Origin of the sequence: Lachnoclostridium sp. An131 (assembly GCF_002160825.1) — a bacterium.
Lineage (GTDB): Bacteria > Bacillota > Clostridia > Lachnospirales > Lachnospiraceae > Laedolimicola.
Window position 1 is genome coordinate 57,209 of the sequence record NZ_NFLI01000001.1, and the last position, 229,491, is coordinate 286,699.

The following is a 229,491-nucleotide window of genomic DNA, read 5'->3' on the forward strand; positions in this document are numbered from 1 at the left end:
GCGGAATACAGGACATGTATAAATCGAAGGTCTTTGTAATTCCGAACGTGAACGTACAGGATTTGGATTAACTAATTAAAATAATCAGGGAGGCTCCTCTATATGGGGAACCTCCTGATTTTTAAAAATTAGCTATAGGTATAGAGGAAAAAGCCTTTCCTGTGAAGCAGGGAATGATTTCAAAGGATACAGTTTAATGAAGCGTAGGTGTTATCAACAGAAATAAAAAATTTCAAGTCAGATGATTAATTATCTATCGGGTGTGAAATTCAGGTGTTCTTATGATGAAAAACGTCAGCAGTACCCTGTAAGCAGGGGGTAAAAATTGATATACAGTCAAAGCGGTTTCATTTAGTGGTAAAAAAGTAAAAATTTCCGAAGGAATGTTTATCCTCCATGAAAGAGGTCAACATAGGGTTGAAAAGGGTATGCTTATGACAGCAAGCATGGAAATTTTCCTATGGTTCAGCGTATCAATGGGAAAATGGGAGCTATGGAGCCGGGAGACCGTTTCATCTGGTGTAAGCGTATGGTATGAGGTTTAATGCAAGCTGGTAGCAAAGGATTCCTGTATAAAGTCCGGCAACCCCCCTAATTTCTATATGTAACTTCTGGCTATTTCGTCAGCAGACACCGGGTAAAATCAGCGTTAGTATAAGGATGTAAAGAAAAAGAAACCATTCTAAAAGAAAAGGAGACTAGAATATGTGTAAGATTATTATTAATCAGGTGAAGCAGTTTGGTTGTAGGATTCAGGGTTATGAGATACTTGATACCTTAAAAGGAGAAATCCTTGGAATGACTGAGACAGACATTAAGAAGTCGATTGAGAAAGGTGAATTAATATATGGCCTGAAGATGAACCATGACGCAGAGGAGTTGGTGCTTGATGAAGAAGGCTTCTGTCAGACAGACATTATGGTGAAAACGACTTTAAAGAGCATGAAACCTTTGAATAATGAAGAAGCGGCGGCAAATGTATTCTTTACCTTGATTGGAGTGAAGGACAGCAAGGACGGAAGATACGAGCTTATGAACAGCAGGTTCGGGCGGTCAGAAGTATCCATTGATAAACTCATGACACTTTTGGAAATGGGTTTAATCCAGGGAGGCTGTAAGCTGGACGGAAACGGGAATCTGAAGCTGGCAAAGGTATTCGAGGACAGCATTGCTAAGAAAGAGAGCAAGCCGAGAAAAGAAATTCCAGCAGATAAGAAGGAGGCGCAGGCTTCATGACAGAGTTTAATGTACTGATAATTCTTTCAATTCTGGACTTGCAGTTAAGGGCGATAGCGGTAGCTGGATTGTTATTCCTAGGATATAAAGCATATAAACTGTTAAAAGTCTGTGCGGCTATGGAGGAAGAAAAAGCCTGAATCGGGCAGAGGAAGTAAGAGAGGGTACATGTCAGGGAAAAGAGCTGGCATGTACCTTTTCCAATTTCAGCTATGCTAAGGGTTGCTGGTGGAGTAGGGAGAAATTTAAAAATAATTTCAAGGAGGTTTATACTTTGGGAGATACTTGTTACGTTGTTCAGGATACACAGCAATCAAACATATACCGTGTTTTTCATCCTCTGCATTTTTTGGTGGCAATAGTGCAAATGCCAACTGATAGTCAATACATGTTGGATAGTAAATTGCTGTCGGCACTTGTAAAGGCAATGAACAGTAGATACAGAATTAAATGAAAAGAACTCCTTAAATGAAGCAGGCAGGCCAGAGCAGAAATGTGAGGCCTGCCATTTTTTGTGCTCTTTGATAAAAAGACTGTAAAGTTTAATTTGACAAGCTAAAGAGAAAAATTTGAGATACAACAGAAAGGAAATAAATGTAAATTCTCTTAAAATTAACCAGAATAGAGTGGAAAATTTTTGGATGAATTAAGTTACTGCAAACCAAAATTTCCGTTTTTAATTGTCTTAGGTTCTGGAAAAACGAAAAAAGGGTGGATTTATGGGCGAAAATGAGGAAATTTCAAAAAAGAAAATGAGGACAAAGAAAAATATAAAATTTGGTTTATTTTAACTTTTGGGGGATTGGTTAGTTTTAACCAAAAAAGACTTTAGATGAAAAAGCAGTGATACTGCCCTGCCGGATGAAGCCGTGAAAAACGGGGGAACAGTCAAGCTATATAGGAAAATGAGAAAAAAGATTTTTTTCATAGACTTATCGGCGGCAAGTGAGTAGGGCTGAGGCAGTCACATTCTATAGTAGGAAAATGAAAAATAGGATTTTATTTCTGTCCCCATGGCGGCAGGTGAGTAGGGTAGAAGCAGTCATGTCCTGTAGTGGATAAGAGGAAAAAAGGATTCTATTTCCGGCTCCATAGTGGCAAGTGAAGTGATATGCAGACAGTGACAGGTATAGAGGGAAAATGGAAAGCAGGGATTTCCTTTCTGCATAATGGAGACAAGTTAAGTGATTCATCAGCTTTCAATTATTATAGGAAAATGGAAAAGAAATAAAAGATTTCCGCTTGAGGCTGACAGGTTGAGAGAAAGAGAGCCGGACAGGGTGCCAAAGGATTTCCTGCAGGCCTTTCCTGCATTAAATACCGGGTGATTTTTCTAAGGTTCCATGGTATGATGAAAAGCAGGGAGGTTGATGTTATGGCAGGGAAAAATGGGAAAGAGCAGACAAAAGAAAGGTCGGACTTATACGAAGAAGGAAAACAATTATGGGTAAGAGTGAATCTGTATCTTATCAGGAGTATGTACAAGTATATAAAAAAAGCTCCAAATCTTCCGAGGACTACTTTTGCGGTTGAGGGCGTGAACATGTCAAGGCAGAAGATATCCAGAATAAATAACGGTTCTGGTTTTCAATTAACTCAGGATGATACAGAGCGCATTGTAAAGACTTTTAAGATTGATAGAAAATACTTTGAAAAAAACAGTCAAGAGCATTTTGAGATTCCCGACGTTAGTGATGATGATTGGAAAAAGTTCTTTTTTGGTAAGTATGGTGCTAGTTTTAATGATGAGGTCATAGATGAGAGCAAAGTAGTGCTGTATAAAGGAGCAGAGAGGATCTTTGAAGAACTGGAACGCTATCAAAAAATTAAATTGAACAAACAAAAAAAAGCGGAAAAAGAAGGTAAGAAGGCTGATACGACAAGAGAAGATAAACAAATAAGTTTTTACAAAGGTGAAATAACATATAAAATGACAGAGAAGCTAAAACAAGTGGCAAAAAACTGGGATGAAATTTTGGACATGAACGATCCATTATATAAAATTTGTCACTATTTCTATTATGGGGAACCCTTGAGAGGGGTAGATGAGATAAGTTTATTGATGAAATGCCTGGAAGAAACTAATTGTAAAGATTGGAAAGGGGAAAATATTAATACATTAAGGAAGTATCAAACACTATTAAAAAAGCATTATGAGTATGTAAATGCCTTGATAATAGTCCATTGAGAGGGAAAAGGCATATAAAAAGCAAGTAAAAATAGAAAAAAAGAGAAGGCGAATATGACGGTATGAACATCATATTCGCCTTCTCTTTTTATGGTATATACAGGGGAAAATAAAGGCGTGACATTTTAAAAACAATAGCATTACAAAAATACAATAAAGTGTGACAAAATATATAAAATTTGGAATCGGAATATGCAATATATCGGAAAAAATGTATCATAAGTACATCAAGAGGAACAAAACCGAAAGACAACCGAATGTGCACATAGGAGCGTCTCAGGCATATATGAGACGCGAAGGTCTGAAATCGAACCTCTTTGCAAAAAGGTAGATACAGGAGGATTAAGTGATGAGTAACATTAATGAGGGAGTGACTTTAAAGACTGACACTATGTTTGGAGTTGAACTGGGGATAAGCAAGAAAGGCTATGGAGTTTATGCACGTCTTAAAGAGGAAAAAGCTGGGCTGAAGTGGACATATATTATACATGTAAAAACGCCTGAAGGAAATTTCTATTATGTGAATGCATTTCAGTACAACAGCAATCGAGATTATGACTGCTTGGAGTTTTTATTAGGAGTAGCTGGAGGATTTGAAGTAGAAGATTTAGAGAACATGTGGAATGTTCTTAAAGAGGCAACACCAGTGTTGCAGGAGAATCTGGTTGTATTGGACAATATTCCTCCTGCTCAGGAGGTTCCAAAGAGGGTAATTCAATATATTCGTGAGAATAACGAAAAGCCCTACGGCGAGGACGGGGTGAGCATATTAATTAGCAAGGGATACGGTTATATTAGGTCAACGTACATTGACGAAATGATAAAGGATCTGGGCTGGAAGTGCACAAAGGATGAGCTTCAAGATAATTTATTAATGGCTGGCATATTTGAATTTAGTAAGAGCAAGAGTGAGGATGAGAAAAAAAAGCGACCTTCTCATGTAAAGCGTATGCCTTCCAAGGGTTTTCGGTGTTGGAAAATCCGCCTGTCATAATCTTTAATCTTATATACGGACGAAGAAAAGGAGAACTAGAAATGAGATCATTAATATCAAAACTTTTTATTATTGTATTTGCTTGGTATGGTGGAAAGATTAGGTTTGCTATGAGACTGCTTGGTTTGGTGCCGAAGTGCCATGTATGGTGTGAGCCATACATGGGCTCAGCGGCTTTGACCTTGAATCATATCAGATGTAACAGAGAAATACTGAACGATACCGATTATGGGCTTGTATGCTTCTTTAAGACATTACAGGACAAAAGAGCAGGGAAAGAACTGATTGAACAAATCAAGTCAATGAACTGCTCGGAGGAAGAATTTGAGGCTGCAAAAAGTTTTAAGGAGTCTTGGGACAAGAATCAGGAAGGAAAAAAGCCGCAGTACATCAGCGTAGAACGTGCCCTGTGTGAGTTTATCCTGATAACACAAAGCTTTAATAATACGAGAAACAGCTACAGCAAGAAGAACCTCAAGAATGTTCAGGGGTTCAGGAAAAGGAGTGTCAGAAATCTGACAAGGGCACAAGAACGGCTGGAGAATGTTGAGATACGGCATGGAAATGCTCTGGACGTGATAAGAGAACTGAAGGACAATGAGGACGCTTTTCTGTTTCTGGATCCGCCTTATGAGCATGATAAGCGGAATGCCAGTGCAATAAGGGCTTATGGAGAAGGCAATGAAATGAGCCAGAAAGCTCATAGGGAACTTGTAGAACTTATTAAGGACGCTAAGTGCAAGATTATCCTCTCCGGCTATCGATTTGATGATGTAACAGAACAAACCTTGTATGACCGATACCTCCTGCCCTATGGCTGGAAGTGCTATAAGCTGGCTGACACAAAAAAGACTGCGGCCCCTTCCAAAAACGGGAAGAAGCCACCAGCAAAAGAGTTTATCTGGGTGAACTACACGATGTCGGATTTTGCGGGGCGTTGTATCAGTTTGAGAGAGTATGGAGCAGTAAAGGGGGACTAAGAAATGGAAATCAGGCTATTGATAACGACAGAGGAACTCATGGAGGCATTGGGCTGTGGGAGGCGGCGGGCAGTATCATTCGGAGAGAGGGCAGGAGCTAAGGTCAGGATAGGACATGCCCTGAGGTGGAATGTGGAAAAGCTCCGCAAGCTGATTGAGGAGGAATCCGAGTAAATTTGTCTTGCAACGAATGGGAAACGGCGTTACAATCGCTTCCAGAAAAAGGAAACGGCCCGGAATTGATACCGGGCCGCATTGATTCATAAGAGCAGAGCAGAACGGAGGATAAAACGATGGTGAAAAGAAAAGACCGCAATGGAAGGGTACTGCCGCAGGGCGTGACGCAGAGGGCAGACGGAAGGTATTTGTACAGGGAGCAGATCAATGGGAAATCCATATATTTGTATGCAAAGACTTTGAATGAGATGAAGGAGAGGATTTCCAAGCATAAGCTGGACGCGGCTAAGGGCGTGGATGTGGATCTGAAAAAGCTGACACTGAACGAGTGGTATTTTCAGTACTTGGAAATCTATAAGAAGAACAATATAAAGGAAATGAGCTACCGGAACATGATTAACTATTATACTTGGTATGTGAAGAATTTTGGGATGTTGGGGAGCCTGTGCCTGGAAGATATTACTCATGCAAAGGTGGTAAGTCATTTTCAGGAGTTGGCGCAGAAAAAGAAATTAGCTCATAAGACGCTTGCTTCTCTGGCTTCTATGCTGTTTAATTGTTTTCAGCAGGCTGTTTACGATCAGGCGATTACCTATAATCCAGCGGGTGACATTATGAAGTTTGTGAAAGGCCAGCCGCCGGAGACCAGGGACAGCCTGACAAAGGAAGAAGTGAGCCGCCTTGTGAATTTCCTGAAGAAGGATGAAGAATACCACATCTATCTTCCGGCGATTGTGACAGGGCTTGGAACAGGTCTCCGGTGCGGGGAGCTTCTGGGGCTGACATGGGACAATGTGGACTTCAAGCGGCATGTGATACGGGTGGATCACACAATAAGCTATAAAAACAAGGGAAACGGGCATGAGTTCTTTATCACAACGCCGAAAACAAAGGCGGCTAACAGGGAAATCCCAATGACCTCAGAAGTAGAAGAAATGCTGAAGGAACAGAAGAAGTACCAGAAGGAACTGCGCATACGGGACGACATTTGCATAGACGGCTGGAAACACTTTGTGTTTACAACAAAGCTGGGGAATCCGTTCACCCATGAAGGGTTTAGGACTTCCCTGAAAAGGCTAATTAAAAAGGCCAATGCAGAGGAAAGGGAGCAGGCAAAGGAGGAAGGGCGGGAGCCTGTGCTGATCCCAGACCATACGCCGCACTGGTGGCGGCATACCTTCTGTACAAGACTTGTAGAGGCAAATGTGGACTATGTAACCCTGAAGAATCTGCTGGGGCATACAAAGGTGGAAACGAGCATAGATATATATACCCACATTTCAGAACAGCTTAAGAAAACCAGTAAGGAGACCTTGGAGGGGATTATAAAAATCCTTTGAAATCTGACTCAAAACGTGATAAAATCGGAGAGAAAAACGAGGTAAAAAAGGCCGTTTTGACACAACTTTTACGCAGAACTGGGGTAAAAAAGGGTGCAGGAACGGCTATATAGGGTTCCATAGGCTGACGGAAAAACCGGGCAAAATGGGGAAAATGTAAGCAGGGTGCGGGAACGGTAATGGGCGCGATTGGTCTAGCTCTGATGCCCTACGTAATGGACTAAGAGCAGACAGAATAAAGTTAAATTTCAGCCGTCACTATTGGGAGTAGTGGCGGCTATTTTCTGCCCCTGAAGATCTTTTCCTAATGGTCCGGAGGGTTCAGCCCCTCCGAAGTGGAGGGCAGGCCGCCTAAATGTGCTCTGACTTTCCGTGAGGTCAGTATAGCATATGGCGAATGGTTTGTAAATTTGGAGTTTACAGATGGCTTAAAACGTAGTAAAGTGGGGAGAAAACGTAAGAAAAAAGAAGAGGAAAACCAGATGATTCAAAAGAAAAAGCTGAATCAGTTTTATATAGAGGAATATGAGCAGGCTGCGCGGAAGAAGAGCAAAAGCTCCGTAAAGGATTCGGTGATCCAGTCCAGAGTGAAGAACCTGCAGCGGGCATTCCGCAGGGCCAGGCCCTATCAGACCAACAGCCAGGTTCTGGAGGATCTGCACAGGCAGCTGAAAAATGTGGCGGCGTACGCCTACCGGAGAAACCGGACGGAGCTCATAGAGCAAATCAATACCGAGATGATACCGAAGCTGGCAGCCCTTGATCTGGGAATGCTTCTGGAGGACCAGAGGGAGGGAGTGAACGGCGAGTTCCTGGCCTGGCTCAGAAGGACCATGCCGGGGGCGATCTGTTCAGAAACCCTGTTTGCCCTGTATCCGAGGTTCCGCCGTTACAAGGTAAAAAATAAAATTCTGGAGCTGGTTCCGGCCCGGCCGGAAATGGAGTTTGCCGAGGTCCGGGAGCTGCGCCGCCATTTTATCCTGCATATCGGGCCGACGAACAGCGGAAAGACCTTTCATGCGCTGGAACGCCTGAAGGAGGCCTCCTGCGGCGTTTACCTGGGGCCCTTGAGGCTTCTGGCACTGGAGGTTTACGAGCGGATGAACGAGATGGGCGTCCCCTGCACGATGCGCACCGGCCAGGAGTGTATCGAGGAAGAGAACAGCCGGGTGACGGCTTCTACGATCGAGATGGCAGATTTTGATGAAAATTATGATATCGCAGTCATTGACGAGGCTCAGCTGGTGGCAGATACGGACAGGGGCCATTCCTGGACCAAGGCGATCCTGGGTCTGCGGGCGAAGGAAATCCATATCTGTATGAGTCCGGCCGCTGAACAGGTTGTCTGTCATCTGATTGGCCTTTGCAAGGACAGCTGTGAGATCAGCCGTTACGAGCGCAAGACGGAGCTGATCTGCGAGGACAGGCCTTTTGTGTTCCCGGATGATGTGCAGGAGGGAGACGCTCTCATCGCATTTTCCAAGAAATCTGTGCTGGATGTGGCAGGCCGCCTGGAGGAGGCGGGCGTCAGCTCCAGCGTCATCTATGGAAGCCTGCCGCCGGAAATCCGGAGACGGCAGACCCGCCTGTTTAACAGGGGGAAGACAAAGGTGGCGGTGGCTACGGACGCCATCGGCATGGGACTGAACCTGCCGGTGCGCAGGATTGTCTTTCTGCAGGCGGACAAGTTTGACGGAACCAGCAGGCGTCTCTTAAAGACCTCGGAGATCAAGCAGATCGCAGGCCGTGCAGGCCGCTTCGGTATCTATGACAAGGGCTATGTGAATGCCATGGGAGAAGAGGAGCTGGAGTATATCCGGGAGAATTTTGACGCTCCGGAGGAGCCCCTGACCCAAGTGAACTTAGGCTTCCCGCAGGTGCTGCTGGATATCAACGCGCCTCTGGACGAGCTGATGAAGGTCTGGTATTCCGTAACGCCCTCAGAGCCGTTTGTGAAGGAAAATATTGATGAGGCCCTGTACCTTTATGAGCAGGCGAAGAAGTGCCGGAACAGGATTGACGGCTTTGAGAACAAGCATCTTCTGTACCGGATGATTACCTGCCCCATCGATATCAAGGACCGCAGGGTTGTGTCTCTGTGGCTTGACTACTGCAAGACCTGGTCGGCAGACGTCTCTCTGGAACGCCCGGCACTCCACCGGGAGAAAAAGGGCGGGATTCTTCAGTATGAGACCTACTATAAGCAGCTTGACCTTTATTATCAGTTTTCCCACCGGATGCAGAAGGAAATTGATGAGGAATGGCTGGCTGCCGAGCGGGAAAAGACAGAGATGAGGATTATGAGCTACCTGGCGAAGGGAAAGCAGAACTATATCGCCCGCTGCCGCTACTGCGGAAAGCGGCTGCCCCTGGGATCGCCGTTTCAGGTATGCGACCGGTGCTATGAAAAGAAATAGACGGAGTACGGGATAAAAAGTTGCAAATGCGGCAAACATTTCTTTTTTCTGTGGTTATAATAAAAATATCGGAAAGGAACAGTCAATATGATATGCGGTATGCGGCGCTTCCGGCAGAACTGCTCCGGATGGAAAGGCGGCGTACTGCTGTGAAGAACAGGAGGAAGAGAGATGCAGAGCAAAGCGCTGAAGCTTCGCGAGAATTTTTACTGGGCCGGAATTCTGGATGATACGCTCCGTGTGTTTGACATTATCATGTACACGGAATTCGGTACGACCTACAATTCCTATATTTACAAGGCCGGAGATAAGACCATCCTTTTTGAGACGGTCAAGGAAAGGTTTTTTGACGATTATCTGAAGGAACTGAAAGAGATTGTGGATGTGACGAAGATTGATTATCTCGTCGTAAACCATACAGAGCCGGATCACGCGGGCAGCGTACAGAGGCTGCTGGAGCTGAATCCGCAGCTTAAAATTATTGCCACCCCCACTGCCGTCTCTTTCCTGCAGAATATTGTAAATGGTGACTTCTGCAGCATCGCTGTGAAGGATGAGCAGGAAATGAAAATCGGAAATATTACGCTCCGTTTCCTGCATGTGCCGAACCTGCACTGGCCGGACACCATGTACACCTATATCGAGGAAGAGCAGGCGCTGGTGACCTGTGACTCCTTCGGATCCCATTATTCCTTTGAGGATATCCTGGTGAGCAGGGTGACGAATCAGGAGGATTACTGGAAAGCGACGAAATATTATTTCGACTGCATTATCGGACCCTTCAAGCCCTTTATGCTGCAGGCCCTGGCCCGGGTGAGGGAGCTGGATGTCTCCATGATCTGTACGGGGCACGGCCCGGTGCTGGACGCTGATATCGACAAGATGTACAACACCTATGAGGAGTGGTGCACGGTCGTAAATCCGAATCAGAAGAAGACCGTGGTGATTCCTTATGTAAGCGCGTACGGCTATACCGGCCAGCTGGCAGAGCAGATCGCGAAGGGTATCGAGGACAGCGGCGACGTCGATGTGCGCGCCTATGACATGGTGACGGCAGATCAGGCGAAGGTTCTCGAGGAGCTGGGCTTTGCAGACGGCATCCTGCTTGGTACGCCTACGATTGTGGGAGAGGCACTGAAGCCGATCTGGGATCTGACGACCTCCATTTTTGCGGCTACCCATGGGGGCAAGCTGGCCAGCGCGTTCGGAAGCTACGGCTGGTCCGGGGAGGGCGTGCCCCATATGATCGAGCGTCTGAAGCAGCTGCGGATGCGCGTGCCGGACGAGGGCTTCCGGGTGCGCTTCAAGCCCGGTGAGGTAGATCTGCTGAATGCTTATGACTACGGCTATAATTTCGGATGCCTGCTTCAGGATAAGGAAAATCCGAAGAAGAAATCTGCAAAATCCACGCTGGTAAAATGCCTCGTATGCGGCGCGGTTTTCGATTCCTCCATGGAGATCTGTCCGGTCTGCGGCGTAGGAAAGGAGAACTTTGTGCCGGTGGAGGCAGAGAATACCACATACCGTAAGGATACGGAAAACATGTATGCCATCATTGGAAACGGAGCCGCAGGAATAAGCGCCGCCCAGGCGATCAGGGAGCGGGACAAGACAGGCTCCATCTATATGATTTCCAATGAGGAGTACCCGGCCTACAACCGCCCGATGCTGACCAAGTCTTTGGTGGCCGGACTGGACGCAGCTCAGATTGCAGTACAGGAGCCCTCCTGGTATGAGGAAAATCATGTATTTCAGATGCTTGGAAAAAATGTGGTCTCCATCGATACGCAGAAGAAGGAGATCCACACGGCTGACGGCGCGAAATTCAAATACACGAAGCTGATTTACGCTCTTGGTTCCGAGTGCTTTATCCCGCCGATTGCCGGCGCAGACCAGCCGGAGGTCATTGCGATCCGCCGTCTGGCCGATACGCAGAAGGTGGCGGAGCTTCTGCCGCAGACGAAGGAGGCAGTCGTCATCGGCGGCGGCGTGCTGGGACTCGAGGCCGCCTGGGAGCTTAAGAAGGCCCATTGTAAGGTGACGGTTCTGGAGCTGGCTCCGAGGCTGATGGGACGCCAGCTGGATGAGAACGCCGGCGAGATGATTAAGGCCATCAGCGAGGCCCAGGGGATTACGATTCACACGGGCGTGCAGATTGAAGCGATTGAGGGCGGCGGCCATGTGACAGGCGTGCGTCTCGGCGACGGCCGGGTATTTCCGGCGCAGCTTGTCATCGTATCCTGCGGCGTGCGCGCCAATGCGGCGATAGCAAAAGAGGCCGGGATCGAGACGGAGCGTGCGGTTGTGGTAAACAGCCGTATGGAGACCAGCGCGGAGGATGTATATGCCTGCGGAGACTGCGCCCAGTACCAGGGCGTCAACTATGCGATCTGGCCCCAGGCTGTGGAAGAGGGCAGGGTAGCCGGAGCGAATGCAGCCGGTGAGGCCTTGGAGTACACGACCGTTCCGGCGGCGCTGTCGTTCCATGGCATGAACACAGCCCTGTATTCCATCGGAGATAATGGCTCCAACCCGGATCTGGTCTACAAGACAGTGGAGTTCAAGGATACGGCGAGAAAGCAGTATGAGAAATACTATTTCCGCAACAACCGTCTCTGCGGCGTGATTCTGATCGGAGACGTGAGCCGGATGGCGGAGCTGACGGAGGCAGTCGAGAAAAAGGCCTCCTTTGGCGAGCTGTTTGGAAAGTAAGAAAATCTGACATGATAAAGGAAAGATACCTTCGGCTGTATGGAATCGGGGAATACGCTATCCGGCTGAAGGTATCTTTTTCGCTTTTGTTTTCCGGCTGCAGCCGGCAGCCTGCTTTTTCGTTTCCTATCATCGATTCGCCGCCTTGTAAACCGCAGGTAAACTGTGGTATAATAGGGGATATTGAGTAACAGGCCGCGCATAAGCAGCCGGAACGGGGAAGCGTCCGGCACAGAACGTACGCTGTATATGCGCCGGAATATAGGAGTTTTGAAAACATGAAAAGAAAGGTTCAACTGAAAGGCCAGCTGAAGCGCTATGTTCAGTGGCCGCTCATATTGAGCGCACTGCTTCTGGTGATGAATCTTGCCATGTATTTTGTGTCTGTGCGGGCAGGCTGTCTCATGAGCATATTTCTCATCATTTATATCGTAGTTGTGCTTCTTCTGTATGTAAAGAACCGTCCTCAGATTTATGGCGAACTGGTTTCCTTTGCAGCCCAGTATGGACAGGTGCAGCGCAAGCTTCTCAAGGAGCTTGCGATTCCGTATGCGCTTCTTGACGAGGATGGCCGTGTGCTGTGGGGAAATACGGCTTTTTTTGAGGCCAGCGGAAAGGGAAAAAAGAATCTGCGGAAATCCGTTACCTGGTTTTTCCCGGAATTTACGCTGGACATGCTGCCGGAGGATGATTTTGAGGACAGCAGAATTGTACACTTCTCTTACGCTGACAAGGACTTCCGGGCAGATCTGCGCCGTGTTTACATGGATCATGTCATGGACAGCAGCAGCTTTGTGGAGGTCGGGGAGGATGACGGCTATCTGATCGCCATGTACCTGTTCGACGAGACAGAGATGAACCGGTATATCCGTATGATCCGGGAACAGAGGCTGGTAGCGGGCCTTCTCTATCTGGATAATTACGACGAGGCGCTGGATACGGTGGAAGAGGTGCGCCGCTCCCTGCTGGTAGCGCTGGTGGATCGGAAGATCAACAAATACATCGGGGCGTTTGGCGGAATCGTCAAGAAGATGGAGAAGGACAAGTATTTTATCGCGGTTCAGGAAAAGGATCTTCCTGTCATGCGGGAAAATAAGTTTGAACTGCTTCAGGACGTCAAGACGGTCAATATCGGAAACGAGATGGCGGTGACCTTAAGCATCGGCCTTGGCTACAGCGGAAAAACCTTTGCGGAAAATTATGATTACGCCCGCATCGCGATCGATCTGGCGCTGGCAAGAGGCGGCGATCAGGTGGTAATCAAGGAAGGGGAAAATATCTCCTATTTCGGCGGGAAGACGCAGCAGGTGGAGAAGACGACCCGCGTGAAGGCCCGTGTAAAGGCTCACGCGCTGCGGGAGTTTATTGAGAGCCGCGATAAGGTCATGGTCATGGGGCACAAGCAGTCCGACACGGATTCCTTTGGAGCGGCTGTGGGCATCTACCGGGCGGCCAGAGTGCTGGGGAAACGGGCGTATATCGTGATCAATGAGGTTACCACCTCTGTCCGGCCTATGAAGCGCTGCTTTGAGGACAATCCGGCTTATGAGACGGATATGTTCCTGACCAGCGAGCAGGCGCTCGAGATGATAGACCAGAATACGGTGCTGGTCGTGGTGGACACGAACCGGCCCAGCTATACAGAGTGTCCGGAGCTTCTGTCACGGACATCCACCATTGTCGTGCTTGACCATCACAGGCAGACCAACGAGCAGATCAGCAATGCAATCCTTTCCTATATTGAGCCCTATGCGTCCTCTGCCTGCGAGATGGTAGCGGAGATTCTTCAGTACTTCGACGAGGGCCTGAAGATTAAGGCTGTGGAGGCAGACTGCCTGTATGCCGGAATTATCATTGACACGAACAATTTCACGAGCAAGACGGGCGTCCGTACCTTTGAGGCGGCGGCGTTCCTGCGGCGCTGCGGCGCTGACGTAACCCGTGTGCGCAAAATGTTCCGCAGTGATATGTCTGAATACAAGGCGAAGGCGGAGACGGTGCGCCATGCGCAGCTTTATCATGGCTTTGCTATTTCTGTCTGCCCGGCTGAAAGCATTGAGAGTCCTACGATTGTGGGCGCGCAGGCAGCCAACGAGCTTCTGAATATCAACGGTGTAAAGGCGTCGGTTGTCCTGACGGATTATCAGCATAAGACGTATGTCAGCGCCCGTTCCATCGATGAGGTGAATGTGCAGGTTCTGATGGAGCGCCTGGGCGGCGGCGGTCATATGAATATGGCGGGCGCCCAGCTGGAGTGCGGGGTTGAGGAAGCCATTGAGATCGTGAAGCATACGATTGATAAACTGCATGAGGAAGGAGAATTTTAAATGAAGGTTATTTTGATAGAGGATGTAAAGTCTCTGGGAAAGAAGGGACAGATTGTAGATGTCAACGACGGCTATGCGCGCAACTATATTCTTGCGAAGAAGCTGGGACTGGAAGCGACGCCGAAGAACCTGAATGATTTGAAGCTGAAAAAGGCGAATGAGGAAAAGCTTGCCAAGGAAGCCTACGAAGAGGCAAAGGCCTTCGGAGAGCGCCTGAAGGAGATGGAGGTCAACGTGACGATTAAGACCGGAGAGGGCGGAAAGATTTTCGGCTCCGTATCCTCCAAGGAAATAGCCCAGGCAGCTTTAGAGCAGCTGGGAATTGAGCTGGACAAGAAGAAGATGCAGCTTCCCAGCCCGATCAAGACGCTGGGAACCACGATGGTTCCGATTCGGCTGCACCCGAAGGTAACCGCAGAGCTGAAAGTGAATGTAAGAGAAGCATAAGATGGAAGAAGCAATCATCAAGCGTGTCATGCCTCACAGCCTGGAGGCGGAGCAGTCGGTCATCGGTTCCATGATTATGGACCGGGAGGCAGTGCTGGTAGCGTCTGAGATTCTGACCGGGGAGGATTTCTATCAGCGCCAGTATGGAATCGTGTTTGAGGCTATGGTGGAGCTGTTCAACAGGGATGAGCCGGTGGATCTGATTACGCTGCAGAATGAGCTCCGGGCCAGGGATGTGCCGGAGGAGGTCAGCAGCATGGAGTTTGTGCGGGATATCCTGAATCAGGTGCCGACCTCCGCAAACGTAAAGTATTATGCGAATATTGTGGCGGAAAAGTCTACTCTCCGGAAGCTGATCCGCCTGAACGACGAGATTAACAATCTCTGCTACGCAGGCACGGAGCCCATGGAAGCAATTCTCGAACAGACGGAAAAGAAGGTGTTCGATCTGGTCCAGAGGCGGAACGCGGGAGATTTTGTTCCGATCCGCCAGGTGGTGCTGAATGCGATTCAGAAGATTGAGGCGGCTTCCCGCACAAAGGGAAATGTGACGGGGATCGCCACAGGGTTTAAGGATCTGGATTACCAGACTTCCGGCTTTCAGCCTTCAGACCTGATTCTGATTGCGGCCCGTCCCTCTATGGGAAAGACGGCTTTTGTGCTGAATATCGCGCAGTATATGGCTTTCCGCAGCAATGTGACGGTGGCGATCTTCAGTCTGGAGATGTCCAAGGAGCAGCTGGTGAACCGTCTGCTCTCGATGGAGTCAGGCGTGGATGCGCAGAAGCTCCGAAATGGAAACCTGACAGATTCCGACTGGGAGCGGCTGGTGGAGGGCGCCGAGGGGGTAGCCTCCTCGAACCTGATTATCGACGATACGCCAGGCATCACGCTGGCGGAGCTGCGCTCCAAATGCCGGAAATACAAGCTGGAAAATCATCTGGGGATTGTCATGATCGACTACCTGCAGCTGATGTCAGGCGGTGGAAGAGGATCCGAATCGAGGCAGCAGGAGATCTCGGACATTTCCCGCGGCCTGAAGAGTCTTGCCAGAGAGCTGAATGTGCCTGTGGTGGCGTTGTCGCAGCTGAGCCGTGCCGTGGAGCAGCGTCCCGAGCACAGGCCGATGCTTTCAGACCTGCGTGAATCGGGAGCCATCGAGCAGGATGCCGACATGGTGATGTTCCTGTACCGGGATTCCTATTATAATAAAGATACGGAGCTGAAGAATCTTGCGGAGGTCATCGTGGCGAAGCAGAGAAACGGCCCTATCGGAACGATCAATCTGCTCTGGATGCCGGAGTACACCACATTTAAAAACTTTAAGCCGGGCCCTCCGGTGTAGACAAGGCCGGGGCAGGTTAAGGCCTCTGGAAAAAGCGGTCAGAAGCGGAATATCAGGCGCTGTCCTTCACAGGAATTGTGAGGGGCAGCGTAAAATTTTATGTAAAATCTTTTTCAAACCTATTGTAAATAATTGTAAACCTGTTATAATAACGATATGGAAATAATATACATAATTTGGAGGAGATATGGATGAGTGACGTACGGTATATGATTTCCGACGCATCGAAGCTGGTGGATGTAGAAGCGCATGTACTCCGCTATTGGGAGGAAGAGCTGGAGCTTCCCATCGGGCGCAATGAGATGGGCCACCGTTATTATACAGAAGAGGATATCCGGCTGTTCCGGCATATCAAGGAGCTGAAGGACCGGGGCGTGCAGCTGAAGGCTGTGAAGATGCTGCTTCCGGACCTGGAAAAGGGAGATTCGGAGATCACGCACCTCCTTGCCCGTGTGGACAAGCTGCCGCTGCCGGCGGAAAGCCAGAGTGCCGCCCGGGAGGAAAAGATGCACCAGTTCCAGTGTATCATGAGCCGGCTGATTTCGGAAGCGCTTGAGGATCATACGGAGAAGATGGGGGCAGAGATAGGAACCCAGGTCAGCGGCCAGGTGATCAAGGAGATGGATTACCTGCTCCGGATGAAGGAGGAACGGGAGGATGAACGCTTCCGCCGCCTGGACGAGGCGATCCGAAGCTCCCAGAAGGCCCGGAAGGAACGGGCTCTCCTGGGCGGAGAGGAGAAGAAAAAGCGAGGCTTTTTCAGACAGAAAAAAGGACAGACCATATAGGCCTGTCCTTTTTGTCTGCACTTTTGGTGTAAACGCCGTTTTCGCTGATTACTCTGCGCTGATCGCGTTGTTCGGACATTCTGCCTCGCAGGTTCCGCAGTCAAGGCATGCGTCTGCATCGATTACGTACTTGCCGTCGCCTTCGCTGATAGCCTCTGCCGGGCATACCTCTGCGCATGCGCCGCAGCTTACACAGTCGTCATTGATTACATAAGCCATGATGTAAAATCCTCCTTTTTTATTCTCCTGCCGGAAGCTATCCTTCGATATCTTCGTCCCGCAGGTAATTTTATGTGTTATGATACTTCCTTCTGCCGGCACGGGTGAACGCTTTTGTCGGCTAAAGGGATGTTTACAGGTGTATTTTATAATAAATGTGAGAATTATACAAGTGAAAAATATGTAAACAGGGGATTGTACGTGAAGATGTACAAAGCGCCGGGCAGCTTTTTCTATTATCAGAGATCAGGCTCCCGGGAACAGGCAGCGGAACGAAAGCCGGAGTATTGATGAGTTCTGAGGAGCAGAAAGGAAATGCAGACAGGAAAATGCACAGATCCTGTATGAATTCCTTGCAAATTACTCGGAATTAGATTATAATAAACCATGCGAATATGCAGATACTATTCCATACCGGAGGCATAGCGCCGGTCCCGCGGAGTGATTGGCTCTCTGCGCGCGGACGCGAAGCAAAGATAGATAAAGGAGGAGTTTCAAATGGCACAGGTAACAAAGGATATGCTGATTGCAGACGTTCTTAAGGTCAATGAAAATATGGCGAATATCCTGATGCGGGAAGGTATGCACTGCATCGGCTGCCCTGCGCATCAGTTTGAGAGTCTGGGCGAGGCGGCCATGGTTCATGGCATCGATCCGGATACGCTGGTAGCGAGACTGAACGCGTTCCTGGAGGCAGTATAGGCTTTCAGCGCGAATGGGAATAGAGGGCAGGCCTTAAGAAAAGGCATGGCAGAAAAGATAAAAAAGAGTTCCGTGGCCGGAACTCTTTTTTTGTACGCTGTATCTATTCTTTGCCGATCTCTGCTGCTGAGCGCTGCCGCTTACAGAAGTGCGAGCTTCTGCAGCGCTTCCTTTCTGACCATGGCTTCTTCATGCTCATCCAGATAAGCCTCGCCGGCGGAAGAGTACTTTCCGCTGGTGCCATATTCAGAAAGAATATTTGCAATCTTATTGAATTCCTCAGGACTGTGCCCGCTTTTGCGAATCACCAGGCAGTAGCTGCCGTCCCTGGAGAGACGGTACAGGGAATTGTATCCCTTGTAGTAGCCCCGAAGCACATGGGCGGCCGAGATGACCGTGTCCAGGTTCGGGAAGAAATACATGCGGGTCAGGTCCAGCTCCGACGCCAGGGAGGCGGCCTCCTCGGCCTGCTCCTCCTTGCTGCTGCCTTCCTTCAGATGGCGGTCGATCAAACGGCGGAACATATCCAGCACATTGTCGGCGCCCTCAGGAAGAAGGCCATTCAAATCGCCTGCCTCGTCACCGGAGGCTTCTCCGCCCGGGGCGAACTTGGAAAATCTCGTATCCAGCTCCTCGGGATCCTCTACCTTGGTGATAATCAGAACGATGCATTCATTGGGAAGCGGTATCGCCTCTATCATCAACGGGATATTATCAGCTTCAAAACCGAATTCAATGGCTGCCTGCTGCATCATATCCCGAAACAGCTCTTTTGCCTTTTCCGTGCCATAGGCCAGCTCACTCAGCTTGATCTGGCGGTTGGCCAGGTCGTCCCTGGTCAGGGTACAGCGTATTTGGTTGTCATTCAGTTTTTCTATTCTCATAATCCTCACATCCAAATCTGCAAATCAACTGGTTCTTTTCTATTATATACATTTTTGAAAGTATATACAATATTTAAACGGAAGTCAATACGTGAAAAATGCCAATTTTTTATAAAGATTTTATAAACAAAAAATGAAATTTCAGGAAGGCTTGCAATTTTCTTCCAGCCTGTTCTATAATAAAAAAGAAGAAGCCGCCGAAGGAAAGGAGGCGGATCCAGATCTGTTTTCCGGCCATGCCGGATGTTTCACGCCTGTGTAAGCCAGGCTGTTCTTAAGCTTCATTCACCATATCGGTGGGATTTCCACAATTGCCACGATTGTCAGAGAAAATATTTTAAAAAGAATAAGGCGGCTTTTTCGGATAATATATCACGCGCTCCTTTTGGAGGAAACGGACAGGCTGCGGCTTTTGACTTTATGTAACCGGGTGAGGCCCCTCCGAGCCGGGCAGAGCAAAAAGCCGCGGCCCTCCTATGGAAGGCTGGTGTGTAAAAATGTCGAAAACAGGGGTGACGTACCGCGGAAATTCTGTTATGATAATGGAAACAGGAGGATTCTGCAATGACAGCAAAAAAACGAAGGAAAAAGAGAAGAACGCAGGTAAACAGACGGATAGCGCCTGTTCTGGCAGCAGTGCTGCTGATCATTGCCGTGCTGGCTTGTATGTTTATCAGCTATCTGATAGAAAAATACAGCCCGTCCAAGGAGCGCATGGCGTGGACGGAATATTATTCTGTGTCAGGAGAAGATGAAGTAGCAGTGATCCTGAACAATGAGCTGACAGATATCAAGGGACGGATGATTGACGGGGAAGTGTACGTAACGACGGATACGCTGTATGATTATCTGAATGAGAGATTCTACTGGGATCAGGCGGAGAATCTGCTGCTGTACACGACGCCTACGGAGGTGATCACAGCTGCTGTGGGAAGCGCTGCCTATTCCGTGGGAAGCCAGAGCTACACAGAGGATTACGTTCCGGTGAAGGTGGACGGAGACACGGCATATGTGGCGCTGGCGTATATTCAGAAGTACACGGGCCTTCAGTACGAGGTGATGACGGATGAGGTGAACCGTGTCAATCTTACGACCGAGTTCGGCACAGTGGATACGGTTACGGTAAAGAGAAATGCCCAGGTCCGTTACCGTGCGGGCATCAAGAGCCCGATTCTGACGGATGTGGCGAAGGGGGATGTGCTCTACGTGCTTCCGGAGGAGGAGGATGTGGGAGAATGGACGAAGGTGCGTACGTCCAATGGCTTTATTGGCTACATCCGCAACAGGTTTCTGGGGGAGGCAGGACAGGAGACGCTGACCTCCAACTATGAAGAGCCGGTTTATACGAACATCTCAAAGGATTACACGATCAACATGGCCTGGCACCAGGTGACAAACTCTGACGCCAACAGCAATGTGCTGGAGATGATAGCAAACACAAAGGGCCTGACGACGATTTCGCCCACCTGGTTTTTCCTGAGCGATAACGAAGGAAATATCGAGTCCCTGGCGAGCCAGACCTATGTGAATTACTGCCATCAGAACAATATTGAGGTCTGGGCCCTGGTAGAAGACATCAAATACAAGGATACGATACTGGACTATGAGATTCTCTCCAGGACGTCTTCGCGCCAGCGGCTGGTGAACAATCTGATTGCCAGAGCGATTGAATTTGATTTGGACGGGCTTAATATTGATTTTGAATATATCAATCAGGATTCCGCGAAGGCTTATCTGCAGTTCCTGCGCGAGCTGTCCATCAAGTGCCGCCAGAATGGGATTGTGCTTTCCGTGGACAATTACCGCCCGGCAGATCACAATGCGTTTTATGACCTGGAGGAGCAGGGCACGGTGGTAGACTATGTGATTCTCATGGGCTATGATGAGCATTATGCCGGTTCTGAGACGGCAGGAAGCGTGGCCAGCATCAACTGGGTGCGCGAGGGCATTGAGCTGGCGCTGGAGCAGGTTCCGGCTGAAAAGCTCATCAACGCGGTGCCCTTCTATACGCGGCTCTGGGAGGAACGGCCTCTGACGGAGGAGGAGCTGGCAGAGCTGTCAGCCACGGATACAAGCACTCAGGTCAAGGTGTCCAGCAAAGCGTACGGCATGGATGCTATTGATGAGGTTCTGGCGGCGAACGGAGCAGAGAAGACCTGGGATGAGACCTCAGGCCAGTATTACGCTGAGTACACAGCGGACGGAAATACCTACAAGGTATGGCTGGAAGAGGAGGAGTCCATAGCGCTGAAGGCGTCTCTGATCAAGGAATACAATCTGGCAGGCATCTCGGCATGGAAGCTGGGCTTCGAGCGTCAGGATATCTGGGATGTGATTCTGCGGTATGTCAATTAAATACGGTTCTGCATTGGAACTGCAGTAAACAGGCTGAATCCAGACAGAATGAAATGGGAAAATCCGCCATATATTTTCAGTAAGGAAGATATGGCGGATTTTTTATGGAAATTTTGCGCAGAATAAAAGAAAGGCTGGGGAAGGGGAGCAGGGGGCTTGGGATTGGCATGGCGCTGCTGGTGCTTGCGTCCGCCTTTTATTTTTCCAGGGAAAGCTTCTGGGAAGAGGCGTGGACGGGAGAGAAAAGGGAGGAGTCCAGGCTGATTATGATAGACGCGGGGCACGGAGGAAACGATCCTGGCAAGGTAGGCGTGGACGGTGTGTTTGAAAAGGATCTGAACCTTGCGCTTGCGAAAAAGCTGAAGACGCTGCTGGAGCAGCAGGACATGGAAGTGATGCTGATAAGGGAAGAGGATAAAGGGCTTTACGATGAAGGAGCTTCGAATAAGAAGGTTCAGGATATGAAGAGGCGCTGTGAGCTGATCAACAGCGAACAGCCTGCCTGCGTTATCAGCATCCATCAGAACAGCTATCATGAGGAAAGCGTTCAGGGGGCGCAGGTGTTCTATTACGGCACGTCGAAGGAAAGCGAGCGGCTGGCCGGTGTCCTGCAGTCCGAGCTTGTCCGGGTGGCGGAGCCGGAAAATACCAGGCAGGCCAAGGCGAACGATACGTATTATCTTCTGAAAAAGACAGAGGTTCCGGTGGTGATTGTAGAGTGCGGGTTCTTAAGCAACTGGGAAGACTGCGCAAAGCTGCAGGATGAAAATTATCAGGATAAGCTGGTCTGGGCGATTCACATGGGGGTTCTGAAGTATATGAACGGGGCCTAATTTCATTGCCAAGCTTCAGAAAAAATGCTATAATTTCAAAAAGATAAGGAGAGCGGTTCAGCGGCGTTTGAAACTGAACTGCCGCGAAAACACATCATTAGGAGGACAAAAGCATGATAGCATTGGGATGTGATCATGGCGGCTATGATCTGATGCAGGAGGTAATCGCGTACCTGGATAAGAATGGAATCGCTTATAAAAATTTTGGCTGCTTCAGCAGCCAGGAAGCGGTAGATTATCCGGAGTATGGGAGAGCGGTCGCGAAAGCGATCTTGAGCGGCGAATGTGAGAAAGGGATCCTGATTTGCGGAACAGGAATTGGAATTTCCATTGCGGCAAACCGGTATGAGGGAATCCGCGCGGCGCTTTGCAGCGACTGCTTCAGCGCGGAAGCGACAAGGCTTCACAATGACGCCAATATCCTGGCTATGGGAGGCCGCGTGCTGGGCCCGGGACTGGCAGTGAAGATCGTGGACACCTTCCTGAATACGGAATTTTCCGGGGATGAGAGACATAAGAGAAGAATCAGCAAAATTGAGGAACGCTAGAGAGGGGAAAAAGAAATGTCAAAGGTAGTAGTGATGGATCATCCGTTAATTCAGCATAAGATCGGAGTGATCCGGCGCAGGGAGACGGGCTCAAGAGATTTTCGGGCGATGATTGGCGAGATTGCGAGCCTGATCACCTATGAGGCGACAAAGGATCTGAAGCTTCAGGATGTGGAGATTGAGACGCCGATCTGCAAGACGACGGTAAAGGAGCTGGCCGGGAAGAAAATGGCGATTGTACCGATCCTGCGCGCCGGGCTCGGCATGGTGGACGGCATGCTGGCTATGATTCCTTCCGCAAAGGTGGGGCATATCGGTCTGTACCGCAATGAAGAGACGCTGGAGCCGGTGGAATATTACTGCAAGCTGCCTGCAGACTGCAGCGAGCGTGATGTGTTCGTGGTTGATCCCATGCTTGCCACGGGAGGATCCGCGGTGGCTGCGATTCAGATGCTGAAGGAGCGCGGCGTAAAGAATATCCGCCTGCTCTGCATCATCGGAGCTCCGGAAGGTGTGAAGAGAATGCAGGAGGAGCATCCGGACGTGGATATCTATATCGGGGCCCTGGACGATCATCTGAATGAGCACGGCTATATCGTGCCCGGACTGGGAGACGCGGGAGATCGTATTTTCGGAACGAAATAACAGGGCGCCCGAAAACAAAGAGGAGAGATTCATGGGAGAAAAAAGACAGGACTATATCAGCTGGGACGAATATTTCATGGGCGTGGCCATGCTTTCCGGAATGCGTTCCAAGGATCCGAATACCCAGGTGGGCGCCTGCATTGTGAGCCAGGATAATAAAATATTGTCCATGGGCTACAACGGCTTTCCGAAGGGCTGCGATGACGATGAATTTCCCTGGGCCAGAACCGGAGAAAGCAACGAGACGAAATATCCCTTTGTCACACATGCAGAGCTGAATGCGATTCTGAACTACCGGGGAGGAAGCCTGGAAGGAGCCAAGATCTATGTAGCGCTTTTTCCCTGCAACGAATGCGCGAAGGCTATTATCCAGGCCGGGCTGAAAACGGTGGTCTACGCCTCGGACAAGTATGCGGATACAGCCGCGACGCTTGCTTCCAAGCGGATGTTCCGGGCAGCCGGCGTGGAGCTGGTGCCTTATGCGCATACCGGGCGGAAGATCGAGCTTGAGGTGTAGAAACGGTACCGGAAAGAATGAAGAGAAAGCCGGCATGCTGTGTTTTGGAATCCATGAGGCCGGAACAGGCGCCGGAATGTTAAAAGATGAGGAGGAAACGTAAAATATGTCATTTGTTACATCGGAAAAAATGCTTCTGGACGCGCAGAAGGGCGGATACGCGGTAGGCGCGTTCAATGTGGAGAACATGGAAATGGTGATGGCGGTGATCGCGGCTGCGGAGGAGCTCCGTGCGCCGCTGATGATGCAGACGACCCCGTCCACGATCAAGTATGCCGGCCTGGATATGTATCTGGCAAATGTGAAGGCTGCTGCCGAGAAGGCCAGTGTTCCGGTGTGCCTGCACCTGGATCACGGCGACAGCTTTGATCTGGCGATGAGGGCTCTGCGTGTGGGCTACACCTCTATCATGATTGATGGATCTCACAATGTGTTTGAGGAAAATATCGCTGTGACGAAGGCTGTAGCGGATGCCTGCCGTCCCTCCGGCATTCCGGTGGAGGCCGAGCTTGGCAAGGTGGGCGGGAAAGAGGATGACCTGGACGGCGGAAACGGAGGATACACCGATCCTCAGGAAGCAAAGGAATTCGTGGAGCGCACAGGCGTGACCTCTCTGGCAGTGGCTATCGGAACGGCGCACGGCGTGTATAAGGGAGAGCCGAAGCTGGATCTGGACCGTCTGGCAGAGATCCGCAAGGTGGTTTCCATTCCGCTGGTACTGCACGGCGCGAGCGGCCTGTCTGAGGAGGCGGTTGTGGAGAGCATTAAGCGCGGAATCTGCAAGGTGAATTTTGCTACAGAGCTGCGTATTGCCTATACGGATGGCGTGAAGGAGTTCCTGGCAGCAAATCCGGACGCCTTTGACCCGAAGAAATATGGCAAGGCAGCTATGGAAAAGGTGAAAGAGATCGTGAAGCTGCGCATGGGAATGTGCGGCTGCGTTGGAAAGGTCTGATTCAGGCAGGGCGCGCTGTCTGTCAGACAGCGCGCGGACAGAGAAAAAGGGGGAGAGCTATGAAGGTTTCACAGCTGGAGCGGCTTTATAAGGACGGAATGGGCCGGCTGAAGGAACAGAAGAAGAGGCAGGAACAGGAGCGCCTGGAGCAGTCTGTGAGGCGGGCTGTGCAGGAGCAGAGGACGCTCTACGAGAAGAAGCTCCAGGATGTGGAGACAGAACGGGAAAAGGAGCTTCAGGAAACGAAAGCGGCTTATGAGAGAAAGCTTCAGGCTGCCAGGGAAGTGAGCGAGAAAGGACAGGCAGAGGCCAGGGAGGCCCAGAGCCGGGAGCTGCGTCTCGTGGAGGAGGAGCTGGAACGGATCACCGATCAGGCGGTCTCCCTGCGGAGGCATATGCAGGAACTGCTTGGGCAGGAGAAGGAGTAAAGAGAGCAGCAGCTATGACAGAAAGACAGACAGGAGTACAAAAGCACAGCATGGGAATGGAGACAGGACGATGGATGACAGGGCGCAGAAAGCAGCACCTGATTTTTATCGGCCTGTTTCTGGTTCTTGAACTTATTTTTATCTGGAGAAGCTTTTACGGTTTCAATACGGCGGATGAGATGTATTTCATCGGGACCTCGGAGAGGGTGTTCCGGGGGGAAAAGATACTCATTGACGAATGGAATCCGACTCAGCAGCTCTGTACCTTTCTTCTCCACCCGATTTACTGCCTGATCCGTCTGGCGCTGGGGTCTACGGAAGGGATTGTGATGGCCAGCCGCTTCCTGTATCTGGCTTATTCCGCCGTGCTGACGGTGTTTTTCTATCTCCGGTTTCAGAGAAGAGGCTACGCCTCCTTTGGGCCGGTGTTCCTGTTTCTGATTTTCGCGCCCTTCAGTATCTGCGCGATGTCCTATAACTCTATAGAATTCGGAATTCTTCCGGTTCTGCTGGCGGTATTGTCAGCCAGGATGGAGCATTCTATCCCGGAATATATCCTCTGCGGCATTCTGGCAGCGATTGTCGTGCTGGCGAACCCGTTTGCAATTCTCATGTATTTTGCCTACGGCCTTATCTGTCTGGGGGCTGAGATCTGCGGGAAACGGTGGGGCGTGCGCCCGGAAGGAGCGCTGCGCTTTACAAGCTTTCTGTGGATGACGCTGGGAGCGGGTATCCTGCTTGTGCTGTTTCTGGCCTTCGTATTCCAGAGAGGAACGCTGGCTGAGGTGCTGGCAAACCTGCCTCATATCCTGGGAGATTCTGAACACCAGCAGGGCTACTGGTACAAGACCTGGAGATATTTTGAGCTTTGCTTCAAAAATTACAAATACATGTTTCTGGCGCTTTTTGTGATTTATGCGGCGACTCTGGCAGACAAAAAGAGGTATCAGCATGGGCTGATCTATATGCTGCTGGCTTCGGCGGCTGTCCTGCCCTATCTGATTTATTATGGCTTTATATTTGAACATATTACAGTGAATTATCAGATGCTTCCTCTGGCCTTCTGGTGCCTGGAGGCTTATCTGGTGACGGAGAAAAGGGACAGGCGGCTGTTTTACGGGTGGTATCTTCCGGCTATGATATTTACCCTGATTGTGCAGTATGCTACGAATACCGGAATCGTAACCATAAGTGTGGCCTATGGGATGTGCTCCATTGTGGGACTGATCTTTGCAGCCGACTGGCTGAAGGAGCAGAAGGAAAGGAGGGCGCGGCTTTACGGAAAAGCGGCAGTTCTCTGCATGGCTGTGGTAGTGCTTGTGCAGTTCGCAGGAACCTTTTTCCTCAGGATGACCTATGCATGGGGAGATGAGCGGACCTGGGTGCTTACGCAGCAGATGGAACGGGGGCCGCTGAAAGGCGTCTATACGACGCCCGGGACGGCGGACTGGTATGCGAAGGTGCTGGACGAGCTGGACACGCTGGAGCTGACGGAGGAGGACGAGCTCATGGTCGTGGGAGTGGCTCCGTGGATTTATCTGTATGTGGACGCGGGCTGCGGCAATTATTCCACCTGGCAGGTTCACGAGAACAGCACACAGCTTTATGATTATTATGCGCTTCATCCGGAGAAATTCCCGGATGTGATTTATATGGCCCACTGGGCGGACAGATTTCTGGAGTCGGAGCTGTCGAACCAGTTCCTGGAAAAAGGATATACCGTGGTGTACCAGGGAACCGGAACCGTGATGATGTCGCCGGAACGGGCCGCAGCCTGGCAGAATGGACAGGAGGCGGAAGCGGCAGCTGCGTTTCCGGGTTCCGGGGAAATTGAGGGCATTTTAGAAAAAATTTAGATTTTTCATCATCTTTTATTCGCAGGAGTTCCGGCTCCTATGGTATAATGTCGTTAGACATTATACCGCGCCGGATGGCATCCCCCGAAGGGGCCATGTCTGAAAGACATGGTATAATGTCGTTAGACATTATACCGCGCCGGATGGCATCCCCCGGAGGGGCCATGTCTGAAAGACATGGTATAATGTCGTTAGACATTATACCATAGGAGCTGGAGACGATCATGAAACTTCGTTCAAAATTAATCATCACCTTTTTGATCCTGATTCTGGTTCCGGTACTGTTTACTGCAGTAGCCTTTCTGGGATTTGGACACTATCAGATTAATTCGATAAAAAAGCTGTACGGTGTGGAGAACGTCACCTATGAGACGCTTTCCAACACCACGGCGATGCTGAGCCGCATTACCCGGGAGGCCTATGGAGAACTGCAGAAAAAGGCAGAGGCGGATCCGGATGCGTTTCAGGATCCGGAATATCTGGATACAGTAAATTTGGATCTGGAGACGAGATATTCTTTTCTGGCGGTGCGCAAGGGCGACAGCTTTATCTATATAGGGAATGAAGAGGATCAGACGGAGCTGCTGGACAGCCTTCCGGAGTATGGAGCCCATGACGCAGAGCAGGAAGAGGATATGGGCATTTATATCGGTGGAAATCTGCAGGCGCTGGTGAGGCAGCTGGATTTTCGGTTCTTGGACGGTTCGGAGGGCAGCGCTTTTATCGTAACCTCTATAAGCGGGATGATCCCGGAGATGGAGTCCCTGCTCATGGATGTGGTTATGGTTCTCGCCATGATCCTGATTTTTACCAGTATGATCCTGACGGCCTGGATCTATAAAAGCATCGTGACCCCCATTCATCATCTTCAGGTGGCTACGAAAAAGATTACCGATGGCAATCTGGATTTTGAAATGCCGGCCGGAGGCGAGGACGAGATAGGAGAGCTGTGTACAGACTTTGAGGAAATGCGCCGCAGGCTCAAGGAGACGGCGGAGGAAAAGCTGGAGGCAGAAAAGCAGAGTAAAGAGCTGATCAGCAATATTTCCCACGATCTGAAGACTCCGATCACGGCAGTTAAGGGGTATGTGGAAGGTCTGATGGATGGCGTGGCGGATACGCCGGAGAAGCAGGAAAAATATATCAAAACCATTTACAATAAAGCCAATGATATGGAACGGCTGATTAATGAGCTGACCTTTTATTCCAAAATTGACACAAACCGGATCCCGTACCACTTTGACCGGATCAATGTAAACGATTATTTCGCGGACTGCGTGGAGGAGCTGTCCATTGAGCTGGAAGAGAAAAATATTGATTTGGCCTATTTTAATTACGTGGACGAAGATGTGCAGGTGATTGCTGACGCGGAGCAGATCAAGCGGGTCATCAATAATATCGTAAGCAATTCGATCAAATACATTGATAAGCCCAAGGGATACATCAATATCCGCGTGAAGGATGTGGGAGATTTTATCCAGGTGGAGATTGAGGACAACGGCAAGGGAATTGCCACGAAGGATCTGCCGCTGATCTTCAACCGTTTTTACCGGACGGACGCATCACGCAATTCATCCAAGGGCGGAAGCGGAATCGGTCTTTCCATTGTGAAAAAGATTATTGAGGACCACGGTGGAAAGGTGTGGGCCACAAGTAAGGAGAATACGGGAACAGTGATGTACTTTGTTCTTAGAAAATATCAGGAGGTACCGGCATCATGAGTAAGATACTGATTGTAGAGGATGAGGAAGCGATTGCCGATCTGGAGAAGGATTATCTGGAGCTTTCCGGCTTTGAGGTGGAGATCGCCTCTGACGGAGAGGCTGGCCTTAAGCGCGCGATGGAAGAAGATTTCCAGCTGGTGATTCTCGATCTGATGCTGCCTGGCGTGGACGGATTTGAGATTTGCCGCCAGGTAAGGGAAAAGAAAAATATTCCGATTATCATGGTTTCTGCAAAGAAGGATGACATAGACAAAATCCGGGGCCTGGGGCTTGGAGCGGACGATTACATGACGAAGCCGTTCAGTCCCAGTGAGCTGGTAGCGCGCGTGAAGGCGCATTTGAACCGGTATGAGCGCCTGGTGAACAGCAATGTGAAGGAAAATACGGTAATTGAGATCCGGGGCCTGAAAATCGACAAGACGGCCCGCCGTGTCTGGGTCAATGGGGTAGAGAAGAATTTTACCTCCCGTGAATTTGATCTGCTGACGTTCCTGGCAGAAAACCCGAATCATGTCTTTACGAAGGAGGAGCTGTTCCGGAAAATCTGGGATATGGATTCTGTGGGGGATATCGCCACGGTTACCGTGCATATCAAAAAGATCCGGGAAAAGATCGAGCAGAATTCTGCGAAGCCTCAGTATATTGAGACGATCTGGGGCGTCGGCTACCGTTTTAAGGTATAAATCAGAAAGAAAATCAGATGGCCTGTCAGGCGGCCCCCCAAAATCCTTGTAAACTTTTTTGTGCCTCTGTATCTTTGCTCGTAATTGTGCTATAATAATGTACAAAAAAGGGAGGTGGTAATATGCCGCAAATCAGACCAATTACAGACCTACGCAACACGAACGAGATTTCGGACATCTGCCATGCCAGCCGGGAGCCAGTCTTCATTACGAAGAACGGATATGGAGATTTGGTAGTGATGAGTATCGAGACCTACGAGGCGATGGTGGAGAATACAGCAATAGACGCAGCGATTTCAGAAGCAGAGGCTGAATTTGGACAGGACGGACAGCTTCATGACGCAAGGGAGGCGCTGGCTTCTTTAAGGAGAAAGCATTTTGGATAAATACAGTGTCAAACTGATGAGCCGGGCGTTACGGGATTTGGATGGCATCTACGCTTACATCGCACATACACTGCTGGAGCCAGGGACAGCTCTGAATCTAGTGGGCCGGATTGAAGAGGCTATCCTGTGTTTTTCGGATTGACGAAGCGAAAAAGACAGTACTCGTGGTGACGATCCGTTATTCTCCCAGTAAATTTTGAATTGAAGCATAGATTATGAAAAAAGCAGCCTGTTTTCACAGACTGCTTTTCTACATTTTTACAGCTCTCCGTTCCGGTATCTTGTCACCAGGGCCTGAATCCTGTCGTAGGGATCCAGGAGATCGCTGATGGAGACATCGTGGTTCAGCGTGTCTACAAGAAGGGCGATGTACTTGCTCATGTTGCAGCTGATGTAATAGGGACGGCTCAAAAGCTCCGGAGTCTGATAGATCAGGTTCGTGGTCAGAAGCTTGGTGAAGAGTCCTTCCTCATAGGCTTTGTCAAATTTATCGAGGCCGTTGGTGAACAGGCCGAAGGTAGAGAAAATATAAATATTGCGGGCTTTGCGTTTTTTCAGCTCGCGGATTACCTCCAGCATGCTGTCTCCGGAGGAGATCATGTCGTCTACGACGATCATGTCCTTTCCTTCGATGTCTGTGCCGAGAAACTCATGGGCCAGAATCGGATTGCGGCCGTTTATAATGCGGGTATAATCGCGGCGCTTGTAAAACATGCCCATGTCCAGTCCGAGGACGTTGGCCAGATAGACGGCGCGTGACATGCCGCCCTCGTCCGGGCTGATAACCAGCATATGGTCGCTGTCGATCTGAAGTCCCGGCGTATTTTCCAGGAGTCCCTTGATCAGCTGGTAGGCCGGTGTGACGGTCTCAAAGCCGTGGAGCGGAATCGCGTTCTGTACGCGGGGATCGTGGGCCTCAAAGGTAAGGATATTTTCGACTCCCATGTTGACCAGCTCCTGCAGGGCCATGGCGCAGTCGAGGGATTCCCGGGCGCTTCGCTTGTGCTGGCGGCTCTCGTACAGGTAGGGCATGATGACCGTCAGGCGTCGGGCCTTTCCGCCGATGGCTGCAATGACGCGCTTCAAATCCTGAAAATGGTCATCAGGAGACATGTGGTTGGTATAATTGTAGATTTTGTAGGTCAGGCTGTAATTGCAGACGTCTACCATCAGATAGAGGTCGTTTCCGCGGACGGAATCATCGATGGTTCCTTTGGCTTCGCCGGAGCCAAATCGGGGCGTATGGGCAGGGATGAGGTAGGAATCCCGCTCATAGCCTGTGAATGCGATGTTGGATTTGTGTTCAAGCCCGCTGCTGTGCCGCCATTGTACCAGGTAATCGTTGACCTGGCGCCCAAGCTCCTCACAGCTCTTCAGGGGGATCAGCCCGAGGGATCCGACGGGGATAGTTTCAAGTACACGCTGGCTGCGTTGCAGTAACATAACAGTATTCCTCCATGGTTTGTGTATTGATTGCGCCGGCGCGGCATGGCAATGCGCGCTCAGCTGAGTTTCTTTTTGATTCGGATATCATTTCCGGGCAGCTGGCGGATCGTGTAGCAGCTGATGATCCGGGACAGTGTCCGCTCGGAATAAATGTTCCGCAGAGCTTCCATATCCAGATTCGAAGAAATCAGAGTGGATTTCTTCCGCAGAATCCTTTCGTTGACGCAGAGAAAGAACTGCGACACGGTGAAAGAATTGGGCAGCTCAGTTCCCAGGTCGTCTATAATCAAAAGATCACAGTCGAAAATATACGGGTAGGTCTGCTGATAGCTCTGCGCCTGCCTCTCGCCGCCGAAGGCGGCCCTGGAAAGCAGCTCGAACAGCTGAAACGCCGTCAGATAGACGACAGAGTGGCAGGAGTTCATCAGCTCCTTTGCGATGCAGTTGGAAAGAAAGGTCTTTCCGGTTCCGACAGCGCCCAGAAACAGCAGGTTCTGAAAGCTTGTATCAAAGCTTTCGATGAACAGGCGGGCATCCATCACATTGCGCCGCATGATCTCCCGGTCCTCTCCCTCGTACCAGGCATAGGAAAAGGTGTGAAAATTCTCCTTTTCCAGCACTTCCTTCAGGTGGGACTGGTGGTAGAGAAGATCGATTTCTGCCTGAAGAAAGCAGTGGCATTTCCGATCTCCGATGTAGCCGGTATCCTGGCAGTCCGGGCAGGTATAAATGGGCTCCAGATCCGAGGGCGAAAGCCCGTGCTCCGAAAGCAGGGCTTCCCGGTTTTTCAGAAGCTCCTGGAGCCTGTTCTCAAGAGCATTCCGCTGCATGGTATCCTGAGATACGGCAGCCCGCACCTTTCCGGCCTGGCAGGCCGTGATGGCTTCCTCCAGGGAAAGCAGCTGCGGAATCTCCCGGTGAATCCGCGCGAGGCGTTCCTCCAGCTCCTGCCGGGACTGTGCCTGCCTGCGGGCGTATTCACGCATGATAGAATCGTATTGTGTATTGATCAAAGGCATGAGCCGCTCCTTTGCTTACTGGTTGATGAGCTGCTTCTGCAGCTTTTCAAAGTCATAATCCCGCTCCTTAAAATTATGGAAACGGTTCTGGGAAGACGGTCTGCGGGCAGAAGGAGCTCCCTTTTCCCGGTTTTCCCGGGCACCCTGGCCCGCAGTCTGCCGCTCCCGATCCAGAGTCTCCAGATCGGAGAGAGAGGCCACGTTCTTTTCCTTCCATCCGGTCAGGATCCTGTCCGCGTATTCAAAGCTGGGCTGATGGATAGCTGCCATGGTCCGGCTGCAGGCCTCTGTGATAAGCTCCAGGGAGAAGCCGTAGGTCTTCAGCCATTTGTCCATCCAGGCGATCTCCACATCCACCGGATTCCGGCTGGAGATTCCAAAAGCCTTCAGGATTTTATAATAGGCCCGGTTGTATGTAGTGGTCTGCTGCCTGGCCTGGGATACGGTCCGGATGCCGGCCTTATGCCAGCCAAGAGCAGTCGCCTCTATATAATGCAGGCTCTTGTGCCCTCCTGACACGCAGTACTCTACGAGATATTCGATGAGATCTGCGCTGAAGCCCAGGGAATCGTGAAAATCCAGAATACGGGCGACCTCCCTGGAGCTCAAGGTTTTTCCAAGATATTGTTCACAGATAAACAGCAGCTGCTGCGCCTCCTGGGGAGAAAAAAGATCCGCAGGGATACGTTCCGGAGCAGCCTTGCTTTCGGACTGTACAGCCTTCGGCTGGCTGAAAAGGGCCTCCGGGGCTTCCGGCTCCTTGGGCGCCTCTGCTGCGGTGCCGGAAGAGACACCCTCCAGAATGTGGACACCTGTCAGATTCCTGGAGCCGTCGTAATCCAGCTTCAGAAGCTTCATTTTTTCCCAGTATTTAAGCGCACGGCAGACATCGTTCTCCGTGTGATCAAATTTGTCGGCAATAAGAGAAATGGAGAGCTCCTGGGGCTCTGATTTCAGGCAGCGCAGAAGATACAGGTAGATCTTCACGTATTCGCCGTTCGCGCCGGGCATGTAGTTGTCCAGAAAAAAATCAGGTACCAGCGTATGACCGCAGTCCTTGTCTTTGCACAGGATAAATCCGCTCATTTTCAACACCTCTCCAGTACCCCTCCGGCGGCAGAATAGGCCTGTCCATCGGAAGGTACCTGTATTGTAGCACATTTCCAGACAAAAAAAAACAGAATTTTGAGGAAGGTTTCTGCTCTTCATTGAGGATGTGAATTACAATTCTGCGGACCAAAAATGTGGATAATGTGGATAACTTTGTGGAGAAGTATTATCTGCAACCTGCGTCCAGCATGGTTTCAGGCTGAAACTGGGCGGATCAAAGGGAAATGGGAGGCCTTGGAGCAAAAACAGAAGAAATAATTATGTCAACAGGTTGTCCACAATAAAATCCACATGCTTTTTGCCGCCAAAAGGTGCATAAGCATGTGGATAATGTGGATAACTATCCGCGAAGCAGGTCTTCGCCTATATTTATCACGTCTCCGGCGCCCATAGTTATACACAGGTCGCCGTGTATACATTTTTCCAGCAGAAAGGCTTCGATTTCTCCGAAGGAGGAAAAATAGGATACGTCTGTTCCGAGAGCCGCAAGCTCCCGTTCCAGGTCCCGGGAGCTGATTCCCAGAGTGTCTGTCTCGCGGGCCGGGTAGATGTCAGCCAGCACGACGTGATCCGCAAGCGAGAGCGCCTGGGCGAATTCCTTCAGGAAGGCCTTCGTGCGGGAATAGGTGTGGGGCTGGAAGACACACCAGATCTTCCGGTGGGGATAATGGGCGGCCGCCTGGAGGGTAGCACGGATTTCCGTGGGGTGATGGGCGTAATCATCGATGATGGTTATGCCGTTCACCTGTCCCTTGTACTGGAAGCGGCGGTCGGTTCCGGTGAAGGACAAAAGTCCTTTTTCCACAGCCTCATCAGGAATCTGAAGGGCTTCGGCAGCCGCAATGGAGGCCAGTGCGTTGAACACGTTGTGTTCTCCGGGAACCTGAAGGCGGATACGGGTGCCTTTGCCGTTCTTCCGCACCAGCCGGAAGGAGGGGTGGCCGAGCTCGTCATAGGTGATATCGGCTGCCCGGTAGTCCGCAGCTTCCGCCGAGCCGAAGGTGACGACGCGGCAGGCAAGCCCTTCCGTAATCTCCTCGTAATCCTCGATATCACTGTTGATAATCAGAAGGCCCTGGATCGGCAGCAGCTCTGCAAACCGGCGGAAGGAACGGCGGATGTCATTCAGATCCTTGAAGAAGTCCATATGGTCTTCTTCTATATTTAATATAATCCCTACAGTCGGGAAAAAATGCAGAAAGCTGTTCGTATATTCACAGGCCTCGGTCAGAAAGACATTGGAACCGCCGACCCGGATGTTTCCTCCGATGGAAGGCAGAATGCCGCCGACCGAGATTGTCGGATCAGCGTCTCCGGCCAGAAGGACGGAGGCAATCATGGATGTGGTTGTGGTCTTTCCGTGGGTTCCAGCCACCGCGACAGAGGTCTTGTAGTTGCGCATCAGCTGTCCCAGAAGTTCAGCCCGGGAAAGCATGGGGAGCTTCCGCCTTTTCGCTTCCGCGTATTCAGGATTGTCCGGGTGGATAGCTGCTGTGTAGACCACAAGCTGGCAGTCCTCGGGAATGTTGGAGGCAGCCTGACCGATCAGGACCCGGGCGCCTAAGCTCTCCAGATGCTCCGTCAGCGCAGAAGCGTGGCTGTCAGAGCCGGATACGGAAAAGCCTTCCTTCAGAAGAATCTCAGCGAGGCCGCTCATACTGATGCCGCCGATGCCGATGAAATGAATGGGGATCGGAGTATGAAAATGAAGCTGATACATGTTATACACTTCCTGTTCGTCAATTTTTCACAAGCGGTATAAGAGAAGGGTGTCCCGTATACGCCTGTCATATTCAGTATAGCATTAGTATATGAAAAGAGACAAGCCCCGGGAATGAAAAACGGGGGAAAACCGGCCCGGCAGGCCCGCCGGTGTCATTGTCCTGAAGGCTGTGTTCACAGACAGTCGCATGGAAACGCTTCCACATGCTGCCCGTGATTTCTTCAAATGGTATGAATAATTAACAAGAAATTCATTAAAAATTAATGTAAAATAGATATTGTGCTTATAATCATGCAAAAAAACTGTCGCAAAATGTTTAAAATAAAATGATGAATCAACAAAAAAATGTTCACTATTTACAAAAGGTGTGATATAATGTCTGCAAAGACAGCGGAGGCTGTCATGACAGAACATCGAGACAGAAGGAAATACACGTGCAAGAGGTGATTAGGTGATTAAGAAAGAGATGATAGCCATGCTTCTGGCCGGCGGGCAGGGAAGCCGCCTGGGAGTGCTGACAGCAAAGGTTGCAAAACCGGCCGTGTCTTTCGGAGGAAAGTACCGGATTATTGATTTCCCTTTAAGTAACTGCATTAACTCAGGCGTCGATACTGTCGGCGTGCTGACTCAGTACCAGCCGCTGCGCCTGAATACGCATATCGGCATTGGAATGCCCTGGGATCTGGATCGCAATGTGGGAGGCGTTACGGTTCTGCCGCCCTATGAGAAGAGCACGAACAGCGAATGGTACACAGGAACAGCGAACGCTGTCTACCAGAATCTGGATTACATAGATACCTACAATCCGGATTATGTTCTGATCCTTTCAGGCGACCATATATATAAGATGGATTACGAGGTCATGCTCGATTTCCACAAAGAAAACAATGCTGATGTGACTATCGCGGTCATGCCTGTTCCGATGGAGGAGGCCAGCCGTTTCGGCATCATGATCACCGATGAAAATAACCGTATCACAGAGTTTGAGGAGAAGCCGGAGCATCCCCGCAGCAACCTGGCTTCCATGGGAATTTACATTTTCAGCTGGCCCATATTGAGAAACGCGCTGATTCAGCTTTCCAGCCAGCCAAGCTGTGATTTTGGAAAGCATATCATTCCCTACTGTCAGGAGAACGGCAACCGGCTGTTTGCCTTTGAGTTCAACGGCTACTGGAAGGACGTGGGAACTCTGGGCTCCTACTGGGAAGCCAATATGGAGCTGATTGACATTATCCCGGAGTTCAACCTTTATGAGGAATTCTGGAAGATCTATACGAAGAGCGACGCGGTTCCGCCGCAGTATATTTCGGCGGAGTCCAAGATTGAGAGAAGCATCATCAGCGGCGGCTCTGAGATTTACGGGGATGTATTTAACTCCGTGATTGGTTCCGGGGTCACGATTGGAAAGGGCACGGTGGTGCGCGATTCCATTATCATGAAGAATACGAGGATTGGCGGGAACTGTACGATAGACAAGTCTATCATCGCGGAGGAGGCGGAGATCTCTGACGGCGTGGTTCTCGGTATCGGCGAAGATATTCCGAATAAGGTTCAGCCGAAGATCTACTCCTTTGGCCTGGTCACTGTCGGTGAGAACTCCTACATACCGCCGAATGTGCAGATTGGAAAAAATACAGCCATATCCGGCGCTACCACACCGGATGACTATCCGGACGGCGTGCTGGAGAGCGGAGAGACATTGATAAAGGCAGGTGAGAGATAATGAGAGCGATAGGAATTGTACTGGCAGGCGGAAATAATCACAGAATGAGAGAGCTGTCTGACAAGCGCGCTGTTGCGGCTATGCCTGTGGCAGGAAGCTATCGGGCCATCGATTTCGCGCTCAGCAATATGTCAAACTCTCATATTCAGAGGGTAGCGGTGCTGACGCAGTATAACGCCCGTTCTCTGAATGAGCACCTGAGCTCCTCCAAGTGGTGGGATTTTGGAAGGAAGCAGGGAGGCCTCTATATCTTTACGCCGACGATTACCGCAGCGAACAGCTCCTGGTACCGCGGAACCGCGGATGCGATTTATCAGAATCTGGACTGGCTGAAGAAGAGCCATGAGCCCTATGTGGTGATCGCCTCCGGAGACGCGGTTTACAAGATGGATTACAACAAGGTCCTGGAATATCATATTGACAAGAAGGCGGACATCACGGTTGTCTGCAAGGACATGCCGAAGGGCACGGACGTCTCCCGCTTTGGAGTGCTTTCGACCGACGAGGATGGAAGGATCCTGGATTTTGAGGAGAAGCCTGTGGAATCGCAGGAGAGCACGATTTCCTGCGGAATCTATGTAATCCGCAGAAGGCAGCTGATCGAGCTGATCGAGAAATGCGCCCAGGAGGATCGCTATGATTTTGTCCGCGATATCCTGATCCGTTATAAGAATCTGAAAAGAATTTTTGCGTACCGCATTTCAGAATACTGGAACAGCGTTTCCTCTGTGGAATCCTATTATGAGACAAACATGGATTTTCTGAAGGCAGACGTCCGCAAATATTTCTTTAAGACGTATCCCGATGTGTATTCCAAGGTGCTGGATCTTCCTCCGGCCAAATACAATCCGGGAGCAGACGTCCGGAATTCTCTGGTATCCAGCGGCTGCATCATCAACGGAGCCGTGGAGAATTCCATACTTTTTAAGAAAGTGTTCGTGGGGAATAACTGTGTGATCAAAAACTCCATTATTCTCAACGAAGTGTATATCGGCGATAATACTTACATAGAGAACTGCATCGTTGAAAGCCGCGATACAATTCGTGCCAACTCCCGTTACGTAGGGGAGCATGGAGTTAAGATAGTCGTCGAGAAAAACGAGCGTTACGTCCTGTAGCGAAGCCCACGCGAAGCACTATTACGATAAACTGACCTGAAAAGGGCAGAAAAAAGGGGGCAAGAAGTATGCATATTACAGATGTACGCGTACGGAAGGTATCAAAGGAAGGTAAAATGAAAGCCGTCGTATCCATCACCATTGACGATGAATTTGTAGTTCATGACATCAAAGTGATTGAAGGCGAGAAGGGGCTGTTTATCGCAATGCCCAGCAGAAAAGCTTCTGACGGTGAATACCGGGATATCGCACATCCGATCAATTCCGGTACACGGGATCATATCCAGTCAGTGATTCTGGATAAGTATGAGGCGGCTCTGCTGGAGTCGGAAGAAGAGGCTTAAGCTTTTAGGGGTAATGATAAAAATTTAAATACAGGTATTGGGGTGGAACGCCGTCCGGAAGGACGGCGTTCTTTTTGCGTACAGGACCTTTTTGCCAGACACTCGGGAGAGAAAAATTTTGACTGTAAATCATATAGATTTACGTGATTTTAACAGATATTTTACGCAAATGCCCTCGAATCACTCAGAATTCGAGAGTATAATCACATAGCGAAACGAGTGAGGTAGAACATGGAGATAATACTGAAGAATATTACAAAAGCATTTGGAGAAAAGACAGTGATCACGCCCACGAGCCTGACGGTGGAAAGCGGAAGCTTTACGACCCTTCTTGGCCCTTCGGGCTGCGGCAAGACCACACTGCTGCGCATGATTGCCGGCCTGGAAAATCCGGACACAGGAGAAATCTGGCTGGATGATCAGTGTGTATTCTCTGCGGAAAAGAAAATCAACGTTCCTCCGGAAAAGCGGAATCTGGGCTTTGTGTTTCAGGACTTCGCCCTGTGGCCCCATATGACGGTGTTCGAGAATGTGGCCTTCGGCCTGCGGGCCCGCAAGGATACGGAGGGACTTCAGGAAAGGGTAATGGAAGCGCTTCGGGCGGTACGCCTGGAGGATTACGCAAAGCGCTATCCCCATCAGCTGTCCGGCGGACAGCAGCAGCGGGTGGCCTTCGCCCGTTCTATCGTGATTCGGTCGGGCTGCATTCTGTTTGATGAGCCGCTGTCTGCGCTGGACGCGCTCCTTCGGGAGGAGATGCGCCATGAGCTGAAGGATCTGGTATCCAGACTTGGCATCACAGCGGTCTTTGTCACTCATGACCAGACCGAGGCCATGAGCATGAGCGACCGTATCGCGGTACTCAATGGCGGCGTCATGGAACAGTACGATACGCCGGAGCAGATTTATCATCATCCGGCTACGGTCTTTGTCGCCCGGTTTGTGGGAAAATCCAACTGGCTGGATGACGCGGAGTTTTTCCGGCCGGAAGCCATGACACTGGAGGCCCGGGAAGGATACCGGCACTATGAGCTGCCGGTGGAGAGCATACAGTACCTGGGCGATACCTACGAGCTTACCCTGGGCTATCAGGGAAAGACCTGGATGCTTCACTGCAGCCGGAGAACAGCTCCCGGCGAGAAGCTTTCCGTTTACATAAATCCAGAACAAATCATTTCATGTGGGAAGGAGAACTAAGAAAATGAAAAGACGTGTTTTTGCTTTACTGCTTGCAGGCTGCCTCTGCCTTGGACTTGCTGCCTGCGGACAGAGTACACAGGAGGACAGCGCTGCAGCTGACACAGAGGCCGCAGCGGAGACAGAGACAGAAGATGCAGCCGCAGCTGCTGACACAGAGGAGGCTGCCGGGGAAGAAACCGCAGAGACTGCAGGTTCCGGAAAAGTCACCGTGTATATGCCGAGCCCCGCAGGACTGGCTGACAAGCTGGCTGCCGCCTTTACGGAGCAGACCGGCATCGAAGTAGAGCAGTTCCAGGGAACGACAGGAGAGATCCTGGCCCGTCTGGAGACAGAGCAGGCAAATCCGGTTGCCGATGTGGTGATTCTGGCTTCCTGGTCTGACGGTCTTTCCATGAAAGAAGACGGACAGATTATGAGCTATACGCCGGCCAATGCCGACCTGGTAAATGAAGGCTGGATTGACGAGGACAGCATGCTGTTTGGCTACAGCGCTTCGGCAGTCGGCGTGATTTACAATACAACCATTTATCCGGAGCTTTCCGCTGACTGGCCGGAGCTGGCCGGAGCTGATTATACGGACGATATCGCAATTCCGGACCCGGAGAAATCCGGCGCCTGCAAGGACTTTCTGGCTGGTCTGGTGACAGGTCTTGACAACGGAGAAGAGATCATGCAGTCCTGGGCTGACAACGGCCTGACCGTTCCGGGCGCGAACTCTGCCGCTCTGGAATCTGTGACCACCGGTGAAAAGGGCATTCTGATTGCCGGTGTGGACTACAACGCATATTCTTCCATCGCAGACGGCGAGCCGCTGAACATTTACTATCCGGCCAGCGGTACGGTGGTGAATCCACGTCCGGCCATGATTATGAATACGGCGCCCAACGTGGACAATGCGAAAGCCTTTATCGATTTCCTGTTCAGCGACGAGGCGCAGCAGATGGTAGCTGAGGCATATCTGCTTCCGGGACGTAGCGACATTCAGTGCGAGGGACGCACCAATCTGGCAGAGATTCCTCAGATTCCGACAGACTGGAATGCTATGATGGATGTGGCGGATGATACGGCGGCCAGACTGAACGAGATTTGCCAGTAAGGGCTGACCGGAGGAATTATGAGACAATCAGCGACCTGGAAAAACAAAGGTATTTTATGGATACTTCTTGTGATTCTGGCGGGTCTGATCGTCTGTCCCCTGATTATGGTATTTGCCGAGGCGGTTATCATTGATGGCCGCCTCGATTTGCATCAGGCATGGTCTATCATAGCGGACAGCGAAAACCTTCAGACCATCTGGAATTCACTTCTGCTGGGCGTGTGCGTGGTTCTGTGTTCCACGGTGTTTGCGGCGCCTACGGCCTATCTGCTTGCCCGCACCCAGCTTGCCCGGCATAAATGGCTGGACATAGTGTTTATGGTGCCCTTTATGACGCCGCCCTATATCGCGTCCATGGGCTGGATTCTGTTCATGCAGAAACGGGGGCTGTTTCAGCAGCTCTTTCCGTTTACAGGCTCCTTCTCGGAGGGCTTTTTCTCCTTCGGCGGCCTGGTGCTTGTCATGAGCCTGCATGTGTTCCCGTTTATGATGACGATTCTGAAGAACGCGATTCTCAACATTCCGGCCAGCCTGGAGGAGGGCGGGGCAGTCTTCGGAGCGGGCTTCGGCCTGCGTCTGCGGAAGATTTTTGCACCGCTTCTGACCGGAAACTTTGCCATCGGAGCGCTGCTGGTCTTTGTGAAGACGCTTTCCGAGTACGGCACTCCTTACACGCTGGGACGCCGCATCGGCTTCTACGTCTTTACGACGGACATTCACCGCTATTCCACCACGGCGCCGGTGGATTTCGGACGCTCGGCCAGCCTGTCGTCCGTTCTGATCTGTATCTGTATGGCGCTCTGGCTGCTTCAGAACTATATTACGAACCGGAACAGTTACCGGCTGGTAAGCGGCAAGGGCAGCCGCCCGGCCCGCACCACGCTTTCCGGAGCAGGTCTTGCAGCAGCCTGGATATGGGTGGTTCTGGTGATTCTTGTGGCGATTGGCATCCCCTATTTTTCCATTATTGCCACTTCTCTGATTAAGCTGCGTGGCTATGGCCTGGCAGCAGGGAATTTTACGCTGGAGCATTATGTGGAGCTGTTCACCACAAGCCGGAGTCTGGAAGCCATCGGAAACAGCATCTTTCTGGCGGTCTCCTCGGCTACCATCTGTTCGGTGCTCGGCACGATCGTTGTGTCGGCAGTACGGCGCGGCAAAGGCCTCCTGAAGAAACTGGTGGAGGGCATCAGCCTTCTCCCGGAGATGCTTCCCGGCATCGTGCTGATCATCGGTATCATGCTGTTCTGGAACGCCATTTACCAAGTGATTCCCCTCTACAATACCATGGGAATCATGGTGCTGGCCTATGTGGTGCTGTATCTGCCCTATACGGTTCAGTATGTGACTTCGTCCTTTACGCAGATCAACGACAGCCTGCTTCAGGCGGGCCGCACCTTCGGCGGAAGTCCGTTCTATGTATTCCGCCGGGTGACCCTGCCCATGATATCAAAGGGCATCCTGACCGGATGGATGATGATCTTTATCATCGCCTTCCGGGAGCTGGTTACGGCGAGCCTGATTGCGCCTCCCAATGTGTTGGTGGTATCCACCTATATCAACCGGGAATTTGAACAGGGAAGCGTATCCCTGGGCATGGCGATGGCTGTACTCTGCGTGCTGATTACGACCACAGCGCTGCTGATTATGAATGCGGTGACGGAAAGAGAAAAGAAATAAGACATCGGAAAACAGGAAACCGGAGACCGTGAAAATCACCCCTCTGAATGATTTTCACGGTCTCCGGTTTTCATTTTCCATTCTCGTTTTCGTTGGTGTACAGGGACAATCCATCTCAGCTCTGTTAAATTTGCCTGCTCTTTGCCGGTCCGGCCTTACAGCACTGGTTTATGCGGTTAAAAGCAGAACGAAGTAAAACAGCACAATGACAGCTGCGATAATTCCAAGCAGCATAAGAAGTTTCTGCTTCATAAAAGATTCCTCCCGGTTTTATTTGTCTGTAAACTTAATTTGATATTGGTTCAAATCGTAGACGTTGGCAAAAAAGCCTTTTAAGATCGTCTCTGCGTTTTACGAGGCGCAGCTTCTGTTCTTTTCTGGTGGTTCGAAAAGCCGGATGCTGTATCAAAACAGGGGTGGAACCGCAGGGTATAACAGAAATTTTTTTCAGGTGTTTTCGTGATACAGGAACACATGATTTGATTCGAGATGCGAAAGAGAAGCTGTAAAATGACTTTGAAGGATAATCTCCTTGTGGTAGAATGATTTTGTATTCAGAAAGATTTCTGGAAGACGATAATGGAAATGGTTATTAAATAATACAGGGGGTTCTGCTTTGGACAGAAAAAAATTTATAAAAATTCTGCTCGCTGTAAATGCAGTGCTTCTGTGCGGCATTTTTATTCTGATTGCAGGCGTGTTCCGGGATATTCCGGAGAATGTGACAGAGTCAGTGGAACATGTACTGGACCGGGACGTGGAGCTTACAGACCGGGAAAATGGGCTCTACACCTATCAAACGGCGGTGTCTGTCCCTATAGAAGGAACAATCAGCTTTCAGGCCAGGGATGACGAGGGCATCCGGACCAACTATGCACAGCAGGCATTCCGCTATATTGCGGATGCCTATTTTCAGGAGGGAGAGATTAGCTGGGAAGAGACAGAGGCCTGGGGACTTCCGGCCTGGAGGCTTGCAGTGAATTATCCGGTGCAGGAAGGGCAGAGCATGATGGATTTCTGCGGGTATATGGGGGAATTTGCGGAGCTCTGCATGAAAAGCGACGCCTTTATGCGAAATGGGCATATGGTAAATCCTTTTCCGGCAGTCAGCATTCAGCCTGTGAACGGCCGCAGAGTGTTGGAATTTTCTTATAATTCCTACGGCTATCCCGGCTACACGCAGGAGGACTTTGAGCAGGAGCTGTATATTTTTCTGAATGCAAGCCTGGCGGACGGATCTGGGGAGGAAACCGGCGTCCAAGGGCAGGAGGCTCCTTTGAGCGGCGGACAGGCGGAAGAAGCAGCATCAGGAATGGAAGGGGAACATTCGGACAGGCAGGAGGAGAGAGGAAGCTATGTAGGAGAAAATCTGGATCGTTATCTGGGGATGGAGGCGGACGCGGTTCTGAAGCTGGAGAACGGGCGGGAGTACCGGTTGATCGCTACGGATTACACAATGGGCAGCAACTACTATATCCTGCTTGGCGTCGAAGCCGGCGGGACAGACTGCTTTCTGTTCAATCCGGATCCCTTCAATCAGGGTGGCGGGCAGGCAGAGTGGATCTGGTTCCTGGATGACACGACAGGCTTTATCTGCAAGAGCGGCAGGGGTCGGGAGACGGGACAGCTGTACCGTACAGAAGACGGAGGAGAGTCCTTTGAGAACGTTTCCTGGCCGGAGATAGAAAGGCCTCTGGAGGACGGAAGCCCCTATGCGCCTTACAAGCTTCCGGAAGCAATCTATGAGGAGGACGGAAAACTGTACCTGATTGTAAATCAGGGCTCCATGAAGAGCTTCCACAATCAGGAAGGAATTTATCCCAGGGCGGTATTTGTCTCGGAAGATCAGGGAGAAAGCTGGGAGCTTGCGGAAGAGATCGAGTGATTCCCATCCCGTTTCTTTTATTTCCGCCTTTCATAAATCAAGTCTGTAATACCGTTATAGCTCTGTGTTTTTATAAGCTGCAGCTTCCGCTCTGCGGCCAGCTCCCCAAAAAGACGGATTCCGCTGCCAAGCAGCGTCGGGATGACAGAAATATGCCAGCGATCGATCAGATCTTCTTTCATGAGCTGCTGAATGATGTCTGCCCCTCCGCAGATCCAGATACCATCCCCTTCTTCCTTCTTGAGACTCCTTACGAGAGCACACGGATTTTCAGCAGTGAATACGATAGCTTCGGTGGAGGGAATTTCCCGGTGTGTAATGACATAGCTTTTCTGCTCCGGATATACCCACTCATCCGGAGAAAGCTCCGTGACTACCTGGTGATAGGTGTTCCATCCCATAATTACCGTATCGATACCGCTGATGAATTCGGAATAGGAGCCAAAATTGTCTCCGTTTTCTTCCTGGCCGTTCAGCCAGTTGACATCCCCGTTTCTGTCTGCGATATAACCGTCCAGGCTGACAGCGATAAATAAAGTGACTTTCCGCATAGCACATTTCCTCTCTGCAAATACTCATTTCTATCATTTCTCAGGTTCCCCGTCCCTCTGAATCATACAGAAGTATTCGCGGAATCCTGCCTGTTAATTCAGCTGAATTATACTATATACTATGAAGGTGTTTTTATTCAAGGCATTTTAAGGGAAAAGAAGCAGCCTCTCCTTCTGCTGGAAGTCCGCTCCGCAGAGGAAATTTCCTGCCTCAGGCAGAGTACGGCCCTTGCTGATTTTCTCCCTTGCAAAACCGCCAAAACTCCTGTACTATAGAAAAAGACAAAATACCTTCAGACAGCAAAGACACCTTTATTTTTGCCGTCTGAAGGCTAAAGCTGTGCGCTCCGCCGCCATTTTGAAATCTCAACGAATGGCATATTCAGGAGTCAGCCATCCGGTTTCTGATATCTCAATGTACGGCCTCTTCGTGGACTCCTGTATGATTACGGCGGACTTTTTGTCCGTCCGGAAGCATACAGGAGTCCACGAAGGGACGGACATGAGATACAGAAATCCGGATGGCGTCCCCCAATAGGCCACCCATGAGAAAGAGAAATCCGGATGGCGTCCCCCAATAAGCCACCCATGAGAAAGAGAAACCCGGCCGGCGTCCCTTAACAAGCCACCCACAAAGTATATAAGAAAAAGGAGCATCCACATGTACTTGATAGCAGGTCTTGGAAACCCCACAAAGCAATACGAGCACACCCGTCATAATATCGGCTTCGACGCCGTCACATATCTGGCGGATCGATATCATATAAGTATGAATACAAAGAAGTTTCAGGGCGTCTGCGGAAGCGGAGTGATAGAAGGGCAGAAGGTCCTTCTTTTGATGCCTCAGACCTATATGAACCTGAGCGGGCGCAGCGTCGGGGAGGCGGCCGCCTTCTATAAGCTGGATCCGGCCTCGGAGGTGATCATCATCTACGATGATATCGCATTGGAGCCGGGCAGTATCCGCGTCCGCAAAAAGGGAAGCGCGGGAGGGCACAACGGAATCAAGGATATCATTGCCCATCTGGGAACCCAGGAGTTTCAGCGGATCCGCGTAGGCGTTGGAGAAAAGCCGAAGGAGTATGATCTGGCAGATTATGTGCTGGGGCGGTTCTCGGCGGAGGATCGGAAGAGGGTCGATGAGGCCTTCGGCCATGCGGCTGACGCCGTGAGCCTGATGGTACAGGGAGAGACAGATGAGGCCATGAACCGGTACAACCGGAAGCAGAAGCAGGAGCAGAAACAGAAGCCGGAGAAAAAAGAGTAAGATGAAAGCATTTCTGGAACCATTTCGACAATTAGGGATATACGAAGAGCTGGAGAAGCGCCTGAAGAAGAACAGGGGACTTCTTTTGCTGTCCGGCTGCGTGGATTCCCAGAAGGTTCATGCGGCCAGCAGCCTGTGGCAGGGCTATCCCTACCGGATGATCCTGACCTACAGCGAGCAGAAGGCCAGGGAAATCTACGAGGACTGCCGGTATTTTGACCGGGAGACGGTGCTGTATCAGGCCAAGGATTTTCTGTTTTTTCATGCAGACATTCAGGGAAATCTGCTGGTGCAGCAGAGGGTGCGGGCGCTGCAGGCCCTGCTGGAGAAAAAGGAGGTCACAATCGTCACGACCTTCGACGGCCTGATGGACCGGCTGCGCCCATTGGAGCAGGTGAAAAAAGAGATTCTGACCATCGGGCAGGACAGTATCATAGAGCTGAAGGCTCTCACGGAAAAGCTGGTGCGCTTAGGCTACGAGCGGACAGGACAGGTAGAGGCGCCGGGACAGTTTGCAGTCCGCGGAGGCATCGTGGACATCTATGCCCTGACGGAGGACGCGCCCTGGCGGATCGAGCTGTGGGACGACGAGGTGGATTCCATCCGCAGCTTTGATGTGGAGAGCCAGCGCTCCATGGAAAATGTCAGCGAAATTGTACTTTACCCGGCGGCGGAGCCGGTTCCCGGAGAAAAGGAGGAGGCCGTCAGCTTCCTGGATTATTTTGATCCCGGACAGACCCTTTTCTTCCTGGATGAACCTGCGAGGCTTCTGGAAAAGGGAAGAACGGTAGAAAAGGAATTTCAGGAGAGCATGGCCAACCGGGCGGAGCGCGGGGAGGCGCTGCCGGAGGAGGCCAGGCTCCTGTACGGCAGTGATGAGATTACAGCCCGGCTGAATCAGAAGAACTGCGTGGGCCTGTGCCTGATGGACCAGAAGGCGTCCGAGTGGGAGGTAAACGGGAGATACCAGGTAGAAGCCCGCTCTGTCAATCCCTACAACAACAGCTTTGAGATGCTGGTGAAGGATTTGAAGCGCTGGAAGCGGGAAAAATATTCCGTGATCCTGATGTGCGCCTCCGGAACCAGGGCGAAAAGGCTGGCGGCGGATCTGCAGGAGCAGGAGCTGAACAGCTTTTACAGCGAGGATCCGGAGCGGGTGGTGCAGCCCTCCGAGATTATGGTGGTGCACGGCAGCCTGCACAGGGGCTACGAGTATCCGCTGATCCGTTTTGCCGTTTTGTCTGAGACGGACATTTTCGGACGGGAAAGGAAAAAGCGAAGGAAGCAGAAGGTCTACGAGGGCCAGAAAATCCAGAGCTTTTCCGAGCTGAAGCCCGGAGATTATGTGGTGCATGAAAATCATGGCCTTGGTATCTACCGCGGTATCGAGAAGGTGGAAGTAGACAAGGTCATGAAGGACTATATCAAGATTGAGTACGCCAAGGGCGGGAATCTCTATATTCTGGCGACTCAGCTTGAGATGATACAGAAGTACGCGGGCTCCGACGCCAGAAAGCCGAAGCTGAACCGGCTGGGAGGCAGCGAATGGACCCGGACCAAATCACGGGTCCGGGGAGCGGTCCAGGAGGTGGCGAAGGATCTGGTGGAGCTTTATGCGGCCCGCCAGCAGAAGGACGGCTACGCTTACGGGCCCGATACCGTCTGGCAGACAGAATTTGAAGAGCTGTTTCCCTTTGAGGAGACGGCAGATCAGCAGCTGGCGATTGAGGCGACCAAAAAGGATATGGAGAGCACAAAGATCATGGACCGGCTGATCTGCGGGGATGTGGGCTACGGAAAGACGGAGATTGCTATCCGGGCAGCCTTCAAGGCAGTTCAGGAGAATAAGCAGGTAGTCTATCTGGTGCCGACGACGATCCTCGCCCAGCAGCATTACAATACCTTTGTGCAGCGCATGAAGGATTTCCCGGTCCGAGTGGATCTGCTGTGCCGTTTCCGGACACCCACGGAACAGAAAAGGACGGTGGCGGATCTGAAAAAGGGACTGGTGGATATCGTGATCGGAACACACCGGGTTCTGTCTGCCGATGTGGAGTTTAAGGATCTGGGGCTGCTGATCATTGATGAGGAGCAGCGCTTCGGCGTGGCTCATAAGGAAAAAATCAAAAAGCTTAAGGAAAACATTGATGTGCTGACATTGACGGCCACACCGATTCCAAGGACGCTCCATATGAGCCTGATCGGAATCCGTGATATGAGCGTACTGGAGGAAGCGCCCCAGGATAGGCTTCCGATCCAGACCTACGTCATGGAGTATGACAGCGAGATGGTGCGGGCCGCCATCAGCAGGGAGCTGGGACGCGGCGGACAGGTCTACTATGTTTACAACCGCGTCAACAATATCGCTGAGGTGACGGCTCAGATCGCTGAGCTTGTCCCTGAGGCGAACGTAGCCTTCGCGCATGGACAGATGAGGGAGCATGAGCTGGAGAAAATCATGTATGATTTCATCGCGGGGGAGATCGACGTGCTGGTATCCACGACAATTATTGAGACAGGGCTGGATATCTCGAATGTGAACACCATGATTATTCACGATGCGGATAATATGGGGCTTTCTCAGCTCTATCAGCTGAGGGGGCGCGTGGGGCGCTCCAGCAGAACCGCATACGCCTTCCTGATGTACCGGAAGGATAAGATGCTCAAGGAGGTAGCCGAAAAGAGGCTGGGAGCGATCCGGGAATTCACGGAGCTGGGAAGCGGCTTTAAGATTGCCATGCGCGATCTGGAAATCCGGGGAGCAGGCAATCTGCTGGGCGAGCAGCAGCATGGACACATGCAGGCGGTCGGCTATGATCTCTACTGCAAGATGCTCAATGAGGCGGTGAAGAAGCAGAAGGGGACAGCTCTTCCGGAGGAAGAGTTTGAAACCATGGTGGATATGGAGCTGGATGCTTATATTCCCGACACCTATATTCGAAATGAGAGCCAAAAGCTGGATATCTATAAGCGGATTGCGGGAATCGAGTCCGCGGAGGAATGCGAGGATATGCAGGATGAGCTCCTTGACCGGTTCGGCGATCTGCCCCGTCCGGTGCAGAATCTGCTGAAGGTGGCGGATCTGAAGGTAAAGGCGCATCATGTCTATGTAAAGGAGCTGGTGGAGCGTCCGGACGAAATCCGGCTGATGCTCTACGAGAGAGCCAGGCTGAACCCGGCGGCGCTGCCGGAGTTCCTTGCAGGCTTCGGGGACAGAATGAAGTTTACGGCTGGAGAGAAGCCGGCTCTTTATTACCGCAGGAAGAAAAACAGCCGGGGAGAGGAGACAGACGCCCTGAAGCTTCTGGGAGAAATCCTGGACAAAATGGAGGCTCTTCTGTAACAGGCAGGGCTTTGGCTGCGGCAGGCAGACAGGAACCGCTGGAGGTGGCAAAGGATGAAGCAAAGGAAAAGAAAACAGGAAGTATTTTCGAACATTTCAATCAGAGGGCTGCTGCTTGCGGCTCTGTTGGGAATCTCCGCAGCAGCGCTGTCAGGCTGCGGCGGCGCACAGAGTGGAAGGAATGCAGGAAACGTGCAGGACGGCAGCACGGCGCGGGAAGCGGCAGAAGAGGAAGGGACTCCCGTAGCGTATCTGGGGGACGAGGCGGTTTATCTTGACGAAGCGCTGTTTTACACCAGGATGCTGCAGGAGCAGTGGGAGTACGCTTACTACCAGGATTTCGGAAGTGAAATGTGGCAGCAGGAGGCGGCGGAAAGCGGGCAGACGCTGGAAGAGACGCTAAAAGGGGACGTCATGTCCCTGCTCACAGAGCTCCATTTGCTCTGCGCGCATGCGGAAGAGTATGGAGCAGCGCTGACAGAGCAGGCTCAGGCAGAGATTGCCCAGCGCGCGCGGAATTTTATGGAAAGCAATACGCCTGAGGTTCTGGAGGCAGCTGGCGCAACGGTAGAAAGCGTGGAGCGGTATCTGACCCGGAACGAGCTGGCGGCTCTGACAGCAGAGCTGATTCAGAACGGATACGAGCCGGAGATAGACGAGGACGAGGCAAGGGTCGGGAAGCTGACGTACTGTCTGTTTTCCGCGACAGGAACCTATGACACGGAGGGAAATTATACTCCGTTTACAGAGGAAGAGAAGGAGGAGATCCGGAAGCAGTCGGAGGAATTTGCGGCCAGGGCACAGGAGCTGGGAGATATCGCGGCGGCAGGCGAGGAGGCGTCCCGTACAGTGATAGACGCTTATTTCAATGACAGTACGAACGGCGGCACACACCCGGATGTGGCAGACGCGGTACGCGGCATGGAGACGGGGCAGGTGTCCGGGCCGATTGAGACAGAGGATGGCTGGTATGTGGTTCAGAGGGTATCTGATTATGATGAAAGCGCCACGGAGGATAACCTGGAGGCCATGAAGGCGCAGGCGAAGGAAGAATATCTGATGAGCCTGGAGGCGGAGTGGGAAGCGGAGACGCCGCTGGAGATAGAGGAAGAGGTCTGGGAGACCGTCCGTGTGGACAAAATGCTGACAGCAGTTTGAGAGCAGTGCCGGTCCGGGCGGGAGACAAAAGCTTTTCTGCGGCTGAACTGTGAAAAGTTTATGACTGGGGCAAGAAAGCCTTGCCGGACAGAGAAAAAGCGTCTATAATAGACAATAAATGTTTTACAGATAGGAAGGATTTACAGATATGATGAGAAAAGGAATAGCTGTACTGGTATCTGCGCTGGTGCTTTCCACTGCCATGAGCGGCTGCGGAAAGGAAACAGTGCTGGACGGAACCGAGACAGCGGCAACTCTTGACGACACGGTAAATATGACTCTGGGAGAGTTTAATCTGATGCTCCGTTATCAGCAGGCTCAGATGGAAAGCACCTACGCTTCTCTGTTTGGGACTACAAACTTTTACGGACAGGATTCCGGCACAGGAACGACCTATGGAGAGACAGCGAAGGAAAGCCTTCTGGAGCAGTTTCAGGAGCTCTATGTGCTGGAGGCAGAGGCACCGAACTATGGCGTAGAACTGACGGACGAAGAAAAGGCGGCTATCACAGAGGCGGCAGTTCAGTTTGTCGAGGATAATACCGAGAAGACTAGGAACGCCCTTGGGGCTGATCAGGCATCGGTAGAGCGCCTTCTGACGCTTGCGACGATTCAGGACAAGATGTATGATGTGCTGACGGCGGATGTGGACACAGAGGTGTCTGATGAAGAGGCGGCCCAGAAACGGATTTCCTATGTTTTTGTATCTACACAGGGAACAGAGGTAGATGAGGAGGGAAATACGGTAGAGCTGACGGAGGAAGAGAAGCAGGCGGTAAGAGACCGTCTTCAGGCGGTACTTGACGATGCCGCCGAGAGCGGCGATCTGGCGGCTGCCATAGAAGCGGCGAACGAGGAGGCCGGGGAGGATGAGCAGATTTCTTCTGCCACGGAGATTACCTATGGCGCAGACACCACGACAGTGGCGGATGTAGTCAAGGAAGCGGCGGATCAGCTCTCCGACGGCGAGATTGCCCCCATTGTGGAGACGGACACCGGATATTACGGAGTACAGATGCTCAGCACCTACGATGAAGAAGCAACAGCGGCAGAGAAGGAAAATATCATTCAGGAGCGCCGGAATACCCTGTATCAGGAGCAGTGCGCTGCGCTGGAAGAGAACCACACGTTTACGACGGTGGACAGCGCTCTGGACAAGCTGACCTTCGACAGAGTGTACTATGTGGATACAACTGCCACAGGTACGGATACCGGTACGGAATCTGAGACGGAGACAGATACAGGCACAGAGTCTGAGACAGACGCAGCTGCAGAGTAACATGCGGAAGGACAAAAACGAGGCTGGCGGCTGACAGCAGTTTGCAGCCTCTGATGAATAAGAAGGAGACAGTTCCGTGAAATTCAGGTCGTTGAGATCCTGAATTTCACGGAACTGTCTCCTTTTTTCATAATATCCTGCCGCAAGGAAATGGTTGCCATCAGGCAGAAGCGGTGCTATAATGATTTCAGCGGATTTATCTGAAAATTGAATGAAAAACAGTTGGTGCCGCAAAAGACTGCGGAGAATAGGGAAACAGGTGAAAGGCCTGTGCGATCTCGTCACTGTATGCAGGAGCAGATTGCCAATATGTCACTGAGTAATCGGGAAGACGGCAATGTGCGCCAGACTGCGAGCCAGGAGACCTGCCAGCTGTGGTACGGGGATGACAGATTCCAGATCACGAGGTTTGATTGTACCGAAATACGCTTCCGGCCAGCAGGAGCATGTACCTGCCGGTGGAAGGCAGTTTCCTGCAATCCAGCTGCTTTATGCGTTGGATTTTTGTTTTTCGTCCCTTTTTATACCTGTATCTGGTATTGAAAGGGTATTTTTTTGTCCATTTGAGAGCAGATACAGAGGAGCTCAGAAAATCCGCAAGTAAATTTCCAGGGAGGAAAAAGGAATGAAGAAAAAAATCGTAGCTTTAGTGTGTATGGCAGCGTTTACATGCGCGCTGCTGGCAGGCTGCGGCTCAGGCGCCGCAGATACTGCGGATACCGCGGCTGAGACGACGGAAGAGACAGCGGACGCGGCAGAAGAGGCAGATTCAGCGGACGAGACGGAAGCGGTTTCGGATCAGGAAGCGGCAGACAATGTGGCGGCGTTGATTGACGCGATCTATGTCCAGCAGAGGACGGATGAGACGGACGCACAGTGCGCTGCGGCAAAGGAGGCCTGGGACACTCTGACGGACGCTCAGAAGGAGCTGGTGGCAGGTGAGAATGCAGATCCGGATTATTTCGGCAGAGATACCGGCGACGCGTCGCTGGACGATCCCCGCAATCAGGATGAGATTGGCGAGAATGAGCTTCTGGTCGTAAGCTTCGGCACATCCTTCAACGACAGCCGTGTGGAAGACATCAAGGCGATTGAGGATGCGCTGCAGGAGGCTTATCCGGATTGGTCAGTGAGAAGGGCTTTCACAGCTCAGATCATCATCAACCATGTGCAGGCCCGGGATGGAGAAGCCATTGACAATATGGAACAGGCGCTGGAGCGCGCGGTGGCAAACGGCGTACAGAATCTGATTATACAGCCCACCCATCTGATGCACGGCGCAGAATATGATGAGCTGGTGGAAGCTGTGGAAGCTTATCAGGATCAGTTTACATCCGTGGCAGTGGCTGAACCCCTTCTGGGTGAGGTTGGTTCTGACGCGACTGTGATCAATGAGGACAAGCAGGCTGTGGCAGAGGCTCTGACTGCCGAGGCCGTGGCAGGAGCAGGATATGACAGCGCGGAGGCAGCGGCAGAAGACGGAACAGCCTTTGTATTTCTGGGACATGGAACCTCTCACACGGCGAACGTATCCTACAGCCAGATGCAGACACAGATGACAGAGCTTGGATATGACAATGTGTTTATCGGAACTGTTGAGGGCGAGCCGGAGGGAACAGACTGCGAATCCATTATCAGCGCAGTGGCCGAGGCCGGATATACGAAAGTGGTTCTCCGCCCGCTGATGGTAGTGGCAGGTGATCATGCGAACAACGATATGGCAGGGGAGGACGCTGATTCCTGGCTGAGCATGTTCAACGCTTCCGGAAGCTTTGAAAGTGTAGACGCGCAGATTGAAGGACTGGGACGGATTGAGGCCATCCAGGATCTCTATGTGGCCCATACGGCGGCAGCAATGAGCGAGTAAGGAAGCAGGAAAAATGAAGAAAAAAATGATAACAATCCTGTGTGCGGCCATGCTCGGCTGCGCTCTGCTGGCAGGCTGCGGCTCGGGCGGTTCAGCCCCCGCAGGCACTGAGACAGAGACAGAAACAGAAACAGCAGCGGAGACAGAAAGTCCGGTCTCTCTGGAGGACGGCGTATATACGGCTGATTTTGACACGGACAGCGGCATGTTCCACGTGAGCGAGGCCTGCGGCGGAAAAGGCACTCTGACGGTGGAAGACGGAAAGATGACGATCCACATCTCTCTGGCATCAAAGAATATTGTGAACCTGTACCCGGGCCTGGCGGAGGACGCGCAGAAGGAAGGCGCGGTTCTGCTGGAGCCTACGACGGACAGCGTCACCTACAGCGATGGAATCACAGAAGAGGTATATGGATTTGATGTTCCGGTGCCTGCGCTGGATGAGGAGTTTGACCTGGCGCTGGTGGGAACGAAGGGAACCTGGTACGATCATAAGGTTTCCGTGTCGAACCCGGAGCCTGCCGGTGAAGAGCAGGCAGCGCAGTAACGGCGGAAGGCTGCAGGAGGGGCTGCCGCGGACCTGAGGTCCGCGGCGGCTTCCGGCTTTCATAAAGCCGGCGCATGGCATACGGGGCGCCAGAATCAGCTCCGCGGTTTCTGTGAGAGCGGCAGCCTCTGCGTATGGCGCTGAAAAGGATGGAGAAACAGATTATGGAAACAATGGAAAACCAAAAGGAAAATGTCATTCTGCCGGAGGATGGAGCATATACCGTGGAGGTAACGCTGGAAGGCGGCTCCGGGAGAGCGCAGATCACTTCTCCGGCGGAGTTGGTCATAGAGGGTGGAGAGGCATATGCACGGATTGAATGGAGCAGCTCCCACTACGATTATATGAAGGTAGATGAGGAGATGTATCTGCCGGTCAATGAGGAAGGAAACTCCGTGTTTGAGATTCTGGTTACGGTGTTTGACGAGCCGGTCGAAATTCTCGCAGAGACTACGGCCATGAGCAGGCCACATGAGGTGGAATATACTCTGACCTTTTCGTCAGAGTCGATCTCTTCTGCAGAGGGGACAGACCTTCCGAATGGAATTATCTGGGCGGCAGTGGTGATTCTGGCTGCAGCCGCAGCGATATGTCTTGTAAAGAAGAGGAAGAAGGAAAGCTGAATGAGGAAAAGAGGGATGGCTCTGTTCTTGAGTCTGCTGCTGCTTCTTGCGCCGGCCTGCAGCCCTGCGGAAGGCGGAGCAGACTGGGAGCGGGATACGGATATCAGCTCAGAGCTGGAATATGAGGACAGCATGGAACTGCTGTATGCAGAGAAATTTTCGGTGGATTATTATACGGGCGGCTTTGCCCTCATCACAATCAATAGCAGCGAACGTTACCTTGTAGTTCCGGAAGGGGAAAGCAGTCCAGAAGATCTGGAGAAAGATATCACAGTGCTTTATCAGCCTCTGGACCGCATTTACCTGGTAGCTTCTGCTGTGATGGATATGTTTATCTCCATGGATTCTCTGGATGTGATTCGGTTTACGGGAACAAAGGCGGAAGGCTGGTATCTGGAAGAGGCCCGGCAGGCTGTAGAATCAGGAGATATTCTCTATGCGGGAAATTATTCCGCTCCGGATTATGAGCAGATTCTGGCAGAGGGCTGCGATCTGGCCATTGAAAATACGATGATCTATCATACGCCCGAGGTCAAGGAGCAGCTGGAAAGGTTCGGAATTCCTGTGATGGTGGATTATTCCAGCTATGAGACAGAGCCTCTTGGAAGAACAGAATGGGTGAAGCTGTACGGCCTTCTGGCGGGCCGTGAGGAAGAGGCGGCAGGGGCCTTCGCCGGGCAGCAGGAAGCCTTTGCGTCCATTGGGAATGCAGAAGATACCGGTAAGACGGTGGCCTTTTTCTATATTACGAACAGCGGCGAGGTCAATGTGCGTAAGGCTTCCGATTACCTGCCGAAAATGATTGAGCTTGCAGGAGGACGTTATGTTTTTTCGGATCTGGGGGCAGAGGATGACACGGCCTCTTCCACGGTCAGCCTGCAGATGGAGGAATTTTATGCGGCGGCCAGAGAAGCTGATTATCTCATTTACAACAGCACCATTGACGGGGAGCTTTCTTCGGTGGAGGAGCTGTTTGGAAAAAGTGAGCTTCTGGAGAATTTTAAGGCGGTTGGGGAGGGCAATGTGTACTGCACGACGAGAGATTTGTATCAGTCGTCCATGGAGCTCGGCACGATGATCGCGGATATTCATGGAATGCTGAACGGAGAGGAGGACAGCCTGACCTATCTGTACAGGCTGGATTAAGAGATGAAGCAAAAACGGTATGTCCTGATCTTTCTTTGTCTGGCAGCGGCAATGCTCCTTCTGATGGCCGCAAACGTGTGTATTGGCAGCGTCAATATCCCGTTTGCGGAGGTCCTGCGGATTCTGGGAGGAGAACGGGGAGCGGATGTGTCGGCGGATATTGTACTGCAGATCCGCCTTCCGCGTGCCCTGGCGGCTGCCATTCTGGGAGGCGCTCTTGCGCTGTCGGGCTATCTACTGCAGACCTTTTTCCACAATCCGATCGCAGGCCCCTTTACTTTGGGAATCTCTTCAGGAGCAAAGCTGACAGTAGCTCTTGTGATGGTATTTTTCCTGGAAAGAGCCCTTCGGGTCAGCTCTCTGATCCTGATTCTGGCGGCCTTTGCGGGAGCGATGATTTCCATGAGCTTTGTACTTCTGATGTCCAAGGCGCTGAACCATATGTCTACGCTGATTGTGAGCGGCGTTATGATTGGCTATATCTGCTCGGCTGTCACAGACTTTGTCGTGACCTTTGCGGATGATTCTGATATCGTAAACCTCCACAACTGGTCTCAGGGAAGCTTTTCGGGTGTGAGCTGGAACAATGTGGCGGTGATGACGGTGGTGATATTTCTGACCTCTGCTTTTGTATTTCTGCTGTCCAAGCCGATCAGCGCTTACCAGCTGGGGGAGGCCTATGCGCAGAATATGGGGCTGAATATCCGGCTGTTCCGGGCTCTGCTGGTGCTGCTTTCCAGTCTGCTCTCAGCCTGCGTGACCGCCTTTGCAGGGCCGGTATCCTTTGTGGGAACGGCAGTGCCGCAGATTGTAAAGAACGTTTTTCGGACGGCACGTCCGATTTTGATGATTCCGGCCTGCTTCCTGGGCGGAGCCGTATTCTGCCTGTTCTGCGATCTGCTGGCCCGCACACTGTTCTCTCCTACAGAATTGAGCATCAGCACGGTGACGGCGGTTTTCGGGGCTCCCGTAGTTATCGTAATTCTGCTGCGGAGCAAAAGGGAAGGAGCGTGACGGGCTGTGGATGAATTCTATTTTTATACGAAGGGAATGACAGTAGGCTATCATGGAATGCCGCTTATCAGAAATATTGAGCTGAAGGTCAGGCGCGGAGAAATCCTGACGCTGATCGGGCCAAACGGAGCGGGAAAAACGACAATTCTCAAAAGCATTATCAGGCAGCTGTCCCTCCTTGGGGGAACGGCGTATCTGGACGGGACGGATATGAGCCGGTTTACCGGAAACGAGCTGGCCCGCAGGCTTTCCGTTGTGCTCACAGAGCGGGTGCGCCCGGAGCTTATGACCTGCGGGGATGTGGTTGCAGCGGGGCGGTATCCATATACCGGACGCTTTGGAGTGCTGAATGACAGGGACCGGGAAATCGTGAGGGAGGCTATGGAGCTGGTGAGCATTCAGGAGCTGAAGGACCGGGATTTCAGGCAGATCAGCGATGGGCAGAAGCAGAGAGTGATGCTGGCACGGGCCCTCTGCCAGCAGCCTGAAATCCTGGTGCTGGATGAGCCCACATCCTTTCTTGATATCCGTTATAAGCTGGAGTTTCTCTCGGTGATACAGAAAATGTCCAGAGAACGGAGACTGACGGTCATTCTGTCTCTCCATGAGCTGGATCTGGCAGAAAGGATTTCTGACCGGATTGCCTGCGTGCGCGGCGACTGCATCGACCGCTTCGGCCCGCCTGAGGAAATTTTTTCGGGAGGATATATTACAGAGCTTTATGGGATGACGGAGGGGGCTTATGATGAGCTCACCGGGAGCCTGGAGCTGGAAAGGCCTCCCGGTCCGCCTGAGGTTTTCATTATCGCGGGCTGCGGCACGGGGACGCCCCTCTTCCGCAAGCTCCAGAGAGAGGGCGTTCCCTTTGCAGCCGGCATTTTATGGGAAAATGATCTGGATTATCCGGCGGCCAGAGCTCTGGCCGCCGGCCTGGTCACAGAGAAGCCCTTTCACCCGTTTTCAGAAGAAAAGCTTTTGCAGGCCAAAAAGCTGCTTGACAGCTGCAGCCGGGTGCTCTGTGCTCCCGGGCTGGACCTGGAAGGGAAAATGACAGAGAAGCTGCGGAGCCTGGCAGGCTATGCGCAGGAGCAGGGAAAGCTGGGATAAGGCTTCCATTTCTGGAAACACTTTTCTCCCTCCTTATGTCAACTTTTTTCCTTGAAAAGGTTGAAAATACGGCAAAAGAATGCTATACTACTGTGGAAAATGACTGTAATACAGCCACAGAATGTGGATAAATGAAATAACTGCCAAAATGACAGGATGAGGAGTGAGAGAATGAAAGGAAAACGAGTGGGAGCTCTGCTGCTCTCAGTAGTTCTGACGATGTCCCTGCTGGGCGGCTGCGGGTCCCGCAGCCAGATCACGGAAGACATGATTCCCACCGTGACGGATCTGCAGTCTGATACGGGTGCGCAGGCCAATGTGATCGGGCTTGCGATGAACAAGTCCTATGTGGCCGAGCTGACCCGTCTGGATGGAGACAATACACAGACAGTCGTGGTGGATGAGAAGGAAGTGCCGATTGTTCTGAAGGCCACCTCCATGGACAAGGATCTGAAGGTCAAGATTGTCAATGAGAGAAACGGCAAGGTTGTCACCGGAACGGCCTTTGAGGTGTCCGTGACAGACTCGGCAAATAAGACAAAGGACTACACCGACAGCGACAAGGACGGAATTATCTATATCAAGTCGATGGAGCCCGGAAAATGCACGATTTCCATGAAATCTGCAGGAGGGTATGCCGCTCCGAAGGACATCACCGCCCAGGTAAAGGCGAATATCGAATATTCGGTTGTAGATGTTTCGGATGAGATTAAGAGTGAAAGTGAAATCAATGTAGCGGCAGAGGATTCCAATACGAATGGAAACGCTGATGCGGGAACAGCCCAGGTTCTGAAAGATACGGTAGAGTATGTGGAGTCTTCGAAAACTGAGATTACCGAAGAGGTAAAGACTCAGAAGAAAGATACCTGGGGACAGCTGGTGTACTCCAAGCTGCAGAAGGATAAATTTGGCACAGATATGTATGAGGTGATCATTTCCGAGCCGACTCATGATGATGCGGACGGAGATGGCAAATGCGATCGCTGCGGTACGGATGTGAAGCCGGCGCATACGCATGTATATGACAAGAAGGTCACCGCGAAGGCAGCGACCTGTACAGAGCCGGGTACATATAAGATGGTGTGCTCCGTCGATGGGGCAGTGGATCCGAATCAGACAGAAGTCGTGGATCCGGATGCTCCTGCGCTGGGCCATGTGGATAAAAAGGCAGAGAATGGAAGCACTGGAGCAGACGGAGTGTGTGACCGCTGCCACAAACCGATGCCAGGCGTTACGCCTCCGGATTCTTCTGATGGAAATGGCGGTTCTGAGAACGGAGGAGGCTCCGGAGATACGAATACCGGAACCGGAGAGGGCTCTGGAGATCAGAGCACCGGAAGTGAAGAGAATACGCAGACACAGAGTACGGATACAGAGGGCGCGGTTCCCACGGCCAGCGTATTTATGGCTGGACTGCAGCTTCTGAAGGCCGGTACGACGGACAAGATCGTCTACGATACGACCAGCCGCCCGATATATGATACGACCAGCGAGCCGGTTTATGATATCACCCAGAAGGTGACAGGCTACAAATACACGGGATGGCAGACTCTTGACGGCGCCACCTACTACTTTGATAAAGACGGAAACAAGGTGACAGGGACCCAGGTAATCCAGGGAATCCAGTATACATTCAGCGATGAGGGCGTGCGTTCCGGAACGATTGGAATCGATGTGTCCAAGTTCCAGAGCAGCATCAACTGGCAGAAGGTTAAGAATGCGGGAATCAATTTCGTCATCATCCGCTGCGGCTACCGTGGTTACGGTTCCGGCGTGCTTGTCCAGGATCCGATGTTCGCGTCCCATATCACCGGAGCAAAGGCAGCAGGCCTGCGCGTTGGCATCTACTTCTTCAGCCAGGCGATTACCGAGGCCGAAGCTGTGGAAGAGGCAAGTATGGCGGTTAAGCTGGCGAACCAGTATGGCATCAATATGCCGATTGCCATTGACAGCGAGTATGCGAACGGCGGCAGAGGACGCGCGGACGGGCTTTCCAAGTCGGAGAGAACGAAGATTACGATCGCGTTCTGCAATACGGTGGCAAATGCGGGCTATAAGCCGATGGTATATGCGAGCAAGAACTGGTTCTCAGAGCATCTGAGCGTGTCCCAGTTCCCGAGCAGCTACCGCATCTGGGTGGCGCATTATGCGACAACCTGCGGATACACCGGGCGCTATGATATCTGGCAGAATACTTCCAAGGGTTCTGTAGACGGTGTAAAGGGAAATGTAGATATGAATATCAGCTCGATCTAAGAGCCGGGCGGAAAAGAGCTTTCGAAAACAGATAAACAGATGCACATGAAAAACATGAAAAGGCGTTTCACCTTCGGGTGAAACGCCTTTTTGGCGTGCGCCTGGCGGCGCACGTTTCTGTTTTTATGCCCTCTGGTATCCGTAGGTCTTCCTTGCCACGCCCAGCTCTTCGTTGGCCGGAATTACGTGGATTTTTACCGGAGATTCATCGCGGGAGATCAAGGCGTTCCCGCCGGGGCAGTTTCTGTTCTTTTCCGGATCCAGCAGGATGCCCATATGCTCCAGCTGGCCGCATACCTTTTCCCGGATGCTGGCGCCGTGCTCGCCGATGCCTGCGGTGAAAACCAGATGATCGAGGCCGCCGAGCTCTGCGTAATAGGAGCCGATGTAGCGGACAATTCCGTTGCAGAAGATGTCGATGGCAAGCTGCGCCCGCTCATTTCCTGCATGTGCCGCTTCCTCCACATCCCGCAGATCGTTGCTGACTCCGGAGATGCCCAGAAGGCCGCCGTGTCTGGTAAGGCCGTCGAGAACGTCGTCCAGGCTCATTCCCTCCTTCTGAAGGAAGGGTACGATAAAGGGATCAATGTCGCCGCAGCGGTTTGACTGAATGATTCCTACCTGGAGAGAGATGCCGAAGCTGGTATCTACGCTCTTTCCATCGTCGATGGCGCAAAGGGAGCCGCTGCCGCCCAGATGGCAGGAGATGGCTTTTCCGGTGGAGCCGTACAGATCTGCCAGCGTCTCAGCCACATAGCTGTGGGAGGCTCCGTGGTAGCCAAGGCGCTCGATGCCGTATTTTTCATACCATTCATAGGGAATGCCATAAATTTTCCGCTCCATGGGAATCGTCTGGTGAAAGGCTGTCTCGAACGCGCCTACGAGCATCGCGTCCGGCGTCAGCTTCTGGAACTGGCGGATCGCTTCCAGGTAAGGCCTGTTGTGGGCGGGAGCCACCACCATGTAATCCTCCATGCCCTGAAGAACCTCCGGCGTCAGCTCATGGATTCCGTAATGGCCCTTGGAGAGAACCGTTTTGAAGCCAACCCGCTCCAGCTCGCCAAGTGTGGAAAGCTCTCCATGCTCCTTGCTCAGAAGCTCGTCCAGAAACAGCTGGATTCCTTCTGTGTAAGTGGGGATAGAAAGGTTTTCCCGGAAAATACGGAAGCCGGAGGGCTTTGAAAAGTGGTAGATGGCGCGGTCTGTGCCTACGCGCTCGACCTTGCCTTCCGCGAGGACCTGCTCCTTTGGCATTTCAAACAGCTTGAATTTCAGAGAGGTGCTCCCTGCATTGCATACTAATAATTTCATGTACAACCTCCAATATTCAGCAGCGGCGCCAGGGACCGTACAGAAAGAAGTTCTGGCGCCGTTTTTTATTTCACGTCTTAAGTATAGCAAAAATGGGAATCTGGCACAATAGCGTCAGCGCACAAGGGTGCCATAGAATGCGCCCTGGCATGAAAGCGCGGAATGCGCTTCAGGACAGGGAAGGCCGGGAATTATTCCCGGCGTCCCATGCAGGCCCAGGCCATGATGAGCCCGGGGACAGAAAGACCCAGAGACAGAAGCAGTGGAACTGTGGCGGGCAGCAGAAGAAATTGTACCGCAAGAAGAATAAAAGCGGCGGCAAGGCCGATGAGAGTCTGCTTCATCCGGGTCAGGGCGCGGAGAGCTGCAGCCTTTGGCAGGGAAGTCTCCCCGGCTTCCATTCCTCCTTCTGCCAGCAGAAGGAACAGATGGGAAAGGATCCCGAGAAAAAAGATAAGTCCCAGCAGAGAAAGAGCGGTAAACGGCACGTAGAGCCAGGACCCGGACGCAAGGCTTCCGTACCAGAAAAGGGCGAAGCCCAGGACAAAGCTTCCGGCCAGCAGAGCCAGTCCCCAGGGCAGAGCAGCCAGAAAACGGGAACGAAACGCTGCAAAATAGCGGGGCAGGATGGGCTCATCTCTTCTCTGCTTCTGCAGAATATCGGAAAAGCAGGCGTCCAGAGCTGTGAGCGCTGGCCCGATCGTGACGAGCGGGACGCAGGTCAGCAAAAACAGGAGATTGAGCTGAACCAGTTCCCAGAGGTTTTCAGTTATGACAGACAGAATGAAGGCGGTCCGGCCAGGTGTGCGGGGCTGTTTGTCCAATTCGAAGGTGCCTCCTTTTTAAAGTTTTTCAATGCTACTATTGTAACAATGGGTTCTGTTGTCCGTCAAGTGCGGCTGCAGCCAGATAGCAGAAGTAAAAGTGCACAAAATTTGAGATAGAAAATTTGCAGTTTCGACGAAATTGTCAGCAAGTACAAAATAACACTTGCATTTTTTGGGAAAAAGGACTAAGATTATTATATAAGAACTGGAAACGTTTCCATGGAACGTTTCCAAAACGGTTTCAAGCCGTGATTTCCGGCGCATTTGCGCAGATGCGCCGGAAGGGCGGCAGCCATCATGTTTCATCAAAACAGGAGGAAAACAGTATGAAAAAGAAACTTTTGGCCCTGACGCTTACAGGCGCTCTGGCAATGTCTCTGCTGGCAGGCTGCGGCGGTTCATCAGACGACACGACGACTACGGATACTACGGCAACCGAAGATACAGCAGCGACAGAGGATACGGACGCAGCTGAGACTGAGACATCCAGCGCGGAAGGCTCTGTATATTATCTGAACTTCAAACCGGAGCAGGATCAGCAGTGGCAGGATCTGGCAGCAGTTTACACGGAGCAGACAGGAGTTCCTGTTACCGTCGTAACAGCAGCATCCGGAAACTATGAGACAACTCTGATGAGTGAGATGGGAAAGAGCGGCGCGCCGACTCTGTTCCAGGTAAACGGTCCGGTAGGTCTGGCAAACTGGAAGGATTACTGCTATGACTTATCCGGCAGCGATATTTACGGCGAGCTGACCAGCGACACCTATGCGCTGAAAGACGGCGACAAGGTAGCAGGTATCGGATACGTAATCGAGTCCTACGGACTGATTGTAAATACGGATCTTCTTGAGCAGGCCGGCTACACAGTAGACGACATCCAGTCCTTCGAGGATCTGAAGGCTGTAGCAGAGGACATTACCGCACGTTCTGACGAACTTGGATTCGCGGCATTCACCTCCGCAGGTATGGACAGCTCCTCCGACTGGAGATTCAAGACACACCTTGCAAACCTTCCGATTTACTTCGAGTATCAGGATAAGGGAATCAACAGTACAGACGCTATCGAGGGAACCTACCTTGACAACTACCGCGCGATGTGGGATCTGTACATCAACAACAGCACCTGCGATCCGGCAGAGCTTTCCGCCAAGACAGCAGACGACGCTACCAGCGAATTCCTGAACGGAGAAGCAGTATTCTACCAGAATGGTTCCTGGGAGTACGGAAATGTATCCGGTGAGGGCAAATTCTCCGACGACCAGCTGGCGATGATTCCGATTTACTTCGGCGCAGGCGATGAGGCAAATCAGGGACTCTGCACAGGTACAGAGAACTACTGGTGCGTAAACAATCAGGCAGACGAAGCTGACATCCAGGCAACTCTTGATTTCATCTACTGGTGCGTGACTTCTGAAGAGGGAACCACGGCAATGGCTACCGACATGGGCTTTGTCATTCCGTTCAAGTCTGCGCAGGAGCCGACCAATCTGTTCGTAAAGACAGACCAGGAAATGTTAGCAGCAGGCAAGACTCCGATCTCCTGGAACTTCACGACGATGCCGTCTGAAGAGTGGAAGAATGGCGTAGGCCAGGCACTGACCGCATATGCGGCAGATCAGACTGACGCAAACTGGGACGGCGTTGTATCCGCGTTCGTAGACGGCTGGGCTACCGAGTACGCTCTGGCGAACGGACAGTAAAACAAGCTGGCATACTGTTCCATTCAAATGTAAAATGTAAAATGAAAAGCAAGGGGCGGGCAAGTGACTTGCCTGCCCCTTTCCTATGCAAGTGGAGAATCCTGTCTGGGGGATTCTTGTATTAAAAGAGGTGAGGAACTATGGAAAAAGCGATCAAACGCTATTCTCCGATTTTTGTACTGCCGACGCTTCTGGCCTTCACCATCGGATTTATCATTCCCTTTCTCGAAGGACTGTACCTGGCCTTCTGTCAGTTTACGACGGTCCGGGACGCGACCTTCATAGGCATCGGAAATTTCCAGCGGATCTTTTCCGATACCACATTTCTGCATTCCTTTAAATTTACTGTGCTGTTTGCGGTGGCGGCTATCGTTTTTATCAATGTGATCGCTTTTGGGCTGGCGCTGCTGCTGACACGGAATCTGAAGGGAACAAACATCTTCCGTACCGTATTCTTCATGCCAAACCTGATCGGCGGTATCGTGTTGGGATATATTTGGAATATCCTGATTAACTGCGTGCTTTCCCTGGCGGGAAAACCGCTTCTGGCGCTGAATACGGCAGCCGGATACTGGGGACTGATTATCCTGATGTGCTGGCAGCAGATTGGATATATGATGATTATTTATATCGCCGGACTTCAGAATGTATCCGACGATCTTCTGGAAGCGGCTCAGATCGACGGAGCTTCCGCATGGAAGACGCTCTGGAGAGTGAAGCTTCCCATGGTAATGCCGTCCATTACGATCTGCGTTTTCCTGACACTGACCAACTCCTTCAAGCTGTTCGACCAGAACCTGGCTCTGACCGGAGGAGACCCAAATCACATGACAGAGATGCTGGCCATGAACATCTATCAGACCTTCTATGCAAGGGCAGGAGCCCAGTGGAAGGGACTTGGCCAGGCGAAGGCAGTGATTTTCTGTCTTCTGGTCATCGTGATTTCCCTTCTGCAGCTGAAGGCGACACGTTCCAAGGAGGTGCAGCAGTAAGATGGCGAAAAGAAAAAAAATCGACAATACAATCTGGACGGGTCTGCTGACTATTCTGGCCCTGCTGTATGTGTATCCGGTTGTCATGATCTTCTTTAACTCCCTGAAGCAGGAGACGGCGATCACGACAGACAGCGCGTTTGCGCTGCCTACGCCGGAAATCTTTGCGGGGCTGGCAAACTACGTTAACGCGATTGAATCCAAAGGCTTTCTGCAGAGTCTGGGCTACAGCCTTCTGATTACCATTACCTCGGTAGCGGCGATTCTTATCTGCTGCTCCATGTGCGCATGGTTTATCACGAGGGTAAAGAGTAAAATCTCACAGGCACTGTATTTCCTGTTTGTATTCTCCATGGTAGTGCCCTTCCAGATGGTGATGTTCACCCTGTCTCAGACGGCAGATGCCCTGAAGCTGAACACGCCCTACAATATCTGGGTGATTTATCTGGGCTTCGGCGCCGGGCTTGCGGTGTTCATGTTCGCGGGCTTTATGAAATCCGTTCCTCTGGAAGTGGAGGAAGCGTCCATGATCGACGGCTGCAATCCGCTGCAGACCTTTTTCCGGATTGTTCTGCCGATGCTGAAACCCACGCTGGTATCCGTGGGAATTCTGGAGGCCATGTGGGTGTGGAACGATTACCTTCTGCCTACGCTGGTTCTGGATATTAAGAAATACAAGACGATTCCCATGCTGATCCAGTATTTCCGGGGAAGCTACGGAAGAGTGGAAATGGGACCAATGATGGCCTGTATCATGCTGACGGTCATTCCGATAGTCATTGTTTATCTTGCAGGACAGAAGCATATCATCAAGGGAGTGGCAGCAGGAGCCGTGAAGGGGTAAACCATATGACGATTAAAGACATTGCAAGGGAATCCGGTTATGCCGTGGGAACTGTTTCCCGGGTGCTGAATAACAAGCCGGACGTCTCGGAGAAGGCCCGGAAAAGGGTGATGGAAGTGGTGAAGAAATATAACTTCCGTCTGAATAATAACGCCAAGCACTTAAAGCAGCAGGTGAGCAGCGGAATCGTGATCATTGTAAAGGGTTCCCAGAATATGCTGTTTGCGGCGATCGTGGAAAGACTGCAGAAGCTTATTGAGGAACGGGATTACGCGTTTCTGATTTACTATATCGGAGAGCAGGATAACGAGGTGGAGCAGGCCTGGCAGATCTGCCGGGAACGCCATCCCAGCGGAATTCTCTTTCTCGGAAGCGACCTGGAATTTTTCCGGGAGCGTTTCGCCCAGATACAGGTGCCCTGTGTGCTGGTGACGAACTCCGCGCAGGAGCTTGGGTTTGAAAATCTCTCCAGCGTCAGTACGGATGACGAAGCGGCGGCTCAGGCGGCTGTGGAGCATCTGATTGCTCTGGGACACAGGAAAATCGGGGTGCTGGGCGGTTTTATGGAGAAATCACGGGCGGCCCATACCCGGTACGCAGGATGCGTCAGAGCGTTTGCGGAGCATGGAATCCCATTTTCCATGGAAGAGCAGTATATGCCGGCCCTGTTTGCAATGTCGGAAGGCTATGAAGCGATGGGACGCCTGCTTGACAGGATGCCGAATCTGACGGCTGTGTTTGCCATGGCAGATGTACTGGCTGTGGGAGCGATCCGGGCGGTCCGGGACAGAGGACTGCGTGTCCCGGAGGATGTGTCTGTGGTGGGCTTCGACGGAATCGAGCTGGGAAGCTATCTGACCCCCAGCCTCACGACGATCCGCCAGGATCGGGAGCAAATCGCGGACCGGAGCGTGGAGCTTCTGCTCTCTCAGATAGAAAACCGGGTGAGCCCGGAGCATGAGCTGGTGCCTTTCCGGATTATTTCCGGGGAAAGTGTCCGGAAAATATAAAAGAAAGACAGTTACTGTTTTCTGTACGTCTGTGGCGCACAGAATAAGGAGGAAGAAACAATGGCAAGTATCACCTTTAAAAATGTGGTTAAAACATATGGAAATCATAATACGGTGATTCCTGATCTGAATCTGGAAATCAAGGATAAGGAATTTATCGTGCTGGTAGGCCCTTCCGGCTGCGGAAAGTCTACGACTCTCCGGATGATCGCGGGGCTGGAGGAGGTTACGGCCGGAGACCTGTATATCGGAGACAGACGGGTTAACGATGTCCCGCCCAAGGACAGAGATATCGCGATGGTATTCCAGAGCTACGCTCTGTATCCTCATATGACCGTTTATAAAAATATGGCTTTCGCGCTGGAGCTCAGAAAAACTCCGAAGGATGAAATAGACAGAAAGGTCCGTGAGGCAGCTCATATTCTGGAGCTTGACGAGTACCTGAGCCGGAAGCCCAAGGAGCTGTCCGGCGGACAGAGACAGCGTGTGGCCCTGGGCCGTGCGATGGTACGCGATCCTGCCGTATTCCTGCTGGATGAGCCGCTGTCCAACCTGGACGCAAAGCTGCGTACCGAGATGAGAAGTCAGATTTCGGCTCTTCACAAGAGGCTTCAGACCACCTTCGTCTACGTCACTCATGACCAGACAGAGGCCATGACTATGGGAGACCGGATTGTGGTCATGAAGGATGGCGTGATTCAGCAGGTGGATACGCCCCAGAATCTGTACAACTATCCCTGCAATAAGTTCGTGGCAGGCTTCATCGGCTCGCCGCAGATGAACTTCCTGGAGGCGGTTGTGGAAAAAGAGGGAGACGGCTATGCGCTGGTATTCGGCCAGAACCGGATTCCGCTTGTGAAGCCGGAGCTTGCGCCCTATGTGGGCAAGAGGGTGATCTTTGGCATCCGTCCGGAGGATATTCACGCAGAGGAGTCCTTCCTGGCTATTTCTGCCGGCTCCAATGTGGAAGCCAGGGTAGATCTGGCGGAAATGATGGGCTCTGAGATTTATCTGTATTTCACCTGCAGCGGCCAGAAGCTGGTGGCCCGCGTGCCCTCGCGCACCGGAATCCGGGCGGACGACGAGGTAAAGCTGGCTCTGGACGCCAATAAGATCCATGTATTTGACAGCGAGACAGAAGAAATTATCTGCCATTAACAGGAGGAACGGTTATGATAAAGCGTATGATTCTGCTTGACAGCGTTACACAAATTAAAGATTTTGTAAACATGATCTGCAAGTATCCGAATGATTTCGATCTGGTTTCGGGACGCTTTACAATTGATGCAAAATCCATTATGGGCATCTTTTCCCTCGATCTGACGCATCCTCTGGAGCTTTGCATTTACGGAGACGCGTCTCCTGAGCTTTTGGAGGCGCTGACTCCTTATCTGGCAGATAAGGGAAGGGCGTGATAAGCTTTGAGAAGCAGTGGAATACTGATGCATCTCTCCTCGCTTCCCTCTCCTCATGGAATCGGAAGCATGGGAGAGCCTGCCCGGCGGTTTGCTGATTTTCTGCAGCAGGCCGGGCAGACCTACTGGCAGCTGCTTCCGGTCTGCCCTACCAGCTACGGGGATTCCCCCTACCAGTCCTTTTCCAGCTACGCCGGCAATCCGTATTTTATCGATTTGGATGAGCTGGCAGAGAGAGGACTTCTGAGCTGGGAGGAATACGCACATACAGACTGGGAGGCTGCGCCGGATAAAATCAACTATGGGGCGCTTTATGAAAAGCGTTATCCGATTCTCGTGAAAGCGGCAGAGCGCTTCCGGAAGAATCCGCCCGGGGATTACGAGGCATTCTGCCGGGAAAATGCCCGGTGGCTGGACGATTACGCCTGCTTTATGGCGCTTAAAGGCGCCCATGGCGGAGCGCCCTGGTTTGACTGGGAGGAGCCTCTGCGGAACCGGGAGGAGCAGGCGATCACAGAAGCGCGCCTGCTTCACGCGGAGGAAATAGAGTTCTGGAAAATCTGCCAGTATCTGTTCTTTGAACAGTGGAAGGCGCTGCGAAGCTATGTAAACGAGCGGGGAATCCGCATTATCGGGGATCTTCCCATCTATGTGTCTTTAGACAGCGTGGACGTGTGGGCGCATCCGGAGCTGTTCCAGCTGGACGAAAATAAGGTGCCAAGAGAGGTGTCCGGCTGTCCGCCAGATGGATTTTCTGCTGACGGCCAGCTCTGGGGCAATCCGCTTTTTAATTGGGAGTACATGGCCAGAGACGGCTATGCCTGGTGGGCGGACCGGATCGGCTATCTCTGCCAGGTCTATGACGTCCTGCGGATCGACCATTTCCGGGGGTTTGACTCCTATTATGCCATCCCCTATGGGCGCAAAGACGCCCGGGAAGGCAGATGGAAGCAGGGACCGGGCATTGCCCTGTTCCGCGCCGTGGAAGAAAGGATCGGGCGTCAGCCCATTATTGCAGAGGATTTGGGATATCTCACAGACTCTGTGCGGAAGCTTTTGGCGGACAGCGGCTTTCCGGGCATGAAGGTCATGGAGTTTGCTTTTGACAGCAGAGACGGAAGCGGCTCGGAATATCTGCCGCACAATTTTATCCGTCACTGTGTGGCCTATACGGGCACTCACGACAACGATACCATTGCGGGCTGGATGTCTTCCGCGGGCCTGGCGGACGTGGCCCACGCTGTGGAATATCTGCGGCTGTCGAAGGAGGAAGGCTATCACTGGGGAATGATGCGGGCCCTCTGGGGAAGCGTCGCAGATCTGACGATTATCCAGGCCCAGGACATTCTCGGACTCGGAAGCGAGGCGAGGATGAATACGCCGTCCACCGTAGGCAGCAACTGGCAGTGGCGGGCCCTGCCCGGAAGCTTTACAGAGGAGCTGGCTGCGAGGCTGCGCCATGAGATGGAGCTGTATGGAAGGCTGAGAAAATAAGCAGCTAATATCCTATATAAAAAATAAGGAAAAGCAGGAGGGATGACCTATTTCGATTTGGAATGGGTTGTCCCTCTTTTAAGCCTCAGCTTTTCGCATTTTTCAAAGGATCTTGTTTCCAGTCAGGATATGGCGGAAGGATATGGCGGAAGCGGCAGGCTGCCATGTGAATCAGAAAGCCTCCCAGCAGAATCAGGCACAGATACAGGACGATCTCAGGCCCTCTGCCGATCCACGCAGCGGCGTCTCGCAGAATTACCTGAGACGCAGGCTCCCAGGGGCTGATGTAGAACATGTCGATGTGGCCCTTTGTGTGCAGAAGGAAATTCAGAAGCTCCGCAATTGCGGCCAGCAGAAGGAAGAGCGCCGCTGCGGGGAGAAAGCTGCGGAGACAGGGGAGCTTTTTTTCTGTTCCGCATAGACGGGAATACCTGCCGCGCCGTTCGGACAGAATCAGAAAAAGGCCCAAAAAAATCATAATAAAATGCCAGAGATAGCTGTGCAGAGTCAGGACAGAGAGGCTGTAATGCATGCCGGTCTGGTCCGCAAAAGCAAAGATCCCTGCCAGCAGGCCGAAGTCCGCAAGAAAATCGGTGAGGGTCTGAACCGTCCTGCGGTGTGTCAGCGTCTTGCGGGATGTCAGCGCCCTGCGGCGTGTCTGCGTCCTGCAGCGCGCCGAAAGAAGCTGCCGGAGCGGCAGCAGATAGAGGGGCATGCTGCAGAGCTGAAAGGGAAAATACCAGAGCTGGTATGTCCCTTCATGAATATAGGTCAGCAAGAGCTGCTTCCAGACCTCGGAGAGGGGGAGCAGGACAGCCAGGATATTCAGAAGAGATTCCTGTTTTTTGTATGGCAGGCGGCTGCAGAATACTGCAGCCAGGACAGACAGGGCAAAGCCAGGCAGGAAGATGAGCATAAGGTTTCCTCTTTTGTAATTGTGAGGGCACGGAACAGTTCCCCTTTTTTCTGCATTCAGCATACCATAAAGCCGGGAGAAAATAAATCGGGAAACTTTGAAAGGGGCAGATCTGGATTCCGAAGCCTGGGAACAGACCGGCGGCTGAGGCTGTCTCCAGACAATAAAGCAGAATAAGTATAAATTCCCCCATTTGACAGATAATACATTTATCGGCAGTAATAAGGATAAATATCAGAATGTAAAATGGAGGAATTTTTTCATGAAAGCTACAGGAATCGTGCGAAGAATCGACGACTTAGGCCGTGTCGTGATCCCAAAGGAAATCCGCAGGACGCTCCGTATCCGGGAGGGAGATCCGCTGGAGATCTTTACTGACAGGGAGGGCGAAATCATATTGAAGAAATACTCTCCGATCGGAGAGCTGGGGACCTTTGCGAAGCAGTACGCCGAGAGCCTGGCGCAGGTGTCGGGACTTATGGTCTGCATTACGGACCGCGACGCGGTGATCGCAGCCGCAGGCGGAGCGAAAAAGGACTATATGGGAAAGCCTGTCAGCCAGGAGCTGGAGGACATGATCCAGGACCGCGAAAACGTTCAGGCAGCCGCAGGGGACAGAAAGTATGTGCGTCTCATCGAGGAAGAACTGGAGGACTGCTTTGCGGAGACGATTTGCCCGATCATCTGCGAGGGGGACGCGATAGGAGCGGTGGCTCTGTTCAGCCGGGATCCGAAGGCGCGGATGGGCGAGGTGGAACAGAAGCTGGCGCTGGCTGCCGCGAATTTTTTAGGCCGTCAGATGGAGCAATGAGGAAAAAACACCACAGAAGCAGGATCTGTTCCAAAATCCTGTTCCGTGGTGTTTTTTCCTGCCTATATGTCTTGGCTGTCAGGCATTTATTTTCCCTTCTGTTTGTGGTATATTTACCCTATAGTTGACGGGGATGTCAGGAACAGAAATACAGGAGATACAGGTATGTACACATGGGAAGAGATCGAGCGGCATGTAAACAGCTGCACGGCCTGTTCTCTCTGCCGGACCAGAAAGCATCCGGTCATGGGACAGGGCGACCATAAGGGAAAATTGATGCTGGTGGCGGAAGCGCCGGGAGGGCAGGAGGATCTGGCAGGCGTGCCCTTTGTAGGGCCGGCCGGGAAGGTGCTGGACGAGCTGCTGGCTTCGGTGGAGATCAGACGGGAGGACATCTACATCACGAATATTCTGAAATGCCATCCTCCGGGCAACCGGGATCCTCTGGAGGAGGAGAAGGAAGCCTGCATGCCCCATCTGAAATATGAAACTTATCTGATGAAGCCGCGGATTATCGTCTGTCTGGGAAGGGTAGCGGCTCAGAGGCTGATAGATCCGAATTACCGGATTACAAGGCAGCACGGAACCTGGATTGAACGGAAGGGATGCTTTTTGACAGCGACGTATCATCCGTCGGCGCTGCTCCGCGATCCTTCCAAGATGGAGGATGGAAAACGGGATTTTCGGGCTATAAAGGAGAAGCTGCAGGAAGTATAGTGACGCGCGATATTCCTTTCGGCATGCTGGCAGAAAACCAAATGAACAGAAGGCATTGATTTAGCCTGGTGGCGATACGACAATGCGGAAGAAGGTCCCGCCCCGGCATGATTTTGGAACAGATCATGTCCGGGGCGGGACCTTTTTCTCTAAAGCTCCCGGTTCATCTGATCGAGCAGTCCGGACTTGATCCGGAACAGCTTGTCCGAAAGGTCCACATAGACCTCGTGGGGATTAGTAAGACGTCTGGTCTCTTCCCAGAGCGTATCCTGCTCCTGGGCGCAGTAATCCCGAATCTCCATGACGCTGGGAGAGGTGTAGACGCATTCACCTTTCTGGAAAATGGGCGCAAGCAGCTCCCGCATGTGATAGGTGCCGCCTTTGAGCTTCGTCTTCTTCCAGGTTTCGATGGAATCGAAGATCAGGAGATCCTGAGAGCAGTCAAAGCTTTCGTCTGCCAGGGCAATCAGGTCTGCCCGGATTTTGCCGGTCTCATTGTCATAGATTCGGAAAATGGTCTTGTTGCCCGGGTTCGTGATCTTTTCCGTGTTCTCGGAAAGCTTGATCTTCGGAACGAATTCCCCTTCCTCATCCAGGACAGCCGCCAGCTTGTAGACGCCGCCGAAGGCCGGACAGTCGCTGGAGGTAATCATGTTTGTGCCGACGCCCCAGGAGGTGATAGCTGCTCCCTGGTCCTTCAGGCTTGTGATCAGATACTCATCCAGATCGCTGGAGGCAGAGATGACAGCGTCCGGGAAACCGGCCTCGTCCAGCATCTTCCGGGCTTTCTTTGACATGTATGCCAGGTCGCCGCTGTCCAGGCGGATGCCGTAGAAGGTCAGCGGGATGCCGGCCTCCCGCATCTCAGTGAAGACGCGGATGGCGTTCGGAACGCCGGATTTCAGCGTGTCGTAGGTATCCACAAGGAGAATGCAGGCGTCCGGATAGAGCTCGGAATATTTCTTAAAGGCCGTGTATTCGTCCGGAAAGCTCATGATCCAGCTGTGGGCGTGGGTTCCCTTGACAGGCACGTCAAAAAGCTGTCCGGCCAGCACGTTCGAGGTGCCGATGCAGCCGCCGATCATGGCGGCGCGGGCGCCGTAGATGCCGGCGTCCGGGCCCTGGGCCCGGCGAAGGCCGAATTCCATAATGCCGTCGCCCTTAGCCGCGTGGACCACGCGGGCCGCCTTTGTGGCAATCAGGCTCTGATGGTTTACTATGGTCAGGATGGCCGTCTCCACCAGCTGGGCTTCCATAATCGGAGCAATGACCTTGAGAAGGGGCTCCCGCGGAAAGACCACTGTGCCTTCCGGAATCGCGTAGATATCGCCTGAGAACCGGAAATTCTCCAGATATTCCAGAAAGTCTTCATCAAACAGCTTCAGGCTTCTCAGATATTCAACGTCTTCCTTCTGAAAGGTCAGATTCTTAATGTAATCAATGACCTGTTCCAGGCCGGCCGCAATGGCGAAGCCGCTGCCGGAAGGGTTTTTCCGGTAGAAGACGTCGAAGACAACAGTCTCGTTGGTGTGGTTTTTAAAATAGCCCTGCATCATGGTCAGCTCGTAGAGGTCTGTCAGCAGGGTCAGTCTCATAGTGCTCATAGTAATATTCACGTTCTCCTTTGCAAAGGCAATGGGCGGGAACAGGAATTCTCGCGCTCCCGTCAGCTGTCTTGACAGTTATGTTTCTTTAAAAGATAGCATATTTACATAAAAATAACAAGCAGAAGAGCTGGTTTTTCGCTTTTTTCATAGCATGCCTCCGGTTTAGTATCTGGAAAAGCCTTCATTTTATGAGTGCTTTGCTGAAAATCTTTCCATATTTCCGCCGCTCTTGGGAAATCTGCGCAAAAATCCGGTGCAAAAGAGCGGTGTGGAGCCGGCTGCAGAATCATCAAAAAAGTTGTTGACAAATCAACATATTGGTGCTATTATCCAGCTTGTTGATAAGTCAACAATAAAACACGAGCGGCCGCCTGGAAGACGGCCCTTCACGAAAATCTGGAGGATTTTATCATGGTATTTGAGACGATTGCAAAGCTGCTGGCTGACAGACTGGACTGCGAGGTATCTGAGATTAAGGCAGAGGATACCTTTCATGATCTGGGAATTGACTCTCTGGACACAGTAGATCTTCTGATGAATCTGGAGGATGAGCTGGGAATCAGCATCGAGCTGGACGAGAAGGTTGAGACAGTAGGAGAGCTGACAGAGCTGATCGAGAAGAAGCAGCAGGAGCAGGCTTAAGAGCCCGCGGAAGAGGAAAGGGAAATTGATATGTTAAAGACGCCGATTTGTGAGATGCTGGGAATTCAATATCCGGTATTTCAGGGCGGAATGGCATGGATTGCGGACGGCCGTCTCGTGGCCGCAGTGTCAAATGGCGGAGGCCTTGGCATTGTAGCTGCGGGAAATGCGCCGGCTGACGTGGTAAGGGAAGAGATTCGGACTGCCAAGTCTCTGACAGATAAACCCTTCGGCGTCAACATCATGCTGATGAGCCCGTTTGCAGACGAGATCGCAGCGCTTGTATGCGAGGAAAAGGTTGCCGTTGTGACCACAGGAGCCGGCAATCCTTCTAAATATATGAAGGCCTGGAAGGAGGCGGGGATCCATGTGATTCCGGTAGTGCCTTCTGTAGCCATGGCGAAGCTGATGACGAGACTGGGAGCCAGCGCGGTCATCGCCGAGGGCGGTGAGAGCGGCGGCCATGTGGGTGAGCTGACTACGATGGTACTGGTTCCTCTGGTATGTGACGCGACGGATCTGCCCGTCATTGCGGCAGGCGGAATTGCGGACGGCCGCGGTGTAGCGGCAGCCTTTATGCTGGGAGCCTGCGGCGTTCAGATGGGAACCCGGTTCTTAAGCGCTGAGGAATGCTCCATCCACCCGACCTATAAGGACAGAATCCTGCATGCTACGGATCTTTGCACGACTGTGACAGGAAAGCGCCTGGGCCATCCGGTGCGCAGCCTGCGGACACAGTTTGCGAGAGAATATACAAAGGCAGAGTACGGCGGAATGGCAGACGACGATCTGGAGCAGCTTGGCGTGGGAGCTCTCCGCAAGGCTGTCAAGGAAGGCGATATGGAAAAGGGATGCTTCCTGGCAGGTCAGGCGGCGGCTTTCGTGAAGAAGGAGCAGCCGGCGGCTGAGATTGTCCGCGAAGTGATTGAGGAAGCGGAACCGATTCTGAAGGGAGCCTGCAAATGGGTAAAATAGCGTTTGTATTTTCCGGGCAGGGCGCCCAGCACACCGGCATGGGACGGGAGCTCTTTGAAACAGTCCCTGCGTCTGCAGAGATTTTCCGGAGAGCGGATGCCGTCCGGCCGGGAACCTCAGAGCAGTGCTTTAGCGGAAGCGATGAGCTTTTAAGCGTGACAAAAAATACGCAGCCCTGCCTGTTTGCCATGGAAATGGCGGCGGCAGCGGCTCTGACGGAAGCCGGGATTCAGGCGGAAATGGCAGCAGGCTTTTCTCTGGGAGAGCTTGGCGCGCTGGCCTTTGCGGAGACGGCGGATTTTGAGACGATGTTTTCCCTTGTCTGCAGACGGGGAGAGCTGATGCAGGAGGCTGCGGAGGCAAATCCGGCTTCCATGGCTGCCGTGGTAAAGCTGACGGCAGACCAGGTGAAGGAGGTCTGCGGCGGCTTTTCTAAGGTTTATCCGGTAAACTTTAACTGCCCGGGCCAGGTTTCCGTATCCGGAAAAGCAGAAGAGATGAAGGCCTTTGGCGAGGCGGTAAAGGCGGCAGGCGGACGCATGATTCCCCTGAAGGTAAAGGGCGGCTTCCATTCTCCGTTTATGGAGACAGCGGCAGCAGCCTTCCGCGAGGAGCTTTCCAGAACATCCATAAAGGCGCCGGAGCTTCCCGTGTACGCGAACCGCACGGCGGAGCCCTATCCCGGAGAGGGGCATGAGGCAGAGGTGAGGGAGCTTCTTGGAGAGCAGATTGTATCTCCGGTGCAGTGGGAGCAGACCATCCGCAATATGATTGCAGCCGGAGCCGATACCTTTGTGGAAATCGGGCCGGGAGAGACCCTCTGCGGTATGATTAAGAGAATTGACAAAAATGTGAGAACCTTCGCAGTGGAGGATAGGAAAGGTCTTGAGGCCGTAAAGGCCGGACTGCTGTCCTAGAGCGCAGCAGACAGGCGGATTTACAAAGCTGAGGCTGATTGTCCCCTGTGTATGCTGACGATGAAAATATCGGGACAAAAAAACAATGGAGGTAGCTGTATGTTAAAGGGAAAGATCGCAATCGTGACGGGCGGTTCCCGCGGAATCGGCGCCGCAGTCGTGCGGGAGCTGGCTGCGCAGGGAGCAGATGTGGCTGTCATTTATGCGGGAAACCAGGAGCTGGCGGATAAGATCTGCCAGGAATGCCGGGACAGATACGGAGTGAGAGCCGGAAGCTACTGCTGCAACGTGGCAGACTTCGAAGCGGCGAAGGAGACAGTCGCCAGGATTAAAGAAGATTTCGGCAGAGTGGATATCCTGATCAACAATGCGGGAATTACAAGAGATAAGCTGATCCTTATGATGAAGGAAGAGGATTTCGACGCCGTTCTGAATACGAACCTGAAGGGGGCGTTCAATATGATCCGGCACTGCAGCAGCCTCTTTGTCCGCAATAAGGGCGGAAGAATTGTCAATGTGTCTTCCGTAGTGGGACTTCACGGGAACGCAGGCCAGTCCAATTACTCTGCGTCCAAGGCAGGCGTCATCGGCCTGACTAAATCTGTGGCGAAGGAGCTTGCGTCGAAGAACATTCTCTGCAACGCGGTTGCGCCCGGTTTTATTGAGACGGATATGACAAAGGAGCTGTCTGGGGCAGAAAGCGCCTGGATGAGCATGATACCGCTGGGACGGGCCGGAGCGGCAGAGGAAGTGGCAAAGGCGGTCGTCTTTCTGGCGGACGCAGACTATATCACAGGTGAAGTGCTGCGCGTAGACGGCGGCATGGGTATGTAAGAGGAGTATAAGTTATGAATCAGATAAATCGCAGGGTAGTGGTTACCGGGCTTGGAGCGGTATCTCCGGTGGGAAATGATGTGAAAACAAGCTGGGATAACCTGATCTCCGGCGTGCACGGAATCGGACCGATTACCCGTTTTGATACGACAGAATATAAGGCAAAGCTGGCGGCTGAGGTACGGGGCTTTGACGCCAGACAGTATATGGAAAAGGCAGAGACCTTAAGAAGCGATCTCTATGCCCAGTATGCCCTTGCTTCTGCCTGCCAGGCAGTGGAGGAGAGCGGCATTATGGGAACGGTGGATCCGGAGCGCTTCGCCGTTTATTTTGGCTCCGGAATCGGCGGAATCAATACGTTTACCAGAGAGCACAAGAAGCTTCTGGACCGGGGACCGTCCAGGGTTTCTCCGTACTTTATTCCGATGATGATTGCAAATATGGGAGCGGGCATGATCGCGATCCGCTTCAACTGCCAGGGAGCAGCCCTTCCGGCTGTGACGGCCTGCGCCTCCGGCTCCAACGCCATCGGTGAGGCTGTCCGTGCCATCCGCCACGGCTATGCGGATGCAGTGATTTCCGGAGGAGCAGAGGCTTCCATCAATGAGTGCGGCGTGGCGGGTTTTATCAATATGCAGGCCCTTTCCGTATCAGACAATATCGACGCGGCTTCTCTGCCCTTTGATAAGCGGCGCGCAGGCTTTATCATCGGTGAGGGAGCAGCGGCCCTGGTGCTGGAGGAGTATGAGCATGCAGTAAACCGCGGAGCCAGGATCTATGGAGAGATCAGCGGCTATGGTTCTACCTGCGACGCTTACCATATCACAGCGCCCCTTCCGGACGCGGCAGGCGGAGCAAGAGCCATGAAGCAGGCTCTGGAGGAGTCCGGCTATACGGGTGAAGAGAAGCTTTATATCAATGCCCATGGCACAGGAACGCCGCTGAACGATTCCGGCGAAACCATTGCCATCAAGACGGCGCTGGGAGAGGAAAAGGCTTATCAGTCTTATGTAAGCTCAACCAAGTCCATGACAGGCCATATGCTGGGCGCAGCCGGCGCCATGGAGGCGATCGTCTGCCTGAAGGTTCTGGAGACAGGCATCATTCCGCCGACTCTGAACCTGCTGGAAGCAGATCCGGCCTGTGATCTGAATTATGTGCCGAACCAGGCGGTAAAGGCTGATATTGATCTGTGTCTTTCCAATTCTCTGGGTTTTGGCGGACACAATGCATGTCTTGCGTTTAGAAAGGTGTAAGAGCTATGAATGAAGCTGAGATCAGAAAGTATGCGTCCCTGATGAGGGAGCTGGATCTGACGGGGATCGAGATTGATGAGAGAAACGGAGTCATCCGTCTGGAGAGAGAAAAAGGGTCTGCGGAGAGCGGATCCTTCCTCTCCGGCGCGGGAGCTGTTTCGGAAAGCGGAATGGCTTTCGGAGCGCCGGCGGCTGCAGGCTCCATGGCGGCGCCGGAGACCGTAGGCCCGGCGGTATCTGCTGCCGCGGCCGGGGAGCATCCGGGCATGGGAATTCTGGACAGCGTGAAGTCCCCCACGGTGGGCGTCTTTTACGCCGCTCCGGCCGAGAATGCAGATCCCTTTGTAAAGGTGGGAGACGTGGTGCATAAAGGAAGCGTGCTCTGCATCATTGAGGCCATGAAGCTGATGAACGAGGTGCTGGCTGAGAAGGACGGCGTGATTGAGGAAATCTGCGCCCGGAACGGCCAGCTTGTGGAATACGGAACAGAGCTTTTCCGGATAAAGGAGCTGAGCGCATGAACAGAGAAGAGATAAAGACGATTCTGCCACACAGAGACGCCATGCTGCTTCTGGACGAGGTGGTTCAGGCGGAAGATACCGCCGTGGGAACGCTCCATATCAGGGGAGACGAGTGGTTCCTTCAGGGGCATTTTCCGGGAAATTCGGTAGTGCCGGGCGTGATTCTCTGTGAGATTCTGGCCCAGTCCTCCTGCATCCTTCTGAAGGGTGAGATGACAGAAGGAAAGCTTCCGTTCTATACCGGAATGAATCAGGTAAGATTTCGTTCTCCCGTGAAGCCGGGAGATACGTTTACGACGCGCTGCCGCATCAAGAGGTCCAAAGGCCCCTTCTATTTCGCGGAGGGCAGCGGATACGTAGACGGAAAGCTCTGTGTTCAGGGCGAATTCTCCTTTGCGATTATCGACCAGGAGAAGGAACAGAATAAGAGCGTTTGAGAGGAGTCACCCGGAATGTTTACAAAGATATTAATTGCCAACAGAGGCGAGATTGCCGTCCGGATTATCCGGGCCTGCAAGGAGATGGGAGCAGCGTCGGTGGCGGTCTATTCCGAGGCCGACCGGGAGACCCTTCATACGGCCCTTGCGGATGAAAGCATCTGTATCGGCCCGGCTTCTGCGTCGGACAGTTACCTGAACGCGGAACGGATCATCAGCGCGGCTCTGGCGACAGGGGCGGCAGCCATTCATCCGGGCTATGGATTTCTGTCAGAAAACAGGGATTTCGCAGAGCTGTGTGAGAAGAACGGCATTGCTTTTATCGGCCCTTCCGCAGCGACCATGAAGAGCTTAAGCGACAAGGCGGAGAGCAAGAAGCTGATGAAGGAGGCCGGGCTGCCGGTGATTCCGGGAACGGAAGCATTAAGCGGCGTGGAAGAGGCCCTGAAGGAAGCCGAAGATATCGGCTATCCGGTGATGCTGAAGGCCCGCTCCGGAGGAGGTGGAAGAGGCATCCGCGTCATTCATGACAGGGAAGAGCTTCAGAAGGCCTACGCCACGGCGGAAGCCGAGAGCAAGGCGGCCTTTGGAGACGGCGCCCTGTATCTGGAGAAATATATCTATCCGGCCCGTCATATTGAGGTGCAGATTCTGGCGGACGAATCCGGCCAGGTGCTCTGCCTGGGCGAACGTGACTGCTCTGTGCAGAGACGCCACCAGAAGCTCATTGAGGAGTCTCCGTCTCCGGCGGTAAGCGACGCCCAGAGAGAGGGGCTGATTGCCCTGGTGCGGGAGGCTGTGCCGAAGATCGGGTATGTGGGAGCGGGAACGCTGGAGTTTCTGCTGGATCCCCAGGGAAATTTCTGGTTCATGGAAATGAATCTCCGCCTTCAGGTGGAGCATGGCGTCACCGAGATGCTCACCGGCGTGGATCTGGTAAAATGGCAGATCCGGACGGCGGCCGGGATTGCCCTGAAGCAGAAGCAGGAGGAAATCTCCATGACAGGCTCCTGCATCGAGTGCCGCATCAACGCCCGGTCGACAGGAAAAATCACAGCGCTTCACATTCCGGGCGGACCCTTCGTGCGTTTTGACACGTACCTGGTCCAGGGAGTGGAAATCACGCCCTTTTACGATTCTCTTCTGGGAAAACTGATTGTCTATGCGGGTACCCGTGAGGAGGCAGTGCGGAAGATGAAAGCGGCTCTCTGCGAACTGGTGATTGAGGGAGTGGAGACGAATCTGGAGGAACAGCTGGCCCTTGTGGGCGAGGCAGAATTCTCCGATGGAACCTATGATTTACGCTTTATGGAAAGCAGGTGAGTCTTATTATGCCTATCTTGAATTTCAGACGGCGTCCTCAGAATGAGCTGGAGAGGGGAGGACGCTCCAGAGCGCGGGCCGATCAGACGGATCCGGAAATTTCCTGTCCGAACTGTCACAGGTCCTGGCCTGTCAGCAGCGTATGGGCCAACTATAATACCTGCCCCGGCTGCGGCTGGCATTACCGGACAGGAGCCAGGCAGAGAATCAGCTTTACGGCGGATGAGGACTCCTTTGAGGAGATGTTCTCGGATATTGTGTCCACCGATCCGTTGAAATTCCCGGGGTACACGAAGAAGCTGTCGGTGGTGCGGGCCGCCAGCAATGAAAAGGAAGCGGTTGTCTGTGGTACAGCCTCCATAGGAGGACAGAAATGTGCTCTTTTTGTGATGGAACCCCAGTTTATGATGGGAAGCATGGGCGCTGCCGTGGGCGAGCGGATTGTGCGGCTTTTTGAGTACGCTGCAGAGCAGGAGCTCCCGGTGGTAGGCTTTACCGTATCCGGAGGAGCCCGGATGCAGGAGGGACTCTTTTCGCTGATGCAGATGGCGAAGACCAGCGGAGCGGTTTTGAAGCACAGTGAAAAAGGTCTGTTTTATCTGCCCGTGATTACAGGTCCCACCACAGGAGGCGTGACGGCCAGCTTTGCCATGGAGGGAGACATTATTCTGGCAGAGCCGGGAGCTACGATTGGATTTGCAGGCGCGAGAGTCGTGGAGCAGACAACGCGGAAACCCCTTCCGAAGGGCTTCCAGACTGCGGAATCCATGCTGGAGCACGGGTTTGTAGACGCCATAGTGCCCAGAAACAGGCAGCGCAAGGTGATTGCCCAGCTTTTGAGGCTCCATACAGGAGGCGTGAAATGAACAAGACAGCCTATGACAGTGTAAAGCTTGCCCGGGGCAACGGCCGTCCCACAGGGCTTGACTATATCAAAGAGATTTTCACGGAATTTTTTGAACTGCACGGGGACCGGCGCTTTGCGGATGATCCGGCTGTGGTCGGAGGCGTAGCCCGTCTTTCGGGCCGCCCGGTGACAGTCATCGCTATCGAGAAGGGCCATACCGCGAAAGAGCGGGCGGCGCGTTTCTTTGGGGCGCCGGGGCCGGAGGGCTACCGGAAGGCTCTGCGCCTGATGAAGCAGGCAGAAAAGTTCAACCGCCCGGTAATTTGCTTTGTAGACACCTCGGGAGCCTACTGCGGTGTGGGAGCGGAAGAGCGGGGACAGGGCCAGGCTATCGCGGAGAACCTGATGACCATGATGGGCCTTTCTGTTCCGGTGATTTCCATTCTGATCGGAGAAGGCGGAAGCGGCGGAGCGCTGGCTCTGGCCGTGGCGGACCGTGTGTGGATGCTGGAAAATGCCATCTATTCTGTAATTTCCCCGGAGGGCTGCGCAAGCATACTCTGGAAGGATGCAGCAAAAGCAGGGGAGGCGGCGGCCTGCCTGAAGCTGACGGCCCAGGATGCAAAGGAATTTGGATTTGTGGAAGAGGTTATTTCAGAGGAACAGCTTGGACAGCCAGGCTTTTATGCAGAGCTTCGCCGGAAGCTGGAAGGGGAGCTGAAAGCGTTGTCCGGAACACCTGACTTGAAAGAACAGCGCTATGAGAGATTCCGGGCTTTTGGAAGGAGCAGCTTATGAGTATCATTCAGAATTTTTTTGACGAAACAGTAGATCAGAACGGACGCCTGACAGACATTCAGGCACACTGGCCGGATAATTTCAATTTCGGCTATGATGTGGTAGATGCGATTGCCCAGGAGACGCCGGATAAGCGCGCCCTGGTATGGTGCAACACGGAGAATGAGGAGCATATTTTCACCTTCGGAGACATCCGGGAGCAGAGCAATCGGGCGGCCAACGCGCTTCTGGAAGCTGGAATCAAAAAGGGCGACCGGGTCATGCTGGCACTGAAGCGCCACTATGAATACTGGTTTATTTCCATAGCGCTTCACAAGATTGGAGCCGTAATGATTCCGGTGACCCATATGCTGACGACGGAGGATTTTATCTACCGGATTCGCAGCGCAAAGGCAAGCGCCGTGATCTGCACGCCCATGGACGAGGTGCCGGAAAAGGTAAAAGCGGCTGTGGAAGAATTAAACGCTGCCTGCCGGCTGTGGACAGTAAAAGAGACGGTGGACGGATTTGAGAATTTCACAGAAGCGTGCGCTCAGGCGTCGTCGGAACTGGAGCGTCAGGAGACAAGGGCCACGGACCATATGGTGATGTATTTCACCTCCGGAACCTCCGGATATCCCAAGGGAGTCATTCATGACTTCACCTACCCTCTGGCCCACTATGTGACTGCAAGGTACTGGCAGCAGGCGGAAGACGGCGGACTTCATTTTACGATTTCCGAGACCGGCTGGGCAAAGGCCTCCTGGGGTAAGCTCTATGGACAGTGGCTTGTGGGCGCTGCGGTTATGGTATATGATTTTGATAATTTTGAGCCGAAGCAGCTGGCTGCCGTGATCAACCGGTATGGCGTGACCTCTTTCTGCGCTCCGCCTACGGTTTACCGTTATCTGACAAGAAAAGACGCGCCTGCCGTGCCTTCGGTGAAGCATGCCGTCACTGCGGGCGAATATCTCAGCGAGGAAGTGTTTGAGCGCTTTCAGAAGCAGTCCGGACTGACGCTCTGCGAAGGCTACGGACAGACAGAGACGACGCTGCTCCTGGCTAATTTCAGGGGAATGGCCTCCAAAGACGGCTCCCTGGGACAGCCGTCGCCCATGTACCAGATTGAGCTGCTGGGCAGGGACGGAAAGCCTGTTCCGGACGGAGAGCTCGGAGAGGTGTGCGTCATCCCCAAGGACGGAAAACGGCCTCTGGGCATCTTCTGTGCTTACCTTGACAACGAGGAAAAATATCAGGAGGTCTGGAGAGGCGGCGTATATCACACCGGTGATGCGGTCTGGCGTGATGAGGACGGCTATTACTGGTTCCACGGACGTTTTGACGATATCATCAAAAGCGGCGGCTTCCGCATCGGACCCTATGAGGTGGAGAATGTGCTGATGAAGCATCCGGCCGTGGCTGAGTGCAGCGTCATCGGTGTGCCCGACAAGCTCCGCGGCCAGGCCATTAAGGCGATTATTGTGCCTGCCCCCGGCTATACGCCGTCCAGGCAGCTGGATAAGGAAATCCGGGAGTTCTGCAACTCGGAGCTGGCAGAGTACAAGTGGGTGCGGCTCATTGAATTCGTGGAGGAGATGCCAAAAACCATTAGCGGCAAGATCCGGAAAGCGAAGCTTCGCGAAGACAGCGCCAGAGCAGCAGGTTGAAGAGACGGGAAAAGGATGTTATAATAAAACTGCTTCCTGCCGCTGTCTGTGCGGATCGGGAGCAGTTTTTTACAGGGCTGAGGTGTATTGCCCCTTGCATACCGACGCTATGAAGGGTTCTGCGGCTCCGGACAGAATGGAAAGGACCGCTTTGTGAAAACAGGAAGGTGCATTTGCAGTATGAGAGACAGGTTTGAGCTTTTTACGATGGCAGTCACACGTGCTTACAAATATGTTCAGCAGATCAAAAAGCATGAAAGCGCTACCTTTGGGATCAAGGGAATCCATGTGATGTGCATGGTAGCTCTGGGAAAGAGTGAAGAAGGGCTCACTGTGACGGAGCTTTCTGCCAGGTGCTGTGAGGATAAGGCTGCTATTTCCAGGACAGTGGACAATCTTGCGGAAAAAGGATACGTCGCCTACGAGGAGACAGAGGCGAAACGCCGGTGGCGCACCAAGGTCATGCTTACAGACAAAGGCAGAGAGATTGCCAAAGGAGTAGATGAGCTCATAGAGGATATTGTAACAAAAATAAGAGGCGATCTCACAACAGAACAGGAGGCAGCCTTTTACAGAGTGTTTTCTGCCATCAATGACAGACTGGCAGAATATTGTGAGATGCTGGAAGCGAGGTGAAGACAGCCCTGACTACAATACGGGAAGAAAATACTGGAACAAGCTAAAACAGAGGTTGAAAGAAAAAAATAAAAAAATTAAAAAAAGTACTTGCATTTGAGAAAAACCTGTGCTACAATAACATTCGCTGAAAACAAAGGGCTATCGCCAAATGGTAAGGCAACGGACTCTGACTCCGTCATTTCAAGGTTCGAATCCTTGTAGCCCTGCTTCTGGGACCCGGTGAGAGATCACCGGGTTATTTTTAACTGTGATATTTTGCAGGCCATGCAGTTGCGGTCTGTATGAGCTTTGGACAGGGAGGAAGCGTATGTATTCGTTTGACAGCTGTGTCCGCTACAGCGAGGTGGGCGAGGATAAGAAGCTGACGCTGAACGGAATGATTAACTATTTTCAGGACTGCAGCACCTTTCATTCAGAGGAGCTTCAGGTGGGCGTGGGAAAGCTGGAAGCCCTGCAGAGGGTGTGGGTTCTGTCCTCCTGGCAGATTGTGATTGACCGGTATCCGTCTCTCTGCGAAAGGATACGCATCTCCACCTGGCCGTATCAGTTTCAGGGATTCTTAGGCTGGCGTAATTTTACGATGACAGACGGGGACGGAAGGATGCTGGCCTGGGCCAACAGCCTGTGGACCTTTCTGGATACGCAGACAGGACGGCCTGCGCGGGTGCCGGAGGAGATTGAGAATGCCTATGAGCTGGAAGAAAGGCTGGATATGAATTATGCATCCAGAAAGCTTCCGATGCCGAAGGGGGGAGAGACGGGAGATCCCTTTGCCGTGCAGAAGCATCATCTGGATACGAATCATCATGTGAACAACGGGCAGTACATTCAGATGGCCCGGGAATATGTGCCGGAGGATTTCCGTATCCGCCAGATGCGTGCGGAATATAAGAAATCAGCGCTTCTGGGGGATATGATTTATCCGGTAACCGCTTTTGAAGACGGGAGATATACGATTGGCCTGTGCGATGAGCTTGGAAAGCCCTATGCAGTGGTAGAGCTTTCATAAGGGAAGGCGAGGGCTGGAAAATGGATGCACCGGCAGAGCCGGAGAGAGAAGAAACGTAGAGAAAACAGCAGAGAGGAATATAGAAATGATTGAGCTTGGGAAAACGCAGGAACTGACAGTCATAAAGAAAGCGGATTTTGGCGTCTATCTGGCAGAGGAGCCGGGGGCTTCAGAGAAGGTGCTGCTGCCGAAAAAGCAGGTTCCGGAAGGGACCGGACTCGGCGGCCGGCTGAAGGTCTTTGTATACCGTGATTCCCAGGACCGGCTGATTTCCACGACCCGTGAGCCGAAGCTGGAGCTGGGCGGACTGGCGGTGCTTAAGGTGGTTCAGGCAGGAAAGATCGGCGCGTTTCTGGACTGGGGGCTGGAAAAGGATCTTCTGCTTCCATTCCGGCAGCAGACCCGGCGTGTCAAGGAAGGGGAAGAGGTTCTGACTGCCCTGTACATTGACAAGAGCGGCAGGCTCTGCGCCACGATGAATGTCTATGAATACCTGGAGACTAGATCGCCCTACAGGAAGGACGACCGGGTGAGGGGAACGGTCTATGAGATTAGTCGGGAGTTTGGCGCATTTGTGGCGGTAGATAACCGCTATTCCGGCCTGATTCCCCGAAAGGATTTTCATGGAGGCGCTCAGATAGGAGATGTGATCGAGGCCCGTGTGACAGCGGTGCATGAGGATGGAAAGCTGGACCTGAGCATGAGGGAAAAGGCGTATCTTCAGCTGGATCAGGACGCGGAAGCTGTGATGAAGGTCATTGATGAGTTTGACGGCGTGCTGCCCTTCACTGATAAAGCTTCACCAGAGATCATTGAGCGGGAGCTGAAGCTCAGTAAAAATGCGTTCAAACGGGCCGTGGGAAGGCTTCTGAAGGAGGGCAAAATAGAAATAACAGAGAAGAGCATCCGCCGCAAATCATAAAAAAGTACCAAATTTTGAAAAAATAAAAAAAATCTCTTTCCAAAGGCGCGCTTAGCGGTTATAATGATGGAGAAGAAAGGGGTGAATAAGATGAAGGTTCAGAATATTACTGACATCGATAAGTTTTTCAAGGTAGTTGACAGCTGCAAAGGGAAGGTAGAGCTGGTTACAGGAGAGGGAGACAGACTGAATCTGAAGTCAAAGCTTTCTCAGTACGTTTCCATGGCGAACATCTTTTCCAACGGTGAGATTCCGGAGCTTGAGATTATCGCTTACGAGAAGGAAGACATCGACAAATTAGTTTCATTTATGATTAATGGTTAAGTAAAATGAGGTAATGGTTCCCGGAGGGGACAGTTACCTCATTTTTCGATCAATGGTTTTTTTCGTAAAGAATGAGCAGGCCCTTCAGCAGCAAATCATCCTCGAGAATCATCTCGTGCCGGCACAGAGGGGCGACGACTCCTGCAAGGCCTCCTGTGGCGACGACCGTGCATGCTTCTCCCAGCTCTTCGTTGATCCGGTCAATCAGACCGTCCAGCGCTCCGGCGCTTCCGTAGAGAATCCCGCTTTTCATGGAATCGACTGTATTGCTGCCAATCAGCTTTTTCGGCGGATCTAGAGAGATCCGGGGCAGCTGCGCTGTCCGGCTGGACAGCGCAGACAGAGAGATGGCAAGCCCGGGAAGAATCATTTTTCCAATGTACGTTTTTGTCCGGTCAATCACAGAGACAGTCGTAGCCGTTCCCATATCGATGATAATCTGAGGGACGGGATGGCAGTGTACGCCTGCCACGGCGCCGACAATCAGATCGCTGCCCTGGGCAGCCGGATCGTCCACGTTCATCTTCAGGCCTGTTTTGATGCCGGGGCTTACGACAAGGATGCGGGCTCCGGTATATTTTTCCGCAGCTTCCTTTACGGTTCCGGTCACAGAGGGCACGACGGAAGAGAGAATCCCGCCCTGGATCTGAGAGGGCAGGATTTCGTGAAGCTCCAGGGTTTCCTTGAAAATAGTGGCATACTCCAGGCTGGTCGCCTCCTGCTCTGTGGAAAAGCGCTCGTGAAAGAGAAGCCGGGCTTTTCCCGGGCCCTCCTGTTCAAAGCAGCCTATGACAATATTTGTGTTTCCGATATCTATCGTGAGAATCATGTGCCATTCCTCCGGGGGCAAAATTTGACGCTCGCTGGGTGGGCGGATGACCGGGAAACCAGGCCTTTTGCCCACCCGCGTTTAAGCCGGCGCGCTTTTCATAAGCGAGTTACTTCTGCGAGGCAAACAGGCGGGAGCGGTACAGCGCATATCCGACGGCTCCTGTGAGAATCGTGGAAGCGACCATCTCGCAGACGGCGTTGATGCCCACGAAGGAGCAGACGAACAGAAGAATATTCCGGCCGCCGATAAGCCCTTGCACATAGTCCGTGTTTCCGTAAAGCGCTATCAGGGCTGTCATGAAAAAGAGCGTGTTCAGAAAGGCGGAAAAGAAGCCTGTGACAAAGCAGCCCAGGCGGGCGCCCTTCGTTTTCTGTACGAAACGGAAAATATAGCCCAGCAGAAAGCCGTCCAGAACCCGGGGAACGAACCGCTGGATAAAAGCCAGAACGGGATTGATGTCGAAAAGAATGGCTCCCATGGCGCTCAAACCGCCGACGCCGATGCACTGAAGAAAGCTTGTCAGCCCGAATACGGCTCCCGCGGCGGCTCCGCCTGCAGGTCCCAGGGTGACGGCTGCCAGCGCGACAGGGATGACATTAAACGAGATGGCCAGCGGGCCGATGTTCAGATATCCCAGAGGCGTGTAAGCCATGAGAAGCAGAATGCCGGTCAGCAGCCCGAGAATGGTTAGCTGCCGGGTGTTGAAAGAGTTTTTCATTTGGTTTTCCTCCTTGTTATTATTCTTCACATGAAGATACAATACATTCCAGTTATACCATAGAAGCGGAAAAAAAGATATAAAAACTTTTGTCTTTTTGTGTTATACTAAGACATATCTATGCAGTGATAAAAGAAAGGAAATCAATCATGCAGTTAAAGGGAAAGACTGTGGTGCTTGCCGTCTCGGGAAGCATCGCTGCATATAAAATCGTAAACCTGGCCCGGATGCTGAAGAAGCTGGGGGCAGACGTACAGGTGCTGATGACGAAAAACGCGGCAGAATTCATCACGCCCCTGACCTTCGAGGAGCTGACGGCAAATAAATGCCTGGTAGATACCTTTGACCGGAATTTTCAGTATAATGTGGAGCATGTGGCCCTGGCGAAGCGGGCAGACGTGGTGCTCGTGGCGCCGGCTTCCGCCAATGTCATCGGAAAAATTGCGAACGGCATTGCGGATGATATGCTGACGACAACTGTCATGGCCTGCCCCTGCAGAAAAATCATTTCCCCGGCTATGAACCATAATATGTACCACAATCCGATCGTGCAGGACAACCTTCAGAAGCTTGCGCGTTTCGGCTATGAGATTATCCCGCCGGAGCGCGGCATGCTGGCCAATGGAGACAGCGGGGACGGGCGGATGCCGGAGGAGGGCGTGCTGCTGGAATATGTGCTGAAGGAGATTGCTTTCCCGAAGGATCTGGAAGGGAAGAGGGTGCTGGTGACGGCGGGAGCCACTCAGGAAGCCATCGATCCGGTGCGTTTCATCACGAACCACTCCTCGGGCAGGATGGGCTTCGCCCTGGCCCGCGCCGCGAGCCTGCGCGGCGCGGCTGTCACAGTCGTTGCGGCTCACACGGATGTGGAGCCGCCGCTGTTCGCAGACGTGGTGCAGACGCAGTCAGCGGAAGACATGTTCCAGGCAGTGGCAGCTCGGGCGGAAGAAGCGGATATTATTATCAAGGCCGCGGCTGTAGCGGATTATACGCCGGTGGAGACGGCGGAGAATAAGATTAAAAAGGCAGACGGAGAGCTGACACTGACCCTGAAAAGGACGAAGGATATTCTTAAGTATCTTGGGGAGCACAAGCGGGAAGGGCAGATTCTCTGCGGCTTTGCGATGGAGACGGAGGAGCTTTTGGCGAATGCACGGAAGAAGCTGGAGAGTAAGCATTGCGACCTGATCTGTGCCAACAGCCTGCGGGCAGAGGGCGCAGGCTTCGGGACGGATACGAACCGGGTAACCGTGCTCACAAAGGAGAAGGAGATCGATCTGGAGCTTCTGACAAAGGAAGAGACGGCCCACCGGATACTGGATATCATCTGTGGAATGCAGAGGAGCTGAAGGAACAGAAGGACTGGAAGCGCAGAAGGCTCTGGGAGCGCGGCGTCAGGCTTCGGGCACAAGAAAATACGAAGTGCAGCCGTGTTCTCGGAAAAGAGGAGCGCTGTGCCGCATACTGGCCGGATAAAGGAGACAGATAAGAATGCCATTTACACATCTGCATACACATACGGAATACAGCCTGCTGGACGGCTCCAATAAAATCAAGGAGTACGTAGCGCGGGTAAAGGAGCTGGGCATGACGGCTGCGGCCATTACAGACCATGGGGCCATGTTCGGCGTGATAGATTTTTACAAAGAGGCAAAGGCGCAGGGAGTCAGGCCCATCCTTGGCTGCGAGGTCTATGTGGCGCCCAATTCCCGCTTTGACAAGGAGCTGACGGGCGGCGAGGACCGGTATTATCATCTGGTGCTTCTGGCTGAGAATAACCAGGGCTATGCAAACCTGATGAAGATTGTCTCCAGAGGCTACGTGGAGGGCTTCTATTACCGCCCCAGAGTCGACATGGAGGTTTTAAATCAGTTCCATGAGGGAATCATAGCCTTAAGCGCCTGCCTGGCAGGCGAGGTACAGCGCTATATTGTAAAGGGCCTCTATGAGGAGGCGAAAAAGTCTGCGCTGAAATATGAAAATACCTTCGGAAAGGGCAATTATTTTCTGGAGCTGCAGGATCACGGCCTCCCCGATCAGAAGATCGTGAATCAGGCGCTGATGCGCATGAGCCAGGAGCTTGATATCCCTCTTGTGGCGACCAACGATATTCACTATACCTACGCCCAGGATGTGAAGCCCCATGACATTCTGCTCTGCATCCAGACTGGCAAGAAGCTGGCGGACGAGGACAGGATGCGTTATGAAGGCGGCCAGTACTATGTAAAGTCTCCCGAGGAGATGGCGGAGCTTTTTCCCTATGCGCCGGAAGCCATTGAAAATACGGAGAAGATCGCGGAGCGCTGCAATGTAGAGATCGAATTCGGTGTGACGAAACTGCCAAAATATGACGTGCCGGATGGCTATACTTCCTGGGAATACCTGAATAAGATCTGCTTTGAGGGATTGAAGGAGCGCTATCCGGAGGATGACGGCAGCCTGAAGGGAAGGCTGGAATATGAGCTCGGCGTCATCAAAAGCATGGGCTATGTGGATTATTTCCTGATTGTGTGGGACTTCATCAAATACGCCAGGGATCACGGCATCGCCGTGGGACCCGGCCGCGGTTCCGCGGCCGGCAGCATTGTGGCCTACACGATGGGGATCACAAATATCGATCCCATCCGGTATCAGCTGCTGTTTGAGCGTTTCCTGAATCCGGAGCGCGTGTCCATGCCCGATATCGATATCGATTTCTGCTTTGAGCGGCGCCAGGAGGTCATCGACTACGTGGTGCGCAAATACGGCAAGGACCGGGTCGTGCAGATTGTGACCTTCGGTACGATGGCAGCCCGGGGTGTCTTAAGGGATGTGGGACGGGTCATGGATCTTCCCTACAATTTTGTGGATTCTATTGCAAAAATGGTGCCCCAGGAGCTGAATATCACCCTTGAGAAGGCCCTGAAGATGAATCCGGAGCTCCGCAAAAGCTACGAGGAGGATACGCAGGTTCATGAGCTCATTGACATGTCCATGCGTCTGGAAGGACTTCCGAGGCATACCTCCATGCATGCGGCAGGCGTCGTAATCAGCCAGAAGGAGGTGGACGAATACGTGCCTCTCTCCAGAGCTTCTGACGGCACGATCACGACACAGTTTACGATGACGACGCTGGAGGAGCTGGGACTGCTGAAAATGGATTTCCTGGGGCTTCGGACCCTGACCGTGATACAGGACGCGGCCCGGATGGCCTCAGAGCGTACGGGAAAGACGATCGATATGGACAAGATCGATTACGATGACGCGGACGTCTACGCTTCCATCGGCACGGGAAGGACAGACGGCGTGTTCCAGCTGGAAAGCAGCGGTATGAAGAATTTCATGAAGGAGCTGCAGCCAAGGAGCCTGGAGGACGTCATCGCCGGCATTTCCCTGTACCGTCCCGGCCCCATGGACTTTATTCCCCAGTATATCCGGGGCAAGGATCATCCCGAGACGATTTCCTATGACTGTCCGCAGCTGGAGGAGATTCTGGAACCCACCTACGGCTGTATCGTCTATCAGGAGCAGGTGATGCAGATCGTGCAGAGGCTGGCCGGCTATACGCTGGGGCGGAGCGATCTGGTGCGGCGCGCCATGTCAAAGAAGAAAGCGGCGGTCATGGAGAAGGAGCGCCAGAATTTCGTCTATGGAAACAGGGAAGAGGGCGTGCCCGGCTGCATCGCCAATGGGATTCCGGAGGCTACCGCACAGAAGATCTATGACGAGATGATTGATTTCGCCAAGTATGCCTTCAATAAGTCCCACGCCGCTGCCTATGCTGTGGTGGCCTACCAGACAGCCTGGCTGAAATATTATTACCCTGTGGAATTTATGGCGGCCCTGATGACCTCGGTTATCGATAATCCGGGCAAGGTGTCTGAGTATATCCTGACCTGCCGGCAGATGGGCATCGGCATTCTTCCGCCGGATATCAACGAGGGCGAGGCGCGGTTCTCCGTGTCAAACGGTTCCATCCGCTACGCCCTGTCTGCCATCAAGAGCATCGGGCGCCCTGTGGTGGATGCGATTTCGGAGGAACGGAAGCTCGGCGGGCCTTTCAAGAGTCTGTCAGATTTTCTGGAACGGATGACCGGAAAAGAGGTCAACAAGCGTGTGGTCGAGAACCTGATCAAGGCGGGAGCGCTGGACAGCCTGGGAGGAACGAGGCAGCAGTATATTCTTGCGTACGCAGGAATCATGGACAGCGTAGCCCAGAGCCAGAAAACCATGATGACAGGGCAGATGAGCCTGTTTGATCTGGTGGACGAGGATCAGAAGGCCAGCTTCCAGTCGAAGCTTCCGGATGTGGGAGAGTACCCGAAGGAGCTTCTTCTGTCATTTGAAAAAGAGGTGCTGGGAATCTATATCAGCGGGCATCCGCTGGAGGAATACGAGGAGCGCTGGAGAAAAAACATTACGGCGGTGACGACAGATTTTCAGCTTGACGAGGAGACGAACCGGACCAAGGTGCGGGACGGGCAGCAGGTGGTGCTTGGCGGCATGATTACCGGAAAGACGGTCAAATATACCAAGAACAACCGCGTTATGGCATTTCTGCAGCTGGAGGATCTGCTGGGCTCTGTGGAAGTGGTAGTCTTTCCCAACGTCTATGAGAAGAACATGGCGGCGCTGTCTGAGGAGGCCAAAATCTTTGTGAGCGGCCATGTAGATGCCGGAGACGATCGGGCGGCAAAGCTGATCTGTGACCGGATCGTTCCCTTTGAGGCGGGAAAACGGGAGCTGTGGATTCAGTTCCCGGACCAGGAGGAGTGCCTGAAACGGGAGCCGGAGCTTTTGGCCATGCTGGCAGACAGCGACGGGCAGGACAGAGTAGTCCTCTACGCCGCAGCGGAAAAGTCCGTAAAACGGCTTCCGGCGGGGCAGACGGTGGATGCGGACCGGGACCTGATTGTGAAGCTTGAGAAAAGCTTTGGTGAAGGGAATGTAAAAGTTGTAGAGAAACGTATTGAAAATATAAGACGGATGCAGTAAAATCACACAGAAAGGCCTTTGCACGGACGGGAGAGCCTCGTGTGCAGCAGGCGCAGGCGTTCAGGACAGATGATGTGAGGAGGATAAATATGGCGACGAAAGAAATAAAAACCATCGGAGTATTGACAAGCGGCGGCGACGCGCCGGGCATGAACGCGGCGATTCGCGCCGTAGTGCGCAAGGCCCTGGTGAATGGAAAGCAGGTAAAGGGTATCTTAAAGGGATATTCCGGACTTTTGAACGAAGAAATCATAGATTTGTCTGCAAATGACGTGTCCAATACCATTGAGCGGGGCGGAACGATTCTTTTCACAGCCCGCTGCAAGGAATTTATGACAGAGGAAGGACAGCAGAGAGGAGCAGAGATCTGCCGGAAGCATGGCATCGACGGGATTGTAGTCATCGGAGGAGACGGTTCCTTCCGGGGAGCCCAGAAGCTGGCAAACCTGGGGATCAATACGATCGGCGTTCCCGGAACGATCGATCTGGATATATCCTGTACAGAGTACACGATCGGCTTTGATACGGCAGTCAATACGGCGATGGAGGCCATCGACAAGGTGCGCGACACCTCTACCTCCCACGAGCGCTGCAGCATCATTGAGGTAATGGGCCGCAATGCGGGCTACATCGCGCTCTGGTGCGGCATTGCCAACGGAGCAGAGGACATCCTTCTGCCGGAGAACTATGATTATGATGAGCAGAAGATTATCAATAACATCATTGAGAACCGTAAGCGGGGAAAGAAGCACCATATCATTGTAAATGCCGAGGGTGTAGGCCATTCTGCCAGCATGGCGCGCCGGATCGAGGCAGCCACAGGCATTGAGACGCGCGCTACGATTCTGGGCCATATGCAGCGCGGCGGAAGCCCGACCTGCAAGGACCGTGTGTATGCGTCTATGATGGGGGCTATGGCGGCAGATCTGCTCTGTGACGGCAAGACGAACCGCGTGGTGGGATACCAGCATGGCCGGTTCCAGGATTTCGATATCAACGAGGCATTGAATATGGTGAAGGGCATCGATCCTTACCAGTATCAGGTGGCAAAGGATCTGTCGAAGCACTGTTAGGGGGAACTATGATTACCAGCACGGCCAATCAGCAGGTAAAGCAGCTGATACAGCTGAATAAAAAAAGAAGGCTCCGGGATGAGAAGGGAGTCTTTGTGGCCGAAGGCCTGAAGATGTTCCAGGAGGCGCCGAAGGAGCGGATAGAGAAGGTCTATTTCTCAGAAGGCTTCCTTGCAGCTCACCGGCAGGAACTGGATCTGGAGGGACTCTCCTGGGAGGTGATGCAGGATACGGTTTTCCGGGCAGCCAGCGATACGCAGACGCCCCAGGGCGTACTCTGCATCGTGAGGCGCCGGGAATATGAGCTGGAGGAGCTTTTGCAGGAAGAAAATCCGCTGCTGCTTCTGCTGGAGAATCTTCAGGATCCTGGAAACCTGGGAACGATTCTTCGGACCGCCGAGGGCGCCGGCGTCACAGGCGTCATTTTGAGCAAAGGGTCTGTGGATCTCTATAATCCAAAGACAATCCGCTCCACGATGGGTTCCGTCTACCGGGTCCCTGCGCTGTACACAGAGGATCTGGGAGAGATCGCGGAGCTTTTGCGGGACAGAGGAATCCGCACCTTTGCGGCCCACCTGAGGGGAAAGCATTTCTACGATCAGGAGGATTACAGAGGGGGGACCGCCTTTTTTATCGGAAATGAGGGAGCCGGCCTGACGGAGGAGCTTTCCTCAAAGGCAGATACGCTGATCCGGATTCCGATGGAAGGGAAGGTGGAATCTCTGAACGCGGGCGTGGCGGCTTCGCTCCTGGCATATGAGGCCTATAGACAGAGAAGGCGCTAGGCGCCTTCTCCGAATACTTTCAGTAGTACTTTTCCTTTTCTGAACAAAGTTCTGTTTTTCAACTCTTCAGCCATTTCCTCCATATTCAATACGCCGCTTATCAGCGGCTCCACTTCTATGACTCCTGTTTCCAGGAGAGCCAGGGCTCTACCCATGGAAGAAGGATTGATGAAAGAAGTTTTGACTGTAAGCTCCTTCTGAAAGGCCGCATATTGGTCGAAGGGCATCGGATCGCCGGCCTCTCCGAGTCCGAAAAGCAGGACAGCAGCACCTTTTCCAGCGATTTCCAGGGCGGAAGCCATGGTAGATTTCAGGCCCACACATTCGATGACACGGTCTACGTTGGGAATACCGGCCCTGCGGATCTCTTCTGCCACATGGACCTTTTCAGGATTGAGAAACAGGGAGGCTCCAAGCCTCATAGCCAGATCGCGTTTCTGCTCCTGCGGTTCGACGACGATGCAGCGGGCGGCTCCAGCGCGGCGGCAGAGCTGCAGGAAGATCGAGCCGATGGAGCCAAGACCGATGATGACGACAGTCTGGCCTGTTTTCAGATCGAGCAAATCCATGCCATGGAGACAGCAGGACAGCGGCTCTGCCAGAGCAGCGTCCCGAAGAGACAGGGAGTCCGGCAGCTTATAGACATTTTCCCGGGGAGGGCAGATATATTCTGCAAAGCCCTTTACAACACCTCTGGAATTCTCGCAGAAATGGGTGAGGCCATTCTGACAGAACCAGCAGGATTTACAGTACCAATTCGGATCTACGGCGACGCGGTCGCCGGCTTTCAGATCCCGTACCTGTTTTCCGGTCTCTACAACGATTCCGGAAGCCTCGTGTCCCAGCGGCACAGGGTATACGACGGGGCGTGAACCGCCCTTTCCCTCATATTTATGAATATCTGTTCCACAGAGGCCGCAGTAGGAGACGGCGATTTTGACGCAGTCCGGCCCCAGCGGCGGCTCTGGGAAATCATGTTCAATCTGAATCTGATGTTTTCCATGCAGTACAAGAGCTTTCATTTCCTATTCCTCCCGAGCTGAAAAAATCTGAAGGGCTTCTTCCGCGTTTTTCGTCATTGCCTCGACAGCGGCGCACGCCAGATCATGAAACAGGGGCGTTTCCGCTGCTGCTGCGGCTTTCTCTGCGGCTTCCCCGCCCGCTTTTGCCATATAGGTGTAATAATTGATTTTCCGGACACCGGCCCGGATTACCCTGCGGTAGTCTTCCCGGCTGATACCAGAGCCCCCATGCATCACAATGGGAACAGGAAGGGTGCGGTACAGCTCCTCCACCAGCTCGAAATTCAGCCGGGGCGCAGATTTGTAGAAACCGTGGACCGTGCCGAAGGTGCAGGCCAGACAGTCGATACCGGTGCTTTCTGCGAACTGTCTGGCGGCTTTTGGATCTGTGTACATCTTTTCTTCCAGGGAACGGTCTTCTGCGATTTTCTGATTGTTCAGCGTGATTCCGGCCATCACTCCGATCTCGGCTTCCACGGAAGCTCCGTATTTTCTTGCCAGCTCCACGGCCCTCCGGGTGAGAAGAATATTTTCATCATAGGGAAGGTCGGAGCCGTCGAACATCACAGAAGTGAAACCCAGTTCCAGGGCTTTTCTGATATAATCCAGTTCTACGGCATGGTCGAGGTGCACGCCGACGGGCACGGACGCCCGTCGCGCGGCGTCCATCATGACAGGGCCTATGACGTCCAAGGTCATAAGATGTTCTTCCTCATGCGCCTGGGCAAACTGGATCATGACGGGGGTATGCAGCTTTTCGGCTGCGGCGATGACAGCCAGAATGTTTTCGAGCCCGGTGGCGTTGAAACAGCCGATAGCAGTTCCTCTGGAATCAGCCTCTTTTAAAAGATTTCTCATATTCGCAAGCATTTCATAATTCTCCTCTGTTTTCTGTTATGGAAAGGTATCGTCCAGCGGCAGGCCGCCTAAGATTCCCACCTGAAATTCCGGTTAAAAAGTAATGATATTGCGGAAGGTCTTCCCTGTACAAGAAGAGATCAGGGCTTCCTTTGCCTGTTCAGCCGGATAAATGCCGGAAATGAACGGCTTCATATCCACGAGTCCGTAAGAGATCATGGCTGCGGCCCGGACGAAATCCCGGTCATTGGAATTGGCGCTCCCTAGAAGCTGGATGGAATCAGAATGGATCCGGTGCGGATTGATCTGAATGGGCTGGTTTGGGTAAATACCGCTGTAGATCATGATTTTTCCCAGTTTTCCAATGTAGTCAAAGGCAGTTTCCACTGTCTTGGCGGCGGGTGTGGTATCAAATACCAGATCGGCTCCTTCCCCGTGCGTAATCCTGCGGATTTCAGCAGCGGCGTCCGCCTTGCCTGGGTTCAGGGTATAGCAAGCGCCCAGCTTTTTTGCAAGCTCCAGGCGCTCTTCGTTGAAATCCATGGCAATGACGCAGGCGCCCCGCCGGACGCACAGCAGCGTATGAAGAAGTCCCATAAAGCCGGCGCCGATGACGACGGCGGTCTGGCCAAACTGGGGATCGGCGGTTTCCACACTGTGGATGACGCAGGAGAGAGGCTCGGCCAGGCAGGCTTCCACAGGAGACACATGATAGTATTTAAAAACGCTCTGAGGGAGTACCATCATATATTCGCTGAAGCCGCCGGAGCCGATACAGGGCTGTCCCGGGAGCTGTTTCAAGGCAGAGAAATGTCTGCAGCTCTGCTGGTTTCCGGTTCTGCATGGGTAACAGGTACGGCAGGGAAGTGTGACTCCGACGATGACACGGTCTCCAACCTTCAATTCCTCAGAGTGGACGTCCTTTCCTATCGCTTCGATATACCCCGCAGTCTCATGGCCGGAAACGACAGGGTAATCTGTCTTGTGAATTCCCTGGAAAATCCTCTGTTCATAGGTGCAGATTCCGCAGGCTTCGATTCTCACGAGAATCATACCGTCCGCGCATACGGGTTTGGATACGGATCGAACCTCGGCTTCTCCTGTTCCAGTGATCAAAATACTTCTCATCATGCTGCCTTTCATCAGGTTAGTTTTCTCGTTCATAGGCGTGATGCTCCTTTTATGATTTGTGGGGTTTCCTGTTGTCGTAATCAGTATAAATCCCGGGAAAATGACTGTAAAATATTATCTTTGTATTTTATTTACTGAGCAATATGCACAAAAACCTTTATGGATTGAATATATGACCAATGCTATCATAAACGGGTAAGAGGTGATTATGACAGCAGATAAAGGAAGTGGGATGTTGCGGTTCTTTGTAGACAGAAGATGTATTAAGATCCTGCAGATCTTAAGTGAACGTCAGGACTATATATCAATCGGACAGCTTGCTGATCTGCTGGAACAGACCAGAAGACAGACTCAGTATGATATCTACAAAATCAATATGATTTTTGACACAGTGGGGCTGCCTCCTGTGGAGACGAAAAAGAAAAAGGGAGTCTGTCTCCTGGAGGCCCATAAAACCTGGTGGAGGGAGTTTAACGGAGCAAAAGAAAATTCGTACAATTATATTTTTACGCAGGAAGAACGATGCGCAGTCATTATCGCGGAGGGCATATTAAGCAGCCGGATACAGAATTTTGACAGCTTAAGCGAGCGGTTTCAGGTGAGCAGAAATACCATTTTTCTGGATATGAAGCTGGTTCAGAAGAAACTGAAAGATTTCGATATCATTCTGGAATACAACCAGGCAGCGGGATATCAGATTCTTGGAGCAGAGATGAATAAACGCTCCATCTTTTTATATTATCTGTCTATCTTGTGGCCGCTGGTGGAAGAAGGAATTCTGGATTATCTGAGCTGGGATACTGTCAGAGGGCATCTTTGTAAGCTGCACAGCATAGAAAATGCCCTGGAGGTCCACTATCGGGGTGGAATTCTGGAGAAGCTGGCGGTTCTTTTAAGCTTTAGTGAGAATGTGCTTACCTGGGATGAGGTCAGGCACACAGATGAATCCCTGTTTGTCCTGGACACAGAATATATACGGAAAACCAGAGTATATGAGGAAATCTGCGCCCAGTATCCCGAGCGGACGGAAGGAGAGAAGATATATATAGGAATTCAGCTTCTCGGAGCCCGGCTGGATATGGGAAGTGCGATACAGGAAGGAAACCTGGAATTTTTCGAAAAACTGGCAGAAAAGCTGATTGTCCGCTTCGAAACGCTCGCCGGCATCAATATCGAAGAACGCGAGCGGCTGAAGCATAATCTGGCGCTGCACCTGCAGCATTCCATCTACCGGTATGCTTACAGCATTACAGAGGAGGAAGGCATCGGGGAAGAGATAAAAAAGCAGGCGGAAGAACTGTTCGTGGTGGTCCGCAAAGCGGCGGACGAATTTTCCAAGGAGATTCATCACCCCATCAACGATACGGAGGCGGCATATCTGACGGTATATTTCAGCCAGCACATGCAGCAGACTACATCGAGGGCCAGCAGGGTCCGGGTACTCCTCGTTGTATCAGAGATGAAGGAGGAAGAGAGAGAAAGCCTGAAGTACCAGCTGGAGGATTCTATGCCGATGTTTGTGGCAGCGGCAGTGTGCACAAAGCGGGAGTATCCGGCAGTAAACCGGGACAGTTACGATATCATTGTCTCCACTGTCCTGCTGGATTGCCCGGACAGCTACGCGCTGGTGTCGGAGTATATGGGCGCTTCCGACAGAAGAGCAGTTCTGCAGGAATATATGCGTTACCGGCAGCATTCCATGGGCAGCCTGGGAGCGGAGCTCCTGGAAGAAATACTGCCTTATATACCAAAGGAGAATCATGAGAAGGTACAGAACATAGTGGAGCGGTATCTGTTTCCCAAAACATCCAATCTGTTTCAGCTGCTGCGCAGAGAGAATCTTCAGATTGTGTCCAGCCTGGAAGAAAACATGGACTGGCGCGACGCGATCTTTCAGGCTGCGTTTCCGCTGCTGTCCGGCAGATATATAGACAGAAGCTATATAGACGCCATGATTATGAATGTGGAAATGTTCGGGATGTACACCTGGTTTGGAAACGGGGTATATCTGGCCCACGCGAAGGCGGAAAACAATGTGTACCGTTCCGGCGTAGCGCTGATGACAATACGGAAAGGAATCATGTTCCGGGAACAGAAGAAGGTTTTTCTGCTTATAGTCTTTGCTTCCATTGACCAAAAGGAGCATTTGAGCGTGCTGAAGGAAGTCGTGAAATTATGCAATAACGTAGATAAGATACAAGCCCTTCTGGAATGCCAGGATGAGGAAGCGCTGTATCAGACGATAGGAGTTATTTCGGGAGATGTTTAGCTTATGCTGACAGAAGAGTTTGTGATTTCAAATCCCCTGGGGCTTCATGCAAAGCCGGCAGTAGATTTTTCAAATCTGGCGAAGCGTTTTGAGAGCAGGATTTCTATTGTGAAAGAAGGAGCTGTCATTGACGCGAAGGATGTATTTACCCTTATGGGGAGTGAGCTCTGGTGCGGGACCGCTATCCGCCTTGTGGCAGAAGGGAGGGATGAGTTGGAGGCAATGCGGGTATTGGGTGATTTCATCCGCGCACTGAAAGATTGAAATAATTATTTTTTAAAATAATTAAAAAATCAAAGAAAAGGAAGGTGTTATGTTATGTTACTACAAGCAATTCTTTTGGCGCTTCTGGCAACCGGAAGCCAGTGGTGGTTCAGCCATCTGATTACCAGAACATGGCTGTATCCCATCTGGTCAGGCTTTCTGGCCGGCGTAGTTCTCGGAGAGCCGCTGGTGGGCATGCAGGCCGCTGCTTATATTCAGCTGACATATCTGGGCTGGATCACAGCGGGAGGCTCCATGCCGGGCAACCTGATGGTAGCCGGTATCTTCGGAACAGCCCTGACCGTGCTGTCCGGGGCAGAGCCGACGCTTGCGCCGACGTTTGCTGCCGTCCTGTCCCTGATTGGAATTTTGATCAATCAGGCGTACATGACACTGAATGCGTTCTGGGTACACAGAGCAGACAAATACCTGGAGGAAGGCAATTTGAGAGGCGTCCGCCTGATGAACTATGTCCCCTCCGGAATCCTGTCGCTGATTCTCTACGGCGTTCCCGCGTTCCTGCTGGTGATGTTGGGAAGCAATTGGGCGACCAGCGCCCTTCAGATGATCCCTCAGTGGCTCGTAGACGCCCTGAATCTGGTCGGCTCGATTATGCCTGCTTTAGGTATCGCGATGCTGCTCAATTATCTTGGCAAGAAGAAGTTGATTGCGTTCTTCTTCCTGGGATATTTTGCAACTGTATATCTTGGTCTTGACACCATGTCCGTCTTTATTTTCTCCGGAATCATTGCAGTTGTGATCTATCTTTTCGGTTCAGAAAGGAGTGAGGCGTAATGGCAGAGAAGATGAAGAAGGAATTAACCAAAAAAGATCTGGTCAAGGCGTGGGCGCTTACATACTCCAGCGAGACCTGTTACAACTATGAACGTCTCCAGGCCCTCGGAAATACGAACCAGATGATTACGATTGTGCGCAAGCTGTATGACACCAAGGAGGAGCAGGTAGAAGCTCTGAAAAAGTACATGGTGTTCTTCAACACAGAGCCCTCCTGGATCGGTACGGTTATCCACGGAATCACAATCTCCATGGAGGAGCAGAAGGCAAACGGAGCGGATATCACAGCGGAAGATATCAACGCGCTGAGAACCGGACTGATGGGTCCCATGGCAGGTATCGGCGACACAGTTTCCCAGTCTGTGGCGTATCCGATTCTGGCAGGTATCTGCTGCAGCTTTGCTCTGGATGGAAACTACCTTGGGCCCTTCCTGTTTGAGGTGATGTACAAGTTTCTTATGATTTTCTGCGGGTACAACTGCTTTATGCTGGGCTACAAGCAGGGCCGCAGCGCTATCGTATCTCTGCTTCAGAGCGGTACCCTGAACCGCATCACGGAGGCTTTCAGTATCATCGGTCTGGCGGTAGTCGGAAATATGGCTTATTCGCGGGTGACGGTAAGCTGCCCGCTGGCCTTTACGGTAGGACAGGTTGACGTAGTTGTGCAGGATATGTTTGACACCCTGCTTCCGGGCATTATCCCGCTTCTGATTACGCTGGCCGTATGGTGGATGATCTCAAAGAAGAAGATGAATCCGACAGCAGTCATTGCAGTAATCTTTGTATTTGGTATCGTATGCTCTCTGCTTGGCATTCTGGCGCAGACTGCATAAACAAGAAAACAGACATTGCGTTGTCCCGGAGACAGACAGGTCTCCGGGATATCCTCCAAAGAGAAAGAGGTTTCTTATGGAAATAAAGATTTCACCGTCTGTCATGTGCTGCAGGGTCGAGGAGTATAAGCCTTATCTGGAATTGTTTGAGAAGGTGGGCCTGGACAGCGTTCATTTTGATGTGATGGATGGAAAATATGTGAAGAATGTAATGTTGGGTACAACTATATATAAAGATATCAAAAGGCTTTCGAGCCTCCCGGTGGACGTGCATATCATGGCCTGGGCTCCGGAGGAGTTCATTCCATATTACGACGTACAGCCGGGCGATCGAATCAGCTTTCACCCGGAGACGACAGCCCAGCCCTATAAGCTGCTGCAGTCAATCAAAGAGCGCGGCTGCCGCGCAGGGCTTGTGCTGAATCCGGGAACTCCTCTGGGGTATCTGGAGGAATGCGTTCATCTGGTGGACTATGTCATGCTGATGACGGTCAATCCGGGCTTTGCAGGACAGAAAATGGTTCCTGACGCTCTGGAAAAAATTGTGCGCATCAGGCGTCTTCTGGACGATTATGGGAGGACCGAAACCGATCTCCTGACAGATGGGAACACGACGCCGGAAAACGCAAAGCTGATGAAACAGGCTGGAGCAAACGCCTTTGTAGTGGGTACCTCAAGCATTATAAAAGGCCTCGATGTGTTTGAGGACCTGTACTATGGGTACAAAAAAATGCTGGAAGAGGCTTAAAGGAAAAGGCTCTGGAAGAAAACCGGGGCAGAAAGGGAAATGAAACGTATGGTTGGTCTGATAATTGCAAGCCACGGTGAATTCTGTGAGGGCCTGAAGAAGACAGCAGAGATGTTTACGGGTCCTATCGCCCAGTGTAGGGCTCTGCCCCTTCAGCCTGGCATGACCGGGGAAGCTTATGACGTGATTCTGGAGGAGGCTATCGATGCGCTGGATGAAGGCCAGGGCGTCGTGGTTATGACAGATTTGAAAGGCGGGACGCCTTTCAACCGCTGTGCGGGCATGGTGTTCCGGGGAAAGAGGATCCGGGTTCTCACCGGAATGAACCTGCCGATGGTGATGAGCGTAGGGCTGATGCTGGATCGGAATATACCGATGGAGGAGATTGCAAAGGAAGCTCTGGAAGCGGCTGCATCCGGCATCTCAGCGATTAATAAGGATTAGGGGGTTTTAAGTATGGAAAATTTACTGCTGGTAAGAATCGACGACAGACTGATTCACGGACAGGTTATGACAGCCTGGATGAAGACGCTGCCGGCCCAGGAGATCATCGTGGTGGATGACCGGGTCGCGAAAGATGAATTTATGCTGTTTGTACTGCAGAATGCGGCGCCGAAAGGAGTCAAGGTAGTGGCCTTAAGCGAGGAGGATGCTGTAAAAAGGCTTCAGGAAGGACTAAAGGTTCCTTCTTATATTCTTGCAAAATCGCCTGTCAGCCTGAAACGCCTGGTGGAAGCCGGAATCGATATCAAAGCTGTCAATATAGGCGGAATGGGGATGCGCCAGGGCAGAACCGTGATTTATAAAAACGTGTCCGCTGACGAAGAGGAGCGGGCCTGCATCCGGGAGTTTCTGGAAAAGGGAATCGATGTGGCTATCCAGATTATTCCGTCAGAAAAGCGGTTTGAACTGAAAAACATTTAAGAGATAAGAAAGAGGGTCAAAAAAGATGAAAGCAATGCGTCTTCATGCGGTGAACGACTTCCGGCTGGACGAGATCGAGAAGCCGGTTCCCAGAGGGGAAGAAATCCTTGTAAAAATAGGAGCTTGTGGAATCTGCGGCTCAGATATTCCCCGCGTGTTTGAGCTGGGAACCCGTGTGTATCCGGTGGCGCTCGGTCACGAGTTTTCGGGGACGGTCGTAGAAGTAGGAGATGAAAAGAACCGGGATCTGATAGGGAAAAGAGCCGCGGTATTTCCGTTGATCCCGTGCCGGCAGTGTCCGCCGTGTAAGATCGGAAGCTACTGCCAGTGTGAGAACTATGATTATCTCGGCTCCAGAAGCAACGGCGGCTTCGCGGAATACTGCCTGGTACCGTCCAGGTGGCACCTGGTCTTTTCCGAAAATCCGGATGTGGATCTGGAGGAGCTCTGCATGGTGGAGCCCATCTGTGTGGCCCAGCACGCCATCCGGCGGGGAGATCTCCATGCAGGAGAAAATATCGTCATCTTAGGCGCGGGTCCTATCGGAATCCTCACAGCCAGATGGGCCCGGATCTTCGGGGCAGGACAGGTGATTCTGACAGATATTGATGAGGTAAAGGCAGAGTTCGCCAGGGAACGGGGCTTTACAGTCATCAACAGCATGAAGGAAGACTGTGTGGCAAGGATTCATGAGATGACCGGAGGAAGAGGAGCGGACGTGGTGATCGAGGGGACAGGAACCTCTTCCGGAATTAATACAGCTATTGAATGCGTGAGAGTCGGCGGCCGGGTCGTCATGCTTGGAAATCCTCACAAAGATACGACCATCGCGCTGAATAACCACAGCTTGCTTCTGCGGAAGGAGCTCGTGCTTTCCGGAGTATGGAACTCTTATTATGAGGAATTTCCGATCAATGAGTGGAAGTACACGGTACATATGCTGGATACAGGCAGACTGCAGGCGGCGGATCTGATCACGCACCGCTCGGGTCTGGATGACCTTGGACATTTGTTTGAACAGATTCACAGCAGAGAGATTACGATCTGCAAGGCTGTCTACAGCGCGAGGCTGGATGAAAAATAGCCGCACAGGGTGAGAAGCATGGCTGGAAGAAAGAAGAAACGGATTAATTTTATACAGTTTTTTGTCTCCCATCAAGAGGAAATATTTGGGAAAGTTCATACGGCATCCGGGAAAAGCTGCCTGAGCGCATATGAAAAGCAGATTGTGGCGCTGGATATCAAAATGAATGAATTGATCCGGCAGAACGGAGAGCTTACAAAAGATCCGCTTCTGCTTCTGGGACTTTTTGAGATGGCGGTATCACAGTTTGGTGCGACAGTAAAGACGGACAGCAGCCGCTACCGGGATGATTTTCTGCTTCTGGTAGCCTCTGAGTCTGAAAAAGAGAAAGGATAGAGAAGAGCATGGAAGGAAAGATGTGGGCGGCAGTGCTGCACGCCCCTGGCGATCTTGTGTATGAACAGGTAGATATTCCTGTTCCCGGTGAGAACGACGTGCTGATCCGGGTGAAGGCCTGCGGAGTGTGCGGTTCGGATATTCCCCGCGTGCTGACGACAGGAACCTATCATTTTCCGACGATACCCGGACATGAATTCGGGGGAACTGTCGTCGAGACAGGAAAAAATGTGGATCCGGCGTGGAAGGGAAGGCATGCGGCGGTGATTCCGCTGATCCCCTGCCGGACCTGCCGGGCCTGTGAACGCGGAGCTTTCGCCCAGTGCGAGCATTATGATTTTCTTGGCTCTCGCAGCGATGGAGGATTTGCCGAATATGTGAAGGTTCCAAAGGACAATCTGGTGTTTCTTCCGGAAGGAATGAATCCGGAGACGGCGGCATTTTTGGAGCCGGTTTCCGTAGCCCTTCATGTGATTCAGAATAACCAGGTTCACTTTGGAGATGATGTGGCAGTATTCGGGCTTGGAGCTATCGGAATCTTTGTGGCCCAGTGGGCAAAGGCCTTTGGGGCGCGTCATGTCTTTGCGGTGGACCTGGATCCGCAGAAAACAGAGATTGCGAAGAAAATCGGGCTTACGGACGCCATTTGCGGTTCGAAGGAGGACGCTCTCAGAGTCATCCTGGAAAAAACAGGGCAGGAGGGTGTAGACGCGGCATTCGAGGCGTCCGGTTCCGGGGCGGCCTTTAACCAGGCGCTTGCCATCCTGAAAGCAGAAGGAAGGCTGGGACTGGTGGGACGGCCTGCCGGCTCCCTGGAGATACGCAACGAGGGCTTCGAGAAAATCTTGAGGAAGCAGCTGACGATCCGTGGAACCTGGAGCTTTGAGTTTAAAAGATTTCCCCATCACGCATGGGAACTGGCGCTGTCTGCATTGAATGAGGGGAAAATTTTGACGGAGCCGCTGATCTCCCACCGTCTTCCGCTGGAAAAAACCATGGACGCGGTGCGTATTATGGCGGACAAATCAGAGTTTTTCCATAAAATTCTGATAGAGCCCTAGAGTCTAAGCCGGGATTATTCTCCTTTCCGGTTAGAGATAAACATACAAATCAGTTAAAGCTTAGAGAGACGCCTTGGCAGTGGCGTCTCTCTGGCTTTTTGCTGTGTGAAAACCACCTGGGATATACGTTTAAAACATATATATACCATCCGTAGAGAAGGAACAATTCTCTTTACATTTAACGGAAATTCTTTTATACTTGAATACATAGAGACAGGCACAGTGAGTTCGCATAAGATGAGGACCTGCTGTGCTTTTGTGTTATATCCATTTGTGTGTTTTGAGTGAATAGAAGGTATGGCGGGAGGAAACTTCTATTATGGACAGAAGCAGGGCGGAGGAATATCCGGAAAAGGAAGATGGAAAGGTGACAGCTGCTGATTTCTACCTTGAAAATATGCCGGTTGCATTTTGCGCGGTGGAGATCCTGACGAATGGAAATGGAGATCCTGTAGACTATAAATATATATATCACAACAAAGCCTATGCCAGGCTGGCAGGGAAGCCTTATGGGGCTTTGAATGGAAAACGGGGGCTCGCGGTAAGAGGGAAGATAGAGAGGGAGCTTCTCCTGTGCTGTTATGATGCTGCCTTTCATGGAACATCCCATACTCTGAAGGATTACAGCCCGGATCAGGAGAGGCATTTTCTGATCTACATCTATCCTCTGCGAAGGGGAAGCTGCGGCTGTGTACTCCAGGATGTGACCGAAAACCGGCGGATGGAGCAGGAGCTTCTGCGTGAGCATGAAAAACGGAAATCCTTTCTGAAGGCCACTACAGAGATTGATTTTGAATATGATTTTGCGACGAATACCCTGACCTTTGGAGCCGGAGATGGGATAGGCGGAAAAAGCAGGGTGATAAGCGGCGGACTGGAGGGCCTGATCAGAAGCGGTGTGATCCGGGAGCAGGATAAGGAACGGATCGAGGACGCCTTTGAAGAGCTGCGCAGAGGGAAAAGGGCTGTGGAGTTCCATATCCAGGCGTGCCTGGACGGACATGATGTCTACCGCTGGTATGCGGTCAGCAGCTCTGCTTATAAGGAGCAGCAGACGGGGCGCCTGCGTGTAGTGGGGTATTTCAGGAATGCGGAACGTCTGATCCGCGATCAGGCGGCCCTGAAGAAGGAAGCTATGTACGATCCCTTGGTGGAGCTCTATAATGTAAAGACTGGAAGAGCACTTGTAAGGGAAGCTTTGGAGAAGCTGAAGGAGCAGGAAAATGCAGTGATGTTTTTGATTGACATTGACAACTTCAAGCGGATCAACGATACCTATGGCCACCTGAAGGGGGACGAGGTCCTGAAGCAGTTTGCGCTGACCCTGAAGAGTGTATTTCGGAAAAGCGATATTGTCTACCGTATGGGCGGCGATGAGTTTATCGGATTTGCCGGAAATTCTTCCCAGCCCGAGCTGGCGGCGGAAAGGATTATGGAAAGGCTGTATGGGAGGCTGAGAGAGCAGCAGGAAAGGGGAATTCAGATCCAGTGCAGCGCAGGCATTTTTATAGGGAGTAAAAAGAGCAGCTATTCCGATTTTTACAGTATGGCAGATCGGGCCTTGTATGCGGCAAAGAGATCCGGAAAAAATAAGTATCAGATTATTAAGGAGAAGGATTATGGACAGCACGATGGGATATGACAGGACAGAAAATATGCCGGATACGCTTCTGATTGTGGATGACGATGAATTGAACAGAGTGATTCTGAAGGAGATTTTTAAAGATGCTTATCAGATAGAGGAGGCGGAAAACGGGCAGGAGGGTCTGAAGATGCTGTTGGAGCATGGAGACAGAATCTGCGGAATTCTTCTGGATGTGGTTATGCCTGTGATGGATGGGATGGAGCTTCTGGAGGAGCTGAAAAGGAGAGCGCTTCTCCCGGCAGCTCCGGTATTTCTGATTACGGCGGATGCCAGTGGAGCAACGCTGAAAAGGGGCTATGATCTGGGTGTCATGGATGTGATCAGTAAGCCTGTAATTCCTTATCTGGTCCGCAGGAGGGTAGATTCGGTGGTAGAGCTGTTTCTGTCCAGAAGGAAAATGGCGGATCTGGTTCAGCTTCAGCAGAAGAAGCTGACAGAGAGGGAGATGGAGATTCTGAAGCTGAATAAGGGCATGGTGGAGGCGCTTGCCACAGCGATCGAATTCCGCAGCGGGGAATCTGGAGATCATGTCCGGAGAATCAGCGGTATCACGCAGTATATGCTGGGAAGGACGCCTCTGGGCAAAGGAATTCCGGAGGATTTGACAGAGCTGATTGCTCTGGCGGCCGTCATGCATGACGTGGGGAAAATTGCCATTACAGATTCTATTTTAAATAAGCCTGGCAGGCTGACAAAGGATGAATTTGAGATTATGAAGCATCACACGATCCTGGGAGCAGCTCTGCTGCAAAAGATACCGCAGCTGAAGAACCACAGGGTCTACCCTTATGCCTGTGATATTGCCCGCCACCACCATGAGCGCTGGGACGGGAAGGGCTATCCGGACGGACTGAAGGGAAACGAGATTTCTATCTGGTCCCAGGTGGTGGCGCTGGCGGATGTGTACGATGCGCTTGTGAGCGAGCGCGTATATAAGAAGGCCTTTGATCCAGATACAGCAGTGCGGATGATTGCAGACGGGGAATGCGGAGCCTTCAATCCCGAGCTTCTGTATTATTTTATGGAGGCGGAGAGGAATTTGCGGTCATTCTACCTGACAGCCAGGGAAGAGGCCGTGAGAGACTAAAGAGGCCGGCGCGGCAGAATGGAGGAACAGGAGATGAACGAAGCATTACGGAAGAAGCTGCTCGGTGCAGGTGTGGATCTGGACAGCGCCCTGGAACGGTTTATGGGAAATGAGGGCCTGTATCTGAGATTTGCTGGCAGATTTCTGGAGGACAGGAACTATGAGGAGCTTTTAAAGGCCATGGAAAAAGGGGATACAAAGGCGGCCTTTGCGGCTGCCCATACACTGAAGGGCGTATCTGGGAATCTGTCCTTCAACTGCCTGTATGGCAGGGTGGCGGCTGTGGTGGAGCCGCTGCGCTGTGGAGATCTGGAGGCTGCCCGGAAGCTGCTGCCTGAGCTTTCGGGAGCCTTTGAAGAGATACGGGCTGTGCTGGAGGAGCTGAAAATATGACGCCGGAAAAGAGGCAGGAGAGAGCGTCAGCCTATGGAATCCGAAGAAGGGCGGCGGTCTGGATCGCCCTGGTGGTTATGGGGATCTGCAGTCTTGTGGTGATACGGGGGATTCTTCTGGATAATGCGGGCCGTATGGGACGGGAGATGGCCTACAGCTACTCTGTGGAGGGGGCCAGAAATCTGATCGTCTATGAAACCATGATGCGCCAGTGTACCAGATACATCGATCAGCAGCTGGCTCAAAGCAATGATCCGGAAGCCTGGATCAGGGCGTATCTGGAAAATGTCAGCACCACTCTGGGAGAGGACGTCATTGACCCTTACGCGGTCATCGATGGGGAGATTGTGGCGGCAAATCCATGGGAGGGGGACCGGAGCTTTGGCATCGAGGGCGCAGTCTGGTATCAGAAGGCTCTGGAGGCGGACGGAGAGATTATTTTCACGGACGGATACCGGGACTCCATTTCCGGAAGAATTGTGGTGACGCTGGCACAGGAGACGCAGGAGCCGGGCAATGTGGTTGCCTTTGATATTTTTCCGGAAAACCTCTCCGGGGAGGCGCTGCGCGGACGGCTGCCGGAGGGGTATTATTATTATCTGTGTGATTCCTCCGGGACACTGCTTTATAAGGATACCGGGCTGGACGTGCCGGATGAAGTGCTTCAGGGCTATCTGGATGACATTATTTCTGATATTTCTCCGGGAAGAGAGGCCCGTTACCAGACCTATACCTATGAAAATACAGGGGAAAAGAGAGCGGCCTATTATGATGTGGCGGACAATGGCTGGATCTCTATTATCACCATGCCCTACCGTTCGCTGATCGGAGGAGTCCGGACCATCTCCTTGTGGTATGCGGGCATTCTCCTGGTCTTTCTCGCATTTCTGATTGTCATGGGAATGAGAGAGTATGCCATGGATCGCAATTTCCGCAGGACGAACGATACCGTGCGCGCGCTGGGAAATTCCTATTATGCCATTTACCGGGTGGACTTTGCGGGAGCTGCCTATGATATGATCAAGGGCTCTGCCTATGTGAGGCAGAGGATTCCTGCCCAGGGCCCTTACGAGCTTCTGATGCAGACCATGGGCGAGGTGATGCAGCCGGAGGTGTTCGAGGATTTCCGCCGCAGCTTTTCCATCAATAATATACGCAGCCTGGTAAAGACGAGAACCAGAGATTACGGAGGCGATTTTCAGAGGCTGTTCGGAACAGAATACCGCTGGGTGAATGTGAGGCTGCTCTTTGACGAATCCCTGAATCCGGATGAGGCGGTGCTCTGCTTCCGGGAGGTGGACGAGGAAAAGCGGGAGCAGCTGCAGCATATGGAGCTTTTGAAGGAGGCGCTTAAGACAGCCAGAAAGAGCGGAGAGGATAGAAATGCCTTCTTCTCCCATATGTCTCATGATATGCGTACGCCTCTGAACGCCATCATAGGACTTTCAGAGCTCGCGGGCAGACATGTGGATGCTCCGGAGAAAATGCAGGAGTATATGGGAAAAATCAATTATTCCAGCCGCCAGCTTCTGGGGCTTATCAATGATATCCTGGAGATGTCCCGGCTGGAGAGCGGAAAGGTGACGCTGGAGAACAGCCACTTTAATCTGAGAGCCTGCATTACAGACTGCGCGGAGCTGTTCCGTTCTCAGGCGGAGCAGGAGGGAAAACATTTTTCAGAGGAAATTGAGCTGGAGACGGAGGAGGTGTACGGAGATTCCTCCCGCCTTACTCAGATACTGAACAATATTCTGTCCAATGCGGTGAAATTTACCCCGTCAGGCGGCAGTATCCGCCTTGCTGTCTGTGAGATCGAGCATCAGGAATATACAAAGTACCGGATTACGGTGTCTGACACAGGAGCCGGTATGTCGGAGGAATTTCTGGAGCGGATTTTTGTCCCTTATGAGAGAGAGGTGCGGTTCGGCGCCAGAAATGTGTCCGGAACGGGGCTTGGAATGCCGATTGTAAAAAATCTGATTACGCAGATGGATGGCGAGATCTCGGTAGAGAGCCAGCTGGGAAAGGGGACTGTGTTTACGGTGACTCTGCCCTTTCTGGGAATGGAGCAGGGGGACGCAGCCCGGCAGAGAGCGGGAACAGCGGCAGAGGAAGAGCCCGGTACGGAGACGGATCCTGGCAGCTGCCTGCTTACAGGGAAAAGGATTCTGATTGCGGAGGATAATGAGATCAATATGGAAATAGCCTGTGAGCTTTTGGATATGTATGGGGCAGAGACGATACAGGCCTGGAATGGGCAGCAGGCGGTGGAGCTTTTTCGCTCGTCTGCAGAGGGAGAATTTGATGTAATTTTGATGGACATGCAGATGCCGGTGATGGATGGCTGCGAGGCAGCCCGGGCTATCCGGCGGCTGCACCGTAAGGATGCGGCCACGGTGCCGATCATTGCGGTTACGGCAAATGCCTTTGCAGAGGATCTGGCAGCTACTGCCGCAGCGGGAATGAATGCTCATATTTCAAAGCCTATAGATTTCAGGCTGCTGTGCAGGACGCTGGCAGAGCTTCCGGACGGAAGGCAGACGGGAGGCGGAGGTCATGAGTGAGCGAAGGAAGAAACGATATCACATCCTGGAGAAGCTGAAGCTGCCATTTCTGCTGACTGCAATCCTGCTGGTGAGCGCGGGCGTTTTTTATGTATTTCTCCGGGAAAATCTGCTGCAAAGCTATCAGAGAATGGGAACCAGCGCCACCCGGCTTTACACCTCGGATGTGGAGACGGAGATGAATGCCTATACGGCGTTGATGAGGTACGGGACAGAAAGCATTGACGTGCATGTGCAGGACGGGGAAACCAGTGAAGAAATCCGCGGCTGGATCAGCAAATACTGTGAACGGCTTCAGAGAATTTTCGGGGAGAACGCCATCGATCCCTATGTGGTATATCAGGGAGATATTTTGGCTGCCAATCCGTGGGAGGGAGACGAAAGCTACAGCTATCAGGATACGGAGTGGTATCAGAAGGCTCTGAGCTCAGATGGAGAGGTTATTTTTACGGACGTGTATGTAGATGCGATTTACAGGCGGCCTGTGATTACCATGGCGCAGAAATGTCAGAACAGCGACACGGTCTTTGCCTTTGACATCTTTCCTGAGAATATTCAGTTTCATCATGAACGGGCGGAGCTTTCTCCAAATGATTCCATTTATATCTGTGACAGAAAGGGCCGCCTGATCTATGCAGATACTGCCATGCACGGTACGGGAGAAGAGGTACAGCAGTATGTGAACCGGCTCTGCGAGGGAATCAGGACTGGCGAGCTGGAGGCCTACGACGCTTATGTGACGGATCTGGAGGGCAGCAGGCGCGGGGTCTATTATGATGAAATGAATACGGGCTGGCTTGTAATCATTACGGTGCCCTTTGAATCTATCCTGGCCCAGCTGAACCGTTTTGTCGCGCTGTTCGGCCTGGTGATGCTGGTAGGGATTGTCAGCCTTGTGCTGTTTACCCTGCGGAATCTGCGGATGGACTATGAGGTAGAGCGTACAGGCGAGACGATCCGGGCGCTGAGCAATTCCTATTATGCCCTGTACCGTATCAACTATGAGGATGACACATATGAGATGATTAAGGGCTCAGACTATGTGCGCAGCCATCTGCCCCTGAAGGGATCCTATCCGGAGCTTCTGAAGGTGGCTGGAGCGGTGATTGAGCCTGCGGCCTTCCGGGAATTTCGGGAGAGCTTTTCCTCTGAGAGCATCCGGAATCTGGTCTCCAATGACATCCGGGATTTCGGAGGCGATTTTCAGAGACTCTTCGGAGACGAATACCGCTGGGTGAATGTACGGGTGCTCTTTGACGAGATGCTATCCTCCGATGAGGCTGTGCTGAGCTTCCGGGAGGTAGAGCAGGAAAAGAGGGGACAGCTTCAGGAGAGAAAGCTCCTGGAGGACGCTTTGGCCAGCTCGCGCCAGAGTGAGAAATCCAAGCAGGCCTTCTTTAACAACATGTCCCACGATATGCGTACGCCTCTGAATGCGATTCTGGGCCTTTCGGATCTGCTCCTTCAGAATGCAGGGGACGAAGAGAAGGTACGCAGCTATGTGGAAAGGATTTCCTACTCCAGCAGGCAGCTTCTGGACCTGGTGAATGATATTCTGGAAATGTCCCGCCTGCAGCGGGGGAAGGTTGTCCTGAACAACCAGTCCTTTGACCTCAGGGAGTGCGTCTGCTCCTGCGCGGACTCCTTTCGCCTGCAGGCGGAGGCAGAAAAGAAGCAGCTTCGTATTATCTGCGGCCTGCGGGATACCCATGTCATGGGAGACGCCGGACGAATGGGACAGATTCTGAACAATCTTTTGTCAAATGCTTTTAAATTTACGTCAGAGGGCGACTCGGTTACGGTAGAGGTACGGCAGCTGGGAGATCAGGAACGTACTCAGTATCAGATTGTAGTGCGGGATACGGGAATGGGAATGTCGCAAGAGTTCCTGCCTCATCTCTTTGAGCCTTATGCCAGAGAGACCCGGTTTTCCTCCCGCCAGATTAACGGCACGGGCCTGGGCATGCCGATTGTGAAAAGCCTCGTAACCCAGATGAGCGGGCAGATCTATGTTGACAGCAGGCTGGGAGAAGGCACTGCCTTCACCCTGACCATTCCCTTCCTGGTGGCAAAGGACGAAGAGGGAGAGGCCGGGAAGATGGAGGAGAAGCGGGTGCTTTTCAACAGACTTTCTCTGGAGGGCAGAAAGATTCTTCTGGCTGAGGACAATCTGCTCAATATGGAGATTGCCACAGAGATTCTGAAAATGAACGGACTGGAGCTTCTGCAGGCGTGGAATGGCGCGGAAGCGGTCGAAATATTCCGGGCCTCCGCTCCCTTTGAGATCGACGCGATTCTTATGGATATGCAGATGCCGGTGATGGATGGCTGTGAGGCGGCCCGCCGGATCCGCGCCCTGAACCGGCCCGATGCCGGCCGGGTGCCGATTGTGGCGGTCACTGCCAATGCCTTTGCGGAGGATATCGCCGCCACTACGGCAGCAGGCATGGATGCCCATATTTCCAAGCCCATTGATTTCGAGGCTCTCTGCAAGACGCTGGCGGAGCTGGTCGGGCGTACCGGAGAGCCGGTTAACTGATAGTTAAAAAAAATTCCTATAAGTTAAATCCGCTTCAATTGTGCCGGGCCGCCGCCTGTGTTATGCTGAGTACAGCAAGGGATCCTGAGCAGAGACAGAAGAACGCGCAGCAGGAGGAAGGAGGAGGAGGCGCCGCCCCTCCTTTCCTCCGGACAGGAGGCTTATATGAAGACAGGAGAAGTGATAAGAAGGTACAGGAAGCAGAAAAATCTGACCCAGGAGGAGATGGCGGCCAGGCTTGGCGTGACAGCCCCGGCGGTGAATAAGTGGGAAAATGGAAATTCCCTGCCGGACATCACCCTTCTGGCGCCTATCGCCCGGCTTCTCGGGGTATCGCTGGAGGAGCTTTTGTCCTTCCGTGAGGATTTGACGGAGGAAGAGCTCCGCGCCCTGATACTGGAGCTTGGGGAGCGCTTAAAAAAGGAGGGCTACGAGGCGGCCTTCCGGTGGGCAAAGGAAAGGACGCAGGAGTATCCGGGCAGCGAATGGCTTATACTGTATATGGGCCAGCTGCTGAACGCATACCGGATCACGGAGAAGCCGGAAAATCCGGAGCAGTACGACGCGGATATCTGCGGCTGGCTGGAACAGTCGCTGAAAAGCGGGCAGGAGGAGATTCGGCGCTCCGCGGCCACGTCGCTGTTCCAGCTGTATTTTCAGAAGAAGGAGTATGAAAGGGCAGAGACATACCTGGATTATCTCTCGGATCAGAATCCGGAGTATAAGAGGCTGAGAGCCACAGTCTACGAAAAAACAGGACGGACAGAGGAGGCGTACAGGGCTTATGAAGAGCTTCTGTATTCCTACTATACGATGGTGAGCCTGGCGCTCCACAATCTGTACAGCCTGTCGCTGTCCCAGGGCGACAGGGAGAGGGCTCTCTACCTGGCGGATAAGCAGGCGCAGAACGCCCGGCTCTTTGATATGGGAGAATACTGCGCCGCCGCTCCGGAGCTGGAGCTGGCGGTTCTGGAAAAGGATGAGGACGCCTGCCTGAAAGTTTTGAAGCGTCTTCTTGGCAGCATTGACGGGGCGGACGCCAGCTTCCGGAATTCTCCCCTCTACATGCATATGAAATTCAAGTCTGCAGCCGCAGAAGGAGAGAAGGCGGATATGCGGGAGCTTCTGAAGAAAAGCCTGCGGGAGGATGAAAGCCTGGATTTCCTGAAGGGATCGCCCGGGTGGCAGCAGCTGATGGAGCTGTAAGTATTGTGCGCAGCGCTGGTGTATCAGAAGGGGATATAGATGAGCAGTTTAAGGATTTGCTGCATTTATCTGCAGAAGAGGCCGAATATATACGAAATACGCTTAACAAATAAGAGTGCAGTATAAAAGGAACGGCCAGGCAAATAAGGAGCATAAAAAGAGACCATTTCATAAAAATCCGGAGCTTTATAAATGCCTGGATTTTACAGGATGGTCTCTTTCGTATATCTCAGGGATCAAAAAACCGGTATGAACCGGCTGCCCCTGCATGTGCAGAAGGTACAGGCCGGATACGCTTTATTCCGCCATATCCCGCTCAAATCTCTTTACATTTTCCACCTTTCCGATGACTACGACGATGTCTCCGTCACGGAACCGGTAATCGGGCGATACTTCGATATCAGTAGAGCGGTCATGCTCGATGGCAATGATGTTCAGGTTATACTTCCGGCGGATATTGAAATCCTGGACACTGACGCCTGTCATGCGCGCCCCTATGGGGACCTGCTGGATCTCTACCTGGTTATCCAGGAAGATAAAATCCAGGAAATTGTTGGAGACGAGGCGCTTCCCGAGACGGACCGCCATATCATGCTCGGGATACACAACATTGGCGCCTATTTTCTCCAGCACGGCTCCCTGCTCCTGGCTGATAGCCTTTGCATAGACATGCGGTACGCCCAGGCTTACTACATTCAGGGTAGTCAGGATGCTGGTATCAATTCTCTCGCCAATGCAGATAATGACAGTATCACAATTCTGGATGCCGACCTCCGTCAGCGCTTCCTTGGTCAAATTATCTGTTACGAAGGCATATTCTGTATATTGCCGCAGCTCCCGTACCTTTTCCTCGCTGCGGTCAACCACGATGACATCCTTTCCGGCTTCTGCCAGGCTGATAGCCAGGGCTGTTCCGAAGCGTCCCAGTCCGATTACACCAAATAAATTAGATTTTGTCTTTTTCATTGCTTTCTTCTCCTATTTTCTATCCGATTGTTATAGATTCTTCCGTATAACGGGCCTGCTGTTCCGGCCGGTTAATCCACATTGTGATGATAGTCAGCGCTCCGAGACGGCCGATAAACATGATCAGCGTTATGATCAGCTTGCTGGCGTCGCAGAGATTCGGCGTGATGCCGGTGGAAAGGCCGACTGTACCAAAAGCGGAAGTTACCTCAAATAAAATCTGCATCAGCGAAAGATGCGGTTCCAGGACACTGACTGCAAAAGTGCCTGTGCAGACAACGCACAGGGAAAGCAGCGTAATCAGGTAGGCCTTGGAAAGCGTCTCCCGCGGCAGGCTCCTGTGGAAGGCTCCAAAATTTTTCTTGGTCAGAGCGCTTCTCATAGACTGCACCAGAGTAAAGAAGGTGCTTGTCTTGATACCGCCTCCGGTGGAGCCCGGTGACGCTCCAATGAACATCAGAAGCGTCAGCGCAAACAGGCCTGCGTTTGAAAAGGTGCCCAGAGGGTAGGTAGAAAAGCCTGCCGTACGGGCCGATACGCTGTGGAAAAAGGCGCCCAGCCAGGTTACGTCATCGGTACACTTGAGAATTACGGTTCCTGCAATGATCAGAAAGATACTGGTGGTAATGACTACCTTGGAGTGCAGCGCCAGCTTTCTGAAACGGAAGCGGTTCTTCAGCACATCCAGGATAACCAGGAAACCGATACCGCCGAAAATAATAAGGCCGCAGGTAGTGAGGTTCAGCAGAACGTCATCCCGGTAAGGAATCAGATTCTGCAGTCCGCCCAGCACATCAAAGCCGGAGTTATTGAAGGCTGCAATAGAATGGAAAATACTGTTTCCCAGAGCATGCAGCGGAGGATAGTCCTGTACAAATACAAGAAAGCTCAAAACAGTTCCTGCCAGCTCAAAGCAGAAGGTCATCAGCAGAACGGACTTGACCAGCCGGACAACGCCCTTGAAGCTGTCTACATTCAAGCCTTCCTTAATCATCAAACGTCCCTTGAAGCTGAATTTCTTTCCGGCGGCCAGAATCAGGCCTGCACCTACGGAGGTCACTCCCAGTCCGCCCACCTGAATCAGAAGGGCGACGACAGCGCGTCCGAAGACGGAAAAGGTATCATAGGTATCGATGGCAATCAATCCTGTCACGCAGACAGCGCTGGTAGACGTGAAAAGCGCGTCTACAAAGCTGACGCTGACCCCAGGCCGTCTAGACATGGGCGTAAGCAGAAGAAAGGTTCCTGCCATAATGACCAGAAAAAAGCCCAGGGTGATCAGACGCCCTGGTGGCTGGTTTTTGAAAAATTCAATAATGCGTTTCATAAGCCTCTCTTTTCTCCTCTCCCTAGTAATTATTCAGGATATAAAACGACATTGTCATTACATTATAGTAGGGAAGGAGGAAAGGGACAAGGGTTTTACAAAGAATTTAACAAAAACTTAATTCTTTCAAATGTTTTTGGTATTTATGGGATTGTTTTCCGAAAAGGGTTCCGGTTCTTACTTGCGCCGGAGGGGAAAGCATGGTATATTTATCGAAGGAAGAGGGCGGAAGCACGGGAACGGCAGCCCCGCCTTCCGACGGAAAACGGAAAATCAGGAGGAAGTGCAAGATGGCAATTTTGGTGACAGGCGGTGCGGGCTTTATCGGAAGCCACACCTGTGTGGAGCTTTTGGATGCGGGTTACGATGTCGTGGTAGTGGACAATCTGTATAATTCCAGCAGAAAAGCCATTGATCGTGTGGAGCAGATCACAGGAAAGCATATAAGCTTTTATGAGGCGGATATTCTTGACAGGGAGGCGCTGAACGAAGTTTTTGATAAGGAACCGATTGATTCTGTGATTCACTTTGCCGGCCTGAAGGCTGTGGGCGAGTCTGTGGCCAAGCCTATCGAGTATTATTATAACAATATTGCAGGAACGCTGGTGCTTTGCGATGTGATGAGAAAGCACGGAGTGAAGAACATCGTGTTCAGCTCTTCCGCTACTGTCTACGGAGATCCGGCGTTCGTGCCGATTACAGAGGAGTGCCCCAAGGGAAAATGCACGAATCCTTACGGACAGACAAAGAGCATGCTGGAGCAGGTTCTGGAGGACATCTACGTATCTGACCATGACTGGAAGGTAATTCTGCTCCGCTACTTTAACCCCATAGGAGCGCATAAGAGCGGACTGATCGGTGAGGATCCCAAGGGCATCCCCAACAATCTGGTTCCTTATGTGGCTCAGGTAGCGATCGGAAAGCTGGAGTGCGTGGGTGTCTTCGGCAATGACTATGATACACCGGACGGCACAGGCGTGCGTGATTATATTCATGTCGTTGATCTGGCAAAAGGACATGTGGCGGCTATTCAGAAGATGGAGAAATCTGAAGGCGGCGTACAGATTTACAATCTGGGTACAGGCAAGGGCTACAGCGTGCTGGATGTCATCCATGCCTTTTCCAAGGCCTGCGGCAAGGAGCTGCCCTATGTGATTAAGCCCCGCCGGCCGGGCGATATCGCGACCTGCTATGCAGATCCCGCGAAGGCAAAGGCTGAGCTTGGCTGGGAAGCACAGTATGGCATCGAAGAAATGTGCGCGGATTCCTGGAGATGGCAGTCCATGAATCCCAATGGTTATGAGGATTGAGAATGAAAGAAAAAGCCGGCGCTCTGGCGCGTGATTTTGCGCCGGAGGCGGCTACGCTTGCTGTCCTGGCAGCGGTGTTCTGGTTTTTTATGAAGACGGGGATGCTGAATGACCGGGAGCTGGTACAGCCGCTTTTGTGGCATCTGATGATTCTGATATGCATAGGAACTCTGATCTTGGCCTTTTGTAAGAAGCTCACTTACGAAAGGCTGATTTCTGTGATTCTTTTGGCCGGTCTTATTATGCGGATAGGCTTCGTACTGTATAAGAACACAGATGCAGCGTATCATGATCTGGGTGAGATTACGACTGAAAATGCGTATGGGCACGCAGCCTATGTCCTGACTATTTTTGAGACGGGCCGTCTGCCGACGATAAACAGAGGCCAGTTTTACCATCCTCCGTTTTTTCATATCCTGGCAGCCTGCGCCATGAAGGTGACAGGAAAGGTGCTGAATATTACGGATGAGGTCTGGCTGTTTGAAGCGACGAAAATCGTTTCCTGCGCGGCCACCTGCTTTACGCTGATTGCCTTCTGGAAAATCCTGAAGGAGCTGAAGCTGGGTAAGACATCCAAAGTCATCGCCCTGTCCATAGGAGCCTTTCTTCCTGTCTTTTATATGCTGGGCGGGTGGATCAACAATGACGCTCTTGTGACGATGTTTATGACCTGGATTATTCTTTATACGATCCGCTGGTATAAGAAGCCGGGATATTTCCATATCGTCATGCTGGCTCTGAGCTTTGGCCTTGGAATCTTCACGAAGATATCCTGCGCCCTGCTGGCGTTTTATACCGGCTTTTTTATGCTTTTGAAGCTGGTGCGGTCTGTCCGGGAAGGTACCTGGAAGGGCCTGATCGGGCAGTTTGCAGTGTTTGCCTGCATCGCGTTTCCGATTGGCCTGTATTTTCCGATCCGAAATTACCTCCTGTTTGGCCAGGGGCTGAATTATGTTCTGCCGCCTGGAGATAATATATACTGCGGCGATCACGGATTTATAGAGCGGTTTGTGACCTTTCCGATCTCGCGGCTGCTTTCGCCGGTGTATCTGGATCCGTTTTCGGAGTACAATCTGAACTTTTATCTGATTAAGTCGGCCGTTGTGGGAGAGTTTGAATACCATCATGTGGAGGAATGGCCTGCGGCTGTTCTGATCGTCTGCAATCTGATCCTGGTGGTTCAGTCGGTATTTGCTGCTGCCTGCGTGGCGGCAGGGCACCGGAAGGGCAGCGTGCATGAGCTTTTCCGGGAATCAGGGCTTCATCTGTGGGGGATTCTGGGACTCTGGATTTGGCTTTATCTGAATCATGTGGTTCTGAATATCCGTCTGCCGTACGGCTGTACGATGGACTTTCGATATATTGTGCCCACGGCTTTGATTGGAGCGGTATTTCTGGGAATTTATGTGGAGAAATGCGTCAGAGAGCCAAATTTGTTCCGCCGGGTGTTTGCGGGGGTCTGCGCTGCCGCCCTGATATGTATGACTGTGTCGGGCATGTACATGTTTTCAAATATGTTTAAATTTTAGCTGAGGGAGAGACGAAAGATATGAATAAGGGATTTGACAATGAAAAGTATTTGAAGATGCAGTCGGAGCATATCCGGGAACGCATCAGCCAGTTTGACAACAAGCTGTATCTGGAATTCGGCGGAAAGCTGTATGACGATTATCATGCTTCCCGGGTTCTCCCCGGTTTTGAGCCGGACAGTAAGCTGCGGATGCTGATGCAGCTGGCCGATCAGGTGGAGATCGTGATCGTTATCAGCGCGGAGGATATCGAGAAGAACAAGGTGCGCGGTGATTTGGGAATCACCTATGATTCGGATCTGCTGCGCCTGAAGGCGATTTTTGAATCCAAGAACCTTTATGTGGGAAGCGTATGCATTACGCATTTTGCGGGCCAGTACAGCGCGCAGATGTTCCAGAGCCGTCTGGAAAAGATGGGCGTGAAGGTATACCGCCATTACCTGATCCCGGGCTATCCGAATAATATTCCACTGATCGTCAGCGAGGAAGGCTACGGACACAATGAATATATCGAGACGACGAAGCCGCTGGTGGTGGTGACGGCCCCGGGGCCGGGAAGCGGAAAGATGGCCACCTGCCTGTCCCAGCTCTACCATGAGCATAAGAGGGGAATCCGGGCCGGATACGCGAAGTATGAGACCTTCCCGATCTGGAACCTGCCCTTAAGCCATCCTGTCAACCTGGCTTACGAGGCGGCGACGGCCGATCTGAATGATGTAAATATGATTGATCCGTATCATCTGGAGGCTTACGGAGAAACCACGGTAAATTATAATCGTGATGTGGAGATTTTTCCGGTGCTGAAAGCCATCTTCATGCAGATTTACGGCGACTGCCCCTATCAGTCTCCGACGGACATGGGCGTCAATATGGCCGGAAAATGCATTGTGGACGACGAGGTATGCCGGAAGGCGTCCTGCCAGGAGATTATCCGCCGGTACTACCATACGCTGGTCAATATCGCACGGGGAAAGGCCAAGGAAGAGGAGGCCTATAAGATTGAGCTTCTGATGAATAAGGCGGGAGTCACGACAAAGGACAGGAAGGTTGTGGAGGCTGCCCTGAGGCGTGCCGAGGAGACGGGGCACACGGCGGCAGCCCTGGAGCTTCCGGATGGACGTGTGATCACCGGAAAGACCAGTGAGCTGATGGGAGCATGCTCGGCGCTTCTGATCAAAGCGCTGAAGGTGCTGGCTGATATTGACAGGGATGTGCTGTTAATCACGCCGAATGTCATCATGCCGATCCAGAAGCTGAAGGTAAATTATCTGGGTAGCAGAAATCCGCGCCTGCATATGGAGGAGGTACTGATTGCGTTGTCTGCCAGCTCCGAGAGCAATGAAGTGGCCGATTTGGCGCTGCGCCAGCTTCCGCACCTGCGCGGAAGCCAGGTTCACACATCCAGGATGCTGAGCGATACGGATGAGAAGACGTTTCAGAAGCTGGGTGTTATGCTGACATCAGAGCCCAGATAAGAGAAGAAATCCTGATTTCGGAAACCGGAGCAGAGATAACTATAATCGGTGAAGGAGACGGGGGCCGCGCCAGGCTGAGTAATCAGCCGGCGCGGCCCCTTCCTTGTTTCGTGAGCTGCCGGGATAAGAGGACTCTGTGGAAAAAGCTGCTTTATTCAGCGGCCCTGGATTTCTCATGCTCCAGCGCAGCCGCTACGAAGCCGCGGAACAGCGGATGGGGACGGTTGGGACGTGATTTCAGCTCCGGATGTCCCTGGGTGGCCAGGAAGAAGGGATGAGCCTTCAGTTCAATCATTTCCACGATGCGCCCGTCCGGGGAAAGGCCGGAGAGGGTCATGCCGGCGTCCTTAAGAGCTTCCCGGTAGTCGTTGTTGACCTCGTAGCGGTGACGGTGCCGCTCATGGATGGTTTCCGTTCCGTAGAGCGCGTAGGCCTTTGTAGATTTGTCCAGGACGCAGGGGTAGGACCCCAGCCTTAAGGTTCCTCCGATGTCCTCCACGCCGTTCTGCTCCGGCATCAGGTGGATCATGGGATGCGGGGTATTCGGATCAAGCTCTGCACTGTGGGCATCCTCCCAGCCGATGACGTGCCGGGCGAACTCTACGATCGCCATCTGCATGCCGAGGCAGAGCCCAAGGAAGGGGACGCCGTGTTCCCGCGCGTAGCGGATGGCGCTGATTTTTCCTTCTGTGCCCCGGTCGCCGAAGCCGCCCGGCACGAGGATACCGTCCGCATCTGCCAGCATTTCAGCTGCGTTTTCGTCCGTCACCAGCTCGGAATCCACCCATTTGATATGCACGACAGCCCGGCTGGCGATGCCGCCGTGCTTCAGGGCCTCGACTACGCTGATATAGGCGTCGTGAAGCTGAATGTATTTTCCCACAAGCGCTACGGTCACTTCGGATGTGGGATGGCGCAGGGCGTCGACCATGGCTGTCCAGTCTCTGAGATCGGGGCTGGGGCAGGGAAGCTTCAGACATTCGCAGGCCACCTCGGCGAGCCGCTCCTTTTCCATGGCGAGAGGGGCTTCGTAAAGATATTCCACATCCAGATTCTGCAGCACGTGAGCGCTTGGCACGTTGCAGAACAAAGCGATCTTGTCCTTCAGCTGCTGATCCAGAGGGTATTCGCTGCGGCAGACGATGATATCAGGCCAGATTCCCATGCCCTGCAGATCCTTGACGGATGCCTGGGTGGGCTTGGTCTTGAGTTCGCCGGAGGCCTTGATATAGGGGATTAGGGTGACGTGAATGAGAATGGCGTTTTCGTGGCCCACATCATGCTGAAACTGTCGGATGGCCTCCAGAAAGGGCTGGCTTTCAATATCGCCTACTGTGCCGCCCACCTCAATGATGGCGATATGCGTTTCATCCTCTGTATAGCTGCGGTAGAAACGGCTTTTGATTTCGTTTGTGATATGAGGGATAACCTGCACAGTACCTCCGCCGTAATCGCCCCGGCGCTCCTTCTGTAATACGGACCAGTAAATCTTTCCGGTGGTAACATTAGAATTTTTTGTCAGAGACTCGTCGATAAAACGTTCGTAGTGTCCCAGATCCAGATCGGTTTCGGCTCCGTCGTCTGTCACAAAGACCTCTCCGTGCTGCACTGGGTTCATGGTGCCGGGATCAATATTAATATAAGGATCAAATTTCTGCATGGTGACCTTGTAGCCGCGCGCTTTCAGAAGGCGGCCCAAAGAAGCGGCGGTGATTCCTTTCCCCAGACCGGAGACGACTCCGCCGGTTACAAATACGTATTTTACAGGCATAAAAACCCTCCTCATTTTTTATATTTGGATGTGTCCGCAAGTTCTGGCGCGGAAGTTGGGGACGTTTTCCATCTGATAAAGACAGTACCCCCAGGCAGCAGAGGCGCCATTGACTCTGCGGACTGGGGGTATGGTTTACAAAATAACTTCTTTATTATAGCGCGGGTATTTTGAAAAATCCAGTGTTTGAGAGAGAAATTACACCGAAAAATTTACGGTTTTTGATCTGCCTTATGCGCCTGGCCGGAAGGATGCCGGTTCCGCGTTGAAACGGGCCGTGGCTTTATAGAATTTTCAGAGGTTACCGTATTGCTTTCTGGGAAAACACACATTATAATAGGAGTGTTATAGTCGCGCGGACCAGCTTTTAAGCAGTCTGCCGGCTGTGGCACACAAGGAGGAGAAATATGGAAGAGCATAACAATAATTCCGGCCGCCCGCCCGGCGGCGGAGACGACAATAAAAATCCCAGAAACCGGCAGAGTCTGCTGATGTTTATGATCGTCGCTTTTGCGGCGCTGATGTTTTGGACTCTTGTCGGAAACAGGGGAAATCCCAGGCAGGAGATCACATACAATGAATTTCTGCAGATGCTGGAGGAAGGCCAGGTCGAAAGCGTAGAGATTGAATCGAACCAGATCAATATCACATCCAAGGAAACGGATGCTGTCCGCGGAAATCTGGAATACTATACCGGCATTGTTCCGGACTATTCTCTGCAGGAGAGGCTGGATGAGGCAGGGGTAGAGTATTCTGCTCCGGTGCAGGACTTTGGAATGGTGGTTCTCAACGCGGTTGTCAATTTCCTGCTTCCGCTTCTGGTGCTCTGGGCAGTCTTTGCCCTGCTTATGCGCCGCATGGGCGGTGGCGGCGGCATGATGGGCATGAACGTAGGGAAGAGCAAGGCCAAGGTCTATATTGAGAAGGATACCGGCGTGACGTTCAAGGATGTGGCCGGAGAGGAAGAGGCCAAGGAATCCCTGCAGGAGGTGGTTGATTTCCTGCACAATCCTGGGAAATACACGCAGATCGGAGCAAAGCTGCCGAAGGGAGCCCTTCTGGTAGGCCCTCCGGGTACCGGTAAGACGCTGCTTGCAAAGGCTGTGGCGGGAGAGGCCCATGTTCCCTTCTTCTCACTGTCCGGCTCGGATTTCGTGGAGATGTTTGTAGGTGTGGGAGCCTCCCGTGTCCGGGATTTGTTCCAGGAGGCGAAGAAGCATTCCCCGTGTATTATTTTTATCGACGAGATAGACGCTATCGGAAAGAGCCGTGATTCCCGGCTTGGAGGAAATGACGAGCGGGAGCAGACGCTGAACCAGCTGCTGGCAGAGATGGATGGCTTTGACAGTCATACTGCCTGCCTGGTGCTCGGGGCGACCAACCGCCCTGAGGTTCTGGATCCGGCGCTCTTACGTCCCGGCCGCTTTGACCGCCGGGTTATCGTAGACCGGCCTGACCTGAAGGGGCGTGTGGATATCCTGAAGGTGCATTCCAAAAATGTAAAGATGGACGATACGGTGGATTTGGAGGCCATCGCCCTGGCCACCAGCGGAGCGGTAGGCTCTGACCTGGCAAATATGATCAATGAAGCGGCGATTCTGGCTGTAAAGAATGGACGGAAAGCCGTCTCACAGAAGGATCTTTTTGAATCCGTGGAAGTGGTGCTGGTCGGAAAAGAGAAGAAGGACCGTATCATGAGCAAGGAAGAACGCCGCATTGTTTCTTACCATGAGGTGGGCCATGCGCTTGTAAGCGCTCTCCAGAAGGACGCGGAGCCTGTGCAGAAGATCACGATCGTGCCGCGTACCATGGGCGCGCTCGGCTATGTGATGCAGGTGCCGGAGGAAGAGAAGTACCTGAATACGAAGAAAGAGATCGACGCCATGCTGGTAGGACTTCTGGCAGGCCGCGCTGCGGAGGAGATTGTCTTCGATACAGTGACGACCGGAGCATCCAACGATATCGAGAAGGCGACCCGCCTTGCCCGCGCCATGGTAACTCAGTATGGCATGTCGGACAAATTCGGCCTGATGGGTCTGGAGGTCCGGGAGGACGAATATCTGACGGGACGAACTGTGATGAACTGCAGCGACGCGACGGCTGCCGGGGTCGATCAGGAGGTTATGCGGATTCTGAAGGAATCCTACGATGAGGCGAAGCGTCTCCTGAGCGAGAACCGCGACGTACTGGACAAGATTGCCGAGTACCTGATCCAGAAGGAGACAATTACCGGCAAAGAGTTCATGAAGATTTTCCGTGAGGTGAAGGGAATTCCGGAGCCGGAGGAGAACAGGCCGGAGGATGCAGAAAAGAAGGACGGAAGAGCCAATCTCAAAGCGGCGGAGGAGACTGTTCAGCCTGAGCTGGGAAGTGAACAGCCTCAGCCCAAAGAGACAGAGAGGCTTCAGCCTGAAGAGGCTGCTCGGCCGGAAACAGAGGAAACAGAAAAGTAATAAGGCGATAGAGGGGGCCTGTGGAACATGATTCCAGAGGCCTCCTGGCGTATTCTGATACAGAGAGGGAAAGCCCTCTTGGAAAGGCGGAACACAGAAATGAAAAATCACACAATGATGCAGTATTTTGAATGGTATCTTCCGGAGAACGGCCTTCACTGGCGCCGCTGCGCTGCCCAGGCAGAAGAGCTTCGGAAGGCCGGCGTTGATATGGTCTGGCTGCCTCCGGCGTATAAGGGAGCGGCCGGAGCGAAAAGTGTGGGATATGATGTATATGATATGTACGATCTGGGCGAATTTGACCAGAAGGGCTCTGTGAGGACAAAATACGGGACCAGGGAAGAATATCTGGAGGCTGTGCGCAGTTTACAGCAGCAGGGAATCAAGGTGCTGACAGACATTGTCCTGAACCACAGGATGGGAGCGGACGGAGCAGAGACTGTGATGGCAGAAGAAATGCTCAGCACAGACCGTGATCAGGAGATTGGGCAGGATCGGCAGATTACAGCCTGGACCCGCTTTGACTTTCCGGGCCGGGGCGGAAAATATTCGGATTTTCAGTGGCGCGCCCGCCATTTCAGCGGAACAGACTGGGATGAGGGCGGAAAGAGAAAAGGAATCTTCCGGTTTGCAGGGAAGAACTGGGAGAGAAAGATTGATCATGAGAACGGCAACTATGATTATCTGATGGGAACAGATCTGGACACAGATCAGCCGGAGGTAATCAGGGAGACTGCCGACTGGGGAAAGTGGTATCTGGATACGGTGCAGATGGACGGCTTCCGCCTCGACGCAGTCAAGCATATCGGCTTTGATTTCTACCGGGAATGGCTGAAGGCGATGCGTGCCCATGCGGGCAGAGAGCTGTTCGCTGTGGGCGAATACTGGTCCAAGGATGTAAACAGGCTGAAATATTATCTGGATACGCTGGAACACAGCCTCAGCCTGTTTGACGTGCCGCTGCATTTTCATTTTCTGGAGGCAGCCACTTCGGATGGAAATTATGATATGAGCAGGCTGTATGAAAATACGCTGACCGGGCTTGACCCGGCCCACGCGGTGCCCTTTGTGGATAATCATGACACCCAGCCGGGCCAGGCTCTCTATTCCTTTATTCCGGCCTGGTTTAAGCCGCTGGCTTATGCGCTGATTCTGCTGCGGGATACGGGGATCCCCTGTGTATTCTACGGAGATTATTATGGAATTCCCCATGACAGAACCGCTCCGGTTCCGGGGCTGAAAAGGCTTTTGAAGGTTCGGGAACGGTTTGCTTATGGAAAAGAAGGCCTGTTTTTCGATGACCCATCTGTAGTAGGCTTTACCCGGGAAGGGGATGCGGAGCATCCGGATTCCGGAGCGGCAGTACTGCTTACAGACAGCGTGGCGGGCAGTAAGCGCATGTATATGGGGCAGCAGCATGCCGGAAAGCATATGATGGATATAATGGGAGAGATTCCGGAGACTGTGACAGTCGGAAGCGACGGCTGGGCAGAATTCCGGGTCGGCGGCGGTTCTGTGTCGGTGTGGCTGTTTGAGAACGCTGCAGCGGACATTTATATAGAAGAAATGTAGCGTCGGTGTACCAAGGGACAATACGGTCAAAAATGGCTGAATTTGCGCCCCTGCTGCGTTACTTTCACTCCGCGTACTGGACGTACGCTAACTGAGGATAACGCAGAAAACAGGCGAATTTACAGGGCTGAGGCGTATTGCCCCTTGTACACCGACGCTAGCCTTGATTCGGAAACCGGTCTGTAACAGCTTCTTTTCGGGAACAGGGAGAAAAGACAGAGCAGGATAGCGGCAGAAAACACAGGAATACGGCAGAGCCAGGGGCGGACAAGATGCTTGTCCGCCCCGGAAGGGTTCTGAGACATTATTAAGAATGAAGAATGTGCCAGAGTCGCAGGTGCGTTAGAAGCCGCAGGCTTCGAGGACCATGGCAAGGCCATCCTCATCGTTCGCGCTGGTAACCTGATCGGCAGCGGACATCACCTCAGGAGCGGCGTTGCCCATGGCAACGCCGGTTCCGGCCTGGCGGATCATTGAGATATCGTTCGTGCCGTCTCCGAACGCAATGCTTTCTTCCTGTTTCAGCCCGAGATGGCGGCACAAAAACGCAAGGGCTTCTCCTTTGGTGGCGAGAGCCGCATTGATTTCGATGTTATTTTCAAGCGAAGAAGAGATGGCGTACTGAGGATAACGGCGGGGAATTTCATCCAGATATTTTTTCCGGGCCTCCAGATCGTGAAAATACAGCTGGAGCTTCTGGGGGCCGCCCTCCAGCTTTCCAAGCGCCTCCTCGAGAGAATCTACAGGTGTATATACCTTCTTCATATTTTCCAGAAGCCAGGGGGCATAAGAGTAGTCCTCAAGATGCTCATAAAAGCTTCTGGGCATCCATCCGAGGCCGTCCTGATACCAGCCGTAGATAGCCGGTATCCCGTCCATATAGCGAAATACCTGGAGCGATTCTTCTTTCCCCAGCTCCGCCCGGTACAGGATTTCCTTCTTTTCACTGTCATAGACCTCGGCGCCGTTGATTGCGATGATATAGCGGGTAGCCGGGAGAGACAGCACCTCTTCCGGGATATTTTCATGTACCCGGCCTGTGGCCGGTACAAGCAGGGCTCCCTTCGCCGCGGCCCGTTCCAGTACGGCTCTTGTTCTGGGAGAAATAGTTTTAGCACTGTTCAAAAGCGTTCCGTCCAGATCGAACGCGATAAGTCTGATATTCATTCTGAACCTCCGTGTGAGATTTTTATTTTATTATACCAGTATCGCCGGGAAATTGGAAACGGATATTTTTCGGAGGGCGGCAGTAACGAAATGTAAAAAATGGTTGACACAAGAGGTATCGTCTGTTATCTTCAAAATAAGTGAAAGGTCTTTTGGCTGTTTCAGGGATTTCCTGTCCCGGCAGCCGGAGCTTCTGGCAGTTCGCCAATATTTTCACCGATACCAAAGAAGGATAATTCGTATTGCTGTCTGTTAATTAACGGTAAAATCCTGTATAATAAGAGATGATAAAGCATAAGTGCCAACATTAGCGTCGGTGTACCAAGGGACAATACGGTCAAAAATGGCTGAATTTGCGCCCCTGCTGCGTTACTTTCACTCCGCGTACGCCCTGTACGCGTCGTTCAAGTGCCTTGCAGGGACACAAATCAGCTCATTTTTGACTCTGCGACCTCAGCCCTCGGGAATTCGCCTGTTTTCAAGGCAGACGATGGAAAGCGTACTGGACGTACGCTAACTGAGGATAACGCAGAAAACAGGCGAATTTACAGGGCTGAGGCGTATTGCCCCTTGTACACCGACGCTATCAATGTTTTATGGAATTATTATCAGAATGCAGAGCGAGAGAGCCGGAAAGCATAAGCTTCCGCATATTCATGCATTATATGGGGAGTATGAAATTGTGCTTTCTTTAACTGGAAATATTCTTGAGGGCGGTTTTCCGGGAAAGCAGTTGAAATTGCTGCTGGCATGGACCGCATTACATGAAGATGAACTGGAAGCCAATTGGAGACTTTTGAGTGAAGGAGAAGGGTATTTTAAAATAGAACCATTGAAATGAAAGAGGTGACGGGATGTTAAGACCGACAGCAATACGGGTAACCCCATTAAACAATTATTGTTTGGAAATTATCTTTGATAATGGCGAAAAAAAACAATTTGATGTGAAACCATATATTCGTGGAGAATGGTATGGAGAATTGAACAATCCTGATTATTTCAATTCTGTGAATGTGGATGGCTTTACCGTAGTGTGGCCTCATGGACAGGATATTTGCCCGGATGAGCTGTATGATTCCAGTGTACGGCTTGCTTGAGGTTCGGAGAGGATGGACAATTGTTGTGTTTCTTTTGCTCTAATACAAAGGGGAGCAAGGGAGGAAGTCCGGAGATGAGAGAAGAGTATATGCTTTGGGAAGAAAAGCTATATTATGAAAGAAAGGAAGCAGCAGAGACAGCAGCTCTGAAACAGGGGAAAGAGGATATCCTTGAGCTGCTGGAGGACTATGGAGCAGATGCCGGCAGAGTAAGGAAGGGGAGGAGATGCGGTTAAACAGACAACAGACAGTATTTCTGGCCGCGTGCCTGTGCGGCCTGCTGGGAGCAGATTCATTAGTTTATGCAAATCTATCTCCATATAATAACAGCAAATATAATTTGTACGGTGCAAACCTTTTGGAGTATATGAAAGACGGAATGGAAGATACGTCAATCACAGAGTACTATGCTTCTGATATGGAGCAGATTCAGACGATAATGGAAAATAAGTCCGTTCGTATAAGATATTGTGACTGTGATTTGAATGACGACGGCCTGCCAGATAAAATCGTAATTCTCAGGTCTTCCTTCCATACGGGTTCTCGTGGAGATTGGTTTGAAATCCTGCTTAATAAAGGAGAGACGTATATACCCGTATTCGGAGCGGCCTTTGGGTTATGCATGCAGGATGAATCTATGACGCCAGCCGGAGAGGTATCTCTTCTGGAGAGTGTCCATGAGGGATTTCATGACATCAGGGTCTGTCCGAATGGAAACGAAGGACTGCTTACCTATATAAATGGAACCTATGATTATGAAGTCCTGCAGTACGACGCGTACGGAACTGTTTCCCATAGAATTCCACAATATCTTGTGCTTTGAAAACGCTCTGACTACACCGCAGAACCACATGATTTTATACCGTCAAAACCACCAAAATTCCGGACAAAACTTTGTGCATTTTGTGAAAAGTTTTTCCGGAATTTTTTTGAAAAAATCCTTGCAATTCCCGGAACATTCCTGTATAATTGCTACTGTTGTGACATTGATAGCTGTGAAGCGTGAGGTTGCTGCCTGGAAATGGCAGGTTTTCCGTGGAGCGAATGTCAAGTTATGAAACTGGCGACAAGTCACTGTACCAAATAACTGTCCATGATAGAGTGGAAACAACGTGATGTTTTCCTTTTTTATACAGGATACACACGGGAGAGTGTACAGTCACCGCTTGTCGTACTGGTTAAGAGTACGAAAAGGAGGCGACTTTTTTTATGGCAAGTCAAGTAATGAGAATCACACTGAAGGCTTATGATCATCAGCTGGTGGATGCGTCCGCAAAGAAGATCATCGAAACTGTAAAGAAGAACGGATCGCAGGTGAGCGGCCCCGTTCCGCTGCCTACCAAGAAAGAGGTAGTGACAATCCTTCGTGCCGTGCACAAATATAAGGATTCCAGAGAGCAGTTCGAGCAGAGAACTCATAAGCGCCTTATCGATATCATTACACCGACTCAGAAGACGGTTGATGCACTGTCCAGACTGGAGATGCCGGCTGGCGTTTACATCGATATCAAAATGAAAACAAAATAATTCCTTCAGCTAGGATGAACGTGTATGCGTTCCGCTGTAGAGAAACAAGGAGGAGAAAAAATGAAGAAAGCTATTTTAGCTACCAAGGTTGGAATGACACAGATTTTCAACGAAGACGGCGTACTGACACCGGTTACTGTACTTCAGGCCGGCCCCTGTGTAGTAACGCAGGTTAAGACTGTAGAGAATGACGGCTACAGCGCAGTACAGGTTGGATTCGTAGACAAGAGAGAGAAGCTGGTGAATAAGCCGCTCAAGGGCCACTTTGACAAGGCCGGCGTTTCTTATAAGAGATACGTGAGAGAGCTGAAGCTTGAGGATGCGGAAAGCTACGCTCTGGCACAGGAGATTAAGGCAGACATCTTCGCCGCAGGCGACAAGATTGATGTAACTGCTATTTCCAAAGGTAAGGGCTTCCAGGGTGCCATCAAGAGACATGGACAGCACAGAGGACCCATGGCACACGGTTCCAAGTTCCACCGCCACGCTGGTTCCAATGGCGCCTGCTCCGATCCGAGCAAGGTATTCAAGGGCAAGAAGATGCCCGGACAGATGGGACACAAGAAAATCACCATCCAGAACCTTGAGGTTGTACGCGTAGACGCAGATAAGAATCTGCTCCTGGTAAAGGGCGCAGTACCGGGACCGAAGAAGGCTCTGGTTACAGTAAAGGAAACAGTAAAGGTTAGCAAATAATCTTTAGCGGAAAGGAGGACTTACAGATGGCAACAGTATCTGTTAAAAATATGGAAGGAAATGAAGTTGGCACAATCGAGTTAAGCGATGCTGTATTCGGTGTTGACGTAAACGAGCACCTGGTACACATGGCCGTTGTTGCGCAGCTTGCAAATAAGCGTCAGGGAACGCAGAAAGCAAAGACCCGTTCTGAAGTATCCGGCGGCGGAAGAAAGCCCTGGAGACAGAAGGGAACCGGTCATGCAAGACAGGGTTCAACAAGAGCTCCCCAGTGGACGGGCGGCGGTGTTGTATTCGCACCCGTACCGAGAGATTACACAATCCGCCTGAACAAGAAGGAGAAGAGACTGGCACTCAAGTCCGCTCTGACCTCCAGACTTCAGGAGAACAAGCTTATCGTAGTTGACGAGCTGAAGTTCGATGAGATTAAGACAAAGAATTTCGTAAATGTGATGAACAACCTGAAGGCTGAGAAGGCTCTGGTAGTTCTGAACGAGAACGATGCAAATGTGGTAATGTCCGCAAGAAATATTCCTACAGTGAAGACGGCTCTGACGAATACGATCAACGTATACGACATCCTGAAGTACAACACACTGATCCTGACCAAGGACGCTGTAGCGACGATCGAGGAGGTGTACGCATAATGGCAGATCTGAAGTATTACGATATCATCCGCAAGCCGGTGATTACCGAGAAGAGCATGGACGCCATGGGCGAGAAGAAGTATACATTCCTGGTTCACACAGACGCGACCAAGACTCAGATTAAAGAGGCTGTGGAGAAGATGTTTGCCGGAACAAAGGTAAAGAGCGTCAACACCATGAACCTGGATGGAAAGAAGAAGAGACGTGGTATGGTAGTCGGAAAGACAGCCAAGACCAAGAAGGCCATTGTTCAGCTGACAGCTGAGAGCGCCGACATCGAGATCTTCGAGGGACTGTAAAAAACCGCACAGCCCCGAACCTTATAGGCGGTGCAACCGCCTGAGAACAAATAATCAGCTAAACGAAAGGAGAGAACTGTAATGGGAATTAAAACTTATAATCCCTATACACCTTCCAGAAGACATATGACCGGTTCTGATTTCTCTGAAATCACAAAGAGCGAGCCGGAGAAGGCCCTGCTGGTATCCTTAAAGAAGAACGCAGGCCGCAACAATCAGGGTAAAATCACAGTAAGACACCGCGGAGGCGGTTCCAGAAGAAAATACAGAGTCATCGACTTCAAGAGAAGAAAAGATGGAATTCCGGCTACGGTAATCGGAATCGAGTACGACCCGAACCGTACCGCAAATATCGCGCTGATCTGCTACGCAGACGGTGAGAAGGCATATATCCTGGCTCCTCAGGGACTGAAAGACGGCATGAAGGTCATGAACGGACCGGAGGCCGAGGTAAGAATCGGAAACTGCCTGCCGCTTTCTGAGATTCCTGTAGGTACTCAGCTTCACAATATCGAGCTGCATCCGGGCAAGGGCGGACAGATGGTTCGTTCCGCAGGAAACAGCGCACAGCTCATGGCTAAGGAAGGCAAGTACGCAACGCTTCGTCTGCCCTCCGGAGAGATGAGAATGGTTCCCTTAAATTGCAGAGCGACTGTAGGTGTGGTAGGAAATGCTGAGCATAACCTGATTAACATCGGTAAAGCAGGACGCAAGCGTCACATGGGTATCCGTCCGACCGTCCGCGGTTCTGTAATGAACCCGAACGACCATCCGCACGGTGGTGGAGAAGGAAAGACCGGTATCGGCCGTCCGGGTCCGTGCACACCGTGGGGCAAGCCCGCTCTTGGTTTGAAGACGAGAAAGAAGAACAAGCAGTCCAATAAGCTGATCGTCAGAAGAAGAGACGGCAGAACATTTAAGTAAGGAGGAAAACACATGGCTCGCTCATTAAAAAAAGGACCATTTGCAGATGAGAGCTTACTGAAAAAGGTAGACGCAATGAATGAAGCAGGCGAGAAGACCGTCATCAAGACCTGGTCCCGCCGCTCCACAATCTTCCCGCAGATGGTTGGTCATACAATCGCAGTTCACGACGGAAGAAGACACGTTCCGGTATATATCACAGAGGATATGGTAGGACACAAGCTCGGTGAGTTTGTTCCGACCAGAACCTATCGTGGACACGGAAAAGACGAGAAGAAATCCAGACGTTAACCGATAAATATTAGTGAAAGGAGACTCATCCAATGGCTAAGGGACATAGAAGTCAGATTAAGAGAGAGAGAAATGCCCAGAAGGATACGAGACCGTCAGCAAAGCTTTCCTATGCTCGCGTATCTGTTCAGAAGGCATGCTTCGTATTAGATGCCATTCGCGGCAAAGACGTGGATACGGCGCTCGGTATTGTAATGTACAATCCGCGCTACGCTTCCACTTTGATTGAGAAGTTATTAAAGTCAGCGATTGCGAACGCTGAGGTCAACAACGGAATGAATCGCAGCAATCTTTATGTAGCAGAGTGCTACGCAAACAAGGGACCGACAATGAAGAGAATCAGACCGAGAGCACAGGGCCGGGCTTACAGAATCGAGAAGAGAATGAGCCACATCACAATCGTGCTTGATGAGAAATAGGAGGTAGAGCATGGGACAGAAAGTTAATCCGCACGGCCTCAGAGTCGGCGTTATTAAAGATTGGGATTCCAGATGGTATGCTGAAGATTCCTTCGCTGATTATCTTGTAGAGGACTACAACATCCGCAAATTCCTGAAGAAGAGACTGTACAGCGCGGGCGTATCCAAAATCGAGATCGAGCGCGCTTCCGACAGAGTAAAAGTTATCGTATATACCGCAAAGCCGGGCGTTGTTATCGGTAAGGGCGGTTCTGAGATTGAGAAGGTAAAGGCTGAGCTTGCTCAGTACACCGACAAGAAGCTTATCGTAGACATCAAAGAGATTAAGAGACCGGACCGCGACGCACAGCTCGTAGCAGAGAACATCGCGCTTCAGCTGGAAAACCGTGTGTCCTTCCGCCGCGCCATGAAGTCCACCATGTCCAGAACCATGAAGGCTGGCGCAAAGGGAATCAAGACGGCTGTTGCAGGCCGTGTTGGCGGAGCCGATATGGCTCGTACCGAGTTCTACAGCGAGGGAACCATTCCGCTGCAGACACTGAGAGCAGATATTGACTACGGATTCGCTGAGGCAGATACCACCTACGGCAAGATTGGCGTAAAGGTTTGGATCTACAAGGGCGAGGTACTTCCGACGAAAGGAAACAAGGAAGGGAGCGATAAATAATGTTAATGCCGAAGAGAGTAAAGCGTCGTAAACAGTTCCGCGGTTCCATGGCTGGAAAGGCCCTTAGAGGCAACAAGATCACCATGGGCGAGTTCGGTATCGTCGCTACAGAACCGTGTTGGATTAAATCAAATCAGATCGAGGCAGCCCGTGTTGCCATGACCCGTTACATGAAGCGTGGCGGTAAGGTATGGATCAAGATTTTCCCGGATAAGCCGGTTACCGCAAAACCTGCCGAGACCCGTATGGGTTCCGGAAAGGGAACGCTGGAATACTGGGTAGCAGTCGTTAAGCCGGGCCGTGTAATGTTTGAAGTTGCAGGCGTACCGGAGGAAACAGCCAGAGAAGCGCTTCGTCTTGCAATGCACAAGCTGCCCTGCAAGTGTAAGATCGTTTCTAAAGCAGACTTAGAAGGCGGTGATAACAGTGAAGAGTAATAAGTATGTAGAAGAGTTAAAGGCAAAATCTGCTGCGGAATTAAATGAGGAATTAGTAGCTGCGAAAAAGGAACTGTTCAACTTAAGATTCCAGAACGCAACCAATCAGCTCGATAACACAAGCAGAATCAAAGAGGTTCGCAGGAACATCGCCAGAATTCAGACTGTTATCGCGCAGAAAGCGAATGCGTAACAGAGCGGAAGGAGAATTGTCGTGGAAAGAAATTTGAGAAAAACGCGTGTCGGCAAGGTCGTAAGCGATAAAATGGATAAGACAATCGTGGTTGCTGTTGAGGAGCATGTAAAGCATCCGCTGTACAAGAAGATTGTAAAGGATACCTACAAGCTGAAGGCTCACGACGAGAACAACGAGTGCCGCATCGGCGATACGGTAAAGGTTATGGAGACGAGACCGCTGTCCAAGGACAAGAGATGGAGACTCGTCGAGATCATGGAGAAAGCGAAATAAAGTAAGGAGGCTACCGGCATGGTACAACAGGAAACCAGACTTAAAGTGGCTGACAATACCGGCGCAAAGGAGCTCCTTTGCATTCGCGTGTTGGGCGGTTCCACAAGAAGATATGCAAATATCGGTGACATTATCGTTGCCAGCGTCAAAGATGCAACACCCGGCGGTGTTGTAAAGAAGGGCGACGTTGTAAAGGCAGTGGTTGTTCGTACGGTTAAGGGCGCCCGCCGTAAAGACGGCTCTTACATCAAATTCGACGAGAACGCTGCGGTTATTATCAAAGATGACAAGAACCCGAGAGGAACCCGTATTTTTGGACCAGTAGCGAGAGAGCTTCGTGAAAAGCAGTTTATGAAAATTGTTTCACTTGCTCCGGAAGTATTATAGGAGGGTGCCACATGTCAACAGTTAAGATTAAGAAAGGCGATACAGTAAAGGTTATCGCTGGAAAAGACAAGGATAAAGAGGGCAAGGTAATTGCCGTCAATCATAAGGACAGCACTGTGATCGTAGAGGGTGTGAACATGATTACGAAGCACACCAAACCTTCCATGGCCAATCAGAACGGCGGCATCGTTCATCAGGAGGCTCCGATTCATATGTCTAACGTAATGTACGTAAAGGACGGAAAGGTTACGAGAATCGGCTTCAAGGTAGAGAACGGCAAGAAGGTCCGCGTTGCCAAGGCGACCGGCGAAGTGATTGATTAATTGAGGAAGGAGGTCGCAGAAGTTGAGTAGATTAAAAGAGAAGTACACGAATGAAATCGTGGACGCAATGATTAAGAAATTTGGATACAAGAACATTATGGAAGTTCCGAAGCTCGACAAGATCGTGGTAAACATGGGCGTTGGCGAGGCAAAGGACAATGCGAAGGTTCTGGAGTCTGCCATGAAGGATATGGAGACTATCACAGGCCAGAAAGCAGTTCTGACAAGAGCAAAGAACTCTATTGCGAACTTCAAGATCAGAGAGGGTATGGCAATCGGCTGCAAGGTAACCCTGCGCGGCGAGAAGATGTATGAGTTTGCTGACCGTCTGATCAACCTGGCTCTTCCCCGCGTGCGTGACTTCCGCGGTGTAAACCCGAACGCATTTGACGGACGCGGAAACTATGCGCTGGGTATTAAAGAGCAGCTGATTTTCCCCGAGATTGAATACGATAAGGTAGACAAGGTGAGAGGTATGGACGTTATCTTCGTGACGACGGCCAAGACCGACGAGGAAGCCAGAGAGTTACTGACATTATTCAACATGCCGTTTACAAAATAGGCGGAACTAAAAGGTTGTATCAGCAGACAGCGGACAGCACATAAGAATTTCTGGACGGTTTTACAGAAATTCTTATCATCCAGGTGCTGGACGGTGGCTGCGGAACTAAAAATAGGAGGAAAAATTTCATGGCTAAGACAGCAATGAAGATTAAGCAGCAGCGGAAACAGAAGTTTGCAGTTAGAGAGTACAACCGCTGCAGAATCTGCGGCCGTCCGCATGCATATCTGAGAAAATACGGAATCTGCAGAATCTGCTTCCGTGAGCTGGCATACAAGGGCCAGATTCCTGGCGTTAAGAAAGCAAGCTGGTAGGCACCCCACACTTAGCGAAAGCGCAAGATGAATTGGCCGAAGGACAAGAAAAGGCCCCCTGGGGGGAGTCCGAAGGACGAAGCTTGAGGTTAGTGTGAAAGCCCACCCGGACACTTAACGAAAGCGCAAGATGAATTGGCCGAAGGACAAGAAAAGGCCCCCTGGGGGGAGTCCGAAGGACGAAGCTTGAGGTTAGTGACCGTGGTGTTTCCGCAAGTTTTTCATTTAGAAATTTAGGAGGAAGAAGAAGTCATGGCATTGACAACGAACGATCCCATCGCGGATATGCTTACAAGAATCCGTAATGCGAACACCGCTAAACATGATACCGTTGATGTACCCGCTTCCAAGATGAAGATCGCTATCGCGAATATCCTGGTAGACGAGGGATACATTGCAAAATATGATCTCGTAGAAGACGGAAACTTCAAGACCATCCGTATCACTCTGAAGTACGGAAAGGATAAGAATGAGAAGATCATCTCCGGTCTGAAGAGAATCTCCAAGCCGGGTCTGCGTGTATACGCCAGCAAGGAAGAGCTGCCGAAGGTACTTGGCGGCCTTGGAGTAGCTATCATCTCCACCAACAAGGGCGTTATCACCGACAAGGAAGCGCGCGCTCAGGGCGTAGGCGGAGAAGTTCTGGCTTTTGTTTGGTAGGCACCCCGCACTTAGCGAAAGCGAGCCGAAGGCGAAGCTTGAGGTTAGTGCGAAAGCCCACCCGGACACTTAGCGAAAGCGAGCTGAAAGCGAAGCTTGAGGTTAGTGACCGTGGTGTTTCCTTAAGTCAGCAGGTAGAGTAAGCAAATTTGTTTGCTTAATGATACCTATAGGGAAGCAACTGAAAACAGAGGAGGCGCACACGCTTCCTCCGAGAATTTAAGTTTAGGAGGTAAATTGGAATGTCACGTATTGGAAGACATCCGGTAGCCATTCCCGCAGGTGTAACAGTAGACATCGCGGAGGGCAACAAGGTTACTGTAAAGGGACCGAAGGGTACACTTGAGAGAGTGCTGCCCGCAGAGATGGAAATTAAGCTGGAAGACGGTCAGGTGGTTGTTACAAGACCGAATGACCTGAAGAAGATGAAATCCTTACATGGTCTGACAAGAACCCTGATTCACAACATGGTAGTAGGCGTGAGCGAGGGTTACGAGAAGGTTCTTGAGGTAAACGGAGTAGGTTACAGAGCTCAGAAGTCCGGCAAGAAGCTGACACTGAACTTAGGCTATTCTCATCCGGTAGAGATGATCGATCCGGAGGGCCTGGAGTCTGTAGTGGACGGCAACAAGATTACCGTAAAGGGTATCGACAAAGAGAAGGTTGGACAGTACGCTGCTGAAATCAGAGATAAGAGAAGACCGGAACCGTACAAGGGCAAGGGAATCAAGTATGCGGATGAAGTCATCAGACGTAAAGTCGGCAAGACTGGTAAAAAATAAGTAAGGAGAGTATAAAAATGGTTAGTAAAAAGTCAAGAAGCGTAGTTCGCGCGAATAAGCATAGAAGATTACGTAATCATCTCAGCGGTACAGCTGAAAGACCGCGTCTGGCTGTGTTCAGAAGCAATAATCATATGTATGCTCAAATTATTGACGATACCGTCGGCCACACTCTGGTAGCAGCATCCACTCTTGAGAAGGATGTAAAGGCAGAGCTGGAGAAGACGAACAACGTCGATGCAGCAGCATACCTTGGAAAAGTAATCGCACAGAAGGCCCTTGATAAGGGAATTAAGACCGTTGTCTTTGACAGAGGCGGCTTCATATATCAGGGTAAGATTCAGGCACTGGCAGAAGCAGCCCGTGAAGCTGGATTGGAATTCTAGGAAAGGAAGGAAAAAGACAGATGAGACATGAGATTATCGATCCGAGTCAGCTGGAACTGACTGACAAGGTAGTGGCAATTAAGCGCGTAAGCAAAACTGTCAAGGGTGGTCGTACCATGCGTTTCACTGCTCTGGTCGTTGTCGGTGACGGCAACGGACATGTCGGCGCCGGTCTTGGAAAGGCTGCTGAGATTCCGGAAGCAATCCGCAAGGGCAAAGAGGATGCCATGAAGAAGCTGGTAACCGTAGCCATCGACGAGAACAAGAGTATTACACATGACTTTATTGGAAAATTCGGCAGCGCATCCGTACTGCTGAAGAGAGCACCGGAAGGAACCGGTGTTATCGCCGGAGGCCCCGCCCGTAACGTGCTGGAGCTGGCTGGTATCAAGAATATCCGTACCAAGTCTCTTGGTTCCAACAATAAGCAGAACGTTGTTCTTGCGACCATCGAGGGCCTGAAAGCTCTGAAGACTCCGGAGGAAGTGGCGAAGAACCGCGGAAAATCCGTAGAAGAGATTATGAACTAGGAGGATACGGACATGGCAGATAAGTTAAGAATTACGTTAGTGAAATCTCCCATCGGTGCGATCCCGAAGCAGAGAGCGACTGTGGAGGCTCTTGGCCTTCGCAAGGTAAACAAGACAGTGGAACTGCCGGATAACGACGCGGTCAGAGGAATGATCTGGCACGTAAAGCATCTGGTAAAGGTAGAAGAGGTTTAATTAAGATTACGGAATAGGAGGTGTCACAATGGACTTATCAAATTTGCAGTATGCGGAAGGATCCAAGCAGAGCGGAAGCTTCCGGAGAGGTCGTGGACACGGTTCAGGAAACGGTAAGACAGCCGGTAAGGGACATAAGGGCCAGAAGGCTCGTTCCGGAGCGCCGAGACCGGGCTTTGAAGGCGGTCAGATGCCGTTATACAGAAGACTTCCGAAGAGAGGCTTCACAAACAGAAATTCCAAGGTGATCGTTGGAATCAACGTGAGCGCTCTGGAAGTGTTCGAAAATGATGCGGTAGTTTCTGTAGAGACTCTGATTGAGCAGGGTATTGTTAAAAATCCGAAGGATGGAGTAAAGATTCTCGGAAACGGAGAACTTACCAAAAAGCTTACAGTGCAGGCCAATGCTTTCTCCGAGGGCGCTAAAGCCAAAATCGAGGCTCTTGGTGGAAAAGCAGAGGTGATCTAATGTTTAAGACCTTACAGAACGCATTTAAAATTAAGGATATCCGGAAAAAGCTGATCTACACCTTTCTGATGCTGATTGTCATCCGGCTGGGCTCTCAGCTTCCGATTCCCGGAGTAAACCGTACATTTTTTGCGTCCTGGCTTGCGGCACAGACCGGAGACGCGTTCAATCTTCTGGACGCGTTCACCGGCGGTTCCCTGGCCAGCATGTCAATATTTGCGTTAGGTATTAATCCCTACATTACATCTTCCATTATCATTCAGCTCATTACCATTGCGATTCCCCAGCTTGAGGAAATGCAGAAGGACGGAGAGGAAGGAAGAAAGAAAATCCAGAATATCACCCGTTATGTGACGGTGGCGCTGGCCCTGATAGAAGGAACAGCAATGACCATCGGCTTTGGCGGACAGGGACTTCTGGAAGATGCCACAGTACCCAATATGATTGTGGTGGTAATCGCGCTGACAGCCGGTTCCGCATTCCTGATGTGGATCGGTGAGCGGATTACGCAGAACGGCGTGGGCAACGGTATTTCCATTGTACTGTTGATTAATATTGTATCCCGTATGCCGGATGACTTTGTATCTCTGTACAACAGCTTTATGGCAGGAAAGAGCGTGGCGATGGCTGTGCTTGCGGCTGTCATCATTCTGCTTGTCATCCTGGTGACGGTAGTATTTGTCATTGTTCTTCAGGACGGAGAGAGAAGAATCCCCGTTCAGTACAGCAAGAAGCTTCAGGGCAGGAAGGTTTTGGGCGGACAGAGTACCCATATTCCGATGAAGGTTAATACGGCCGGTGTGATTCCGGTTATCTTCGCATCTTCCCTGATGTCGCTTCCGGGGATTGTAGCGGCATTTATTGGAAAGGGAACCGGAGACGGAATCGGCAGCAAGATTATCACAGCTTTAAGCTCCAGCAGCTGGTGTGATCCGGATCAGCCGATTTACAGCCTGGGCCTGCTGCTTTACATTCTGCTGGTAGTATTCTTTGCTTACTTCTATACTTCTATCACCTTCAACCCGTTGGAGATAGCAGATAACATGAAGAAGCAGGGCGGCTTTATTCCTGGTATCCGTCCGGGACGGCCCACATCTGACTACCTTGCAAAAATTCTGAATTACATTATTTTTGTCGGAGCAATCGGCCTCATCATCGTATGCGTGATTCCGATCTTCTTTAACGGCGTGTTTGGCGCCAGTGTTTCCTTCGGCGGAACCTCCATCATCATCGTGGTGGGCGTTGTGCTGGAAACCATCAAACAGATCGAGTCTCAGATGGCGGTGCGGTATTATAAAGGCTTTTTGAACGACTAGATTACAGGAGCTTCCGGCCTGCGCGGGAAAGGATTTCCGCGCAGAATCCGGAGGCTTTCCCGCAATGCAGAGAAACAGGAAAGTAGTCTGCATGGAATTCAGAAAACAGGAAATTCTTACACAGGAGGAATACTGGTATGAAAATCATCATGTTGGGTGCACCGGGTGCAGGAAAAGGCACACAGGCGAAGAAAATCGCTGACAAATATCAGATCCCGCACATTTCCACGGGCGATATTTTCAGAGCAAATATAAAAGAGGGTACAGAGCTGGGAAAAAAGGCAAAGTCCTATATGGATCAGGGACTTCTGGTGCCGGATGAGCTGACGCTGGAGCTCATCATGGACCGTTTCCAGAATCCGGACTGTGCGAACGGCTATGTACTGGACGGTTTCCCGCGTACCATTCCCCAGGCGGAGGCTCTTACAGCGGCCCTGGAGAAAAACGGCGAGACCATTGACTATGCAATCAATGTAGAGGTACCGGATGAGAATATCGTTACCCGTATGTCAGGAAGAAGAGCCTGCCTGGCCTGCGGCGCTACGTATCATGTGGTGTACGCGCCCACAAAGACAGAAGGTGTCTGCGACCGCTGCGGCGAGAAGCTGGTGCTGAGAGACGACGATAAGCCGGAGACCGTAAAGAAGAGACTGGATGTATATCACAGCCAGACGCAGCCTCTGATTGACTACTACACAAAGCAGGGCAAGCTTGTGGAGGTAGACGGAACTCAGAATGTGGACGCTGTGTTTGACGCGATTGTAAAGATATTAGGAGCGTAGGTTATGTCGGTAACAATTAAATCTGCCAGAGAAATAGATTTGATGCGGACAGCGGGGAAGCTGCTGGAAGAGGTTCACAATGAGCTGGCGGCCTTTGTAAAGCCCGGAATTTCCACGCTGGATATTGACCGTTATGGAGAAAAGCTGATCCGGGAGAGAGGCTGCATTCCCAATTTTCTGAATTATAACGGCTATCCGGCGTCTATCTGCGTATCGGTAAACGATGAGGTTGTACATGGAATCCCGAGAGCAGATCACATCCTGCAGGAGGGCGATATTGTAAGCCTTGACGCAGGCCTGATTTATAAGGGCTATCATTCAGACGCTGCCAGAACACACGCGGTGGGAAGGATCAGTCCTGAAGCGGAAAAGCTGATACAGGTTACCAAGCAGAGCTTCTTTGAAGGCATCAAATACGCGAAGGCCGGACATCATCTTCATGAGATATCCGCAGCAATCAACGACTATGTGGATCAGTTCGGATACGGTGTCGTTCAGGACCTGGTAGGCCATGGAATCGGGGAGCATCTTCATGAGGATCCGCAGATTCCGAATTTCCGGCAGCGCCGCAGAGGAATCAAGCTGATGCCTGGAATGACGCTTGCCATCGAGCCCATGATCAACGCAGGAACCTGGGAGGTATCCTGGCTGGATGACGACTGGACAGTGGTAACCGACGACGGCTCGCTTTCTGCTCACTATGAGAATACGGTTCTGATCACCGACGGAGAGCCGGAGATTCTTACCCTCACACTGTGATGCCTATGGAAGGATTGAAGCAGGGCATGTTCGCCAGATCAAAGGCGGGACACGATAAGGATAAGCTGTATATCATATTAAAAACGGAGGGTGAATATGTATATCTGACAGACGGGAATTTACGTCCGCTGTCAAAGCCGAAAAGGAAGAATCAGAAGCATATTCAGCCCATATGCAGAATTCCGGAAGGCTGGGATTCTGAGCAGATAACGGACAATTTTGTGAAGCGGGCCATCAGGCTGCAGGAAAAGGAGGATGAAAATGTCTAAAGCAGATGTAATTGAAATCGAAGGAACCGTAGTGGAGAAGCTGCCGAACGCCATGTTCCAGGTGCAGCTTGAGAACGGCCACCAGGTGCTGGCTCATATCAGCGGCAAGCTCCGTATGAACTTTATCCGCATTCTGCCGGGCGATAAGGTGACGATTGAGATGTCTCCCTACGATCTGTCCAAGGGCAGGATTATCTGGAGAGATAAATAAAGACGGTTTTCTGTATCCGCTGTCCGGCCCAGGCCGCCTTCTCTTGCTCCTGCGGAGCAATTCACCTTGCGGACATTTCACGGACGTCAGTGTGCTTCCGGACGGACTAAAAAGCAGTCCGCCTGAATCACACAGCCGTCCGTGAAAAGCCGGACACCTGGATATCAGAAAAACCTGGTATAGATCGAAGAATCCACTGTATCGAAAAGATATGGTGGATTTTTTTGTTATATGTTCTCTTGTTTTAAAGGTTGCAAACAAACTGCCGTATGATTTATTATATCATGTAAGCTGATACAAAAGAACCTACAGCTCGTGAAATACCGGCTTCATCTTTTCATAAGTACAGAAGCTCTGAAACCCGATTTCCTTTAACCTCTGTTTCGTTTCGTCAATATAAGCCCCAAGCTGTTCCGGCTTATGGCTGTCGCTGCCAATCGTGATTATATTTCCACCAAGTTCAAGGTACAGGCGCAAAATCTCTTCTGAGGGCATCAGATCCTTTATTCCATAACGAAAGGAAGAGGTGTTTACTTCGATTCCTTTTCCGTCTGCGATGACGGTACTCAGAATCTCTTTGATGAGAGATCTGGTTTTCTGGAACGGGTAAATTCCGGCGTTGTCGTAGCGTTTGATCAGATCCAGATGGCCCAGCACGCTGTAATTTTTATAGGCTTTGACCAGAGACAGCATTTCCTGATAGTAGCGTTCGTTGTATTCCTGCTGGCTTCTGCCCTGCTGAAAGTCCTGGGTCCAGAATTCAAGATTATCGACCTGGTGAACGGACAGGATAATAAAGTCAAAAGGATAACGGGCGAAAAGCGCTTCATATTGGGGGATCGTGTGTATCTGCATGCCAAATTCCAGGCCTGTTTTGATGCGTATTTTGCTTCCATACTTCTCTTTCATTTCCTGAATTTTAGACAGGTAGGATGGATAATCTGCGTTTGCGATAGGATCGCCATTTCGCCAGCGGATCTCTTTGCCGGAATCCCAGTCTTCTTTAATTCCGTAATCTACATGCTCAGTGAAACAGATCTCGTCCATACCCATATGGATGGCGTCCTGTATGACGGATTCCATAGGGTAGACAGAATCGTCACTGAATTCGGTATGTACATGGTAATCTGCGAACATGACAGCCTCCTGGTAAATGATATTTCATGTTTTTGCTTTCTGTTAACATGGGACATGTGTGCTCCCGGCAACTGAGGATAGCGGCGGTTGATGAAGGGGCTGAATTGTACTATTTCTATGCGCAGCATCATTCAGCCTGATTCCTATTATAAAGCAGTTTCTGTATTATGCAAAAGATTTTTCCTGCTGCTTTATCCTTCGACTGCGGAGGGACTGCTGCAGGTGCACAGTTAAAGAAATGAAATAGGTTTTATTTTGAAATCCTGCTGAAATACTCACTTTCTCTCTCTGGCATTCATCCCTTCCATATGATAAAATCGGAGAAAAAGGAGGGGTTGCGTCATGCTTGCATATACCTATGTGTCAAAAGGAAAATTCAGCTTGCTGGAAAAGCCGAAACCAGAGCTTCTGGAGGAGAAGGATGCCATTGTAAAGGTAGAGCTGGCCAGTATCTGTACCAGCGATCTCCATATCAGGCACGGGGCGGTACCGAGAGCGGTGCCGGGAATCACTGTGGGCCATGAGATGGTAGGAATCGTAGAGGCAGTCGGAGCGGGAGTGATGAAGGTGAAGCCGGGAGACCGGGTAGCAGTCAATGTGGAGACCTTTTGTGGAAAATGCTTTTTCTGCCAGAAAGGGTATGTAAATAACTGCACAGACCCAAATGGGGGTTGGGCACTGGGCTGCCGGATTGACGGGGGCCAGGCAGAATACGTTCGCGTGCCTTATGCAGACCAGGGGCTTACTGTGATTCCGGCAGGCGTTTCCTTCGACCAGGCACTTTTGGTGGGAGATGTACTTGCTACGGGCTTCTGGGCGGTACGAATTTCTGAAATTCAGCCAGAGGATACCGTATTGATTTTGGGAGCAGGACCGACAGGGATCTGTACGCTGCTTTGCGCCAGGTTGAAGAATCCGAAACAGGTTCTGATCTGCGAGAAGGATGGAGACAGGCTTGCCTTCGTGCGGGAATATTATCCGGATGTTACAGTGGTTACACCCGAAGAGCTGCCGGAGACTGTACACAGATTATGCCCGCATGGCGGAGCCGATGTGGTTTTGGAAGCAGCGGGGGCGGAGGGAACCTTTGAGATGGCATGGAAATATGCCAGACCAAATGCGGTTGTGACGATCATAGCGCTTTATGAGGAAGCCCAGGTCCTGCCTCTTCCGCAGATGTATGGAAAGAATCTTACGTTTAAAACGGGAGGCGTAGACGGCTGTGACTGTGAGGAAATTCTGTCGTTGATTGCGGAAGGAAGGCTGGACACACAGCCGCTGATCACGCATACCTATCCATTGGCGCGGATAGAAGAAGCGTATGAGCTTTTTGAAAATAAAAGGGATCATGTGATGAAAATTGCGGTTAAATGCCAGCCGGAAAATGAAGTGCCGAAGGAAAACGCAGGGTGCAGTACAGCAAATGCTTGAGAAATGAATGAAAGAGTATTATGATGAAAATAAAAAGCCAAAAGCCTTCCGGAAAAGGAAAATGGTATAGACGGGCAGAATCCGGAAGAAAAGAGAAGGAAGAGAGAATATGAGAATCTGTGTAATTTATGAAAGCGTAACCGGAAACACAAGGATGCTGGCAGAGGTAATTCAGAAAAAATACGCGGATATGCTTACGGAGAATCCGCAGGAGGCTGACGTGATTTTTCTGGGCTCCTGGACGGATAAGGGGTCTTTTTCGGAAAAGATGAGGGAACAGGCGGAAAAAATCCGCGGGAAGAAAGTATTTATCTTTGGAACATGCGGTTTCGGCGGAAGCAGGGAATATTATGAAAGGCTCTTTGAGCGCGCTGCAGCTCTTCTGGACGGAAGCAACGAGATTATCGGACATTATTACTGCCAGGGAAAGATGCCCCTTTCTGTGAAGGAGCGGTATGTGTTCATGCTGCAGGAGCACCCGGAGGATAAGAGAATGCAGGCAAGCCTTGAAAATTTTGAGGAGGCGCTGACTCATCCGGATCAGAAGGATTTGGACAGACTGTCAGAGCTTCTTGACGAGTTGAAGCTGGCATAGCCTGACGAGGGCCCGGCTGAATGAGCAAAGGAAATAGAAAAGGACAGGGCTGTGAGCTGCGAGGAAGCGATATGACAGAAAAGCGTACAGGGTACTCGGCCAACGAGGCATGGAAGGCTCTGCTTAAGAAATACCCGATAGTAGAAAAAATAGAAAAGGAAGGCGTCTGCCGGATTCAGGCCGACCAGATCCGGGAGTTTCGGGAGCCGCGCCTGATGGCAAAATGGGACAGCTCAGATTCCCTGCCGGACGTCCTGCGGAAGCATAAAATCAATATCCTGCCGGACTGCCGGACCTCCTACGTGCTGGGAGATTTCCTTCTGTATCAGAAGCTTCCCGAGCTTTCTGAGCATGTGACCCAGATGACGCATATCGAGATGCCTGATTATGAGTCGATCGACGTCGACAATATCAATTCCGAGGCCAATGCCATTCACGGGCTGATGCTTTCCGGAATTCTCGATGATTTTCTGGGAGAGGGAAGGAATGACGCCACATTCAACGGCAGAATGGGAACCGGGGTATTTGATTTCCGGGTGGACACGGTCCGTGGCGTCCCGGCGGAGATCCACGTGAAAAATGCCCAGTGTGAAATCGACGGCGGCTTTGAAAATCCGGCTTCGGTCGTAATCATGGAAGCGAAAAACGTAGTGCATGAGGATTTCCATATCCGGCAGCTGTACTATCCTTACCGTCTGTGGCGGACGAAGGTGAAAAAACCCATCCGCCTGGTGTTCTGCGTCTATTCCAATATGATTTACCGGCTGTTTGAATACCGCTTTGCAGATCCGGAGAATTATTCTTCCATAGAACTGGTCCAGACGAAAAACTATTCCCTTCAGGATACTTCTATTTCCCTGGAAGAGCTGAAGGAGGTGCGCCAGCTTACGCCTGTGCGGACGGACGATGCGATGAAGGATACGGATATCCCATTTATCCAGGCAAATTCCATGGAACGGATTATCTCCCTTCTGGAAAATATGTATGAGAATCCCATGACCAGCCAGCAGATTGCGGAGCTGATGGACTTTGATCCAAGACAGTCGGATTATTACTATAATGCAGGGAGATACCTGGGACTCTTTGAAAAAAGAAAAGAGGAGGGCCAGATTCTCACGGCGCTGACGGCTCTGGGGCAGAAGGTGTTTAAGCTGAATTATAAGGAAAGACAGCTGAAACTGGTGAGCCTGATTCTGGAGCACGAGATTTTCGCCGAATTTTTCGATCAGATGGCAGAGACAGGAGGCTTTCCGGACAAGGAAGGGATACAAAATGAGATGCGCCGCCTGCATGTGTGCGGGGAAGGGCAGATTGTGCGCCGCGCCAGCTCTGTGCAGGGGTGGCTGAAGTGGATCTTCAGGCTCACGCAGCTGTAAGAGAGAAAAGGAGAAGCGCTTATGACTGCTGTTTTTGCTGGACTTGTTTATATATCTTTGAATATTCCGGTTCATGGCGTTGATGTATTGCCTGATTTAGCGGGATACCTTTTGATAGCAGGAGGAGCTGTCAGGCTTTCGGATAAAAGCTCTAAATTCCGGACAGCTGTGTTTCCTGCCGCAGCGCTGGCAGTCTGCGGAGCTGTTTTGCAGCTTGGAAGGATGCCTGAAATTCTTTCGGATGGCCGTGGATTCGCCGTTTTTATCTGGGTGATGGGACTTGGAGATATCATTGTCCGGTATCTGCTGACTGCAGGTGTCCGGGATATGGAAAGAAAGCAGAATATGCAGCTTGGAGCCGGGAGATTAATTCGTATTTGGAAATATCAGGCTGCAATGCTGGCAATTATGCTGCTGCTTATTTTACTTCCTCTTTCTTCAATGGAAATGCAGCGGCAGCTCAGGCTGCCATTGATTGTAAGCGGTATTGCTTCGCTGGTCTTTCTTGTGTGTTTTTATCAGACTGCGAAAAGAGCTAGGAATACCTGTAAAAATCTTATATAAAAATCACAGTTTGACTATACTTTTTGTGCAAAATGAACATAATTTATTGATTTTTTATAGGGAATGATTTATAGTGTACTCGGGAAATGTAAAATACTTTTAAAAATTGCAAAAGATCAGTTGATGAAAAAAATAGAATGATTTAGTGTATTTAACCGGGAAGCCGGAGGACGTGCTGCACCCGTTCCGAGCCTGTGCGGAGGTGGTGCCTTATGAGTACATATGAGGAATTCATGGTCATTTTGGCTGTGGCGTCGCTGATAGTGGCAGTTCTGAATTATACACATAAGAAATAGCCGTCCTGCTCTCGTCAAAGTTTAGGAACGGCTATTTCATGTAGCTTAGTATTTGCTTTTCGCCGGAGCGGGTGAGATGCATTCACCTTCCGGCTTTCCTGTTAAGTACATTATATCATTTTTACGCAGATTTTCAAGGGTTTCCCAATAAAAAGCAGTGCTGTGCAGAAACGCTTAAAAATCACAGTTTAACCATACTTTTCCGATAAAATAACCATAATTTATTGATTTTTTATAGGGAATGATTTATAGTGTACTCGGGAAATGTAAAATATTTTAAAAAATTGTAAAATATCAGTTGATGAAAAATAGAATGATATAGTGTATTTAATCAGGGAGCCGATGGGGCGACTACACCAGTAACCGGAATACAAAAGAAGGGAGCTGGTGCTGATGATTACAGTTGCGGAGCTATTCCAATTTGTAACCATGCTTTGCGCAGTGATAACTCTTGTTATTTACATATCACGCAAAAAGTAGCGCCCTCGGTCTGGTAAACTAAGGCGCTACTTTTGTAAAACCATATTTACCGGCGGCTAGGTGTGTTCTAGTCATCGGCTCTCTTGTTAAGTACATTATATCATTTTTACGCAGATTTTCAAGGGTTTCCCAACAAAAAGCAGCTACAAACAGTAACAGTAGCAAAGAGACTTAAAGAAATTGCAGAAAACCCTTAAAAATCACAGTTTGGACATAAAGTTTTCAATAAATAAACATAATTTCTTCTTAAAATATTAAGAAATTGCAGAAGACGGCGGGATGAAAGGGAGCCGCCGTCTTCTGGCGAAACCAGAAAGGAGAAATTATGAGAAACAAAATCAAGTATGTACTGGCGGCGTTTGCGCTGGTGGTGCTGGCAGCCGTCTCTCCTATGAAGGCGCAGGCGGCCGGAGGACTGGAGCTTTACACGGATTATCCGGGGATCTCGGTAAAGGCGGGCGACAGCCAGAGTATTTCCATGTACGTATCCAATGACAGCGGAAGCGCGGTAGAAGCTTCTTTGAGTATTCTGTCTATGCCAGAGGGCTGGACCGGGTATTTCAGCGGAAATGGCAGCCAGATCAGCCGTGTCCATGTACAGAATGGAGAGGCAGCCTCCCTGACCTTTCAGCTGGAGATTCCTGACGACGCGGCAGAGGGCTCCTATACAGTCCAGCTGCAGACGGTATCCGACACCGGCCTGACCGATACAGTGGATCTGGTCTTTGATATTCAGGAGGTTCAGTACAGCCAGGGCAGCCTGGAGACAGAGTACGCGGAGCAGGAGGGGTCCTCCGGCACCAGCTTCAGCTTCAATACCACTCTGATCAATAACAGCGCGGCGGATCAGTCCTACAGCCTGGCGGCTGAAGCTCCGGACGGATGGCAGGTATCCTTCCAGCCAAGCGGCGAGTCTACAAATGTGGCCAGTATTGATGTGGCGTCTGCATCCAGCCAGGGACTGACTGTGAGTGTGACTCCGCCTGACAACGTTGAGGCTGGAGAATATACCATTCCTATCAGCGCCATCTCAGCTAACGATTCTCTGAGTACAGAGCTGAAGGTAACTATTACGGGAACCTATTCCCTGGCACTGTCTACACCGAATCAGCTTCTGAGCTTTGACGCTCATATCAACAGAGAATCTGACGTGACACTGACTGTCACGAATAACAGCAACGTGGATCTTCAGAACATCACTTTAAGCTCCTCTGCGCCCAGCGGATGGACGGTGGAATTTGACACCTCTTCCATTGATACACTGGAAGCAGGGGCCACCCAGGAGGTCACGGCTCATGTAACGCCGGGGGATTCTGCCATAGCAGGCGATTATGTATGTACCTTTACAGCAAGCTGTTCGGAGACCTCTGCGGATGCTGAATTCCGGGTATCTGTGAAGACACAGACCATATGGGGCGTAGTGGCGGTGCTCATTATTCTTGCGCTGATAGCCGGCGTCGCGGCGGTATTTAAAAAATACGGCAGACGGTAAAGGCTGGTGGCGCGTATGAGTGAATACATAATACGAACAGTTGGACTGACAAAGCGCTATGGGGAGAAAACAGCGGTCAAGCAACTCAACCTGACGATCAAAAAGGGAGAGGTGTTTGGTCTTCTGGGCCCGAACGGAGCGGGAAAGACGACGACGACCCTGATGCTCCTGGGCCTGACAGAACCTACAGAGGGCTTTGCGTCGATAGAAGGAATGGACTGTACAAGGGATCCCATCGGCGTCAAGCGGATTGTCGGCTATCTGCCTGACAATGTGGGCTTCTATGGAGACATGACCGGGCGGGAAAACCTGTATTTTACAGGACGGCTGAACGGACTGCCTGAGGACGTGATCCGGGAACGGACCGAAGGGCTTCTGGAGCGCGTAGGCATGACAGAAGCGGCGGATCAGAAGACAAAGACCTATTCCCGCGGTATGAAGCAGAGACTGGGCATCGCGGATGTCCTGCTCAAGGATCCGAAGATTATCATCATGGACGAGCCGACGCTGGGAATTGACCCCCAGGGCATGAGGGATCTGTTAAGCCTGATCCGGGAGCTGTCGGAGAAGGATGGACGTACTATCCTATTGTCCTCCCATCAGCTTTACCAGGTACAGCAGATCTGCGACCGGGTAGGCATTTTCGTGGAAGGAAGCCTGATTGCCTGCGGCACCATCGCGGAGCTTGGAAAGAAGATGGAGCGGGAAGGAAAATATACGCTTGAGCTGTCGGCGGAGCCTGACAATGAAGCGCTGACGCGGCTGCTGTCCGGCGTCGAGGGCGTGAATGGCGTAGAGCGGGAAGGAGAAAATATTCTTGTGCATTCCCGTACAGATTTAAGAAGAAGGGTGACCATGGAGCTTACGGCAAACGGCTATACGCTTCTTGGACTTCGCCAGAAAGGAGGAGATCTGGATGAAATCTATGGCCGGTATTTTGAAAAAGCCGAACGGGAACAGCGAAAAGCCGAAGCAAAAGGAAATCGCGCTCTGGAAAGACTTAAAAAAGGCCTTCGCTCTGGACAAAGAAAGTCTGGCGGGGCTTAAGGCCCTCTATCAGAAGGAAATGATGGACAATATCCGCAGCAGGCGCTTTATGCTGATTCTGGCTGTAATTATTATCACCAGCTATGCCAGCCTCTACGGGGCGCTGTCCGGCATCAGCTCGGATAGTGACTATATTTTCCTGTCTCTCTACACCACAAGCGGCAATTCGATTCCGTCGTTTATGTCCTTTATTGCCCTGCTAGGACCGTTTGTGGGAATCATTCTCGGCTTTGACGGGATCAGCGGAGAAAAGTCGGAGCGTACCCTGTACCGCATTGCGGCGCAGCCTATTTACCGTGACTCTATCATTAATGGAAAGTTTTTGGCTGGTACAACGCTCATTTTCCTTATGGTCTTTACCATGGGAGTTTCTGTAGGCGCGGCAGGCCTGCTGGTAACAGGTGTTCCTCCAAGCCTGGAGGAGGTGGGAAGAGTATTCTTCTACCTGGTGTTTACCTCCGTCTATATCTGCGTCTGGCTGGGGCTTTCTTTGTGGTTTTCTGTCGTGTGCAAAAATGCGGCGGCTTCGGCTATGGCAAGCATTGGTGTGTGGCTGTTCTTTGCACTGTTTATGAGCCTGGTGGCAGGCATTATCGCGGATGCCTTTTATCCGATGAACAATGATTGGCAGGCGCTGATGAATTCTATGGGAAATTATACCCTGGAGCTGAACCTGAACCGACTGTCGCCCTATTATCTCTACAGCGAAGCGGCGTCCACGATCATGAATCCCAGCGTCCGCGCTGTAAACGTAGTCACGATGGAATCCCTTTCAGGGGCCATCAGCGGCTACCTGAGCCTTGGGCAGAGCCTTCTGCTTGTATGGCCGCATCTGGCTGGGCTGATTGCCCTGATGCTTGCGACCTTTGCCGGCTCCTATATCTGTTTTATGCGTCAGGAGATTCGGGCGAAGTAGATAGCTTATGAGTGAGTGGTCTTTTAGGGGCCAGGGTGAGACGTAGAGCGTTTAAAACCCTGAAGAAATACAGAAAAACAGCAGGCGCCGCAGGATTCTCTGCCTGAGAATCCTGCGGCGCCTGCCCGTATGAATGCGTATGTTCATGCTTTTTCCTTCGGGCATTCCTCTGCCATCCGGTATCCAATCCCCACCTCTGTAAAAATATACTGGGGATCGGCAGGATTTTTCTCCAGCTTCCGCCGGACATTGGCCATGTTGACGCGCAGAATCTGATTGTTGCGTTCGATATAAGGCCCCCAGATCTGCGTAAGAATTTTGTCATAGGTCAGGACTCGTCCGGCATTGCGGGCCAGCAGTGAGACAAGGCGGTATTCGATCTGCGTCAGATGAATGCTCTCTCCGTTCAGAAAGACGAGGCGCTTGTCGAAATCCACCGTCAGATCCTTGCATACATAAGGCCGCTTGTAAAGCTCTGAGTCGGAATCCAGACGGTTGCTGTGCCTCAGGGCCGCGCGGATGCGGGCCATAAGCTCGGCTGTGCCAAAGGGCTTGGTAATGTAGTCGTCGGCGCCTGCGTCCAGGGCGTGCACCTTTTCCTGCTCCTTGGTCCGTGCGGATATGACGATGATGGGGAGGCTGGACCAGGCCCGGACCTGGCGGATGATTTCCAGTCCGTCCGCGTCGGGCAGCCCAAGATCCAGCAGAACCAGATCACAGCCGCCGCTGTTGACGATGGACAGGCCTTCCGCCGCTGTCGACGCAGTCATGATTTTATAGCCCTGAGGCCTGAGAGAGGTTTTGATAAAATTACAGATATTTTCTTCATCTTCGATAATCAGTACAGAAAGCTTGCTCATGTAAATGGATCTCCTTATTTCTATATAGCTCAGCAGTCCTGCATAGGCAGGGTAAAGGAAAATTTCGCTCCTCCACTGTGATTTTCTGCCGTAATGCTTCCTTTGTGCGCTAATATAATGGTTTTGCAGATAGAAAGGCCGATTCCCATGCCCTTGAATGCTTCTCCGCTTCCATTCCGGCTGTAGGCGGCGTCGCCGTCAAAGATGGAATTCAGCCGCTCGGCCGGGATTCCCTTTCCATAGTCAATGACGTCGAACTGCATGGCCTTTCCGTTTGGATATACGTTCAGCTCGATGGGCTTCAGCGTTCCGGAATGGCGTGCCGCGTTTTCCAGAAGATTGATGATTACCTGTTCAATCAGGGTGGCATCCATGGGAATCATATAAAAGGCATCCGGGACCTTTACCCTGACTGAAATATCCGGAAGGCGTTTTTTCAGCCTTGTTACGGCCTCGGCTACGACCTCCTCCACAGATTCCTCGGTTTTTACGACGCTGGCGGTATCTGCGTTGATGCGGGTTACAGTCAGAAGGTTTTCTACCATATTCAGCAGCCAGTTGGCGTCCTCGTGAATACCGCTTACCAGGGCCTCCTGCTCCGCTTCGGATAATTCCTTTTTGTTTTCCAGATAGGCGGAGCTGGATCCAATGATTGCGGTGAGCGGAGTGCGCAGATCATGGGAAATAGCCCGCAGCAGATTGGCCCGCATCTTTTCCTTGTCAGCTTCCAGAAGAAGGCGCTCCTGCTCCTGAATCTGCCGGGCCTGGGTTTTCAGGTGCGTCGTCGTGGCGCTGATGATGATCGACACGCTTAAGATTCCCAGAAAGGTCAGAGGGTATCCGGCCATCGTGAAATTCAGCCTGCCATAGGGATAGGTAAACACGCCGTTTACAATAAATACACTTATAACAGAGGCAAGGATACCGGGAAGGTATCCTGTGCTGAATCTGGCGATCAGCGCCACAGCCAGCACATAAATCATGGATATATTATTGGCGCTGCCTGTGGCGAGATAAAACAGATACGCGATCAGCGTAGCCAGAAACAGCGCGGCAGCTGTGATAAGACAATTTTTTTTCCATTCCATTCTGACGCGTCCACCTCCTTTCGGGTCCGGGGTCATTCTTTCCATCTTTTCAGTCCGAAGGCAGCCAGAACTGTTTTTGTTTTTTATCTTTTCCGGTTCTCCTTCATTATAGGTTTGTCCCATATAAAACACAAGATCAAACATATACAAAATAAAACGTCAAAATCAATCCTGTATAATATAAAGCGGCGTTGACTTGCGTCTGTACAAAGAGTTATACTTCATATAGAAACAGGAAAAACAAAGCGGCTTTTTGGACGGAGAGCTGCGGAATACAAAGGTTGAGGTGACAAACAGAAAATGGACAGAAAAGAAAGATTAAAACAGGTCGTGAAGGACGAGGCGGAGACGCTCAGCAAGGCGGCAGACCGGATTGATTACGATGTGCTGTCTCAGATTACGGAACTGTTCTGCTCTGTAAAAAAGAACGGGAAAAAGGTGATTGTGGCAGGCTGCGGAACGGCGGGGCAGGCAGGAAAGCGTATCGCCCATACGCTCAGCGTCGTGGAGATTCCGGCATTTTTCCTTTCTCCGGCAGATTCTATCCACGGCGGAATGGGAGCCATGCAGCAGGGGGATATCCTCGTGCTGATCAGCAAAAGCGGAAATACACAGGAGATTCTGAATTATCTTCCGGCTGCGAAGAAAAAAGGCCTTACAGTTATCGGCGTGACGGAAAATGAGGAATCGAAGCTTGGAAAAGCGGCGGATATTGTGCTGAAGATTAAGATTGACCGGGAGCCGGATGAATGGGGAATTGTCTCATCGGCGAGCACACTGTGCTTCATCTCAGCCTTCGACGCCATTGCGTTCACGGCGATGGAGGAGACCGGCTATACGAAGGAGGAGTTTTATCTGATTCATACAGGAGGCGGAGTCGGCGAGATCCTGAAAAAGGAGCTGTAAAAAACAGCTCCTTACTCTTCGTGTACATGCGGCAGCGTAAAGATAAATTCCGTGCCGACGCCTTCCGTGGAGATCGCGTTGATATGCTCTCCATGGGAGGTAATAATCTCTTTTACAATGGACAGGCCCAGGCCTGTTCCTTTTTTGTCCTTTCCCCGGGAGGTATCGGTCTTGTAGAAGCGCTCCCAGATCTTTTTCATGCTGTCCCGGGGGATGCCGATGCCCTGATCCTTGACGGAGATGAAGACCTTCTCGTGGCGGAGCGTCGTCTCGATCGTGATCTGGGAATCGTTAGGGCTGAACTTGATGGCGTTGTCCAGCAGATTGTACAGAACCTGCTGAATCTTCCCGATATCAGCCGAGACAAACTGTTCCTTGGCGTCAAAGAGAAGCTCGATGGAGATATGGCGTTCTGTGCAGCGGCCCTCAAAGGAGGATACGGTGTTCTTAATCACGGTATTGATGTCAAAGTCCGTGATGTCCAGCCGGTTTTTCTTGGTGTCAAAGGAGTTCAGCGTCAAAAGTCCGCTGGTGAGCTTGTTCAGCCGCTCGGTTTCCATCAGCACGATATTCAGATACTTTTCCTGCATCTCCGGCGGAATCGTGCCGTCCAGCATGGCCTCTACGTAGCCCTTGATGGAGGTCAGGGGAGAGCGGAAATCATGGGAAATATTTGCGACGAATTTTTTCTGGTATTCATCCGTTTCATTCAGCTCGTGGGCCATATAGTTCAGGGTGGCGGCCAGCTGGCCTATTTCGTCCTCGCCGTAGATCTCCGGCTGATATTTGAAATTTCCCTGGGCGTACTGCCGGGCGGCCTCTGTGATTTTTTTCAGGGGCCGGTATACGGTGAAGGTAAAGACGGCCAGGATCATAAGCGACAGAGCAAAGATCAGAAGCAGGGTCAGATAGGAAACGTTCAGGATGCCATCCCGCTTCTCATAAAGAAGCGACATTGGCATGTGAATCAGCACATAGCCCCTGGGCCGGAAATTGTAGGTGATAGGCGTCACTACAGTCAGGGTTTCTTCTTCAAAGAGCCCGTAGAAATTACCGATGACGTAATAGCTGCTTCCCATATCTGTCGGATCGAATTCTTCGATGACCGTATCAGGATTCTCAGAAAGACTGGCGTCAGAATTCACGAGAAGGGTGCCGTCGGCGTTCAGAAGCCAGATAGAAGCGTTCAGATACGTGTCCAGCGCCTGAAAATGGGTGTGAATATCCTCCAGAGACGATGCGTTCGGGCTGTCTGAGTAATAGCTCCGCACAAAATTGGTGGAAATATAGTTGGCTTCCCGGTACAGGCTTTCTGACTCCTGGCTGGTCAGATAGTTCAGAGTCATCCGGGAACTGAAGGTGGCGATTACCAGAAAGCCCAAAAGCCCAAAGACCAGGTAGATTAGGATAAACTTCAGATAGAGAGAATGCTTCATGGCTTCCTATCCCTTTACCTCAAATTTGTAGCCGATGCCCCATACAGTAGAAAGGCTCCAGGACGGATGATCCTTGATCTTTTCCCGCAGGCGCTTGATATGTACGTCTACCGTGCGGGTGTCCCCGATATACTCATAGCCCCAGATATGATCGAGAAGCTGTTCCCTGGTAAATACCTGGTTGGGAGAGGAGGCGAGAAAATACAGAAGCTCCAGCTCCTTGGGAGGCATATCCACGGGATGCCCCTGATACAGCACGGAATAGTTGGTCTGGTTGATGACAAGATCCGGGTATTCTACGATCTTGGCCGAGGGATTCACAGCCTCCTGCTTCACAGGCTGATAGCGGCGGAGCACAGCCTTGACCCGGGCGACCAGCTCCTTTGAGTCGAAGGGCTTGATGATATAATCGTCGGCTCCCAGCTCCAGCCCCAGCACCTTGTCAAAGACCTCTCCCTTGGCGGAGAGCATGATGATAGGCGTGGACGCCTTGGAACGGATCTCCCGGCACACCTGATAGCCGTCGATGCCTGGAAGCATCAGATCAAGCAGAATCAGGTTGGGCTGAAAGGTTTTGAAGACGGAGAGGGCTTCCTCACCGTCGTTTACAATCATGGTTTCATAGCATTCCTTTGTCAGATACAGAGAGATAAGCTCTGCGATATTTGCGTCATCATCTACGATTAGAATTTTCTGTTTTGCTGCCATGTTCTATTCACTCCTGTTTAAACGTCGCGATAGTCACTCCGGCGTCTCCTTCGCCGAATTCGCCGAGACGGTAAGATTTCACGTATTTGTTCCGCTTCAGAAGCCCCTGGACAGCCTTCCGGAGCGCGCCGGTGCCCTTGCCGTGTACGATGCGTACAGATGGAAGGTGAGCCAGGTAAGCGTCGTCCAGATATTTGTCCAGATGCGCCAGAGCTTCGTCCACGGTCATGCCGATGAGGTTGATCTCCGTGCTGACGCTGGCGGATTTGCTCATTTTGATTTTTCCGGTGCTGCTTTTCTGGAACTGCTTTGCAGTGATTACAGCTTCTTCCACAAGCTCCAGGTCAGAAAGCTTTACCTGGGAGCGCAGAATGCCCATCTGCACGAAAAGATTTCCCCTTGCGTCAGGCAGGGAGCTGACAGTTCCCGTAAGGTTCAGGCTCAGGACGCGCACAGTGTCTCCCAGATGGAGATCCGAGGGTCTCAGGGCGCGCTTCGGCTTCTGCTCCTTTGGCTGGGAGAGCTTTTTCTCTGTTTTTTTGATGCGCTCCCTCAGGCGGGCGCGCTCTGCCTCCATCTCACTGGCGGAGATGCCTGCCTTTCCGAATTTGTGGAAGTCCTTCATGGTCTGGTCGGCGTAATCCTTCGCTTCCTGCAGGATCCTTCTGGCCTGCTCGTTGGCCTCGCGTAGGATACGCTCCCTCTGGGAGTCCAGCTTTTCCTGCTTCTTTTCAAGCGCTTCGCGCAGAGAACGGATTTCTTCCTTGTGTTCACGGATTTCTTCCTGCTCCTGTTCGATCGTCCGGCGGCTGCTTTCCAGATCGGAGAGAAGGTCTTCGAAGCTTTCATTCTGCTCGCTCAAATGGCCCCGGGCGTCCTCGATCAGAAAACCAGGCAGTCCAAGCTTTGAGGAAATCGCGAAAGCGTTGCTTTTCCCGGGAATTCCGATGAGCAGCCGGTAGGTGGGACTTAAGGTCTCCACATTGAACTCGCAGCAGGCATTCTCCACACCGGGCGTGGAGAGGGCGAAGACCTTCAGCTCACTGTAATGGGTAGTGGCCATGGTGCGGATTCCCATTTTGTGCAGATGCGAGAGAATCGCGATCGCCAGGGCAGCGCCCTCCGTCGGATCCGTTCCCGCGCAGAGCTCATCGAAAAGAACCAGCGAATTCAGGGACGCCTCCTTCAGAATCCGGATAATGTTTGTCATATGCGAAGAAAAGGTACTTAAGGACTGCTCGATGCTCTGCTCGTCGCCGATGTCCGCGTAGACCTCGTCAAAGACTGCCAGCTGGGAATTTTGGGCGGCCGGAATATGCAGGCCCGCCTGTCCCATGAGAGTCAGAAGGCCCGTAGTTTTTAAAGAAACCGTTTTTCCTCCCGTGTTCGGGCCGGTCACAATCAGCAGATCATAGTCCTGGCCGAGACGGATCGTCACTGGAACCACCTTTCCCGGATCCAGCAGAGGATGGCGGCCTTCTTTGATCAGAATCTGGCGCTCCTCATTGAAAACGGGGCAGGTGGCTTTCATCTCCTTTGCGAGTACAGCTTTGGCGAAGATAAAATCCAGCTCGGTCAGAAGCTCATAATCCTGGGCAATGGCTTCCGTACAGGAGGCGGCCTGTCCGCTTAAGGTCTCCAGGACATGTTCGATCTCTTCCTGCTCTTTCAGATACAGCTCCTTCAAATCGTTGTTCAGGCGCACGACAGCCATGGGCTCTACGAAGAGGGTGGAGCCGGTGGAGGACTGATCGTGGATCATGCCGGGAACCTGGCTTCTGTATTCTGCCTTGACCGGAATGCAGTAGCGGCCGTTTCTCTGGGTGATGACAGCATCCTGCAGATAGGAACGGGCAGACCCGTTTACCATGCCCGAGAGGGTAGAATGAATCCGGTCATTGGCTGTACGGATAGAACGGCGCACGCTCCGCAGCGCCGGGCTTGCGTCGTCGCTGATCTCATCCTCTGAGAGAATGCAGCGCCGGATCTCCTGGGAGAGCAGCGCACAGGGCTCCAGCGCGGAAAAAAGCGGATCGAGAGAATCCGGCTCTTCCTCCCGTCCGTCATTCTGGCGGGCGTACTGCTTTGCCTTTCCGGCTGTCTCAAGCAGTGTGCAGATATCGAGAAGCTCCAGGATATTCAGGGAGCTTCCGACCTCAAGGCGCTTCAGGGAAGCGCGCACATCCTTTGCGCCGGCAAGGTAAAGGCTTCCCCGGCGGTAGACGCGGCTTAAGGCGTCTGCGGTCTCAGCTTGCGCCGCAGTGATCTGTTCCAGGCTCTGCATGGGCTCAAGGGCCAGGCAGAGCTTTTTTCCTCCGGCGCTCGCCGCGTGAGCAGCCAGACGTTCTGTGATTTTATAATATTCAAGGGTTTGATATGCTTTCTTGTTCATAGTACCTAAAGTATACTCTAATTCAGCGCGAAACTCAAGGTACGAATTGCTTGCCACCCGTAAGAAAATGTATTAAAATGATACTGTTTACAGTGTGCGGTTTTTACTCTCAGCTGCCAGGCGCGTATATGGCCGGGCCGCTGGAGGCGTGTATGTCCCTGGAAGCTGAGAGCGGGTTCGGAGGAGCGTATGGCGGAAGAAAAACGTCGTGAGGAACAGGAATTTTCTTTTGTGAAGGAAAAGATCAAGAAGCAGCCCTTTTATCAGAATAAAACGCTGCGCCGCGCAGGCCTGCAGCTGCTTTTTTCCGTCGTCTGCGGAGCAGTGGCATGCTTTGTGTTTGTATTGGTACACCCCTGGATGGAGCGCACATTCGGAGAACAGGAAAAGACGGAGATCACCATCCCCCAGGAAGAGGAGGAGACAGCAGATCAGGAGGACGAGACAGCAGAGAATGAGGCTGAGCCCGAGGAGCCTGTTGTGATTACGGAGCCTCAGGAGCTGGAGGTAGAGGACTATGCGGATCTTTATGGGAAGCTGAAGGAAGTGGCCGATACGGCAGACAAAAGCCTGGTGACGGTTACAGCCTCCAGCAGTGACACCGACTGGTTCAATGAAACCTATGAAAGCCGCAGGGAGCTTTCCGGACTTCTGGTGGGAAATAACGGCGTAGAGCTTCTGATCCTGACGCCCTATTCCCAGCTGGCGGATTCCGATAAGCTTCACGTAACCTTTGTGGACGGATCCGGACTGGACGCTGTGCTGAAAAATTATGATACGGTCACAGATTTGGCGATACTCAGCGTAAACCTGGCTGATGTGGCAGAAAGCACTCTGGAGAGCATCCGCATGGCGGAGCTTGGAAGCTCCAAAAGCCTGAAGGCAGGAGAGCCGGTTATCGCGGTGGGAAGTCCTGCAGGCATCGCAGATTCCGTAAAGTTTGGAAATCTGGTAGCCGCCGGCTACCAGGTTAGCGTCACGGACGGCGTATACCGGCTGCTGATCACAGACATGGAGCGCTCTTCCGACGGAAGCGGCGTACTGCTGAACCTAAGCGGACAGGTGATTGGCCTGCTGGAGGATACTTATCTGGACACCGGAAACGAAAATTCTCTGACGGCATATGCCATTTCAGATATGAAGGAAGTGATCGAGCATCTGTCGAACAGCCAGGATCTTGTATATATGGGAATCCGGGGGACGGATGTGACAGAAGAGATTGCAGAGGCGCAGAATATCCCGGCAGGTGTGTACGTGGCGGGAATGGAGCCGGATTCGCCGGCTATGAACAGCGGAATACAGGCTGGGGACATTATCACAGAGATCAACAGTAAGGAAATCAAGTCGGTTTCAGAGATTCAGGAGATGCTGCTGAAATTTTCGAGAGATCAGGTAATTCGTGTCGTGGTCATGCGGCAGGGAAGAGAAGGCTATAAAGAAATCGAGTGCAGCGTGACGCTGGATGTAATGCAGTAAGAGAACGAGGAGAGAGAAATGAAATATATCGAAAGTATCCGGGAGGGCGAACGCGTTTCCGGAATTTATCTGTGCAAACAAAGGCAGTCTGCCGTGACAAAAAACGGAAAAGCCTATGAAAATATGGTTCTGCAGGATAAGACAGGGCTTGCAGATGCCAAGATCTGGGATCCGAACTCCCAGGGCATCGAGGACTTCGGTCCGCTGGACTATGTGGAGATTGTGGCGGAGGCCACCAGCTTCCAGGGAGCGCTTCAGCTGAATGTGAAGCGCGCCAGAAAAGCCCGGGAGGGAGAATACGACCCGGCAGACTATCTTCCGGTCAGCGAGTATGACATTGAGTCCATGTACCGGGAGCTGATGAACTACGCAAATCAGGTCCGGGAGCCGCATCTTCGGGCGCTTCTTAAGGATCTGTTTGTGGACGATACGGAGTTTGTGCGTGCCTTTAAGTTTCATTCTGCCGCGAAGACGGTTCATCACAGCTTTGTGGGCGGCCTGCTGGAGCACACCTTAAGCGTCTGCCGTCTCTGTGAGTACTATACAAAGGCGTACCCATTCCTGAACCGCGATCTTCTCTACACGGCGGCCATGTGCCATGATATCGGAAAGGTTTACGAGCTGTCGGATTTCCCGGAAAATGATTACACGGATGAAGGGCAGCTGCTCGGGCACATTGCGATGGGAAGCGAGATCGTGGGCGAGCGCGCCAGAAAAATACCGGATTTCCCGAAGAAGCTGGAGCACGAGCTGAAGCACTGCATTCTGGCCCATCACGGGGAGCTGGAGTACGGTTCTCCGAAGAAGCCGGCGCTGGCGGAGGCGGTAGCTCTGAACCTGGCGGACAATACGGACGCCAAGATGGAGACGTTAAAGGAGATCTTCCGGTCTGCCGGCCAAAATCAGGGCTGGCTGGGCTACAACCGCCTTTTTGAATCCAATCTTCGCAAAACAGAGATCTGAACGGAGGTCGCAGCTTGAAAAAGAATGATTTGCTGCAAATCAAAATCGAAGCTATGGGAAATGCAGGAGAGGGCATCGGTAAAATCGACGGATACCCTCTTTTTGTCAAGGATGCTCTTCCAGGGGATCTGGCAGAGGTGCGGGTTACGAAGGTAAAAAAGACCTATGCGTTTGCCCGCCTGGAACGCGTCCTTGAGGCCTCTCCGGATCGGACAGAGCCCCGATGCCCTTTGCACAGGCGCTGCGGCGGCTGCCAGATTCAGGCTCTTTCCTATGAGAAGCAGCTGGAGTATAAGGAACAGAAGGTGCGGGAGGATCTGATTCGGATCGGGGGCTTTGCCGATCCGCCGGTGTTCCCGGTTCTTGGCATGGACGAGCCTTATCATTACCGGAATAAGGCCCAGTTTCCCTTTGGGCGTAATCGGGAGGGGCGTATCGTTACAGGCTTTTATGCGGGCCGCACTCATATGATTGTGCCGGGGACAGACTGCGCCATCGGTGTGCCCGAGAACAAGCAGATCCTGGAGCTTATCCTGGATTTTATAGAGAAGCATGGAATTGCGCCATACGACGAGACAACCGGAAAAGGATTGCTGCGCCATGCGCTGATCCGCAAGGGCTTTGCCACAGGAGAGCTGATGGTCTGCCTCGTCATCAACGGCAGAAGCTTTCCGCATGTGGAAGAGCTGGCGGACCGCCTCTTTGAGATCCCGGGCATGACCAGCTTTTCTTTGAATGTCAATCAGAAAAATACGAACGTGATTCTCGGCGAGGAGGTAATTCCTGTCCGGGGGCAGACCTATATTACCGACCGCATCGGCGGTGTCAGCTATCAGATTTCGCCGCTGTCCTTCTATCAGGTCAATCCCGTCCAGACGGAAAAGCTCTACCGCACAGCCCTGGAATATGCTGGCCTGACAGGCGGTGAGACGGTCTGGGAGCTCTACTGCGGAATCGGCACGATTTCCCTCTTCCTGGCCCGCGGCGCGGGCCAGGTATATGGCGTCGAGGTCGTCCCCCAGGCTGTGGAGGACGCCCGACGCAACGCAGACCTGAACGGAATCACAAACGTGGTATTTTACCTGGGAAAGGCAGAAGAGGTTCTGCCGGAGAAATATGAGAAGGATGGAATCCGTGCCGACGTCATTGTCGTGGATCCGCCCCGCAAGGGCTGTGATTCGGCCTGCCTGGAGACCATGCTCCGCATGGAGCCGGAGCGCATTGTCTATGTGAGCTGCGATCCGGCTACGCTGGCCAGGGATTTGAAGATTCTCTGCGCGGACGGAAGGTATGAGCTTTCGAAGGTGCAGCCAGTGGATATGTTCCCACACACGGCGGGGATAGAGAATGTAGCGCAGCTTTTCCGCAGAAAAATCTGATGGTAAGGAAAGAAGGTAAGGTATTTCAGGACTTTATGATGTGATTGCAGGAGGTGCAATGGGGAAAATAGTTAAGGATACCATTCATGCGAAAGGCATTGACATTGGAATCTATACTACAAATTTTGAAAATGAATTTATTTCATTAACGGATATTGCAAAATATAGAAATGAAGATGACCCAAGATTTGTAATTCAAAACTGGATGCGAAATAGAAATACAATTGAGTTTTTGGGTGTTTGGGAAGAATTACATAATCCGGAGTTTAACCGTGTGCAATTCGAGGCGGTTAAAAATGAAGCGGGTTTGAACCGCTTTGTAATGACACCAACAAAGTGGATTACACAGATGAATGCTGTCGGTATTGTCTCAAAAGCGGGACGCTACGGCGGAACATATGCCCATAGCGATATTGCCATGTCTTTTGCAACCTGGATTTCTCCGGAGTTCCAGCTGTATATCATGAAGGATTACAGGAGATTAAAGAGTGATGAGAATAGCCGGCTTTCTCTGAATTGGAACTTAAACAGAGAGATTTCCAAGCTAAATTATAGAATACATACAGATGCCATAAAAGAAAACCTGATTCCACCGGAATTGACGCCTTCACAGATAGCTTATACATACGCAAATGAAGCGGATATGCTGAATGTTGTTTTGTTTGGAAGAACTGCAAAACAGTGGAAGGATGAAAATCCAGCTGTTCAAGGTAATATGAGGGATGCGGCGACATTAAATCAGTTGTTGGTACTGGCAAATTTGGAGAGCTATAATGCTGTACTGATTAAACAGGGAAAGAATCAAAAAGAGCGGATGGAGCTGCTTCGACAGTTAGCGGTACAACAGCTGCAGACATTGGAGCAGGTGAGTATGAATAATTTGCCGGAGTATCCGGCTCTCTAAAGAGATGAGACCTGAAAAGATGACAAAAAAAGAATTCACAGATTTTGATATCTGCCAGATCGCTCAGTCCGGCCAGTGCTTCCGCCTGCGCCCCGTGCCGGAAGCAGAAAATACATACTCTCTGACTGCAGGGGAAAAATACCTGGAAATCAGCCAGCAGGGGACAGAAATCACATTTTCCTGCACAGAGCAGGAATTTGAGAGCCTGTGGGCGCGCTACTTTGATTTGGAAACGGATTATTCGAAAATAAAAGAAGCCATTGATCCGGAGGACATTTATCTTCAGGAGGCGGCCCGCATCGGCGGAGGAATCCGGATTCTGCGGCAGGAGCTCTGGGAGACGATAGTAAGCTTTATTATCTCTCAGCAGAATAACATTCCACGGATCCAGAAGTGCGTAGATGCGCTGTGCCGGGAATTCGGGGAGACAGCGCAGGATTTCCGTGGAGATGCTTACAGCCTCTTTCCGGCGCCGGAGGCGCTGGCAGGCACTACAGAGGAGAAACTGAGGGAGCTGGGGCTGGGCTACCGGGCACCTTATATTGTGAAAACGGCCCGTATGGTCTGCGAAGGAAAGGTGGAGCTTGAGAGCCTGCCGGAGCTTGGCTATGAGGAGGCAAAGGAAGAGCTTTTGAAGCTGTGCGGTGTAGGGGTCAAGGTGGCAGACTGTATCTGCCTGTTTGCCCTCCATCACATCGAGGCGTTTCCGGTGGATACTCATATCAAAGCAATGCTGAAGCGGTATCCCAAAGGGTTTCCCTTTGAGCGCTATCAGGGCTTTGCCGGAGTTTTGCAGCAGTACGCGTTTTACTATGAGCTGCATGGGCAGAAATGAGAGGCTGCAGCTTATCTTGGCATCGGCGTGTCAGAAGGGACCTGTTTCCTGGATGCCGGCGCTACACAGGGAGTGAGAAAAAATATGGCAGTGAGAAAAGAAATGGTTTTATATTATACGCCTGAGAAATCTGCGGAGGATCAGAAGCTGAAGGGCGTGCTGGTCCGTCTGGGGATTCGCATCCGGAATATCACTCCGGAGCAGGCAGGACAGAAGGTCGGATATCTGGCAGGGCTTCCAGGCTTTGAAGAAATGCCGGAGCAGGAAGAAGGGTATACCGGAGAAAACCGGGAAGAGGAGGCTTCCGTGATCCCGGAAAAAATGCTGGTGCTCTGCGGCTTCGGACAGAGGAAGCTGGAAGAGATGCTGAACCAGTTCCGGAAGGCGAAAATACCGCCCATCCCCATGAAGGCAGTATTGACAGAGCATAACAGCGGCTGGAGCCTTGTGGAGCTCTACCAGGAGCTGCGCCAGGAGCATGAAAAAATGAATGCCGCAGACGGCAGGGGAGCCGCAGAAAATACGGACGGCGCTGCAGACAGCCGGGATTAAAGAACTGGGATATAAAAACGAGCAGAAAGATCAGAGATAGGAGAAAACATGGAACAGCAGGAATTTCAGAAAAGGCTGGAGGAGCTGGGGCGTCTGGCTCAGGAAAAGGAAAACCGTCTTCGGACAGAGGAGGTCAGAGAATTTTTAAAGGATATGGAGCTGACGGAGGAACAGTTCCAGCTGGTGTTTGCGTATCTGGCATCCCGGCTTGTGACGGTGGAGGGCTATGTGCCTGCAAAAGAGGAAAGCGAAGAGAAGGAGGCCAAGCTGACGCCGGAGGAGCAGGAATTTCTGGATCAGTATCGGAAGGAGCTGGAATATATTGTTTCCCTTGAGGAGGAAGAGCTGCTGGAGCTCTGCCGGGCTGCGGAAGAAGGCGACGGCGGTGCAAAGGCGCGGCTGACGGAGCAGCTTCTTCCAGAGGTAATCCAGGCTGCCCGGGGACTGGCAGGACAAGGACTTCCCCTTGGGGATCTGGTTCAGGAAGGAAATATCGGACTGATGCTGGCCATGGAGACGCTGGGGCTGCGGGAGGAGGGCCAGACGCCTCTTGATTATCTGAAGCAGGAAATCCGGACAGCTGTCCTACAGGCACTGGAAGAGCAGCAGACGGAACGGCAGGCAGGCAGTCTGCTGGCAGAGCGCCTGAACCATCTGCGTGACGGAATCAAAAAGCTTTCGGACGAGCTGGAGCGAAAGGTGTCCCTGGAGGAGCTTTCCATGTTTATGGATATGCCGGTGGAGGAGATCGAAGACCTGCTGAAGCTGGCTGGCGAGGGAACCGGGGATGACGGAGAGAATACGGAGGAAGGACAGGCTTAGATGTTTTTTATCTTTGGAGTCAATTCAGACCGGAAAGAAATCGGAAGCTTTGGACCTGTCATCTGCGGCTGCTGCGGACGCTATGGGCGGTATCAGGTGTACATGACTTATATGTGTCTGAGCCTGTTTTTTATTCCGGTGCTGAAATGGGGAAGAAAATACTATGCGGAAACCAGCTGCTGTCAGAGCCTCTATGAGCTCGACCCACAGGCAGGGCGCAGGCTCCAGAGGGGAGAGCAGACGGAAATCCGGCCGGAGGAGCTGGCGCTGATCCGAAGAGGAGGCAGCAGCTCCGGGAATGCCTGGCAGGGATGGACGGACCAGCCCGTAGTACGGTACTGTCCAGCCTGCGGCTACGAGACGGAGGAGGATTTTGAATACTGCCCGCGATGCGGAAGGAAGCTGGAGAAAAGATAGGAAAGAGGCAGGAAAAATAGCTGAAAAAGCAGAGAGTGCACTATGGGAAAGGAGAGTCGAAGCATGGAATTTATATACAGGGAACATGAAATCGCTCTGGAATCCCCGGAAGGAAAGACGCTCGCCTGCGTTACGTTTCCGGCTGCCGGCACCGGTAAGGTAGAGATCGACCATACCTTTGTGGATGAGTCTCTGCGGGGCCAGGGAATAGCGGGAAAGCTGATGGAGGCCGCGGCATCCACTCTGAGGGAGAAAAATCTGAAGGCAGTACTTACCTGCTCCTATGCGGTAAAATGGTTTGAGAAGCATCCGGAGTACGCAGATCTGATAGAGAAGAAGTAAGCCTGAGTAGCTGTGCGGACAGCACAAAAAGAAAAGCCGCCCCGCCGTACGGAATCCGAAAATTCGGAAGTCCGGACAGCGGGGCGGCCTTCTTCATCCCCCTGTTATGGTTATAACAGTTTACGCTACAACTACAACGTTGGTAGCCTGCGGTCCACGGTTTCCTTCTGTGATATCGAAGGTAACGGACTGGCCTTCCTCCAGAGTCTTGTAGCCGTCAGCTACGATACCGGAGAAATGTACGAATACGTCCTCTCCGTTCTCAGAGTTGGTGATGAAGCCGTAGCCCTTTGTTGCGTTGAACCACTTAACTGTACCCTTGTTCATAAGATGCCTCCTGTGAATATAGAAAATAAATTAGTCGTACCGGAGTATGCCGGCGCCAGGCAAGCGTATCTCTCTGAAAATAAAAAACACATGTTTTTGTAAAGCATCAGAATGAATGATGACTTACAAAAACATGTGAATCAACCTTCTTCAAAAATACACTTAACCTGCGTTCACTATATCCTAAAATCGGGAAAAAGTCAAGGAATATTACAGGGAAAATGTTGTTAAGTTTATGTGAAGAAAATCAGAAAGGAAGTATTGACAGCCTGCGATTGATATGATACGATTGATTTATCTGGAGAGGAGGGGGAGCATGAAGCCTGAAAAGGAAGCATTCCGGATGAACAAGGATCATCTGCCCTGCGGCGAGCTTATGAAAAGGATCCATGAGGCAATGGATGCCCATGCGAACAGCCAGATGCAGAAGACCGGGATTACATTCACGCAGTTTAAGTGGCTTGTAGCCCTCTATGAGACGGGAGGAGGAACGGCGTCCCTAAAGGAGCTGGAGCGTTTCTTCAGAGTGGCACAGTCCACAGCAGCGGGCATTGTGTCGCGTCTTGAGAAGAAGCATTTTCTGGAGAGCTTTACGGATCCGCAGGATAAGAGGATCAAGCACGTGCGCATCACGGAAGAAGGGTGTGCGGTCTGTGAGAGCACGTATGAAACCATGGTAGAGAGTGAAAGACGCATGCTGGCCGGCTTGACGGCAGAGGAACAGGAGCAGTTCCGGAGGTATCTGCAGAGAGTTTATGACAATATCAAATAAAACAAGGAATTCCGGCATACGGACGGAAGAGAAGGAACCGTAAAGCCGGAATTTCTTTCAGACAAAATAATCGCTAACGATTAATCATATACGATTAATCATGTGCGATTAAACACATGCGATTGATTGAAAAACAGACAAAAAGAATGGAGGATATGAAACAATGCTTAAGACACTGGCAAAAGAGATAAGACAGTATAAAAAAGCGACCATACTGGCGCCTGTCTTTACAGCGCTTGAAGTGCTGATGGAAATTCTGATTCCCTTTGTGACCGCGTCGATCATCGATCAGGGCATAGAGGCAGGAAACATGCAGAAGGTATATTTATATGGAGGGATCATGCTGGTATTTGCGGTGATCAGCCTGTTCTGCGGCGTGATGGCAGGCCGGTATGCGGCCTCGGCCTCTTCAGGCTATGCCTGCAATCTGCGGGATGCGATGTACGCCAACATTCAGAAGTATTCCTTTTCCAACATTGACAAGTACAGTACGGCAGGTCTTGTGACCCGTATGACGACGGATGTGACCAATGTGCAGAACGCTTACCAGATGATTCTGAGAATTGCTTCCCGGGCTCCGCTGATGCTGATCTGCAGTATGGTCATGTGCTTCGTGATTAACGTAAGGCTGAGTCTTATTTTCCTTGCGGCCCTTATTTTTCTGGGATGCGCCCTGGCCTTTATTATGTCACGGACGCTGCCGGTATTTCAGGAGGTGTTCAGCAGATATGACGACCTGAACGCCAGCGTACAGGAAAACGTGTCGGCCATCCGGGTGGTAAAGGCCTTTGTCCGGGAGGATTACGAAAATAGGAAGTTTACGAAGGCCGCAGAAAAGCTCTGTAGCCTGTTTGTCAGAGCAGAATCTCTTCTGGCCCTGAATAATCCGGTTATGATGCTGGTGATCTATGGCTGCATCATTGGCCTCTCCTGGTTCGGCGCGCATTATATTGTGGCAGGCACGCTGACCACCGGAAACCTGACCTCTCTGTTCAGCTATGTTATGAGCATGATGATGTCCCTGATGATGCTTTCCATGGTATTTGTCATGATATCCATGAGCGCGGCCAGCGCGAAACGTATCGCGGAAGTGCTGGAAGAAAAGCCGGATCTGACCAATCCGGAGCAGCCCCTCACGAAAATTCCTGACGGACAGATTGATTTTAACCACGTGAATTTTTCCTACAAGCATGGAAGCGGCGAGGACGTACTTCATGACATTGACCTTCATATCCATGCCGGGGAGACAGTGGGAATCATCGGCGGAACAGGCTGCGGAAAATCCAGTCTAGTGAATCTGGTCAGCCGTCTTTACGATGCAGACGAAGGCTCAGTCTGTGTGGGAGGCCATGACGTGCGAGAGTACGATATGGAAGCCTTGAGAAATCAGGTGGCTGTGGTTCTTCAGAAAAACGTGCTGTTTTCCGGCACGATTCTTGACAATCTCCGCTGGGGCAGGGAGGACGCTGCGAAAGAGGAATGTGTGGAAGCCTGCCGCCAGGCCTGTGCCGACGACTTCATCGAGAGCTTTCCGAATCAGTATGACACCTGGATCGAGCAGGGCGGAACAAACGTATCAGGCGGACAGAAGCAGCGGCTCTGTATCGCAAGGGCGCTGCTGAAGAAACCGAAGGTGCTGATTCTTGACGATTCCACAAGCGCGGTGGACACTGCCACAGATGCCCGGATCCGGGAAGCCTTTGCGAAAAAGATTCCGGGAACCACGAAGCTTATTATTTCCCAGCGTATTTCCAGTGTGCAGGACGCGGATCGGATTCTGGTCCTGGAGGAAGGAAGGGTGACCGGCTTTGACACCCACGAAAAGCTTCTGAAAAACAATGCGGTTTATCAGGAAATCTATGAGGCTCAGATGAAGAGCGGCGGCGATTTTGATGAAAAAGCAGGCTGAAAGGAGTGAAGGATCATGAATAAGAAAATAGAAGAAAACAGGAAAATTAATAAAAATACCGCTGAACCAGGCAGTGCAGGTTTCGGAAAAGACGCGGGAAGATCTGTATCGCTGAAAGCGGCAAAGAGAATCCTGTCTTACCTTTTCCGGTATTATAAGGGCTCCTGCCTCATCGTGGCGGTCAGTATTCTGATTTCTGCGCTGGCGACTTTAAGCGCGACGCTGTTTATGGAAGAACTGATAGATCAGTATATTGTGCCTCTTTTGAGTGCGGCAGTTCCGGATTTCGGGCCGCTGGCAGGGCGTCTTCTGTCACTGGCGGCAGTTCTGGCAGCAGGCATCCTCTGTGCCTATGCCTACAACCGGATTATGGTAAATGTGAGCCAGGGAACCATGAAGCGTATCCGTACCGAGCTGTTCAGCCATATGGAATCCCTGCCCATCCGGTATTTTGACACCCATGCCCACGGCGATATCATGTCTGTCTACACCAATGATGTGGATACGCTCCGGCAGCTCATCAGCCAGAGTCTTCCGCAGCTCTTGAATTCCTGCGTCAGCTTTATCTCCACGCTGATCAGCATGATTGTGCTGGATATTCCGCTGACCATTATTTCGCTGGTTCTGATTGGCGTCATGCTGTTTGTAAGCTCAAAATTCGGAAGCCTGTCGGGAAAATATTTTGTCCGCCAGCAGACGGATCTGGGAAATGTAAACGGCTATATAGAGGAAATGATGGAAGGACAAAAGGTGGTGAAGGTCTTCTGCCATGAGGAGAAGGCTCTGGAGCAGTTCCGCGTCCTGAATGAAAAGCTCCGTGAGAGCGCGGACAATGCGAATAAAATCTCCAGCATCATGATGCCTGTAAACGCAAATCTGGGAAATATCAGCTATGTGCTCTGCGCGGTTGTGGGCGCGGTTCTGGCTCTGAACGGCTCTGCCTCCCTAACCGTAGGAACGCTGGTCTCCTTCCTGAGCCTGAACAAGAGCTGTACCCAGCCCATCACCCAGATCAGCCAGCAGATGAACAACGTCCTGATGGCGCTGGCGGGAGCCGAGCGTATTTTCCGGATGATGGACGAGGAGCCCGAACAGGACAATGGCTATGTGGAGCTGGTCAATGCCAAAGAAAATCCGGACGGCACGCTGGTTGAGGCAAAAGAAAAGACAGGGCTCTGGGCCTGGAAGCACTATCACAAAGCGGACGGCACGACGACTTATGTGAAGCTTCAGGGTGACGTCACCTTTGACGGCGTGGACTTCGGATATACCGATGAAAAGATGGTCCTTCATGATATCCGGATGTACGCCACTCCCGGCCAGAAGCTTGCCTTCGTAGGCAGCACCGGAGCAGGAAAGACGACGATTACGAACCTGATCAACCGCTTTTACGATATCCAGGACGGCAAAATCCGCTATGACGGCATCAACATCAATAAAATCCGCAAGCCCGATCTGCGCCGCTCGCTGGGAATCGTCCTCCAGGACACCCATCTCTTTACCGGAACCGTCATGGACAATATCCGTTACGGCAGACTGGACGCTGCAGACGAGGAATGTATCGCCGCCGCAAAGCTCGCCAATGCCCATGGCTTTATCAAACGCCTGCCCGACGGCTACCAGACCATGCTGACCGGGGATGGCGCCAATTTATGCCAGGGGCAGCGGCAGCTGATCGCTATCGCCCGGGCAGCCGTGGCAGACCCGCCCGTGCTGATTCTCGACGAGGCGACCTCCAGCATCGACACCCGCACCGAGGCGCTGGTGCAGAGAGGTATGGACGCTTTGATGAAAGGACGCACGTCCTTTGTCATCGCCCACAGGCTTTCGACGGTGCGCAACGCCGACTGTATCATGGTCATGGAGCACGGCAGAATCATCGAGCGCGGCACCCACGACCAGCTGATGGAGCAGAAGGGCCGTTACTGGCAGCTTTACACCGGAGGAAAGGAAGAACCGGCTGCCACGGCATAGATAAACCGGCACTCCCCTGTTCTCGCATACAGAAATTGTCGGAAAAATGGCTGTTTTCACGTTTCTGAAAATGTAGTAAAATAAAACAATAAACGAAAGCAGCCACTTGTATATCCTCGCACACTGACGCTGTGAATGCCGGTGATGTGGGTAAAAGGAACCAGATATTATGACGAACGAGACAAGACAGAAATATACATTATTACAGGAAAGCTTGAAAAAACTTGGGAGCGCGGCCGTCGCTTTCTCAGGCGGCGTAGACTCGGCATTTCTGCTGAAGGCCGCCCAGGAAGCTCTTGGAGACCGTGTGACAGCCATTACCGCCAGAGCCAGCGCTTTTCCTCAGCGGGAAAGCGCCGAGGCAGACGGCTTCTGCAGGGAAGCGGGAATCCGTCAGATTATATATAACTTTGATGTAATGTCGGTGGAAGGCTTTTCCCAGAATCCGCCGGACCGCTGTTATCTCTGCAAAAAGGCCCTCTTTTCTAATATTCAGCGGCTTGCCGCTGAAAACAATCTGGCCTGTGTAGTCGAAGGCTCGAACATGGATGACAACCAGGACTACCGTCCGGGGCATCGGGCGATTGCCGAGCTGGGTATCAGAAGTCCTCTCCGCGACGCGGGCCTTACCAAGGCGGAAATCCGGGAGCTTTCCCATGAAATGGGGCTTCCGACCTGGGACAAGCCATCCTACGCCTGTCTGGCCTCCCGTTTTGTCTACGGGGAGACGATCACGCCAGAGAAGCTCTCCATGGTGGAGCAGGCCGAGCAGCTTCTGATGGATCACGGTTTCCGCCAGATGCGCGTCCGGGTTCACGGAAACCTGGCCCGCATCGAGGTCCTGATGGAAGATTTGGACCGGATTATGGAAGAGACACTTCGCCAGGCCGTCACAGCCCGCTTCAGAGAGCTGGGATTTTCCTATGTCACTCTTGACCTCGCAGGTTTCCGCAGCGGCAGCATGAACGAAACCCTGAAGACCGATTAAGTACCGACAGCCAAGGCCCGGGGTCGAAAACTATCGTCTTTCGCCCCGCAAATAAAACTTATACAATACAGAAAGCTTTGGAGGCTGGTCAGTTCGGTTTTCTGATATCCTCATGTTCGGCCTCTTGACGGATGGCTGTGTGCTCCCGGCGGACAAAGGACGCTGCTTTATGCGTCCTTTGTCCGCCGGGAACACACAGGCGTCAGGAAAGGGACGAGACGGCCCAGGCCGCCTTCTCTTGCCGCTTCGCGGCAATTCACCTTGCATGGATACAGAAATACCGAACGTCCGTCATCCAAGCCTCTGGAGGGATCCTTTTTATGAAACTTCTGCATCTTTCTGATCTCCACCTGGGAAAACGCGTCAACGAATTTTCCATGCTGGAGGACCAGCAATACATCTTAAAACAGATTCTGAATATCATTGAAGAGGAACAGCCGGACGCCGTACTGATGGCAGGCGATATCTACGACAAATCCGTACCCTCAGCGGAAGCAGTACAGCTCTTTGACGAGTTCCTTTACCGGCTTTCCGAGGGAGGCCGCCAGGTCTTCGTCATCAGCGGCAATCATGATTCCCCGGAGCGGCTTGCCTTCGGAGGCCGCCTGATGGACAGAAGTGGAATCCATATCGCTCCGGTGTATCACGGCCATGTGGATCCCTTCGTGCTGCAGGATGCGTCTGGCCCGGTGAATCTGTATCTTCTGCCTTTTGTGAAGCCTGCTCAGGTAAGAAAATACTTCCCGGATCAGGAAATTGTCTCCTATACGGATGCGGTCCGGGCAGCGCTGGAAGAAATGGGACCGGACCCGGATCAGAGAAATGTTCTGGTAACCCATCAGTTTGTGACGGGAGCCAGCCGAAGCGATTCCGAGGAGATTTCCGTGGGAGGCGCCGACAATGTGGACGCCTCTGTTTTTGATGCCTTTGATTATACGGCTCTCGGGCATATACATGGCCCCCAGAATGCGGGCGGGGAGCGAATCCGTTACTGCGGAACGCCGCTCAAATATTCCTTCTCGGAAGCAGGCCATCAGAAATCTGTGACTGTGGCGGAGCTGGGTGAGAAAGAGAAGGGCGGGGAAAAGGCTGCGCTGTCGCTCCGGACTATTCCCCTTAAACCCCTTCGGGATCTGCGGGAAATCCGGGGAACCTATCTGGAGCTGACTGCGAAAAGCTATTATGAAGACATGAACCGGGAAGATTATCTGCATGTGACGCTGACAGATGAGGAGGACGTGCCGGATGCGGTCGGAAAGCTGCGGATCATTTATCCCAATCTGATGAAGCTGGATTATGATAACCGGAGAACGCGGGCAGGGGCGGCTCCTGTGGAGGGGACAGATCTGGAGCAGAAATCTCCGGCAGAGCTGTTTGCAGAGTTTTATGAACGTCAGAATAACGGGCCCATGAGTGAAGAGCAGCTGGCCTTTGCAGAAGGGCTGATTGAAAAGATATGGGAGGATGAGAGATGAGGCCGCTGAAGCTTGTGATTTCCGCCTTCGGTCCCTATGCGGAACGGACGGAGCTTGATATGGAGCGCCTGGGGCAGGGAGGTCTTTATCTGATTACGGGAGATACGGGAGCAGGGAAAACCACCATCTTTGATGCGCTCACCTTTGCCCTGTACGGAGAGGCCAGCGGCGTAAACCGGGAGCCGGGAATGCTGCGCTCCAAATATGCGGACGCCGATACTCCGACCTTTGTGGAGCTGACCTTTTCCTATGGAGAAAAGGTTTACACCGTGCGGAGAAATCCGGAGTACGAAAGACCCGCGAAACGGGGAGGCGGAGTGACCAGTCAGAAGGCGGACGCGGAGCTTACGATGCCGGACGGACGTGTGATTGTGAAGGTAAAGGAGGTAAACGCGGCCATTCGGGAGATTCTCGGCGTGGACCGGAATCAGTTTTCCCAGATCGCTATGATTGCCCAGGGGGATTTTCTGAAGCTTCTGCTGGCAGACACGAAGGAACGCCAGAGTATTTTCCGGGAGCTCTTTCAGACAGGCAGATATCAGGTCCTTCAGGAACGTCTCAAGGATGAGTCGGGAAAGCTGCGGGATGCCTGCGCGGCGGAAAAGGCCAGCGTGGATCAGTATATCCGAGGCATAGCCTGCGATCCGGAAAGCGGTTTTTCTGCGGAGCTTGAGAAGGCTAAGGAAGGCAGGCTTCCCGCAGAGGAGGTCCGGGAACTTCTGGAACATATTCTGGAACAGGATAAAAAGGCCGGAAAAGACACACAGGAGAAGCTTCAGCAGACGGACGAAGAGCTTGTAAAGGTGAGCGAAGAGCTTGGAAGAGCCGGGGAACTGGAGCGGGCAGAGAAGGAGCTAAAGAGGGCAGAGGAAAAGCGGGCGGCCTGTGAAGAGAGGCTTGCAGAGGCGGAAACGAAAAGAAAAGAACAGCAGGAAAGAAAGCCGGAGCAGGAAAGGCTTCAGGCGGAATCCACAAAGCTTCAGGCAGAGCTTCCTTCCTATCAGAAGCTGGAAGAGCTTCAGGCAGAGCTTCGGAGGCTGGATCGGGAGCTGCGGGAGGCGGCAGGCAGACAGAAGGAAATTTCCGATCAGCAGGAGCAGCAGACACGCCGCCTGAGTGAACTAAAGGAAGAGCAGAAAAAATATACAGGCGCCGGAGAACAGAGAGAGCGCCTGGTGCGGGAACAGGAGCAGGCAGAGAGGGAGAGGGCAGAATTGAATGCCTTCGGCCTGGAGCTTGCGGCTTACCGGAAGCTGGGCGCAGAGCTTCAGAGAGCCCAGGAGCTGTATCGGAAGGCGGCAGCGGATATGGAGGAAAAAGAAGCAGCCTACCGGGAAATGAACAGAGCCTTTCTGGATGAGCAGGCAGGGATTCTGGCGGATATGCTGGAGGAACAGAAGCCCTGTCCGGTCTGCGGTTCTCTGAGCCATCCTTCTCCGGCAAAGAAATCAGAGAAGGCGCCTGCGGAAGCAGAGCTGAAGGAAGCAGAGCAGGAGTTTCGGAAGGCGCAGACCAGAACAGAAAAAGCCAGTGCGGAAGCCGGAAGCAAAAGGGGAGAGGTGCAGGCAAAGGCAGGATATCTCCGGGAGCGTCTGGCTGGGATTCTGAAAATGCAGGAGCGGGAAGAAGAACAGCGGGAAAGAGAACAGAAAACAGCCGGGAAGGCTTCCGATCAGGCCGCCAGTGGGGAAAAAGGAGGTCTGCCCGGAGCGGGCGAGCTTTTGCGGCCCGGAGCGCCCTGGGAACAGGAGCTGGGAAGTCGTTTTTCCATGCTGGAGCGAAGGCTTTCGGAGCTGCGCAGACAGATAAAGAACGAGGAGGCGGCGCTGCAGCGCCGGAATGAGCTGGAGAAACTGATTCCGCAGGCGGAAGAAAAGGAAAACAGACTTCGGGAGGAACTGGCCAGGGTAAGAGAAAGCACAGCGGCGGCAGCCAGCCGCCGGGAAGGCCTGGAGGCCCAGAGCCGGGAGCTTCGCTCCCGCCTGCGGTTTGAGAGCAGGCAGCAGGCGGAGCAGGAAAAGGAGCGGCTGGAGAAGCAGAGAAGGGCGATGGAAAAGGAGCTTGAGGAGGCGGAACATGATTTCCGGGTGAAGGAGCAGGAGAGAGAGGGACTGGACGGTCAGATCCGCCAGCTGAAGACGCTTCTTCGGGATGTGGCCCCCGCCGATACAAAAACGCTGACAGAAAGGCAGCAGGAGCTCCGGTCCCGGAAGGCTTCCCAGACGGAAAAACAGAAGGAGCTTCATGCCCGCATCACAGCGAATGAAGAGACTCTTCAGAATCTGGTGTCTCATACCAGAAAGCTTTCAGAGCTGGAACAGCGCTGGTCCTGGGTGCGCGCACTCTCGAACACGGCAAACGGCAATCTGGCCGGAAAAGAGAAGCTGATGCTGGAAACGTATATCCAGACCACGTATTTTGACCGGATTATCCGCCGGGCGAACCTGCGCTTTCTTGCCATGTCCGGCGGCCAGTATGAGCTGAAGCGCAGCCGTGAGGCCGGAAACAACAGAAGCCAGAGCGGCCTGGAGCTGAATGTAATCGATCACTATAACGGTACAGAACGCAGCGTCCGTACCCTGTCCGGAGGGGAATCCTTTAAAGCCTCCCTTTCCCTGGCACTTGGCCTTGCGGATGAGATCCAGTCTTCAGCCGGCGGCATCCGTCTGGACACCATGTTTGTGGACGAGGGATTTGGTTCTCTGGACGAGGAGTCTCTGCGCCAGGCCATCCAGACGCTGGCGGGTTTGGCCGGCGGAAACCGGCTGGTGGGAATCATTTCCCATGTGGGAGAGCTGAAGGAGAGGATAGACCGGCAGATCCTTGTGACCAAGGACAGGACAGGCGGCAGCCATGTGAGGATGGAGTGCTGAAGGCAGCCGATCACTCCGCTTTCCGCAGCCGGTTCCTGCCAGTTTCCCATCTGGCGGCGAAAAATTTTCGAAACAATATTGACACAGTGTCAAAATGATGCTATATTGCAGTTGGTGACACAGTGTCAGAATAAAATTTCTTTGCACTCATGTAAAGGAGGAATATTCATGTTAGGAAATTTTTCGTTTTGCAACCCTACGAAGCTGTATTTTGGAGATGAATCCCTGAATTACCTGAGCAGTGAGTTGACCAAGTACGGGAAGAATGTAGTGCTGATCTACGGTGGCGGTTCCATTAAGAAAAATGGAATATACGACGAGGTCGTCCGGATTCTGAACAGCAGCGGCAAGAATGTGGCTGAAATCCCGGGAGTGATGCCGAACCCGACGGTAGATAAGCTGTATGAGGGCATAGAGATCGCCCGGAAGCATCAGGCGGATCTGCTGCTGGCAGTGGGCGGCGGCTCTGTCTGCGATTATGCGAAGGCGGTTTCGGTGTCTGTCAACTGTGAGGAGGATCCGTGGGAAAAATACTATATACGTTTTGAAGAGCCCTCCTGCGAGACGCTGCCGGTCGGCTGCATCCTGACTATGGTGGGAACAGGTTCAGAAATGAACGCCGGAGCGGTCATCACCAATCCTCATACACACCAGAAGATCGGCCATGTATTTGCGGATGAAAGGATTATGCCGAAATTCGCTGTTCTGAACCCCAGATATACCCTACCCTGCCGCATTATCAGATGGTATCCGGCATCTATGATATTTTCAACCACATCTGCGAGCAGTATTTCTCCGGAGAGGATGACAATACCAGCGATTATATCAGCGAGGGACTGATGCGCTCGGTTATCCATGCAAGCCGGATGGCGAATAAGGACCCGCAGAATTATGAAGCAAGGAGCAATCTGATGTGGGCGGCGACCTGGGCGCTTAACACGCTGGTTTCCCGCGGAAAGTCCACTGACTGGATGGTACACATGATCGGACAGTCTGTGGGTGCCTATACGAATGCGGCCCATGGCATGACGCTGGCAGCGGTTTCCCTGCCGTATTACCGTCATATTCTGCCCTGCGGCGTGCAGAAGTTCAAGCGCTTTGCTGTGAATGTGTGGGATGTGGATCCGGAAGGAAAGACGGACGAGCAGACTGCTCAGGAGGGGCTTACAGCCATGGAAGGCTGGATGAAGGAGCTGGGGCTGGTGATGAATCTCTCTGACCTGGGCGCTTCGGAGGATATGCTGGAGGGAATCGCTGACGGCACGATTATCCTTTTCGGAGGATACAAGGTTCTGGACCATGATGAAATCATTGAAATTTTAAAGGAGAGTCTGAAATGAAAAAAACATTAGTTGCTTATTTTTCCGCAAGCGGTGTGACAGCCCGGGCAGCAAAGGAAGTGGCGGCTGCTGTGGGAGCGGACCTGTACGAAATCCGTCCGGAGCAGCCTTATACTGCTGCTGATCTGGACTGGATGGATAAACGGAGCCGGAGCACGATAGAGATGAACGACCCTGGCTGCCGTCCGGCCATTGCTGAGCCGGTGGAACAGATGGAACAGTACGATACCGTGTTCGTAGGCTTCCCTGTGTGGTGGTATGTAGAGCCCCGCATTGTGGATACTTTTCTGGAAAGCTATGACTTTTCAGGCAAGACGCTGATTCCCTTCGCTACCTCCGGCGGCAGCGGGATTGGCAAGGCGGAAAAAAGCCTGCAGGAGCATTGTCCCGATGCTGTATGGAAGAAGGGGCAGCTGCTGAATGGCTCCGGAGCGGCAGAGTGGGCTGCGCGTGCAGTGAAGAGCTGAGCTCCGCCTGGAGATTTTGAAAAATTAAGCTGTCTGATAAAAAGGAGAAACTGTTATGCCGAAGGGTTCAGAAGAATTGACGAATGCAAGAAAGGAAGAAATCATCAATGCCTGCGCCTCTCTGTATGAGACTATGGGCTTTAAGGATGTTACGATCCGAGATATCGGAGCCAGAACCTCTTTTACCAGGACCTCGATTTATAACTACTTTCAGACAAAGGAGGAAATCTTTCTGGCTTTGCTTGAGAGGGAGCATGAAGCCTGGATCGCGGATTTGAAGGAGCTTATGAGGCAGGATTCCATGCTTTCCGCAGAGAAATTTTCGGACAGACTGGCCCGTACGCTGGAAAAGCGGGGCTGCATGCTGAAGCTGATGTCCATGAATCTTTACGATATGGAGGTCAGCAGCCGGCTGGAAAATCTGGTTTCCTTCAAAAAGACCTATGCAGATGCCCTGCAGACGGTCAGCTGCTGCCTGGAAAGGTTTTTCCCTGCCATGTCCGAGGAAGATATTCAGCATTTCCTTTATGCCTTTTTCCCGTTCCTCTTTGGAGTCTATCCTTATACCTCGCACACGGAAAAGCAGCTGGAGGCGATGAAGCTGGCACATGTGGATTACACAGAATATTCCATTTATGAGCTCACCAGGTCCTTTATTGCCAGAATGCTGAGTACGTCTGGCGGCGCGGAGTGATTTCTTGGGACGGGAGCTCTGTGCCTGCCCGTTATCAGAATAATGTATCAGCAGTGTATCAGTACAGCTGAAAAAGAGACAGCTCTGTGAGCTTCCAGGTCCTGAAGGACCAGAAGCTCACAGAGCTGTCTCTTTTTCAGCTGCAGGATCCGAGGCTGGCATTACCGGTCAGCTCCAGCCTTCCGCATCCGTGATTCAGGCCTGTCCTGCTTCCTTCTGCCCCGTAAATTCAGAAATGCATCTTTTGATGGCGGCAAAGCTCTCGGCGCTGATATCATGCTCCATCCGGCAGGCATCCTCAGCAGCAACCTCCGGATTTACGCCAAGGCTGATGAGCCAGCCGGAGATCAGGGAATGGCGTTCGTAGACTGTCTCAGCCAGGGCTCGGCCTTCCTCCGTCAGGTGAATGTAGCCCTCGTCAGACACCGTGACATAATTTTTCTGCCGCAGATTCTTCATGGCCACACTCACGCTGGGCTTGGAGTAGTTCAGCTCGTTTGCCACATCCACGGAGCGTACCTGGGGCATCTGCTTTCCGAGAAGCAGAATAGTTTCCAGATAATCCTCCACCGATTCCTCGGATTTGTGTTTCTGATAGTTCATGAAAAGCTCTCCCTTGTTTTGTGTGTCCGGGCATTTCTCGCCCCTGTTCCGGAGACAGCGCAGACAAAAGGTCCGGCTGCTTTCTGATTCTCCGCTCCGCTTATAATAACACAATCATATCATTTCACACAGGGAAAGGCAAGCCTATTCTTGCCGGCCCGCAGGCGTTTAGGCGGCCTGCTTTTCATTCAGCGCTCCGGTTCGCCGGTGTTTAGGCAGCCTGCTTTTCACTCGGTTCCCGTTTCGCCGGCGTCCGGCGCGGGAGCCTCTGGTGACGGGAGAGCCTCTGCGCTTTCCTCCACAGTGAATGGGATGGAAAAGCTGTGGTTCCAGCGGGTGTAAATGGCGTCCGTGGAAGCGGAGGAGAGGCCATAGGGCTGCGACGCCAGGTACAGGACGAGCTCTGAAAGCTCCGGCTGCGTATCAGCGTCTGTCTGGTTCCGGACCCGGATCAGGAGAGGAAGCAGATTGCCGCTGGCGTACCGCAGCGTATCCATGTCTGCTGTGGACAGCATCAGGCTGTCTGAATATGACACAACATCCGGGCAGGAAAGAGAAAAAGGCGCAAAGACAAATTCTTCGTCCGGATGAAGAGGCGTGAGGCTTACCGGCAGCAGCCAGTAGAAATCATCCTCTGAGAAATCCAGAAGGGGAGCTCCATCGGAAGCGATGATCTCGTCCGGCTGCAGATCATAGCGCTCCAGGGGGCCGATGCTCAAAGTGCCCGCTGAGGTATGGTACGCCGTATCGGGAGCGTAACCTTCTTCCAGACACAGAGGAATCCGAATATCCTCCTGTATAAGGTATTTTTTCAGCAGATACGGTACCTCAAGCGTATAGCTTCCCGGTTCGGCGGGGCCAAAGCTCCAGGTAAAATACGTGTCCGAAGAGAAGGGATTGTAACCGGGGCAGCTTCCCTCCAGCACCGTGCCGTCCTCTGCCGTGGCTGTGATGACGCCCGTTTCCTCAGGATTCTGCATCAGGCAGTAAAGCAGCGCCGGAACGATCTGACCGTCTTCCGGATCGAGAGGATAGATGTCCACCAGCAGTTCCCCGTTTTCCAGGCGGGGCATCAGGAGCAGACCGCCATCCTCTGTCATGGAATAGCTGTATTGTTCCAGACTGTCCTCTGACAGAGGCTTTAAGGACAGGGTGTAGGAAAGCTCATAGCTGTGCCAGGGCAGATGGCGCTCATAGGAGAAACCGTCCTCCGTGACCTGGGTTTCCCCGGATACATATTCTGTGACGGAGAAAACGGCATCCAGGGTCGTCTCCTCTTCCTTTAGCAGATCCTCCAGTTCCGGGAAATATACCTCAAACTGGTGAAGAAAGCTTCCGTCCTCCAGCATAGAGGAGCTTCCCATTGTACCCTGGGAAGTGCCGCTGGCGAAATCCATTCCTGAAGGGCGCTGGTATTCCGGCTCCAGTCCGCCGCAGGACACGGAAAGCTGCACAGATTCTGCGGCAATTTCAAGATTGTCTGCGGACAAATGGACGTCTATATACAGCACGCCGTTCATGTAGCGGGCTTCCAGAATCTCCAGGCTGGAGCCGTCCGCAGGCATGGACTTAAGCTCTGCTGTGTCAAGCTGATAGAAGGGTACTTCCTCGTCTGTATTGACGCCATAGCCCGGCACAATGCCGAAGTAGCGCAGTACCACGTAAGCACATGCGGCCAGAGCGGCGATGAGAGCCAGGATAAGGCCGATAGTGAGGGCCTTCTGCAGCTTTGTGAGAGAACGCTGATGGCGCTTCTTCACTGTCTCATAGGACAGATTCAGAGAATCCGCGATTTCCTTTATGGTCATTCCGTCATAGTATTTCATGCGGATGATATCAAATTCCTCCGGCTTTAAGGATTTAAGGGCCGTTTCCAGATCCAGACGGTCCGCGATCGCTTCCTCTATATCGGAAGGGTCAGCTATGTCCGCCGGATCCGCCATATCTGCCGGGGCAGCTGTACCTGCCTGCACTTCCCTTTCCCCTGATATGACCGAAAAGCCGGAGGCCTTCCGGTTCTTCCGGTACATACTCACAGCCTTTCTGCGCGCGATGGTACAGAGAAAGGCGGCGTAGGAGCCTTTCTCAGGGTCATAGCGGTCGCTGTGAAGGTAAAATTCCAGAAAGGTGTCGTTGACACACTCTTTGATATCCTCCGGATTTTCAAGATACGCAGCCGCGGTCTTCCAGACGAGGGCGGCGTACTGCTCCATAAGCTCTTCCGCAGAGGGAAGGGCGTCGGTATCTGGCCTGTTCATCGGTATCTCCTTTAAATCAATCTATAATTCAATCTACAATTCAATTTGCAATTGAATCTGCAGTCTTCTGAAGCAGCAGGGTGAAGCATCGCTATTCCTGCGGGGTATCTGACTCCCTCAGCGCGGTCACCGGGATCGAAAATGCGTGCTCCCACCGGTACATGACATTTGTACCGGTACCGTCGCTGTAAAGGCAGAGATCTTCGGCATTTATATTTTCCGGCCAGGCAATCGAGAGGCCCCAGGAAGCGTTCTGCCCGGAGGAAGCTTCTACGGAAATATTGCCGATGCCGGAAGGCACCGGACAGGACTGGGGGTCATCCTTCATCCCGAGAGCCACAGAGAAGATGATTACCGTCAGATCCTCCCGATCCGGTGTGTACCGGATATGGAGCTCCTGTCTCTGCATACCCTCCGCAGGGGTGGAAAGCTGTTCTTCGGGAACAGGCGGAGTATCCCAGCCAAGTATCGAGAAGCTTCCTCCAGGGAGCGGCCATGAATTTTCCGGCACTTCTTCCTCCAGGGCCGGGAGCGGAATTGCGATGGGTTCCGCTGCAGCCGCCGTAAGGCTGGCATAAGGGAAGCGGATGAGATAGCGTCCCTTCTCTGCCGGTCCAAAATCCAGGGTAGAAATCTCACTCTGGGGAAACTCTCCACGGACCGGGGAGCCGGTGAGGACGGTTCCGTCCTCTGCCGTGGCGGTGACATCTGAGGCGGAAAACACAATTCGGTATCCGTCCACATTCAGAGGGTACAGATCTGTCATCAGATGTCCGTCCCGGATATAAGCGTCTGCCATAAAGCCGCCCAGATCAGAGAGTTCATAGCCGTAGCTTTCAAGAGGCAGCTCCCGGGCAGGCGCAAGACGGAAGGACAGGGAAAGCTCCCGGATACGGAAGAGAAGGGTCCCATCCAGGCCTTCCTCCGGTACAGTGTAATGGAACTGATAACGATGTATATTTTCCGGGTTTTCGTTGGAGTCAGAGATCAGATTCCGCTCGTAAGAGAGGCTTTCCCCGCTGCGCTCCTGCTCCAGAGAGGACCCGCTGAGCGTCAAATCCTGATACCAGTTAGGAATCATCTGGTTCTCAAACTCAAAAGCCTCCTTTTTGCGGAACTGCAGGGTCAGGCTCAGATCTCCATTGTTCCAGAATGCCTTCTCAAGCTCCACGCCAAACTCGTCATTTTCAGCGGAAACGGGTTCTTCCAGCACGTAGAAGGGTATTTCCTCGTCCGTGTTGACGCCGTAGCCCGGTACGACGCCAAAGTAGCGCAGCACCATGTAAGCACATGCGGCCAGAGCGGCGATAAGAGCCAGGATCAGGCCGATAGTGAGAGCCTTCTGCAGCTTCGTGAGGGAACGCTGGTGGCGCTTCTTCACTGTCTCATAGGGCAGATTCAGAGAATCCGCGATTTCCTTTATAGTCATGCCGCCATAGTATTTCATGCGGATGATATCAAATTCCTCCGGCCTTAAGGACTGAAAGGCCGCTTCCAGATCCAGGCGGTCTGTAACCGCTTCCTCCATGCCGGAAGGGTCAGCCATGTCTGCCGGATTCGCCATATCCGCCTGCCCGGAGGCCTTCCGGTTTTTCCGGTACATGCTCACGGCTTTTCTGTGCGCAATGGTACGGAGAAAGGCGGCATAAGAGCCCTTCTCAGGGTCATAGCGGCCGTTGTGAAGATAAAATTCCAGAAAGACGTCGTTGACGCATTCTTTGATATCCTCAGGATTCTCCAGACAGGCGGCCGCGGTCTTCCAGACGAGGGCGGCATACTGCTCCATGAGCTCTTCCGGTGAGGGAAGAGCCGGGGAGTCCTTCAAGGGAGCCTTTGAAGAGGCCCGCCCGGAGAAGACGGCGGCTGATTTTCCGGTGTTTTTCATGACAGTTTTTCTCAAATTGTTAAAGTTTACATGCTACTACCAGAATAACATGAAAGCAGAGGGGAAGACAATCATGTAAAGTTTAACAATTCTGTATCGTATTTGAATGATTCTGAAATTGTTAAAGTTCAGAAAGTTGCGGCAGGTTCCGGAAGGGGGTACAGTGGAAAAAGCGGCGAATCAGACGGGCTGCCGTTCCCCGCTGCCGGCTGGCAGGGGAGGTCTGACAAAGCGTCCAGGAAGACGCCGCAGAAGCTACTTTTATTTACCAGGAGGAAAAGTGTTATGGTAGTGTTTTTGCTGATACTCGCGCTTGCGTATTTTGGCGGGAGTTATTTCGCCTACAATGCGCTCCGCAGAAAGTATGCGGGGATCATCGGGATTCCGGGCTCTTATTTTATTCTGCTGACAGCATTCCTTGTGATCGGCCTTATCAGAGGGATCTTTACGGGCGGCTTTGGAGAATCGGCGCTGGAGCTGGTACTGACGATTCTGGTCATGCTGGCGGGGATCGCCTATACGGTGCTGATGATTCTGCGCTGTGATACGCTGGCCGATAGGATTCTGCTTCCCTTTGCGGCCATTCTGATTGGTTCAGGCTTCTGCATCCGGTTTGTGGCGGCGATTGCCTTCCATGTGCCGATGGAGAGCGGAAAGGTGGAAAGTGCGTCCTTCCCGGCGTCTATGCGTGACAGCGGCGGAGACATCTGGGAGCTTGGAAATCATAATGATGTGTCGGCTGAATACCGGTGTGCGAAGACGGGAGAACGCAGGGAGTTTGGCATAGGAGATTTTTCAGGCGGCAGGCCCTTTGGCTTCAGCTGATAAGCCGGCAGGAGCCGCCATGCCCGCATGGGCGGATATACCGGACAGCGAACGGCTTTGCCGTGAACGTCGCCCCGGTTCCCGGAAGAAGCGCTTCCGGGAACCGGGGATTTTTCGTCGGGAAAACTGTTAAACTTTACATAGTTGAAGCGCCTGGGAAAAGAAAGTACAGTGGTGGAAACGGAATGAGGAGGTGCGGCATGGGGCTGTTGAAAAGGCTGTTCCAGGGCGGTGCCGCTGAGGAGAAAGGCTCTTCAGGGAGCTCTTCCGGGATAAGCGGGCCTTCCGGACAGGGAGAAAATCCGGTCAGCCGGATGAACGGGGATGAGAAGCTGGATTACTGGGGACAGGCCTGCAGGCTTTCTGACCCGGAAGAGCGGCTGCGGCGGCTGGAGCCGCTGGCAGAAAGTGGGTTTGACGCGGCCTGGATTTCCATGATCGACGCGTATCTGGAGCTGGCGCGGCAGCAGGGGACGGATCCGCCCTTTGAAAGGGTGGAGTATTGCGCCAGAAAGGCGGCGGACGCCGGGATCCCAGACGGACATTCACATCTGGGAATGCTTTGCGGAAGCCCGCTGTACGGCGAGTACGATCCTGCGGGAGCTGCCCGGGAATTTCTTCTCGCCATAGAGGGTGGGAGCGAGCTGGCTGTCCGCCTGCTTTTGGACTGCTGGAACCGGGAATTCCACGAGGAAAGCTTCAGCAAAGAAGAAAACGCCAGGATCACGGCTCTGTTCCATAATGATATTAAGGAAGCGTTGAAGCCGGAGATCGAGCGCCTGGCAGGAGAAGACGGACGGGAGACCTGTACGGCCTTCGGCTTTCTGTACTTTTACGGTATTTATTTTGAACCGTCCTTAAGCAGGGCGAAGGAATATTTCACGCGATTAAGTGAGATGGGAATCTCTCTGGGACGCAGAATGCTGGAAAATCCAGTCTTCGACGATGACGACGATGACGATGAGGACGACGAGGAAGAGGATGGGTGAAAATTTTTAAGGAGGACAGATACGATGGGATTATTTAACAAGGAACCTGCGGAGAAAAAGGAGTACTGGAAGGCTTTTGGCGATGCGCTGAAGAAGCCGAGCGCGGATGCCTTTGCGGCCCTGGAAGCGGCCAGCCGGAACTGGCCCGCAGGCTGGCAGGGATATCTCCTTATGGGGCTCTGTTATGACCTGGCCTGCGGCAAGCTCCCCTTTGACCCGGATAAGGCGGCGGAGTGCCATAAGCTTGCGAAGGCGGCTGGAAAGGAAGCGCAGGACGGCTACGTGCAGAAATTTTACAGGAACTATGAGAAGGCGGCGGGCAATTTCCGTCTGGAGGAAAGCTTCTGCCCGCGGGCGGAGAATGTGCGGAAGGCCGGGACAGCCATGCTGCTCTGCCACGATATGGATCGGGATCAGATTGTGACGGGGATCAAGTCAAAGACAGACCGGTATTTCTGGAGGCAGATTTTCTATGGCGTCGATACCAGCTCAGGCTTCTTCGCCAAGATGACGGAGGAACAGGTTCAGTGCATGTACAGCGCCGCGCCCTTTATAACCTACGTGGAGGCCCTGGAGGAGCATACCTACACCCAGGAGAACAGAGACGCTCAAGTGAAAAGGGCAAATAAGCTGATCAAGGAAAGCAACAAGGTGACGACTCTGGAGAAAGAAAACATGCGTCTGGATACGCCGGATATGTACAGCTTTATCTATGCGTTCGTCCAGCTCACAGGAGGAGGCCCCTACCTGATCCTGAACGAGAGGGGAGGAAGCCTGCGCCTGGGAGGCTGGGAGACGCTCTGGAGCACGGCTTACCGGGGCAGTATGTCTGCCCTTCATATGCTGGCGGATATGTTTGCCGACGGAGACTACAGAGGAGAGATTTGCCAGGCCTTTGCCCGGATATTCAGCAGCCATTCCACTTCTGAGAAGGCCAGCTATGATCAAATCATGGCGATGCTGGAAATGAGTGCCGGAAAGGGCGACGCCGAGGCTGTCCGCCTCATTCATGTGATAGCGGAGAGTTAAAAGGTGGCGGATAAACAGGAATTAAAGCAGGCGGCCCTCCTGCTTGGAGCCACGGAAATGAAGGGCCGGTTTCTCTATGACAGCTTTCAGAGGAAAGACCCCTCCGTGACGGAGGAGATACTGGAAAGCCTGTCGGATTTCCGGGAGCGGCAGTGCCGGGAGGTCAATCTCCTGCGGCAGAGCGTGCCGGGCACTGAGGGAAAAAGCTACTGGTGGGATCTCCCCTATGATATCCGGAAGCCGCCGGGGTTGTTTGCGGGGACCTTTTCCATGCCGGAGGGAATTTATTCCGAGCAGGAGGACTTTGAGGAGGGCTTCGGCCTGTACCTGAAGAAGGCGGACAGCCATTGGCTGGCTTCGGATATTCTGGAAATGTATTTCACCGGCGGGGATTATGTGGTTCTGTATGCGGATCGGAAGCGGATGAAGGAGAAGCTTTCTTCTGAGGCGGCGATCCGGGCGATTCTCTGCGCCGAAGAGGAGCTTCCCGTCAGGCAGCAGGAGGAATATCCTATAGAATCCGGAGCCTTTGATCCGGAGCGCAGCCGTCAGTACAGGAGGATGGCGGAGGAGCTCCGCTTTCTTTCCGGCAGCCTTCCGGGTGAGCTGGAAAGGATGGAACGAAGCTTTGACAGCTGGGAGCGGTTCGTACACAGCAGCATGTTTACGAACCGGGAACGGATGGAAATGGGCCAGATGAGCTACACAGATTACGCAAAGGCAGAATTCTACCGGAACTGGGCCCTCTCACAGAAGGAAGCAAAGGAGCGGAAGAGAAGGGAAGAGCTGGAGAGCCGGATGTATGCCATGTGGTGGGAGGATGTGAAGGCCGACGCGGCCAGAAAAAGCGGTGAGATGAAACGTGCGCTGGCGAGGAGCATGAAGGATATCTGTATGCGCCTGATGCGGTGCGGATATGCGTTTTACCTGGAAGGGAGGCTTGCGGGGATCGTGATTTTCAAAGGCCCGGTTCCGGTCTTTCAGATCCGCCACACAGGAGACATATCGCCTTATGACATTTTTGGGAAAATAGGCGATATGCGGGAGCTGGAATACCAGACGCCAGACCCTGCGCCGCTGATCCGCTTCATCCTCCGGCAGTACGGGGCTCAGATGAAGCCTTATTCCGTTCTTTCGCCGCGGCCTAAGAACGCCTCCGACGAGCTGTGGAGATACTGGGCGGAGCAGAGGCTTCTGCAGAGGATACTTTCCGGGGATACTGGGACAGAAAAACAGATATAGCAAAAATCATGCGGCGTCAGCAGTCCTGCTGGCGCCGCAGCTTATGCAGGGTCCTCTGGTGGCGTTTTTTCACTGTCTCATATGGCAGCTCCAGAGAATCCGCAATCTCCCGGATTGACATACCGCCGAAATACTTCATACGGATCAGCTCTGCCTCCTCCTGCTTCAGGGATGCAATGGATTTCTCCAGATCCAGGCGCTGGATCACTTTTTCTGCCATGTCTTCAGGAGAAGGGAATTCATCCGGAAAGAGCCTGCACGCCGTGCTTCCGGAATCCGGGGATGCCACGGGAAGGGAATCAGCTTTGGAGACAGAACTCAAAAGACCAGAAGAACGATTCAGATTTTTTCGATATTTGTCGATGGCTTTATTGCGGGCTGCGACAGACAGAAAGGCGAGGTAAGAGCCCTTGTCCGGATCATAGCGTTCCCCGTGCAGATACAGATCGCAGAAAATGTCGTTTACACATTCCTGGATATCATCCGGATTCTTCAGATAAGCCGAGACGATTTTCCAGACCAGCGGACCATACTGGCGGATCAGCTCTGCGGGATCCGGCAGTCCATTCGTTTCAAAGTTATTCATCACACATTCCCTCGAGGCATGCGGCTCCGGTCAGAATGAGGGCCGTCATGCCAGAATGTCATAAGCATGACATGGATGGAAATGTGTCTCAACATTCTAAACTTTAACAGTTTTCCTATTTTTGAATATTTTTCTATTCCAGGGACTTGAAATACATAAAGCGGAAGCAGTTTTTCTGGTTTTTGATGAAATAGGTATCCAGCTTCCGGTAAGAGTTCAAAAACCAGAGCCGGGCGCAGTCCGGGCCGTTTTTCCGCTTCAGCTCCTCATACAAAGCCAGGATGCCCAGAAGCAGGCGGTCCAGGTATTCCCCTCCGGTCAGGGTGTGCTCCGGGGTGAGCGGCAGGTAACCGAAAAAGGACAGCTGTTCGTTCATCCAGGCCGTACTTAAATCCGGAAGGCCCAGGATAATCAGGTGGCGGATCATAGTTCTCCGGGGGATTTCTCCCAGGAGCTTCAGGCTTCTTTTCAGCTCCATATCGTAGCGGATGCTGTAAATATGCTTTTCCCAGAAGGAGGAGGAGGGCTCCTGGCAGATATACTGCAGGGCGTCCACATAATAGAGGTGGCGCAGGTTGCTTAAGGGGCCTCCCTCAAGAAGCCGGATCCCTTTCAGGTAGGAGGGCGGACTTTCCGACATGCGTTCCAGGTATTCGGATGCCAGATGCTCCAGCCTGCGGCGCCGCTGCCAGTAGACCAGATCCTGCCGGGGCGGCGTCTCCGGATAGAATTCCTGGGATTTGTCAAGCCAGGCAGTCAAAAACCAGCAGGCATCCCGGGGTGGAAGCTCCAGAGCCTGTGCAAAGCTAAGAGCGGTATCCCGGTTCACGGGAACATGATGCCCGGTGCGCCAGTAGCGGATTTTCAGGGTGCTGCTGGCCCGTTCAGGCTCTCTTCCATAGATCCGATGATAGATTAGAGTGTCCATTTCCGCCCGGGACAGTCCCTTTGCTTTTCGCAGCTCCTCATAGATATTCTTCAGGCGGCGGACCTCAGGCCGCTCCCCCTGGCTTGCCTTTATACAGTCCTTTGCCAGTGTCCGTATTTTTTCCCAGCTTCGTGCTTCACCGGGAGCCGTAAACTGATATGACATAGATGCTCTCCCTTTTGTATTTTCAGCGCCGCGCAGGGAAGCCTTCCACTGCGTGTCACCGGATATCCCTCTATAAAAGGATTCGCAGAAAACGGACGGAAGGGGACAAAGAAAAATGAAAAATTTCTGACAGGCTGCGCCAGCCGGGGACAGGGGCTGACTGAAGAGAAAATGTTAAAGTTTACATGAATGACTGGGCTGTGAAAAAACGGTAGAATGAGATAACTGTATGTACGTCCGGAGAGCCTGCGGCAGGCAGGAAAGGTATGCCTGATGCGGCAGGCAGGGGCGGAGGAGGTAAAGTATGCGAACAATGATAGTAGATGAGGGGCGCACCGACGTCCTGGCATGGAAATGCGCGACTCAGGATTTTGAGTTCGGAACCAGGCTTAATGTGCACGAGTCCCAGGCAGCCGTGTTTTTTCGGGACGGGCAGCTCATAGAGGTGCTGGGGCCTGGAATGCATGTGCTGGAGACAAGAAATTTTCCGTTCCTGCGTTTTTTTACGAAGCTGAGATTCGGAAAATATTTTCACGCAGAGGTGTATTTTGTAAACCTGTCCGTGCAGATGTCGCTGCCCTGGGGAACCCGTGACCGGGTGAACGTGATGCTGGAGGTGGAGCCCGGCAAGGCCATGCCCCTGGATGTGGGCGCCAGCGGAACCATGAATGTGCAGCCGGATCCGGATCAGGTGAAGGAGATGCTGGTCTGGCTTGTGGGAACGGGAGAAGAGCTGACGGCAGAGAGCCTGCGCGATAAGTTCAACAGTATGCTGAATACAAAGATCAAGACATTTCTGGGGCGTGTCCTGCAGATGCAGAATATGAACGCTTTTACGCTGGATCAGCATCTGAACGATGTCAGCCAGGCGCTGTTTGGCGTGCTGGAGCCGGAATTCCGGAAATACGGTGTGTGGCTCCGTGAGTTTTACGTGGACGCCTTTGCTCTTCCCGAGGATAATCCCGCCTTCCAGGACGCCAGACGGCTGGCGGAAGGGCGTTACATCCAGCATGGAAAGTTGGATCTGGAATATGAGCTGAAGCTCAAGCAGGCGGAAAAGGAAGCGGAGCTGGCGCGCCTGGAGGGAGAGAAGACCCTGGTAGAGGCCGATGTGGCGGCCCGGGCGAACGTGACCACGGCCCAGGGCGAGGCGGTGCGCCGTTCTCTGGAGGGCATCACCTCCGTACAGGAGCATCAGTTCGCGACGCTGGACCGCATGGTGGAGGCAGGCGGCGCAGGAAGCGCGGCTGCCGGAGGCTCCGGCGGAGATGGAAGCGGCCTGGGCGATATGACCGGATTTTTCGGAGATGTGATGAAGATGGGAATCGGTCTGGAAATGATGCGGAATATGGGGGATGTGATGAAGGATGCCATGAATGGCGCAGGGCAGGCAGGCGCCAATATGGCCCAGGCGGCGAGCATGAACGGAAACGCCGGCGCCGGAATGCCTGGGCCAGGGGCGGCGAACCCCTATGCGGGTCAGAATCCCTATGCCCCGAATCCGGGGCAGCCTTCCGCAGCCGTGCCGCAGCCGTCCGGGTGGATCTGCGGCGGCTGCGGGCGGGAAAACCCTGCGGATACGCTGTTCTGCGGCGGCTGCGGTACGAAAAGGCCGGAACCGGAGATCTCCAGAGCCTGGATCTGCGGCGGCTGCGGGCGGGAGAATCCTGCGGATACGCTGTTCTGCGGCGGCTGCGGCAGCAGGCGGCCGGAGTCTAATATTCCGCCGCAGGCTGACGGGGCATGGAAATAGTGTATGCAGCATGAAATTGGTAAGAAAGGATGAATTCAAATATGAATAGAAAAGCTTCTTATGGAATCCGCGCCGTCATTATAGCAGCACTGCTTCTCCTGGTGTATATTACGGCCTTTTTGCTGCTGGCGGATTTAGAAAAGAATGTAAGCTGGATTGGCTTTGGCTTTGCGGTTCTGGCGTTCCTCATGACAGGCGGCGGCCTGTGGATCGGGATCACCGCGTCGGACAGCCTGCAGACGGCGGAGAATATTTACGAGTCCCTCCATCTTCTGTGGCTGTACCCGGCCCTGGCCGTGCTTTTAAGCCTTGTATCGGCCTTTCTTCCGGGCGGAGCCTGGAAACTGCTGGTGCTTCTGGAGACGGCGCTTCTGGCAGGAGCGGCTGTTTACGCTATCGTGGGAGCCACTGCGGCGGCCCGCATGACAGAGCTTGATAAAAAGGGGAGAGATAAGGAATGAAATGTATTTACTGCGGAGGAGAGGTCCTTGTACAGCCAGGCAGCAGTATCGGAATCTGCACCAGCTGTATGGCGGAAAATCCCCTGCCAAAGAAGGAAGAGATAAAAGAGCTTTACGGGAAGGCAGGAGCCGCTCTGCGGGAAAGCCGTTTCGATGAGGCCAAAGAGCTGTTCCAGGAGCTTTTGATTGAAAATCCCGACGACGCGGCAGTCTGCTGGGGATTTGCTTTAAGCGAATATGGGATCGAGTATGTGACAGATCCGGCGACCGGAGAGCAGCTTCCGACTCTGCACCGCCTGTCCATGCAGAAATTCAGCGAATACCTGTATGTAAAGAAAGCCATCGATCTGTCCTGGAATTCTCTGGATCGGGATTTTTACATAAAGCAGAGTGAGCTGATCGACAGCATTCAGGCGAGAAGCCTGTCCATCTCCAGCCAGGAGACACCAGTGGATGTCTTTATCTGCTATAAGCGCTCTGAGGAGGGCGAAAAACGGACGGCTGACAGCCGCATGGCGGCGGATTATTACCGGGAGCTTACAAGGCGCGGCTATCAGGTGTTTTTTGCGGAGGAGACGCTGAAGGCCGGAGAGGAATATGAGCCCCGTATTTTCGCGGCCCTGCAGAGCGCAAAGGTCATGATTGCGTTTGCCTCGAAGCGGGAGTATTACGAGGCTGTCTGGGTGAAGAATGAATGGAGCCGTTATGCGGCCCTGATTAAGCGGGATCTGGAGGAAAAGAAACACACAGACCGCCTGCTGATTCCCATGTTCCAGCATATGAAGCATGAGGAGCTGCCGGAGGCCTTACGCAGTATGCCCTCGTACGTGGAGATGATGACCTCCGCCAATCCCAAAAGCGAGCTTTTGAACCTGGTGGCTGGCCATTTTAAGAGAGGAAAGGCGGAAAATGTATCCGATATCTTAAGAGAGGTGCGCGGAAGCAGCCTTACCGGACGCGGCGCGGCGTCAGGAGAAAGCGCAGCCAGAAGCGGCGGCGGGCTTTCCGGCGGGGCAGGGAGCGGCCTGGAAGAGAGCATGGAGAAGACCCGTATGCTGGCCACGGTCCGTCTGGTCAATAAGGACTTTGAGGAGGCGGAGCAGCTGTTCCGCAGGGCCCTTGGGCAGCCGGGCGGCGAGATAGATCCGGAAAACTGGCTGGGCCTTATGATGAGTGTCCGGAACATCGCGGGAAAGGAAGCCCTCGCCAGCTACGACACGCCTGTCGACGACGACGAGTATTACCAGAAGGCCCTTGCCTGCGCTTCCGGGGAGGGAATCCGGGAGCTTCAGAAAATCGCGGCCAACTGCCGGGAAAACCGGGACTGGGCCCAAAAGACAGAGAAGGAGCGGGCCCAGTGCGAGGCTAAGGTACGCTCCCTGATCGACAAAAAGACAGGCGCCGTACTGGACGAGAGGAGAAAGCGCTGCGAGGTCCAGAAAAAGCTTCTGGAGGAAAAGGCTGCCGAGAAGCCTGGACAGATGGTATTCTGGCTGCTGTTCCTGTTTCTGGGAAACCTGTTCCCCTTTATTGCCTTTTATTATCTGAATATCCTGGGAAAATCGGACGGACTGGGGGCGATTGTGTTCCTGATGCTCTTCCAGCCGGTATTTTACGGCATTGTCGTCTGGCGGCTCTGTACGAAGAAGCAGATCCTGGATACGGGCCTTATCGCTTACGCGATGCGGCTGGTGATCGCCGGCTTTGCCTATTGGGCAGTGATGCTTGCCGCGTCTTTCCTGATGAGCCATGCAGGAATCCTGTTCCTGATCCTGGCGGCAGCCGCGTCGGTTCTCACGGTGGTCAGGCTCCTGGCGGCTCCCATGAAGAGGGCGAAAGGAATCCGGGAAGGAAAGAGCTGGGCGGCACAGCAGAGAGAACAGCTGCCGCAGCTTATGGAAGAGCTTGTCCTGAGCCTGAACCAGGAGGTGGATGAGGCGACGGAGGATTATCGGAGATATTATACGAATTTCGACGCCAGGAGACGGGAATGGAATCAGATGATACGCAGTTCAGTGGAGAAAAAGGCAAAACAGCTCGCGGCAGAGCTGGATGCCTGTGAGAGGAGGACAAGGTAATGCTGCGGATTTATTGTCCGGTCTGTAACGGACTTTTGCGGCTGGAGGATGGCCAGAAGGAGGCCGTCTGTGTAAACTGTGGAACGAGGGTGGCTGTGCCCCAGGGCTATACGGAGGCGGAGAGCAGCTATCTTTTTGCGGCGGAGGCCATGCAGCGCCGGGATTTTGAGGGGGCTTATCAGACCTATACCGAGATCCTGTCTGCCCACCCGGAACAGGCAGAGGCACATTTTAAGCGGGCCCTGGCCCTTTATGAAATTGAGTATCAGGAAATCGGGGAGGGGCGCCGCCGCCTGGTCTGCCATCAGGCGGGAAAGGCCAATTTCCTGGGCAATGCGGATGTGAAGCAGGCGCTGGAGCTTTCTGAAGGAACTCAGAAAGAGCTTTATGAGAAGCAGGCGGCGGAGATCCATGCGCTTCAGAAGCAGGTATCTGCTCACGCGAAGGCCCATCCCCCGGTGGATGTATGGCTGTCCGTGGCCGGTGAGAGCCTGGCGTCCCTGAACCGGGCGGTTCAGATCCGCCAGCTTCTGGACTCTATGGGGCTTTCTGTTTTTTGCCCGGCCCTGGATCTTGCGGGAGAGGAAGAAAGCTGGGAACCGGCCCTGTACCGGGCGGCCTCTACAGCCAGCGTCATGGTGGTTGTGGCCTCGGAGGGCGCGGCCTTTACAGATGAAGTAAATTTTGACGCGGAGCGCTTTCTATATAGGAAGGAAAAGGCTCTGCGGGAGGCGAAGGGACAGATTCCGGCGCTTCTTGCCGCCTTTGAGAATATCGACGAGTACGAGGATATTCCTGACAGCTATTTCGACGGCATCGACGTCCGTCTGGATATGAGCCGGGAATCCTTTGCTGCAGAGCTGAAAAGCACGGTGCAGGAGGCTCTGGCGGATTACCGGGGCGCCTTAAAGGAACAGGCCGGGACCCATGAGAGCTTTGCCTACGCCAATCTTCTCCTGCAGGCCCGGCAGGCTCTGGAGGGCGGGAGCTTTGAGGAGGCGAAGGAGCAGTACCAGTCCATCCTTTTGAAAAGCCCGGCGGAGAGCCAGGCCTACTGGGGCCTGCTTCTTGCCAAGCGGGAATGCACCTCTGAGGAGGCTCTGATCCAGTCAGGAAAACGCATTACCCAGGAGGCGGACTACCGGAGCGCCCTTGCCTTTGCCAGCGAGCGGGAGCAGCAGACCTACCGGGATGTGGCTGCCCGGACGAATGAGATGGCGGCCGTTCATGAGGAGCAGGAGCGGAAGCGCCGGCAGCAGGCCAGGGAGCAGGAGGAAGAAAGAAAGAAAAAGGGACGGGAGGTAGAGGAAGCCGGAAGGCGCAAGCAGTGGGAAGAAGCTGAGGCAAGGAAGCGCAGGGCAAACCGTTTCCGCGCCTTTGTGGCAGTCATGGCTCTGGCGGTTATTGGCGGAGCCGCAGGCTGGTTTATCTACTCCAAGTCTCCGGCAGGTGTAAAGGCCAGCCAGTACCGGGAGGCCCAGACGGCCTACAGCCATGGGCTGTATGAGGACGCCTATGCCCTCTACGCGGAGCTGGGGGACTATAAGGACAGCGCCCAGATGGCCCGGACCTGCATGGGAAGGCAGAAACAGATCGATTATAACGCGGCCCTGACAGAGCTGGATGACATGAGCCGCCGGGCTTCCGCGATTTCCACGATTATGGGGGCGGAGGGCTATGTGCAGGAGGTAGAGGCGAAGCTGGAGGAGATCCACGCGGAGGGCGTGCAGTATCTCCAGGAGGGAAAGCTTTATGAGGCCTGGAATACTCTGGAGCCCTTTGGAACCTCAGATCCTTATATGGTGAAGGCCTGGCGGATTGCTTTTGGGCGCAGCCTCCTCTCTGGAGGCGGCGAAAATGTCGCTGCCGTGGCCCAGGACGGTACCCTGACGAACTATGGCACCTTCCCCTTTGAGGGGCGCAGCGCCTTATCCGTGTCCTTCTCTGACAGCGGCAGCTCCGCCGGCGCGGTGCGTCTGGACGGCACGGCCTATCTTCTGGGCAATATTTCCGGCCTGCCGGTGAGCGGCTGGAGCGATCTGGTGGCGATCAAGGTCAGCGACAGCTTCGCGGCCGGGCTTACCTCCGGCGGCGATCTCTACGCGGCAGGGGCGGGCCTGGTGGCTTCGGATGTGGTTCAGTTTGATCTGGATGGAAACTATCTGGCGGCAGTGCGAAGCGACGGAAGCGTCTACTGCACGAATCCGGCGGCTGCGGTTCCGGGAGACTGGAGCGGCATCGCTTATGTAGCCCTTGTGGGCGACGGCCTTCTGGCAGTGACAGAGGACGGAACGCTTCTCCAGAGCGGCTGTGCCTACGGACTTCCGGATTCCGGTGTGGGCGTGGTCTACCATGGCTGCGGGCGGCTTGGCATGCTGACTCTGGATGGGGAGCAGATTTGCATCGGACTGGACGGGGAGGACGATGGCGGAAGTGAGCTGAACCCCGGAAGCGCGGGCTATTTCGCAGCCTTTACCATAGCGCCCAGCCACACGGTGAACCTGGCGACGGACGGATACGGAAGGCTGCTGGGGCAGATCTATGGGAATTCCGTTGACGATGCAGCCATGCGGAATGCCATACAGGATTTTCCGGACGTGGACGTGCCAAATCCCTATCCGGCAGAGAGTGAAGGAGGAGAATCATGAGTACCTACAGATGCAGCCAGTGCGGCTGCCGCATCGAAGTGGCGGAGGGAACGAAGATAGGAACCTGTCCGGCCTGTCAGGCTGTTTTCGTCCTGCCAAACCAGTTTGCCCAGAAGGAAAACCTGTATCTTCTGGCCTCTGATGCCCGCCACAGCGGCAATTATGACATGGCGATGAATTATTACGGGCGGATCCTTAAAGTAGACGGGGCGGAGCCGGAAGCCAACTGGGGCTACCTTTTGAGCAAATACGGCGTAGAGATCTCCGAGAGTGCCCTGGACTATGGCGGCGTGCTCTTCCACCGGGTGGAGCACAGCTCGTTCTTAAAGGATCCGGCCTATGAAAAGATGATGACCTATGTGCCAAAGGCAGCCAGGCATTACTATGAGGGAACGGCCCGGGACATCGATCTCCAGCACAGGAAGCTGATGGCGGTATCCAAGGCAATGGAGGCTCCGGATATCTGCATCGACTGCACGGCGGCTCCCGGAAGCGAGGACTACCTTCTGTCCGTACAGATCGGCAAAGCCCTGGAGGACGCCGGCTACCGGATCTTCCATCCGGCCATGCTGGCAAATGTGGACAGAAGGGATCTGAACATCTATGAGATGGCCGCCGCTGAGAAGGCGGAAGCCATGCTGGTAGTCATGACACCGAAGACGGATCGGGAGGACGCCCGGTTCCAGGCCGTATGGCGAAGATTCTTAGCCTACCGCAGGCAGGACGCAGGCCGTAAGATGCTGTCCGTCTTCCGGGGAATGCGCCCGGAGGATCTGCCGCTGGAGCTGCAGCCACTGCAGTCTGTCGCCTGTGAGGGAAGCGATTTCCAGAACCGGATTGTGACAGAAATCAACCGGATGTTCGGCCGCCAGAACCGTTCCTCCGATTTGGTTCGAAAGAACCTGGAGCTTCTGCGGGAAGGGCAGGAGGCTCTGGCCGGAGGGGCTTATGGGAAGGCCGCGCAGCGCTTCCGTGAGGCTGCGGCAAACGACGGGGAGGAGTACCGGGCCCACTGGGGGCTGGTCTGCGCCCTGACAAAGAACCTGAAAACGCCTGCGCTTTCCGACGAGCTTGACCAGAGCTTCCGGAGAGCCCTGCAGTTCGCGGATAAGGCGGCCAGGGAGAAATATACCCAGAGCATGACGGCCCTGATGGCCCAGGCCGCGTGGAGCGCGTTCCTTAAAATCACCGGAAATCTCCAGGATTACCAGAAGGAAACGGATGCGGAGACAAAAAAGGCAGAGGAGCGGGTGAAGCTCTACCTTCCGGCTTTCGACAGCCGCTTCCAGGAGCTGGAGGACTGGCACACAGGCGCGGCGCGTCAGCGGGAGCTGGACGCGGTGCGCGCGGCCTATGAGAGGCGGGACACGGCGGCGGAGCCCTTGTTCGCGGAACAGGAAAAGCTTGAGTACGCCTACAAAAACACGGCGCTCAGCCATTCGAAGCTCCTGGATGACGGGAAGCTGCGGGGCTTCCTGCTGGAGCTTTCCCTGATAGCCGCAGTGGCTTCCTACATGCTGCTGCTGTGGAATTTCCGCTATACGACCGGATACACGACAGGCTTTTATAAGGTATCCGCCTGGCTTTTTGCAGCATCTCTGGCAGGTATCGTCCTATGGGCGGTATTTGTGGCGGACAGATATTTCCGGATGAAGGTGCTGCTGGGCGGGGCTATCGCAGCTGTCATTCTATACTATTTTTCCAGGGACCATATCCGGATTTTCCAGCTGGTTCTGCTGCTGGCTCCAGTGATTCTGCTGCTGGCGGAACGTATTATGATGATTGTGCTGTCCGGCAATGAGAGGGGCGCTTATGAGATGAAGCAGAAGGCAGCCATGGCTGTGGCGGAGATGGAGAAACGGATTGCGGCCTCCTACCAGACAGCCATGGAAAAGGTTTACGCGAAGTATAAGCTTCCCAAGGGAGAGATACCGTCCTTTACAGTCTCTCACTCAGAGCATTACAGCGGAATCAGCGGTTATAAGAAGCCGGCTTCGCCGTTAAGCTATGCGGTATGCACGCTGGCATTTTTCGCAGTCTTGATCGGCGCGGTGACAGCGGTGAATAATTTTATGTATGCTTCCGGCTGGAATCATATCACCAAGGTGTCCTGCCGCTATTACCATGTGGTAGGCCTGAAGGAGGACGGGACGGCTAAGGCGAACGGATGGAACGATGCAGGCCAGTGCGAGGTTTCTGACTGGGAGAATCTCGTGGATGTGGGTGCGGGCCGCTATTACAGCGCAGGGCTTACCAGTGACGGGCGGGTTCTCATCGCCGGACTGGAGGGCCAGGATGAAAGTATCCGGGAGGCGGAAGCGTGGACGGATATCCAGGCCATCAGCGTGGGAGGCTACCATATCGTGGGCTTAAAAAGCGACGGAACTGTCGTCTCGGCAGGAGCAAATGAGTGGGGCGAAAACGAGGTGTCTGACTGGAGCGGTGTGATTCAGATTCAGGCAGTCTCTGACAACAATCTGGAACAGACCTATGGCTTGTGCTCGGACGGCCGGGTGCTGATCGCGGGCGGCGGCTCAGATTACGACAGTATTAAGCGGTATGTGAACGACCATTATGGACCGGGAGAGGGACAGATTTACGGAACGGAGCTCTACGGCTTTACCGCCTCAATTATGGTACGGGCCCGGGACGGCAGCCTGAACGGAATCGGGAACGACGGCTACAAGCAGCTCTCTCAGGCCCAGGAGTGGAACGGTCCGGAGATTACGAAGCTGTGCACCTCCTCGGGAGTAGCCACTCTTGGCCTGAAGGCTGACGGCACGGTGCTCTGCGGCGGAAACAATCTGGTCATCCGTGACGCGGTCAGCGGCTGGACGGATATCACGGATATTACGGTTGCCACAGGCTTTGCCATGGGCTTAAAGAGCGACGGCACCGTGGTGGCAGCAGGAAGCAACGGCTCGAACCAGCTTGCTGTGGAGGACTGGAAGCATATCGCATCCATCAGTGCAGGGGATCTGAATTCTTATGGAATCCAGGAGAACGGCAAGGTTGAGGCGGCCGGAAACGCTCTTGCGGGGCTTACCTACCTGAAGGCAAGGAGTCCTCTTGGAGTGCTGAGATTCTGGTACAGCGCGCTGAAATGGTAGATAAAATTGCTGAAAATATCTGGATTCAGATGGCATTTTATGGTACAATAAGACAAAAATGAAAAGGAGGACAAAGAGGATGGGCGCTATGAAAGGAATCCCGCTGGGAAGATTCCGTATGGCTTCAAAATGTTATATCTGCAAAGGAACAGGGCTGGATATTTGTCCCCGGTGCAATGGAAACAAAAAATTCAATGGCGAAACATGTCCGGAATGTAACGGCAGGGGGATTGTCAAGTGCTATGCCTGCGGCGGGAGAGGAATCATAGATTAAGCTTAAGGGGGAGTTATGAAGGTTCGGATTAAGGAATATGGGGTAAAAAAATGGCTCGTTCCGGCAGGAAGATTCCGCGGCGGACGGATGGTGCGCATTTGAAACTCATAAATTATTCCATCTCCATGCGGGCGCAAACCGCAATGAACAATGAGCTGCGCCGGTTTCCAGAGACAGAAACCGGCGGCTTATTATTAGGCTATTCCGATGCAAAGAGGGGCGTTCAGATACTGGAAGCAACGGATGGAGGGTATCTGAATGTGCTTCATGAAGAAGCTGCGTTTGAATATGACATTCCGTATGTAGAGCATATTTGTACAATTCTTTCGGAGCTCTATACCCCTCCGCTGGACATTGTTGGCGTGTGGCACAAGCATAACAGTATTTCAGAAATTCCATTTTCACTGTCCGATGAAAACATACACAGGCAGCTGGTGGAAAATATGCCGTACCCCTGCGTGTCGGTTCTGTTTGAAAAAACGGATACGTTAGGTGAAAAGCACGAGGAATACAAGATGCGCATTTTTGAATTGACATCATCCGGTTATTTTGATATCAGTTGATAATGGCGCCGGTGTCCCTTGGGACACCGGCGCTGCCCATGAAAAAAAGGAGGAAGAGCCAGGGCGTCACAGGAATGGATGAAGCAGTACGAAGCACAAAAGGAAAAGCTGGAGTGTAAGATCGATCTGGAAGCCTATTTTACAGAAAAGGAAATCAAAGGAACGAAGATCGATCAGATGGAAATCGGAATGGTTTCCTTTCCCACTGGTACGGTGGTGGCCTGCGATCCCCTTGTGGAGCTGGGAGAGGCCAGTCCCTATCTCCAGACGGTGCCTGCCGGAATCTATCCGGTATCTATCTGTGTGGCCCTCAGCGAAAAGTATGGAGACCGCTATGCCTGCGTCAAGGTGGCTGTCAGCGGAGAAAAGCCGGTCCGGTATGAGCTGTATTGCAGACGGAAGGACCCAGGAGGCCTTCCGAAAATACTGGGAGCAGCGGGAGGACGAGGATGAGGACATTGATCTCTACAACGATCTGTTTGACGATCTGCTGGCGGAAAGCTATGAGAAGAGCCCCAGGTATCAGCGGGAGGGCGGCGACTGGCTGAACTGGACGGTGCCGGGGACAGATTTAAGCTTTCCTATTTTCACTTCCGGCTGGGGAGACGGCGTGTATCCCTGCTATTTTGGATACGACGCGGAAGGCAGGATCTGCGGCCTGTACATTCACTTCATAGATATTGAAAGATATTGAAATAGAACTCGCAAATGAAGCGGGCTGTCTGCTCCCAGGCAGACAGAACAGGAAAAGCAGCGTGTACTGGTTTGAAGGTACATGCTGCTTTTCCTGTTGAGGGGCGCCCGTAAGTCTGGTATAATGATAAAAACAGGACTGGGGTAATTGGGGTATGTGGATTTGCCGGTTTTATGCCGGCTGTATGGGGTGGAAGGATTGAAAATAAAGATTTACAGCTGGAAAAAGCTTTTGGTGTCAGTTCTTATCGGCGGGATAGAACTGGCGTACGTGCTGGCAGAACTGTTCCGGGGCAGAATAAGTATGCTGCTGTGGGGGTTCATCATTGGATCTCTGATTTGCCGGGGAGTTTACGAATCAGTCACAGAACAGGGCTTCCGCAGGGGGAAAGCCCATGACGAACGGGTGAGGCAGATATACCGGAACCGGTTTGGAAGATTCGGGAGGGTGATGGAATGGAGCCCGGCAATTACCATGCTTTTGCTGCTTCTTCTGGCTCTCGCGCCGGTTCCTGTATGGGTTCGCATAACCGGCCTTCTGATGGAGCTGATCTATCTGATATGGCTTGCTGTAGTCACACGAAGGGATTAAAAAAATACGGAAAACAAATTCAGAATGAGGAGTAGGAATATGATAACAATACGGAATGAAGAACCGTCGGATTATCAGGAAGTAGAGAAACTGACAAGAAGGGCATTTTATAATATGTATGTTCCGGGCTGTATGGAGCATTACCTGGTTCATATTATGCGCGGGCATGAGGATTTTATCCCGGAGCTGGACTTTGTGCTGGAGCTTGACGGCAGGATTGTGGGAAATATCATGTACACGAAAGCCCGCCTGGTTGACGAGGCTGGAGAGGAAAAGGAGATTCTGACCTTCGGTCCGGTTTCTGTCGATCCGGAATATCAGCGCAGAGGCTATGGAAGGATGCTCATGGAGCATTCCTTCGAGAAGGCAAAGGAAATGGGATATGATGTGATCGTGATCGTCGGCAGTCCCGCGAATTATGTGGGCCGCGGCTTCAAAAGCTGCAAGAAATACAATGTCTGCCTGGAAAATGGAAAATTTCCGGCGGCGATGATGGTGAAGGAGCTCGTTCCCGAAGCCCTGGACGGAAGAAAATGGGCCTATTATGACAGCCCCGTCATGGCTGTCAGCGAGGAAGAGGCCCGGCGCTATGACGACACGCTGGAGAAGATGGAAAAGAAATACCAGCCAAGCCAGGACGAATTTTATATCATGAGCCAGGCTTTTTTGGAATAAGGCTGGATTCAGGAAATTTGAAGAGGACAGGAGCCGGAGGAGCAGAGAATGAGGATAGAACATATTGCAATGTATGTAAATGATCTGGAAAAAGCAAAGGATTTTTTCGTAAAGTATTTCGGAGCCGTCCCTAATGAAGGATATCACAATAAAAACACGGATTTCCGTTCCTATTTCCTTTCCTTTGACGACGGAGCCAGGCTGGAGATTATGACGCGCCCTGAGATGGAGGACATGGAAAAAACACCGGCCAGGACGGGGCTTATCCATATTGCTTTCAGCGTGGGGAGTAAAGAAAGGGTGGACGAGTTGACAGCAGAGCTGAAGGCGGAAGGATACGAGGTCCTGAGCGGCCCCCGGACTACAGGAGACGGGTATTATGAGAGCTGTGTCGTGGGAATAGAGGGAAACCAGATAGAGATCACGGTGTAGGCGTATAAGGCCGCTGTCACAGAAAGGGTGAATTGGGATGAGCGAAAGAATCAAAACGCTCCTGGCTTCAGAAAAAACCATGAGAGCAGTAAATCTGTTCTTTCTGCTGTCCATGCTGATTCCAGGGCTTGGAATTATCTATCTTGCCTATCTTCTCTGGATAGCTTACCTCGTCTATTTTATCAGGAGAACAGCCTCAAAGACTATAAAAATATGGAACAGCCTGCTGATTGTTCTCGCTTCCTGCATGATAGCCGTAAATCTGTATTTTATGCTGCGTTCTGCCTGAATAGAGAAAGAACAGTGCTGCGTGCCGGCAGTAATAAAGCCTGAGAGCCGGAGAGGAGAAAAGATATGATATTACATAGTGTATATTTCAGTGCAAAAGGAACTACAAAGCTCTGCGCGGACTGCATTGCGGACGGGCTGGGGCTGGAAAGAAAGGATTACGACTGGCTGACGGCTTCTGAGCCGGAGAAAACGGTGATTCCTGCAGAGGATGTCCTCCTGTTTTCGATGCCCATTTATGGAGGCTACATTCCCCATATGTGCGCAGAGCGCGCGGCCAGCCTGCAGGGGAACCATACGCCTGCGGTTATCGTGGCAGTGTATGGAAACCGCCACTATGACAATTCGCTGCTTCAGATGAAGGACCTTCTGGAAAAACAGGGCTTCAAGGTTATCGCGGCGGGCGCGTTTCTGGCAGAGCATTCTATCTTTACGACTGTGGCGGCGGGCCGGCCGGATGCGGATGACAGAGCGGCCATAAAGGAATTCGCGGAAAGGTGCGGACAGCTTCTGGCACAGAGGGAGCTGTGGGAAAGCCGCAGGATAGCGCTGCCGGGAAAGGCGGACTATGACGCTTCCTCCTTTAAGGGTGTGCCCTTTCATCCGGACGGGGATGAGAAATGCATCGGATGCGGAAAATGTGTGCAGGTCTGTCCGCGGAAAGCCATAGACCGTGAGAATCCCCGTGAGACGAAGGCCGAGCTGTGTATTTCCTGCGGAGCCTGCATCCGCGTCTGTCCGGAGAAGGCAAGAGATTACCATGGGGAGGCTTACCTGGAGGCGCGTAAGGGATTTGAGGAGAAGTGCGCGGCGTACAGAAGGCCGGAGACGTACTATATTACCGATTGAGAAGAAGCCTGAAGAGGTGAAAAAACCCGGAGCATTTTGGGGCAGGGCTGCGGAGCTTCCGTAAAATCCGGCTTTACAGAGGCCAGATTTCCCGGAGGTTCCGCAAAAACCCTTGACAGCAGGCCGCCGCCGTGCTATTATGACATGGCGAATGGAAGTAGGCTTTTTTTTTATGCCTAAAAAACGGCAGTCCGGCCCGCAAGGATACCGGAATGCCTGCAAAAGTAAAAATAAGCGGAGGTGGAAGTCGTGCGCGTAAAAATCACATTGGCATGTACCGAGTGCAAACAGCGGAACTACAACATGACAAAAGAGAAAAAGAACCATCCGGACCGGATGGAAACCAGCAAATATTGCAGATTCTGCAGGAAGCACACACTGCACAAGGAAACGAAGTAAGGTGCAGGAAAGGATAGTGGGACGATGAGCGAAGCAGTAGAAAAGGCCCCCAAGAAAACCGAGAAGCCTCAGAAAAAGAGCTGGTTCAAGGGTCTGAAGGCCGAGTTTAAGAAAATCATATGGCCCGACCGGAAGACTGTTGCGAAGCAGACGGTAGCTGTTGTGCTTACATCCATAGTTCTGGGCATTATCATCAAGATTCTGGACATTATTCTGTCTTACGGAATCGATGTGCTGATCAGTTTATAGGAGTGAGAATATGGCAGAGGCAAGCTGGTATGTAGTCCATACCTATTCCGGATACGAGAACAAGGTAAAGGCCAACATTGAAAAGACGATTGAGAACAGACACCTGGAGGATCAGATCCTCGAAGTGAGGGTTCCCATGCAGGATGTGGTCGAGATGAAGAACGGAGCCAGAAAACAGGTTCAGAAGAAGATGTTTCCGGGCTATGTTCTGATTAATATGGTAATGAATGACGACACCTGGTATGTGGTGCGCAACACCAGAGGTGTGACCGGCTTTGTTGGACCGGGTTCCAAACCGGTTCCTCTGACAGAGGCGGAGATGCGGCCGCTCGGAATCCAGTCTGAAAATGTCGTAGTTGATTTCAAGGAGGGAGACACGGTTACGGTTACCGGCGGCGTGTGGGCCGACACAGTCGGCGTGATTCAGTCCATGAACCACAGCAAGCAGTGCGTAATCATCAATGTGGATCTCTTCGGAAGAGAGACGCCGGTCGAGATCAGCTTCTCGGAAATCAGAAAAATGTAACACCTATCAACAAAGCAAGTGGGAGGGAGACACCCAAAGACCCGCAATTACCACAAGGAGGTGCCTAAAATGGCAAAGAAAGTAACAGGTTATATTAAATTGCAGATTCCTGCTGGAAAGGCAACACCGGCTCCGCCTGTAGGTCCGGCTCTGGGACAGCACGGCGTGAACATCGTAGAGTTCACAAAGCAGTTCAACGCAAGAACCGCAGATCAGGACGGAATGATTATCCCGGTTGTTATTACAGTTTACGCAGACAGATCTTTCAGCTTCATCACAAAGACTCCGCCTGCAGCAGTTCTGCTGAAGAAGGCATGCAACATCCAGTCTGGTTCCGGTGTTCCGAACAAGACCAAGGTAGCTACCATCACAAGAGCAGAGCTTCAGAAGATTGCAGAGCTTAAGATGCCGGACCTGAACGCAGGCAGCATCGACGCAGCTATCAGCATGATCGCCGGAACAGCCCGCAGTATGGGTATCACTGTAACGGACTAATCAGAAACTGTATAACAATGTGCTGCTGTGAACGAAGAGAACAGCAGCGATGTCAGACGTGGGAGGGAGAAACCCGTAAATCCCGCAATTACCACCAGGAGGTTATTTAATATGAAACATGGAAAGAAGTATGTTGAGGCTGCAAAGCTCTACGACAAACAGACCCAGTATGATAAAGAAGAGGCAGTAGCTATCGTAAAGAAGCTTGCTACCGCAAAATTCGATGAAACCATCGAGGCTCACATCCGCACCGGCTGCGACGGACGTCACGCAGATCAGCAGATCCGCGGCGCTGTAGTTCTTCCCCACGGAACAGGAAAGACTGCACGCGTGCTGGTATTCGCAAAGAACGCAAAGGCTGACGAGGCTCTGGCTGCAGGCGCAGACTTCGTTGGAGCTGAGGAGCTGGTTCCGAAGATCCAGAACGAAGGCTGGCTGGATTTCGATGTAGTAGTCGCTACACCGGATATGATGGGCGTTGTAGGACGTCTGGGCCGTGTACTTGGACCCAAGGGCCTGATGCCGAACCCGAAGGCCGGAACCGTAACCATGGATGTGACCAAGGCCATCCAGGATATCAAAGCCGGTAAGATTGAGTACCGTCTTGACAAGACAAACATTATCCACGTGCCGATTGGAAAAGCTTCCTTCACCGAGGAGCAGTTAGCGGACAACTTCCAGACGCTGATTGATGCAATCAATAAGGCAAGACCTGCCGCTGTAAAGGGCCAGTTCCTGAAGAGCGTGACGCTTGCCCCGACTATGGGCCCGGGCGTAAAGCTGAATCCGGTTAAGCTTGCGTAATTTATTGATTGACATACAGAAAAAGATATGCTATTCTATCATAGCATGTAACACGACCCGAAGACAGCAGGTGCCGCGAGGCATAAGTTGAACACGCCTGCCGAGGACGATACATTCATTTATGGAATGACTTTCAGAACCTCTCTGTCTAAAGCGGTCAGAGAGGTTTTTTCATGGAGCGATCCATGGATTTCCCGGTATCGGGTTGGTGTACACAAAAATCTAAAAGGAGGTATACCATTCATGGCAAAGGTCGAGTTAAAGAAACCGATCGTAGAAGAGATTGCCGAGAATATCGACGGCGCTCAGTCTGTAGTCCTGGTGAACTACTGCGGATTGACTGTAGAAGAAGACACCAGACTTCGTAAAGAGCTCAGAGAGAACGGCATCACCTACAAGGTTTACAAGAATACGATGATGAATTTTGCGTTCAAGGGAACTCCCTGCGAAAACCTTGCTCCGCATCTGGAAGGACCGAACGCTATCGCGATCTCCAAGACAGACGCGACTGCTCCGGCCAGAATCCTGGCGAAGTTCGCAAAGGACGCAAAGGCTCTTGAGATCAAGGCCGGTATCGTAGAGGGAACCTACTACGACGCAGCAGGCATGGATGCGATTTCCAAGATTCCGTCCAGAGAGGAACTGCTCGGAAAGCTGCTTGGAAGCATTCAGTCCCCGATTGCAAATCTTGCACGTGTTCTGAATCAGATCGCAGAAAGCAAGAATGGAGCAGCAGAGGCTTAAAGCTTTTGCCTGTTCAAAGAGTATCGACCGCGGCATAGGGCTGCGGAGAGTCAAAAAGAGACTCGTTTGATTTGCCGGATTCCACAGAGCTGGAATTCGGACACAGTAAAATGAAAAAATCAGGAGGAAAATAAAATGGCAAAGTTAACGACCGCTGAGTTTATTGAAGCGATTAAAGAGTTATCCGTATTAGAGCTGAACGAGCTGGTAAAGGCTTGTGAGGAAGAGTTTGGCGTATCTGCAGCAGCAGGCGTAGTTGTAGCAGCAGCAGGAGCTGGCGAGGCAGCAGCAGCTGAGGAGAAGGATTCCTTCGACGTAGAGCTGACCAGCGCTGGAGATTCCAAGGTTAAGGTTATCAAGGTTGTTCGTGAGGTAACCGGACTGGGCCTGAAGGAAGCTAAGGACCTGGTAGACAGCGCTCCGAAGGTAATCAAAGAGGGCGTTTCCAAGGCTGAGGCTGACGAGCTGAAGGCTAAGCTGGAGGAGCAGGGAGCAAGCGTAACCCTGAAATAAGCTCTTTCAGAAAAGAGAGGATAAGACGCAAGGGCGGAACCCGGACGGGTTTCGCCCTTTTCTGATGCCTGCCCGCCAAAATTGCGCGAATTTTTTACAGTATGATATTAAAAAATTGTAATATTTTGCATACATGCACAGAGTACCCTTGTCCCGGTTTTAAGCCTATGGTATAATAATTCATATTAATCATATAAGAGGTGGGCATGAATGAAAAAGACATGGGATGTGAATGTGAACGGAACGGTACATACGCTCGAGTATAAGACGGGCTTTGGAGGTCCAAAGATCACGGTAAACGGACAGACCTACCGCGCAAAGTCGCAGAACTGGTTTATTGTGATGGTGGATTATCCGATTCAGATCGACGGCGCGGAGCTGCGTGTGGTTGCCATTGGAAACAAGGTGGATTTGGCAGTGAACGGAGTATATCTTGGAAGCGGTGAGCAGTACCAGCCCCTGCATAAGGTACCGGCGATTTCAAATGTATTTTTGGGGATCAGCTGTATTGGAGGCTTCTTCTTGTGTGGCTGGCTTGGTCTTCTGATAGGAATTTTGTTTGGCACTATCTTCTATATCCGCATGGGTCTGAAGGGAAAGACGGGAGCGGTGGTAGGAAGCTTTATCGCATGTACTGTGATTCAGATCATTATATTTGTAATAGTTCTTATGGTGCAGCTGTCAGGCTACTACTATTATTAGGAGGCCGTTTATGGATATGGAACAGAATAATTGGAATGAAAACCAGCAGCCCCGCGATCCGGTTATCATCGTAGGTGAGCCGGAACGGGATAAGCGGCAGAGCAACAGCCTGGCGGTATGTTCCCTGGTACTGGGGATACTGTCTATCGTGTTCTGCCTGTTCCCTTATCTTTCCATCATCATCGGGCTGGTTGGACTGATACAGGGAATTGTATGCCTGGCTCAGAGAAGGGCCGGCCGGGGGATGGCGATCGCCGGGATTGTCACCGGAGTTCTGGGAGTGATGATTTCTATGCTCCTTGGAGTGATTATGGTGATCGGGATGATGTTTTACGTCGGATAAGGACGAGGTTTTCTGACTTAAAAATCAAAATGAAAAGAGACGCTGCGGCAAATGTGAATCAGTTCTTCATGTTTTCCGCAGCGTTTGGTTTACGCCTTGTATGGAAGATGGTTTTTCTGTTAAAAATCTGTAAAAATTGTGCCGACAGGCTGTAAAAAAATTCCCAAATAATGCTTGACATGAAAAATTGGTTGTGTTATCATGTAGGATGCACTATTGTGGTGAGCTAGGCTCTAAATTCATTTTGGCTTTTGTGAAAAATGACGAAATAGCAGCTGACTTCCATATTAAATAAGGGGTGAACGTCAATGGAAAAGAACAGAATACGTCCGGTAGACACCGGAAAGGGCTACAGAATGAGCTATTCCAGACAAAAAGAAGTTCTGGAGATGCCGAACCTGATCGAAGTTCAAAAGGATTCCTACAACTGGTTTCTGAAGGAAGGACTTCGCGAGGTGTTCGACGACATCTCTCCGATTGCTGACTACAGCGGACATTTGAGTCTGGAATTTGTCGACTTCACGCTCTGCACGGGTGAGGGCGATATCAAATACACCATTGAAGAATGCAAGGAGAGAGATGCCACCTACGCAGCTCCTCTGAAAGTCAAGGTACGTCTTTATAATAAAGAAACAGATGAAATCAATGAGCATGAGATATTCATGGGTGACCTGCCGCTGATGACAGAGACAGGTACATTTGTGATCAACGGCGCAGAGCGTGTCATCGTCAGCCAGCTTGTTCGTTCCCCCGGAATTTACTATGCGATTGATCATGATAAAGTAGGAAAGGGTCTCTATTCCTGCACCGTCATCCCGAACCGTGGAGCATGGCTGGAATATGAGACGGACTCCAACGACATTTTCTATGTACGTGTGGACAGAACGAGAAAGGTTCCGGTGACCGTACTGGTGCGTGCTCTTGGATACGGCACGAATCCGGAGATCATCGATCTGTTTGGCGAAGAGCCTAAAGTGTTGGCAACCCTGAGCAAGGATACGGCGGAGAACTATCAGGAAGGTCTTCTGGAGCTTTACAAGAAGATCCGTCCGGGCGAGCCGCTGGCAGTGGAGAGTGCCGAGAGCCTGATTATGAGCATGTTCTTCGATCCGAGAAGATATGATCTGGCTAAGGTAGGCCGTTATAAGTTCAACAAAAAGCTGATGCTGCGCAACCGTATCAACGGTCATATTCTGGCTGAGGATGTGGTAGACACCCAGACAGGCGAGATTATCGCCGAGGCGGGCACACAGGTGACCCGTGAGCTGGCAGACGAGATCCAGAACGCAGCCGTTCCCTTCGTGATGATCCAGTGCGAGGAGCGGGCTGTGCGCGTCATCTCCAGCATGATGGTAGATCTGCGCCATTATCTGGACGTAGATCCGAAGGAACTGGGTGTTACGGAGTTAGTATATTATCCGGCTCTGAAAAAAATACTGGAAGAAACCTCCGATCCGGAGGAGATTAAGGCAGCCGTGAAGCGTGATATTCACGAGCTGATTCCGAAGCATATTACGAAGGAAGACATCATTGCTTCCATTAACTATAATATCCATCTGGAGTACGGCATCGGAAATGACGATGATATCGATCATCTGGGCAACCGCCGTATCCGTGCCGTGGGCGAGCTGCTGCAGAACCAGTACCGCATCGGTCTCTCCAGAATGGAGCGTACGGTCCGCGAACGTATGACGACGCAGGATCAGGACAATATCACACCGCAGTCTCTGATCAATATCAAGCCGGTGACGGCTGCCGTGAAGGAATTCTTCGGTTCCTCCCAGCTGTCCCAGTTCATGGATCAGAACAACCCGCTGGGCGAGCTGACGCACAAGCGCCGTCTTTCCGCTCTGGGACCGGGAGGTCTGTCCAGAGACCGTGCGGGATTCGAGGTCCGCGACGTGCATTATTCCCATTACGGAAGAATGTGCCCCATCGAGACGCCTGAAGGTCCGAACATCGGTCTGATTAACTCTCTGGCGACCTATGCGCGGATCAATGAGTACGGCTTCATCGAGACTCCGTACCGCAAGATTGACAAGACAGATCCGAAGAATCCGGTGGTTACGGACGAGGTCGTCTACATGACCGCGGATGAAGAGGATAATTACCATGTAGCACAGGCGAACGAGCCGCTGGATGCGGAAGGACATTTTGTCCGCAGAAACGTATCCGGCCGTTACCGCGAGGAGACCCAGGAGTACGAGCGCTCCATGTTTGATTACATGGACGTGTCTCCGAAGATGGTGTTCTCCGTGGCGACAGCGCTGATTCCTTTCCTGGAAAACGATGACGCGAACCGTGCTCTGATGGGATCAAACATGCAGCGTCAGGCCGTGCCGCTTCTGACTACCGAGGCCCCTGTGGTGGGAACCGGAATGGAGACGAAGACGGCTGTGGACTCCGGCGTCTGCGTGATTGCGAAGCATGATGGCGTGGTAGAGCGTTCCGTATCCAATGAGATTGTGATTAAGTGCGCAGACGGAACAAAGGATGTATATCATCTGACAAAATTCTCCCGAAGCAATCAGAGCAACTGCTACAATCAGAGACCGATTGTATTTAAGGGCGACAAGGTAAAGGCCGGCGAGGTCATCGCAGACGGTCCTTCTACCTCCGGCGGAGAGATTGCGCTGGGAAAGAACCCGCTGATCGGTTTCATGACCTGGGAAGGCTATAACTACGAGGACGCCGTGCTTTTAAGCGAGCGTCTGGTAGAGGACGACGTATATACCTCCGTGCACATTGAGGAGTACGAGGCAGAGGCCCGTGACACGAAGCTGGGACCGGAGGAAATCACAAGAGACGTTCCCGGCGTCGGTGACGACGCCCTCAAGGATCTGGACGAGCGGGGAATCATCCGCATCGGCGCAGAGGTCCGCGCAGGCGACATCCTGGTCGGAAAGGTAACTCCCAAGGGAGAGACCGAGCTGACCGCGGAGGAGCGTCTGTTGAGAGCGATCTTCGGTGAGAAGGCGCGTGAGGTTCGTGACACCTCTCTGAAGGTGCCTCACGGCGAGTATGGTATCGTAGTGGATGCCAAGGTATTTACGAGAGAGAACGGCGATGAGCTGTCTCCGGGCGTAAACCAGGCAGTCCGTATCTATATCGCGCAGAAGCGTAAGATCTCCGTGGGCGACAAGATGGCAGGCCGTCACGGAAACAAGGGTGTCGTTTCCCGTGTGCTTCCGGTGGAGGATATGCCGTTCCTGCCGAACGGACGTCCGCTGGATATCGTGCTGAACCCGCTGGGCGTGCCGTCCCGTATGAATATCGGACAGGTATTGGAGATTCATCTGAGCCTGGCAGCCAAGGCGCTTGGATTTAACGTGGCGACTCCCGTCTTTGACGGAGCCAACGAGACGGATATTATGGATACTCTTGATCTGGCCAACGACTATGCAAACCTGCCCTTCGACGAGAAGGAAGCGGAAAGCTGGAAGGCGGAAGGCAGAGACACAAATGCCTGCGGGCAGGCGTGGTCTGGAGAGACCTTTGAGAGCAGGCATAAGGAAGAGCTGCTTCCTGAGGTGATGGAGTATCTGTCTGAGAACAGAGAGCACAGGAAGCTCTGGAAGGGCGTTCCGATTTCCAGAGACGGCAAAGTCCGCCTGCGTGACGGCCGTACGGGTGAGTATTTCGACAGCCCCGTTACCATCGGACACATGCACTACCTGAAGCTGCATCACCTGGTAGACGACAAGATCCATGCGCGTTCTACCGGCCCGTACTCTCTGGTAACACAGCAGCCTCTGGGCGGAAAGGCTCAGTTCGGCGGCCAGCGTTTCGGAGAGATGGAGGTGTGGGCTCTCGAGGCCTACGGCGCGTCCTACACGCTGCAGGAGATCATGACCGTGAAGTCTGACGATGTGATCGGCCGTGTGAAGACCTACGAGGCAATTATCAAGGGTGACAATATTCCGGAGCCGGGTATTCCCGAGTCCTTCAAGGTACTCCTGAAAGAGCTTCAGTCCCTCGGTCTGGATGTGAGAGTTCTGCGGGATGACAATACAGAGGTTGAGATTATGGAGACCAGCGATTACGGCGAAGTGGATCTGCGCTCCATTATCGAAGGCGACAGAAGGTACGACAAGGAAGAGGAATCTTTCGGCGACTATGGCTTTAGCAAGCAGGAGTTTGAAGGCGAAGAGCTGGTAGATGTACAGGAAGAGCCTGATGACGACGATTTTGTAGACTTTGAAGAAGATTTCGAAGAATAGAGAAGGGAGTGCCATTCATGCCAGAAACAACGAATCAAGCGGTATATCAGCCGATGACCTTTGACGCGATCCGGATCGGGCTCGCGTCTCCGGAGAAGATTCGGGAGTGGTCCAGAGGCGAGGTAAAGAAACCGGAGACCATCAATTACAGGACTCTGAAGCCGGAAAAGGACGGCCTGTTCTGCGAGAGAATCTTCGGACCCAGCAAGGACTGGGAGTGTCACTGTGGAAAATATAAAAAGATTCGGTACAAAGGCGTGGTCTGCGACCGATGCGGCGTGGAGGTTACAAAATCCAATGTGCGCCGTGAGCGCATGGGCCATATCGAGCTGGCGGCTCCTGTCTCCCACATCTGGTATTTCAAGGGAATTCCCAGCCGGATGGGACTGATTCTGGATCTGTCACCCCGTACCCTGGAGAAGGTGCTGTACTTCGCATCCTATATTGTACTGGATGCAGGCGACACCGAGCTTCAGTACAAGCAGGTGCTGACAGAGAAGGAATATCAGGATATGCGCGAGAAATACGGCAGCCGTTTCCGCGTGGGAATGGGCGCTGAGTCCATCAAGGAGCTGCTGCAGGCGATTGACCTGGAGAAGGAATCCGCCGAGCTGAAGGCGGGACTCCGCGACGCCAGCGGCCAGAAGCGTGCCCGTATCATCAAGCGCCTGGAGGTTGTAGAGGCCTTCCGCGGTTCCGGAAACAAGCCGGAGTGGATGATCATGGATGCGATCCCGGTGATTCCGCCCGATCTGCGTCCGATGGTACAGCTGGATGGAGGACGTTTTGCGACCTCTGACCTGAACGATTTATACAGAAGAATTATCAACCGCAACAACCGTCTGAAGAGACTGCTGGAGCTGGGCGCTCCGGATATCATTGTCCGCAATGAGAAGCGTATGCTGCAGGAAGCGGTAGACGCCCTGATTGACAACGGACGCCGCGGCCGTCCTGTGACAGGCCCCGGAAACAGAGCGCTGAAGTCTCTGTCCGACATGCTGAAGGGTAAGTCCGGACGTTTCCGTCAGAACCTGCTCGGAAAGCGTGTAGACTACTCCGGACGTTCCGTTATCGTGGTTGGTCCCGAGCTGAAGATTTACCAGTGCGGTCTGCCCAAGGAAATGGCTATCGAGCTGTTCAAGCCCTTCGTAATGAAGGAGCTGGTGCAGAACGGCACTGCCCATAATATCAAGAGTGCGAAGAAGATGGTAGAGCGCCAGGTGCAGCCCGAGGTATGGGATGTGCTGGAGGAGGTTATCAAAGAGCATCCGGTTATGCTGAACCGTGCTCCTACGCTGCATCGTCTGGGAATTCAGGCTTTCGAGCCGATTCTCGTGGAAGGCAAGGCCATCAAGCTGCATCCGCTGGTATGTACCGCGTTTAACGCAGACTTCGACGGAGACCAGATGGCTGTGCATCTGCCCCTGTCTGTAGAGGCGCAGGCAGAGTGCCGTTTCCTTCTGCTCTCTCCGAACAACCTGCTGAAGCCCTCCGACGGAGGCCCTGTAGCTGTTCCGTCCCAGGATATGGTGCTGGGTATCTATTATCTGACCCAGGAGCGTCCGGGAAGCGATGGAGAAGGCAAGGCGTTCAAGAGCGTAAATGAGGCGATTCTGGCTTACGAAAACGGCATTATCAAGCTGCAGTCCCGCATCAAGGTGCGTGTGGCAAAGACGCTGCCGGACGGAAGCGAGATTTCCGATATTATCGAGTCCACCATGGGACGTTTCATCTTCAATGAGATTCTGCCGCAGGATCTGGGCTTTGTAGACCGTACGATCCCGGGCAATGAGCTGAAGCTGGAGGTAGACTTCCATGTGGGCAAGAAGGGTCTGAAGCAGATCCTGGAGAAGGTCATCAATACCCACGGAGCCACCAGAACCGCTGAGGTGCTGGATGATATCAAGGCGATGGGATACAAGTATTCCACCCGTGCGGCCATGACCGTATCCATTTCCGACATGACCGTGCCGCCGGAGAAGCCGGAGCTGATCCAGAAGGCACAGGATACGGTGGATAAGATTACGCGGAACTACAAGCGTGGTCTGATCACAGAGGAAGAGCGTTACAAAGAGGTTGTGGAGACCTGGAAGGAGACTGACGCGGTGCTGACCAAGGCGCTGCTGGACGGCCTGGATCGCTACAACAATATCTATATGATGGCAGACTCCGGAGCCCGTGGTTCTGACAAGCAGATCAAGCAGCTTGCCGGCATGCGTGGACTGATGGCCGATACGACAGGCCATACCATCGAGCTGCCGATCAAGTCCAATTTCCGTGAGGGACTGGACGTACTGGAGTATTTCATGTCTGCTCATGGAGCGCGTAAGGGGCTGTCTGACACGGCTCTGCGTACTGCGGACTCCGGTTACCTGACAAGACGTCTGGTAGACGTATCCCAGGAGCTGATTATCCGCGAGGTAGACTGCTGCGAGGGCAAGGATGAGATCCCGGGCATGGTTGTCCGTGCTTTCCAGGATGGAAAGGAAGAGATTGAGAGCCTGCAGGAGCGTATTACAGGACGCTTCTCCTGCGAGACGGTTAAGGATAAGGATGGAAATATCATCGTGAAGGCGAATCATATGATTACGCCGAAGCGTGCGGAGGCCATTATCAAATATGGCGTGACCGAAGACGGAAAGCCCTATGATTCTCTGAAGATTCGTACGATTCTGACCTGTAAGTCACACATCGGTATCTGTGCGAAGTGCTATGGCTCCAACATGGCTACCGGAGAAGCGGTTCAGGTGGGTGAGTCTGTCGGAATTATCGCCGCACAGTCCATCGGTGAGCCGGGTACCCAGCTGACCATGCGTACCTTCCATACCGGCGGTGTGGCCGGCGGCGATATCACACAGGGTCTTCCCCGTGTAGAGGAGCTTTTCGAGGCCAGAAAGCCGAAGGGACTTGCGATTATCACAGAGATCGCGGGAACCGTTACGATTCTGGATACCAAGAAGAAGCGCGAGGTACAGGTCACTGACGAGGACGGCGAGTCCAAGACCTATCTGATTCCTTACGGTTCCCGTATCAAGGTACAGGACGGACAGGTGCTGGAGGCCGGCGACGAGCTGACAGAAGGAAGCGTAAACCCGCATGACATTCTGAAGATCAAAGGTATCCGCGCGGTTCAGGATTACATGCTCCGTGAGGTACAGCGTGTATACCGTCTGCAGGGTGTAGATATCAATGATAAGCATATTGAGATGATTGTGCATCAGATGCTGAAGAAGGTGCGCGTAGAGGACAATGGTGACAGCGATGTGCTTCCGGGTACGCTGATCGACGTTCTGGACTTTGAGGAAATGAACGAGAAGCTGGAGGCAGAAGGGCTGCGTCCGGCAGAAGGCAAGCAGGTAATGCTGGGTATCACAAAGGCATCCCTGGCTACCAACTCCTTCCTGTCTGCGGCATCCTTCCAGGAGACCACGAAGGTTCTGACTGAGGCAGCTATCAAGGGTAAGGTCGATCCGCTGATTGGCCTGAAGGAGAACGTCATCATCGGTAAGCTGATTCCTGCCGGAACCGGAATGAAGCGCTATCAGAATGTGCGCCTGAGCACAGAGATGAACGAGTTTTCCGAGCTGAACCTCGAGGAGGATCTGGACGAGGAAGGACTGGAGCTTACAGAAGAGTTCGATATGACAGAAAATGAGGCGGAGACATCATCAGGCGGATCGGAGGAAGCTGCAGGGAAAGAAGAGGCTGGAGAACTGGCAGAGGTATAGCAGTCCTTTGCGAAAGTAAACAAAGCGTGTTATAAAGAAGTAGGAAAATCCGCGGAAGGCGGAAAAGCAGAAAGACAGGGTGTCCCGGACTGCAGAACAGCTTCGGGATACCCTTTTTGCATCATAGGGTTCAATTATGAAAAAAACAGGAAATATATTAAAGAATTGTGAAAAGGATTGACATTGACACTGTAAGTGCTAAGATCTCAAAATAGCAGGCATTATGGAATTCGCAGAACTGTCCTTTGGCTGTCAGATGGCGATGAGGATCTGCTGGCCAAAGAAAGCGTCAAAGGAGTGAGCGAATGTTCGGATATATTGAGTGTAACCGTTCCAAGCTTTCCAGGGAGGAGCTGGAGCGTTATCAGAGCGTGTACTGCGGTCTCTGCAGAACCCTGAAGGAAAGATATGGTGAGCTGGAGAGGATGAGCCTCAGCTATGATATGACTTTTGCAGTGCTGTTTCTTTCTTCCCTGTACGAACCGGCGGAAAAGGTGGAAAGGTTCCGCTGCAGCGTACATCCTCTGAGGATGCGGACAAGTGTGCGAAACAAGTTCACAGAGTATGCGGCTGATATGACGGTTGTACTGGCCTATTTCAAGGCGCTGGATGACTGGAAGGATGAGAAAAAGCCGGGCAGACGCTGGTATGCGGGAATGCTGGGCAAGGCGTACCGGGAGATAGAAAAGGCTTATCCAAGGCAGTGCCAGGCGGTTTCAGCAAGCATCCAGGAGCTGGCTTTGATTGAGAAGGACAGAAACGCCAATCCGGATCAGGCTATCAACTGCTCAGGAAAGATGCTGTCGGAGCTTTTTGTCTGCGAAGAGGATTTCTGGAGCAACAGCCTGCGTACCTTTGGCTATGAGCTGGGCCGTTTTATTTATCTGATGGATGCGACCCTCGACTATAAGAAAGATCTGAAAAACCGGAATTACAATCCGCTGTTTAAAATGGGAAAGCAGCCGGAGGAGATGGAGGCGTCCTTGAGCCTGCCTCTGGGCAATGCCATGGAGGTGTTTGAAAGGCTTCCGCTTGTGCAGGACGCACATCTGCTGCGGAACATTCTGTATGGGGGAGTATGGCAGCAGTATTACGCAAAGCTGCGCGGGAAGGAGACAGATCATGGTTGACGATCCCTACAGAGTTCTTGGAGTCTCCAGGGACGCTACGAAGGAAGAGATAAAAAGAGCATACAGAAAAAAAGCAAAGGAATACCATCCGGATCTGCATCCAAACGACCCGCATGCAGCCGAGAAGATGAACGAGATCAATGAGGCCTATGATATGCTGAACAATCCTGAGAAGTACAGGAGGCAGCAGAACGGCTACGGCGGCTATGGACAGAGCGCTTACGGCGGTCAGGGCAGGCAGAGCCAGGGCGGCTACGGTCAGCAGGGCTCTTATGGAAACGGCGGTTATGGCGGGTACGGACAGGACGGCCCCTATGGAAATGGCGGCTACGGTCAGGATCCCTTCGGTGGTTTTGGAAGCTTCGAGGATTTCTTTGGCGGCTTCTGGAGTACGCGTACCGGCCCGGAGCAGCCGCGGACAATGCCTGGCGACAGCGAGGACATCCGGCAGGCCATTGATTTTATCAATATGGGCAGGTACCAGTACGCGGATTCTACACTGAATGCGATGCCAGGCTCCCAGAGAAACGCCCGGTGGTATTATTTAAGCTCGCTTGCCAATTACGGGCTGAATAACCAGATGCTGGCGGTTTCTCAGATACAGAAGGCGCTGCAGATGGATCCGAACAACGCCCTCTACCAGAGGACGCTGCAGAGCTACCGGTACGCGGAGGACGCCTACAATCAAAATGGAAGAGATTATCAGCGGCAGGCGGAAGGAATGGACAGGTTCTGCCGAAGCTTCTGTCTGGCACAGCTGTTCTGTATGTTCTGCAGATGCTGCTGAGACAGATAAATCTATATAGAAAGCCACAGAGCAGAACGCTGTAAAAGAAAAACGCTCCCGGGGATTTGTCATCCCTGAGGAGCTTTTTTTGCGGGAGGCTGCAGAGGAAGCCGAAAGGTGAAGCAGCTTCCCTTTCCCAGTCCGCTTTCGGCCTCAATCGTACCGTGATGTGCCTCTATAATCCATTTTACAAGGGAAAGTCCCAGCCCTGTATTGCTGCCTCCTGGATTGCGGGAGGGATCCACCCGGTAAAAGCGCTGCCAGATACGCTCGAGATTTTCCCGGGCGATGCCGATCCCGTCATCGGCAATGCTGCACACGGCGAAATCATTCTGGACAGCGAGAGTAAGCTTTACAAAACCGCCGGGGCGGCCGTATTGAATGGCATTTTCCAGCAGATTCAAAAATACACGGACCAGGCTTGCCTGATCGCCCTCTGTCATGATTCCAGGCGCGATCTCACAATCAAGGCGGATCTGCCGCCTGGCGGCAGCCTCCCGGCACTGCTCTGCGGTCATGGAGGCCAGAAGACTCAAATCGACAGGAGCCATCGTAAGCTGCTGAGTACCGTTGTCAGCCCGTGCCAGCATCAGAAGCTGGGAGATGAGGGCGGACATTTTCTGCGCCTGTTCCAGGATGACTTCCAGGCCCTCGCGCTGCTCTTCCGGCGTCGCGTCAGGAAGCAGGGAATATTCTGCCTGAGAGGTGATGACAGCCACAGGTGTCCGAAGCTCATGGGAAGCGTCGGAGGTGAACTGCCGCTCATGCTCAAAGGAGGTTTCCAGCCGGCCAAACATTTCGTTGAAGGTCTCGGCCAGCTGCCGGATTTCGCCCTGAGTCCGCTCTGTGGGGATACGGGCAGACAGGTCTCCGCCGGCGCCTATAGTCTCTGCTGTCCTTCGAATTTCTTCGATGGGAAGAAAAGCGCGCCGGGTGATGGAATAGCCCACCAGAAGGGCGACAGCGATGAGAAGCGGGCAGGCAATCAGCAGCACGAAGAACAGGGTGCGTTCCACGGAAAACAGGGTTTCTGACGGAAGAATTCCCCGGATCCACAGGATCTGCTCCTCTCCATAGGGAAGGGCGGCGTCGTAGACAGACCAGGCATTCCCGGAGGCAGAAAAGGTCTGAAAGGAAAAGGCCTTCAAGGTCGTATCTGCAGGGAAACCGGTTGGTACACTGCCTGCAATCAGGCGGCCCTGCTCGTCATAGATGCTGAAGATGACCCCGTTTTCATAGAAGCGGACATCATCGTCCAGCTCGTAAACGCCGTTTTCAAAATCAATCTCATCTGCAAAGTCCAGAACAAGCTCTTCCAGCCTGGAGTCGGATTCCCGCTGCAGAAGGCTTCTGGATATGGAGAAGATAAAGCCGAACAAAAGCAGGACGATCAGAACCAGCATACAGGCGTACCACAGGGTTACCTTCTGTTTGATGGAGAGTCCATTTCGGGGAAATTTTCTTTCGGCACTTTTTTTCATGGCTCAGTCCTCATGACGTATCCGGCTCCCCGGACCGTGTGAATCAGCTTCTGCTCAAAGCCTTCGTCGATTTTTTTCCTGAGATAGCGGATATAGACGTCTACCATGTTGGAGCCCCCCTCGTAGTCGAAGCTCCATACATGCTGTTCGATCTGCTCCCTGGAGAGAACACGCCCCTGATTCCGCATCAGATATTCCAGCATGGCAAATTCCTTGCCTGAGAGCTCAACAGATTTTCCTGCCCGCCGTACCTGGTGGCTTTTCAGATCCACTGTCAAATCCCCCAGTGTAAGTTCATCGGTCGTATGCTCTGTAGTGCGCCGGAGCATGACGCGGATCCGGGCCAGCAGCTCCTCGAAGGCAAAGGGCTTTACGAGATAATCGTCAGCGCCGCAGTCCAGTCCCTTTACCCGGTCATCCACACCGTCCCGTGCTGTCAGGAAGAGAACCGGCACCCGGTTTCCCTCCGCTCGGATCCTTTTCAGGACCTCGATGCCGGAAAGGCCCGGCAGCATGATATCGAGAATGACCGCGTCGTACGGGGAAACAGCCAGATAATCCAGGGCTTCCAGCCCGTCGCCGCAGGCATCTACGCTGTAGTGCTCCTTCAGCAGCCGTTTCTTTATAATAGTCTGCAAATGAATTTCGTCCTCCACGACCAAAAGCCGCATGTGATTTCACCCTTTCCATGTCCGGTGCAAAGGTCCCCAGGCGGGACTCTTTTCCTGTCCGGTATTTTTTCTTCATTATAATGGATTTAAATGAAAATAACATTAAAAAATTTTTTTTGAATTTTTTCTGCTTTAATCTTCTTTTAATTTTCGTAAGATAGGATAGACTCATCAAAGGGAGACACCCAAAATAAAAATCAAAATAAAACATAGAAGAAAGAGAGGACTTCATTATGAAAAAAAGATTATTAGTTGCAGCAGGCGTAGCAGGATTACTGGTACTGGCAGGATGCCAGAGCGGAGATAGTGCTGAGACGGAGCAGCTGAAGCAGCAGATAGCACAGCTGGAGCAGCAGGTGACGGAACTGGAAAACAGCAGCGCTTCCGATACAGCGGACGATACGGCTTCGGCAGATACAGCGGATGATACAGCAAATGCAGCAAATACGGCAGATACCGCCACAGACGCAGAAGCAGCAGACACGGCTGCAGGGGACGCAACAGCAGCTTCTGATGCATCTGCAGGAAATACAGGGACAGCTGCTGTTCTCACAATTGATGAGCTGACCACAAAGGTAGATGCATTTGTGGAAAAGGCAGACGCAGAAGCAGCGTCTTCTGCAGAGAAGGTTCTGGAAAATTATTTCACCCTGAAGCAGGAAGCAGAGGAAATCGACCGGGAACTGGAACGGTACGAGGATGACTTGGAGTATCAGTACAGAAACGGGTCTCTGACACGCGATGATTACCGGGCAAAAGAACGGGAAGCGGATCTTCTGGAGGATAAGCTGGATGCGGCGGAGGATACGCTGGAGTACGTATATGGAATTGACGATTAAGGTGATTGAGAAAAATTTGGAATCCTGATAGAAACAGGCAGCCCCGGGACAGAAATGCCCCGGGGCTTTTGCCTTCCGGCTTTTTACAGCCAGTAATGAATATGCTACAGCTTCACAAATACCGGCGTATGTCCAAGGGCTGGAATCAGCTTTTCCAGCACATCTGAGGTCTTCAGCTTCAGGCTGGAGGTATTGATGCAGGGATGGCAGCCAAAATCCTCCTGGGCTGTCACGTCCTCATCGATGATCAGCTGCACCTGGTTATCCGGGTCATTCATCAGACCGAGAATAGTGGCTGATCCGGGAGTTACGCCCAGATATTTTTCCATATACTCCGCCGGAGCGAAGGAAAGGCGGGAAGAACCGATTTGTTTTGAGAGATCCTTGGTTTTAAACTGCTTGCCGCCTGGCATCAGCAGAAGATAGAACCTGGTTTTCTGCGCGTTGCAGAGAAAGAGATTCTTGCAGATGTCGATGCCGAGAAGCTCGTCTACGCCCTGGCAGTCCTCGATGGTCATAGCCACATCATGGTCGACGCGGACAAAGGGAATATCCAGCCTTTCCAGCAGATCGTAAACTGCCATTTCTCTGGGGAGCCGGCCCTCCGGCTCCGGCCTTGTGGTATAAAGGTGTCTGTCGATATGTATTTCGCTCATTTTTAATCTCCTGTGTGAAACATAACTATGTGAAAGAGAAGCGGTATGCCTTGCCCATACCTTATCTGTTCCCGGATCTGTTCCCAGCGGAGCCTATCTGGTCCAGCGGCCGCTTGCGCCGCAGGGAAGAATCAAACCGGTAGATGTGACAGGCAGTCCGATCTCCTGAGAATCTACCGTTCCGCCAAAGGCCTTCAGCTCCAGGGAAATCATATAGGTCAGCACAGCCGGCGCAAGCCCTGTGGTATAGGAATTGACCAGAAAGAACAGGGGGTCTTTGCTTAAAAGCTGTGCGCAGAGATGAATCAGGGGATGAATGGCGTCCTCGATCTTCCAGATCTCTCCCTTGGGACCGCGCCCGTAGGAGGGAGGGTCCATGATGATGCCGTCGTAATGGTTTCCCCGGCGGATTTCCCGTTCCACAAATTTTACGCAGTCGTCTACGATCCAGCGGATGGGAGCCTCTGAAAGCCCGGAGGAACGGGCGTTTTCCCTGGCCCAGCCTACCATGCCCTTCGATGCGTCCACATGGGTGACCGAGGCGCCGGAGGCCGCTGCAGCCAGTGTGGCTCCGCCGGTGTAGGCGAACAGATTGAGCACCTTCACAGGCCTGCCGGCGTTCCTGATAAGTCCGCCGAACCAGTCCCAGTTGGCGGCCTGCTCCGGGAAAAGGCCCGTATGCTTGAAGCTGAAGGGCTTCAGGTTGAAGGTCAGCCGGTTGGTTCCGCAAAGGGGATAGTGAATTGCCCACTGCTCCGGAAGATCCCGGAATTCCCATTCGCCGCCGCCCTTTTTGCTGCGATGATAATGACCGTTTGGCCTCTTCCAGCCAGGGGCCTTCCGGGGCGTATCCCAGATGACCTGGGGATCGGGGCGTACCAGCTGCCAGGAGCCCCAGCGCTCCAGCTTTTCTCCCTTTGAAGTGTCAAGTATTTCGTAATCGGTCCAGTTATCGGCGATCCACATAAAAATCTCCTTTTTTCTTGATAAACAGGCGGAACAGGCCGTCTACGACAATGATAGACATGGCGATCATGCCCGCTGCGACGAGTGTCTGCGTTACGTAGTAGGACGTCATGCCGTCTGAACGAAGCATGGAATCCACGATATGGTACATGCCGGCTCCGGGCACCAGCGGCAGAATGCCGGGAATGACAAAGACTGTTACAGGCGTCTTCAGAAACCGGGCCAGCAGCTGGGCGCACAGAGAGACCAGGCAGCCGGAAATAAAGGTGGCGGCTCCGGTATTCATCAGGCGCATTTCCAGAACCAGATAAAGCGCCCATCCGGCTGCGCCGGTCAGTCCGGCGAACAGGATATGCCTGCGCGGCGTATTCAGAATAAAGCAAAAGGCAACCACGGCCAGAAAAGAGCCGGCGATTTCCAGAAGCATGGCAAAGCACCTCCCTGTACGGTATAGTTTCAACCTCCCCGGGCCATACCGGGAAGCTGCAGTTACAGTCTGCCTGGTGTTCAGCCTATGCCAAGGCCGATACCGATCCCCATGGCGACGGCGGCAGCCGTCACAAAGGCCTCCAGCATACGGGCGGTGCCGGACAGATAGTCTCCATGCAGGGTGTCAAAGACAGCGTTTGTAATTGCGACGCCCGGAACCAGGGGCATGATCGAAGCGATGACGACAGAATCCAGGCTTCCGAAGCCGGGAAATACGCGGAAAAGGGCGGAAGCCAGCATAGACGCGGCGGCAGCGCTCAGGAGCGTCCCGAAAAAGGACTGCATCCGGAGGCGTCTGCAGGCGTACAGGCAGACTGCCATGATCAGGCCGGTCAGCGCTGAGACGAAGGCTTCGGACAGCGATCCGCCGTAGGTCAGGGCAAAGGCGGCTGTCGCCACCGGAGTGGAGATCAGAAAGGCGCGGGGCTTCCAGGGATGCTCCTTTAAGGACTTTACCTGGGAAAAGGCCTCCTCCAGCTCCAGCTCTCCGGTACAGAGCCGTCTGGAAACCGCATTGAGCCGGTCTATCATATCAAGATTGGTGCCTCGGCTTGTGATCCGGCGTACGACAGTCATGGAGTGTATCGAGGGGTCGTCCAGCGTAGCCACAAAGCCCGTCATGGTTACAAAGACCTCTGCGGTCTGAAGGCTGGACAGAGAGAGAATCCGGTGCATCGTATCCTCCACCCGGTAGGTTTCCGCTCCATTTTCCAGCATCAGCTCCCCGGCTGTCACGGCCGTGTCCAGAAGCAGTTTATAATTCATAATCGTTTCCTCGCAAAGCTGCCATTCCAGGAAGAAGCCTGCTGTGAAGCTTTCGTCTGCCTGGATATTCCTGCTCTATTATACCTGTGGCGCAGGAGGCGGTCAAGGGAGAGAACGGAGAAATATAGAGGAAGCAGGCAGGTATCAGAGCTTTCTGTGGATTTCCTGGTGAAAATAGTATATAATCAGGAAATGGAAACGTATGTTTTTTGCCGTTTTCAAAAACAGGAAGGATTTCTGCAATGTTTGATATAGAAGAGGAATTAAAAAAGCTGCCGGCCAAGCCCGGCGTGTATCTGATGCATGACGAAAAGGACGCCATCATCTACGTGGGGAAGGCGGTTTCCCTGAAAAACCGGGTGCGCCAGTATTTTCAGTCCAGCCGGAACAAAGGCGTAAAGATCGAGCAGATGGTGACGCATATCGCCCGTTTTGAGTATATCGTCACGGACTCGGAGCTGGAGGCGCTGGTGCTCGAATGCAATCTGATCAAGGAGCACAGGCCGAAATACAACACCATGCTCATGGATGACAAAACCTATCCGTATATCAAGGTGACCGTGAATGAGGAGTTCCCGCGCGTCCTGTTTTCCAGGCGGCTGAAAAAGGATAAGGCGAAATATTACGGGCCGTATACGAGCGCAGGAGCGGTCAAGGATACGATCGAGCTGATTCACAAGCTGTATCAGATCCGGACCTGCAGCAGGAGCCTGCCCCGGGATATCGGAAAGGAGCGGCCCTGCCTGAACTATCATATCAAGCAGTGCGCCGCGCCCTGCCAGGGATATATCTCAAAGGAGCAGTACGCGCAGAACGTGGGGAAGGTTCTGGAATTCCTGAACGGAAATTACGGGCCGCTCCTGAAGGAGCTGGAAGAGAAGATGAAGGCGGCCTCAGACGCCATGGAGTTTGAGAAGGCCATTGAATACAGGGAGCTTTTGAGCAGCGTAAAGCAGATCGCCCAGAAGCAGAAAATTACCAACAGCGATATGGAGGATAAGGACATCATCGCGATGGCTGTGGATGGTGAGGACGCTGTGGTGCAGGTCTTTTTTATCCGGGACGGGCGGCTCATCGGCCGGGATCATTTTTATCTGAGGGCCTCTGAGGGCGAGCCGGAAAAGGAGATTCTGGGGAGCTTTATCAAGCAGTTTTACGCGGGAACGCCCTATATTCCCCGGGAGCTGATGCTGCAGGAGGCCATAGACGACCAGGAGCTGATTGAGCAGTGGCTGACTGCCAGAAAAGGCCACCGGGTCTATCTGCGGGTTCCGAAGATCGGAACGAAGGAAAAGCTGGTGGAGCTGGCAAAGAAAAACGCTGCCATGGTCCTGAGTCAGGACAAGGAGAGAATCAAGCGGGAGGAAGGCAGAACCATAGGAGCCATGAAGGAAATCTCCACGCTTTTGGGGCTCTCCGATATCGGCCGGGTGGAGGCCTTTGATATCTCCAACACAAACGGATTTGAGTCCGTAGGCTCGATGGTGGTATATGAGCGCGGAAAGCCGAAGCGCAGCGATTACCGCAAGTTCAAAATCCGGACGGTCAAGGGGCCGGACGATTACGCCAGCATGCATGAGGTGCTGACCCGCCGGTTCCGGCACGGCATGGAGGAGGAGCGTGAGCTCCGGAGCAGGGAGATGCCGGAGGAGCTTGGCAGCTTTACGAGATTCCCGGATCTGCTGATGATGGATGGAGGAAAGGGACAGGTAAACGTGGCGCTGCAGGTGCTGGAGGAGCTGGGTCTGAGGATTCCGGTCTGCGGCATGGTCAA

The 229,491-nt window shown here is 52.3% G+C and carries 219 protein-coding genes, 1 tRNA gene, 2 pseudogenes, 1 riboswitch and 1 other annotated feature (2 of these 224 only partly in view); of the genes and pseudogenes, 184 read left to right on the forward strand and 38 right to left on the reverse strand.

Annotation, left to right across the window (positions count from 1 at the left end):
• The 15 genes from B5E77_RS00280 to B5E77_RS00345 all read left to right on the forward strand — a co-directional run.
• Window positions 1–71: the end of a hypothetical protein gene (locus B5E77_RS00280; RefSeq protein ID WP_087163389.1), read on the forward strand. 3,226 nt of this gene lie to the left of the window's left edge; the window shows 71 of its 3,297 coding nt (coding positions 3,227–3,297); its start codon lies off the left edge, out of view; it ends in the stop codon at window positions 69–71.
• Between the two features lie 634 nt (window positions 72–705).
• Window positions 706–1,236: a hypothetical protein gene (locus B5E77_RS00285; RefSeq protein ID WP_087163390.1), complete on the forward strand. Its 531-nt coding sequence runs from the start codon at window positions 706–708 to the stop codon at window positions 1,234–1,236.
• Window positions 1,233–1,376 (forward strand): hypothetical protein, encoded by a 144-nt coding sequence (locus B5E77_RS16935; protein WP_162609607.1) that lies wholly within the window; start codon window positions 1,233–1,235, stop codon window positions 1,374–1,376. The genes B5E77_RS00285 and B5E77_RS16935 overlap by 4 nt, the downstream gene beginning before the upstream one ends.
• 1,044 nt (window positions 1,377–2,420) lie before the next feature.
• The gene (locus B5E77_RS16940) at window positions 2,421–2,564 is read left to right on the forward strand and encodes a hypothetical protein (protein ID WP_162609608.1); all 144 of its coding nucleotides are present in this window, start codon (window positions 2,421–2,423) and stop codon (window positions 2,562–2,564) included.
• A 47-nt stretch (window positions 2,565–2,611) separates the two neighbouring features.
• A complete protein-coding gene (locus B5E77_RS00295; RefSeq protein WP_087163392.1) occupies window positions 2,612–3,424 on the forward strand; it encodes a hypothetical protein in 813 nt (270 codons plus the stop codon).
• 349 nt (window positions 3,425–3,773) lie between these two features.
• The gene (locus B5E77_RS00300) at window positions 3,774–4,418 is read left to right on the forward strand and encodes a hypothetical protein (protein WP_087163393.1); all 645 of its coding nucleotides are present in this window, start codon (window positions 3,774–3,776) and stop codon (window positions 4,416–4,418) included.
• 41 nt (window positions 4,419–4,459) lie between these two features.
• A complete protein-coding gene (locus tag B5E77_RS00305) occupies window positions 4,460–5,398 on the forward strand; it encodes a DNA adenine methylase (protein WP_087163394.1) in 939 nt (312 codons plus the stop codon).
• 3 nt (window positions 5,399–5,401) lie between these two features.
• On the forward strand, window positions 5,402–5,572 hold the full coding sequence (locus tag B5E77_RS16945; RefSeq protein ID WP_162609609.1) for a hypothetical protein: 171 nt from the start codon (window positions 5,402–5,404) through the stop codon (window positions 5,570–5,572).
• Window positions 5,573–5,691: 119 nt separating this feature from the next.
• Complete coding sequence (locus tag B5E77_RS00310) at window positions 5,692–6,915, forward strand: site-specific integrase (RefSeq protein WP_087163395.1); 1,224 nt, start codon at window positions 5,692–5,694, stop codon at window positions 6,913–6,915.
• Between the two features lie 482 nt (window positions 6,916–7,397).
• The gene (locus B5E77_RS00315; protein ID WP_087163396.1) at window positions 7,398–9,332 is read left to right on the forward strand and encodes an SUV3 family DEAD/DEAH box RNA helicase; all 1,935 of its coding nucleotides are present in this window, start codon (window positions 7,398–7,400) and stop codon (window positions 9,330–9,332) included.
• 171 nt (window positions 9,333–9,503) lie between these two features.
• Entirely contained in the window at window positions 9,504–12,044 is a 2,541-nt protein-coding gene (locus B5E77_RS00320; protein WP_087163397.1) for an FAD-dependent oxidoreductase, read from the forward strand.
• A 278-nt stretch (window positions 12,045–12,322) separates the two neighbouring features.
• Entirely contained in the window at window positions 12,323–14,371 is a 2,049-nt protein-coding gene (locus B5E77_RS00330; RefSeq protein ID WP_087163399.1) for a DHH family phosphoesterase, read from the forward strand.
• A complete protein-coding gene (rplI, locus tag B5E77_RS00335) occupies window positions 14,372–14,818 on the forward strand; it encodes a 50S ribosomal protein L9 (RefSeq protein ID WP_087163400.1) in 447 nt (148 codons plus the stop codon).
• A 1-nt stretch (window position 14,819) separates the two neighbouring features.
• A complete protein-coding gene (gene dnaB / locus B5E77_RS00340; RefSeq protein WP_087163401.1) occupies window positions 14,820–16,163 on the forward strand; it encodes a replicative DNA helicase in 1,344 nt (447 codons plus the stop codon).
• 191 nt (window positions 16,164–16,354) lie between these two features.
• Window positions 16,355–16,951 carry a MerR family transcriptional regulator gene (locus B5E77_RS00345; protein ID WP_087163402.1) on the forward strand — a complete coding sequence of 199 codons (597 nt, stop codon included), beginning with the start codon at window positions 16,355–16,357 and terminating at the stop codon, window positions 16,949–16,951.
• Window positions 16,952–16,999: 48 nt separating this feature from the next.
• Here B5E77_RS00345 and B5E77_RS00350 read toward each other — a convergent pair whose 3' ends face one another.
• A complete protein-coding gene (locus tag B5E77_RS00350) occupies window positions 17,000–17,170 on the reverse strand; it encodes a DUF362 domain-containing protein (protein ID WP_087163403.1) in 171 nt (56 codons plus the stop codon).
• A 498-nt stretch (window positions 17,171–17,668) separates the two neighbouring features.
• Between B5E77_RS00350 and B5E77_RS00355 the strand changes: the two genes are divergently transcribed.
• A complete protein-coding gene (locus B5E77_RS00355; protein WP_087163404.1) occupies window positions 17,669–17,872 on the forward strand; it encodes a DUF1858 domain-containing protein in 204 nt (67 codons plus the stop codon).
• Window positions 17,873–18,012: 140 nt separating this feature from the next.
• Here B5E77_RS00355 and B5E77_RS00360 read toward each other — a convergent pair whose 3' ends face one another.
• On the reverse strand, window positions 18,013–18,756 hold the full coding sequence (locus tag B5E77_RS00360) for an adaptor protein MecA (RefSeq protein ID WP_087163405.1): 744 nt from the start codon (window positions 18,754–18,756) through the stop codon (window positions 18,013–18,015).
• A gap of 564 nt (window positions 18,757–19,320) precedes the next feature.
• Between B5E77_RS00360 and B5E77_RS00365 the strand changes: the two genes are divergently transcribed.
• The 12 genes from B5E77_RS00365 to B5E77_RS00420 all read left to right on the forward strand — a co-directional run bounded on the left by B5E77_RS00365 (window position 19,321) and on the right by B5E77_RS00420 (window position 29,828).
• The gene (locus B5E77_RS00365; protein ID WP_242963516.1) at window positions 19,321–21,111 is read left to right on the forward strand and encodes a glycosyl hydrolase family 18 protein; all 1,791 of its coding nucleotides are present in this window, start codon (window positions 19,321–19,323) and stop codon (window positions 21,109–21,111) included.
• Between the two features lie 104 nt (window positions 21,112–21,215).
• Complete coding sequence (locus B5E77_RS00370) at window positions 21,216–21,944, forward strand: N-acetylmuramoyl-L-alanine amidase (protein ID WP_242963518.1); 729 nt, start codon at window positions 21,216–21,218, stop codon at window positions 21,942–21,944.
• 113 nt (window positions 21,945–22,057) lie between these two features.
• Window positions 22,058–22,492, forward strand: coding sequence for a ribose 5-phosphate isomerase B (gene rpiB, locus B5E77_RS00375; protein WP_087163406.1), 435 nt, complete (start codon window positions 22,058–22,060; stop codon window positions 22,490–22,492).
• A 15-nt stretch (window positions 22,493–22,507) separates the two neighbouring features.
• Entirely contained in the window at window positions 22,508–23,137 is a 630-nt protein-coding gene (gene upp, locus B5E77_RS00380; protein ID WP_087163407.1) for a uracil phosphoribosyltransferase, read from the forward strand.
• A 31-nt stretch (window positions 23,138–23,168) separates the two neighbouring features.
• A complete protein-coding gene (locus B5E77_RS00385; RefSeq protein WP_087163408.1) occupies window positions 23,169–23,654 on the forward strand; it encodes a deoxycytidylate deaminase in 486 nt (161 codons plus the stop codon).
• A 106-nt stretch (window positions 23,655–23,760) separates the two neighbouring features.
• Window positions 23,761–24,609, forward strand: a complete 849-nt coding sequence (gene gatY / locus B5E77_RS00390) for a tagatose-bisphosphate aldolase subunit GatY (protein WP_087163409.1) — start codon at window positions 23,761–23,763, stop codon at window positions 24,607–24,609.
• A 59-nt stretch (window positions 24,610–24,668) separates the two neighbouring features.
• Entirely contained in the window at window positions 24,669–25,037 is a 369-nt protein-coding gene (locus tag B5E77_RS00395) for a hypothetical protein (protein WP_087163410.1), read from the forward strand.
• 14 nt (window positions 25,038–25,051) lie between these two features.
• Window positions 25,052–26,893 carry a hypothetical protein gene (locus B5E77_RS00400; protein ID WP_087163411.1) on the forward strand — a complete coding sequence of 614 codons (1,842 nt, stop codon included), beginning with the start codon at window positions 25,052–25,054 and terminating at the stop codon, window positions 26,891–26,893.
• Window positions 26,894–27,117: 224 nt separating this feature from the next.
• Window positions 27,118–28,614: a sensor histidine kinase gene (locus B5E77_RS00405; RefSeq protein WP_087163412.1), complete on the forward strand. Its 1,497-nt coding sequence runs from the start codon at window positions 27,118–27,120 to the stop codon at window positions 28,612–28,614.
• Complete coding sequence (locus tag B5E77_RS00410; protein WP_087163413.1) at window positions 28,611–29,300, forward strand: response regulator transcription factor; 690 nt, start codon at window positions 28,611–28,613, stop codon at window positions 29,298–29,300. Before B5E77_RS00405 ends, B5E77_RS00410 begins: the two co-directional genes overlap by 4 nt.
• 122 nt (window positions 29,301–29,422) lie before the next feature.
• The gene (locus tag B5E77_RS00415) at window positions 29,423–29,686 is read left to right on the forward strand and encodes a type II toxin-antitoxin system Phd/YefM family antitoxin (protein WP_087163414.1); all 264 of its coding nucleotides are present in this window, start codon (window positions 29,423–29,425) and stop codon (window positions 29,684–29,686) included.
• A complete protein-coding gene (locus tag B5E77_RS00420) occupies window positions 29,679–29,828 on the forward strand; it encodes a hypothetical protein (RefSeq protein WP_330394585.1) in 150 nt (49 codons plus the stop codon). The genes B5E77_RS00415 and B5E77_RS00420 overlap by 8 nt, the downstream gene beginning before the upstream one ends.
• Window positions 29,829–29,944: 116 nt before the next feature.
• Here B5E77_RS00420 and B5E77_RS00425 read toward each other — a convergent pair whose 3' ends face one another.
• From B5E77_RS00425 to murC, 4 genes are all read right to left on the reverse strand, one after another.
• Window positions 29,945–31,129, reverse strand: a complete 1,185-nt coding sequence (locus B5E77_RS00425; RefSeq protein ID WP_087163415.1) for a ribose-phosphate pyrophosphokinase — start codon at window positions 31,127–31,129, stop codon at window positions 29,945–29,947.
• Between the two features lie 59 nt (window positions 31,130–31,188).
• A complete protein-coding gene (locus B5E77_RS00430; protein WP_087163416.1) occupies window positions 31,189–32,151 on the reverse strand; it encodes an ATP-binding protein in 963 nt (320 codons plus the stop codon).
• 15 nt (window positions 32,152–32,166) lie between these two features.
• Window positions 32,167–33,237, reverse strand: coding sequence for a DnaD domain protein (locus B5E77_RS00435; protein ID WP_087163417.1), 1,071 nt, complete (start codon window positions 33,235–33,237; stop codon window positions 32,167–32,169).
• A 364-nt stretch (window positions 33,238–33,601) separates the two neighbouring features.
• Complete coding sequence (murC, locus tag B5E77_RS00440) at window positions 33,602–34,981, reverse strand: UDP-N-acetylmuramate--L-alanine ligase (protein WP_087163418.1); 1,380 nt, start codon at window positions 34,979–34,981, stop codon at window positions 33,602–33,604.
• 454 nt (window positions 34,982–35,435) lie between these two features.
• Between murC and B5E77_RS00445 the strand changes: the two genes are divergently transcribed.
• The 7 genes from B5E77_RS00445 to B5E77_RS00475 all read left to right on the forward strand — a co-directional run bounded on the left by B5E77_RS00445 (window position 35,436) and on the right by B5E77_RS00475 (window position 44,030).
• The gene (locus tag B5E77_RS00445; protein WP_087163419.1) at window positions 35,436–36,707 is read left to right on the forward strand and encodes a glucose-1-phosphate adenylyltransferase; all 1,272 of its coding nucleotides are present in this window, start codon (window positions 35,436–35,438) and stop codon (window positions 36,705–36,707) included.
• The gene (gene glgD, locus B5E77_RS00450; protein WP_087163420.1) at window positions 36,707–37,825 is read left to right on the forward strand and encodes a glucose-1-phosphate adenylyltransferase subunit GlgD; all 1,119 of its coding nucleotides are present in this window, start codon (window positions 36,707–36,709) and stop codon (window positions 37,823–37,825) included. The genes B5E77_RS00445 and glgD overlap by 1 nt, the downstream gene beginning before the upstream one ends.
• A 68-nt stretch (window positions 37,826–37,893) precedes the next feature.
• Entirely contained in the window at window positions 37,894–38,169 is a 276-nt protein-coding gene (gene spoVG, locus B5E77_RS00455) for a septation regulator SpoVG (protein ID WP_087163421.1), read from the forward strand.
• A gap of 231 nt (window positions 38,170–38,400) precedes the next feature.
• Complete coding sequence (locus B5E77_RS00460) at window positions 38,401–39,366, forward strand: ABC transporter ATP-binding protein (RefSeq protein WP_087163422.1); 966 nt, start codon at window positions 38,401–38,403, stop codon at window positions 39,364–39,366.
• A gap of 4 nt (window positions 39,367–39,370) precedes the next feature.
• Window positions 39,371–40,465, forward strand: coding sequence for an ABC transporter substrate-binding protein (locus B5E77_RS00465; RefSeq protein ID WP_087163423.1), 1,095 nt, complete (start codon window positions 39,371–39,373; stop codon window positions 40,463–40,465).
• An 18-nt stretch (window positions 40,466–40,483) separates the two neighbouring features.
• Entirely contained in the window at window positions 40,484–42,145 is a 1,662-nt protein-coding gene (locus B5E77_RS00470) for an ABC transporter permease (RefSeq protein ID WP_087163424.1), read from the forward strand.
• A gap of 616 nt (window positions 42,146–42,761) precedes the next feature.
• Window positions 42,762–44,030 carry a hypothetical protein gene (locus B5E77_RS00475; RefSeq protein ID WP_087163425.1) on the forward strand — a complete coding sequence of 423 codons (1,269 nt, stop codon included), beginning with the start codon at window positions 42,762–42,764 and terminating at the stop codon, window positions 44,028–44,030.
• 17 nt (window positions 44,031–44,047) lie between these two features.
• On the opposite strand, the gene B5E77_RS00480 is transcribed toward B5E77_RS00475, so the two are convergent.
• Window positions 44,048–44,581, reverse strand: a complete 534-nt coding sequence (locus B5E77_RS00480) for a dihydrofolate reductase family protein (RefSeq protein ID WP_087163426.1) — start codon at window positions 44,579–44,581, stop codon at window positions 44,048–44,050.
• Window positions 44,582–45,242: 661 nt separating this feature from the next.
• Between B5E77_RS00480 and pth the strand changes: the two genes are divergently transcribed.
• The 11 genes from pth to B5E77_RS00540 all read left to right on the forward strand — a co-directional run bounded on the left by pth (window position 45,243) and on the right by B5E77_RS00540 (window position 60,188).
• Window positions 45,243–45,848 (forward strand): aminoacyl-tRNA hydrolase, encoded by a 606-nt coding sequence (pth, locus tag B5E77_RS00485; protein WP_087163427.1) that lies wholly within the window; start codon window positions 45,243–45,245, stop codon window positions 45,846–45,848.
• Between the two features lies 1 nt (window position 45,849).
• The gene (mfd, locus tag B5E77_RS00490) at window positions 45,850–49,191 is read left to right on the forward strand and encodes a transcription-repair coupling factor (protein ID WP_087163428.1); all 3,342 of its coding nucleotides are present in this window, start codon (window positions 45,850–45,852) and stop codon (window positions 49,189–49,191) included.
• A gap of 54 nt (window positions 49,192–49,245) precedes the next feature.
• A complete protein-coding gene (locus B5E77_RS00495) occupies window positions 49,246–50,349 on the forward strand; it encodes a peptidyl-prolyl cis-trans isomerase (protein ID WP_087163429.1) in 1,104 nt (367 codons plus the stop codon).
• 148 nt (window positions 50,350–50,497) lie between these two features.
• Window positions 50,498–51,628 carry a hypothetical protein gene (locus B5E77_RS00500; protein WP_087163430.1) on the forward strand — a complete coding sequence of 377 codons (1,131 nt, stop codon included), beginning with the start codon at window positions 50,498–50,500 and terminating at the stop codon, window positions 51,626–51,628.
• A 206-nt stretch (window positions 51,629–51,834) separates the two neighbouring features.
• A riboswitch (cobalamin riboswitch) is annotated at window positions 51,835–52,015 on the forward strand.
• A gap of 238 nt (window positions 52,016–52,253) precedes the next feature.
• Window positions 52,254–53,495: a sirohydrochlorin cobaltochelatase gene (locus tag B5E77_RS00510; RefSeq protein ID WP_204247995.1), complete on the forward strand. Its 1,242-nt coding sequence runs from the start codon at window positions 52,254–52,256 to the stop codon at window positions 53,493–53,495.
• 13 nt (window positions 53,496–53,508) lie between these two features.
• Entirely contained in the window at window positions 53,509–54,042 is a 534-nt protein-coding gene (locus tag B5E77_RS00515; RefSeq protein ID WP_087163432.1) for a hypothetical protein, read from the forward strand.
• Between the two features lie 164 nt (window positions 54,043–54,206).
• The gene (locus B5E77_RS00520; RefSeq protein ID WP_242963520.1) at window positions 54,207–54,665 is read left to right on the forward strand and encodes a hypothetical protein; all 459 of its coding nucleotides are present in this window, start codon (window positions 54,207–54,209) and stop codon (window positions 54,663–54,665) included.
• Window positions 54,666–55,811 carry an ABC transporter substrate-binding protein gene (locus tag B5E77_RS00525; protein ID WP_087163433.1) on the forward strand — a complete coding sequence of 382 codons (1,146 nt, stop codon included), beginning with the start codon at window positions 54,666–54,668 and terminating at the stop codon, window positions 55,809–55,811.
• A gap of 3 nt (window positions 55,812–55,814) precedes the next feature.
• Complete coding sequence (locus tag B5E77_RS00530) at window positions 55,815–56,825, forward strand: FecCD family ABC transporter permease (RefSeq protein ID WP_087163434.1); 1,011 nt, start codon at window positions 55,815–55,817, stop codon at window positions 56,823–56,825.
• A 6-nt stretch (window positions 56,826–56,831) separates the two neighbouring features.
• Entirely contained in the window at window positions 56,832–57,932 is a 1,101-nt protein-coding gene (locus B5E77_RS00535) for an ABC transporter ATP-binding protein (RefSeq protein WP_087163435.1), read from the forward strand.
• Between the two features lie 171 nt (window positions 57,933–58,103).
• Window positions 58,104–60,188, forward strand: a complete 2,085-nt coding sequence (locus B5E77_RS00540) for a glycoside hydrolase family 25 protein (RefSeq protein ID WP_162609610.1) — start codon at window positions 58,104–58,106, stop codon at window positions 60,186–60,188.
• Between the two features lie 123 nt (window positions 60,189–60,311).
• On the opposite strand, the gene B5E77_RS00545 is transcribed toward B5E77_RS00540, so the two are convergent.
• Together B5E77_RS00545 and B5E77_RS00550 are read right to left on the reverse strand one after the other, a co-directional pair.
• Complete coding sequence (locus tag B5E77_RS00545; protein WP_087163437.1) at window positions 60,312–61,499, reverse strand: acetate/propionate family kinase; 1,188 nt, start codon at window positions 61,497–61,499, stop codon at window positions 60,312–60,314.
• A 191-nt stretch (window positions 61,500–61,690) separates the two neighbouring features.
• On the reverse strand, window positions 61,691–62,323 hold the full coding sequence (locus B5E77_RS00550) for a DUF624 domain-containing protein (RefSeq protein WP_087163438.1): 633 nt from the start codon (window positions 62,321–62,323) through the stop codon (window positions 61,691–61,693).
• Between the two features lie 329 nt (window positions 62,324–62,652).
• On the opposite strand from B5E77_RS00550, the gene B5E77_RS00555 reads away from it, so the two are divergent.
• The 7 genes from B5E77_RS00555 (at window position 62,653) to malQ (ending at window position 69,781) form a co-directional block, all read left to right on the forward strand.
• Window positions 62,653–64,026 carry an ABC transporter substrate-binding protein gene (locus B5E77_RS00555; RefSeq protein WP_087163439.1) on the forward strand — a complete coding sequence of 458 codons (1,374 nt, stop codon included), beginning with the start codon at window positions 62,653–62,655 and terminating at the stop codon, window positions 64,024–64,026.
• A 140-nt stretch (window positions 64,027–64,166) separates the two neighbouring features.
• Window positions 64,167–65,018, forward strand: a complete 852-nt coding sequence (locus tag B5E77_RS00560; protein ID WP_087163440.1) for a carbohydrate ABC transporter permease — start codon at window positions 64,167–64,169, stop codon at window positions 65,016–65,018.
• Window position 65,019: 1 nt separating this feature from the next.
• Window positions 65,020–65,862: a carbohydrate ABC transporter permease gene (locus B5E77_RS00565; RefSeq protein ID WP_087163441.1), complete on the forward strand. Its 843-nt coding sequence runs from the start codon at window positions 65,020–65,022 to the stop codon at window positions 65,860–65,862.
• Window positions 65,863–65,867: 5 nt separating this feature from the next.
• Window positions 65,868–66,872: a LacI family DNA-binding transcriptional regulator gene (locus B5E77_RS00570; RefSeq protein ID WP_087163442.1), complete on the forward strand. Its 1,005-nt coding sequence runs from the start codon at window positions 65,868–65,870 to the stop codon at window positions 66,870–66,872.
• A 60-nt stretch (window positions 66,873–66,932) separates the two neighbouring features.
• Window positions 66,933–68,030, forward strand: a complete 1,098-nt coding sequence (locus tag B5E77_RS00575; RefSeq protein ID WP_087163443.1) for an ABC transporter ATP-binding protein — start codon at window positions 66,933–66,935, stop codon at window positions 68,028–68,030.
• A 14-nt stretch (window positions 68,031–68,044) separates the two neighbouring features.
• Entirely contained in the window at window positions 68,045–68,287 is a 243-nt protein-coding gene (locus tag B5E77_RS00580; protein WP_087163444.1) for an HPr family phosphocarrier protein, read from the forward strand.
• A 6-nt stretch (window positions 68,288–68,293) separates the two neighbouring features.
• The gene (malQ, locus tag B5E77_RS00585) at window positions 68,294–69,781 is read left to right on the forward strand and encodes a 4-alpha-glucanotransferase (RefSeq protein WP_087163445.1); all 1,488 of its coding nucleotides are present in this window, start codon (window positions 68,294–68,296) and stop codon (window positions 69,779–69,781) included.
• A gap of 85 nt (window positions 69,782–69,866) precedes the next feature.
• Here malQ and B5E77_RS00590 read toward each other — a convergent pair whose 3' ends face one another.
• A complete protein-coding gene (locus B5E77_RS00590; RefSeq protein WP_087163446.1) occupies window positions 69,867–70,697 on the reverse strand; it encodes a TMEM164 family acyltransferase in 831 nt (276 codons plus the stop codon).
• Between the two features lie 262 nt (window positions 70,698–70,959).
• On the opposite strand from B5E77_RS00590, the gene spoVT reads away from it, so the two are divergent.
• Window positions 70,960–71,508 (forward strand): stage V sporulation protein T, encoded by a 549-nt coding sequence (gene spoVT, locus B5E77_RS00595; protein WP_087163447.1) that lies wholly within the window; start codon window positions 70,960–70,962, stop codon window positions 71,506–71,508.
• 165 nt (window positions 71,509–71,673) lie between these two features.
• A complete protein-coding gene (locus tag B5E77_RS00600) occupies window positions 71,674–72,225 on the forward strand; it encodes a uracil-DNA glycosylase (RefSeq protein ID WP_087163448.1) in 552 nt (183 codons plus the stop codon).
• Window positions 72,226–72,374: 149 nt separating this feature from the next.
• Here the strand turns inward: B5E77_RS00600 and B5E77_RS00605 are convergent, their stop codons facing one another.
• Entirely contained in the window at window positions 72,375–73,829 is a 1,455-nt protein-coding gene (locus B5E77_RS00605; protein WP_087163449.1) for a nicotinate phosphoribosyltransferase, read from the reverse strand.
• 414 nt (window positions 73,830–74,243) lie between these two features.
• Here B5E77_RS00605 and B5E77_RS00610 point away from each other — a divergent pair, with 414 nt between their 5' ends.
• The 16 genes from B5E77_RS00610 to B5E77_RS00685 all read left to right on the forward strand — a co-directional run bounded on the left by B5E77_RS00610 (window position 74,244) and on the right by B5E77_RS00685 (window position 86,922).
• Window positions 74,244–74,474 (forward strand): acyl carrier protein, encoded by a 231-nt coding sequence (locus B5E77_RS00610; protein WP_087163450.1) that lies wholly within the window; start codon window positions 74,244–74,246, stop codon window positions 74,472–74,474.
• A 30-nt stretch (window positions 74,475–74,504) separates the two neighbouring features.
• On the forward strand, window positions 74,505–75,449 hold the full coding sequence (gene fabK / locus B5E77_RS00615) for an enoyl-[acyl-carrier-protein] reductase FabK (protein WP_087163451.1): 945 nt from the start codon (window positions 74,505–74,507) through the stop codon (window positions 75,447–75,449).
• The gene (gene fabD / locus B5E77_RS00620; RefSeq protein ID WP_087163452.1) at window positions 75,437–76,366 is read left to right on the forward strand and encodes an ACP S-malonyltransferase; all 930 of its coding nucleotides are present in this window, start codon (window positions 75,437–75,439) and stop codon (window positions 76,364–76,366) included. The genes fabK and fabD overlap by 13 nt, the downstream gene beginning before the upstream one ends.
• Window positions 76,367–76,465: 99 nt before the next feature.
• Window positions 76,466–77,200 (forward strand): 3-oxoacyl-[acyl-carrier-protein] reductase, encoded by a 735-nt coding sequence (gene fabG / locus B5E77_RS00625; RefSeq protein ID WP_087163453.1) that lies wholly within the window; start codon window positions 76,466–76,468, stop codon window positions 77,198–77,200.
• A 23-nt stretch (window positions 77,201–77,223) separates the two neighbouring features.
• Entirely contained in the window at window positions 77,224–78,456 is a 1,233-nt protein-coding gene (fabF, locus tag B5E77_RS00630) for a beta-ketoacyl-ACP synthase II (RefSeq protein ID WP_162609617.1), read from the forward strand.
• A 5-nt stretch (window positions 78,457–78,461) separates the two neighbouring features.
• Window positions 78,462–78,977 carry an acetyl-CoA carboxylase biotin carboxyl carrier protein gene (accB, locus tag B5E77_RS00635; protein WP_087163455.1) on the forward strand — a complete coding sequence of 172 codons (516 nt, stop codon included), beginning with the start codon at window positions 78,462–78,464 and terminating at the stop codon, window positions 78,975–78,977.
• Window positions 78,974–79,414: a 3-hydroxyacyl-ACP dehydratase FabZ family protein gene (locus tag B5E77_RS00640; protein ID WP_087163456.1), complete on the forward strand. Its 441-nt coding sequence runs from the start codon at window positions 78,974–78,976 to the stop codon at window positions 79,412–79,414. The genes accB and B5E77_RS00640 overlap by 4 nt, the downstream gene beginning before the upstream one ends.
• 15 nt (window positions 79,415–79,429) lie before the next feature.
• Entirely contained in the window at window positions 79,430–80,737 is a 1,308-nt protein-coding gene (locus tag B5E77_RS00645; RefSeq protein ID WP_087163457.1) for an acetyl-CoA carboxylase biotin carboxylase subunit, read from the forward strand.
• A gap of 8 nt (window positions 80,738–80,745) precedes the next feature.
• Window positions 80,746–81,603 carry an acetyl-CoA carboxylase carboxyltransferase subunit beta gene (locus B5E77_RS00650; protein WP_087163458.1) on the forward strand — a complete coding sequence of 286 codons (858 nt, stop codon included), beginning with the start codon at window positions 80,746–80,748 and terminating at the stop codon, window positions 81,601–81,603.
• Complete coding sequence (locus tag B5E77_RS00655) at window positions 81,600–82,382, forward strand: acetyl-CoA carboxylase carboxyltransferase subunit alpha (protein ID WP_087163459.1); 783 nt, start codon at window positions 81,600–81,602, stop codon at window positions 82,380–82,382. The genes B5E77_RS00650 and B5E77_RS00655 overlap by 4 nt, the downstream gene beginning before the upstream one ends.
• The gene (locus tag B5E77_RS00660; RefSeq protein ID WP_087163460.1) at window positions 82,379–84,028 is read left to right on the forward strand and encodes an AMP-binding protein; all 1,650 of its coding nucleotides are present in this window, start codon (window positions 82,379–82,381) and stop codon (window positions 84,026–84,028) included. Before B5E77_RS00655 ends, B5E77_RS00660 begins: the two co-directional genes overlap by 4 nt.
• Window positions 84,029–84,208: 180 nt before the next feature.
• A complete protein-coding gene (locus tag B5E77_RS00665; RefSeq protein WP_087163461.1) occupies window positions 84,209–84,664 on the forward strand; it encodes a MarR family winged helix-turn-helix transcriptional regulator in 456 nt (151 codons plus the stop codon).
• Window positions 84,665–84,801: 137 nt separating this feature from the next.
• Window positions 84,802–84,873 (forward strand) — tRNA-Gln (locus tag B5E77_RS00670).
• A 101-nt stretch (window positions 84,874–84,974) separates the two neighbouring features.
• Complete coding sequence (locus tag B5E77_RS00675) at window positions 84,975–85,676, forward strand: acyl-[acyl-carrier-protein] thioesterase (RefSeq protein ID WP_087163462.1); 702 nt, start codon at window positions 84,975–84,977, stop codon at window positions 85,674–85,676.
• 85 nt (window positions 85,677–85,761) lie between these two features.
• The gene (locus B5E77_RS00680) at window positions 85,762–86,598 is read left to right on the forward strand and encodes a CvfB family protein (RefSeq protein WP_087163463.1); all 837 of its coding nucleotides are present in this window, start codon (window positions 85,762–85,764) and stop codon (window positions 86,596–86,598) included.
• 90 nt (window positions 86,599–86,688) lie between these two features.
• Entirely contained in the window at window positions 86,689–86,922 is a 234-nt protein-coding gene (locus B5E77_RS00685) for a polya polymerase (protein WP_087163641.1), read from the forward strand.
• A gap of 49 nt (window positions 86,923–86,971) precedes the next feature.
• Here B5E77_RS00685 and B5E77_RS00690 read toward each other — a convergent pair whose 3' ends face one another.
• Both B5E77_RS00690 and B5E77_RS00695 read right to left on the reverse strand, forming a co-directional pair.
• A complete protein-coding gene (locus tag B5E77_RS00690; protein ID WP_087163464.1) occupies window positions 86,972–87,751 on the reverse strand; it encodes a type III pantothenate kinase in 780 nt (259 codons plus the stop codon).
• 109 nt (window positions 87,752–87,860) lie between these two features.
• Window positions 87,861–88,472 carry an ECF transporter S component gene (locus B5E77_RS00695; protein WP_087163465.1) on the reverse strand — a complete coding sequence of 204 codons (612 nt, stop codon included), beginning with the start codon at window positions 88,470–88,472 and terminating at the stop codon, window positions 87,861–87,863.
• A 149-nt stretch (window positions 88,473–88,621) separates the two neighbouring features.
• On the opposite strand from B5E77_RS00695, the gene coaBC reads away from it, so the two are divergent.
• The 4 genes from coaBC (at window position 88,622) to B5E77_RS00715 (ending at window position 95,304) form a co-directional block, all read left to right on the forward strand.
• The gene (gene coaBC, locus B5E77_RS00700) at window positions 88,622–89,821 is read left to right on the forward strand and encodes a bifunctional phosphopantothenoylcysteine decarboxylase/phosphopantothenate--cysteine ligase CoaBC (RefSeq protein ID WP_087163466.1); all 1,200 of its coding nucleotides are present in this window, start codon (window positions 88,622–88,624) and stop codon (window positions 89,819–89,821) included.
• Between the two features lie 142 nt (window positions 89,822–89,963).
• A complete protein-coding gene (locus B5E77_RS00705) occupies window positions 89,964–93,446 on the forward strand; it encodes a DNA polymerase III subunit alpha (protein WP_087163467.1) in 3,483 nt (1,160 codons plus the stop codon).
• A gap of 89 nt (window positions 93,447–93,535) precedes the next feature.
• On the forward strand, window positions 93,536–94,519 hold the full coding sequence (pfkA, locus tag B5E77_RS00710) for a 6-phosphofructokinase (RefSeq protein ID WP_087163468.1): 984 nt from the start codon (window positions 93,536–93,538) through the stop codon (window positions 94,517–94,519).
• Window positions 94,520–94,527: 8 nt separating this feature from the next.
• Window positions 94,528–95,304 (forward strand): TrmH family RNA methyltransferase, encoded by a 777-nt coding sequence (locus B5E77_RS00715; RefSeq protein ID WP_087163469.1) that lies wholly within the window; start codon window positions 94,528–94,530, stop codon window positions 95,302–95,304.
• On the opposite strand, the gene B5E77_RS00720 is transcribed toward B5E77_RS00715, so the two are convergent.
• From B5E77_RS00720 to B5E77_RS00730, 3 genes are all read right to left on the reverse strand, one after another.
• A complete protein-coding gene (locus B5E77_RS00720; protein ID WP_087163470.1) occupies window positions 95,301–96,326 on the reverse strand; it encodes a zinc-dependent alcohol dehydrogenase family protein in 1,026 nt (341 codons plus the stop codon). The two genes, B5E77_RS00715 and B5E77_RS00720, sit on opposite strands and share 4 nt — an antisense overlap.
• 3 nt (window positions 96,327–96,329) lie before the next feature.
• On the reverse strand, window positions 96,330–97,196 hold the full coding sequence (locus B5E77_RS00725) for a class II fructose-bisphosphate aldolase (RefSeq protein ID WP_087163471.1): 867 nt from the start codon (window positions 97,194–97,196) through the stop codon (window positions 96,330–96,332).
• 81 nt (window positions 97,197–97,277) lie between these two features.
• A complete protein-coding gene (locus B5E77_RS00730) occupies window positions 97,278–98,348 on the reverse strand; it encodes a zinc-dependent alcohol dehydrogenase (protein WP_242963522.1) in 1,071 nt (356 codons plus the stop codon).
• A 175-nt stretch (window positions 98,349–98,523) separates the two neighbouring features.
• Between B5E77_RS00730 and B5E77_RS00735 the strand changes: the two genes are divergently transcribed.
• The 16 genes from B5E77_RS00735 to B5E77_RS00810 all read left to right on the forward strand — a co-directional run bounded on the left by B5E77_RS00735 (window position 98,524) and on the right by B5E77_RS00810 (window position 116,063).
• Window positions 98,524–100,584, forward strand: a complete 2,061-nt coding sequence (locus tag B5E77_RS00735) for a BglG family transcription antiterminator (RefSeq protein WP_087163472.1) — start codon at window positions 98,524–98,526, stop codon at window positions 100,582–100,584.
• Window positions 100,585–100,587: 3 nt separating this feature from the next.
• Entirely contained in the window at window positions 100,588–100,848 is a 261-nt protein-coding gene (locus B5E77_RS00740; RefSeq protein ID WP_087163473.1) for an HPr family phosphocarrier protein, read from the forward strand.
• A 54-nt stretch (window positions 100,849–100,902) separates the two neighbouring features.
• Window positions 100,903–101,643 (forward strand): PTS mannose/fructose/sorbose/N-acetylgalactosamine transporter subunit IIC, encoded by a 741-nt coding sequence (locus B5E77_RS00745; protein ID WP_087163474.1) that lies wholly within the window; start codon window positions 100,903–100,905, stop codon window positions 101,641–101,643.
• Window positions 101,643–102,476 carry a PTS system mannose/fructose/sorbose family transporter subunit IID gene (locus B5E77_RS00750; protein WP_087163475.1) on the forward strand — a complete coding sequence of 278 codons (834 nt, stop codon included), beginning with the start codon at window positions 101,643–101,645 and terminating at the stop codon, window positions 102,474–102,476. The genes B5E77_RS00745 and B5E77_RS00750 overlap by 1 nt, the downstream gene beginning before the upstream one ends.
• A 76-nt stretch (window positions 102,477–102,552) precedes the next feature.
• Window positions 102,553–103,224, forward strand: coding sequence for a ribulose-phosphate 3-epimerase (locus B5E77_RS00755; protein ID WP_087163476.1), 672 nt, complete (start codon window positions 102,553–102,555; stop codon window positions 103,222–103,224).
• 48 nt (window positions 103,225–103,272) lie between these two features.
• A complete protein-coding gene (locus tag B5E77_RS00760) occupies window positions 103,273–103,668 on the forward strand; it encodes a PTS sugar transporter subunit IIA (RefSeq protein ID WP_087163477.1) in 396 nt (131 codons plus the stop codon).
• Between the two features lie 12 nt (window positions 103,669–103,680).
• Entirely contained in the window at window positions 103,681–104,148 is a 468-nt protein-coding gene (locus B5E77_RS00765; protein ID WP_087163478.1) for a PTS sugar transporter subunit IIB, read from the forward strand.
• Window positions 104,149–104,173: 25 nt separating this feature from the next.
• The gene (locus B5E77_RS00770) at window positions 104,174–105,232 is read left to right on the forward strand and encodes a galactitol-1-phosphate 5-dehydrogenase (protein ID WP_087163479.1); all 1,059 of its coding nucleotides are present in this window, start codon (window positions 104,174–104,176) and stop codon (window positions 105,230–105,232) included.
• Between the two features lie 18 nt (window positions 105,233–105,250).
• The gene (locus B5E77_RS00775) at window positions 105,251–105,568 is read left to right on the forward strand and encodes a hypothetical protein (RefSeq protein WP_087163480.1); all 318 of its coding nucleotides are present in this window, start codon (window positions 105,251–105,253) and stop codon (window positions 105,566–105,568) included.
• Between the two features lie 8 nt (window positions 105,569–105,576).
• Window positions 105,577–106,629: a galactitol-1-phosphate 5-dehydrogenase gene (locus tag B5E77_RS00780; RefSeq protein ID WP_087163481.1), complete on the forward strand. Its 1,053-nt coding sequence runs from the start codon at window positions 105,577–105,579 to the stop codon at window positions 106,627–106,629.
• 319 nt (window positions 106,630–106,948) lie between these two features.
• Window positions 106,949–108,271, forward strand: a complete 1,323-nt coding sequence (locus B5E77_RS00785) for a sensor domain-containing diguanylate cyclase (protein ID WP_087163482.1) — start codon at window positions 106,949–106,951, stop codon at window positions 108,269–108,271.
• The gene (locus tag B5E77_RS00790; RefSeq protein ID WP_087163483.1) at window positions 108,249–109,361 is read left to right on the forward strand and encodes an HD domain-containing phosphohydrolase; all 1,113 of its coding nucleotides are present in this window, start codon (window positions 108,249–108,251) and stop codon (window positions 109,359–109,361) included. Before B5E77_RS00785 ends, B5E77_RS00790 begins: the two co-directional genes overlap by 23 nt.
• Window positions 109,362–109,394: 33 nt before the next feature.
• Window positions 109,395–109,754, forward strand: coding sequence for an Hpt domain-containing protein (locus B5E77_RS00795; protein ID WP_162609611.1), 360 nt, complete (start codon window positions 109,395–109,397; stop codon window positions 109,752–109,754).
• Complete coding sequence (locus B5E77_RS00800) at window positions 109,751–112,318, forward strand: hybrid sensor histidine kinase/response regulator (RefSeq protein ID WP_087163485.1); 2,568 nt, start codon at window positions 109,751–109,753, stop codon at window positions 112,316–112,318. The genes B5E77_RS00795 and B5E77_RS00800 overlap by 4 nt, the downstream gene beginning before the upstream one ends.
• A complete protein-coding gene (locus B5E77_RS00805; RefSeq protein ID WP_087163486.1) occupies window positions 112,311–114,857 on the forward strand; it encodes a hybrid sensor histidine kinase/response regulator in 2,547 nt (848 codons plus the stop codon). The genes B5E77_RS00800 and B5E77_RS00805 overlap by 8 nt, the downstream gene beginning before the upstream one ends.
• Window positions 114,858–115,022: 165 nt before the next feature.
• Window positions 115,023–116,063: a helix-turn-helix domain-containing protein gene (locus tag B5E77_RS00810; protein ID WP_087163487.1), complete on the forward strand. Its 1,041-nt coding sequence runs from the start codon at window positions 115,023–115,025 to the stop codon at window positions 116,061–116,063.
• Between the two features lie 297 nt (window positions 116,064–116,360).
• On the opposite strand, the gene B5E77_RS00815 is transcribed toward B5E77_RS00810, so the two are convergent.
• The gene (locus B5E77_RS00815; protein ID WP_087163488.1) at window positions 116,361–117,029 is read right to left on the reverse strand and encodes a potassium channel family protein; all 669 of its coding nucleotides are present in this window, start codon (window positions 117,027–117,029) and stop codon (window positions 116,361–116,363) included.
• 19 nt (window positions 117,030–117,048) lie between these two features.
• A complete protein-coding gene (locus B5E77_RS00820; RefSeq protein WP_087163489.1) occupies window positions 117,049–118,356 on the reverse strand; it encodes a TrkH family potassium uptake protein in 1,308 nt (435 codons plus the stop codon).
• Window positions 118,357–118,646: 290 nt separating this feature from the next.
• Between B5E77_RS00820 and galE the strand changes: the two genes are divergently transcribed.
• Genes galE through B5E77_RS00835 form a run of 3 tightly spaced genes read left to right on the forward strand, consistent with a single transcriptional unit; the run spans window position 118,647 to window position 122,670 of the window.
• Complete coding sequence (galE, locus tag B5E77_RS00825; RefSeq protein WP_087163643.1) at window positions 118,647–119,666, forward strand: UDP-glucose 4-epimerase GalE; 1,020 nt, start codon at window positions 118,647–118,649, stop codon at window positions 119,664–119,666.
• A 2-nt stretch (window positions 119,667–119,668) separates the two neighbouring features.
• On the forward strand, window positions 119,669–121,195 hold the full coding sequence (locus tag B5E77_RS00830) for an ArnT family glycosyltransferase (RefSeq protein WP_087163490.1): 1,527 nt from the start codon (window positions 119,669–119,671) through the stop codon (window positions 121,193–121,195).
• 20 nt (window positions 121,196–121,215) lie between these two features.
• Entirely contained in the window at window positions 121,216–122,670 is a 1,455-nt protein-coding gene (locus B5E77_RS00835) for a DUF1846 domain-containing protein (RefSeq protein ID WP_087163491.1), read from the forward strand.
• Window positions 122,671–122,821: 151 nt separating this feature from the next.
• Here the strand turns inward: B5E77_RS00835 and B5E77_RS00840 are convergent, their stop codons facing one another.
• Window positions 122,822–124,441 carry a CTP synthase gene (locus tag B5E77_RS00840; protein WP_087163492.1) on the reverse strand — a complete coding sequence of 540 codons (1,620 nt, stop codon included), beginning with the start codon at window positions 124,439–124,441 and terminating at the stop codon, window positions 122,822–122,824.
• Window positions 124,442–124,848: 407 nt separating this feature from the next.
• Between B5E77_RS00840 and ftsH the strand changes: the two genes are divergently transcribed.
• Together ftsH and B5E77_RS00850 are read left to right on the forward strand one after the other, a co-directional pair.
• Window positions 124,849–126,894, forward strand: coding sequence for an ATP-dependent zinc metalloprotease FtsH (gene ftsH, locus B5E77_RS00845; protein ID WP_087163493.1), 2,046 nt, complete (start codon window positions 124,849–124,851; stop codon window positions 126,892–126,894).
• Between the two features lie 99 nt (window positions 126,895–126,993).
• On the forward strand, window positions 126,994–128,466 hold the full coding sequence (locus B5E77_RS00850; protein WP_087163644.1) for an alpha-amylase: 1,473 nt from the start codon (window positions 126,994–126,996) through the stop codon (window positions 128,464–128,466).
• A gap of 342 nt (window positions 128,467–128,808) precedes the next feature.
• Here B5E77_RS00850 and B5E77_RS00855 read toward each other — a convergent pair whose 3' ends face one another.
• Window positions 128,809–129,633, reverse strand: a complete 825-nt coding sequence (locus B5E77_RS00855; RefSeq protein WP_087163494.1) for a Cof-type HAD-IIB family hydrolase — start codon at window positions 129,631–129,633, stop codon at window positions 128,809–128,811.
• Window positions 129,634–130,222: 589 nt separating this feature from the next.
• On the opposite strand from B5E77_RS00855, the gene B5E77_RS00860 reads away from it, so the two are divergent.
• From B5E77_RS00860 to infA, 30 genes are all read left to right on the forward strand, one after another.
• Window positions 130,223–130,474, forward strand: coding sequence for a DUF4160 domain-containing protein (locus tag B5E77_RS00860; protein WP_087163495.1), 252 nt, complete (start codon window positions 130,223–130,225; stop codon window positions 130,472–130,474).
• Between the two features lie 13 nt (window positions 130,475–130,487).
• Window positions 130,488–130,730: a DUF2442 domain-containing protein gene (locus B5E77_RS00865; protein ID WP_087163496.1), complete on the forward strand. Its 243-nt coding sequence runs from the start codon at window positions 130,488–130,490 to the stop codon at window positions 130,728–130,730.
• 74 nt (window positions 130,731–130,804) lie between these two features.
• On the forward strand, window positions 130,805–130,966 hold the full coding sequence (locus B5E77_RS16950) for a hypothetical protein (RefSeq protein ID WP_162609612.1): 162 nt from the start codon (window positions 130,805–130,807) through the stop codon (window positions 130,964–130,966).
• Window positions 130,967–131,109: 143 nt separating this feature from the next.
• Window positions 131,110–131,553, forward strand: a complete 444-nt coding sequence (locus B5E77_RS00870; protein ID WP_162609613.1) for a hypothetical protein — start codon at window positions 131,110–131,112, stop codon at window positions 131,551–131,553.
• A 386-nt stretch (window positions 131,554–131,939) separates the two neighbouring features.
• Window positions 131,940–132,257: a 30S ribosomal protein S10 gene (gene rpsJ / locus B5E77_RS00875; protein ID WP_087163498.1), complete on the forward strand. Its 318-nt coding sequence runs from the start codon at window positions 131,940–131,942 to the stop codon at window positions 132,255–132,257.
• A gap of 60 nt (window positions 132,258–132,317) precedes the next feature.
• Window positions 132,318–132,953 (forward strand): 50S ribosomal protein L3, encoded by a 636-nt coding sequence (gene rplC, locus B5E77_RS00880; protein ID WP_087163499.1) that lies wholly within the window; start codon window positions 132,318–132,320, stop codon window positions 132,951–132,953.
• Window positions 132,954–132,979: 26 nt separating this feature from the next.
• The gene (gene rplD / locus B5E77_RS00885) at window positions 132,980–133,600 is read left to right on the forward strand and encodes a 50S ribosomal protein L4 (protein ID WP_087163500.1); all 621 of its coding nucleotides are present in this window, start codon (window positions 132,980–132,982) and stop codon (window positions 133,598–133,600) included.
• On the forward strand, window positions 133,600–133,899 hold the full coding sequence (rplW, locus tag B5E77_RS00890) for a 50S ribosomal protein L23 (RefSeq protein WP_087163501.1): 300 nt from the start codon (window positions 133,600–133,602) through the stop codon (window positions 133,897–133,899). Before rplD ends, rplW begins: the two co-directional genes overlap by 1 nt.
• A gap of 81 nt (window positions 133,900–133,980) precedes the next feature.
• A complete protein-coding gene (gene rplB, locus B5E77_RS00895; protein ID WP_087163502.1) occupies window positions 133,981–134,823 on the forward strand; it encodes a 50S ribosomal protein L2 in 843 nt (280 codons plus the stop codon).
• Between the two features lie 12 nt (window positions 134,824–134,835).
• Window positions 134,836–135,114 carry a 30S ribosomal protein S19 gene (gene rpsS, locus B5E77_RS00900; RefSeq protein WP_087163503.1) on the forward strand — a complete coding sequence of 93 codons (279 nt, stop codon included), beginning with the start codon at window positions 134,836–134,838 and terminating at the stop codon, window positions 135,112–135,114.
• A gap of 32 nt (window positions 135,115–135,146) precedes the next feature.
• Complete coding sequence (gene rplV / locus B5E77_RS00905; protein ID WP_087163504.1) at window positions 135,147–135,533, forward strand: 50S ribosomal protein L22; 387 nt, start codon at window positions 135,147–135,149, stop codon at window positions 135,531–135,533.
• 10 nt (window positions 135,534–135,543) lie between these two features.
• Complete coding sequence (rpsC, locus tag B5E77_RS00910; protein WP_087163505.1) at window positions 135,544–136,200, forward strand: 30S ribosomal protein S3; 657 nt, start codon at window positions 135,544–135,546, stop codon at window positions 136,198–136,200.
• Window positions 136,200–136,637, forward strand: a complete 438-nt coding sequence (rplP, locus tag B5E77_RS00915) for a 50S ribosomal protein L16 (protein ID WP_087163506.1) — start codon at window positions 136,200–136,202, stop codon at window positions 136,635–136,637. Before rpsC ends, rplP begins: the two co-directional genes overlap by 1 nt.
• On the forward strand, window positions 136,627–136,830 hold the full coding sequence (gene rpmC / locus B5E77_RS00920; protein WP_087163507.1) for a 50S ribosomal protein L29: 204 nt from the start codon (window positions 136,627–136,629) through the stop codon (window positions 136,828–136,830). The genes rplP and rpmC overlap by 11 nt, the downstream gene beginning before the upstream one ends.
• A gap of 21 nt (window positions 136,831–136,851) precedes the next feature.
• The gene (gene rpsQ / locus B5E77_RS00925) at window positions 136,852–137,106 is read left to right on the forward strand and encodes a 30S ribosomal protein S17 (protein WP_087163508.1); all 255 of its coding nucleotides are present in this window, start codon (window positions 136,852–136,854) and stop codon (window positions 137,104–137,106) included.
• An 18-nt stretch (window positions 137,107–137,124) separates the two neighbouring features.
• Window positions 137,125–137,493, forward strand: a complete 369-nt coding sequence (rplN, locus tag B5E77_RS00930) for a 50S ribosomal protein L14 (protein WP_087163509.1) — start codon at window positions 137,125–137,127, stop codon at window positions 137,491–137,493.
• A gap of 11 nt (window positions 137,494–137,504) precedes the next feature.
• Window positions 137,505–137,816, forward strand: a complete 312-nt coding sequence (gene rplX / locus B5E77_RS00935) for a 50S ribosomal protein L24 (RefSeq protein WP_087163510.1) — start codon at window positions 137,505–137,507, stop codon at window positions 137,814–137,816.
• 22 nt (window positions 137,817–137,838) lie between these two features.
• Complete coding sequence (gene rplE, locus B5E77_RS00940; RefSeq protein ID WP_087163511.1) at window positions 137,839–138,378, forward strand: 50S ribosomal protein L5; 540 nt, start codon at window positions 137,839–137,841, stop codon at window positions 138,376–138,378.
• Window positions 138,379–138,506: 128 nt separating this feature from the next.
• Entirely contained in the window at window positions 138,507–138,692 is a 186-nt protein-coding gene (locus tag B5E77_RS00945) for a type Z 30S ribosomal protein S14 (RefSeq protein WP_087163512.1), read from the forward strand.
• Between the two features lie 258 nt (window positions 138,693–138,950).
• Window positions 138,951–139,352 (forward strand): 30S ribosomal protein S8, encoded by a 402-nt coding sequence (gene rpsH / locus B5E77_RS00950; RefSeq protein ID WP_087163645.1) that lies wholly within the window; start codon window positions 138,951–138,953, stop codon window positions 139,350–139,352.
• 242 nt (window positions 139,353–139,594) lie between these two features.
• Window positions 139,595–140,134 (forward strand): 50S ribosomal protein L6, encoded by a 540-nt coding sequence (gene rplF, locus B5E77_RS00955; RefSeq protein WP_087163513.1) that lies wholly within the window; start codon window positions 139,595–139,597, stop codon window positions 140,132–140,134.
• A gap of 17 nt (window positions 140,135–140,151) precedes the next feature.
• Window positions 140,152–140,520 carry a 50S ribosomal protein L18 gene (gene rplR, locus B5E77_RS00960; RefSeq protein WP_087163514.1) on the forward strand — a complete coding sequence of 123 codons (369 nt, stop codon included), beginning with the start codon at window positions 140,152–140,154 and terminating at the stop codon, window positions 140,518–140,520.
• A 20-nt stretch (window positions 140,521–140,540) separates the two neighbouring features.
• Window positions 140,541–141,050: a 30S ribosomal protein S5 gene (gene rpsE / locus B5E77_RS00965; RefSeq protein ID WP_087163515.1), complete on the forward strand. Its 510-nt coding sequence runs from the start codon at window positions 140,541–140,543 to the stop codon at window positions 141,048–141,050.
• Window positions 141,051–141,062: 12 nt separating this feature from the next.
• Window positions 141,063–141,245 carry a 50S ribosomal protein L30 gene (gene rpmD / locus B5E77_RS00970; protein WP_087163516.1) on the forward strand — a complete coding sequence of 61 codons (183 nt, stop codon included), beginning with the start codon at window positions 141,063–141,065 and terminating at the stop codon, window positions 141,243–141,245.
• A 28-nt stretch (window positions 141,246–141,273) separates the two neighbouring features.
• Entirely contained in the window at window positions 141,274–141,714 is a 441-nt protein-coding gene (rplO, locus tag B5E77_RS00975) for a 50S ribosomal protein L15 (protein WP_087163517.1), read from the forward strand.
• Window positions 141,714–143,030, forward strand: coding sequence for a preprotein translocase subunit SecY (secY, locus tag B5E77_RS00980; RefSeq protein ID WP_087163518.1), 1,317 nt, complete (start codon window positions 141,714–141,716; stop codon window positions 143,028–143,030). Before rplO ends, secY begins: the two co-directional genes overlap by 1 nt.
• 137 nt (window positions 143,031–143,167) lie before the next feature.
• Window positions 143,168–143,812 carry an adenylate kinase gene (locus B5E77_RS00985; protein WP_087163519.1) on the forward strand — a complete coding sequence of 215 codons (645 nt, stop codon included), beginning with the start codon at window positions 143,168–143,170 and terminating at the stop codon, window positions 143,810–143,812.
• Between the two features lie 3 nt (window positions 143,813–143,815).
• On the forward strand, window positions 143,816–144,571 hold the full coding sequence (gene map / locus B5E77_RS00990) for a type I methionyl aminopeptidase (RefSeq protein WP_087163520.1): 756 nt from the start codon (window positions 143,816–143,818) through the stop codon (window positions 144,569–144,571).
• A 5-nt stretch (window positions 144,572–144,576) separates the two neighbouring features.
• Window positions 144,577–144,840, forward strand: a complete 264-nt coding sequence (locus tag B5E77_RS00995; protein ID WP_087163646.1) for a KOW domain-containing RNA-binding protein — start codon at window positions 144,577–144,579, stop codon at window positions 144,838–144,840.
• Window positions 144,833–145,051, forward strand: coding sequence for a translation initiation factor IF-1 (infA, locus tag B5E77_RS01000; RefSeq protein WP_087163521.1), 219 nt, complete (start codon window positions 144,833–144,835; stop codon window positions 145,049–145,051). The genes B5E77_RS00995 and infA overlap by 8 nt, the downstream gene beginning before the upstream one ends.
• Window positions 145,052–145,357: 306 nt before the next feature.
• Here the strand turns inward: infA and B5E77_RS01005 are convergent, their stop codons facing one another.
• The gene (locus B5E77_RS01005; RefSeq protein WP_087163522.1) at window positions 145,358–146,188 is read right to left on the reverse strand and encodes a histidinol-phosphatase HisJ family protein; all 831 of its coding nucleotides are present in this window, start codon (window positions 146,186–146,188) and stop codon (window positions 145,358–145,360) included.
• A 342-nt stretch (window positions 146,189–146,530) separates the two neighbouring features.
• Here B5E77_RS01005 and B5E77_RS01010 point away from each other — a divergent pair, with 342 nt between their 5' ends.
• The 7 genes from B5E77_RS01010 (at window position 146,531) to B5E77_RS01040 (ending at window position 154,385) form a co-directional block, all read left to right on the forward strand.
• Entirely contained in the window at window positions 146,531–147,619 is a 1,089-nt protein-coding gene (locus B5E77_RS01010) for an alcohol dehydrogenase (RefSeq protein ID WP_087163523.1), read from the forward strand.
• 109 nt (window positions 147,620–147,728) lie between these two features.
• The gene (gene bilS, locus B5E77_RS01015; protein WP_087163524.1) at window positions 147,729–148,214 is read left to right on the forward strand and encodes a flavodoxin family protein BilS; all 486 of its coding nucleotides are present in this window, start codon (window positions 147,729–147,731) and stop codon (window positions 148,212–148,214) included.
• Window positions 148,215–148,234: 20 nt separating this feature from the next.
• On the forward strand, window positions 148,235–149,590 hold the full coding sequence (locus tag B5E77_RS01020) for a type II restriction enzyme (RefSeq protein WP_242963526.1): 1,356 nt from the start codon (window positions 148,235–148,237) through the stop codon (window positions 149,588–149,590).
• A 21-nt stretch (window positions 149,591–149,611) separates the two neighbouring features.
• The gene (locus B5E77_RS01025) at window positions 149,612–150,154 is read left to right on the forward strand and encodes a hypothetical protein (protein WP_087163525.1); all 543 of its coding nucleotides are present in this window, start codon (window positions 149,612–149,614) and stop codon (window positions 150,152–150,154) included.
• Between the two features lie 1,101 nt (window positions 150,155–151,255).
• Window positions 151,256–152,422, forward strand: coding sequence for an NEW3 domain-containing protein (locus B5E77_RS01030; protein ID WP_087163526.1), 1,167 nt, complete (start codon window positions 151,256–151,258; stop codon window positions 152,420–152,422).
• A 15-nt stretch (window positions 152,423–152,437) separates the two neighbouring features.
• Window positions 152,438–153,469 (forward strand): ABC transporter ATP-binding protein, encoded by a 1,032-nt coding sequence (locus B5E77_RS17170; protein WP_087163527.1) that lies wholly within the window; start codon window positions 152,438–152,440, stop codon window positions 153,467–153,469.
• Entirely contained in the window at window positions 153,360–154,385 is a 1,026-nt protein-coding gene (locus B5E77_RS01040; RefSeq protein WP_275532745.1) for an ABC transporter permease, read from the forward strand. Before B5E77_RS17170 ends, B5E77_RS01040 begins: the two co-directional genes overlap by 110 nt.
• 143 nt (window positions 154,386–154,528) lie before the next feature.
• Here B5E77_RS01040 and B5E77_RS01045 read toward each other — a convergent pair whose 3' ends face one another.
• Together B5E77_RS01045 and B5E77_RS01050 are read right to left on the reverse strand one after the other, a co-directional pair.
• A complete protein-coding gene (locus B5E77_RS01045) occupies window positions 154,529–155,245 on the reverse strand; it encodes a response regulator (RefSeq protein WP_087163528.1) in 717 nt (238 codons plus the stop codon).
• Window positions 155,246–155,274: 29 nt separating this feature from the next.
• Entirely contained in the window at window positions 155,275–156,333 is a 1,059-nt protein-coding gene (locus tag B5E77_RS01050; protein WP_242963528.1) for a sensor histidine kinase, read from the reverse strand.
• 300 nt (window positions 156,334–156,633) lie between these two features.
• Here B5E77_RS01050 and B5E77_RS01055 point away from each other — a divergent pair, with 300 nt between their 5' ends.
• Entirely contained in the window at window positions 156,634–157,239 is a 606-nt protein-coding gene (locus B5E77_RS01055) for a KpsF/GutQ family sugar-phosphate isomerase (RefSeq protein ID WP_087163529.1), read from the forward strand.
• 11 nt (window positions 157,240–157,250) lie between these two features.
• On the opposite strand, the gene B5E77_RS01060 is transcribed toward B5E77_RS01055, so the two are convergent.
• The 3 genes from B5E77_RS01060 to B5E77_RS01070 are packed head-to-tail and all read right to left on the reverse strand — an operon-like array spanning window position 157,251 to window position 161,775.
• The gene (locus B5E77_RS01060; RefSeq protein ID WP_087163530.1) at window positions 157,251–158,675 is read right to left on the reverse strand and encodes a sensor histidine kinase; all 1,425 of its coding nucleotides are present in this window, start codon (window positions 158,673–158,675) and stop codon (window positions 157,251–157,253) included.
• Window positions 158,676–158,681: 6 nt separating this feature from the next.
• Window positions 158,682–159,383, reverse strand: coding sequence for a response regulator transcription factor (locus B5E77_RS01065; protein WP_087163531.1), 702 nt, complete (start codon window positions 159,381–159,383; stop codon window positions 158,682–158,684).
• A gap of 7 nt (window positions 159,384–159,390) precedes the next feature.
• Complete coding sequence (locus B5E77_RS01070; protein ID WP_087163532.1) at window positions 159,391–161,775, reverse strand: endonuclease MutS2; 2,385 nt, start codon at window positions 161,773–161,775, stop codon at window positions 159,391–159,393.
• Between the two features lie 189 nt (window positions 161,776–161,964).
• Between B5E77_RS01070 and B5E77_RS01075 the strand changes: the two genes are divergently transcribed.
• From B5E77_RS01075 to B5E77_RS01115, 9 genes are all read left to right on the forward strand, one after another.
• Window positions 161,965–163,251 carry a S1C family serine protease gene (locus tag B5E77_RS01075; RefSeq protein ID WP_087163533.1) on the forward strand — a complete coding sequence of 429 codons (1,287 nt, stop codon included), beginning with the start codon at window positions 161,965–161,967 and terminating at the stop codon, window positions 163,249–163,251.
• An 18-nt stretch (window positions 163,252–163,269) separates the two neighbouring features.
• Window positions 163,270–164,214 carry a 3'-5' exoribonuclease YhaM family protein gene (locus B5E77_RS01080; protein ID WP_087163534.1) on the forward strand — a complete coding sequence of 315 codons (945 nt, stop codon included), beginning with the start codon at window positions 163,270–163,272 and terminating at the stop codon, window positions 164,212–164,214.
• A gap of 14 nt (window positions 164,215–164,228) precedes the next feature.
• Window positions 164,229–165,593: a 23S rRNA (uracil(1939)-C(5))-methyltransferase RlmD gene (gene rlmD, locus B5E77_RS01085; RefSeq protein ID WP_087163535.1), complete on the forward strand. Its 1,365-nt coding sequence runs from the start codon at window positions 164,229–164,231 to the stop codon at window positions 165,591–165,593.
• Window positions 165,594–165,651: 58 nt separating this feature from the next.
• Window positions 165,652–166,497, forward strand: a complete 846-nt coding sequence (locus tag B5E77_RS01090; protein WP_087163536.1) for a KilA-N domain-containing protein — start codon at window positions 165,652–165,654, stop codon at window positions 166,495–166,497.
• Between the two features lie 19 nt (window positions 166,498–166,516).
• Window positions 166,517–167,332 carry a DNA-3-methyladenine glycosylase family protein gene (locus B5E77_RS01095; RefSeq protein ID WP_087163537.1) on the forward strand — a complete coding sequence of 272 codons (816 nt, stop codon included), beginning with the start codon at window positions 166,517–166,519 and terminating at the stop codon, window positions 167,330–167,332.
• Between the two features lie 84 nt (window positions 167,333–167,416).
• A complete protein-coding gene (locus tag B5E77_RS01100) occupies window positions 167,417–167,884 on the forward strand; it encodes a DUF3783 domain-containing protein (protein ID WP_087163650.1) in 468 nt (155 codons plus the stop codon).
• Window positions 167,885–167,932: 48 nt separating this feature from the next.
• The gene (locus tag B5E77_RS01105; RefSeq protein ID WP_087163538.1) at window positions 167,933–168,706 is read left to right on the forward strand and encodes a sigma factor; all 774 of its coding nucleotides are present in this window, start codon (window positions 167,933–167,935) and stop codon (window positions 168,704–168,706) included.
• Window positions 168,707–169,123 (forward strand): zinc ribbon domain-containing protein, encoded by a 417-nt coding sequence (locus B5E77_RS01110; RefSeq protein WP_087163539.1) that lies wholly within the window; start codon window positions 168,707–168,709, stop codon window positions 169,121–169,123. It abuts the gene before it with no gap.
• Between the two features lie 63 nt (window positions 169,124–169,186).
• The gene (locus tag B5E77_RS01115; protein WP_087163540.1) at window positions 169,187–169,465 is read left to right on the forward strand and encodes a GNAT family N-acetyltransferase; all 279 of its coding nucleotides are present in this window, start codon (window positions 169,187–169,189) and stop codon (window positions 169,463–169,465) included.
• Between the two features lie 120 nt (window positions 169,466–169,585).
• Here the strand turns inward: B5E77_RS01115 and B5E77_RS01120 are convergent, their stop codons facing one another.
• A complete protein-coding gene (locus B5E77_RS01120; protein ID WP_087163541.1) occupies window positions 169,586–169,792 on the reverse strand; it encodes a cold-shock protein in 207 nt (68 codons plus the stop codon).
• Between the two features lie 316 nt (window positions 169,793–170,108).
• On the opposite strand from B5E77_RS01120, the gene B5E77_RS01125 reads away from it, so the two are divergent.
• From B5E77_RS01125 to B5E77_RS01165, 9 genes and pseudogenes are all read left to right on the forward strand, one after another.
• Window positions 170,109–170,564: a MarR family winged helix-turn-helix transcriptional regulator gene (locus tag B5E77_RS01125; protein ID WP_162609614.1), complete on the forward strand. Its 456-nt coding sequence runs from the start codon at window positions 170,109–170,111 to the stop codon at window positions 170,562–170,564.
• Window positions 170,565–170,727: 163 nt separating this feature from the next.
• A complete protein-coding gene (locus B5E77_RS01130) occupies window positions 170,728–172,473 on the forward strand; it encodes an ABC transporter ATP-binding protein (protein ID WP_087163543.1) in 1,746 nt (581 codons plus the stop codon).
• 15 nt (window positions 172,474–172,488) lie between these two features.
• Window positions 172,489–174,447: an ABC transporter ATP-binding protein gene (locus B5E77_RS01135; RefSeq protein ID WP_087163544.1), complete on the forward strand. Its 1,959-nt coding sequence runs from the start codon at window positions 172,489–172,491 to the stop codon at window positions 174,445–174,447.
• A 169-nt stretch (window positions 174,448–174,616) separates the two neighbouring features.
• The gene (larE, locus tag B5E77_RS01140; RefSeq protein WP_087163545.1) at window positions 174,617–175,435 is read left to right on the forward strand and encodes an ATP-dependent sacrificial sulfur transferase LarE; all 819 of its coding nucleotides are present in this window, start codon (window positions 174,617–174,619) and stop codon (window positions 175,433–175,435) included.
• Between the two features lie 320 nt (window positions 175,436–175,755).
• The gene (locus B5E77_RS01145) at window positions 175,756–176,910 is read left to right on the forward strand and encodes an exonuclease SbcCD subunit D (protein ID WP_087163546.1); all 1,155 of its coding nucleotides are present in this window, start codon (window positions 175,756–175,758) and stop codon (window positions 176,908–176,910) included.
• Complete coding sequence (locus B5E77_RS01150; RefSeq protein ID WP_087163547.1) at window positions 176,907–179,783, forward strand: AAA family ATPase; 2,877 nt, start codon at window positions 176,907–176,909, stop codon at window positions 179,781–179,783. The genes B5E77_RS01145 and B5E77_RS01150 overlap by 4 nt, the downstream gene beginning before the upstream one ends.
• A 168-nt stretch (window positions 179,784–179,951) precedes the next feature.
• Window positions 179,952–181,123, forward strand: a pseudogene (locus B5E77_RS01155) (iron-containing alcohol dehydrogenase).
• On the forward strand, window positions 181,120–181,590 hold the full coding sequence (locus B5E77_RS01160; protein WP_087163548.1) for a flavodoxin: 471 nt from the start codon (window positions 181,120–181,122) through the stop codon (window positions 181,588–181,590). The pseudogene B5E77_RS01155 and the gene B5E77_RS01160 overlap by 4 nt, the downstream one beginning before the upstream one ends.
• 55 nt (window positions 181,591–181,645) lie before the next feature.
• The gene (locus tag B5E77_RS01165) at window positions 181,646–182,284 is read left to right on the forward strand and encodes a TetR family transcriptional regulator (RefSeq protein ID WP_087163549.1); all 639 of its coding nucleotides are present in this window, start codon (window positions 181,646–181,648) and stop codon (window positions 182,282–182,284) included.
• A 195-nt stretch (window positions 182,285–182,479) separates the two neighbouring features.
• Here the strand turns inward: B5E77_RS01165 and B5E77_RS01170 are convergent, their stop codons facing one another.
• The 3 genes from B5E77_RS01170 to B5E77_RS01180 form a co-directional block, all read right to left on the reverse strand.
• Window positions 182,480–182,887 (reverse strand): metal-dependent transcriptional regulator, encoded by a 408-nt coding sequence (locus B5E77_RS01170; protein WP_087163651.1) that lies wholly within the window; start codon window positions 182,885–182,887, stop codon window positions 182,480–182,482.
• A gap of 227 nt (window positions 182,888–183,114) precedes the next feature.
• Window positions 183,115–185,145 carry a sigma-70 family RNA polymerase sigma factor gene (locus tag B5E77_RS01175; RefSeq protein ID WP_087163550.1) on the reverse strand — a complete coding sequence of 677 codons (2,031 nt, stop codon included), beginning with the start codon at window positions 185,143–185,145 and terminating at the stop codon, window positions 183,115–183,117.
• 91 nt (window positions 185,146–185,236) lie between these two features.
• Window positions 185,237–187,030, reverse strand: coding sequence for a sigma-70 family RNA polymerase sigma factor (locus tag B5E77_RS01180; protein WP_087163551.1), 1,794 nt, complete (start codon window positions 187,028–187,030; stop codon window positions 185,237–185,239).
• Between the two features lie 285 nt (window positions 187,031–187,315).
• Here B5E77_RS01180 and B5E77_RS01185 point away from each other — a divergent pair, with 285 nt between their 5' ends.
• The 4 genes from B5E77_RS01185 (at window position 187,316) to B5E77_RS01200 (ending at window position 191,115) form a co-directional block, all read left to right on the forward strand.
• Window positions 187,316–187,855: a hypothetical protein gene (locus tag B5E77_RS01185; protein WP_087163552.1), complete on the forward strand. Its 540-nt coding sequence runs from the start codon at window positions 187,316–187,318 to the stop codon at window positions 187,853–187,855.
• 200 nt (window positions 187,856–188,055) lie between these two features.
• Window positions 188,056–188,844 (forward strand): hypothetical protein, encoded by a 789-nt coding sequence (locus tag B5E77_RS01190; RefSeq protein ID WP_087163553.1) that lies wholly within the window; start codon window positions 188,056–188,058, stop codon window positions 188,842–188,844.
• 24 nt (window positions 188,845–188,868) lie between these two features.
• Complete coding sequence (locus tag B5E77_RS01195) at window positions 188,869–189,873, forward strand: hypothetical protein (RefSeq protein ID WP_087163554.1); 1,005 nt, start codon at window positions 188,869–188,871, stop codon at window positions 189,871–189,873.
• 3 nt (window positions 189,874–189,876) lie between these two features.
• On the forward strand, window positions 189,877–191,115 hold the full coding sequence (locus B5E77_RS01200; RefSeq protein ID WP_087163555.1) for a hypothetical protein: 1,239 nt from the start codon (window positions 189,877–189,879) through the stop codon (window positions 191,113–191,115).
• Window positions 191,116–191,131: 16 nt separating this feature from the next.
• Here the strand turns inward: B5E77_RS01200 and B5E77_RS01205 are convergent, their stop codons facing one another.
• A complete protein-coding gene (locus B5E77_RS01205) occupies window positions 191,132–191,701 on the reverse strand; it encodes an RNA polymerase sigma factor (RefSeq protein WP_087163556.1) in 570 nt (189 codons plus the stop codon).
• A gap of 133 nt (window positions 191,702–191,834) precedes the next feature.
• On the reverse strand, window positions 191,835–192,794 hold the full coding sequence (locus B5E77_RS01210) for a hypothetical protein (protein WP_087163557.1): 960 nt from the start codon (window positions 192,792–192,794) through the stop codon (window positions 191,835–191,837).
• A gap of 304 nt (window positions 192,795–193,098) precedes the next feature.
• Between B5E77_RS01210 and B5E77_RS01215 the strand changes: the two genes are divergently transcribed.
• From B5E77_RS01215 to B5E77_RS01340, 26 genes and pseudogenes are all read left to right on the forward strand, one after another.
• A complete protein-coding gene (locus tag B5E77_RS01215; RefSeq protein WP_087163558.1) occupies window positions 193,099–194,547 on the forward strand; it encodes an SPFH domain-containing protein in 1,449 nt (482 codons plus the stop codon).
• Window positions 194,548–194,588: 41 nt separating this feature from the next.
• Window positions 194,589–195,008 (forward strand): hypothetical protein, encoded by a 420-nt coding sequence (locus B5E77_RS01220; RefSeq protein ID WP_087163559.1) that lies wholly within the window; start codon window positions 194,589–194,591, stop codon window positions 195,006–195,008.
• Complete coding sequence (locus B5E77_RS01225) at window positions 195,005–197,086, forward strand: toll/interleukin-1 receptor domain-containing protein (protein WP_087163560.1); 2,082 nt, start codon at window positions 195,005–195,007, stop codon at window positions 197,084–197,086. The genes B5E77_RS01220 and B5E77_RS01225 overlap by 4 nt, the downstream gene beginning before the upstream one ends.
• Window positions 197,086–199,734: a hypothetical protein gene (locus B5E77_RS01230; RefSeq protein ID WP_087163561.1), complete on the forward strand. Its 2,649-nt coding sequence runs from the start codon at window positions 197,086–197,088 to the stop codon at window positions 199,732–199,734. Before B5E77_RS01225 ends, B5E77_RS01230 begins: the two co-directional genes overlap by 1 nt.
• A complete protein-coding gene (locus tag B5E77_RS01235) occupies window positions 199,731–202,844 on the forward strand; it encodes a hypothetical protein (RefSeq protein WP_087163562.1) in 3,114 nt (1,037 codons plus the stop codon). Before B5E77_RS01230 ends, B5E77_RS01235 begins: the two co-directional genes overlap by 4 nt.
• A gap of 79 nt (window positions 202,845–202,923) precedes the next feature.
• A complete protein-coding gene (locus tag B5E77_RS01240; RefSeq protein WP_087163563.1) occupies window positions 202,924–203,118 on the forward strand; it encodes a hypothetical protein in 195 nt (64 codons plus the stop codon).
• Between the two features lie 143 nt (window positions 203,119–203,261).
• Window positions 203,262–203,681 (forward strand): hypothetical protein, encoded by a 420-nt coding sequence (locus tag B5E77_RS01245; protein WP_143468558.1) that lies wholly within the window; start codon window positions 203,262–203,264, stop codon window positions 203,679–203,681.
• Window positions 203,682–203,870: 189 nt separating this feature from the next.
• A pseudogene (locus B5E77_RS01250) lies at window positions 203,871–204,375 on the forward strand (DUF4241 domain-containing protein).
• Between the two features lie 198 nt (window positions 204,376–204,573).
• The gene (locus tag B5E77_RS01255; RefSeq protein WP_143468559.1) at window positions 204,574–204,966 is read left to right on the forward strand and encodes a hypothetical protein; all 393 of its coding nucleotides are present in this window, start codon (window positions 204,574–204,576) and stop codon (window positions 204,964–204,966) included.
• 39 nt (window positions 204,967–205,005) lie between these two features.
• Window positions 205,006–205,641: a GNAT family N-acetyltransferase gene (locus B5E77_RS01260; protein ID WP_087163566.1), complete on the forward strand. Its 636-nt coding sequence runs from the start codon at window positions 205,006–205,008 to the stop codon at window positions 205,639–205,641.
• Between the two features lie 48 nt (window positions 205,642–205,689).
• Window positions 205,690–206,073 carry a VOC family protein gene (locus tag B5E77_RS01265; RefSeq protein WP_087163567.1) on the forward strand — a complete coding sequence of 128 codons (384 nt, stop codon included), beginning with the start codon at window positions 205,690–205,692 and terminating at the stop codon, window positions 206,071–206,073.
• Window positions 206,074–206,110: 37 nt separating this feature from the next.
• Window positions 206,111–206,362, forward strand: coding sequence for a hypothetical protein (locus tag B5E77_RS01270; RefSeq protein WP_087163568.1), 252 nt, complete (start codon window positions 206,111–206,113; stop codon window positions 206,360–206,362).
• A 65-nt stretch (window positions 206,363–206,427) separates the two neighbouring features.
• Window positions 206,428–207,210: an EFR1 family ferrodoxin gene (locus tag B5E77_RS01275; protein ID WP_087163569.1), complete on the forward strand. Its 783-nt coding sequence runs from the start codon at window positions 206,428–206,430 to the stop codon at window positions 207,208–207,210.
• Window positions 207,211–207,459: 249 nt separating this feature from the next.
• The gene (rpmG, locus tag B5E77_RS01280; RefSeq protein WP_140393106.1) at window positions 207,460–207,609 is read left to right on the forward strand and encodes a 50S ribosomal protein L33; all 150 of its coding nucleotides are present in this window, start codon (window positions 207,460–207,462) and stop codon (window positions 207,607–207,609) included.
• Window positions 207,610–207,633: 24 nt separating this feature from the next.
• Window positions 207,634–207,858, forward strand: a complete 225-nt coding sequence (secE, locus tag B5E77_RS01285) for a preprotein translocase subunit SecE (RefSeq protein WP_087163571.1) — start codon at window positions 207,634–207,636, stop codon at window positions 207,856–207,858.
• Window positions 207,859–207,868: 10 nt separating this feature from the next.
• Entirely contained in the window at window positions 207,869–208,384 is a 516-nt protein-coding gene (nusG, locus tag B5E77_RS01290) for a transcription termination/antitermination protein NusG (RefSeq protein ID WP_087163572.1), read from the forward strand.
• A 69-nt stretch (window positions 208,385–208,453) separates the two neighbouring features.
• Complete coding sequence (gene rplK, locus B5E77_RS01295; RefSeq protein WP_087163573.1) at window positions 208,454–208,879, forward strand: 50S ribosomal protein L11; 426 nt, start codon at window positions 208,454–208,456, stop codon at window positions 208,877–208,879.
• Between the two features lie 111 nt (window positions 208,880–208,990).
• Window positions 208,991–209,683 (forward strand): 50S ribosomal protein L1, encoded by a 693-nt coding sequence (rplA, locus tag B5E77_RS01300; RefSeq protein ID WP_087163574.1) that lies wholly within the window; start codon window positions 208,991–208,993, stop codon window positions 209,681–209,683.
• Window positions 209,684–209,722: 39 nt separating this feature from the next.
• Window positions 209,723–209,864, forward strand: a sequence feature (ribosomal protein L10 leader region).
• Between the two features lie 62 nt (window positions 209,865–209,926).
• Complete coding sequence (rplJ, locus tag B5E77_RS01305; protein ID WP_087163575.1) at window positions 209,927–210,427, forward strand: 50S ribosomal protein L10; 501 nt, start codon at window positions 209,927–209,929, stop codon at window positions 210,425–210,427.
• A gap of 135 nt (window positions 210,428–210,562) precedes the next feature.
• Window positions 210,563–210,940, forward strand: coding sequence for a 50S ribosomal protein L7/L12 (rplL, locus tag B5E77_RS01310; RefSeq protein ID WP_087163576.1), 378 nt, complete (start codon window positions 210,563–210,565; stop codon window positions 210,938–210,940).
• 210 nt (window positions 210,941–211,150) lie between these two features.
• A complete protein-coding gene (locus B5E77_RS01315) occupies window positions 211,151–211,642 on the forward strand; it encodes a hypothetical protein (RefSeq protein ID WP_087163577.1) in 492 nt (163 codons plus the stop codon).
• A gap of 10 nt (window positions 211,643–211,652) precedes the next feature.
• Window positions 211,653–211,985, forward strand: a complete 333-nt coding sequence (locus B5E77_RS01320; protein ID WP_087163578.1) for a DUF4190 domain-containing protein — start codon at window positions 211,653–211,655, stop codon at window positions 211,983–211,985.
• A gap of 308 nt (window positions 211,986–212,293) precedes the next feature.
• A complete protein-coding gene (gene rpoB / locus B5E77_RS01325) occupies window positions 212,294–216,205 on the forward strand; it encodes a DNA-directed RNA polymerase subunit beta (RefSeq protein ID WP_087163579.1) in 3,912 nt (1,303 codons plus the stop codon).
• 17 nt (window positions 216,206–216,222) lie between these two features.
• Window positions 216,223–219,933: a DNA-directed RNA polymerase subunit beta' gene (rpoC, locus tag B5E77_RS01330; RefSeq protein WP_087163580.1), complete on the forward strand. Its 3,711-nt coding sequence runs from the start codon at window positions 216,223–216,225 to the stop codon at window positions 219,931–219,933.
• Window positions 219,934–220,238: 305 nt separating this feature from the next.
• On the forward strand, window positions 220,239–221,063 hold the full coding sequence (locus tag B5E77_RS01335; protein ID WP_087163581.1) for a DUF5685 family protein: 825 nt from the start codon (window positions 220,239–220,241) through the stop codon (window positions 221,061–221,063).
• The gene (locus B5E77_RS01340; RefSeq protein ID WP_087163582.1) at window positions 221,056–221,850 is read left to right on the forward strand and encodes a DnaJ domain-containing protein; all 795 of its coding nucleotides are present in this window, start codon (window positions 221,056–221,058) and stop codon (window positions 221,848–221,850) included. Before B5E77_RS01335 ends, B5E77_RS01340 begins: the two co-directional genes overlap by 8 nt.
• Before the next feature lie 68 nt (window positions 221,851–221,918).
• Here B5E77_RS01340 and B5E77_RS01345 read toward each other — a convergent pair whose 3' ends face one another.
• Entirely contained in the window at window positions 221,919–223,331 is a 1,413-nt protein-coding gene (locus tag B5E77_RS01345) for a sensor histidine kinase (RefSeq protein ID WP_087163583.1), read from the reverse strand.
• The gene (locus tag B5E77_RS01350) at window positions 223,328–224,002 is read right to left on the reverse strand and encodes a response regulator transcription factor (protein ID WP_087163584.1); all 675 of its coding nucleotides are present in this window, start codon (window positions 224,000–224,002) and stop codon (window positions 223,328–223,330) included. The genes B5E77_RS01345 and B5E77_RS01350 overlap by 4 nt, the downstream gene beginning before the upstream one ends.
• A gap of 233 nt (window positions 224,003–224,235) precedes the next feature.
• Between B5E77_RS01350 and B5E77_RS01355 the strand changes: the two genes are divergently transcribed.
• On the forward strand, window positions 224,236–224,841 hold the full coding sequence (locus B5E77_RS01355) for a hypothetical protein (RefSeq protein ID WP_087163585.1): 606 nt from the start codon (window positions 224,236–224,238) through the stop codon (window positions 224,839–224,841).
• A gap of 104 nt (window positions 224,842–224,945) precedes the next feature.
• On the opposite strand, the gene B5E77_RS01360 is transcribed toward B5E77_RS01355, so the two are convergent.
• The 4 genes from B5E77_RS01360 to B5E77_RS01375 form a co-directional block, all read right to left on the reverse strand.
• Complete coding sequence (locus B5E77_RS01360; protein ID WP_087163586.1) at window positions 224,946–225,497, reverse strand: prolyl-tRNA synthetase associated domain-containing protein; 552 nt, start codon at window positions 225,495–225,497, stop codon at window positions 224,946–224,948.
• Between the two features lie 93 nt (window positions 225,498–225,590).
• Window positions 225,591–226,463: a class I SAM-dependent methyltransferase gene (locus B5E77_RS01365; RefSeq protein WP_087163587.1), complete on the reverse strand. Its 873-nt coding sequence runs from the start codon at window positions 226,461–226,463 to the stop codon at window positions 225,591–225,593.
• Window positions 226,447–226,890: a threonine/serine exporter family protein gene (locus tag B5E77_RS01370; protein WP_087163588.1), complete on the reverse strand. Its 444-nt coding sequence runs from the start codon at window positions 226,888–226,890 to the stop codon at window positions 226,447–226,449. The genes B5E77_RS01365 and B5E77_RS01370 overlap by 17 nt, the downstream gene beginning before the upstream one ends.
• 80 nt (window positions 226,891–226,970) lie before the next feature.
• The gene (locus tag B5E77_RS01375; protein ID WP_087163589.1) at window positions 226,971–227,717 is read right to left on the reverse strand and encodes a threonine/serine ThrE exporter family protein; all 747 of its coding nucleotides are present in this window, start codon (window positions 227,715–227,717) and stop codon (window positions 226,971–226,973) included.
• 242 nt (window positions 227,718–227,959) lie between these two features.
• Here B5E77_RS01375 and uvrC point away from each other — a divergent pair, with 242 nt between their 5' ends.
• Window positions 227,960–229,491: the 5' portion of an excinuclease ABC subunit UvrC gene (gene uvrC / locus B5E77_RS01380; protein ID WP_087163590.1), read on the forward strand. It continues 325 nt past the right edge of the window; the window shows 1,532 of its 1,857 coding nt (coding positions 1–1,532); the start codon lies at window positions 227,960–227,962; the stop codon falls past the right edge of the window.

Coding starts and splice junctions, on each gene's coding strand:
- B5E77_RS00285 (WP_087163390.1), top strand. CDS start 706: ATGTGTAAGATTATTATTAATCAGGTGAAGCAGTTTGGTTGTAGGATT.
- B5E77_RS16935 (WP_162609607.1), top strand. CDS start 1,233: ATGACAGAGTTTAATGTACTGATAATTCTTTCAATTCTGGACTTGCAG.
- B5E77_RS00295 (WP_087163392.1), top strand. CDS start 2,612: ATGGCAGGGAAAAATGGGAAAGAGCAGACAAAAGAAAGGTCGGACTTA.
- B5E77_RS00300 (WP_087163393.1), top strand. CDS start 3,774: ATGAGTAACATTAATGAGGGAGTGACTTTAAAGACTGACACTATGTTT.
- B5E77_RS00305 (WP_087163394.1), top strand. CDS start 4,460: ATGAGATCATTAATATCAAAACTTTTTATTATTGTATTTGCTTGGTAT.
- B5E77_RS16945 (WP_162609609.1), top strand. CDS start 5,402: ATGGAAATCAGGCTATTGATAACGACAGAGGAACTCATGGAGGCATTG.
- B5E77_RS00310 (WP_087163395.1), top strand. CDS start 5,692: ATGGTGAAAAGAAAAGACCGCAATGGAAGGGTACTGCCGCAGGGCGTG.
- B5E77_RS00315 (WP_087163396.1), top strand. CDS start 7,398: ATGATTCAAAAGAAAAAGCTGAATCAGTTTTATATAGAGGAATATGAG.
- B5E77_RS00320 (WP_087163397.1), top strand. CDS start 9,504: ATGCAGAGCAAAGCGCTGAAGCTTCGCGAGAATTTTTACTGGGCCGGA.
- B5E77_RS00330 (WP_087163399.1), top strand. CDS start 12,323: ATGAAAAGAAAGGTTCAACTGAAAGGCCAGCTGAAGCGCTATGTTCAG.
- rplI (WP_087163400.1), top strand. CDS start 14,372: ATGAAGGTTATTTTGATAGAGGATGTAAAGTCTCTGGGAAAGAAGGGA.
- dnaB (WP_087163401.1), top strand. CDS start 14,820: ATGGAAGAAGCAATCATCAAGCGTGTCATGCCTCACAGCCTGGAGGCG.
- B5E77_RS00345 (WP_087163402.1), top strand. CDS start 16,355: ATGAGTGACGTACGGTATATGATTTCCGACGCATCGAAGCTGGTGGAT.
- B5E77_RS00350 (WP_087163403.1), bottom strand. CDS start 17,170: ATGGCTTATGTAATCAATGACGACTGTGTAAGCTGCGGCGCATGCGCA.
- B5E77_RS00355 (WP_087163404.1), top strand. CDS start 17,669: ATGGCACAGGTAACAAAGGATATGCTGATTGCAGACGTTCTTAAGGTC.
- B5E77_RS00360 (WP_087163405.1), bottom strand. CDS start 18,756: ATGAGAATAGAAAAACTGAATGACAACCAAATACGCTGTACCCTGACC.
- B5E77_RS00365 (WP_242963516.1), top strand. CDS start 19,321: ATGACAGCAAAAAAACGAAGGAAAAAGAGAAGAACGCAGGTAAACAGA.
- B5E77_RS00370 (WP_242963518.1), top strand. CDS start 21,216: ATGGAAATTTTGCGCAGAATAAAAGAAAGGCTGGGGAAGGGGAGCAGG.
- rpiB (WP_087163406.1), top strand. CDS start 22,058: ATGATAGCATTGGGATGTGATCATGGCGGCTATGATCTGATGCAGGAG.
- upp (WP_087163407.1), top strand. CDS start 22,508: ATGTCAAAGGTAGTAGTGATGGATCATCCGTTAATTCAGCATAAGATC.
- B5E77_RS00385 (WP_087163408.1), top strand. CDS start 23,169: ATGGGAGAAAAAAGACAGGACTATATCAGCTGGGACGAATATTTCATG.
- gatY (WP_087163409.1), top strand. CDS start 23,761: ATGTCATTTGTTACATCGGAAAAAATGCTTCTGGACGCGCAGAAGGGC.
- B5E77_RS00395 (WP_087163410.1), top strand. CDS start 24,669: ATGAAGGTTTCACAGCTGGAGCGGCTTTATAAGGACGGAATGGGCCGG.
- B5E77_RS00400 (WP_087163411.1), top strand. CDS start 25,052: ATGACAGAAAGACAGACAGGAGTACAAAAGCACAGCATGGGAATGGAG.
- B5E77_RS00405 (WP_087163412.1), top strand. CDS start 27,118: ATGAAACTTCGTTCAAAATTAATCATCACCTTTTTGATCCTGATTCTG.
- B5E77_RS00410 (WP_087163413.1), top strand. CDS start 28,611: ATGAGTAAGATACTGATTGTAGAGGATGAGGAAGCGATTGCCGATCTG.
- B5E77_RS00415 (WP_087163414.1), top strand. CDS start 29,423: ATGCCGCAAATCAGACCAATTACAGACCTACGCAACACGAACGAGATT.
- B5E77_RS00425 (WP_087163415.1), bottom strand. CDS start 31,129: ATGTTACTGCAACGCAGCCAGCGTGTACTTGAAACTATCCCCGTCGGA.
- B5E77_RS00430 (WP_087163416.1), bottom strand. CDS start 32,151: ATGCCTTTGATCAATACACAATACGATTCTATCATGCGTGAATACGCC.
- B5E77_RS00435 (WP_087163417.1), bottom strand. CDS start 33,237: ATGAGCGGATTTATCCTGTGCAAAGACAAGGACTGCGGTCATACGCTG.
- murC (WP_087163418.1), bottom strand. CDS start 34,981: ATGTATCAGCTTCATTTTCATACTCCGATCCCCATTCATTTCATCGGC.
- glgD (WP_087163420.1), top strand. CDS start 36,707: ATGAGAGCGATAGGAATTGTACTGGCAGGCGGAAATAATCACAGAATG.
- spoVG (WP_087163421.1), top strand. CDS start 37,894: ATGCATATTACAGATGTACGCGTACGGAAGGTATCAAAGGAAGGTAAA.
- B5E77_RS00460 (WP_087163422.1), top strand. CDS start 38,401: ATGGAGATAATACTGAAGAATATTACAAAAGCATTTGGAGAAAAGACA.
- B5E77_RS00465 (WP_087163423.1), top strand. CDS start 39,371: ATGAAAAGACGTGTTTTTGCTTTACTGCTTGCAGGCTGCCTCTGCCTT.
- B5E77_RS00470 (WP_087163424.1), top strand. CDS start 40,484: ATGAGACAATCAGCGACCTGGAAAAACAAAGGTATTTTATGGATACTT.
- B5E77_RS00480 (WP_087163426.1), bottom strand. CDS start 44,581: ATGCGGAAAGTCACTTTATTTATCGCTGTCAGCCTGGACGGTTATATC.
- pth (WP_087163427.1), top strand. CDS start 45,243: ATGTACTTGATAGCAGGTCTTGGAAACCCCACAAAGCAATACGAGCAC.
- mfd (WP_087163428.1), top strand. CDS start 45,850: ATGAAAGCATTTCTGGAACCATTTCGACAATTAGGGATATACGAAGAG.
- B5E77_RS00495 (WP_087163429.1), top strand. CDS start 49,246: ATGAAGCAAAGGAAAAGAAAACAGGAAGTATTTTCGAACATTTCAATC.
- B5E77_RS00500 (WP_087163430.1), top strand. CDS start 50,498: ATGATGAGAAAAGGAATAGCTGTACTGGTATCTGCGCTGGTGCTTTCC.
- B5E77_RS00510 (WP_204247995.1), top strand. CDS start 52,254: ATGAAGAAAAAAATCGTAGCTTTAGTGTGTATGGCAGCGTTTACATGC.
- B5E77_RS00515 (WP_087163432.1), top strand. CDS start 53,509: ATGAAGAAAAAAATGATAACAATCCTGTGTGCGGCCATGCTCGGCTGC.
- B5E77_RS00520 (WP_242963520.1), top strand. CDS start 54,207: ATGGAAACAATGGAAAACCAAAAGGAAAATGTCATTCTGCCGGAGGAT.
- B5E77_RS00525 (WP_087163433.1), top strand. CDS start 54,666: ATGAGGAAAAGAGGGATGGCTCTGTTCTTGAGTCTGCTGCTGCTTCTT.
- B5E77_RS00530 (WP_087163434.1), top strand. CDS start 55,815: ATGAAGCAAAAACGGTATGTCCTGATCTTTCTTTGTCTGGCAGCGGCA.
- B5E77_RS00540 (WP_162609610.1), top strand. CDS start 58,104: ATGAAAGGAAAACGAGTGGGAGCTCTGCTGCTCTCAGTAGTTCTGACG.
- B5E77_RS00545 (WP_087163437.1), bottom strand. CDS start 61,499: ATGAAATTATTAGTATGCAATGCAGGGAGCACCTCTCTGAAATTCAAG.
- B5E77_RS00555 (WP_087163439.1), top strand. CDS start 62,653: ATGAAAAAGAAACTTTTGGCCCTGACGCTTACAGGCGCTCTGGCAATG.
- B5E77_RS00560 (WP_087163440.1), top strand. CDS start 64,167: ATGGAAAAAGCGATCAAACGCTATTCTCCGATTTTTGTACTGCCGACG.
- B5E77_RS00565 (WP_087163441.1), top strand. CDS start 65,020: ATGGCGAAAAGAAAAAAAATCGACAATACAATCTGGACGGGTCTGCTG.
- B5E77_RS00570 (WP_087163442.1), top strand. CDS start 65,868: ATGACGATTAAAGACATTGCAAGGGAATCCGGTTATGCCGTGGGAACT.
- B5E77_RS00575 (WP_087163443.1), top strand. CDS start 66,933: ATGGCAAGTATCACCTTTAAAAATGTGGTTAAAACATATGGAAATCAT.
- B5E77_RS00580 (WP_087163444.1), top strand. CDS start 68,045: ATGATAAAGCGTATGATTCTGCTTGACAGCGTTACACAAATTAAAGAT.
- B5E77_RS00590 (WP_087163446.1), bottom strand. CDS start 70,697: ATGCTCATCTTCCTGCCTGGCTTTGCCCTGTCTGTCCTGGCTGCAGTA.
- spoVT (WP_087163447.1), top strand. CDS start 70,960: ATGAAAGCTACAGGAATCGTGCGAAGAATCGACGACTTAGGCCGTGTC.
- B5E77_RS00600 (WP_087163448.1), top strand. CDS start 71,674: ATGTACACATGGGAAGAGATCGAGCGGCATGTAAACAGCTGCACGGCC.
- B5E77_RS00605 (WP_087163449.1), bottom strand. CDS start 73,829: ATGAGCACTATGAGACTGACCCTGCTGACAGACCTCTACGAGCTGACC.
- B5E77_RS00610 (WP_087163450.1), top strand. CDS start 74,244: ATGGTATTTGAGACGATTGCAAAGCTGCTGGCTGACAGACTGGACTGC.
- fabK (WP_087163451.1), top strand. CDS start 74,505: ATGTTAAAGACGCCGATTTGTGAGATGCTGGGAATTCAATATCCGGTA.
- fabD (WP_087163452.1), top strand. CDS start 75,437: ATGGGTAAAATAGCGTTTGTATTTTCCGGGCAGGGCGCCCAGCACACC.
- fabG (WP_087163453.1), top strand. CDS start 76,466: ATGTTAAAGGGAAAGATCGCAATCGTGACGGGCGGTTCCCGCGGAATC.
- accB (WP_087163455.1), top strand. CDS start 78,462: ATGAATGAAGCTGAGATCAGAAAGTATGCGTCCCTGATGAGGGAGCTG.
- B5E77_RS00640 (WP_087163456.1), top strand. CDS start 78,974: ATGAACAGAGAAGAGATAAAGACGATTCTGCCACACAGAGACGCCATG.
- B5E77_RS00645 (WP_087163457.1), top strand. CDS start 79,430: ATGTTTACAAAGATATTAATTGCCAACAGAGGCGAGATTGCCGTCCGG.
- B5E77_RS00650 (WP_087163458.1), top strand. CDS start 80,746: ATGCCTATCTTGAATTTCAGACGGCGTCCTCAGAATGAGCTGGAGAGG.
- B5E77_RS00655 (WP_087163459.1), top strand. CDS start 81,600: ATGAACAAGACAGCCTATGACAGTGTAAAGCTTGCCCGGGGCAACGGC.
- B5E77_RS00660 (WP_087163460.1), top strand. CDS start 82,379: ATGAGTATCATTCAGAATTTTTTTGACGAAACAGTAGATCAGAACGGA.
- B5E77_RS00665 (WP_087163461.1), top strand. CDS start 84,209: ATGAGAGACAGGTTTGAGCTTTTTACGATGGCAGTCACACGTGCTTAC.
- B5E77_RS00675 (WP_087163462.1), top strand. CDS start 84,975: ATGTATTCGTTTGACAGCTGTGTCCGCTACAGCGAGGTGGGCGAGGAT.
- B5E77_RS00680 (WP_087163463.1), top strand. CDS start 85,762: ATGATTGAGCTTGGGAAAACGCAGGAACTGACAGTCATAAAGAAAGCG.
- B5E77_RS00685 (WP_087163641.1), top strand. CDS start 86,689: ATGAAGGTTCAGAATATTACTGACATCGATAAGTTTTTCAAGGTAGTT.
- B5E77_RS00690 (WP_087163464.1), bottom strand. CDS start 87,751: ATGATTCTCACGATAGATATCGGAAACACAAATATTGTCATAGGCTGC.
- B5E77_RS00695 (WP_087163465.1), bottom strand. CDS start 88,472: ATGAAAAACTCTTTCAACACCCGGCAGCTAACCATTCTCGGGCTGCTG.
- coaBC (WP_087163466.1), top strand. CDS start 88,622: ATGCAGTTAAAGGGAAAGACTGTGGTGCTTGCCGTCTCGGGAAGCATC.
- B5E77_RS00705 (WP_087163467.1), top strand. CDS start 89,964: ATGCCATTTACACATCTGCATACACATACGGAATACAGCCTGCTGGAC.
- pfkA (WP_087163468.1), top strand. CDS start 93,536: ATGGCGACGAAAGAAATAAAAACCATCGGAGTATTGACAAGCGGCGGC.
- B5E77_RS00715 (WP_087163469.1), top strand. CDS start 94,528: ATGATTACCAGCACGGCCAATCAGCAGGTAAAGCAGCTGATACAGCTG.
- B5E77_RS00720 (WP_087163470.1), bottom strand. CDS start 96,326: ATGAAAGCTCTTGTACTGCATGGAAAACATCAGATTCAGATTGAACAT.
- B5E77_RS00725 (WP_087163471.1), bottom strand. CDS start 97,196: ATGCTTGCGAATATGAGAAATCTTTTAAAAGAGGCTGATTCCAGAGGA.
- B5E77_RS00730 (WP_242963522.1), bottom strand. CDS start 98,348: ATGAACGAGAAAACTAACCTGATGAAAGGCAGCATGATGAGAAGTATT.
- B5E77_RS00735 (WP_087163472.1), top strand. CDS start 98,524: ATGACAGCAGATAAAGGAAGTGGGATGTTGCGGTTCTTTGTAGACAGA.
- B5E77_RS00740 (WP_087163473.1), top strand. CDS start 100,588: ATGCTGACAGAAGAGTTTGTGATTTCAAATCCCCTGGGGCTTCATGCA.
- B5E77_RS00745 (WP_087163474.1), top strand. CDS start 100,903: ATGTTACTACAAGCAATTCTTTTGGCGCTTCTGGCAACCGGAAGCCAG.
- B5E77_RS00750 (WP_087163475.1), top strand. CDS start 101,643: ATGGCAGAGAAGATGAAGAAGGAATTAACCAAAAAAGATCTGGTCAAG.
- B5E77_RS00755 (WP_087163476.1), top strand. CDS start 102,553: ATGGAAATAAAGATTTCACCGTCTGTCATGTGCTGCAGGGTCGAGGAG.
- B5E77_RS00760 (WP_087163477.1), top strand. CDS start 103,273: ATGGTTGGTCTGATAATTGCAAGCCACGGTGAATTCTGTGAGGGCCTG.
- B5E77_RS00765 (WP_087163478.1), top strand. CDS start 103,681: ATGGAAAATTTACTGCTGGTAAGAATCGACGACAGACTGATTCACGGA.
- B5E77_RS00770 (WP_087163479.1), top strand. CDS start 104,174: ATGAAAGCAATGCGTCTTCATGCGGTGAACGACTTCCGGCTGGACGAG.
- B5E77_RS00775 (WP_087163480.1), top strand. CDS start 105,251: ATGGCTGGAAGAAAGAAGAAACGGATTAATTTTATACAGTTTTTTGTC.
- B5E77_RS00780 (WP_087163481.1), top strand. CDS start 105,577: ATGGAAGGAAAGATGTGGGCGGCAGTGCTGCACGCCCCTGGCGATCTT.
- B5E77_RS00785 (WP_087163482.1), top strand. CDS start 106,949: ATGGACAGAAGCAGGGCGGAGGAATATCCGGAAAAGGAAGATGGAAAG.
- B5E77_RS00790 (WP_087163483.1), top strand. CDS start 108,249: ATGGACAGCACGATGGGATATGACAGGACAGAAAATATGCCGGATACG.
- B5E77_RS00795 (WP_162609611.1), top strand. CDS start 109,395: ATGAACGAAGCATTACGGAAGAAGCTGCTCGGTGCAGGTGTGGATCTG.
- B5E77_RS00800 (WP_087163485.1), top strand. CDS start 109,751: ATGACGCCGGAAAAGAGGCAGGAGAGAGCGTCAGCCTATGGAATCCGA.
- B5E77_RS00805 (WP_087163486.1), top strand. CDS start 112,311: ATGAGTGAGCGAAGGAAGAAACGATATCACATCCTGGAGAAGCTGAAG.
- B5E77_RS00810 (WP_087163487.1), top strand. CDS start 115,023: ATGAAGACAGGAGAAGTGATAAGAAGGTACAGGAAGCAGAAAAATCTG.
- B5E77_RS00815 (WP_087163488.1), bottom strand. CDS start 117,029: ATGAAAAAGACAAAATCTAATTTATTTGGTGTAATCGGACTGGGACGC.
- B5E77_RS00820 (WP_087163489.1), bottom strand. CDS start 118,356: ATGAAACGCATTATTGAATTTTTCAAAAACCAGCCACCAGGGCGTCTG.
- galE (WP_087163643.1), top strand. CDS start 118,647: ATGGCAATTTTGGTGACAGGCGGTGCGGGCTTTATCGGAAGCCACACC.
- B5E77_RS00830 (WP_087163490.1), top strand. CDS start 119,669: ATGAAAGAAAAAGCCGGCGCTCTGGCGCGTGATTTTGCGCCGGAGGCG.
- B5E77_RS00835 (WP_087163491.1), top strand. CDS start 121,216: ATGAATAAGGGATTTGACAATGAAAAGTATTTGAAGATGCAGTCGGAG.
- B5E77_RS00840 (WP_087163492.1), bottom strand. CDS start 124,441: ATGCCTGTAAAATACGTATTTGTAACCGGCGGAGTCGTCTCCGGTCTG.
- ftsH (WP_087163493.1), top strand. CDS start 124,849: ATGGAAGAGCATAACAATAATTCCGGCCGCCCGCCCGGCGGCGGAGAC.
- B5E77_RS00850 (WP_087163644.1), top strand. CDS start 126,994: ATGAAAAATCACACAATGATGCAGTATTTTGAATGGTATCTTCCGGAG.
- B5E77_RS00855 (WP_087163494.1), bottom strand. CDS start 129,633: ATGAATATCAGACTTATCGCGTTCGATCTGGACGGAACGCTTTTGAAC.
- B5E77_RS00860 (WP_087163495.1), top strand. CDS start 130,223: ATGTTTTATGGAATTATTATCAGAATGCAGAGCGAGAGAGCCGGAAAG.
- B5E77_RS00865 (WP_087163496.1), top strand. CDS start 130,488: ATGTTAAGACCGACAGCAATACGGGTAACCCCATTAAACAATTATTGT.
- B5E77_RS16950 (WP_162609612.1), top strand. CDS start 130,805: ATGAGAGAAGAGTATATGCTTTGGGAAGAAAAGCTATATTATGAAAGA.
- B5E77_RS00870 (WP_162609613.1), top strand. CDS start 131,110: ATGGAAGATACGTCAATCACAGAGTACTATGCTTCTGATATGGAGCAG.
- rpsJ (WP_087163498.1), top strand. CDS start 131,940: ATGGCAAGTCAAGTAATGAGAATCACACTGAAGGCTTATGATCATCAG.
- rplC (WP_087163499.1), top strand. CDS start 132,318: ATGAAGAAAGCTATTTTAGCTACCAAGGTTGGAATGACACAGATTTTC.
- rplD (WP_087163500.1), top strand. CDS start 132,980: ATGGCAACAGTATCTGTTAAAAATATGGAAGGAAATGAAGTTGGCACA.
- rplW (WP_087163501.1), top strand. CDS start 133,600: ATGGCAGATCTGAAGTATTACGATATCATCCGCAAGCCGGTGATTACC.
- rplB (WP_087163502.1), top strand. CDS start 133,981: ATGGGAATTAAAACTTATAATCCCTATACACCTTCCAGAAGACATATG.
- rpsS (WP_087163503.1), top strand. CDS start 134,836: ATGGCTCGCTCATTAAAAAAAGGACCATTTGCAGATGAGAGCTTACTG.
- rplV (WP_087163504.1), top strand. CDS start 135,147: ATGGCTAAGGGACATAGAAGTCAGATTAAGAGAGAGAGAAATGCCCAG.
- rpsC (WP_087163505.1), top strand. CDS start 135,544: ATGGGACAGAAAGTTAATCCGCACGGCCTCAGAGTCGGCGTTATTAAA.
- rplP (WP_087163506.1), top strand. CDS start 136,200: ATGTTAATGCCGAAGAGAGTAAAGCGTCGTAAACAGTTCCGCGGTTCC.
- rplN (WP_087163509.1), top strand. CDS start 137,125: ATGGTACAACAGGAAACCAGACTTAAAGTGGCTGACAATACCGGCGCA.
- rplX (WP_087163510.1), top strand. CDS start 137,505: ATGTCAACAGTTAAGATTAAGAAAGGCGATACAGTAAAGGTTATCGCT.
- B5E77_RS00945 (WP_087163512.1), top strand. CDS start 138,507: ATGGCTAAGACAGCAATGAAGATTAAGCAGCAGCGGAAACAGAAGTTT.
- rplF (WP_087163513.1), top strand. CDS start 139,595: ATGTCACGTATTGGAAGACATCCGGTAGCCATTCCCGCAGGTGTAACA.
- rplR (WP_087163514.1), top strand. CDS start 140,152: ATGGTTAGTAAAAAGTCAAGAAGCGTAGTTCGCGCGAATAAGCATAGA.
- rpsE (WP_087163515.1), top strand. CDS start 140,541: ATGAGACATGAGATTATCGATCCGAGTCAGCTGGAACTGACTGACAAG.
- rpmD (WP_087163516.1), top strand. CDS start 141,063: ATGGCAGATAAGTTAAGAATTACGTTAGTGAAATCTCCCATCGGTGCG.
- rplO (WP_087163517.1), top strand. CDS start 141,274: ATGGACTTATCAAATTTGCAGTATGCGGAAGGATCCAAGCAGAGCGGA.
- secY (WP_087163518.1), top strand. CDS start 141,714: ATGTTTAAGACCTTACAGAACGCATTTAAAATTAAGGATATCCGGAAA.
- B5E77_RS00985 (WP_087163519.1), top strand. CDS start 143,168: ATGAAAATCATCATGTTGGGTGCACCGGGTGCAGGAAAAGGCACACAG.
- map (WP_087163520.1), top strand. CDS start 143,816: ATGTCGGTAACAATTAAATCTGCCAGAGAAATAGATTTGATGCGGACA.
- B5E77_RS00995 (WP_087163646.1), top strand. CDS start 144,577: ATGGAAGGATTGAAGCAGGGCATGTTCGCCAGATCAAAGGCGGGACAC.
- infA (WP_087163521.1), top strand. CDS start 144,833: ATGTCTAAAGCAGATGTAATTGAAATCGAAGGAACCGTAGTGGAGAAG.
- B5E77_RS01005 (WP_087163522.1), bottom strand. CDS start 146,188: ATGTTCGCAGATTACCATGTACATACCGAATTCAGTGACGATTCTGTC.
- B5E77_RS01010 (WP_087163523.1), top strand. CDS start 146,531: ATGCTTGCATATACCTATGTGTCAAAAGGAAAATTCAGCTTGCTGGAA.
- bilS (WP_087163524.1), top strand. CDS start 147,729: ATGAGAATCTGTGTAATTTATGAAAGCGTAACCGGAAACACAAGGATG.
- B5E77_RS01020 (WP_242963526.1), top strand. CDS start 148,235: ATGAGCAAAGGAAATAGAAAAGGACAGGGCTGTGAGCTGCGAGGAAGC.
- B5E77_RS01025 (WP_087163525.1), top strand. CDS start 149,612: ATGACTGCTGTTTTTGCTGGACTTGTTTATATATCTTTGAATATTCCG.
- B5E77_RS01030 (WP_087163526.1), top strand. CDS start 151,256: ATGAGAAACAAAATCAAGTATGTACTGGCGGCGTTTGCGCTGGTGGTG.
- B5E77_RS17170 (WP_087163527.1), top strand. CDS start 152,438: ATGAGTGAATACATAATACGAACAGTTGGACTGACAAAGCGCTATGGG.
- B5E77_RS01045 (WP_087163528.1), bottom strand. CDS start 155,245: ATGAGCAAGCTTTCTGTACTGATTATCGAAGATGAAGAAAATATCTGT.
- B5E77_RS01050 (WP_242963528.1), bottom strand. CDS start 156,333: ATGGAATGGAAAAAAAATTGTCTTATCACAGCTGCCGCGCTGTTTCTG.
- B5E77_RS01055 (WP_087163529.1), top strand. CDS start 156,634: ATGGACAGAAAAGAAAGATTAAAACAGGTCGTGAAGGACGAGGCGGAG.
- B5E77_RS01060 (WP_087163530.1), bottom strand. CDS start 158,675: ATGAAGCATTCTCTCTATCTGAAGTTTATCCTAATCTACCTGGTCTTT.
- B5E77_RS01065 (WP_087163531.1), bottom strand. CDS start 159,383: ATGGCAGCAAAACAGAAAATTCTAATCGTAGATGATGACGCAAATATC.
- B5E77_RS01070 (WP_087163532.1), bottom strand. CDS start 161,775: ATGAACAAGAAAGCATATCAAACCCTTGAATATTATAAAATCACAGAA.
- B5E77_RS01075 (WP_087163533.1), top strand. CDS start 161,965: ATGGCGGAAGAAAAACGTCGTGAGGAACAGGAATTTTCTTTTGTGAAG.
- B5E77_RS01080 (WP_087163534.1), top strand. CDS start 163,270: ATGAAATATATCGAAAGTATCCGGGAGGGCGAACGCGTTTCCGGAATT.
- B5E77_RS01090 (WP_087163536.1), top strand. CDS start 165,652: ATGGGGAAAATAGTTAAGGATACCATTCATGCGAAAGGCATTGACATT.
- B5E77_RS01095 (WP_087163537.1), top strand. CDS start 166,517: ATGACAAAAAAAGAATTCACAGATTTTGATATCTGCCAGATCGCTCAG.
- B5E77_RS01100 (WP_087163650.1), top strand. CDS start 167,417: ATGGCAGTGAGAAAAGAAATGGTTTTATATTATACGCCTGAGAAATCT.
- B5E77_RS01105 (WP_087163538.1), top strand. CDS start 167,933: ATGGAACAGCAGGAATTTCAGAAAAGGCTGGAGGAGCTGGGGCGTCTG.
- B5E77_RS01110 (WP_087163539.1), top strand. CDS start 168,707: ATGTTTTTTATCTTTGGAGTCAATTCAGACCGGAAAGAAATCGGAAGC.
- B5E77_RS01115 (WP_087163540.1), top strand. CDS start 169,187: ATGGAATTTATATACAGGGAACATGAAATCGCTCTGGAATCCCCGGAA.
- B5E77_RS01120 (WP_087163541.1), bottom strand. CDS start 169,792: ATGAACAAGGGTACAGTTAAGTGGTTCAACGCAACAAAGGGCTACGGC.
- B5E77_RS01125 (WP_162609614.1), top strand. CDS start 170,109: ATGAAGCCTGAAAAGGAAGCATTCCGGATGAACAAGGATCATCTGCCC.
- B5E77_RS01130 (WP_087163543.1), top strand. CDS start 170,728: ATGCTTAAGACACTGGCAAAAGAGATAAGACAGTATAAAAAAGCGACC.
- B5E77_RS01135 (WP_087163544.1), top strand. CDS start 172,489: ATGAATAAGAAAATAGAAGAAAACAGGAAAATTAATAAAAATACCGCT.
- larE (WP_087163545.1), top strand. CDS start 174,617: ATGACGAACGAGACAAGACAGAAATATACATTATTACAGGAAAGCTTG.
- B5E77_RS01145 (WP_087163546.1), top strand. CDS start 175,756: ATGAAACTTCTGCATCTTTCTGATCTCCACCTGGGAAAACGCGTCAAC.
- B5E77_RS01150 (WP_087163547.1), top strand. CDS start 176,907: ATGAGGCCGCTGAAGCTTGTGATTTCCGCCTTCGGTCCCTATGCGGAA.
- B5E77_RS01160 (WP_087163548.1), top strand. CDS start 181,120: ATGAAAAAAACATTAGTTGCTTATTTTTCCGCAAGCGGTGTGACAGCC.
- B5E77_RS01165 (WP_087163549.1), top strand. CDS start 181,646: ATGCCGAAGGGTTCAGAAGAATTGACGAATGCAAGAAAGGAAGAAATC.
- B5E77_RS01170 (WP_087163651.1), bottom strand. CDS start 182,887: ATGAACTATCAGAAACACAAATCCGAGGAATCGGTGGAGGATTATCTG.
- B5E77_RS01175 (WP_087163550.1), bottom strand. CDS start 185,145: ATGAACAGGCCAGATACCGACGCCCTTCCCTCTGCGGAAGAGCTTATG.
- B5E77_RS01180 (WP_087163551.1), bottom strand. CDS start 187,030: ATGAAAAACACCGGAAAATCAGCCGCCGTCTTCTCCGGGCGGGCCTCT.
- B5E77_RS01185 (WP_087163552.1), top strand. CDS start 187,316: ATGGTAGTGTTTTTGCTGATACTCGCGCTTGCGTATTTTGGCGGGAGT.
- B5E77_RS01190 (WP_087163553.1), top strand. CDS start 188,056: ATGGGGCTGTTGAAAAGGCTGTTCCAGGGCGGTGCCGCTGAGGAGAAA.
- B5E77_RS01195 (WP_087163554.1), top strand. CDS start 188,869: ATGGGATTATTTAACAAGGAACCTGCGGAGAAAAAGGAGTACTGGAAG.
- B5E77_RS01205 (WP_087163556.1), bottom strand. CDS start 191,701: ATGAATAACTTTGAAACGAATGGACTGCCGGATCCCGCAGAGCTGATC.
- B5E77_RS01210 (WP_087163557.1), bottom strand. CDS start 192,794: ATGTCATATCAGTTTACGGCTCCCGGTGAAGCACGAAGCTGGGAAAAA.
- B5E77_RS01215 (WP_087163558.1), top strand. CDS start 193,099: ATGCGAACAATGATAGTAGATGAGGGGCGCACCGACGTCCTGGCATGG.
- B5E77_RS01220 (WP_087163559.1), top strand. CDS start 194,589: ATGAATAGAAAAGCTTCTTATGGAATCCGCGCCGTCATTATAGCAGCA.
- B5E77_RS01225 (WP_087163560.1), top strand. CDS start 195,005: ATGAAATGTATTTACTGCGGAGGAGAGGTCCTTGTACAGCCAGGCAGC.
- B5E77_RS01230 (WP_087163561.1), top strand. CDS start 197,086: ATGCTGCGGATTTATTGTCCGGTCTGTAACGGACTTTTGCGGCTGGAG.
- B5E77_RS01235 (WP_087163562.1), top strand. CDS start 199,731: ATGAGTACCTACAGATGCAGCCAGTGCGGCTGCCGCATCGAAGTGGCG.
- B5E77_RS01240 (WP_087163563.1), top strand. CDS start 202,924: ATGGGCGCTATGAAAGGAATCCCGCTGGGAAGATTCCGTATGGCTTCA.
- B5E77_RS01245 (WP_143468558.1), top strand. CDS start 203,262: ATGAACAATGAGCTGCGCCGGTTTCCAGAGACAGAAACCGGCGGCTTA.
- B5E77_RS01260 (WP_087163566.1), top strand. CDS start 205,006: ATGATAACAATACGGAATGAAGAACCGTCGGATTATCAGGAAGTAGAG.
- B5E77_RS01265 (WP_087163567.1), top strand. CDS start 205,690: ATGAGGATAGAACATATTGCAATGTATGTAAATGATCTGGAAAAAGCA.
- B5E77_RS01270 (WP_087163568.1), top strand. CDS start 206,111: ATGAGCGAAAGAATCAAAACGCTCCTGGCTTCAGAAAAAACCATGAGA.
- B5E77_RS01275 (WP_087163569.1), top strand. CDS start 206,428: ATGATATTACATAGTGTATATTTCAGTGCAAAAGGAACTACAAAGCTC.
- secE (WP_087163571.1), top strand. CDS start 207,634: ATGAGCGAAGCAGTAGAAAAGGCCCCCAAGAAAACCGAGAAGCCTCAG.
- nusG (WP_087163572.1), top strand. CDS start 207,869: ATGGCAGAGGCAAGCTGGTATGTAGTCCATACCTATTCCGGATACGAG.
- rplK (WP_087163573.1), top strand. CDS start 208,454: ATGGCAAAGAAAGTAACAGGTTATATTAAATTGCAGATTCCTGCTGGA.
- rplA (WP_087163574.1), top strand. CDS start 208,991: ATGAAACATGGAAAGAAGTATGTTGAGGCTGCAAAGCTCTACGACAAA.
- rplJ (WP_087163575.1), top strand. CDS start 209,927: ATGGCAAAGGTCGAGTTAAAGAAACCGATCGTAGAAGAGATTGCCGAG.
- rplL (WP_087163576.1), top strand. CDS start 210,563: ATGGCAAAGTTAACGACCGCTGAGTTTATTGAAGCGATTAAAGAGTTA.
- B5E77_RS01315 (WP_087163577.1), top strand. CDS start 211,151: ATGAAAAAGACATGGGATGTGAATGTGAACGGAACGGTACATACGCTC.
- B5E77_RS01320 (WP_087163578.1), top strand. CDS start 211,653: ATGGATATGGAACAGAATAATTGGAATGAAAACCAGCAGCCCCGCGAT.
- rpoB (WP_087163579.1), top strand. CDS start 212,294: ATGGAAAAGAACAGAATACGTCCGGTAGACACCGGAAAGGGCTACAGA.
- rpoC (WP_087163580.1), top strand. CDS start 216,223: ATGCCAGAAACAACGAATCAAGCGGTATATCAGCCGATGACCTTTGAC.
- B5E77_RS01335 (WP_087163581.1), top strand. CDS start 220,239: ATGTTCGGATATATTGAGTGTAACCGTTCCAAGCTTTCCAGGGAGGAG.
- B5E77_RS01340 (WP_087163582.1), top strand. CDS start 221,056: ATGGTTGACGATCCCTACAGAGTTCTTGGAGTCTCCAGGGACGCTACG.
- B5E77_RS01345 (WP_087163583.1), bottom strand. CDS start 223,331: ATGAAAAAAAGTGCCGAAAGAAAATTTCCCCGAAATGGACTCTCCATC.
- B5E77_RS01350 (WP_087163584.1), bottom strand. CDS start 224,002: ATGCGGCTTTTGGTCGTGGAGGACGAAATTCATTTGCAGACTATTATA.
- B5E77_RS01355 (WP_087163585.1), top strand. CDS start 224,236: ATGAAAAAAAGATTATTAGTTGCAGCAGGCGTAGCAGGATTACTGGTA.
- B5E77_RS01360 (WP_087163586.1), bottom strand. CDS start 225,497: ATGAGCGAAATACATATCGACAGACACCTTTATACCACAAGGCCGGAG.
- B5E77_RS01365 (WP_087163587.1), bottom strand. CDS start 226,463: ATGTGGATCGCCGATAACTGGACCGATTACGAAATACTTGACACTTCA.
- B5E77_RS01370 (WP_087163588.1), bottom strand. CDS start 226,890: ATGCTTCTGGAAATCGCCGGCTCTTTTCTGGCCGTGGTTGCCTTTTGC.
- B5E77_RS01375 (WP_087163589.1), bottom strand. CDS start 227,717: ATGAATTATAAACTGCTTCTGGACACGGCCGTGACAGCCGGGGAGCTG.